General features: G+C 50.6%; 183 protein-coding genes and 4 tRNA genes (2 of these 187 cut by a window edge). 98 read left to right on the forward strand and 89 right to left on the reverse strand.

The features are described 5' to 3' along the window. Positions 1-1,901 carry the 3' portion of a T9SS type A sorting domain-containing protein gene (locus ABD880_RS10495; protein ID WP_345165554.1) on the forward strand. 4,435 nt of this gene lie to the left of the window's left edge, so 1,901 of the gene's 6,336 nt are visible here — the last part of the coding sequence; the start codon falls outside the window, past its left edge; it ends in the stop codon at positions 1,899-1,901. 87 nt (positions 1,902-1,988) lie between these two features. On the opposite strand, the gene ABD880_RS10500 is transcribed toward ABD880_RS10495, so the two are convergent. After that, complete coding sequence (locus ABD880_RS10500; RefSeq protein ID WP_345165556.1) at positions 1,989-2,462, reverse strand: hypothetical protein; 474 nt, start codon at positions 2,460-2,462, stop codon at positions 1,989-1,991. A gap of 267 nt (positions 2,463-2,729) precedes the next feature. Between ABD880_RS10500 and ABD880_RS10505 the strand changes: the two genes are divergently transcribed. Further along, a complete protein-coding gene (locus ABD880_RS10505) occupies positions 2,730-4,112 on the forward strand; it encodes an aldehyde dehydrogenase (protein ID WP_345165558.1) in 1,383 nt (460 codons plus the stop codon). A gap of 170 nt (positions 4,113-4,282) precedes the next feature. Here ABD880_RS10505 and ABD880_RS10510 read toward each other — a convergent pair whose 3' ends face one another. From ABD880_RS10510 to mutS, 5 genes are all read right to left on the reverse strand, one after another. Next, the gene (locus tag ABD880_RS10510) at positions 4,283-4,528 is read right to left on the reverse strand and encodes a hypothetical protein (protein WP_345165561.1); all 246 of its coding nucleotides are present in this window, start codon (positions 4,526-4,528) and stop codon (positions 4,283-4,285) included. A 273-nt stretch (positions 4,529-4,801) separates the two neighbouring features. Beyond that, positions 4,802-5,224 (reverse strand): hypothetical protein, encoded by a 423-nt coding sequence (locus ABD880_RS10515; RefSeq protein ID WP_345165563.1) that lies wholly within the window; start codon positions 5,222-5,224, stop codon positions 4,802-4,804. A 217-nt stretch (positions 5,225-5,441) separates the two neighbouring features. Further along, positions 5,442-5,525, reverse strand: a tRNA-Leu gene (locus ABD880_RS10520). 71 nt (positions 5,526-5,596) lie between these two features. Next, positions 5,597-5,672 (reverse strand) — tRNA-Gly (locus ABD880_RS10525). A gap of 285 nt (positions 5,673-5,957) precedes the next feature. Next, positions 5,958-8,555 carry a DNA mismatch repair protein MutS gene (gene mutS / locus ABD880_RS10530; RefSeq protein WP_345168063.1) on the reverse strand — a complete coding sequence of 866 codons (2,598 nt, stop codon included), beginning with the start codon at positions 8,553-8,555 and terminating at the stop codon, positions 5,958-5,960. Between the two features lie 286 nt (positions 8,556-8,841). Here mutS and ABD880_RS10535 point away from each other — a divergent pair, with 286 nt between their 5' ends. After that, entirely contained in the window at positions 8,842-9,366 is a 525-nt protein-coding gene (locus ABD880_RS10535; RefSeq protein ID WP_345165566.1) for an RNA methyltransferase, read from the forward strand. 36 nt (positions 9,367-9,402) lie between these two features. Here the strand turns inward: ABD880_RS10535 and ABD880_RS10540 are convergent, their stop codons facing one another. Continuing rightward, entirely contained in the window at positions 9,403-10,032 is a 630-nt protein-coding gene (locus ABD880_RS10540) for a tetratricopeptide repeat protein (RefSeq protein WP_345165569.1), read from the reverse strand. Between the two features lie 651 nt (positions 10,033-10,683). On the opposite strand from ABD880_RS10540, the gene ABD880_RS10545 reads away from it, so the two are divergent. Then, positions 10,684-12,636: a tetratricopeptide repeat protein gene (locus tag ABD880_RS10545; protein ID WP_345165571.1), complete on the forward strand. Its 1,953-nt coding sequence runs from the start codon at positions 10,684-10,686 to the stop codon at positions 12,634-12,636. Positions 12,637-12,805: 169 nt separating this feature from the next. Here the strand turns inward: ABD880_RS10545 and ABD880_RS10550 are convergent, their stop codons facing one another. Both ABD880_RS10550 and ABD880_RS10555 read right to left on the reverse strand, forming a co-directional pair. Further along, positions 12,806-13,603, reverse strand: coding sequence for a TerC family protein (locus ABD880_RS10550; RefSeq protein ID WP_345165574.1), 798 nt, complete (start codon positions 13,601-13,603; stop codon positions 12,806-12,808). 114 nt (positions 13,604-13,717) lie between these two features. Next, a complete protein-coding gene (locus ABD880_RS10555; RefSeq protein ID WP_345165577.1) occupies positions 13,718-14,209 on the reverse strand; it encodes a YajQ family cyclic di-GMP-binding protein in 492 nt (163 codons plus the stop codon). A gap of 119 nt (positions 14,210-14,328) precedes the next feature. Between ABD880_RS10555 and ABD880_RS10560 the strand changes: the two genes are divergently transcribed. Both ABD880_RS10560 and ABD880_RS10565 read left to right on the forward strand, forming a co-directional pair. Continuing rightward, entirely contained in the window at positions 14,329-14,763 is a 435-nt protein-coding gene (locus ABD880_RS10560) for a GNAT family N-acetyltransferase (RefSeq protein ID WP_345165580.1), read from the forward strand. Between the two features lie 74 nt (positions 14,764-14,837). Further along, a complete protein-coding gene (locus ABD880_RS10565; protein ID WP_345165583.1) occupies positions 14,838-15,029 on the forward strand; it encodes a lipocalin/fatty-acid binding family protein in 192 nt (63 codons plus the stop codon). Between the two features lie 714 nt (positions 15,030-15,743). Here ABD880_RS10565 and ABD880_RS10570 read toward each other — a convergent pair. After that, positions 15,744-16,598 (reverse strand): ion transporter, encoded by an 855-nt coding sequence (locus ABD880_RS10570; protein ID WP_345165585.1) that lies wholly within the window; start codon positions 16,596-16,598, stop codon positions 15,744-15,746. 205 nt (positions 16,599-16,803) lie between these two features. Between ABD880_RS10570 and ABD880_RS10575 the strand changes: the two genes are divergently transcribed. Together ABD880_RS10575 and tamL are read left to right on the forward strand one after the other, a co-directional pair. Further along, entirely contained in the window at positions 16,804-21,831 is a 5,028-nt protein-coding gene (locus tag ABD880_RS10575; RefSeq protein ID WP_345165587.1) for a translocation/assembly module TamB domain-containing protein, read from the forward strand. A 47-nt stretch (positions 21,832-21,878) separates the two neighbouring features. Continuing rightward, positions 21,879-24,167: a translocation and assembly module lipoprotein TamL gene (gene tamL, locus ABD880_RS10580; protein WP_345165589.1), complete on the forward strand. Its 2,289-nt coding sequence runs from the start codon at positions 21,879-21,881 to the stop codon at positions 24,165-24,167. Positions 24,168-24,577: 410 nt separating this feature from the next. Here tamL and mutM read toward each other — a convergent pair whose 3' ends face one another. After that, positions 24,578-25,393, reverse strand: a complete 816-nt coding sequence (gene mutM, locus ABD880_RS10585; RefSeq protein ID WP_345165592.1) for a DNA-formamidopyrimidine glycosylase — start codon at positions 25,391-25,393, stop codon at positions 24,578-24,580. A 222-nt stretch (positions 25,394-25,615) separates the two neighbouring features. Here mutM and ABD880_RS10590 point away from each other — a divergent pair, with 222 nt between their 5' ends. The 4 genes from ABD880_RS10590 to msrA all read left to right on the forward strand — a co-directional run bounded on the left by ABD880_RS10590 (position 25,616) and on the right by msrA (position 31,370). After that, positions 25,616-26,161: a YfiT family bacillithiol transferase gene (locus ABD880_RS10590; protein ID WP_345165595.1), complete on the forward strand. Its 546-nt coding sequence runs from the start codon at positions 25,616-25,618 to the stop codon at positions 26,159-26,161. Between the two features lie 263 nt (positions 26,162-26,424). Next, entirely contained in the window at positions 26,425-29,949 is a 3,525-nt protein-coding gene (locus ABD880_RS10595; protein WP_345165598.1) for a DUF7948 domain-containing protein, read from the forward strand. A 66-nt stretch (positions 29,950-30,015) separates the two neighbouring features. After that, positions 30,016-30,573 carry a hypothetical protein gene (locus tag ABD880_RS10600; RefSeq protein ID WP_345165601.1) on the forward strand — a complete coding sequence of 186 codons (558 nt, stop codon included), beginning with the start codon at positions 30,016-30,018 and terminating at the stop codon, positions 30,571-30,573. 134 nt (positions 30,574-30,707) lie between these two features. Continuing rightward, positions 30,708-31,370: a peptide-methionine (S)-S-oxide reductase MsrA gene (gene msrA / locus ABD880_RS10605; protein WP_345165603.1), complete on the forward strand. Its 663-nt coding sequence runs from the start codon at positions 30,708-30,710 to the stop codon at positions 31,368-31,370. Positions 31,371-31,442: 72 nt separating this feature from the next. Here the strand turns inward: msrA and ABD880_RS10610 are convergent, their stop codons facing one another. Both ABD880_RS10610 and ABD880_RS10615 read right to left on the reverse strand, forming a co-directional pair. Next, on the reverse strand, positions 31,443-31,778 hold the full coding sequence (locus ABD880_RS10610; protein ID WP_345165604.1) for a histidine kinase: 336 nt from the start codon (positions 31,776-31,778) through the stop codon (positions 31,443-31,445). Between the two features lie 43 nt (positions 31,779-31,821). Then, entirely contained in the window at positions 31,822-33,081 is a 1,260-nt protein-coding gene (locus tag ABD880_RS10615; protein WP_345165605.1) for a PAS domain-containing protein, read from the reverse strand. A 383-nt stretch (positions 33,082-33,464) separates the two neighbouring features. On the opposite strand from ABD880_RS10615, the gene mfd reads away from it, so the two are divergent. The 3 genes from mfd to ABD880_RS10630 all read left to right on the forward strand — a co-directional run bounded on the left by mfd (position 33,465) and on the right by ABD880_RS10630 (position 40,840). Further along, positions 33,465-36,821: a transcription-repair coupling factor gene (mfd, locus tag ABD880_RS10620; protein WP_345165608.1), complete on the forward strand. Its 3,357-nt coding sequence runs from the start codon at positions 33,465-33,467 to the stop codon at positions 36,819-36,821. Positions 36,822-36,942: 121 nt separating this feature from the next. Continuing rightward, on the forward strand, positions 36,943-40,407 hold the full coding sequence (locus tag ABD880_RS10625; protein ID WP_345165611.1) for a PAS domain-containing protein: 3,465 nt from the start codon (positions 36,943-36,945) through the stop codon (positions 40,405-40,407). 22 nt (positions 40,408-40,429) lie between these two features. Beyond that, entirely contained in the window at positions 40,430-40,840 is a 411-nt protein-coding gene (locus ABD880_RS10630; RefSeq protein WP_345165613.1) for a response regulator, read from the forward strand. 100 nt (positions 40,841-40,940) lie between these two features. Here ABD880_RS10630 and ABD880_RS10635 read toward each other — a convergent pair whose 3' ends face one another. Next, positions 40,941-41,093, reverse strand: coding sequence for a hypothetical protein (locus ABD880_RS10635; RefSeq protein ID WP_345165615.1), 153 nt, complete (start codon positions 41,091-41,093; stop codon positions 40,941-40,943). Positions 41,094-41,312: 219 nt separating this feature from the next. Between ABD880_RS10635 and ABD880_RS10640 the strand changes: the two genes are divergently transcribed. From ABD880_RS10640 to ABD880_RS10650, 3 genes are all read left to right on the forward strand, one after another. After that, the gene (locus ABD880_RS10640; RefSeq protein ID WP_345165618.1) at positions 41,313-42,275 is read left to right on the forward strand and encodes a hypothetical protein; all 963 of its coding nucleotides are present in this window, start codon (positions 41,313-41,315) and stop codon (positions 42,273-42,275) included. 250 nt (positions 42,276-42,525) lie between these two features. After that, on the forward strand, positions 42,526-43,104 hold the full coding sequence (locus ABD880_RS10645; RefSeq protein ID WP_345165621.1) for a uracil-DNA glycosylase family protein: 579 nt from the start codon (positions 42,526-42,528) through the stop codon (positions 43,102-43,104). A 49-nt stretch (positions 43,105-43,153) separates the two neighbouring features. Further along, the gene (locus ABD880_RS10650; protein ID WP_345165623.1) at positions 43,154-44,305 is read left to right on the forward strand and encodes a pyridoxal phosphate-dependent aminotransferase; all 1,152 of its coding nucleotides are present in this window, start codon (positions 43,154-43,156) and stop codon (positions 44,303-44,305) included. Between the two features lie 485 nt (positions 44,306-44,790). On the opposite strand, the gene ABD880_RS10655 is transcribed toward ABD880_RS10650, so the two are convergent. After that, a complete protein-coding gene (locus ABD880_RS10655; protein WP_345165625.1) occupies positions 44,791-45,318 on the reverse strand; it encodes a 5' nucleotidase, NT5C type in 528 nt (175 codons plus the stop codon). Between the two features lie 138 nt (positions 45,319-45,456). On the opposite strand from ABD880_RS10655, the gene ABD880_RS10660 reads away from it, so the two are divergent. Then, positions 45,457-46,236, forward strand: a complete 780-nt coding sequence (locus tag ABD880_RS10660; protein WP_345165628.1) for an amidohydrolase — start codon at positions 45,457-45,459, stop codon at positions 46,234-46,236. Positions 46,237-46,349: 113 nt separating this feature from the next. Here ABD880_RS10660 and ABD880_RS10665 read toward each other — a convergent pair whose 3' ends face one another. Next, on the reverse strand, positions 46,350-46,748 hold the full coding sequence (locus ABD880_RS10665; RefSeq protein ID WP_345165630.1) for a hypothetical protein: 399 nt from the start codon (positions 46,746-46,748) through the stop codon (positions 46,350-46,352). Between the two features lies 1 nt (position 46,749). After that, positions 46,750-48,990, reverse strand: a complete 2,241-nt coding sequence (locus tag ABD880_RS10670) for a T9SS type A sorting domain-containing protein (protein WP_345165633.1) — start codon at positions 48,988-48,990, stop codon at positions 46,750-46,752. A gap of 37 nt (positions 48,991-49,027) precedes the next feature. Here ABD880_RS10670 and ABD880_RS10675 point away from each other — a divergent pair, with 37 nt between their 5' ends. After that, the gene (locus ABD880_RS10675) at positions 49,028-50,314 is read left to right on the forward strand and encodes a UDP-N-acetylmuramoyl-tripeptide--D-alanyl-D-alanine ligase (RefSeq protein ID WP_345165635.1); all 1,287 of its coding nucleotides are present in this window, start codon (positions 49,028-49,030) and stop codon (positions 50,312-50,314) included. Positions 50,315-50,427: 113 nt separating this feature from the next. On the opposite strand, the gene rfbC is transcribed toward ABD880_RS10675, so the two are convergent. Continuing rightward, a complete protein-coding gene (gene rfbC, locus ABD880_RS10680; protein ID WP_345165637.1) occupies positions 50,428-50,970 on the reverse strand; it encodes a dTDP-4-dehydrorhamnose 3,5-epimerase in 543 nt (180 codons plus the stop codon). A gap of 126 nt (positions 50,971-51,096) precedes the next feature. Further along, positions 51,097-52,212 (reverse strand): glycosyltransferase family 4 protein, encoded by a 1,116-nt coding sequence (locus ABD880_RS10685; RefSeq protein WP_345165640.1) that lies wholly within the window; start codon positions 52,210-52,212, stop codon positions 51,097-51,099. Between the two features lie 141 nt (positions 52,213-52,353). On the opposite strand from ABD880_RS10685, the gene ABD880_RS10690 reads away from it, so the two are divergent. From ABD880_RS10690 to ppk1, 4 genes are all read left to right on the forward strand, one after another. Next, entirely contained in the window at positions 52,354-53,058 is a 705-nt protein-coding gene (locus tag ABD880_RS10690) for a SirB2 family protein (RefSeq protein ID WP_345165642.1), read from the forward strand. 138 nt (positions 53,059-53,196) lie between these two features. Continuing rightward, complete coding sequence (gene hflX / locus ABD880_RS10695; protein ID WP_345165644.1) at positions 53,197-54,405, forward strand: GTPase HflX; 1,209 nt, start codon at positions 53,197-53,199, stop codon at positions 54,403-54,405. Between the two features lie 247 nt (positions 54,406-54,652). Beyond that, on the forward strand, positions 54,653-55,150 hold the full coding sequence (locus tag ABD880_RS10700) for a SixA phosphatase family protein (RefSeq protein ID WP_345165646.1): 498 nt from the start codon (positions 54,653-54,655) through the stop codon (positions 55,148-55,150). Positions 55,151-55,217: 67 nt separating this feature from the next. Continuing rightward, complete coding sequence (gene ppk1, locus ABD880_RS10705; RefSeq protein ID WP_345165649.1) at positions 55,218-57,302, forward strand: polyphosphate kinase 1; 2,085 nt, start codon at positions 55,218-55,220, stop codon at positions 57,300-57,302. A gap of 120 nt (positions 57,303-57,422) precedes the next feature. On the opposite strand, the gene ABD880_RS10710 is transcribed toward ppk1, so the two are convergent. Both ABD880_RS10710 and ABD880_RS10715 read right to left on the reverse strand, forming a co-directional pair. Further along, entirely contained in the window at positions 57,423-58,472 is a 1,050-nt protein-coding gene (locus ABD880_RS10710) for a DUF6268 family outer membrane beta-barrel protein (RefSeq protein ID WP_345165652.1), read from the reverse strand. A 127-nt stretch (positions 58,473-58,599) separates the two neighbouring features. Then, a complete protein-coding gene (locus ABD880_RS10715) occupies positions 58,600-62,349 on the reverse strand; it encodes a bifunctional metallophosphoesterase/BamA family protein (RefSeq protein WP_345165654.1) in 3,750 nt (1,249 codons plus the stop codon). A gap of 407 nt (positions 62,350-62,756) precedes the next feature. On the opposite strand from ABD880_RS10715, the gene ABD880_RS10720 reads away from it, so the two are divergent. Further along, positions 62,757-63,944, forward strand: a complete 1,188-nt coding sequence (locus ABD880_RS10720; protein WP_345165656.1) for a Pycsar system effector family protein — start codon at positions 62,757-62,759, stop codon at positions 63,942-63,944. A 99-nt stretch (positions 63,945-64,043) separates the two neighbouring features. Here the strand turns inward: ABD880_RS10720 and ABD880_RS10725 are convergent, their stop codons facing one another. Beyond that, the gene (locus ABD880_RS10725; protein ID WP_345165658.1) at positions 64,044-65,207 is read right to left on the reverse strand and encodes a DUF2652 domain-containing protein; all 1,164 of its coding nucleotides are present in this window, start codon (positions 65,205-65,207) and stop codon (positions 64,044-64,046) included. Between the two features lie 275 nt (positions 65,208-65,482). Then, a complete protein-coding gene (locus ABD880_RS10730) occupies positions 65,483-65,683 on the reverse strand; it encodes a hypothetical protein (protein WP_345165660.1) in 201 nt (66 codons plus the stop codon). A gap of 338 nt (positions 65,684-66,021) precedes the next feature. Here ABD880_RS10730 and ABD880_RS10735 point away from each other — a divergent pair. Then, positions 66,022-66,093: transfer RNA gene (locus ABD880_RS10735), tRNA-Arg, on the forward strand. A 354-nt stretch (positions 66,094-66,447) separates the two neighbouring features. On the opposite strand, the gene ABD880_RS10740 is transcribed toward ABD880_RS10735, so the two are convergent. After that, the gene (locus ABD880_RS10740; protein WP_345165662.1) at positions 66,448-66,819 is read right to left on the reverse strand and encodes a T9SS type A sorting domain-containing protein; all 372 of its coding nucleotides are present in this window, start codon (positions 66,817-66,819) and stop codon (positions 66,448-66,450) included. A 163-nt stretch (positions 66,820-66,982) separates the two neighbouring features. Between ABD880_RS10740 and ABD880_RS10745 the strand changes: the two genes are divergently transcribed. The 4 genes from ABD880_RS10745 (at position 66,983) to ABD880_RS10760 (ending at position 70,302) form a co-directional block, all read left to right on the forward strand. Next, positions 66,983-68,098 carry an NAD(P)/FAD-dependent oxidoreductase gene (locus tag ABD880_RS10745; protein ID WP_345165664.1) on the forward strand — a complete coding sequence of 372 codons (1,116 nt, stop codon included), beginning with the start codon at positions 66,983-66,985 and terminating at the stop codon, positions 68,096-68,098. Between the two features lie 105 nt (positions 68,099-68,203). After that, entirely contained in the window at positions 68,204-69,316 is a 1,113-nt protein-coding gene (locus ABD880_RS10750; protein ID WP_345165666.1) for a type III polyketide synthase, read from the forward strand. Continuing rightward, a complete protein-coding gene (locus ABD880_RS10755) occupies positions 69,306-70,046 on the forward strand; it encodes a methyltransferase domain-containing protein (RefSeq protein ID WP_345165669.1) in 741 nt (246 codons plus the stop codon). Before ABD880_RS10750 ends, ABD880_RS10755 begins: the two co-directional genes overlap by 11 nt. Further along, the gene (locus ABD880_RS10760; protein ID WP_345165672.1) at positions 70,039-70,302 is read left to right on the forward strand and encodes a hypothetical protein; all 264 of its coding nucleotides are present in this window, start codon (positions 70,039-70,041) and stop codon (positions 70,300-70,302) included. The genes ABD880_RS10755 and ABD880_RS10760 overlap by 8 nt, the downstream gene beginning before the upstream one ends. A gap of 71 nt (positions 70,303-70,373) precedes the next feature. Here ABD880_RS10760 and ABD880_RS10765 read toward each other — a convergent pair whose 3' ends face one another. Then, positions 70,374-71,276: a histone deacetylase family protein gene (locus ABD880_RS10765; RefSeq protein ID WP_345165675.1), complete on the reverse strand. Its 903-nt coding sequence runs from the start codon at positions 71,274-71,276 to the stop codon at positions 70,374-70,376. Positions 71,277-71,436: 160 nt separating this feature from the next. Between ABD880_RS10765 and ABD880_RS10770 the strand changes: the two genes are divergently transcribed. Further along, positions 71,437-72,084: a porin family protein gene (locus ABD880_RS10770; protein WP_345165678.1), complete on the forward strand. Its 648-nt coding sequence runs from the start codon at positions 71,437-71,439 to the stop codon at positions 72,082-72,084. A 282-nt stretch (positions 72,085-72,366) separates the two neighbouring features. Here ABD880_RS10770 and ABD880_RS10775 read toward each other — a convergent pair whose 3' ends face one another. Further along, a complete protein-coding gene (locus ABD880_RS10775; protein ID WP_345165680.1) occupies positions 72,367-72,921 on the reverse strand; it encodes a type 1 glutamine amidotransferase domain-containing protein in 555 nt (184 codons plus the stop codon). A 95-nt stretch (positions 72,922-73,016) separates the two neighbouring features. Between ABD880_RS10775 and ABD880_RS10780 the strand changes: the two genes are divergently transcribed. Together ABD880_RS10780 and ABD880_RS10785 are read left to right on the forward strand one after the other, a co-directional pair. Further along, positions 73,017-73,523 carry a TlpA family protein disulfide reductase gene (locus tag ABD880_RS10780; protein WP_345165683.1) on the forward strand — a complete coding sequence of 169 codons (507 nt, stop codon included), beginning with the start codon at positions 73,017-73,019 and terminating at the stop codon, positions 73,521-73,523. A gap of 10 nt (positions 73,524-73,533) precedes the next feature. After that, positions 73,534-74,160: a thioredoxin family protein gene (locus ABD880_RS10785; RefSeq protein ID WP_345165685.1), complete on the forward strand. Its 627-nt coding sequence runs from the start codon at positions 73,534-73,536 to the stop codon at positions 74,158-74,160. 680 nt (positions 74,161-74,840) lie between these two features. On the opposite strand, the gene ABD880_RS10790 is transcribed toward ABD880_RS10785, so the two are convergent. Continuing rightward, positions 74,841-75,179 carry an eCIS core domain-containing protein gene (locus tag ABD880_RS10790; RefSeq protein WP_345165688.1) on the reverse strand — a complete coding sequence of 113 codons (339 nt, stop codon included), beginning with the start codon at positions 75,177-75,179 and terminating at the stop codon, positions 74,841-74,843. Between the two features lie 282 nt (positions 75,180-75,461). Here ABD880_RS10790 and ABD880_RS10795 point away from each other — a divergent pair, with 282 nt between their 5' ends. The 4 genes from ABD880_RS10795 to ABD880_RS10810 all read left to right on the forward strand — a co-directional run bounded on the left by ABD880_RS10795 (position 75,462) and on the right by ABD880_RS10810 (position 78,798). Then, the gene (locus ABD880_RS10795; RefSeq protein ID WP_345165692.1) at positions 75,462-76,106 is read left to right on the forward strand and encodes a C40 family peptidase; all 645 of its coding nucleotides are present in this window, start codon (positions 75,462-75,464) and stop codon (positions 76,104-76,106) included. Positions 76,107-76,392: 286 nt separating this feature from the next. Then, complete coding sequence (locus tag ABD880_RS10800) at positions 76,393-77,235, forward strand: YkvA family protein (RefSeq protein ID WP_345165695.1); 843 nt, start codon at positions 76,393-76,395, stop codon at positions 77,233-77,235. 128 nt (positions 77,236-77,363) lie between these two features. Further along, positions 77,364-78,116: a M48 family metallopeptidase gene (locus tag ABD880_RS10805; protein ID WP_345165698.1), complete on the forward strand. Its 753-nt coding sequence runs from the start codon at positions 77,364-77,366 to the stop codon at positions 78,114-78,116. 76 nt (positions 78,117-78,192) lie between these two features. Beyond that, positions 78,193-78,798, forward strand: a complete 606-nt coding sequence (locus tag ABD880_RS10810) for a toxin-antitoxin system YwqK family antitoxin (RefSeq protein WP_345165700.1) — start codon at positions 78,193-78,195, stop codon at positions 78,796-78,798. Positions 78,799-79,458: 660 nt separating this feature from the next. On the opposite strand, the gene ABD880_RS10815 is transcribed toward ABD880_RS10810, so the two are convergent. The 8 genes from ABD880_RS10815 to ABD880_RS10850 form a co-directional block, all read right to left on the reverse strand. Continuing rightward, positions 79,459-79,716, reverse strand: coding sequence for an acyl carrier protein (locus ABD880_RS10815; RefSeq protein WP_345165703.1), 258 nt, complete (start codon positions 79,714-79,716; stop codon positions 79,459-79,461). A 20-nt stretch (positions 79,717-79,736) separates the two neighbouring features. Continuing rightward, positions 79,737-83,126, reverse strand: a complete 3,390-nt coding sequence (locus ABD880_RS10820) for an efflux RND transporter permease subunit (RefSeq protein ID WP_345165706.1) — start codon at positions 83,124-83,126, stop codon at positions 79,737-79,739. A gap of 73 nt (positions 83,127-83,199) precedes the next feature. Beyond that, positions 83,200-84,330 (reverse strand): efflux RND transporter periplasmic adaptor subunit, encoded by a 1,131-nt coding sequence (locus tag ABD880_RS10825; RefSeq protein ID WP_345165709.1) that lies wholly within the window; start codon positions 84,328-84,330, stop codon positions 83,200-83,202. 43 nt (positions 84,331-84,373) lie between these two features. Beyond that, positions 84,374-85,753: a TolC family protein gene (locus tag ABD880_RS10830; protein WP_345165712.1), complete on the reverse strand. Its 1,380-nt coding sequence runs from the start codon at positions 85,751-85,753 to the stop codon at positions 84,374-84,376. A gap of 5 nt (positions 85,754-85,758) precedes the next feature. Then, on the reverse strand, positions 85,759-86,373 hold the full coding sequence (locus tag ABD880_RS10835; RefSeq protein ID WP_345165715.1) for a TetR/AcrR family transcriptional regulator: 615 nt from the start codon (positions 86,371-86,373) through the stop codon (positions 85,759-85,761). Positions 86,374-86,627: 254 nt separating this feature from the next. Further along, positions 86,628-87,371, reverse strand: a complete 744-nt coding sequence (locus ABD880_RS10840; protein ID WP_345165718.1) for a LytR/AlgR family response regulator transcription factor — start codon at positions 87,369-87,371, stop codon at positions 86,628-86,630. Then, entirely contained in the window at positions 87,368-88,444 is a 1,077-nt protein-coding gene (locus tag ABD880_RS10845) for a sensor histidine kinase (protein WP_345165720.1), read from the reverse strand. Before ABD880_RS10845 ends, ABD880_RS10840 begins: the two co-directional genes overlap by 4 nt. A 19-nt stretch (positions 88,445-88,463) precedes the next feature. Then, the gene (locus ABD880_RS10850) at positions 88,464-89,294 is read right to left on the reverse strand and encodes a LiaF transmembrane domain-containing protein (protein WP_345165723.1); all 831 of its coding nucleotides are present in this window, start codon (positions 89,292-89,294) and stop codon (positions 88,464-88,466) included. Between the two features lie 942 nt (positions 89,295-90,236). Here ABD880_RS10850 and pheS point away from each other — a divergent pair. From pheS to ABD880_RS10890, 8 genes are all read left to right on the forward strand, one after another. Next, positions 90,237-91,262 (forward strand): phenylalanine--tRNA ligase subunit alpha, encoded by a 1,026-nt coding sequence (pheS, locus tag ABD880_RS10855; protein ID WP_345165726.1) that lies wholly within the window; start codon positions 90,237-90,239, stop codon positions 91,260-91,262. A gap of 208 nt (positions 91,263-91,470) precedes the next feature. After that, positions 91,471-92,337 (forward strand): 3-hydroxyacyl-CoA dehydrogenase family protein, encoded by an 867-nt coding sequence (locus ABD880_RS10860; RefSeq protein WP_345165728.1) that lies wholly within the window; start codon positions 91,471-91,473, stop codon positions 92,335-92,337. 176 nt (positions 92,338-92,513) lie between these two features. Then, a tRNA-Asn gene (locus ABD880_RS10865) sits at positions 92,514-92,587 on the forward strand. Positions 92,588-92,822: 235 nt separating this feature from the next. Further along, on the forward strand, positions 92,823-93,857 hold the full coding sequence (locus tag ABD880_RS10870; protein ID WP_345165731.1) for a threonine aldolase family protein: 1,035 nt from the start codon (positions 92,823-92,825) through the stop codon (positions 93,855-93,857). Positions 93,858-94,745: 888 nt separating this feature from the next. Next, entirely contained in the window at positions 94,746-100,532 is a 5,787-nt protein-coding gene (locus ABD880_RS10875; protein ID WP_345165733.1) for an ice-binding family protein, read from the forward strand. A 24-nt stretch (positions 100,533-100,556) separates the two neighbouring features. Further along, positions 100,557-101,501 (forward strand): PorP/SprF family type IX secretion system membrane protein, encoded by a 945-nt coding sequence (locus ABD880_RS10880; RefSeq protein ID WP_345165736.1) that lies wholly within the window; start codon positions 100,557-100,559, stop codon positions 101,499-101,501. A gap of 26 nt (positions 101,502-101,527) precedes the next feature. Next, entirely contained in the window at positions 101,528-103,555 is a 2,028-nt protein-coding gene (locus ABD880_RS10885) for an OmpA family protein (protein WP_345165739.1), read from the forward strand. A 422-nt stretch (positions 103,556-103,977) separates the two neighbouring features. Next, positions 103,978-104,664 (forward strand): response regulator transcription factor, encoded by a 687-nt coding sequence (locus tag ABD880_RS10890; protein WP_345165742.1) that lies wholly within the window; start codon positions 103,978-103,980, stop codon positions 104,662-104,664. A 50-nt stretch (positions 104,665-104,714) separates the two neighbouring features. Here ABD880_RS10890 and ABD880_RS10895 read toward each other — a convergent pair whose 3' ends face one another. Further along, complete coding sequence (locus ABD880_RS10895; RefSeq protein ID WP_345165745.1) at positions 104,715-105,773, reverse strand: aldose epimerase family protein; 1,059 nt, start codon at positions 105,771-105,773, stop codon at positions 104,715-104,717. Positions 105,774-105,898: 125 nt separating this feature from the next. Then, positions 105,899-108,508: a cellulase family glycosylhydrolase gene (locus tag ABD880_RS10900; RefSeq protein ID WP_345165748.1), complete on the reverse strand. Its 2,610-nt coding sequence runs from the start codon at positions 108,506-108,508 to the stop codon at positions 105,899-105,901. A gap of 369 nt (positions 108,509-108,877) precedes the next feature. Between ABD880_RS10900 and ABD880_RS10905 the strand changes: the two genes are divergently transcribed. From ABD880_RS10905 to ABD880_RS10920, 4 genes are all read left to right on the forward strand, one after another. Then, positions 108,878-109,918 (forward strand): LacI family DNA-binding transcriptional regulator, encoded by a 1,041-nt coding sequence (locus ABD880_RS10905; RefSeq protein WP_345165751.1) that lies wholly within the window; start codon positions 108,878-108,880, stop codon positions 109,916-109,918. Positions 109,919-109,972: 54 nt separating this feature from the next. Beyond that, positions 109,973-111,610 carry a sodium/sugar symporter gene (locus ABD880_RS10910; RefSeq protein ID WP_345165754.1) on the forward strand — a complete coding sequence of 546 codons (1,638 nt, stop codon included), beginning with the start codon at positions 109,973-109,975 and terminating at the stop codon, positions 111,608-111,610. 322 nt (positions 111,611-111,932) lie between these two features. Next, a complete protein-coding gene (locus ABD880_RS10915; protein WP_345165757.1) occupies positions 111,933-113,093 on the forward strand; it encodes a galactokinase in 1,161 nt (386 codons plus the stop codon). A 64-nt stretch (positions 113,094-113,157) separates the two neighbouring features. After that, positions 113,158-114,183, forward strand: coding sequence for a UDP-glucose--hexose-1-phosphate uridylyltransferase (locus ABD880_RS10920; protein ID WP_345165759.1), 1,026 nt, complete (start codon positions 113,158-113,160; stop codon positions 114,181-114,183). A gap of 222 nt (positions 114,184-114,405) precedes the next feature. Here ABD880_RS10920 and ABD880_RS10925 read toward each other — a convergent pair whose 3' ends face one another. Both ABD880_RS10925 and ABD880_RS10930 read right to left on the reverse strand, forming a co-directional pair. Next, on the reverse strand, positions 114,406-114,606 hold the full coding sequence (locus ABD880_RS10925; RefSeq protein ID WP_345165761.1) for a hypothetical protein: 201 nt from the start codon (positions 114,604-114,606) through the stop codon (positions 114,406-114,408). A 194-nt stretch (positions 114,607-114,800) separates the two neighbouring features. Beyond that, on the reverse strand, positions 114,801-116,330 hold the full coding sequence (locus ABD880_RS10930) for a SulP family inorganic anion transporter (RefSeq protein WP_345165764.1): 1,530 nt from the start codon (positions 116,328-116,330) through the stop codon (positions 114,801-114,803). Between the two features lie 388 nt (positions 116,331-116,718). Between ABD880_RS10930 and ABD880_RS10935 the strand changes: the two genes are divergently transcribed. After that, positions 116,719-118,089: an MBL fold metallo-hydrolase RNA specificity domain-containing protein gene (locus ABD880_RS10935; RefSeq protein ID WP_345165767.1), complete on the forward strand. Its 1,371-nt coding sequence runs from the start codon at positions 116,719-116,721 to the stop codon at positions 118,087-118,089. Positions 118,090-118,178: 89 nt separating this feature from the next. On the opposite strand, the gene ABD880_RS10940 is transcribed toward ABD880_RS10935, so the two are convergent. The 3 genes from ABD880_RS10940 to ABD880_RS10950 form a co-directional block, all read right to left on the reverse strand. Next, complete coding sequence (locus ABD880_RS10940; protein WP_345165771.1) at positions 118,179-119,864, reverse strand: DUF4832 domain-containing protein; 1,686 nt, start codon at positions 119,862-119,864, stop codon at positions 118,179-118,181. Between the two features lie 175 nt (positions 119,865-120,039). Beyond that, positions 120,040-120,450: a hypothetical protein gene (locus tag ABD880_RS10945; protein WP_345165773.1), complete on the reverse strand. Its 411-nt coding sequence runs from the start codon at positions 120,448-120,450 to the stop codon at positions 120,040-120,042. A gap of 147 nt (positions 120,451-120,597) precedes the next feature. Then, on the reverse strand, positions 120,598-120,981 hold the full coding sequence (locus ABD880_RS10950; RefSeq protein ID WP_345165776.1) for a hypothetical protein: 384 nt from the start codon (positions 120,979-120,981) through the stop codon (positions 120,598-120,600). A 216-nt stretch (positions 120,982-121,197) separates the two neighbouring features. On the opposite strand from ABD880_RS10950, the gene chrA reads away from it, so the two are divergent. After that, positions 121,198-122,577 (forward strand): chromate efflux transporter, encoded by a 1,380-nt coding sequence (gene chrA / locus ABD880_RS10955; protein ID WP_345165779.1) that lies wholly within the window; start codon positions 121,198-121,200, stop codon positions 122,575-122,577. Here the strand turns inward: chrA and ABD880_RS10960 are convergent. Beyond that, entirely contained in the window at positions 122,557-122,949 is a 393-nt protein-coding gene (locus tag ABD880_RS10960; RefSeq protein ID WP_345165782.1) for a hypothetical protein, read from the reverse strand. The genes chrA and ABD880_RS10960 overlap by 21 nt on opposite strands. A gap of 290 nt (positions 122,950-123,239) precedes the next feature. On the opposite strand from ABD880_RS10960, the gene ABD880_RS10965 reads away from it, so the two are divergent. After that, positions 123,240-123,410, forward strand: a complete 171-nt coding sequence (locus ABD880_RS10965) for a hypothetical protein (protein ID WP_197464121.1) — start codon at positions 123,240-123,242, stop codon at positions 123,408-123,410. Positions 123,411-123,511: 101 nt separating this feature from the next. Here ABD880_RS10965 and ABD880_RS10970 read toward each other — a convergent pair whose 3' ends face one another. From ABD880_RS10970 to ABD880_RS10990, 5 genes are all read right to left on the reverse strand, one after another. Further along, positions 123,512-126,037: a YDG domain-containing protein gene (locus tag ABD880_RS10970; protein WP_345165785.1), complete on the reverse strand. Its 2,526-nt coding sequence runs from the start codon at positions 126,035-126,037 to the stop codon at positions 123,512-123,514. Between the two features lie 983 nt (positions 126,038-127,020). Continuing rightward, on the reverse strand, positions 127,021-127,629 hold the full coding sequence (locus tag ABD880_RS10975; RefSeq protein ID WP_345165787.1) for a sterol desaturase family protein: 609 nt from the start codon (positions 127,627-127,629) through the stop codon (positions 127,021-127,023). Between the two features lie 77 nt (positions 127,630-127,706). Continuing rightward, on the reverse strand, positions 127,707-128,249 hold the full coding sequence (locus ABD880_RS10980) for a shikimate kinase (RefSeq protein ID WP_345165789.1): 543 nt from the start codon (positions 128,247-128,249) through the stop codon (positions 127,707-127,709). A gap of 75 nt (positions 128,250-128,324) precedes the next feature. After that, a complete protein-coding gene (locus ABD880_RS10985; RefSeq protein ID WP_345165792.1) occupies positions 128,325-129,437 on the reverse strand; it encodes a BT_3928 family protein in 1,113 nt (370 codons plus the stop codon). Next, complete coding sequence (locus ABD880_RS10990; RefSeq protein ID WP_345165795.1) at positions 129,415-129,984, reverse strand: DUF1599 domain-containing protein; 570 nt, start codon at positions 129,982-129,984, stop codon at positions 129,415-129,417. Before ABD880_RS10990 ends, ABD880_RS10985 begins: the two co-directional genes overlap by 23 nt. 25 nt (positions 129,985-130,009) lie before the next feature. Between ABD880_RS10990 and folP the strand changes: the two genes are divergently transcribed. The 6 genes from folP to ABD880_RS11020 all read left to right on the forward strand — a co-directional run bounded on the left by folP (position 130,010) and on the right by ABD880_RS11020 (position 135,029). Beyond that, positions 130,010-130,882 carry a dihydropteroate synthase gene (gene folP / locus ABD880_RS10995; RefSeq protein ID WP_345165798.1) on the forward strand — a complete coding sequence of 291 codons (873 nt, stop codon included), beginning with the start codon at positions 130,010-130,012 and terminating at the stop codon, positions 130,880-130,882. Continuing rightward, the gene (gene cdaA / locus ABD880_RS11000) at positions 130,879-131,709 is read left to right on the forward strand and encodes a diadenylate cyclase CdaA (protein WP_345165800.1); all 831 of its coding nucleotides are present in this window, start codon (positions 130,879-130,881) and stop codon (positions 131,707-131,709) included. Before folP ends, cdaA begins: the two co-directional genes overlap by 4 nt. A gap of 27 nt (positions 131,710-131,736) precedes the next feature. Next, positions 131,737-132,144, forward strand: a complete 408-nt coding sequence (locus tag ABD880_RS11005; RefSeq protein ID WP_345165804.1) for a hypothetical protein — start codon at positions 131,737-131,739, stop codon at positions 132,142-132,144. Positions 132,145-132,513: 369 nt separating this feature from the next. Next, the gene (locus ABD880_RS11010) at positions 132,514-133,428 is read left to right on the forward strand and encodes a serine hydrolase (protein ID WP_345165807.1); all 915 of its coding nucleotides are present in this window, start codon (positions 132,514-132,516) and stop codon (positions 133,426-133,428) included. A gap of 91 nt (positions 133,429-133,519) precedes the next feature. Further along, positions 133,520-134,224, forward strand: a complete 705-nt coding sequence (locus tag ABD880_RS11015; RefSeq protein ID WP_345165810.1) for a DUF4919 domain-containing protein — start codon at positions 133,520-133,522, stop codon at positions 134,222-134,224. Between the two features lie 130 nt (positions 134,225-134,354). Continuing rightward, positions 134,355-135,029 carry a 3'-5' exonuclease gene (locus tag ABD880_RS11020; protein WP_345165812.1) on the forward strand — a complete coding sequence of 225 codons (675 nt, stop codon included), beginning with the start codon at positions 134,355-134,357 and terminating at the stop codon, positions 135,027-135,029. Positions 135,030-135,196: 167 nt separating this feature from the next. On the opposite strand, the gene ABD880_RS11025 is transcribed toward ABD880_RS11020, so the two are convergent. The 5 genes from ABD880_RS11025 to ABD880_RS11045 form a co-directional block, all read right to left on the reverse strand. Further along, the gene (locus ABD880_RS11025) at positions 135,197-136,096 is read right to left on the reverse strand and encodes an NYN domain-containing protein (protein WP_345165815.1); all 900 of its coding nucleotides are present in this window, start codon (positions 136,094-136,096) and stop codon (positions 135,197-135,199) included. 484 nt (positions 136,097-136,580) lie between these two features. Further along, positions 136,581-137,018 carry a hypothetical protein gene (locus tag ABD880_RS11030; RefSeq protein ID WP_345165818.1) on the reverse strand — a complete coding sequence of 146 codons (438 nt, stop codon included), beginning with the start codon at positions 137,016-137,018 and terminating at the stop codon, positions 136,581-136,583. 27 nt (positions 137,019-137,045) lie between these two features. After that, positions 137,046-137,465 carry a hypothetical protein gene (locus ABD880_RS11035; RefSeq protein ID WP_345165821.1) on the reverse strand — a complete coding sequence of 140 codons (420 nt, stop codon included), beginning with the start codon at positions 137,463-137,465 and terminating at the stop codon, positions 137,046-137,048. 129 nt (positions 137,466-137,594) lie between these two features. Then, on the reverse strand, positions 137,595-138,788 hold the full coding sequence (gene kbl / locus ABD880_RS11040) for a glycine C-acetyltransferase (protein WP_345165824.1): 1,194 nt from the start codon (positions 138,786-138,788) through the stop codon (positions 137,595-137,597). Between the two features lie 77 nt (positions 138,789-138,865). After that, a complete protein-coding gene (locus tag ABD880_RS11045) occupies positions 138,866-140,011 on the reverse strand; it encodes a hypothetical protein (RefSeq protein WP_345165826.1) in 1,146 nt (381 codons plus the stop codon). Positions 140,012-140,123: 112 nt separating this feature from the next. Between ABD880_RS11045 and ABD880_RS11050 the strand changes: the two genes are divergently transcribed. The 13 genes from ABD880_RS11050 to ABD880_RS11110 all read left to right on the forward strand — a co-directional run bounded on the left by ABD880_RS11050 (position 140,124) and on the right by ABD880_RS11110 (position 153,523). Continuing rightward, on the forward strand, positions 140,124-141,092 hold the full coding sequence (locus ABD880_RS11050; RefSeq protein WP_345165829.1) for an NAD-dependent epimerase/dehydratase family protein: 969 nt from the start codon (positions 140,124-140,126) through the stop codon (positions 141,090-141,092). 249 nt (positions 141,093-141,341) lie between these two features. After that, on the forward strand, positions 141,342-142,022 hold the full coding sequence (locus tag ABD880_RS11055) for an opacity family porin (protein ID WP_345165832.1): 681 nt from the start codon (positions 141,342-141,344) through the stop codon (positions 142,020-142,022). Positions 142,023-142,312: 290 nt separating this feature from the next. Then, positions 142,313-142,975 carry an outer membrane beta-barrel protein gene (locus ABD880_RS11060; protein ID WP_345165835.1) on the forward strand — a complete coding sequence of 221 codons (663 nt, stop codon included), beginning with the start codon at positions 142,313-142,315 and terminating at the stop codon, positions 142,973-142,975. Positions 142,976-143,190: 215 nt separating this feature from the next. After that, complete coding sequence (locus tag ABD880_RS11065) at positions 143,191-143,919, forward strand: DUF3891 family protein (RefSeq protein WP_345165838.1); 729 nt, start codon at positions 143,191-143,193, stop codon at positions 143,917-143,919. A gap of 122 nt (positions 143,920-144,041) precedes the next feature. Further along, on the forward strand, positions 144,042-144,371 hold the full coding sequence (locus ABD880_RS11070) for a thioredoxin family protein (RefSeq protein WP_345165840.1): 330 nt from the start codon (positions 144,042-144,044) through the stop codon (positions 144,369-144,371). An 84-nt stretch (positions 144,372-144,455) separates the two neighbouring features. Then, positions 144,456-145,892 (forward strand): DUF4403 family protein, encoded by a 1,437-nt coding sequence (locus tag ABD880_RS11075; protein ID WP_345165843.1) that lies wholly within the window; start codon positions 144,456-144,458, stop codon positions 145,890-145,892. A gap of 548 nt (positions 145,893-146,440) precedes the next feature. Next, positions 146,441-147,403: a YihY/virulence factor BrkB family protein gene (locus ABD880_RS11080; protein WP_345165846.1), complete on the forward strand. Its 963-nt coding sequence runs from the start codon at positions 146,441-146,443 to the stop codon at positions 147,401-147,403. Between the two features lie 100 nt (positions 147,404-147,503). After that, the gene (locus ABD880_RS11085) at positions 147,504-147,896 is read left to right on the forward strand and encodes a VOC family protein (RefSeq protein ID WP_345165848.1); all 393 of its coding nucleotides are present in this window, start codon (positions 147,504-147,506) and stop codon (positions 147,894-147,896) included. A 294-nt stretch (positions 147,897-148,190) separates the two neighbouring features. Then, entirely contained in the window at positions 148,191-148,844 is a 654-nt protein-coding gene (locus ABD880_RS11090; RefSeq protein ID WP_345165851.1) for a hypothetical protein, read from the forward strand. A 231-nt stretch (positions 148,845-149,075) separates the two neighbouring features. After that, positions 149,076-149,753 (forward strand): tRNA (5-methylaminomethyl-2-thiouridine)(34)-methyltransferase MnmC2, encoded by a 678-nt coding sequence (gene mnmC2 / locus ABD880_RS11095; protein ID WP_345165853.1) that lies wholly within the window; start codon positions 149,076-149,078, stop codon positions 149,751-149,753. Between the two features lie 107 nt (positions 149,754-149,860). Further along, on the forward strand, positions 149,861-152,377 hold the full coding sequence (locus ABD880_RS11100; RefSeq protein ID WP_345165856.1) for a S9 family peptidase: 2,517 nt from the start codon (positions 149,861-149,863) through the stop codon (positions 152,375-152,377). A gap of 113 nt (positions 152,378-152,490) precedes the next feature. Further along, positions 152,491-153,093: a hypothetical protein gene (locus ABD880_RS11105; RefSeq protein ID WP_345165858.1), complete on the forward strand. Its 603-nt coding sequence runs from the start codon at positions 152,491-152,493 to the stop codon at positions 153,091-153,093. A gap of 49 nt (positions 153,094-153,142) precedes the next feature. Continuing rightward, positions 153,143-153,523: an SRPBCC domain-containing protein gene (locus ABD880_RS11110; RefSeq protein WP_345165860.1), complete on the forward strand. Its 381-nt coding sequence runs from the start codon at positions 153,143-153,145 to the stop codon at positions 153,521-153,523. 378 nt (positions 153,524-153,901) lie between these two features. Here ABD880_RS11110 and ABD880_RS11115 read toward each other — a convergent pair whose 3' ends face one another. The 9 genes from ABD880_RS11115 to ABD880_RS11155 form a co-directional block, all read right to left on the reverse strand. Further along, positions 153,902-154,477, reverse strand: a complete 576-nt coding sequence (locus ABD880_RS11115; RefSeq protein WP_345165862.1) for a 5-formyltetrahydrofolate cyclo-ligase — start codon at positions 154,475-154,477, stop codon at positions 153,902-153,904. 3 nt (positions 154,478-154,480) lie between these two features. Then, positions 154,481-156,040, reverse strand: a complete 1,560-nt coding sequence (gene bshC, locus ABD880_RS11120; protein ID WP_345165865.1) for a bacillithiol biosynthesis cysteine-adding enzyme BshC — start codon at positions 156,038-156,040, stop codon at positions 154,481-154,483. Between the two features lie 202 nt (positions 156,041-156,242). Continuing rightward, positions 156,243-157,604, reverse strand: coding sequence for a 30S ribosomal protein S12 methylthiotransferase RimO (rimO, locus tag ABD880_RS11125; protein WP_345165868.1), 1,362 nt, complete (start codon positions 157,602-157,604; stop codon positions 156,243-156,245). A 355-nt stretch (positions 157,605-157,959) separates the two neighbouring features. Beyond that, positions 157,960-158,922 carry a signal recognition particle-docking protein FtsY gene (gene ftsY / locus ABD880_RS11130; protein ID WP_066508182.1) on the reverse strand — a complete coding sequence of 321 codons (963 nt, stop codon included), beginning with the start codon at positions 158,920-158,922 and terminating at the stop codon, positions 157,960-157,962. A 113-nt stretch (positions 158,923-159,035) separates the two neighbouring features. Continuing rightward, the gene (locus ABD880_RS11135) at positions 159,036-159,188 is read right to left on the reverse strand and encodes a DUF4295 domain-containing protein (protein ID WP_071887815.1); all 153 of its coding nucleotides are present in this window, start codon (positions 159,186-159,188) and stop codon (positions 159,036-159,038) included. A gap of 2 nt (positions 159,189-159,190) precedes the next feature. After that, complete coding sequence (rpmG, locus tag ABD880_RS11140; RefSeq protein ID WP_066508181.1) at positions 159,191-159,379, reverse strand: 50S ribosomal protein L33; 189 nt, start codon at positions 159,377-159,379, stop codon at positions 159,191-159,193. 185 nt (positions 159,380-159,564) lie between these two features. After that, a complete protein-coding gene (locus ABD880_RS11145) occupies positions 159,565-161,178 on the reverse strand; it encodes an aminopeptidase P N-terminal domain-containing protein (RefSeq protein WP_345165884.1) in 1,614 nt (537 codons plus the stop codon). 16 nt (positions 161,179-161,194) lie between these two features. Beyond that, the gene (rpmB, locus tag ABD880_RS11150) at positions 161,195-161,434 is read right to left on the reverse strand and encodes a 50S ribosomal protein L28 (RefSeq protein WP_345165887.1); all 240 of its coding nucleotides are present in this window, start codon (positions 161,432-161,434) and stop codon (positions 161,195-161,197) included. 110 nt (positions 161,435-161,544) lie between these two features. After that, entirely contained in the window at positions 161,545-161,742 is a 198-nt protein-coding gene (locus tag ABD880_RS11155) for a C1orf53 family protein (protein ID WP_345165890.1), read from the reverse strand. A gap of 951 nt (positions 161,743-162,693) precedes the next feature. Here ABD880_RS11155 and rocD point away from each other — a divergent pair. The 3 genes from rocD (at position 162,694) to hemB (ending at position 167,120) form a co-directional block, all read left to right on the forward strand. Beyond that, positions 162,694-163,935: an ornithine--oxo-acid transaminase gene (gene rocD, locus ABD880_RS11160; protein WP_345165892.1), complete on the forward strand. Its 1,242-nt coding sequence runs from the start codon at positions 162,694-162,696 to the stop codon at positions 163,933-163,935. A gap of 105 nt (positions 163,936-164,040) precedes the next feature. Then, the gene (locus ABD880_RS11165; RefSeq protein WP_345165895.1) at positions 164,041-165,867 is read left to right on the forward strand and encodes a rhomboid family intramembrane serine protease; all 1,827 of its coding nucleotides are present in this window, start codon (positions 164,041-164,043) and stop codon (positions 165,865-165,867) included. Between the two features lie 272 nt (positions 165,868-166,139). Then, positions 166,140-167,120, forward strand: coding sequence for a porphobilinogen synthase (gene hemB / locus ABD880_RS11170; protein ID WP_345165898.1), 981 nt, complete (start codon positions 166,140-166,142; stop codon positions 167,118-167,120). 105 nt (positions 167,121-167,225) lie between these two features. Here hemB and ABD880_RS11175 read toward each other — a convergent pair whose 3' ends face one another. After that, the gene (locus ABD880_RS11175; protein ID WP_345165901.1) at positions 167,226-170,096 is read right to left on the reverse strand and encodes a FlgD immunoglobulin-like domain containing protein; all 2,871 of its coding nucleotides are present in this window, start codon (positions 170,094-170,096) and stop codon (positions 167,226-167,228) included. Between the two features lie 63 nt (positions 170,097-170,159). Next, on the reverse strand, positions 170,160-170,567 hold the full coding sequence (locus ABD880_RS11180; RefSeq protein WP_345165903.1) for a hypothetical protein: 408 nt from the start codon (positions 170,565-170,567) through the stop codon (positions 170,160-170,162). Positions 170,568-170,816: 249 nt separating this feature from the next. On the opposite strand from ABD880_RS11180, the gene ABD880_RS11185 reads away from it, so the two are divergent. The 3 genes from ABD880_RS11185 to ABD880_RS11195 all read left to right on the forward strand — a co-directional run bounded on the left by ABD880_RS11185 (position 170,817) and on the right by ABD880_RS11195 (position 172,911). Then, complete coding sequence (locus ABD880_RS11185; protein WP_345165905.1) at positions 170,817-171,623, forward strand: metallophosphoesterase family protein; 807 nt, start codon at positions 170,817-170,819, stop codon at positions 171,621-171,623. 3 nt (positions 171,624-171,626) lie between these two features. Beyond that, complete coding sequence (locus tag ABD880_RS11190; protein WP_345165908.1) at positions 171,627-172,250, forward strand: hypothetical protein; 624 nt, start codon at positions 171,627-171,629, stop codon at positions 172,248-172,250. A gap of 133 nt (positions 172,251-172,383) precedes the next feature. Continuing rightward, the gene (locus ABD880_RS11195) at positions 172,384-172,911 is read left to right on the forward strand and encodes a CopD family protein (RefSeq protein WP_345165910.1); all 528 of its coding nucleotides are present in this window, start codon (positions 172,384-172,386) and stop codon (positions 172,909-172,911) included. 95 nt (positions 172,912-173,006) lie between these two features. Here ABD880_RS11195 and hemN read toward each other — a convergent pair whose 3' ends face one another. After that, positions 173,007-174,380 (reverse strand): oxygen-independent coproporphyrinogen III oxidase, encoded by a 1,374-nt coding sequence (hemN, locus tag ABD880_RS11200; RefSeq protein ID WP_345165912.1) that lies wholly within the window; start codon positions 174,378-174,380, stop codon positions 173,007-173,009. A 189-nt stretch (positions 174,381-174,569) separates the two neighbouring features. Then, positions 174,570-174,830, reverse strand: a complete 261-nt coding sequence (locus ABD880_RS11205) for a hypothetical protein (protein ID WP_345165915.1) — start codon at positions 174,828-174,830, stop codon at positions 174,570-174,572. Positions 174,831-175,246: 416 nt separating this feature from the next. Between ABD880_RS11205 and ABD880_RS11210 the strand changes: the two genes are divergently transcribed. Next, a complete protein-coding gene (locus ABD880_RS11210; RefSeq protein WP_345165917.1) occupies positions 175,247-175,960 on the forward strand; it encodes a porin family protein in 714 nt (237 codons plus the stop codon). Positions 175,961-176,133: 173 nt separating this feature from the next. Here the strand turns inward: ABD880_RS11210 and ABD880_RS11215 are convergent, their stop codons facing one another. The 5 genes from ABD880_RS11215 to ABD880_RS11235 all read right to left on the reverse strand — a co-directional run bounded on the left by ABD880_RS11215 (position 176,134) and on the right by ABD880_RS11235 (position 182,419). Beyond that, positions 176,134-176,682, reverse strand: a complete 549-nt coding sequence (locus ABD880_RS11215) for an REP-associated tyrosine transposase (protein WP_345165919.1) — start codon at positions 176,680-176,682, stop codon at positions 176,134-176,136. A gap of 245 nt (positions 176,683-176,927) precedes the next feature. Continuing rightward, on the reverse strand, positions 176,928-178,127 hold the full coding sequence (locus tag ABD880_RS11220) for a homogentisate 1,2-dioxygenase (RefSeq protein ID WP_345165921.1): 1,200 nt from the start codon (positions 178,125-178,127) through the stop codon (positions 176,928-176,930). A 171-nt stretch (positions 178,128-178,298) separates the two neighbouring features. Continuing rightward, complete coding sequence (locus ABD880_RS11225) at positions 178,299-179,936, reverse strand: S41 family peptidase (protein WP_345165923.1); 1,638 nt, start codon at positions 179,934-179,936, stop codon at positions 178,299-178,301. Positions 179,937-180,074: 138 nt separating this feature from the next. Beyond that, positions 180,075-180,770, reverse strand: a complete 696-nt coding sequence (locus ABD880_RS11230) for a hypothetical protein (RefSeq protein WP_345165926.1) — start codon at positions 180,768-180,770, stop codon at positions 180,075-180,077. Between the two features lie 698 nt (positions 180,771-181,468). Beyond that, entirely contained in the window at positions 181,469-182,419 is a 951-nt protein-coding gene (locus ABD880_RS11235; RefSeq protein WP_345165929.1) for a zinc dependent phospholipase C family protein, read from the reverse strand. A 106-nt stretch (positions 182,420-182,525) separates the two neighbouring features. Between ABD880_RS11235 and ABD880_RS11240 the strand changes: the two genes are divergently transcribed. Continuing rightward, complete coding sequence (locus tag ABD880_RS11240) at positions 182,526-182,885, forward strand: glyoxalase superfamily protein (RefSeq protein WP_345165932.1); 360 nt, start codon at positions 182,526-182,528, stop codon at positions 182,883-182,885. Positions 182,886-182,917: 32 nt separating this feature from the next. Further along, on the forward strand, positions 182,918-183,484 hold the full coding sequence (locus tag ABD880_RS11245; protein ID WP_345165935.1) for a hypothetical protein: 567 nt from the start codon (positions 182,918-182,920) through the stop codon (positions 183,482-183,484). A 105-nt stretch (positions 183,485-183,589) separates the two neighbouring features. Here the strand turns inward: ABD880_RS11245 and def are convergent, their stop codons facing one another. Together def and ruvX are read right to left on the reverse strand one after the other, a co-directional pair. Further along, positions 183,590-184,156, reverse strand: a complete 567-nt coding sequence (def, locus tag ABD880_RS11250) for a peptide deformylase (protein ID WP_345165938.1) — start codon at positions 184,154-184,156, stop codon at positions 183,590-183,592. Then, on the reverse strand, positions 184,153-184,572 hold the full coding sequence (gene ruvX, locus ABD880_RS11255; RefSeq protein ID WP_345165941.1) for a Holliday junction resolvase RuvX: 420 nt from the start codon (positions 184,570-184,572) through the stop codon (positions 184,153-184,155). Before ruvX ends, def begins: the two co-directional genes overlap by 4 nt. A gap of 151 nt (positions 184,573-184,723) precedes the next feature. Between ruvX and ABD880_RS11260 the strand changes: the two genes are divergently transcribed. The 3 genes from ABD880_RS11260 to ABD880_RS11270 all read left to right on the forward strand — a co-directional run bounded on the left by ABD880_RS11260 (position 184,724) and on the right by ABD880_RS11270 (position 190,960). Continuing rightward, entirely contained in the window at positions 184,724-186,292 is a 1,569-nt protein-coding gene (locus tag ABD880_RS11260) for a serine hydrolase (protein ID WP_345165943.1), read from the forward strand. 998 nt (positions 186,293-187,290) lie between these two features. Beyond that, positions 187,291-190,278 (forward strand): M16 family metallopeptidase, encoded by a 2,988-nt coding sequence (locus ABD880_RS11265; protein WP_345165946.1) that lies wholly within the window; start codon positions 187,291-187,293, stop codon positions 190,276-190,278. 529 nt (positions 190,279-190,807) lie between these two features. Continuing rightward, positions 190,808-190,960 (forward strand): hypothetical protein, encoded by a 153-nt coding sequence (locus tag ABD880_RS11270; RefSeq protein WP_345165949.1) that lies wholly within the window; start codon positions 190,808-190,810, stop codon positions 190,958-190,960. A gap of 226 nt (positions 190,961-191,186) precedes the next feature. Here ABD880_RS11270 and ABD880_RS11275 read toward each other — a convergent pair whose 3' ends face one another. Beyond that, the gene (locus tag ABD880_RS11275) at positions 191,187-193,454 is read right to left on the reverse strand and encodes a TonB-dependent receptor domain-containing protein (protein WP_345165951.1); all 2,268 of its coding nucleotides are present in this window, start codon (positions 193,452-193,454) and stop codon (positions 191,187-191,189) included. A 155-nt stretch (positions 193,455-193,609) separates the two neighbouring features. Here ABD880_RS11275 and ABD880_RS11280 point away from each other — a divergent pair, with 155 nt between their 5' ends. Then, on the forward strand, positions 193,610-194,809 hold the full coding sequence (locus tag ABD880_RS11280) for a PQQ-dependent sugar dehydrogenase (protein WP_345165953.1): 1,200 nt from the start codon (positions 193,610-193,612) through the stop codon (positions 194,807-194,809). 69 nt (positions 194,810-194,878) lie between these two features. On the opposite strand, the gene ABD880_RS11285 is transcribed toward ABD880_RS11280, so the two are convergent. Together ABD880_RS11285 and ABD880_RS11290 are read right to left on the reverse strand one after the other, a co-directional pair. Beyond that, on the reverse strand, positions 194,879-196,987 hold the full coding sequence (locus ABD880_RS11285) for a sensor histidine kinase (protein ID WP_345165956.1): 2,109 nt from the start codon (positions 196,985-196,987) through the stop codon (positions 194,879-194,881). A gap of 193 nt (positions 196,988-197,180) precedes the next feature. Next, positions 197,181-199,970 carry an outer membrane beta-barrel protein gene (locus ABD880_RS11290; protein ID WP_345165959.1) on the reverse strand — a complete coding sequence of 930 codons (2,790 nt, stop codon included), beginning with the start codon at positions 199,968-199,970 and terminating at the stop codon, positions 197,181-197,183. 367 nt (positions 199,971-200,337) lie between these two features. On the opposite strand from ABD880_RS11290, the gene ABD880_RS11295 reads away from it, so the two are divergent. Further along, positions 200,338-201,036 (forward strand): YceI family protein, encoded by a 699-nt coding sequence (locus tag ABD880_RS11295; protein ID WP_345165961.1) that lies wholly within the window; start codon positions 200,338-200,340, stop codon positions 201,034-201,036. 129 nt (positions 201,037-201,165) lie between these two features. On the opposite strand, the gene ABD880_RS11300 is transcribed toward ABD880_RS11295, so the two are convergent. Further along, positions 201,166-202,065, reverse strand: coding sequence for an alpha/beta fold hydrolase (locus ABD880_RS11300; RefSeq protein WP_345165964.1), 900 nt, complete (start codon positions 202,063-202,065; stop codon positions 201,166-201,168). A gap of 194 nt (positions 202,066-202,259) precedes the next feature. Continuing rightward, positions 202,260-202,496, reverse strand: a complete 237-nt coding sequence (locus ABD880_RS11305) for a DUF2188 domain-containing protein (RefSeq protein WP_345165966.1) — start codon at positions 202,494-202,496, stop codon at positions 202,260-202,262. A gap of 563 nt (positions 202,497-203,059) precedes the next feature. Here ABD880_RS11305 and ABD880_RS11310 point away from each other — a divergent pair. After that, complete coding sequence (locus tag ABD880_RS11310; protein ID WP_345165968.1) at positions 203,060-203,251, forward strand: hypothetical protein; 192 nt, start codon at positions 203,060-203,062, stop codon at positions 203,249-203,251. Here ABD880_RS11310 and ettA read toward each other — a convergent pair. Further along, on the reverse strand, positions 203,248-204,915 hold the full coding sequence (ettA, locus tag ABD880_RS11315; RefSeq protein ID WP_345165971.1) for an energy-dependent translational throttle protein EttA: 1,668 nt from the start codon (positions 204,913-204,915) through the stop codon (positions 203,248-203,250). The genes ABD880_RS11310 and ettA overlap by 4 nt on opposite strands. A gap of 259 nt (positions 204,916-205,174) precedes the next feature. Here ettA and ABD880_RS11320 point away from each other — a divergent pair, with 259 nt between their 5' ends. The 4 genes from ABD880_RS11320 (at position 205,175) to ABD880_RS11335 (ending at position 208,517) form a co-directional block, all read left to right on the forward strand. Then, entirely contained in the window at positions 205,175-206,491 is a 1,317-nt protein-coding gene (locus ABD880_RS11320; RefSeq protein ID WP_345165974.1) for a DUF349 domain-containing protein, read from the forward strand. Positions 206,492-206,544: 53 nt separating this feature from the next. Continuing rightward, positions 206,545-207,339, forward strand: a complete 795-nt coding sequence (locus ABD880_RS11325) for an outer membrane beta-barrel protein (RefSeq protein WP_345165976.1) — start codon at positions 206,545-206,547, stop codon at positions 207,337-207,339. Positions 207,340-207,486: 147 nt separating this feature from the next. Further along, on the forward strand, positions 207,487-207,708 hold the full coding sequence (locus tag ABD880_RS11330; protein ID WP_022821757.1) for a DUF2795 domain-containing protein: 222 nt from the start codon (positions 207,487-207,489) through the stop codon (positions 207,706-207,708). Positions 207,709-207,839: 131 nt separating this feature from the next. Continuing rightward, complete coding sequence (locus tag ABD880_RS11335; protein ID WP_345165999.1) at positions 207,840-208,517, forward strand: ABC transporter ATP-binding protein; 678 nt, start codon at positions 207,840-207,842, stop codon at positions 208,515-208,517. Between the two features lie 316 nt (positions 208,518-208,833). On the opposite strand, the gene ABD880_RS11340 is transcribed toward ABD880_RS11335, so the two are convergent. The 5 genes from ABD880_RS11340 to queA all read right to left on the reverse strand — a co-directional run bounded on the left by ABD880_RS11340 (position 208,834) and on the right by queA (position 214,604). Continuing rightward, complete coding sequence (locus tag ABD880_RS11340; RefSeq protein WP_345166001.1) at positions 208,834-209,316, reverse strand: GyrI-like domain-containing protein; 483 nt, start codon at positions 209,314-209,316, stop codon at positions 208,834-208,836. Between the two features lie 36 nt (positions 209,317-209,352). Continuing rightward, positions 209,353-210,066 (reverse strand): 2-C-methyl-D-erythritol 4-phosphate cytidylyltransferase, encoded by a 714-nt coding sequence (locus tag ABD880_RS11345; protein WP_345166004.1) that lies wholly within the window; start codon positions 210,064-210,066, stop codon positions 209,353-209,355. 116 nt (positions 210,067-210,182) lie between these two features. After that, complete coding sequence (locus ABD880_RS11350) at positions 210,183-210,626, reverse strand: response regulator (RefSeq protein ID WP_345166007.1); 444 nt, start codon at positions 210,624-210,626, stop codon at positions 210,183-210,185. A 4-nt stretch (positions 210,627-210,630) separates the two neighbouring features. Next, complete coding sequence (locus tag ABD880_RS11355; RefSeq protein ID WP_345166010.1) at positions 210,631-213,234, reverse strand: PAS domain-containing sensor histidine kinase; 2,604 nt, start codon at positions 213,232-213,234, stop codon at positions 210,631-210,633. 323 nt (positions 213,235-213,557) lie between these two features. Then, positions 213,558-214,604, reverse strand: coding sequence for a tRNA preQ1(34) S-adenosylmethionine ribosyltransferase-isomerase QueA (gene queA, locus ABD880_RS11360; protein ID WP_345166012.1), 1,047 nt, complete (start codon positions 214,602-214,604; stop codon positions 213,558-213,560). 106 nt (positions 214,605-214,710) lie between these two features. On the opposite strand from queA, the gene ABD880_RS11365 reads away from it, so the two are divergent. The 8 genes from ABD880_RS11365 (at position 214,711) to uvrA (ending at position 226,961) form a co-directional block, all read left to right on the forward strand. Beyond that, entirely contained in the window at positions 214,711-215,964 is a 1,254-nt protein-coding gene (locus ABD880_RS11365) for an ABC transporter permease (protein ID WP_345166014.1), read from the forward strand. Positions 215,965-216,314: 350 nt separating this feature from the next. Next, the gene (locus ABD880_RS11370) at positions 216,315-217,049 is read left to right on the forward strand and encodes an LOG family protein (RefSeq protein ID WP_345168066.1); all 735 of its coding nucleotides are present in this window, start codon (positions 216,315-216,317) and stop codon (positions 217,047-217,049) included. Positions 217,050-217,596: 547 nt separating this feature from the next. After that, complete coding sequence (locus ABD880_RS11375; protein WP_345166017.1) at positions 217,597-217,965, forward strand: hypothetical protein; 369 nt, start codon at positions 217,597-217,599, stop codon at positions 217,963-217,965. A gap of 66 nt (positions 217,966-218,031) precedes the next feature. After that, on the forward strand, positions 218,032-218,667 hold the full coding sequence (locus ABD880_RS11380) for a PepSY-associated TM helix domain-containing protein (RefSeq protein WP_345166020.1): 636 nt from the start codon (positions 218,032-218,034) through the stop codon (positions 218,665-218,667). Between the two features lie 204 nt (positions 218,668-218,871). After that, entirely contained in the window at positions 218,872-221,613 is a 2,742-nt protein-coding gene (locus tag ABD880_RS11385; protein ID WP_345166023.1) for a T9SS type B sorting domain-containing protein, read from the forward strand. Between the two features lie 18 nt (positions 221,614-221,631). After that, positions 221,632-222,750: an alanine racemase gene (locus ABD880_RS11390; RefSeq protein WP_345166026.1), complete on the forward strand. Its 1,119-nt coding sequence runs from the start codon at positions 221,632-221,634 to the stop codon at positions 222,748-222,750. Between the two features lie 283 nt (positions 222,751-223,033). Then, positions 223,034-223,735, forward strand: a complete 702-nt coding sequence (locus ABD880_RS11395) for a hypothetical protein (protein WP_345166028.1) — start codon at positions 223,034-223,036, stop codon at positions 223,733-223,735. 181 nt (positions 223,736-223,916) lie between these two features. Further along, a complete protein-coding gene (gene uvrA, locus ABD880_RS11400) occupies positions 223,917-226,961 on the forward strand; it encodes an excinuclease ABC subunit UvrA (protein ID WP_345166031.1) in 3,045 nt (1,014 codons plus the stop codon). Between the two features lie 186 nt (positions 226,962-227,147). On the opposite strand, the gene ABD880_RS11405 is transcribed toward uvrA, so the two are convergent. The 5 genes from ABD880_RS11405 to ABD880_RS11425 all read right to left on the reverse strand — a co-directional run. After that, a complete protein-coding gene (locus ABD880_RS11405) occupies positions 227,148-227,426 on the reverse strand; it encodes a hypothetical protein (RefSeq protein ID WP_345166034.1) in 279 nt (92 codons plus the stop codon). A 1,011-nt stretch (positions 227,427-228,437) separates the two neighbouring features. Next, positions 228,438-229,118 (reverse strand): DUF4142 domain-containing protein, encoded by a 681-nt coding sequence (locus ABD880_RS11410; RefSeq protein WP_345166036.1) that lies wholly within the window; start codon positions 229,116-229,118, stop codon positions 228,438-228,440. Between the two features lie 63 nt (positions 229,119-229,181). Beyond that, the gene (locus ABD880_RS11415; protein WP_345166039.1) at positions 229,182-229,853 is read right to left on the reverse strand and encodes a DUF4142 domain-containing protein; all 672 of its coding nucleotides are present in this window, start codon (positions 229,851-229,853) and stop codon (positions 229,182-229,184) included. 56 nt (positions 229,854-229,909) lie between these two features. Continuing rightward, complete coding sequence (locus tag ABD880_RS11420; protein ID WP_345166041.1) at positions 229,910-230,476, reverse strand: DUF4142 domain-containing protein; 567 nt, start codon at positions 230,474-230,476, stop codon at positions 229,910-229,912. A gap of 24 nt (positions 230,477-230,500) precedes the next feature. Further along, positions 230,501-230,686: the final stretch of a DUF4142 domain-containing protein gene (locus ABD880_RS11425; protein ID WP_345166043.1), read on the reverse strand. It continues 384 nt past the right edge of the window; the window shows 186 of its 570 coding nt (coding positions 385-570); its start codon lies off the right edge, out of view; it ends in the stop codon at positions 230,501-230,503.

Below are 230,686 nucleotides of genomic sequence, written 5' to 3' on the forward strand. Positions count from 1 at the left end.
TTCTTAACAGCACGGTGTACAAAGCCTTCTCTACAGAAAACGACCCTAACGGCGGCAACACAAAAAGCGGCAACAACGTCTCTATGGTCTATCTAAGCATTACGGACCGTGAGGCCGCTGCCAATGTGCTCTTAGACAACAAGCACATGTTCAACCTGAAGACGGGTGACCGCATAGCCATCATTACAGACCCAGACGGCGCCATTACCAACGCAACTGTGGCAAGCGGCTCTTTGCCAGCGGGCATGCGCCTTACCAACACCGGCGAACTGCAAGTAGACTACAGATTTAACGTAGAGCCTGGCACCTATACCTTCGCGGTGAACACTACAGATGCCTTTGGCGGCATGAGCACCACCAGCATTACCTATTCCATCTCTGGTGACTGGGACATGGACGGGGTATTAGATGTAAATGACCTGGACGCCAACAACGACGGCGTGCTGGCAGACCCTATAGACGCGGGGTATGCCCCATTGTCCAAACCAAATGGCATCTATCTCTTCTTGGACAAGACGTTTGTACACCCTACGTATGGCGCCTTTAGAGATGTAAACAACGATGACATCAATGACGTGTTTGACTTAGACTTAGACGGTCTGATCAGAGGCTACGACATTGACAAGGACGGTGACGGCATTCCTAACGCCGTAGAGGCAAACGGGGGCAAAATCCCGGCGGCCTCTACCGGATACAATCCGCAGCTAGGCTATTTTACGGGCCCGGTTAGCGCCAACGGCATGCCTATTGGTGCCCAAACGGCCAACAACAGCGGCGTGTCTATTCTACCAAATCCAGACACAGACGGAGACGGCTTCCCTGACCAGACAGACGTTGACTCTGACAATGACGGCATCTTAGATAACGTAGAAGCCCAGACGACAGCAGGATTTGTGAATGGCCTTGGAACAGACCGCGACAATGACGGCTTAAGCGATGGCTTTGACCCAACCACGGGCGGCATCATGATTTCACCGGTAGACTCAGACAAGGACGGCATTCCAGATTATCTGGACTCAGACAGCGACAATGATGACCTTTCTGACAACATTGAAGGCTTTGACGAAAACGGCGACGGCTTGAATCTGGAAGAACTGAAGAACAGAGGCAAGCTTTTTGAAGAAGCCACCGGCAAGGGTTACTACGTAGTGAGCGAAGATGGCACGGCTCTTTGGCTGGCCATGAAAGACAACAAACCTGCGTTCTTAACCAAAGGAAGCATCTATTACCGTGACACAGACTTTGATGGCCTGGTAGATTTATTTGACACAGACAATGGCGGCCGTAGTGCTTCTCTCCAAACGAATGAACAAGGAGAATACGCCTACAGAACCTATTCACCAGTTGATCCGCTTCCTGTGACCTTGGTAAACTTTGACGGCAAGGCCCAAGCCAAAGGCGTGCAACTGACATGGTCTACCGCCACTGAGATCAACAATGAGAAGTTCTTGGTAGAGCGCAGCACCAACGGCAAGACGTTCCAGACCATTGGCCAAGTGAAAGGCGCTGGCAACAGCAACCAATTGCGCAACTACGGCTACCTGGACGCCACCAGCCCAGTAGGCACCGTGTACTACCGCTTAAAACAGATTGACTTTGACGGGCAGTTTGAATACAGCAAAGTAATTGCCGTAAAAGCTAAGGCCGGCACCACTGCCACCGTTAAATTGAACGCGTATCCAAACCCTACCACAGGGGCGGTGAACCTGGACTTGAGCGGTTTGGCCAGCGGCAAGGTCACCATCTTGGTGTACAGCTTAGACGGACGCTTGGTGCAGACCAGCCAAGTACAAGGCGGTGGCAATCAAAAAGTAGACCTCAGCAACCTGGCAGTGGGCACCTACCTACTAAAAGTAAGCACACCAGAGGGCATGCTCTTAGAAAGAATAGTGAAACAATAAGTGTAAAGCACTTTATAAAACAGAAGAGGCGCTCACATGAGCGCCTCTTCTGTTTTATATATGTTTGAAGAATTGGTCAGTTAGAGCCTACTCTTGCTCCTCCAGGTAATAATCTCCTGGATAGCCAGCGTCAGACTCGTCACTGAACCGCACAATGTCCTTCATGTAATTGGTATAGATCTCCTGGATTCTGGGCGAGTTGGCCCCATGCTTCTTCAGGACTTTTGAGATAAGGCTGGCTTCCTCCAGGTAGAACATATCATCTACCTCTACGCCTTTGTCAGTGTCCATTTTCAAGAGCTCGGCTTGCAGGTCCATCATGGCAGGATCATCCTCGCCAAACATGATCAACGTCCCGTGCAGCTTGCTCAGCATCTCATTGAACAACTCCCCCTCATACGGCAGGTTCACCTCTTCATCCTCTTCGCCGGCGTACCCAATTCTGCCGGTACCGCCCACTTCATCATCGTCATCAAAGGAAAACTCGTCGTCTAAATGACTGCTGTTGAAGTCATCTTCATCATAGCCATACTCATCATCAAAATTACTGCGTGGTGCCATGCCTTTTCTAATTAAATCGCTCCAAATAATACTACAACTCTGCCCAAGGCGGTTTTATTCTTACGAACCTGATCCAGAAAAAGAGACCGGGTTGGCCAAAAAATCTAAATCGGGTGGTCGTTTTTTGCTTGTTTCCGCAAAAATAGGCTAAAAACGGTTTCATGGTTTTCCTCAGCAACAATTTCCTCTTACCCTGGTGCACAGAGGCAGGACCTTTGCCAAAAAAACAACTGCTTGCGTATAGATGTACCTCACAAATTTCTTTCTATGACCACCATTGCGCTAGTCCAAGCCCTGCAACAACAGAAAGCCTTTTTTGCCACCGGCAAAACCAGAGAGCTTGCGTTTAGAAAAGACATGTTGCAACGGCTGGCCACGGCCATTGCCCAAGAAGAAGAAAGTATTACCCAAGCCTTGGCAGAGGATTTTCATAAGCCAGCCTTTGAAACCTATGCCACAGAGATTGCCATTGTCCTTTCAGAAATCAAGTTCATCTTAAAGCACCTGGACAAGTGGGCCAGGCCGCGCAAGGTAAAGTCTAGCTTTCTCAATTTCCCTAGCAAAGACTACATCTACCCCGAGCCCTACGGAATCTCTTTGGTGATTGGCGCCTGGAACTACCCTTTCCAGTTGACGCTTTCGCCGTTGATAGGCTCCATGGCCGCCGGCGGCTGCACCTTCTTGAAACCCTCTGAACTCACGCCCGCCACCAGCCAGGTGATAGCCCACTTAGTGGAGAAGCATTTCCCGGCAGAGTACGTCATGGTGGTGCAAGGCGGTCCCGAGGTAAGCCAGGAACTACTGCAACTGTCCTTTGACAAGATTTTCTTTACGGGCAGCACCGCCGTTGGCAAGATAGTGGCCCAGGCCGCGGCCAGCCAACTGATTCCCGTCACCTTAGAACTAGGCGGAAAAAGCCCCTGCCTGGTAGATGAGACCGCCAACCTGGAAGTGGCTGCACAGCGCATTGTCTGGGGGAAATACCTGAATGCCGGCCAGACCTGCGTGGCGCCAGACTATGTACTGGTACAGGAAAGCGTGCAAAGGCCACTGCTAGAGCAGCTTCAAAAAACCATCACGCAGTTTTACACCGCCTCTCCCCAACAAAGCCAAGACTACGCCCGCATCATCAATGACCGCCACTTTGAGCGTCTCCAGAAGTTACTACAAGCATCAAAGGTGTATTTTGGCGGCCAAACCGATGCCTCGCAACGCTACATGGCGCCTACGCTTCTCACGGACGTCACTTGGGAACAGCCCATTATGCAGGAAGAAATCTTCGGGCCGTTGTTGCCGGTGTTGCCCTTTAAGACTTTACCAGAGGCGCTACAGCAAATTACTCAGCGAGAGAAGCCACTGGCCCTCTATTTCTTCTCCAATGACCAGGCCGCCCAGGAAATGGTCTTGGCGCAGACGTCTTCGGGTGGGGCATGCATCAATGACACCATTTCGCATCTGGCCAATCCGCACCTGCCGTTTGGCGGCGTGGGTACCAGCGGACAGGGAAACTACCACGGCAAAGCCAGCTTCTTGGCCTTCTCCCATCAAAAGAGCGTCTTAAAGAAACCCTTCTGGCCCGAAGTGAACCTCCGCTACCCACCCTACCAGGACAAACTCAATTGGATGAAGAAGGCCTTTGACTGGTTGTAATCTAATAAATACTAAGAAGCCGTTTTTGGCCTGTTTTACAGAAAACAGGCCAAAAACGGCTTCTAGCCATCATCTCTGCAAAACCAATCTGTCTTGCATTACTAAAAACGTTTGGCAGGCAATTTTATAAGGCACAAAAAAGCCCCGGCATCACCGAGGCTTTTTTGCTGTTACTCCATTTGCGCTTCGCCTACGGTGGCGGGGTCTACCATTTCCCAATCAAAATGGAGCCAGTCTCCCCGGTCGGTTTGGGCCTCTAGCTCCCAGTGCAGGTTTTGCAGTTGGTTTACGTTTAACAACCCGGGTTCTTTGAGAAGAGTCAATTTACCGTACAGCATTTCCCGTACGTCCATCTCCTTCACGTTTCCCTCTCGCACTCCGGGCAAATTACATCTTAAGTAAATTTCTCTTTTCATACGCTTGCTGTTAAGGTTGAAAATGGATTTACCTTAGTTTACTGTTATAACTATCAAAGGTTTACACATTTACCAATTGATTATCAACAGATTGAAAACGCCTTATGCTGCATGACCACAGACGCTTTTTTTAACTCACATACAAACAACAGCGCCGCTCCTTTAAAAAGAAGCGGCGCTGTTGTTTGTGTTCCTATATAACTAACGGGCTATAGCAATTACCTGATTAGCTAGCTCAATTAAAACAAAATCTGAGTCTCTGCGAGTAGTAGTCTACACTTCTTCGCCCCTTAGCCACCTGAAGCCTTCTTCACGGGTGGTAAAGTTTCTACTTTCTATGGTGAGGTGTACTTTTTGGGTTACCTGCTCAGATATTTTCTCTGACTGCTCCTGCCTTACCTTGTCCACGTGCACTACGCTGGCAGACCGTTCTAGACGCGTTTTCTGCAAATTAAGGGCAAAATCAGTCACTATGCGCATGTACGCCTCCATGTCCATGTCTGGGTGCATCTGTGAATGGCTGCTGTCAATCAAAAGATTCTTGACGTCATAATTTCTAATGTAGTCTACCAGCAAATTCACCGTGCGCTCAATCTCCAACAAGTCATAGGCATTAAGACTAGGCCATTCTACAAACAGAATATCTGTCTTAGGGTCATAGTCCAATACAACAAGGTGGTTCTGGAAAAGTATCATAAAAGTTATAAGAAGCGTTTTTTAATCTCTTGATTAACAAGAGGCTTGAGTGTTCTTTATAGAGCGTATTCCCTATGTTTAAGTTCCTTCTCTGCCAAAATCACAAGAACAAATAATGCACTATAGATTACAAGAGAGAAGGCACTTAGCAAGAAGTTAGTTACTTACAAACAAAAAGGCCGCCCTTAGTGTCAAGAGCGGCCTTTTTGTTTGTAAGTACCAGGAGCGGGAATCGAACCCGCACTTCCTAATGGAAACAAGATTTTAAGTCTTGCGTGTCTACCAGTTCCACCATCCCGGCCTTTCATTTCTGAAGCAGAAATGAAAATGAGCAGATAAACAAAAGACGTTACCGAGGCAACGTCTTTTAATTGGAGCGAAAGACGGGGTTCGAACCCGCGACCTCGACCTTGGCAAGGTCGCGCTCTACCAACTGAGCTACTTTCGCATTGTTTCTAATTCCGTCGTTTGAATTAGTGATACAAAGGTAAGCAAGAAATCTTTTTTGTCAAGCACTAAGCCTAAAAAAATCTTCACCAAACGGTAATCCTTCTGAAAATCAGGCACAAATTTTTAAAAGTTTTTCTGCGCCTGAAGAACTCTTCTGTCGTTTTTGGCCTGTTTTGGTCAAAACAAGCCAAAAATGACAATGCCCGCTCTCCATAGAAAAGCGGGCGCTGCTAAAAATATCCATGCCCAGACTCGCGACTCTAGACTCAGAACTCGCGACTAGTTACACTTTATCCTTTTTGCCGTCCACCAACATTTTAAGCTCATTCAATTTGAGGAGAGCCTCTACCGGCGTGATGGTGTTGATGTCCAGTTTTTCAAACATCTCCTTGATGCGCACTAGTTGCGGGTCATTGAGTTCAAACATGCTCAATTGGTACGGCTGTTTGGGCAGGCTCTTCATCACCTCCTGCGGATCCTGGTGCGGATGGCTGATTTTCTCCTGCTCCAGGTGGTGCATGATTTCGTTGGCCCGTATCACCACGCTGTTGGGCATACCGGCCATCTGGGCCACCTGTATCCCGAAACTGTGGGCACTGCCCCCTTCTACAAGTTTGCGCATGAACAGAATCTTGCCGTTGCTCTCCTTCACACTCACGTTATAGTTGCGTACCCTCGGAAAATCCTCGGTGAGCTGGTTCAACTCATGGTAATGCGTAGCGAAAAGCGTTTTGGCCCGGCCTTTAGGCGCGTTGTGCAGGTGCTCTACAATAGCCCAGGCAATGGAAATACCGTCATAGGTACTGGTGCCCCGGCCAATCTCATCCATCAAGACCAAACTACGGTCAGACAGGTTGTTGAGAATGCTGGCCGTCTCGGTCATCTCCACCATGAATGTACTCTCGCCGCGGCTTAGGTTGTCTGAGGCGCCTACTCGGGTGAAGATTTTGTCAATGACGCCAATCTGGGCGGCCTCTGCGGGCACAAAACAGCCAATCTGCGCCATGAGCACAATGAGCGCAGTTTGTCTTAACAAGGCACTTTTACCCGCCATGTTAGGCCCCGTGACAATGATAATCTGCTGTTCGTCATTGTCCAGCTTAATATCATTGGGCACATAGCGCTCACCAGGTGGCAACTGCTTTTCAATGACCGGGTGACGGCCTTGGGTAATGTTCAAGGCGGTGCTTTCGTCTACCTCGGGCTTTACGTAGCCGTTCTGCGTGGCCAGTTGCGCGAAGTTAGCCAGACAGTCCAGCACGGCCAGTGCCTTGGCGTTCTGCTGAATCTGGGGCACATACTCGGCGGTGCTCAGCATCAACTCGTTGAAGATGCGCTGTTCAATCACAAACAGGCGGTCCTCAGCGTGCAGAATCTTCTCCTCGTAGGTTTTGAGCTCCTCGGTGATGTAGCGCTCTGCGTTGACCAAGGTCTGCTTTCTTATCCAAGACGAAGGCACCTTGTCTTTATGGGCGTGGGTCACCTCCAAATAGTAGCCAAACACCTTGTTATAGGCAATCTTCAATGAGGAGATACCAGTGTTCTGGATTTCGCGCTGTTGAATCTGAAGCAGGTAATCCTTGCCCGAGAATGCGATGGCGCGCAGTTCGTCCAGTTCCGGGTCAATGCCGTCGTTCACCAGGTTCCCTTGGTTGGTGAGCACTGGCGCCTGGGCTTTTAATATCGTCTGAATCTCATCCCGGATACTGGCGCACGGCAACAATTGGTCGGCTAGTTTCTGCAGGGCCGGAACCCCGCTCACGGCTAGCAATTCTTTGATCGGAAGCGTGGCTTCCAGGGCGCGGGCCAGTTGCAAGAGCTCGCGCGGGTTTACGCGGCGCACGGCTACCTTGGAGATGAGGCGCTCCAGGTCGCTCATCTGCTTGAGGTAATGCGTAATATCCTGCAACAACTCGGGCCTGGCTTGCAGTCCTTCTACCGTATCCAGGCGGCGTCTAATTTGGGCGGCGTCTTTCAAGGGCAACACCAGCCACTTGCGTAAGAGGCGGGCACCCATGGGCGTGACGGTGTTGTCCAGCACATTGATTAGGGGCACGCCTTCGGGGTGTTGCGGATAAATCAGCTCCAGGTTGCGTACCGTGAACCGGTCCAGCCAGACGTAGTTGTCTTCCTCCAGGCGGCCAAGCGTGGAAATATGCCTAAGGTCATGGTGCTGGGTCTCTGCCAGGTAATGCAAAATGGCGCCGGCGGCAGTGATGCCCTCCGTCAAGCCTTCCACCCCGAAGCCTTTCAAGGACTGGGTATTGAACTGCTTAGTGAGGTTCTCTACCGCGAAGTCATAGCTATACACCCATTCATCCAGTCCGTAATGACAGAAATCCTGCCCAAAGTTCTGGAAGAAGGCCTCTTTCTTGCCTTTGCAAAACAAGACCTCGGCGGGGCTGAAGTTCTGCAACAGCTTGCCCATGTACCCGGAATCACCCTCGGCGAGCATAAAATCACCGGTAGAGGCGTCCAGCAGGGCAATGCCAATATTGTTTTTCCCGAAGTGCAGAGATGCTAAATAGTTGTTCCGCTTTTGGTCCAGCACCTGGTCGTTGAACGATACGCCGGGCGTCACTAACTCAGTCACGCCCCGCTTGACAATGCCTTTGACGGTTTTGGGATCCTCCAATTGGTCGCAGATGGCTACACGCTCGCCGGCCCGAACCAGTTTGGGTAGGTAGGTGTCCATGGAATGGTGCGGAAAACCAGCCAGAGCCGTTTCAGAGGCAGAGCCGTTGCCGCGCTTGGTGAGCATGATGCCCAGAATCTTGCTGGCCTTGATAGCATCCTCGCCAAAGGTCTCATAGAAGTCTCCTACTCTGAAGAGCAGGAGCGCGCCTGGGTGTTTCGCCTTGATGGCATTGTATTGTTTCATCAGCGGGGTAGCGCTGAACTCTCCTGTCGTCTTAGCCAAAGCGTTTTTTAATGTGCTAATTGTTTAATGTGCTGATTGCTTAATGTGCTTATGTGCTAATTGGAAGAGGCTCAATTTCACCTGCCTCCATACATCAAACCCATTGCATCCTCTCTCCGGTCATGGTCGTTTTTGGCCTGGTTTCAGAAAAACAGGCTAAAAACGGGCTGGTGGCTTCCTATCGCTTACCTTTGCCAATACAATCAGGGCGAGCCCAAATTTTACATTCTCTATGCGCAAGCTAAGCATGGAAGAACTCCAGCGTGACTCAGTGGAGGACTTCAAAAATAAGCAAAAAAATCCGTTGGTGTTGGTACTAGACAACGTGCGCAGCCTGCACAACGTGGGCTCCACCTTTAGAACCGCCGATGCCTTTGCCGTGGAGAAAATCTACCTCTGCGGAATTACCGGCACGCCTCCTAACAAAGAAATCCACAAAACCGCACTGGGCGCAACGGAATCGGTGGAATGGGTACACGTAGAGAGCACATTAGAGGCGGTTACTGCCCTGAAAGCCGAGGGATATTCGGTTTGGGCGGTGGAACAGGCGCAGGACAGCACTATGCTCACTAATTTTTCGCCAGCGAAAGATGGGAAATACGCCTTTGTCTTCGGGAATGAGGTGTTTGGCGTGGAGGAAGAGGTGATTGCCGCGGCAGACGGGGTGCTGGAGATTCCGCAGTTTGGCACCAAGCACTCCTTAAATATCTCGGTGACGGTGGGTGTAGTGGTGTGGGATGTACTGAGCAAGCTGTTGATAAAGCAGGCTTAGGAGCTCACTTATTTCTGCGGAGAGCAGGATTATTATTTACTGGTTACTGGCTACGCGTCTGCTCAACTCCTTTTGCGCCAAGGCCAGTGAGTGCTTAGCATGGACATCCTCTGGATTCAGCTTTAAAAAGGCTTCTAAATCTGCAACCGCTTCCTGGGCTTTATTAAGTTCCAGAGCAATGATGGCGCGGTTATACAAGGCTTTGTGATGCGTGGGCGTGACCGCCAGCACTTCATTTAAGTCTTGCAAAGCACCAAAATAATCATCCAGGTGGTATTTAAGCACGGCCCGGTCATATAAAAGCTCATGCGTAGAAGCTAGCGCCATGGCTGACGTGATGTCTTGCGCCGCTTCTTTGTAGGCTCCAATCTGTAAAAATGCCTGACCTCTTTTCTGGAGCACTCCTGCTGTCTGCGGCTCTAAGCGCAAGGAGGTAGTGTAGTCTTTAATGGCACCAAAGGCATCATTCATTTCCATCTTAACAACACCCCGGTTAGCATAGGCCTGCGCGTCTAATGGATTCTGTTTAATCTGCAGGGTGATTTCCTTTACTCTTTCCTTAGAAAGCGCGAGGGCGTTGGCAACTTCTCCACCAGAGGTTGCATGTGCATTGAAAGACAAGGTCAAGGCACAAAGTAGCAGGTACACAATTCGTAGCTTCTGCATGTTCTTGTTGGTAAAAGGTTTAAAAATCACAAGAAATGGGGGCCTTTAAAATTCTTTGACAGAGGAAGGGGAGTACTTTCAGATTAGAAAGTTTCTACTGCTTTATAAGAATTAAACAAATTTAACAAACTCTTGTAGATAAAAGCAAGACTAAATAGAAATAATTCCGTTTAAATAAGAATTCTTAATCCTCACGCATCCAAGCACTTACAAAAACCCTTCAAAACGCCAAGAAAACCTGGTTTTGCGTTAAAAGTGATATTCATCATTTTTTTAGTGCAGACCATTCTAGCTAAGCAACAACTATTTATTAGAAGCCTACCAGCATGTCAACTGATAGAAAATCAGTTATTTCTGTGTAGTGCATAGCAAGGTCATGGTAGTCCAGCTTTAATAAAGGAGCAGGCTTCGCGCGCACTTCATTTCCATCATTCTCCGTAAAAGCGTATTAAGTAGCGCTTCCTTCCAAAGACGCCAGGCAATCTGCTCTGCCACCATCTCTCACTATGTGTTTAGTATAATTTTTAAACTCACCACCAGCAAAAACAACTCTCTCACAACCAAGCCATTAACTTACATTTAGCAACCTATACAGGCTCAACAGGGTACTATATAAGCAGTTAACCTATTCTTCCACTAAACAGAAGAACTATGAATAAAACAATTTTAACTTTCGCCTTGGCGCTAGCGGCTAGTAGTTTAGCCCCTGCCTTGGCCCAAGACGCTAATAAAGCAACGGCTGTGGTTACCCCTAATCCTCTAGAAGTTAGAGGAGACAGCGTGCGCCTGAAAGCCAAAATTACCATCCCAGCGCACCGCAAGCTCAAAGACGGCGGCACCTTGACCGTCACCCCTAGGTTAGGCGATTACAAGTACGACAAGTTCACGGCCACCTATGGACCTGTGACCAACGTGCGTAAAAACGGCATCAACGCAGACGTAACCATCACCCTACCGTTCATCACAGACATGATTGGCAAGGACATTGACTTTACCTATGTCTATGAGGCAGGCGGCGACCGCATTGCCGGCGAGGTGGACGATGTGGCTAAATGCTGTTCTACCGCGGGTCTATGGTTCATCAACAATGTCCAATACCAGTTCGCCACCATTGACACGGTGCGTACCAAAGACACCCAGCCACTTAAACTGCTGGCCCAGTTCAATTTTCCGGTAGACATTTCTAAGCTCAGCAAAGAAGCCTACCAACGTGATGTAAAAGCCATAGGAGATTTCCTGAAGAAGAATCCAGAGAGCACCATCACCATTAGAGGCTTTGCCTCGCCAGAGGGCACCATGAAACGCAACGTGCAGCTTTCTGAGCAGCGCTCCCAGCAGGCCGCTGACTGGTTGCGCGCCAAACTAAAGGAAATGAACTACGGCACCGTGCTTACCAAAGCCACTTTTAAGACAGAGACCACCGCTGAGGACTGGAGAGGCTTCAAAGAAACCTTACTAGCATCTGACTACCCAGACGCCACCAAGCAGAAAGTGATTGACGCCATCAACGCCGGCACGCCCGCCCCCGAGACCGAGAAAAACGTCATGGCCTTGCTGGGCGGAAAATCCAAGCGCGTAGAAGAACTGTTGCAACCCTTGCGCCGCTCTATTGTGGTAGTAGAAACTAACAAGGCCATGCGCCCCGCCCTCAATGACAAGCAACTAGACTCAGTGGCTGTGGCCTATATCTCGGGTAATCTGCAAAAATACCAGCTTCGCGAAATCCTGGACAAGGAAGAATGGCTGGAGGCGGCCCAGCGCACCAAGGCCCCGTCTGGAAAGATGTCCCTGCTCCTGGCCTACTATGACGTGTACCGTGAGGATTACCGCGCCATCAATGACCTGGCCATCTTGAAACTAGTGCGTGAGCCAGACGCCCCGGCTAGTGACGGGATTGCCATTGTGGGCGGTGATGATGCCATTGTAGGCGTAGGCGGCGACTTTGACAGCAAGTTCAAGAACGACATCAAGAAAGAACCGCAAGACGTGAACGCCTACAAATACAAGTACAAGATCAAGTATGACAACCCAGAAGAGACCGTGGTAGACTTTAAGTACAAAGGCGCCTTTACAGAGAGCATCAACCTGCTGGAGCTGGCCTACCAGCTCAACCGAACTGACTGGGCCGTCTTAAGCAATCTGGGCTCTGCCTACATGGTCATTGAAAACTACCCTAAGGCCATCCAATACCTAAAGCAGTCACTTGCCCAGAAGAACAGCCCGCAGGCGCATTACAACCTGGGCTTGGCCTATGCGCAGACCGGTCAGTTTGCGGAGGCCATCCGGCACTTTGACCAGGCAGCTAGTGTAGAAGGCGTGTACTATAACAGAGGCATTGCCAAGATGTTAGGCGGAGACAGCGCCGGGGCCAAGGCAGATCTACTGCGCCATACCCAAGCCCTGCCTGACCATGCCATGGGATATTATGCCTTAGCGGTGGCTGGAGCGCGTTCTGGAGATATTAATACAATTTCTGAAAACCTTCCTAAGGCTATTCAACGTAAGAAAGTCCTCAGTGACATTTCACAGGAAGATCTGGAGTTCAGGAACTTTCACAATGTAGACGCCTTTAAGAAGGCCGCTGACGACGACAGTAAGAAATAAGAATTTTCATTTTGGTTTGTTTGAAATCCCCTTGCCCCTGGCAGGGGGATTTTTATTTGCCTCCGTTTTTGGGCTGTTTTCTGGAAAAGAGGCCAAAAACGCCTTAAACGCAAAGAGCGGAAACCGTAGCTACGGTTTCCGCTCTTTGCGTTTATTACACTTGCAGAGGTTACATCAAGGTCTCTGGGTTGCCGTCATTGTCCAGAATCTCATTCTGGCGCAAGTGCACCGGCGTAGTTTTCTTTCTGAGCTTCATGTTCAGCATCTCTACCAATAGGGAGAAGAACATGGCAAAGTAGATGTAGCCCTTAGGTATCTCACCATGGAAGGCTTCTACAATCAGCATCACCCCAATCAGGATAAGGAAAGAAAGCGCCAGCATTTTCACGGTAGGGTGCGTGTTCACAAAATCACTGATCACCTTGGCAAAGGCCAGCATGATGCCCATGGACAGGATGACGGCAATCACCATCACAATGAGATGGTCTACCATGCCCACGGCCGTCAGGATAGAGTCAAAAGAGAAGACCAGGTCAATCACAATGATCTGCACAAGGATCTTGCCCAAAGTGGCCGTGCCACCGGTAGCACTGTGCGTCTCTTCCTCGCCCTCCAGCTTGTTATGGATTTCTGTGGTGCTTTTGGCCAGCAGGAACAAGCCCCCAGCCAAGAGAATGATATCACGCCAAGACACGCCAAACGGTTCCTCCATCCAGAACAAGTTCATGGAGAAGATAGGCTGTTTGGCATTGACAATGGTACTGATGAACATCAAGAGGATAATCCTGAACACCAGGGCCAGCATGAGGCCAATGGTACGGCCTTTGCCTTGCTGGGCTTTGGGTAGACGGCCCACCACAATAGAAATAAAGACAATGTTGTCTATACCCAGCACCACCTCCATAAAGGTTAGCGTGAGCAGGCTTAGCCAGACGTCTGGGTTGGTAAAAATACTGAGGTCAAACATAGTTCGTGAATGTGCTTAGGGGAATGGATAAAGGAGCAAGGTAGAGAATATTCCACAGTACGCTTGCCTTCTCTTTTAGAGGCAAAAAATTAATAGGCGCTCCGGCAAAGCTAGTTACGACTTCATGTTGATGAACTGCAACGGAATCCCTAACTCAGCGCGGCGCAACAGGGCAATTACGGCTTGCAAGTCATCAATGTTCTTGCCGGTTACGCGCACCTGGTCATCCATGATGGCGGGGGTCACCTTGATCTTGCTGTCCTTGATGAGTTTGACAATCTTCTTGCCGTCTTCCTTGTCAAGGCCGGCGCGCACTTTCACTTCCTTCTTGACCATAGGTCCGCTGGCATAGTGCTCCTTGCTGAAGTCCAGGGCCGTGGAGTCAATGTTCTGCTTCACAATCTTGGTCAGGATGATGTCCTCAATCTGACGCAGGCGCATGTCGTTCTCGGTAGAGATCTGCACCAGGTTGTTTTTCTTGTCCAGTTCCACGCTGCCTTTGGTGTCTTTAAAGTCATAGCGGTTCTGTATTTCTTTTTTGACCGTGTTAATGGCGTTTTCTAAGGTCTGAGGGTCAACTTTGCTTACAATATCAAAAGAGGCCATGGGATAGAAAGTAATAGGTGTATGGTAAAACAATTGCTTAGTACGGCAAACGATTGCCTAATGCCAAACAAACTTAGTAGATTTAGGCGATTTTACAGAAAAGAGCCCAAAATCGCTTTATGCAAATTCTTCAGCCGTCTACCTTTCATGAGTTTGAGCAGTATTACCGCCTACGCTATGAGATGCTTCGTATGCCCTGGTACCAGCCGCAGGGCAGTGAACGGGTAGAAGATGACGCTACCGCCACCCACCTCATGGCCGTCAATGAAGAAACCGGCGAGGTCATGGGCGTGGCCCGCGTGCATATGGAAACCGACACAGAAGCACAGCTCCGCTTTCTGGCCGTAGGACCCAAGTACCAGAACAAGCAGATTGGCCGCCAACTCCTCCACGCCGTGGAAGACAAGGCCCGTGCCATGGGAGCCACAGACCTCATTGTGCAGGCCCGAGAGTACGCCGTCAACTTTTACAAGCGCAACGACTTTAACTTGGAGCAGGAGACGTATCTGCTGTTTGGAGAGATCCAGCATTACCAGATGCGCAAACACCTGTAACCATCCTAGCTTAAATCTACCTGGCTCCTAAAATGCTGCCTGCTGGCCATAGGAGCCAGTGCCGTTTTCATTAGGTGCTGAACCAGCCATCCTCCCCGCAACTAGAAGAAGCCACCTATCAGCAACTGGTCACCACAGCCAAGTCCCTGGGGTTTGACACGACTAATACCATCCACATAGACAAAGGCTGCAACAAGCAGTGGACTTCAGAAGCCACTCCAAGACTTCCTTTCTCTATCTTACCCGCTTTTTGCCCTGTTTTCTAGGAATAAGGCCAAAAACGACTCTTGACCCAGACACTCGCAGATCCCGCCGGACGCTACTTGTTTAGTCCTGAGTCCTGAGTCGCGAGTCATGAGTCTGAAGGAGTACTTGTCCTCCCCATTCCTAAACAAGTCCTCCCCCTACCCCCTCCGAAGGGGGACAGAACGCGCCGGTTGAAGCCAGCGCTCCAGGGCAGTTGCAGAATGCCCGCCATCATGGGACCAAGGCGCAGACTTGAACCATGCCCACGTGATAGCAGATGGCTACAACCGTGCCTTGGCACGCGTGCCTCTGCAGCGACAGGGACGGACTTTACCTACAACCACCTGAACCAACCATCAAGCCCTCACAGGATTGGAACCGAAAACAGTCTTGGTTCTGAGCGCCTCTGTTGTTTCGTCGCCCGCCAGGGCGGGGCCAAAGGCCCAGAGTACAACAGCAGTGCGAAGGGCCAAGACGGGGCCCCGCGGCCGTGAGCGCTTAGCGGAAGAAATGCAACAAGAAAGGTGGTGCGCACCGGAACAGACGGAATTACCGTGGGAACAGCCAAATGCGTGCACCAAGTCTTTCCCAGAGAGTACAGGCAGTTGGAGTGGCAGCTTTGCTCGTTAGTGAAGAACACCAACCACAGCGGAAAAAAGAAAAGAAATGATTCCAATCTGGTTTAGAGAAAGGAACACATAGAAGACCATGTTTGAGAATCCGAAAACCCCGGTTCAGTCTAATTTAGAATCCTCAGAAGAAGAGCCTTTATCCTCAGGCCTAGATTGCTGGGCTATAAAAACCTCTAACATCCCCCGCAACGCGCGAACCTCTTGCTGCAAGGCCACAATCTGTTTGGCTCCGGCAATCTCCGTTTCATTGCTGGCGGCGTCCCGGTCTAAAAAGAAGCTAGCCAACAAGGCGGTAAAATACCCCAACACGGCAAACCCATACAAGGCCAGCAGAAAACAGAGAGCTCGTCCTTCAGCGGATTGAGGCCAATATTCACTACCCAGGGAGATCAGCAACATGGCGGTCCACCAAAGCGCTTCACTGTAAGAGTCAAAGCCGTTAGGTTGATCCTTTTCAAAGGCGTACATGCCGGCTGCGCCCGCTAGCAAAACGGCCAAAGACAAGGCCAGCATATACCCAAAGCCGCGGCGGTTCATGGTGGCGCCCAGACTTTTCATGCCCCGGTTCAAGGAACTAAGCACCCGCACCAGCCGAATGCCCCGCACCGCCCGCACCGTCCTGAACACCCGCAGGAATCTAGTAATTCTAAACACCCGCAAAGCCGGCACCAGCAGAGAAACAGCCGTAAGCCAGTTACTTTTCAAGAACGGCATTTTGTCTGGCGCCAGCGTAAACCGAAGCAGAAAGTCCAAAACAAACAGAATCCAGATAGCCACGCTTGCCATTTCCAACACGGGCGTGAGCCCCCAGATAAACTCCACCACCAGCAGAACCAGCCACACAAAGCCCAGCGCAATCATTGGCCCCTCCAAAGCCTGTTGCACCCTTACCAGTAGGCGGTTGCGTTCTCTTTGTAGCGCTTTTTGGGCAGAGGAAGAAGGTCTAGGTGCGGCCATGTAACAAAAATGTGTTTGGAAAGAATACGCAGCAACGGCACCAGAGGCTTGCCCCGTGCCCTAAGTGCCTGGCAGTTTTTAGCCTGTTTCTTAGAAAACAAGCCAAAAACGCAAAACAAAGCCAAGGACCGCGGAGCAAATATGTAACCACAGCTATATCTAAGGAGTACAAGTAGGGTCCGTCAAATCTGCAAGCTATACGTCGTTGTCTACCCATTCTATCAAGCATTATACCTTAAAGACCCTCACCGTGCTCCTTTGGATCATTGGGTCCTTGTTATTACTGGTAGTTCTACTGCTGGTGGCCATGCAATTCCCCAAGGTGCAGGACTTTGCCACGCGCAAGGCTGAGAATTACCTGGAAGGAAAGATTGGCACCGAAGTAAGGATAGGCAAGTTTAGAAGCGATTTCAGGAAGGACATTCTATTGGAAGACGTCTACCTGGAAGACCAGAAAGGCGACACGCTCTGGTACTCTGAGCACCTGGCCGCCAACCTGGACATTCTGGGCATACTAAAATCCAAGGTTGGCTTGAAGTCCCTGGAGCTCCGCAATGCCACGGCCCACATCTACCGCACCCTCCCTGACAGCGCCACCAACTTTGACTATATCTTAAAAGCCTTCGCCACGCCGGCCAATACGACAGCAGATACCACCAGCGCTGGTTTCACCTATGACATTGGCACGCTTGACCTGAAGAACATCTACCTCACCTACCGCGACGAGGTGAACGGCCAGAACGTGAAAACCCGCGTGGGCAGTCTGGTCGTGGACATGGACGAGCTGGACCTGAAGAAGGAGATTTACCGCATAGGCGACATTACCCTGCGTAACACCTGGGTAGACGTGGTGCAGACCAAAGTCCCCGAGGAAGGAGAACAGGAACCTTTGACCATGCAGTTCGGCCTGAAGACGGTGACCTTGGACCATGTGCGCGTCAAATATAGAAACGGCGTATCCCGGCAGTACATAGACACCAACATTGGAAAGGGCCTGGTCAAGGCTGAGAACATTGACTTGCAGAAAACGCGCATTGACCTAGCCAGCATAGAACTGCACAACAGCGTGCTGGCCTATGCCCAAAACGCTGACATTCCTACCGAGTACCGGGTTGTAAACCCCAAAGAAGCCATTGAAGCCATTGAAGAAGCCGTCTCCAAAACCGGCGAGCCCGTGAACTGGATCGTCACGCTGGACAACCTTGACATTACCGGGGTAGACGCGGCTTTTGACAACGTAGAGGCGCCTAAACTTGCCCGCGGCGTTGATTACAACCACCTACGCGCGCAAGACCTGAACCTGCAATTGCAAGACCTATACTTTAGCAGTAACCGCACCACCGCTCAATTAGAACAACTCAGCCTGAAAGAGCAGAGCGGTTTTGTAGTAAAACAGTTTACCGCCGGCATCTTGTTTGACTCGGTGCAGACCGAACTCACCGATCTGGTATTAGAAACCGGCCACAGCCGCATTGCCAACCGCATCAAAGTAGGCTATCCGTCTTTAGAAACTGCCGCCGATGACCTGAACAAACTTACCCTCAGCGCGAACTTCCAAAACACGCACATCGGGTTTAGAGACATTGCCCTATTGCAACCTACTTTGGTGAATCAACCTCCGCTGGCGGGAAATTTAAACGAGATCATGCACCTGAGCGGTCAGATCAATGGCCGCATGGACAATCTCTTGTTAAGCAACTTTAGAGTAAGTGGCTGGCGAAACACCCAACTAGCGGTGAGCGGCAGAATCCAAGGCTTGCCGAACGTAGACAATCTGACGGCTAACCTGCAAGTGAACCGGCTACACACCACTGCCGCAGACGTCAAATCCCTGCTCCCAGCCGGCACCTTGCCTGCCAACATCCAACTGCCGCCGTCCATGGATGTGGAAGGAAGAATCAGCGGCTCCATGACGGCCTTTGATGTGGACGCAACCATTAGAACCAGCTTCGGGAATGCGGTGGCGGACATTGACATGACACCCGGTCGCGTAAAGGGCCAGGAACGCGTGAAAGGCACCGTACAGTTAGTGCGGTTTGACCTGGGCAAATTAATGCGAGACACCACCTTAGGTCCCACCAGCTTAACCGCCAACATCAACGGTACGGGCATGACGCCAGAAACCATGGTAGCCAAGATTGACGGACGCGTGCAAAGTCTCTATTATGGCGGCTACACCTACAAAGGCATTGACCTAAACATTGACGCCAATCGCAACCGCTACGGCATTAAAGCGGTGAGCGCGCAGGACAGCAACATGGTCTTCAACATCATTGGCGTAGCTAACCTCCGCGGTGCTCAGCCTACGTACGCCTTTAATGCCAACATCAAAGGAATAGACTTTCAGGCACTCAAACTGTTACCGCAAGACGTACGCTTACGCGGCGACATTGTAGCCGATTTAAGCGGTTCTGATGCCAACAGCATGAACGGAAGCATCATTGCCCGTCAGGCCACCATCGTATCTAACAACCAGCCGCTTAAACTAGATTCGCTTAAACTGTACTTGACGCAAAGACCGGGCACTACGCAGATGCGCCTTATCTCAGATGTAGCCACCGCCAACTTAGATGGTAACATTGGTTTGGGTGATATTGGGCCAGAGTTGATGAACCACATCAGTCGGTATTATGATCTAGGCAATGGACCATACAAGCCAAGCGCCACGGTTAAACAATTCAACTTCGGGGTAGCCTTGCATAAACCAAGAGTAGTCACCGCCTTTGTGCCGGGCTTACAGCGCCTGCGTCTAGACACCTTGCAGGGTTCTTATAACAGCCAAACTGCCAACCTTCAGATTCAAGCCAATGCCCCGCGTGTGCGTTATTCTGGTGTTCGGTTGGATTCTTTGACCTTGCAGGTTGACTCCAACCCAGAGCAACTGAACTACATGGTGCGGGCAGAGTCTGTGCGACAAGACACGTCTTTTAAGGCCAACAATGTGTTGGTGGCTGGTAATGTGCAGGACAATCTGGTGAACGCTCGGGCGGCCAACATGAGCGCCGCCGGCGAAGAGGAGACCGCCATAGGGGTACAGCTAAAACAGCTGGCCAATGCCCTTGAGGTAAGCATCAGTCCAGACTTGGTTTTGAACAAAGATAAATGGGCCGTGAGTCCGGGAAATTACGTGCGCTATTACACGACTTCGGGCGCGGTGGTGGCCAACAACTTGCAACTATCCAACGGACCGCAGTCCATCACTTTGCAGAGCCAAGCGCCTAACAATCCTAACTCGCCGCTAAATGTGACCTTGGCCAACCTGGACTTGGGTTATTTATCCAGAGCCGCCATGCAACCAGACAGCCTACTCTCTGGCCAGTTGAACGGGCAAGCCACCTTGAATGACATTGCCGGCAACATGAGCTTTACCGCCGACATGGATTTGACTGGTCTTAAGTACTACAACAGCCCGGTGGGCGATGTAGAGGTGCAGGCCAGAAACACCACCGCCAACCGTTATGACTTGACGGGCCGCCTGACGGGCAACGGCAACAACGTGACCATGCAAGGCTACTACCTCACCACAGCGGGTAAACCGATGAGCTTTGACGTGACGCTAGACCAATTGAACCTGGCCAGCGTGCAACCGTTCACCAACGGCATGCTTAAGAACATGACGGGCGGCTTGTTGGGAACCGTAGCAGTGAGAGGAAACTTTGAACAGCCCAGTGTGAACGGTGACCTACAGTTTAGAGACGCCACCTTTAACCTGGCCATGCTCAACTCCACCTACCGCATCCCAGATGAACGCTTAACCGTGAACAACCAGGGCATTCAATTCAATGATTTTACACTACTGGATTCTCTAAACAATGAGGCTACCATCAATGGCGCCATCCTGACATCTAACTTCCTTGAGTATCGTTTTGACCTGCGGGCCGTGACAGAGAACTTTATGGTCATGAACAGCACGGCCGCAGACAACCCCTTGTATTATGGCCGCGTGTTTGCCAACAGTGACAGCCGCATTACCGGCGATTTGAACGTGCCCGTCATCAACACCAACGTCAAAATCGCGCCTAATTCCAACTTCACCTATGTCATTCCAGATGAGCCCATTGGGGTAAACCGCGAAGGCATTGTCAAGTTCATAGACGTGGACAGCACCCGCAATCGGTTTATTGCCAGGCAAAAGGCATTAGACACCACAAACGTAGATGAACCGGTGATGCAAGGCGTGGAGATGGCCATGACCTTAGAAGTGACAGATGAAACCCCCATCACCGTGGTGGTTGACCAGAACGCCGGCGATAACCTTACCATCCAAGGAAACTCCATCTTGAACGTGGGCTATGACGTGACGGAGAACATCACCTTGACCGGCCGCTATGAAGTGACTAAAGGAGATTATGAAATGAGTCTCTATGAGCTGGTGCAACGCAAGTTTGACATTGAGCCGGGTAGCTCGGTGGTCTGGACGGGTGACCCGTTCACAGCAGATGCAGATATTACGGCTATCTATAATGTAGAGGCTTCGCCGCTGGAGCTCATCCAAAGCCAGGTGGCTGGCATTGACCCTTCCACGTCTGGACAGTACCGTCAGAAGTTACCGTTTGACGTGTTCCTAAACCTGGACGGCGAACTCATGAAACCCGCCATTTCTTTCAACATTGAATTGGACGAGAAAAGCAAAGGTGCGTTTGGCGGCGAAGTAGACGCCCGTCTGGACCAGCTAAGCCAGCCTACGCAGGAATCTGAGCGCACCAAACAGGTCTTCTCCCTCCTGGTACTGGGTAGATTTATGGCGCAGGATCCCTTGGCGTCCTCAGGAGGCGGGGGCATCAACAGTGCTTTGCGCGGTTCTGCCAGCAAGGTGCTCACAGACCAGCTCAACAACTTAACCGGACAATATCTGGGTGGCTTGGGCTTAGAACTGGGTCTGAACTCTTATGACGACTATTCTACCGGTGACGCCCAATCCCGCACAGACCTGAACATTGCCATGCAGAAACAGCTCATCAATGACCGCCTGACCGTGCGCTTTGGTACAGACGTGAACCTGGAAGGCAGTAGCCAGAGCCAGGCCAGCAACACCACCAGCGGGTTTGCCGGAAACGTCTCTGTAGAATACTCCATTACCCAAGACGGCCGTTTGCGCCTGCGGGCTTTTAGGGAGAACTCTTATGAAGGCTTCATAGACGGCCAGCTAATACGCACCGGACTGTCTCTTCTTTTTGTGCGGGAGTATGACAGCCTCGCCGAACTTTTCAAAAACACAGGCAAAGCAAAATAATGATAGCGCCTCACCATAAGACTCTTGCTTCTTCCCTACTGACAGGGATGCTTCTTTTATTTATCCTGTTCACCACTGGCTGTAGTAGCACCAAGAGCGTGCCGCAGGGAGACTATCTGTACATTGGCGGAGACATCACCGTCAAATCTGACAACCCAGAAACAGACACCAAACCTCTGGAAGGAGAACTGGCCGCCGCCATCAGGCCTCAGCCCAATACCTCGTTTCTGGGCATGCGACCCAAGCTCTGGATCTACAACGCCTTTGGGGGAAACAAGGAAACCAAGGGCATCACCAACTGGATCAAAACCCGCCTAGGCGAACCACCCGTGCTCTTAAGCGAGGCAGACCCAACCAAGGTGAAGGGCCAGATGACCAACCGCCTCTACAACAAAGGCTACTTCAGTCCTACGCTGGAGCACCAGGTAGACAGCACCAGCAAGCGCAAAATGGCCAGCGTCAATTATACGGCCACCGTGGGCAAGCAGTACATCATTGAGAAGGTCCAGTTTCCGCAGGGCACCGACAGCCTGGCCGTGGCCATCCGGAAAACAGAACCCGAAAGCCTGGTTAAAGCCGGCGACCCGTATGACTTGCAGAATATGATCGCTGAGCGTCTGCGCATTGACGGTATCATGAAGGAAGAGGGATTTTTCTTCTTTGACGAAGACTACCTTATTTTCCACGTGGACAGCACGCTCAACAACAAGGTCAACATTTACATTCGGGTTAAAGAGACTGCGCCCACCAAGGCGCTCATCCCCTACCGCTATCAGTCTGTTTCTGTCTTCTCTGACTACTCCCTGGGTGACTCCCTGAACTATGAGAAACCGGTGCAGTACCAAGACTACAAATACTACCCAGATGAGGAGACGTTCAAGGCGCGTGCCATCCTCAATGCAGTCTTCATCAAGAACGGCGAGAAGTACAGCCGCAAAAAGCACTTGCAGACCATTAACCGCCTCATGGATTTGGGCACGTTCAAGTTCACCGAAGTCCGTTTTGACCCGCGGGACTCGGTGGGCCAAGGCGGCTTGTTGAATGCGTCCATTCTCATGACACAGGCCAAGAAGAAATCCGTCCGGGCCGAGGTGCAGACGGTGCAAAAGTCCAACGGTTTTGCCGGACCGGGTATTACGGTCAGCTTCAGGAACCGAAACGCGTTTAAAGGCGCCGAGCTGTTATTGTTGAACTTGGTGGGCTCTTTTGAGTCGCAGATCAGCGGAGACACCTCCAGAACAGGCTTGACGTCTTATGAGATTGGCGCCGATACGGAGTTGCATATTCCGCGCATCATCTCTCCGTTTGGCATCAGAATTTCCAGCAGTATGTACCAGCCCAGAACCAGTTTCAGGCTAGGGTTCAGGTACATTGACCGGCGCAACTTCTTCCAGCAGAACTCCTTCAACTTTGAGTACGGCTACACCTGGAAGCAATTTGCCACCACAGAGTTTGTCATCAATCCCATACAGGTACAGTTTGCGCAGTTGGCAGACACCAGTGAGGCCTTCGCCGAAATCCTCAGAAACAGACCGTTCCTGGCCCGTTCTTTTGAGCAACAGTTTATCCTGGGGGGTAATTACCGCCTGGTGTTCAACACGCAGGGCATTGCCAACCGTACGCACCAGTTCTACATCAGCCCGGGCCTAGACATGTCTGGCGGCTTGTGGGGACTTTTCTTCAGGGCCAAGAACAAGCGCCCGGCAGACCCAGAATTCCCGAACACCTTGGCTGGGCAAGCCATCTCACAGTACATCAAGACAGACCTGGAGACGCGCTACTACTTCAACATCACTGATAAATTGGTGCTGGCCACGCGTCTGTTGGGGGGCGTGGGAATTCCGTATGGTAACTCAAAGGTTTTGCCGTACATCAAGCAATACGGCATTGGCGGACCTAACAGCATCAGGGCGTTCCCGGCGCGCAGCGTGGGCCCGGGCACGTTTGACCCTAGCAAGGACATTGACCCCGAAGACCCTAACCGCACGTTCACCTTCTTTGACCAGACCGGTGACATCAGGCTGGAGGGCAACGCCGAGTTCCGGTTTCCGCTCATGGATCCCTATCTGAAGGGCGCCGTGTTTGTAGACGCCGGTAACGTGTGGCTCTATGACGAGGACCCAGACCGCCCCGGCGGAAAGTTTGACGGCAATTTCATGAGCCAGTTGGCCGTGGGCGCCGGCGTGGGCATGCGCATTGACGTGCAGTTCTTTGTAGTGCGCCTGGACTTGGCTTACCCACTCCGCGATCCTAACTACATCAACACCAAGCGCCCCACCAATGATGGCTTGTTTGGCACCGGCGTCTTGAACCTGGCCATAGGCTATCCATTCTAAGTATTCCATCCCATTATAAAACCGCTGCCGTTTTTGGCTTGTTTTCTGTAAAACAGCCCAAAAACGGAGCCCCAACCCCTCCCTAACGGAGAGGGGCTTTTTTGTACTGGCGCGAGTCTTAAGACTCGTGACTAAGGATGCGGGGTAGTCTCCTGACTACCCTCGCGGGCACCGTGAAACAAGTGCGTATAGCTCCTTCTGCGAGTTTTTATCAGAATGCGTGATCATCCCCCTACCCCCTTCAAAGGGGGACGATATGCGTGTTTTCTGTAGAGACTAGGCAGTGCCTAGTCTTCTACGCATTTCTGATCCAAAATGCCTGCTCACACAAGCGGACGTTTGTGCTATGGTAGCTGAGCATAGCACATCAGCACATTAATTCATCTTCAAATTTCCAAATCTTCACATTATCACACCTGACACTGCGGGCAGAAGTACGTGGCTCTGCCGCCCACATAGTCTTTCTCAATCTTGGTTTGGCAGTGCGGGCAGTGCAGGTGCGCATCTTGGGCTCCGCCCGAAGGACGTTCATCCCACTCGCGGGCGTGGATAAGGTAATGCGCCGGGAAGTCTCTGTAAATAGCCTCTGCGTTGACGGCGGTTTCCAAGACTCTTCTGATGGAGGTCGCCAGCCGGTCTATTTCCTCTGGGGTGAGCGCATCAGCTCTTCTTTCTGGGTGTAGCCTGGCCTGGAACAACACCTCATCGGCTATCCAGTTGCCCACGCCGGGTGTGATGCGCTGGTCCAGCAGCAGGGATTTGAGCAGGCCTTTCTTTTTGGCCAAGCCTTTGGCAAGTTGTTCTGCGGTGATGGTCAAGGCGTCTGGTCCCAGCTTCTTCTGCTTTTGGAACGCCTCCACGCTGGTGGTCAGTCCCAGCCTGCCAAACTTTCTGGAGTCTATGAACGCCAACCTGAAACCGTTCTGGAAAATAAACACGGCGCGGGCAAAGCGGGGCGTCTCGGCCTCATCCTTATAATACGCCACGTCACCAGTCATCCCGAAGTGCATAGTCACCACCGCGCCATGGTCTGTGAACAGAAACAGTTGTTTGCCCAAGCGGTGCGTACCCGTAAAGGAATGGCCCATCAGCGTCTTCCTGAACTCATCCAGGTCTACCTGCAACTGGCGTCTGGGCTCCTGCACTTCCACCTCCATAATGGGCTGGTGCAGGCTAGTCTCCTCAATGAATCTTCGGTAGGTCTCTACTTCGGGTAGTTCTGGCATAGCGGCAAGGGCATCGTTTTTGGCCTGTTTTCTGGAAAATAGCCAAAAAACGGCTTCCTCACTTAAACCGGCAAGGCAGTGGATTGGTTATCAGAATCTTGGCCAAAAGGCAGGCACCATCTTTTAAAATTCAGTACAAATACGCATTGAAATATAAACCCGAGGCATGGCAGAAGCTGATTGTATTTTGGTAAATTTGGTAAACTCATAAGCTTTGCGTGTATGGAAACTCCCACCCTTTCTCTAGAACAACTCCGTTTCCCTGTCGGTCGGTTTGAATACCCGTCCGTGTACCAGACTGCGCTCACCCAGAAATCTATTGACGTCATTGCCGGTTTGCCGGCCCAGTTGCGCGCCGCCGTAGAAGGCCTCACAGAGGAGCAACTAGACACGCCCTATCGTCCCGGCGGCTGGACCATCAGACAAGTGGTGCACCACCTGCCAGACAGCCACCTAAACAGTTACACGCGCTTCAGGCTGGCCTTAACGGAGGAGCGCCCCGTCATCAAACCATATGATGAAAACGGCTGGGCTCAATTACCAGATGCGCAATCTGCCCCTATTGAAAGCTCCCTGCAACTATTAGATGCCTTGCACCAGCGCTGGGTGATGCTTTTGCAGTCCATGAACTTCCCGCAATGGCACCGCACGTTTGTGCACCCAGAAGGCGGTGAGATGTTCCTGTTCCAGACCGTGGGCATGTATGACTGGCACAGTCGTCACCACCTGGCGCACATCACTACCCTTAAAACCAGAATGGGCTGGTAAAACCCATTTCATAATATGCTCCGTTTTCAGCCTGTTTTCTGGAAGACAGGCTGAAAACGATAAAGCCGGAAGCCTTTGCGTAGTAGTACGCAGAGGCTGCTTGCTTTTTATGAGGTGCTTCTTGATTTATGGATATTGGTGAACACTAGCTTTGTTAGAGTCTTACATAAAGACAATATTGTTCTGTCACGCCGCATTTATATCACTTAAAAACGAAAGAATATCCTCAAATTAGATTATTTTAGCCAGACCTTACTTTGGCTATGCAACTGCTTCCCCTCTTATCTATCTTCAATCTATTCTGGCAGACACTGGCCTGGACGCCTTCTGCCCAGCCTGCTGAACCGCCTGTTCCGTTTATTACTTCTGAGGCGGTGGCACCAGCAGCGCAGGGCTCTCTGGAGTTTGTGGAGAACAAGGGACAGTGGCCCAAGCAAGTGCAATTTTCGGCGGAGGTGCCAGGCGGGCGGCTTTTCTTGCAGAACAAAGGGTTTGTGTACACCCTGTATGATGCCAAGACGCTGGGCCACAAACACGCAGACCAGCCAAAGAAGCCCGGCAAAAAATCACCTGAGACGCTTTCTGATGATGAGGCACGGGTAAAAGGCCACTCTTACTCCGTTACGTTTGAAGGCGCCAGGGCCACCCCTCAGGTAAAAGGCCACGAATCCACTGCAGGCACCAGAAACTACTTTTTAGGCAATGACCCTTCCCGCTGGGGAAAAGGGGCCAGAGGATTCAGGAAGGTACAGTACCAAAACGTATACCCTGGCATTGACGTGGCCTTGTATGAGAAAGCCGGAAAGCTCAAATATGATTTCTACCTGGCCGCAGGTGCCTCTCCTAATAAGATAAAACTCACATACAGCGGAGCCAGTCAACTCAAACTACAGGACGGCCATCTGCTCATCTCCACCACCGTGGGGAACGTAACCGAGCAGAAGCCCATTGCCTACCAGTTGGTAGACGGCCGGCGCAAAGACGTGCCGTGTGCGTTTGTATTAAAGGAGAACACGGTTTCGTTTCAGTTCCCGGAGGGTTATGACCAGAAGTTGCCGCTGGTGATTGACCCGGTGGTGATCTTCTCTTCCTTTACCGGCTCTACGGCAGACAACTGGGGCTTTACCGCCACCTATGACAGCCAAGGCAACATGTACTCTGGCGGGATTGCGTTCAAGGTAGGCTATCCGGCCTCGCCGGGAGCGTTTCAGGTGAACTATGCAGACAGCGTAGACATTGCCATCATCAAATACAACACGGGGGTTTCTGGCCCCGCCGCGCGTTTGTACGCCACGTATTTGGGCGGTCGCAAAGCAGATGTGCCGCACAGCATGGTGGTCAACGCCAAAGACGAACTGCTCATCCTTTCCAGCGTAGGCTCCTTTGATTTTCCTATCTCTGCCAGCGCCTTTGATAGAACCTTTAACGGTGGTCCGCGCATTAAACCTCTAGGCAGCGGCGCCAACCCTAATTACCAGCAAGGCTCAGACATTGCCATCACGTCCTTGAGCTCAGATGGCAGCACCCTGGTGGCCTCTACCTTCTTGGGCGGCACAGACAATGACGGCTTGTTAAATCCTTTCGGGCCTAATGGCAATGACCTGGTGCAAAACTACGGAGACCAGCACCGCGGCGACATCATCACAGACCCAGATGGCAATGTGTACATTGCTTCCAGCACGTTTTCCCGTGATTTTCCGGCCAGAAACGGTTTTCAAAATCAATACGCGGGCGGCACCAATGATGCGGTTATATGTAAGCTTACTCCAAACCTGAGCCAGTTGGTATGGTCCAATTATTATGGGGGCACGGGCACAGACGCTGCCTATTCCATTCAATTAGATAAGAATAGAAACGTGTATGTGGCCGGCGGCACCACCAGCGCCGCCCTGGCTGGCACGGCCAACGGCTTACAAACGTCAAACAGCGGCGTGGTAGATGGCTTTGTGCTAAAGATTGCCAATACCGGAGACAGAATTCTAGCCGGCACGTTTATTGGCACCGATTCTTATGACCAGAGCTATTTCTTACAGTTAGACGGGCAGGAGAACGTGTATCTTTTTGGACAGACGGCCGGCAATTATCCTGTAACGGCTAATGTCTACAATGTTCCTAATGGCAAGCAGTTCATCCATAAACTCAACAACAATTTAAACGCTACCATTTTCTCTACCGTGTTTGGCACTGGCAATGCGCTTATTGACCTTTCACCTACCGCCTTTCTGGTAGATGAGTGTGAACGCATTTACATCTGTGGCTGGGGCGGGGTGACCAACGCAGGGTATGGAAACGGAAGAACCTTTGGGCTACCCACCACGCCAGACGCAGTACAGGCCACCACAGACGGCAGTGACTTTTACCTGATGCAGCTCTCGCCTAATGCCAAGGATTTGGTGTACGCTACGTTTTACGGCGGTCCGCTGGCCAATGAGCACGTAGACGGCGGCACCAGCCGGTTTGACAACCGCGGCATTGTCTACCAGGCGGTGTGCGGCGGCTGCGGCGGCTACAGTGACTTTCCGGTACCGTCTGGCGCCCATACGTACAGTGCCCTCAACAAAAGCACCAACTGCAACAACGCCTCTTTCAAGTTTGACTTTCAGACATCGGCTAATGCAGGGCCAGACCTTAGGTCTTGTTCAGCAGATGCCCCGGTTTTATTACAAGGCACGCCGGCCGGTGGTTTCTGGGCTGGCCCGGGCGTTTCTTTGGTGGGGGGCAGGTATTTCTTTACGCCAACCTCCAACTTAGTAGGAGAAAACATCCTTACCTATACCACCACCATTGAAGGCACCAATCTCTGCGTAAAGACCAATGCCCTGGTCATGACGGTAGCCTCCTCTGTTCCGCACACCATAGACGCCCCTTCCAGCGTCTGCCTAAATGGTGCCCCCATCGTTTTACAAGGAAGCCCCGCTGGTGGTACCTTTACCGTAGACGGTGCCGTTTCTACTACTTTCACCCCAAGCACGGCTGGCGTGGGGTACCATATCATCACGTATACCAGCACCGGCGCCAACGGTTTTTGTGGGTCTGTGACCAGAACCATTCAGGTACTGCCCGCTCCTACCCTTCAGCTGGGACCAGACGTAGTGCTCTGCCCTGGCAACATGGCTCCCCTTCAATTGACGGCTACTCCCGCTGGCGGAAGCTGGACGGGCAACTATGTAACGGCGGCGGGTGTTTTTACACCTCCGGCTGGTTTCACGGGTACTACCCAGGTGACGTACACCATCACCGGGGGTTGCGTAGCCACGGCTACCAAGAACATCTCGGTGGCGCCTATTCCTACGGTTCAGGCATCCTTGGCCAATAGTTGCCAGAATGATCTTTCTATTTCGGGGTACGCGCCGTTCAATGCGGTTTTTGCCAACACCACCACCGGGTCCACCAGCTACCTTTGGGACTTTGGAGACGGCGGCACCGCTACAGACAAAACCCCAACGCATACGTACCTGCAACCCGGCACTTATACTGTCAAACTCACCGTCTTCTATGGCCCCGGCTGCCAGGAGCAACGGGAGATTGGCAAGGTACTGGTAGTCAATGGCATCATGCCCAACATCTTCACGCCCAACGCAGACGGCATCAATGACACCTTTGTGCAGCGGTTCAGCTGTCTGCCCACGTCCTTAACCGTGTACAACCGCTGGGGCAAGCAGGTGTATGAAAACAAAGACTATCAACAAAACTGGACGGGAGACAACCTCTCTGAAGGCACGTATTTTTACTTACTCAAAGACACCGCCGGCAACACCGCCAAGGGCTGGGTGGAGATTGTACGATAAGTCATGGCCAGGCACTTTCCAGAGGCCTGCTGCGTTCTTATCTTTGGCATTTAACAGACAAATTTCATGGCAAGACCTCCTAGAAAAAGAATAGGCATACTCAACACTCCGCTTACCGTCTCCAAACAGTTTCTACCTGCTACCATCTTGCTGGTGGTGGGCCTCATCATGCTAGGCTTGCAGTACGGCACCAAGGGCGTGCAGAGCCCTAAAGACCTAACCGCCATTGAGGGCACCCTGAGCAACTACTCTTTTAAGAAGACCGCTGATGGGGACCTGGACTACGGCATCTGGATGCAAGAACTCACAGAGCGCTTTGTCCTGCCTAAGAACGAGGTTGCCCGTTTTGACACGGCCGCCTTCAAGGCCCAGGCCAAGATTGGCGAGCGCCTGCGCGTAGAATACAACAAGCGCGAAGACCCTGTCAAGAACGAGGGCAACCGCCGCATATACAGCCTATCTGCGCCCAAGCTAAACAAAACGTTTTTATCTGCCGAGGAAGTGCTGCGCCGTGACACCGGCGGCTGGCTGACGTGGTTGACCTATGCCCTGATTGCGGCGGGCATTGGCTTGTTCAGCTACAAATTATATCAGCAGAACCAGCAGCAGGAGACCTCTTACTAACGCTTTCCGTTTTTGGCCTGTTTTCTGTAAAACAAGCCAAAAACGAAAGAGTTTCTTGTACTGCTCATGGTCCTGCCCAGAAACTATTGCACCCTTCAACCGGTTATAGAAACGGCACCTTACCGCCTTCTTCTATGAGACCAATCATTTTCTCACTTATACTGTTGTTGGGCTTTACGTCCTGCGCCCAGAGCCAGAACAAAAAGCAGACCTCTACCACCAAAAAAGCATCTGCCGCGGCGCCGGCTAAAAAAGACGGCCTGGCCGTAGCCACGTTTGCGGGCGGCTGTTTCTGGTGCACCGAAGAATCTGCTGAAAAACTAAAGGGCGTCCATGAGGTGGTGGCTGGCTACACCGGCGGCACCGTCAAAAACCCCACGTATGAGCAGGTAACCACTGGCATGACTGGCCACGCCGAAGCCGTCCAGATTCACTATGACCCTGCCGTGATTAGCTATGAGACCTTGCTGGAAGCCTTCTTCGCGGCGCATGACCCTACCACGCTGAACCGCCAGGGACCTGACGTAGGCACCCAGTACCGCTCGGCCATTTTCTACAAAACGCCAGAAGAGAAAGCCCAGATTGACGCCTACATAGCCAAGCTCAACAGCGCGCGCGCGTTTCAGGCCCCTATTGTCACACAGGTAGAGCCGCTCAAAGAATTCTACGTAGCCGAAGACTATCATCAGGACTTCTACAAAACCAACCCGGACAACCCTTACATGCGTGCCGTCTCCAAGCCCAAGCTGGAGAAGTTTAAGCAGAAGATGGAAGGAAAGTTAAAGGATCAGGAGTAAAAGCAGCGAGGCCCTTCAAATGAAGGGCCTCGCTGCTTTTATGATAAGATGGTTCACGCGCACTAGGCCAGACTAGCTTTCTAGCCGGGCAATGAGGCTTAGAAACCTGTCAGAAAGTGCCTCTATTTCAGAGAGGCCGTTCTGGGCTTGTTCCATTTTCCCGTTGGCGTAGAGACCAAACAGAGAACGCGCGGTGGCCTCCAGGCTCTGGTAGGTTTGTTTTAGCTCCAGCATCTCGGGCTTATGAGAATACTTTTTGCCTACCGTAGAGAACCACACGGGTATGGGGCCTGAACTTGAAAAGAAGACCTCATCTACGGTGCCGCCGTACAGCACAGAGCGCACTTTTGACTTAAACAGAATATGTTTAATCCGTAACTGTTGAAAATCTATCTGTGCTTGATTCATTTAGGGCACGGTACAAGAAAGATGGACGCCAATGGCTTTGCGATTATTGATTTGCTTTCAAAGACTCCAGTTCTTGTCTAAGCTTCACTTTATCCGTGACTTCATAGCCAAACACAATGATGCCTCCTACTTTGCCGTGCTCATACAGCGGCTGGTAGATGATGTTAAAATAAGTGTCTACCAAGCGCCCGCTGTTGTCCTTGTCCAGAGCCACCCCAATTTCTTCGGCCACAAACGGGGCACCTGTGTTGTATACGTTGTCTAGTATCTGAATGAAGCCTTGCTCCACCACTTCGGGCAGGGCTTCCCGCACCGGTTTTCCCTGCAACTCCCTTTTAGGGAAAAGATTTTGATAGTGCGTGTTCACCAAGGTAAAGACGTGCTCTGGTCCGGTTAACGTGGCAAAGAGCGCTGGTGCCTGCATGATGAGGTGCTCCATGGTGGCGCGCTGGTCTTCGGCGGTTTGGTAGGCGTCCTGCAGCTGGTCAGAGAGCGCAGACAACTGCTCATTGGACTCCAACATCTCCTGCACCATGATTTTAGTGTTGTGAATGTCTGTGACGCTGCCCACCCGCATGACTACCTCCTGGTTTTCATCGCGCATGGGAACGTTTTTGAGCAAGTGCCACCGGTAATTGCCGTTCTTGTCCTTAATCCGTACCTCTAGTTGAAACTCCTCTTTGTCAGAGATGGCTTTCTCACGAAGGTTTTTCAACTGTGACACGTCTTCTGGGTGGATGGTATCTAACCATTTCACGCCCATCAAGTCGTCAAATTTTAAGCCGGTATACTCCAGCCAACGCTGGTTTACGTAGGTGCAGGTGCCGTCTGGCTCATTGGTGTGAATGAGCTGCGGCACTGCGTCCGTCAGGAACTTGAACTTGCCTTCACTGGCTTTCATGGCTTTTTTGGCCAGTTCGCGCTCTGTCACGTCATGCGTGTTCTGGATGACAAACCGCACGTTGCCGTCCTGGTCTAGCACAGGCGTATGCGAGGCCTCCCAATACCTGGTTTCAAAGCCGCCGCCGTCTGCCTCAGAGCGTTCCAGGTCATAGCGCAGCACGTCCAGGTAGTCAACCTTTTTGGTGGCAATGGCATTCTGGATAGAGACAGTCACCGGATTCTCCTCAAAGGAGGTCTCAGGGTTTTGATACACTTCCTTCAAGAACACCTTGCCCAAAATCTCCTCCCTGGTTTTTAGGGTGGTTTTGAGGTAGGTGTCGGTGGCGGCCAGAATTTTAAACTCTGGTGAGACAATGACTATGTTTTCAGGGACGTTGATGAAATAATCAAAGAACTCCATAGGAATTGTGGGCTAAGGGGAAACGTGTCAACAAAAGTAGTAAGATGCCTTTGTTTTTTAACTAACCATGCACCAGCAAATGTTAGGTTAGCCTATAGGCAGGCATTCTTAGTAAAATGGACAAGGGGCCAGAATGTTTAAGGCTTTCCATTATTTTTTCTAACAAACTGCGTTTTTGGTCTGTTTCCGGTAAAACAGGCCAAAAACGCAGGCAACCAGCCGCCTACCAGGCCGCCTTTTAACCATACTCAGGCATAGATAGACGCGTCCTTGAAAACGATTGGCCCGCCTGAGCTTTTGAAAACCAACCTCTGCCGCATCCGTTTCTACTAACCGGCAAGAATGGCTAGCTTTGCCCTCATATCTTAGGAAAGAATATCCCCTTGAAAGCAACTCAATTTTTAGAGCTATACCGTCAGGACCCCGTAGTACAGACCGTGGACCAGCGTTTGTCTACGCCAGAGCCGGTGCACGTGCAATTAAAAGGCCTGGTGGGCAGTCTGGATGCCGTGGTGGCCTCTACCCTGCAAACCATGCAGCCGCGCACGCACCTGTTCATCCTGCATGACCGCGAAGAAGCCGCCTACTTTTACAGCGACCTCTCCAGCCTGCTGGAAGACAGCCACGAGGTACTGCTGTTCCCTAGCTCCTACAAGCGCGCCTACCAGTTTGACAGCACCGAGAACGCCAATATACTATTAAGAGCCGAAGTCCTCAACCGCCTGAACGACCGCGGCAAGGCCGGCGCTTTGATCGTGACGTACCCAGAGGCCCTCACCGAGAAAGTCATCAATAAGAAATCCCTGGTGGCCAACACGCTGGGTGCCAAAGTAGGCGAAAAGCTGGACGTCAACTTCTTGACCGAGGTCCTGAACAGCTATGACTTTGAGCGCACGGATTTTGTGTATGAGGCCGGCCAGTTTGCCGTGCGCGGCGGCATCATTGACGTCTATTCCTACGCCAATGAATTGCCGTACCGTCTGGAATTGTTCGGGGATGAGATTGAAAGCATCAGAACCTTTGACCCCAACACGCAGCTTTCTGTAGAGCAGAAGAAGCAGATTAGCATCATCCCCAACGTACAGACCAAGCTGCTGCAAGAAACCAGAGAATCGTTTCTGGATTTTATTCCGGAGGACAGCAAAATCTGGGTGAAGGACTACCGCCAGACCGTAGAGGTGGTGAATGAGTCTTATGAGAAGGCTGAGCAGGCGTTCCAGGAAATGCTGGAGCATAGCGCCGGCGTGCAGGTAGTCTCCAAACCGGCAGATTTGTTTGAGAGCGGTAAGGCGTTCAAGAAAGGCTTGGAGAAATTCACCTTGATTGAGTTTGGCAAGCGCTTCAACTTTAAGAACGCCGAGGTCATCCAGTTTCAGGCGCATCCACAGCCCTCGTTCAATAAGGATTTTCAGCGGCTGGCGGCCAACCTGCATGAGAACCAGAGCAACGGCTACGTGAACGTCATCGTCTCAGAATCGCCGCGCCAGGCAGACCGCTTGCTCACCATTTTTGACGAGCTGGACCATGACGTGCGGTTCCACCATATGATGCTGGCCCTACGGGAGGGCTTTGTAGACGACCAAGTGAAACTGGTTGCCTACACAGACCACCAGTTGTTTGAGCGCTATTACAAGCATAAAACCAAAGAAGGCTACTCCAAGTCCAAGGCCCTTACCCTCAAAGAACTCAAAACCTTAAAATCCGGGGACTATGTCACGCACATGGACTACGGCATCGGGCGCTTTGCCGGGCTGGATAAAGTAGAAGTGGGCGGCAGGCTGCAGGAAGCCATTAGGTTGGTATACCGAGATGATGATTTGCTGTATGTGAGTATTCACTCGCTACACAAAATCACTAAATACACCGGCAAAGAAGGCACGCCGCCCAGCATGAGCAAGCTGGGTTCCCCGGAATGGGAGAACAAGAAAAAGAAAGTCAAAAGCAAGGTCAAAGACATTGCCGCCGAGCTTATCAGACTTTACGCCAAACGCAAGGCCGCGCCGGGGTACGCCTTCTCAAGGGACGGTTTCTTGCAGGCAGAGCTGGAGTCCTCGTTTATCTATGAAGACACGCCAGACCAAGGCAAGGCCACCGAAGACGTGAAAAACGACATGGAACAGCCGCACCCCATGGACCGGCTGGTCTGCGGGGACGTGGGCTTCGGGAAGACGGAGATTGCCATACGTGCGGCCTTCAAAGCCGCCTGTGACGGAAAGCAGGTGGCCGTTTTGGTGCCTACCACCATCCTAGCCATGCAACATTACAAGACGTTCCGGGACCGTCTGGAGGCGTTTCCGGTGAACGTGGAGTACATCAATCGCTTTAAGACCACCAAGCAGATTAAGGAAACCCTGGCCCGCGTGGCCGAAGGTAAAACTGAAATTCTCATTGGCACGCACCGGCTGGCCAGCAAGGACGTCAAGTTCAAGAACCTGGGCTTGTTAATCATTGACGAGGAGCAGAAGTTTGGTGTAAAGACCAAAGACCGCCTCAAAGAAATAAAGATAAACGTGGACACGCTCACGCTCACGGCTACTCCTATCCCTAGAACGCTTCACTTCTCTTTGATGGGCGCCCGCGACCTAAGCGTAATTGCCACGCCGCCGCCCAACCGGCAACCGGTACAGACAGAATTGCACGTATTTGATGACCTGCTCATCAGAGACGCCGTCGCGGCTGAGCTCAAACGCAAAGGCCAGGTCTTTTTTGTGCACAACCGCATTGCGGACATAGAGGAGATGGCCAACCTCATTCTCAAACTAGTGCCAGACGCCAAAGTGACCTACGCCCACGGCCAGATGGATCCAGAGGAACTTGAGAAACGCATGATGCGCTTTGTGGAGGGCGAGTATGACGTGCTGGTCTCTACCAACATCATTGAAAGCGGGCTGGACATTCCTAACGCCAACACCATCATCATCAACCGCGCGCATATGTTTGGCTTAAGTGATTTGCACCAGATGCGCGGACGCGTGGGCCGCTCCAACAAGAAAGCGTATTGTTATTTGCTCACTCCGCCGGTATCCGGTCTTCCGTCAGACGCCCGCAAGCGCTTGAGTACCCTAGAAGAGTTCTCAGACCTAGGCGAAGGCTTCAAGATTGCCATGCGGGATCTGGACATACGCGGCGCGGGCAACATGCTGGGAGGCGAGCAGAGCGGCTTCATCACAGACCTAGGCTTTGAGGCCTATCACCAGATCTTAGACGAGGCCGTGCAGGAACTAAAGGAGACCGAGTTCAAGGAGCTTTTCTTCAAGGACGTGGACCTGGACAAACTCATAGAGCCCGTCAAGGAATGTTCTATTGAGACAGACCTGGAGATTCTCATCCCAGACTACTACATCAGCAACATCTCTGAGCGCCTGCAGATGTATAGCAAACTGGACAGCGTCAAAGACCTGGAGAGTCTGAACAAACTGGTGGCCGGTATGGTGGACCGCTTCGGGCCCATGCCCGAGCAGGTAGAGCAATTGGTGACTATTGTAAAGATGCGTTGGGAGGCCTGTCACCTTGGTTTTGAGAAGCTTACCCTCAAGAAAGAGACGCTCAAGGGCTACATTCCTAGCCAGAACAACGACCCCTTCTTCCAGTCCGAAACCTTTAGCCGCATTTTACAGTACGTGCAGCAACACTCACGCCGTTCCAGACTCAAAGAAGCCAAAGACAAACTCATTGTCATTGTAGAGAACGTGTCTACCTTGGCTTCGGCGCAAGACATTTTTGAAGACCTGAAGGCGTAGCTACTTCCGTTTTTGGCCTGTTTCCCCCAAAACAGGCCAAAAACGCCAATTTTATGGGGCTACTGGAAACAATTAGCCCATGCCAGAGCTTTACTGGTAGTATTATTTGACTTTCTATCTCATGACCTCTGTTACAGGCCAAAGTACCGCTCTTGACATACTCTCTGTTTTCAGGGCGATGCCGGGCCTACACCTCATCCTCTCTCCCACGCTCATCATTCTGGAGGCCAGTGACGCCTACCTGGCCCACACGTTTAAGACCAGGGCCATTCTGGGCCAATACCTGTTTGACGTCTTCCCAGACAACCCTAACAACCGGGCAGCCAATGGAGCGCATAACCTTAAGCAGTCCCTAGCATATACCCTTCAGCACAAAGTCCCCCATACCATGGAGGTGCAGCGGTATGACGTGTTGAACCAAGATAAGTTTGAAGAGAAATACTGGCAGCCACTCAACGCACCGGTCTTGAGTGATACGGGAGAGGTGCTCTACCTCATTCATACCGTCCAGGATATTACAGACCAGCAACTGCAGAAAATAGAACAGGAGATAACCAGAGACAACATGACCGCCATGTTAGAAGCCTCTGCCGGCGTCTCCTGGGAGTATGACATGCACAGCGACAAGTTGTTCTGGGGAAAGAACTTTGAGCAGTTTTTTGGCTACCCGGTCAACAAAGAAGGCGAGTCTCCCGCGCAATGGGATGCCCGCGTGCACCCTACAGACCTGCCCCAGATTAAGGCCAGTTTTGCGAAGACCCTAGAAAACAAGGAGAAAGTCTGGACGGGCAAGTACCGGTTCTTAAAGGCAGATGACACGTACTCGCCTGTAGTAAACCACACCTTCATTCTCTACCACCCAGAAGGAAAGCCTTACCGCATGCTGGGCACCCTGCTCAACATTGAAGGCGTGCACCGGGCAGAGCAGCTGGCCAAAGAGAACCTGGAGCGCTTTGAGCTTTTGGCCAAGGCCACCAATGACGTCATCTGGGACTGGAATCTGGAGACCAACTACGTCTGGTGGAATGACGGTTTCAAGGTCACGTTTGGCTACAAACAAGAAGACATTGAGCATGACGCCAACTCCTGGTACGGCCGTATTCACCCAGAGGACGTAGAGCGTGTGGTAGAAAGCATCCACCACGTCATAGACAGTGAAACCGGCACCAACTGGCAGGATGAGTATAGGTTCAGGAAAGCAGACGGCTCTTACGCAGACGTTTTTGACCGTGGCATCATCTCCCGCAACAAAGCTGGCAAGCCCGTTCGCATGATTGGGGCCATGCTGGACATTACAGAGAAAAACAAATACGCCGCAGACATCAAAGCCAGTGAAGAGCACTTCAGGGCGTTGTTGGAGGGCATTCCAGAAATTGCCTGGGTAAGCCGTGCCGATGGCCAAATCTACTATTATAACAGGGCGTGGTTTACGTACACAGGCACTACGTCAACAGAACAGCGCTGGCAAGACATCATCCACCCAGAAGACATTGAATCTACCAACCAGATTTGGGCCCAGGCCCTGGCCACTGGCAAAGAATACGTCAACGAGGCCCGGCTAAGACGCGCCTCTGACGGGCAGTACCGGTGGTTTAGCATCAAAGCCACTCCCTTACGCAGTGACAACGGCAGCATTCTGGCCTGGATTGGCGTTAACACAGACATACAGGAACAGAAGAACATTCAACAAAAGCTCAAAGAGCGGGATGAGTACGTACAACGCATGCTGGCCCAGTCACCGGTGCAGTTTGCCGTACTTAAAGGCCCAAGCTGGATCATTGACTTTGCCACTCCGCAGTTTAAGCAGCTGGTAGGCCAGCGTGACCTTGTAGGCAAGACCTTTAAGTCTGTGTTGCCAGAACTGAAAAGCCAGGGCTATTTTGAAATCATTGAGAACGTCTATACTTCGGGCAAAACCTACTTCGGAAATGAGTCTGCGGCCTTCTTAGACAGACACGGGAACGGTCAACTAGAACTGGGTTATTTTAACTTTGTCTACCAACCACTCTTTGATGACCAGCAACAAGTAGAGGGCATCTTAATCTTGATAGTAGAAGTGACGGAACAAGTGTTGGTACGCCAAGAAGCTGAACAGTTGGCCCAAGACTTAAAGATCTCCCATGAGCGCACGCTCAACCTCTTAGAGGCCCTGCCCCACATGACCTTTACCACCAAGCCCAACGGCGAAGTGGACTACTACAGCCCCAAATGGTATGACGGCTACCTGGGTACCAATTTTGAAAGCCTGCAGGGCTGGGGGTGGCAGAACTTTCTGCACCCAGATGACCTGGAGCGCACCACCACCCAATGGATTAACTCCCTGGAAACCGGCCATGAGTTTGAGATAGAAAACCGCTGGAAGTCCAAAGAAGACGGCCAGTACCGTTGGTTCCTGATCAGAGGCGTTCCGGTGCGTGACTCAGAGGGAAACATCACCCAGTGGGTAGGCACGCATACGTATCTAGAGGACCAGAAACGCACGTTGCTGGCGCTGGAGGAAAGCACCAAGAACTTCCAGTTTCTGGCAGACTCCATGCCGCAGCTGGTCTGGACCACAGACGCCAACGGCTATCATGACTACTTCAACCAACAGTGGGTAGAATACACCGGCTATGACGTAGAGGCCAGCAAAGGCACCCAGATGTGGAACAACCTGCTGCACCCAGAGGACCAGGCCCGGGCCGAAGCCCGCTGGCACCAGTCCCTGACCACGGGTGAGCCCTATGAGATTGAATACAGGTTCAAGCGCGCCGCAGACGGTGAATGGCGCTGGTTCCTGGGCCGGGCCCTGCCCCAGCGCAACCCCCAGGGAGAGATAGTGAAATGGTTTGGCACCTGCACAGAGATTGAGGATCAGAAACGCAACGAGGCCCTCATGGAGCAGACCAACCAGGAACTAATGAACATCAATGAAGACTTGGACAGCTTTGTGTACACGGCCTCGCATGACTTAAAGCTGCCCATCATCAACATGGCCCGCATCTTTGAGGAGCTTACCAAAAGCGCCACGTTCCAGGACCCAGACGCCAACCTGCTCATTGGCATGTTCAACAAGTCGCTCACCCAGATACAGGGCACCATCCATGACCTGGCAGAGATTGTGAAGGTGCAGAAGAACATAGACTCGCACCAAGAGAAGGTAGTGCTCACAGACTTAGTGGAGGAGGTAAAGCTGAGCATCCAGGACTTGTTGCAAAAAAACAACGCCAAGGTAACCACGCACCTAGAAGAAGCGCCTTCGCTGCTGTTCTCCAGGGTTAACCTTAAGAGCATTCTGTATAACCTGGTAAGCAACGCCGTCAAGTACCGCTCACCGCAACGCACGCCAGAGGTGATGATTACCTCTGCCCATGAAGAGGGTTTTCTGGTCCTCACCGTGCAGGACAACGGCATGGGCATAGACCTGGAGAAGCACAGCGTTAAACTGTTCCAGATGTTTAAACGTTTCCATAACCATGTAGACGGCTCTGGCCTGGGACTTTACATTGTTAACCGCATCATGCAAAAAAACGGGGGCCGCATAGAGGTGCAAAGCCAGGTTGGCCAGGGTACCACGTTCACGCTTTATTTTAAAGAAGACCTGTAAGGTTTTTAACTACCTTTACCCTATGAAACGGCTTAACCTCATATTACTGGTGGATGATGATGAAACCACCAATTACCTTAACAAGCGGCTCTTGAACAATTTGGACATTGCCGCATCCATTGAGGTGGCCACCAACGGAGAGGAGGCCCTTAAGTTTTTGCAGAGCAACCACGCCGCCGGCAACGCCAACCCAGAACTTATCCTGCTGGACATTAAGATGCCGGTCATGGACGGGTTTGAGTTTCTGGAGGAGTATGATCAACTCCCCGCAGAGCTGAAGAACTGCGTTCTGGTGATGATGCTTACCTCGTCGGCTAGCTTCTATGACCTGGAGCGCCTTAAGCAGTACAACACCGTGCAGCGCCATATCTCCAAGCCCCTGCAAGAATCGCACATCAAAGAAATCATGGAAACGTATTTTCCTGAGCAATAACCCACACGTTCTTAAAAAGAGAAGGGCTCCTTAGATCATCTAAGGAGCCCTTCTCTTTTATAGGGTTGACAGGCAGCAGGTGCCTTCTTGGCTTGCTTTTTTACAGGATGGCAGTGTTGGCGTTGGCAGGAATTGGTTGGCTGAAGGTGTTTTGCATGGGTGCCGCTTGACGGTTGGTCTGCGCGTGCGCAAACCCGGAGAGCATCAACATAAACAAGGCAAAAATACTGATCAGAGGCAAAAATCTTTTCATATCACACTACCCTCAATTTAGTTCTTCATGCTCATACTGGCTTCGGCCAGAAATGGTTATGGGTACCCAGGTGTTTTTAGCTTCTTTTCTGAAAAACAGGTCAAAAACGACTTAGAGTGCAAGGCGTTCTTAACTCTCTGCAAAGGCTATCGTAAACGTAGCAGAAGGTGCCTGCCCAACCCAGGGCAGCGCCTTATGTAAGACCAAACCAATACTACCATGCAAGACAATAAGTATAGAAACCCCAGCAGCGCAAACCAGGGAGATGAGCAAGACAACCAACGCCTGGGCCGTGACTTGTACCGCCGTGACCAGGAGCACACCCCGCAGCACCCACAGGCGCAGGGCAGCCACTGGGACCCTAGCAACAACTTCCACACGGGGCCTAGCCACCAGACCAGAAGCCACTTCCCAGAAGACCAGTATGGCATGAACTCCAACGCAGACCTGGGCGGCAGCCGCCAGAAGCACTACGGCACCAGCCAGAACAGCCCTTACCGTGCCCAGAACAGCTTAAACTACGGAGACAGCCGCAACACCCGCCAGGGACAGCAGCCGTACCCGTCTTCTTCGTCGCAAGGGCACAACAGCAACACCCACTTCTCTCCGTACGGCGACGGTCGCGGCAACTACTCGGCCATCCAGGACTCTTACGGCCGCGGGCATGACAACATCCATTCTGAGCGCATTGACCCGCGCCGCCGCATGGACGACTCTAATGAGAACTACTACCGCGGCGCCTACATGGACTCCAGAGGCGTGCGCACAGAGCCGCCGCTGCCAGAGAACAACCCCTACAATGACTGGCCCGGCGGGCGCAGCCGTTACAAGGATGATGACTACCGCTACGGCAGCGGCAACCATGACTGGTACAGAGAGCACCGCTACACAGACAATGATGGCCGCCGCGTAGACCGTGACAAGGGTGATATTCTGGATGACATGGGCGAAGGCCTGCGTGAAGCCTGGCATGACATCCGTCACGGTGCCCAGAACCTCTGGAACCGCACTACCCGCACCATGTACACCGGCGACCTGCATCCAGACCGCGACAGAGACCGCGACCATAACTATGAGTACCGCTCATATAGAGACAGAGGCCGTGAGAACGGGCCGCGCTGGTCAGATGAAAGCGACCACGGCCGCGACCCCAATACGGGGCACTACTCATCACGCCACTAATCCTTAAAACGTAAGAAGATGAAACCCATCCTCATTGCCTTGACCCTCACGTCCATCGCTATTTCCTGGATGCTCTACCGGGCATTCCCTATGGATGATGAGTCAGTGGACCACACGTTTTAAAGATTGTTTGCAAAGAACAGAAGCCAGCGCCCTTAGGTGCTGGCTTCTTTGTTTTCGGGCCTACTTCGTTTTTGGCTTATTTTCCAGAAACTAGCACAAAAACGCTGCTGCTGGTGTTAAGCACTTGATGTTGCAAGACCTCCTCACCCAGATACGCGCCTGCCAGCTATGCGCCGCGCATTTGCCTCATGGCCCCAGACCCGTTCTCAGAGCCTCTACCACTGCCAAATTGATGATTGTAGGCCAGGCACCCGGCACCAAGGTGCACGCCTCGGGCATTCCTTGGGATGACCAGAGCGGCAAGCGCCTGCGCCAATGGATGGGCCTTACGCCAGATGAGTTTTATGACGAAGCCAACATTGCCATTGTGCCCACCGGTTTCTGCTTTCCGGGCACCGGAAAATCGGGTGATTTGCCACCAAGACCCGAGTGTTTTCAGCACTGGCACCCGCAGCTGCTGCCTATGTTGCCCAATGTACAGCTCACGCTTTTGATAGGCGTCCACGCCCAAAAGGCCTTCTTACAAGATAAGGCCAAGCCCACGCTTACCCAAACCGTGGAAGCCTGGCAAGACTACCTGCCTAAGTATATGCCTTTGGCCCATCCTTCGCCCCGAAACATTGCTTGGTTTACCCGCCACCCTTGGTATGAGCAGGAGATGATTCCTACCTTACAGGAAATGGTACAGACGGTTTTGAAGGGATAGCCTACGGCATCGTTTTTTGCTTATTTTTGAGAAAACAGGCCAAAAACGCATGACCGCTCCTTCTCTCCAAAGCAAGTTACCCAACGTAGGCACCACCATCTTCACCACCATGACGCAGCTGGCCCTGCAGCACAACGCCATCAACCTGGCGCAGGGCTTCCCAGACTTTAACTGCCCACAAGAGCTGATGAACCTGGTCACGGAGGCCATGCGCCAGGGCCACAACCAGTACGCGCCAAGTGCCGGCATTCCCGCGTTGCGGCAGAAAATCAGTCAGAAGACGCAGCACCTGTACGGCCACTTGCCCAATCCAGACACTGAAGTGACCGTCACCTCCGGTGCCACCGAAGCCTTGTTTGCCGCCATTGCCGCCGTGGTCCAACCCGGAGACGAGGTGCTGGTGGTAGAGCCCTGCTATGACTCCTATGTACCGGCCATTGAACTAAGCGGCGGCGTGCCGGTATATGCCTCCCTCACCTACCCAGATTTTGCCCTAGACTGGCAGCAGATTGAAGACAAGCTCACCTCCAAGACTAGGCTTCTATTGTTAAATTCGCCGCACAACCCTACTGGCGCTGTCTGGCAACAGGAAGATTTGGACGCCCTGACCAGATTAGCCCAGAAGCATTCATTTTTGATTCTGAGCGATGAGGTCTATGAGCACATGGTTTTTGACGGGCAGCCGCATTTGAGCCTTCTGTCAGTGCCGGCCCTGGCGGAAAGGGCGTTTGTGATCTCATCCTTCGGGAAGACCTACCACACCACCGGCTGGAAAGTAGGCTACTGCATTGCCCCACCCGCGCTCACCGCAGAGTTCAGGAAAGTGCACCAGTACCTTACCTTCAGCACGGCCACGCCGTTCCAGCACGCGCTGGCTGCCTTCTTAGATAACCACGAGCATTACCTTACGCTACCCAGCTTCTACCAACAGAAACGCGACCTGTTTGCCCAGTTGTTACAACCGTCCAAGTTTGAGCTGATTCCCTGTGCTGGCACGTACTTCCAATTAGCGCGCTACGCCAACATCTCAGACAAGCCAGATGTAGAGTTTGCCCAGTGGCTCACCAAAGAAGTAGGTGTGGCCACCATTCCCATATCCGTCTTCTACCATGACCACACCGACCACCGTTTAGTGCGCTTCTGCTTCGCTAAGAAGGAGGAAACGCTAATATCTGCGGCAGAGCGTTTGTGTCAGTTGTGAGTCCTGAATCTAGAGTCAGGAATTATCAGTCACAATAGATTTCCGCCCGCCGGGCGATGAAGGCATTTCAACGTCTCTACCACTAATCCGTCTGCCCTTGACCGAGGGAAAAGAGACTGGTTAGTTTAAGTCTCTTTTCACGAGAGAGAAAGTAATGACTGTTCGATTGGCAGAGACGTAAGGCAGCTATGAAACAGATAGCTTCTCACGGTGCACCTTTATGAGCCCCCGCCCTGTCTGAGCGGTCAGCGAGTTCGGGGGCTCTTGATTCTTTTGGTTACTTTTCTCATCAAGGAGAAAAGTGACAAACCCGGGCAGAAAGTAAGAAAGAAGGAATTGGGAAGAACGGCGTTGGGAGGCAGGAGCAGAAAATAGGAATCAGCTGCACCAAGTCATCCCCCTACCCCCTTCAAAGGGGGACGAAGAAGCCCCAATTATAAAAAGTCATTTTCAGCCTAATTCCCAGAAAACAAGCCAAAAACGCCTTACAACAGTTTTTCCGCTACTTCCTTCCAGGTGTTCACGCGTTCAAACTCCGTAACATGCACATTATGGGTAGAGGTGAACAACAGCTTGCGGTCCCCAGAAAACGTACGGAGGTTCTTGACGCGGTCGTCAATCATGATGTCAGCGCCAATAATGGATTTGTCGCCGCAGAGGACGTAGTTCTGCCAGCCGATAAACGGGAAATGGTCCTGGAGCCAGTCAAACTTGTCAATGAGCGAATTCCTGAACTCCATGCCGGCGCTCACAATAAAGACCTCATACTTCTCCGTCAATGCCTTGATGACTTCCTGACTGTCGGGGATGACTTGCAGGTCTCTAAAGAAACCTTCAGCGTTGATGTATTCCCAAACCTTGGCTGAGTGCTCTGCTGGCACGGCCTCATGCACTTCTTTGCCGTGGAGCGCCTCCAAGGTCAGTTGCAGTTCGCAGTCCCGGTTGTACAATTCAATAAACTTGGCGATGGGGTCGGCCATGACCTCATCCATATCTATGGCTATCTTCAGCATCTTGGGTTTCTAAATTTCCAATGTTCTTATTCGGGTTGTACCTTGCATTAGTTGGGCAGCGCCAAGAACAATTGCTGCTTGGAGCTTTTATTACGTTCCCAATTACTAATTCTTAATTGTTAATTATTAATTTAAACCATGTTTTCTGATCTGCGCGTCTCATTGATCCAAGCTGATTTACTCTGGCATGATGCCGCTGCCAACCGGGCCAAGCTAGAGGAGAAAATCATACAGCTCCCCGAAACTGATTTGGTCATCCTGCCAGAGATGTTCACCACCGGTTTTAGCATGGAGGCGGCAGACCTGGCCGAAGAAATGACCGGCGACTCAGTGGCTTGGATGAAACAGATGGCGCAGCAGACTAAGGCTGTGGTGATGGGAAGCCTCATCATCCAAGAAGGCGGCAAGTACTACAACCGCCTTCTCTGGATGCGTCCAGACGGCACCCACGCCCACTATGACAAGCGTCACCTGTTCAGGATGGCCGGTGAGACCGAGGTGTACACCGCCGGTCAGGAGCGTTTAATTGTGGATTTGAAAGGCTGGAAAATTTGCCCGATGGTGTGCTATGACCTGCGCTTCCCGGTGTGGGCGCGCAATACGCCGCTGGCCTATGACGTGCTCATCTACATTGCCAGCTGGCCCGATCGCCGCCGTTTTGCCTGGACGACCTTGCTCCAGGCCCGCGCCATTGAGAACCTGGCCTACACCGTGGGCGTGAACCGCGTGGGCACCGATGCCAAGGGACATTACTACTCCGGTGATTCTGCCGCTTATGACTTACTGGGAGCCAGCCTTTTCCACACCGAACACCAAGAGACCGTAGAGACCATCACCTTGTCAAGGGCGCATTTAGAGGAAACCAGAACCAAGCTCCCCTGGCACCTGGACGCAGATGCTTTTCAATTGATTGATTGAGATTTCAGATGTAAAAATTTGGAGATGTGCAGATGAGGAAATTGATTGGTGCATTTTTTAATGGCCGATTGGTACATTTTCAAATTCGCTCAAGCATTTAATCTCTCAATCCTTCAATCCTTCAATTCAAAAAACGAGGCCAAAAACGGATGCAGGTCTTCCTCTAAGGTTGCTTGCGCGAAGGCAATGGCAGGCCTTGCCTTAAGGACGGTTTCTAAGTGCGCATGTTGCCCGCAGATAGCGACGGCCACTCCCGTTGTTTTCTTGAAAAGCGCATCTAGCAGTTGCATCTCTGGGCCTAGAATTTGTTTTTGGCCTGTTTTCAGGAAAAGAAGGCAAAAACGGGCTCCTTGCAAAAGCCGCTGCGCATGATGGAACAACATGGGTTCTGAGGCCTTGTCAAGATCAAACGTCGTCACATTAGGGTACTGCTTCTTCAGCCAGGTAAGCAAAGGCTTTTGGTATGTGAAGGATGCGTCTTCAGACAAATCAAAATACACCAGCGCTACCATCTTACTTGGTCACCGCCAGTTTTAACGTAGCAGTTGCCCCAGAGGCCGCCGTTACCCTAACCACGTACAAGCCGGCCGGTAGATGCGCTGTTTTAATCTGCTGGGCTTGGTGCGCATTGACAATTCCTTGCCCTACTTTGGCTCCGGCAACGCTGTATACGGTATACCTAATGGCTTTAGAAGAGTGCAAGGTAGTAAAGCCCATGGCTGGATTAGGATACAATTGTATGCCGGCCAGCACCTTTTCTGCGTCGTCTTTTATACCTAAAGGCACTGGCACAGGTGTAAAATGCCTGATACCACCGGCGTGGGTGCCCAGTAACAATTCATGGGTTTTATACCGGCCACTATACAGATCACCTGAGGCCGCTGTTACGTTGCTTCCCAAGTTCAACTGAGCACCTGTCTGGCCTTCTGCCTCCATTAAACTCTCTTCTACCGGAAAAGTGCCTGCCAGATAATCAAGAAAGGAAGGATAAAGCCGTAACACCCCGCTGTCATCTGAGGTCAAAAGGTCTGGCATTCTATCGTGGTTCAAGTCTGCCACCAGCACCTGTAGGCGCTTGCGCTCTACGTTGGCCGCAATACCGCCCAGACTCTCACTAATCAGGCCCCAAACCGGATGAAGGTTGGTGCCCGTGTTTCGGTAATAATGGAGCGCGCCAGAAGCCCTACCCACTAACAAATCCAGCACATCGTCTTGGTCTACGTCTGCGTAATACGGAACGTCTCCTTTAAAGAACAACACTCCCGTCACGGGCACGGCTTTGTTTAAGTAAAACTGCGCGTCTTGCTCATAAGAGGCCTCGTTTATGAGGTACTTTAATTCCACTACAGACGTGGCCGGGTTGAAGGCACTGTACAACAGGTCCAATTGTCCGTCTTGGTTGAGGTCTAGTAGCTGGGCTTTCAGGGATTGTAGTTCTTGCGCGGCCAACCCCAGGTAATTTTCCTCTTCTAGCCTGAAGCTGGCTTCTGAGGTGGAACCCGTGTTTCTGTACAGCATGAAAGAAGCGGCATATTTTCCATCTTTCAGGAGAGCGGTGTTCCCGATGAGCAAGTCCACATCTCCGTCCCCGTCCAAATCTCCTAATACCGGTGACGCGCCTTCGCCTACGTCCACCATCTGGTCCTGCAGAAACGGTTGCTTGGCGCTTTGGAACCTGGGATGCTTGCCTGACCCTGTATTGGCGTACACCCACACCGAGTTTTTAAGATCCACGTTGCGGTGGGCGTTGTTGGTCATGTTAGGCGCTACCACTAAATCTGGCAGTCCGTCAAAGGTGACGTCCAAATAATACGCCGCCGGAAAAACGCTAAATTGGTTGCCGGTAATGTCTGGCGGCAGGTTGCGCTCTGCGCTGGTGATTTTAGGACTCTGTACCGTCCCAGTGTTTAGAAGGCTTACCAGGTCTGGGCAGTCGTCATGGCCCGCCAGCAAATCTAGCACGTCATCTGCGTTCAGGTCTAGGGCCAGCACACTAGACCCACCCACGTGGTTGATAGATGGACAAGCCTCCCCGTTGAATCTGTAGGTATTGCAGGGACCACCTACGCAGCGTGTTACCCGTCCCCATTGTGATGAGGTCTTGGTGAATTTCATTTGCGCGCACGGCAGGTTTTCCTCTACCTGTAGGTTCTGGAAATACTCCAGTTTGGTACCTCCAGACCATTCCCACATCAGAATGTCCAGGTCGCCGTCATCGTCCATGTCCTGAATGGCCGGCAGGTCTTCTGAGCCTACGGTCAGGTTCACCGTACCGTCATAGGTCAGCAAGGGATGCGTGAGGTTGAAACTAGGAGCCGTAGAAGTAGGAATGGTGGTGTTGGTATAAACCCTGATGCCTTGGCTGGTAGCTGTAAACAAGTCTGGGGCACCGTCACAGTTAAAATCTCTGAGCAGCGCAAAGAACTTAAGGTCTACGGGGAAAGCCGCCACGTACTGCGGCGCGAACTGGTATTCCCACTGGCCGTTGGCTTGCACAGCCAAGAAAGTGGACACTTTCTGCGAGCTACGGTCAAAAACAAACAAATCCTCCTGCCCGTCTTGGTTTAAGTCAATGGCTGAGAACTGCGGACTGTTAAAGCCTCCGGCCCAGGGCAGGCGAATGCCCTGGGCGTTGCTTTCTACCCTTGGCCCGGCAGTTTCCTGCAACCTTGCTTTGGATTGCGTCCAGCCGTTTTGCCCGCCTAGAGACAAACAAATTACCAAAAAGCCTAGTACCTTTAACCCTAGATTCATTGTGATTCATCCTGATTTGATTAAAGCTACAGAAAATATGGCGGAGCTAGTAGAAACCCTTTATCAAAAATACCTGGAGTGCCGGAAAGTGAGCACAGACTCGCGCGCCGAGCAAGACAACACGCTCTTTTTTGCCCTGGACGGTCCCAACTTCAAAGGCAGCGTCTTCGCAGAGCCTGCCCTGGCCAAAGGCGCCCGCTATGCCGTGGTACAAGATCCAGCCGTCACTGGTCCTAACATCATACAGGTGCCAGACACCTTAGCTGCATTACAGGCCTTGGCTTTGCATCATCGTCAGCAGTTGTCTATTCCATTCATTGGCATTACGGGTTCTAACGGTAAAACCACTACCAAGGAGCTCATCAACGCGGTGCTCAGCCAGAAATTCAACGTCCTCTGCACCAAAGGCAATCTCAACAACCACATTGGGGTACCCTTGACGGTGTTGAGCATACAACCAGACCATGAGCTGGCCATCATTGAGATGGGCGCTAACAAACCCGGCGACATTGCTGAGCTCTGCTCTTACGCCCTACCCACGCATGGCATCATCACCAACATTGGCAAGGCGCATTTAGAGGGTTTTGGCAGTCTGGAGGGCGTGGCCCGCACTAAAAGTGAATTGTATGTGCATCTAGACAATGTGAGTGGTACTGTGTTTGTGAATACCGCCAACGAGCACCTCATGCGCATGAGCCGCCGCATTGAGAAGAAAGTCACCTATTATGGCCCACAAGATGATTATTCTGCTGAGTTGCTGCAAGCCGCTCCGCAAGTCATTTATCGCGCCGCCAACGGAGAGACTGTGCATACGCATTTGATGGGTTCCTACAACTTTGAGAACATGGCCGCGGCCGCCTGCATTGGTCAATATTTTGGCGTGCCGCATGCGCAGATTAACGCCGCCATTGCCGGGTATGAGCCCACCAACAACCGCTCTCAGATTGTGCGCAAAGACACCAACACCATACTATTGGATGCCTACAACGCCAACCCCAGCTCCATGGCCTTGTCTGTGTCTAACTTCGCGCAGATGGAAGGCGACCAAAAAGTAGTCATCTTAGGAGACATGCGCGAACTGGGTCAGGAAAGCGAAGCCGAGCATAGATTACTAGGCGAGCAGTTAGCCCAGCAGAATTTTACGCAGGTCTTCCTCTGCGGCCATGAGATGCGCTACGCCGCCGAGGTCAACCCCGACTTCCGGTACTTCGCAGAGAAAAGCGCCCTGGAAATCTGGCTCAATGACCACCCAGTTAGAAACAGCCATGTATTGATTAAAGGCTCTCGTGGAATAGGCCTAGAGACGGTAGTGGATTTGCTGTAAGTCGTTTTTGGCCTTTTTTCTGGGAAACAGGCCAAAAACGGGCATTGCGTATACAAAGAAGGAGGCCTTTGCTACGATAGCAAAGGCCTCCTTCTTTGTATGCATCTATTTTCTTAGAAAGGAGATTCTAACTCCGCTAGCGTCGGTAAGATCTCGTCCTTTTCAGACACCAATGGGTTCTCTATTCCCCACTCAATCCCCAAGGCAGGATCATTCCAAAGCAGACCGCCCTCAGACTCTTTATTGTAGTAATTACTGCACTTGTACTGGAAAACGGTACCCTCCTCCAAAGCTACAAATCCGTGGGCAAACCCGATAGGAACAAAGAACAGGTTATGTTTTTCAGTGTCAAGCAAACACGTTGCATATTGCCCATAAGTGGCAGAGTCTTTACGCAAGTCCACCACTACGTCTAATGCTCTCCCCACTACCACACTCACTAACTTTGCTTGAGCATACGGGGGCTTTTGAAAGTGCAGACCTCGCAAAACACCTTTCTTAGAGATGGATTTATTGTCCTGCACAAACGTCTCAGTGATACCTGCTTCTGCAAACAATCTGGCGCTAAAAGTTTCCAAGAATGCTCCTCTCTCATCTGCGAATACGCGCGGCGTGATTTCTACTACCCCTTCTATAGGGAATTTCTTTATTTCCATCTTGTTTTTGTGAGTGAATGAGAGATTGAATGATTTTGAGAATTGGCTTGAGGTGAAGACGTATTATTTTGAAATTCAGCCACCTATCCCATTTAACTATTTTCAAATCTTCACATCTCCTAATTTTCAAATCCTTTTCCCAGCGGCGCCTTCTATGGCTGCAAAATAACGATCTATCACGTATTTCTCATCAAATTTTTCCTCGGCTAGCTGGCGGCTGTTCTGGCCCATGGTCTGCAAGGCCGTGTCTGGCAGGGAGAGTACTTGTTGCATCTTCTCGGCGAGGTCTGCGCCGTTTCGAACTTCGCAGAGGTAGCCATTGTAGCCGTCTACTACCGTTTCTTTACAGCCGGGCACGTTGGTGGTGACAATGGGTTTGCCCAAGGCGGCGGCTTCTAAGAGAGTGCGCGGTGTGCCTTCGCGGTAAGAGGGCAGCACGATGCAGTCTGCGTTGCGCATGACACCGGCCACGTCATCTGAGGTGCCCAGGTATTCCAGCCAGCCCTCTTGTGCCCACTGCTCTACCAAGGTACGCTTAATACCAATGTTGCCTTCCTCGTCAATGCCGCCCAACAGTTGAATGCGCACCTCTGGGAATTTGGCTTTCAGGATCTTGCTGGCTTCTACGTATTCTACCAGGCCTTTCTCATACAACGCACGGGACACCATTAAAAAAGTAAACGGCTCATGGCGCTGGAACGGCGCGGGCTGGAAACGCTGGGTGTCAATGCCCGAGCCGGGCAGGACTTCGGTGATGGACTCGCGCACCAGCTTGCGCTCTAGGAAAAGGGCCTTGTCATCGTTGTTCTGGAAGAATACCTTGGCCGGGAACCGGAACGAGAACTTATACAGCGCCATGGCTACTTTTGACACCAGGTTCTGCACAATGAAGACCGTCCCTAAACCCGACACGTTGTTAATGGTAGGAATACCGGCCAGCTTGGCGGCAATGCTCCCGTAGATGTTGGGCTTGATGGTGTACTGCAGAATCACATCGGGCTTTACTTGTTTATAGGCCTTCAGGAAGTTCTGGATCAGGAGCAAGTCTTTGAGCGGATTGGTGCCTTTGCTTTCCATAGGCAGGTGCAGGAACTGGCATCCTTCGGTTACCAGCTTAGCGGAGTAAGCGTCTTCTGGAGCAATGGCCACCACCTCATGACCGGCGGCCAACAAAGCCTTGACTAGGCTCAGCCTAAAATTATAGATGTTCCAGGATTTATTGATGACAATGGCAATGCGCATAGACTAGAATAAAGGGCAAAGATACAAGGGTTTTAACAGAACCTGTCCCTATACGTAATTCTGCGGCTGGGTATGGATACTTCATGGGTATTGTGCTTACTTTGTGCCAAATCCATTGCGTTTACGTCCAAATAAGACCTCATGCCTATTACCGCTTTCTTGCACACGCACGTTTTAGTAGTCATCCTGTTTTTGCTGTTGTTCCTGACAAAGGCCGTTTTGTTGTTCTTGGGTAAGCATGACACACTCAACAAGGTGCGCTCGTCTACCAAGGTGCTGGACATGGTCTTTGGGACGTTGATCTTAGTCACGGGCGGCTATCTTACGCTAAAATACAATGGGCCTCTGCCCACTTGGCTGCTGGTAAAAATATTGCTGGTTTTGGCGGCCATTCCTATTTCTATTGTAGGCATTAAGCGTCACAGCAAAGCCTTGACCTTTTTGGGCATTCTTATTTTCCTGTACGTGTATGGCGTAGCCGAAACCAAAAGCATGAGAATGTCCCCGGCCCAAGAAGAACAGGTAGCTACTAGGGAGAATCAACAGGAAGAAGTGCAACCCCAGGCGCCCAAAGCTCCTGTCAACCCCATTCTTTTGCAGTTAGAAGGCACTCATTTACAAAACACCAAGGCCATTTACACCCAGCTCTGCGCCACCTGCCACGGCCAGGACGGACAGAAAGGCATGAGCGGGGCATCTAATTTACAGCAAAGTACGTTGAGCGTAGAAGACCGAAAGGCCGTCATTGCCAACGGTAGAGGCCTCATGCCCGGCTATGGATCGCAGTTGAGCGAACAAGAACAAGAGGCATTAGCCCAATACACCACCATGCTAAATAATGATTAATGAATAGTGATTAATATAGAGTTTGAGACTCCTCGTTTTTTGCCTATTTTCTGGAAAACAAGCCAAAAACGACTACTCCTTAGCCTAATAATCACCATTTATTAATCATTATTCACTGGTCATTAATCATTACTATAGATGAAGAATACAAAACTCCACGTAACCGCCAAAGAACAAGAAACGGCAGTGTTGGTATCGGTGCCGGAATGGCGCCAGACAGATGAGAAGACGAAGGAGTACCTGGACGAACTGGCCTTCTTAACAGAGACCGTGGGCGCCAAAACCCTCAAACGCTTCATCCAGAAACTAGACAAGCCCGACATGCGCACCTATGTGGGCAAAGGCAAGTTGGAGGAGATTGTGGCGTTTGTGAAAGAGCACAAGGTAGACATGGTCATCTTTGATGATGAGCTCTCCCCGTCGCAGGTGCGCAACCTGGAGCGTGAGCTGGAGGTGAAAATCATTGACCGCAGCTTGCTCATCCTGGACATTTTTGCGCTACGGGCGCAGACCGCCACGGCGCGCGCGCAGGTAGAACTGGCCCAGTACCGCTACATGCTGCCAAGACTGACCAACATGTGGACCCACTTGAGCCGTCAGAAAGGCGGCGGCGTGGCCATGCGCGGACCAGGTGAAACGGAGATTGAAACGGATAGACGGATTGTGCGCGAGAAGATAGCCTTGCTAAAAGAGAAGCTGGAGAAGTTTGACAAGCAGAACTATGAGCAGCGCAAGTCCCGCACCGGCGTGGTGCGCGTGTCTTTGGTAGGGTATACCAACGTGGGCAAGTCTACCATCATGAACCTGCTCTCCAAGTCAGACGTGTTTGCCGAGAACAAACTGTTCGCCACGGTAGATGCCACGGTGAGAAAAGTGGTGATTGACAACATTCCGTTCCTGCTTTCAGACACGGTGGGGTTCATCAGAAAACTACCTACCAAACTCATTGAAAGCTTTAAGTCTACCCTGGATGAGATTAGAGAGGCAGATTTGCTTTTGCACGTGGTGGATGTATCCCATCCGTCCTTTGAGGAGCACATCCATGTGGTCAATGAGACGCTCAAAGACATCCAGTCAGCAGACAAGCCGGTGATTCTGGTGTTCAACAAGACAGACTTGTACCTGGAGAAGCGCGAGCAGGAGATGAAAGAGGACAACCCAGAGGCCCTGCCCGAGATCGCCGACCTTAAGTCTACCTTTATGGCCAAAGAACACGCGCCGGCCATCTTCATCTCGGCTACCAACCGCTCCAACATTGACGAATTGCGGGAGGTCTTGACCAAGGAAGTAGCCAAGCTCCATTTTGAGCGCTACCCTAACGCCGGCAAGCAAGCCGACGAGTATTAATTCCGTTTTTGGGCTATTTCCTGAAAAACAGCCCAAAAACGTTGCTCCTTTTGTTCTGGAGGACATCATCCACAGCAGCGGGCTCTCTTTTAAAGGGAGCCCGCCGTGGTTTTAGAGCAATCCTTAAAAGTCTGGACACAGGTTTGTAGAGACAACTATTTAGGGGCGCAATCAGTAAAGAGAGAAGCCACAGAGACTCCGCCAGGTGGGTGGTTCTTCTTGTGGCTTTTTCTTTAGTGAAACCCGCATGAAAACTCTATACCTCTTACGCCACGCCAAATCAAGCTGGAAGTTTGAAGACCTCAGCGACCATGATCGTCCCTTGGCCAAGCGCGGCCGTACAGATGCTCCCCTCATTGGGCAGGAGCTTAGTGAGCGCAAGGTAAACCTAGACTTAATGGTTTCTAGTTCTGCGGTGCGCGCCCTTTCTACGGCTACCTTGGTGGCCAAAGAACTGGACTATGATCCTGAGAAGATTGGGGTGCAGGAAGAATTGTACCGCATAGACGCCAGCTCGCTGCTTCATTTTGCGCAAGGCATGCCAGATGAGTATGAGCAAGTGATGCTGGTGGGCCACAACCCCACCTTCACAGAGCTGGTCAACATGCTGGTGCCAGACAAGAGCATCGCCAACTTACCTACCGCCGGGGTGGTGGGCATCAGTTTTGACTGCAATCACTGGGGGCAGATCTCCTCAGACAACGCCAAGCTGCTGTTCATGGACATCCCTAAAAATTATCGCTAATGCGGGCCTGCGGTGCCCCGCGCAATCTAAGACTTGAATGGATTCCAATAAGAATACTGAAACACCCGTGCCCTCTCCAAAAACTGAGTCTGACGTGCCCATGCTAAGCCGCGAGCTAAGCTGGCTGGCGTTCAACTACCGCGTCTTGCAAGAAGCCAAAGACCCGCGCGTGCCCCTGCTGGAGCGCCTCAAGTTCCTGGCCATCTTCTCTTCCAACCTGGATGAGTACTTTAAGGTGCGCGTGGCCACCATGCGCCGGCTGGTCAAACTCAAGAAGAAAACCCGCGAGAAACTACAACAAGACCCCGCCGAGGAACTAGACCAGATCCTGGCCGAAGTATCCAGACAGCAGAAGGAGTTTGGCCTGGTGTACCGCAATGAGTTGCTGCCCGAGTTGAAGAAAGAGCACATCTGCCTTATTACAGAGCAAGACGTCACAGACCACCAGCGCGACATTGCCCTGGACTACTTCAAGAAGAAAGTGAAGCCCTTGTTGGTGCCCATCATCTTCAGCTCCAACCCCAGCCCGCTGTTCTTGAAAGACCAGACCGTGTATCTGATGATACGCCTGGTACCAAAGACTGATGGCGAACAAAAACCAGAGCAGTACGCTTTGATGGAACTGCCTACCCATAAACACGGCACCCGCTTTGTGGAGCTTCCGGATGAAAACGGCGACCAGTACGTGATCATGCTGGATGACATCATCAGGATTGGCTTGCCGTCCATGTTCCCAGAGTTTGAGACTGTAGAAGCCTTCGCGTTGAAACTGTCCAGGGACGCTGAGTTGGACCTGGAGGAGGAAATCTCCGGCAACCTCATGGCCAAGATCAAGAAGAGCCTGAAAAAGCGCGAGACAGGTCACCCCAGCCGCCTGCTCTATGACCCTAAAACGCCTGAGCCCATGCTGAGTGAGCTACTGGACCGCATTGGTTTGTCCTCAGAAGAGCTGGTAGTTGGGAGTCGGTACCATAACTTCAGGGACTTCTTCGGATTTCCTATGCTGGGCCCGGCGCATTTGCAGTATGAAGAGCAGCCCCCCCTGCCCCACCCAGAACTGGAGAAAGCAGAGAGCATGCTGGCCGCCATCAAGGAGAAAGACTATCTGGTGCATTACCCGTATCAAAAGTTTGATTACGCCCTGCGTTTCTTTGAAGAAGCCGCCGTTGACCCTAACGTCATCAGCGTGGGCGCCACCATGTACCGCGTGGCAGACAAATCCAAAGTAGCCAAAGCCCTTATCCTGGCCGCCGAGAATGGCAAACTGGTGACGGTGGTGGTGGAGTTGAAAGCCCGCTTTGACGAAGAGTCTAACATTTACTGGGCCCAGAAACTGGAGAAGGCCGGTGCCAACGTCATCTATGGCGTCCCTGATTTGAAAGTGCATAGCAAGATTGGTTTGGTCACCCGTCAGGAAGAAGGCAAGGCTGTGCATTATGCATACCTGAGCACCGGTAACTACAATGAGAAAACGGCCAAGATGTACACAGACCACGCGCTGTTCACCGCAGATGAGCGCCTCACGCTAGACCTGACCAAGGTCTTCAACTTCTTTGTGGATCGGCAATCAGACAAGCAGTTTGACCACCTGCTGGTAGCGCCGTTTAACCTGCGTGAAAAATTCTATGAACTCATCCAGAACGAGATGCGCCTGGCCCGTGAAGGCAAAAAGGCTTACATGATCATCAAGATCAACGCTCTGCAAGACGAGGGCATGATCAAGCAATTGTATGAAGCCAGCCAGGCCGGAGTCAAGATTGAGTTGTTGGTGCGCGGCATTTGCTGTCTTATACCGGGCGTGCCTAACCTGAGCGAAAACATTGAGGTGCGCAGCATTGTGGACCGCTACCTGGAGCATGGCCGCATTTACTTGTTTGGGAACGGTGGTGAGGAGAAGATGTATGTAGCTTCTGCTGACTGGATGAACCGTAACCTGAGCCGCCGGATAGAAGTGGGCTTCCCTATCTTCCAGAAGGAGCACCAGCAAGAGTTGCGGCACATCCTGGAAATCTTGCGGATAGACAACCAGAAAGCCCGCACGTTCAAGAATGAGTATTACATTTCTGACACGCCTACCACCACGGTGCGCGCCCAGTACGTCATCTATGATTACTTAAAGCAGAAGGCCCTGGCGGCCGGCTACAAAGTTTAATCCCTTTTAAAATGTCACCAAACAAAATGGCCAGCCGGTTGCAACCGGCTGGCCATTTTGCTTTTAACTGAATCACCGTTTTTGGCCTATTTTACAGGAAACAGGCCAAAAACGCTTTCCTTATTGTTTCAAGAATCGTTTAGGCGGCACCAGGAATAGGTCAAACTGCACAAAGCCGGCGTCCTTGATATGGGTTTCAATGATTGGGTCTGAGTTGGGGTCGTTACCGTTGTGCACGTTAAAGCGGTGGTTGTAGCGGTACCCACCCTCAACTCCAAACCAGATGAAGTCATAAATCTCACGCTCCCATCTCAGCCTGGCCCTTATCTCTGATTTGCGCAACTCTACGGTTTCATTGTTCATGAACGGCGGGCTCACGGTCACGTTGTAGCTGGCTCCTTCTACTTTGTACCCGGCAAACAGCAGGGATTTCTCTGACAGGTTGCGGCGCACGGTCAAGTTAGCCGGAAAGATGGACTCTATGCCCCAGCGGTCGTTGAAGGTGCGGTTGTAGAGCACGGCCGGGTAAATGGACCTGCGTCCAAAGGTGTAGCCAAACTGCGCCCCAAACCCGTAGGAGAAGAGAGGACTTTTCTTCCAGCCAAAAATAGCCTCTACACTGGTTCTTAAGTACTTGTCAAATGAAATATTGCTGTACTTGCCATAGTCTCCGTTAAGTTCTCCTTTCACGCGCAACAGCAGGTAGTTTTTCTCATTAAAGGGTTTGAGCATGATCACCTGCCCATCTAAGGACCGCAGGTCTTTGTCCTGCAACTGCTTATAGAGCGGGTACTCTAGTCCTTCTGGTTGCTTAAAGTTGAACTCCTCCAGAAAATAGCTGACCCCAACGACCATTTTAAAATGCGGCCTGTTGATGACGGGCGCATAGGCCTTTATCTCAAACTTGTTGTTGCGCCGTACGTCGGCCTCGGCGTTGCCAATGTCCTCGCGCTTGCCTTCAGAATGAAGACCAAAGCGGGGCAGCATCTCATAGCGCACCACCAGGCCTTTGCTGCGGCCCATGCCTACCACAGACGGGTTGGCCAGCTCCTTTGGGTCTTCCTGGGCTCTTGCTGTCTTAGCTGAGTCTGAGAGTATTTCTTGGGCTATGGCTTGCTCACTTACGCCCAGAAGGGCGGCACTCAGTACCAAAGAATAAATGTTTTTCATAGTTTAAACGGGTGCCACAGGCCAGACTTTCTCCTTTCTGTGAGGGGGCATGATTTTGTGGTTGGTCACTCAAACACACAACGGACTTTCTCAAACGTGCAAGACCGCCAGAAAGATGTGCTAGCTTTTAAAACAAGAACCCAAAGTTGAGGTTGAACAGGCCTTCATCATCTCCTACAGAATACGTGGCGTTGACCACTGCCTGCTTTAACACATCAATCCAGATGCCGCCGCCAAGGCCACGGTGTATCTTGTTAGAGTCTTCATTGTCCTGCCACACACGGCCGTGGTCTACCAAGCCCATGAGGCCAAACTTGCCCGGGAACAGGTACACGTTGAACTTAAAGAGCTCCACGCGCAATTCGGTGTTCTGGTAAAGGCTGCTTCTTCCGGCAAAACGGGTTCTTCTGTAGCCTCTCAGGTTAGAAAGCCCACCCAACGTGTTGGCCTGGTAGAACGGGAAATCCCCGAAGTTGTGGGCCCCGCCAAACCTGGCCGCCAAAGTCAGCTGGAACGGCAGGCGCGGCCCAATGTAAAAGACAAACTCTGAGCTGTAGCGGCCAAAATTCACCTTCTCCTCATCCAATTGGTGGTTGTAGCTAAACTCATGCAACCACTTGATGCCAATGCGCGGGTTGATGGGCGTACTAACGGCTTGCAAATTCAAGAAGCCCCGCACGCCGGTATAACGGTCTTTGTTGAAAACTTCATCACCATAGACCTCATCTATAAAACGCCCCGGCGTTGACTGCACCTGGTACTGGTCATACAAGGGCCCAATACCCATATGTATGAAGTGGAACAAAGACGTGTTGATGGTAGGCGAGATGAACAGCCTGGACTGGCGCACGCGGTGAAACTCTGTGTCTCCCAGTGACTCTGTCTCATTGCCCAAGCCGTAGAAGTTGAACTGGTACTGCGGCCCGTACAAAGCGGCGGTAATGCCCAGGTCCAGACCATCATTTAAGACCTGCTTGAACTCTGCGTTGTAGCGCACATTGTAGGCGCCGGTGGCAAAGGCATAGTTGGCGCGCAGGTAATGCTCAGAGGCATAGGGCTTCTTCCTGAATTTGTGGTTGCGGTACAGAACGCCGCCGCCCAGGAACAAACCGTCATCTACGTTGTATTCTACTGCCAGCCTTGGCCCAAAGTAGGCTATCTTATAGTTGTCCCGGTCATAGAGATTGACATCCTCAAAATCCTCGGTCTTGTCCTCGGTCTCTGAACTGAAGTTGAACACGTTCTTCTCCTGGGTGTTGTCATAGACCTTTGTTTTACGCACGGCCCCTTTCACGGTAGACTTGTCTACAATGGAGTCGTTGCCCTCGCCGGCCAGCACGCGCACCATAATGCCGCGCTTGGTGGCACCGGTCAATTCAAAAACGTCATCGCCGCCCAAACCGTACAGGCGTATTTCTTCGGTCTCACCGTGCAGGAAGGTGCGTTGGTATAAGACTTTAGAAACTTCGCCCTCCTTGTTGATCTTGCGCATGGTCACGCGCGTGGTATCATCAAAGCGCTCTACCAGGAACATCTCGCGCTTGTCACTGCCAGAAATGTCCACCACCTCAGAAAGATGCTTGTAGTATTTGGCGGCCACATCTGGTAAAAGGTCCCTTCTGGATTTGAGTTTGGCGGCAATCTCTGGACCAGAGATAGGATACACTTCCTTGGGCAGTTGGCGCACCGCCTCTTCAATGGCGGCGTCTGTCATGTCTGCCTTCATGTTGTTGGCCAGTTCCAGCCACTGTTGCTTGGTCACACTAGACAGGAACGTGCGGTCACTGGTGAGCGCCGTCAGGTTCAAGCCTTTGTAATCCCCAAAGTCATAGCCAAAGTGCTGGAAATTGCGCACGCCCCAGCGGCGGCTCACCAGCCACGGGATAAAGCCGTCTGCCTTAAAGAACGCCACATCACGGTCTTCGGGCACCGGCCTGAAGAGGCGGTTGTCTCCTTTCTGGGTTTCGGCCCAGCGCCATTGGCCCTCGTGGCGGTCCCAGTCGCCAATGAGCATGTCCAGCAGGCGGGCTTTGGCAAACTCTTCTTCGTCTACGCGGTTGTCATGGTCATTGCGCTTACGCTCCAGCACCTTCTCTGTGCCCACCAGGTTGGTGGCATTGCCCAGGCTGGCCACGTCTGAATGGTCCTCATCTGCGTCTTCTTCTAAGAACGCCACCGTGTTACTGAACTCATCCAGGTATTGCCGCAGACGCGGGTCTTTGGGAATGAATACCAACTTGGGGTTGGTGTGGTACACCCCCGCCGCATCAGCTAGTTTGGGAACAATCAAGGCGCCGTAGGGATGCTGGGCAGAGATCTGGTCTTGCAGCAAGTCTCGGGCAAAGGTTTCTTGCAAGGCTACCGGCAGCACCGCGGTTGGATCTTTGTTTACAGAGCGCAACGTGTACTCACGGCCTTCTTCGTTTCTAAGCTTTAGAGAAGAAGTCTGCTTGCCACCACCTTTCTGGTACGGTCTAAGGCCTCCTTTCTCAGTCTCCAGGTTTAACAACGGAATGGTAACGGGTTTTAGCCAGTCTTTGCGGTAATGCTTGCCCAAGAACGTTTCTTTAAACGCGCCGGCTTTGTAGGCTGGGTTGGCTGGCAGCGTGATGGTGCTGTCTGTGTAATCTTCTGTAGACAGGCTAATGCGCTCTTCTTCCTTAGAGGTTTTAGAGTACATAGGTGACCGGAACGTCATCTGTCCGGGATCACCGGCTTTATTACCCGGCATCCAGAACTCCACCCAGGCCTCTCCGTTGCGGTAATAGTTGATTTTAGCGAAGCCTTTCACTTTATGCGCGTACCGGGCGTTGCCCCCGTCACTCACGTGCTGGGTTTTACAGCCAGACCCGCTGATGATGTGGTGCACGCTGCCTAGTTTGCCGTATTGCAGGTTGTGCTCATGGCCGGCCGCGTAGGTTATGTTAGGATATTTTTCAAAAATAGCCGTCAGGCCCTTGATGTAGGCCTGGTAGCTTGGGTGCGGAATGTCTTGGGCAATACCACCATACTTACGCGCCAACGGGTAAATGGACCCAATGATGGGCAGCGGCAGAACCGCCCATTTGTACACAATGGTCAAGGGGAAGATATGGTCTGTGATGGTAAAGAAACCACCGTGTATACCGTTGCTCATTAAGGGGTGGTGGCCCACCACCAGAATGTCTTTGCCGCTGTGCTTATTGATAACGTCTTCTAGCTGTACCAGAAAATCCACCTCATTCACCACGCCGCAGACGTTGTCATTGCCATACGGGCGCTCATACGGGTGCAACCACCACTGCGAATTGATGGCTATCAGGACCACTTCATCGTGTACCAGCACCTCAAACGGGCCGGGGCAGCCGTCACCGGGCACAAAGAAGTCTGTGCCCACCACAATGTTGGTGGTAGTGTCTGTGAGGTACTCCTCTACAAAGCGCTCTTCTCTGATTACGGCCTCTAACCCGTCTGGAGAACCGCTGCCGCCGCCCCAGTCATGGTTACCCGGAATCATGTATTTTTCGCCTTTGTAGCCTTTGAGAATCTCCAGCTGGGCTTTCATGCGGGCCTCTGCGGTCTTGCGGTCATAGGCGCCGGGCTTGGGCAGACCATTCTGGTAAATGTTGTCCCCCAGGTACACAATGGTACTGTTCTCATTGGCCACGTCTAGCTGTGACTTGAGCAATACCAGGTTGGGGTCTGGCTCATCTGTGAGGGGCGCACCGGCATCGCCAATCAAAAAGACACTGTAGATGATCTCAGACGAGTCTTTGGGCGTCTTGTCCTTCCAGTTGATGAGGTCTTTTGAATAAAAGGCTTTGTAAGAAGAAGTGCATGCCCCTAGCAGGCAGAGGGCCAGCAGCGGCAACAGATAGAGTACGTACTTGTTTTTCATGAATTGTATAGTTCAAAAGCCACCCTTGCCCTACGCCTACCTTTCTGGTGCCTTTGCCTGGCAACATACAAGGAAAAGGCCGCCTTTCTTTTTAGAAACGCCAATAGCCCGGGCAAAGAAAACCCAAGGACAAGGTTGCCTCTCTTTTGCCTAAAGACGTAAGGACCGTAAGAAGGTTTACCTAGGAAGAAGGTTCGTTTAAAAGATTAAGAGGGAAAGCGGTGCAATATGCAGTTTCAAATTTGTTTTTGGCCTGATTTCCAGAAAGTAAGCCAAAAACAGATACCACTAGCTTAACCTTAGCCAGCCTTATCGCGTTTTACACTTTGGATTATACCCCAGGCAAAGCTGTGTCTCAAAATTTGTCCCAGAGGCAAAAAAAAACGCTGTGCCACTCCAACGTATTTATGGAAAAAGAAGATCTCATCCGGAAAGCGAGCAACCACGTCGCTGCCCTTTTTAAAGAGAAACTATCAAAGAAGCTTGTCTATCACAACTACAAACACACGTTTGAGGTAGTGCGCGAAGCGCGTCTGCTGGCAGAAGAGCACCACCTGCCCGACGAGGAGATGGAGATTCTCTTGCTGGCTGCCTGGTTTCATGACACGGGCTACATCAACGCCTATAAAAACCATGAGGATGAGAGCGTAGAGTTTGCCACGGCCTTTCTGCGTGAGCATCACTATCCCGAAGAGAAAATAACTCAGGTGGCCCGCACCATCATGGCTACCAAGCACGGCCAGTTGACCCACCACCTCATAGAAGACATTCTGGTAGATGCAGACATCTCCAACATTGGCAAGCCCACGGTTTTTGCGCAAGCAGAACTACTACGCGTGGAGTGGGAAATTTACCTGAATGAATCTTACTCAGACATAGAGTGGGCGCAGTACCAGCTGGATTTCTTGATGTCTGTCAACTTTAAGACGCAGGCGGCACAGGCGCGTTTCTCCAAACAGCTCAATAAAAACATACAGGAACAGCGCGCCCGCCAGAAAGAACTCACCAAGAAGACCAAGAAAAAGGAGAAGGAAGGCCGTGAGACCCTTGCCCAGCCCAAGCGCGGCATTGAGACCATGTTCAAGAGCACCTATGACAACCACATCAGTCTAAGTGCCATTGCAGACAACAAGGCCAACATGATGATTAGCTTAAACGCCATCATCATGTCCATCATCATCACGTACCTGGGTACCAAGAGCTCCATTATTGGCTCGCAGTTTACCCGTAACCCGGTACTCATGATTCCGGTGGGTATTTTGCTGGCCACCTCCCTGGCCTCGGTGATTTCGGCCATCATCTCTGCCCAGCCAGAAGTGACCAGCTTTAGGTTGAAGCCCAACAAATTAAAGAGTAGAAGAATCAACCTGTTGTTCTTTGGTAACTTCACCAAGATTCCTTTAGATGACTTCCAGAGTGGCATGCATGACATTATGCGGGACAAGAATGCGCTCTACAACAACATGATCACAGACATATATTACCTAGGCGATGTGCTCAGCAAGAAATATAGGCTGTTGCGTATTTCTTATACCATCTTCATGATTGGCATTATCTTAACCGTGCTCTCCTTTGTGATTGCCATTGCCAGATAAGCACTTCCTTCTTTTGTAAAAACAGAAGCGGCGGTAAGACACATCTTACCGCCGCTTCTGTTTTTAGCCTGTTTTCTGGAAAAGAAGCCAAAAACGCGTCTAGGCGTTCTTCTTGGTTGGTAGCTCTTTGTTGGCTTGCACGTGCTCGCAAAGCTCTTTAAGGCTCTTCAAAGACTTGCCCATGAGGTCGCGCATCTTCTTACGCCCGAAGGAGTCATAAAAGTAGTCCCCCACTGACACGCGGCTGTAATGGAACTCTAGCGTGAGCAGGGTGGCATGCGGGCTTGCCGCTTGGGCGTTCAGGAACAGAAGCGCGTTAGGGAACATCTTAAAGTTGGTGATCTTCTCAATGTACTCCACCTTGTCTGCAAAGGCCTTAAATTGCAAGGTCTGTATTTCTATGCAGCCGCCCTTCTCCATCTGGCATTTGCAGTAGGTGCCAGAGCGGTCACTTTTAGAGATGTCATACTGCGCGGTTTTCATGCCCTGCATCCAGGCGGGCTTCAATCTATAGTTTCTAATGATGCGGGCCACCAGGTCAAGGGGGGCCTGTACTTTCACCTCTAGGGAGAACGTGTTGGGATAGTGGTTGCGGTTGTGTTCTACCTCTGGATCTGTGACCAAGAGGCGCAAGGGCGTCAGGAAGGCGTATTTATACCGCACCCGGCCCATGTGCTCATATTCTGTGGAGCCTTCGCGCAGCTGGGTCCACTCAAAGCTTTTCTCAATGGCTTCTGGTTTCTGGGTTTTCAAGTAGCCCTCAGACAGCAAGACATACTCAGAGCCCTCTATGTTGTTCTTTAAGAGCCGGTGCGCTAAGATCACGTCCATGCCCATGAGCTTGATATAGCTTTTTATCTGCGTCACGCTAATGCGCCCGTAATGGGCCACAATCTTAAGGGTGAGTTTATTTTCTAAGAGCTGCGTGCCCAGCAAAGACCCATCCCGCTCCATGATCTTTAAGTAGTTCTGAAAATCCAGGAAGATTTGCTTGCACTGGTTTACTACCTCCTCAATAGTTGGTGGCGCACCCAACTTATAAAAAAGAATAGCGTCACCCTGTATCTCACAGACCTCTAGGTTTATGATATTGGCGTCAATGATGGTTTCTAGCAAATCTGCTATGAGGTTGCGGCTGTACTTGATCTTGTTCTCATGCATGAACCGCGTAAAGCCACTTATGTCTGGAATAAACAGCAGGGCAGGCTGCGTGTCATCAGCCTCATCCGGTAAAAAAGCACTGTTCAGTTCAGAAAATTCCATTCAAGGGTTCTTGTCCAATTCTCAATTGAGCCACTAAGCCATGCGCCATGGCAGATGGGCTAGGTAGCTTTGACGCTTATACGAAGATACCGCTCTTTCCTTTGCCTGCTGGGTGGCTGTTTTGAAGTTTTTTTCAAGAATTGGCGCTTATTCTTCTCTTCTACGGCAAGAGCGCCTAAGGCTTAGACGATTGCCGCAAAAGAATGGGCACAAAAAAAAGCCAAGGCTACTCCCAATAAGAGAAACCTTGGCTTTATTTCTAGACGCAAAACAGCTTATGCGTTGGCTTCAGCGTTCTTTGGCTTACGACCTCTCTTAGCTCCTTTTGGCTTGTTCATAGTGTCAGGAATTTGGTTTAGGGCCTCGTTCATCTGACTAAAAATGCCTAACATTAATTGCACGTCTTCCACGTTCTGGCAATCGCGGATAACCTCCATTTGCATTTTGTCAAGCTTGCTTTTTAGTTGCTCTCTCATAGTGATGCTGTTTTTTTCTTGGGTAGAAATTAATAGGTGAGACAAATTTAGAAATTACTCTCATTAATCAAATAATTATCTCTTACTAAATGAAATTACCAAGACAATTTCCCCGTAATTATGTACGCATCAATTAAAAAAAGCGCTAATAAATAATGTATATCTATTTCAATTAAGATTTCCTGAATTAATTCATGTAGCAACGCCCTTTCTAATATACAACTGCCGCTGCATTGCTTTTAGCATAAAAAAGACCTGATGGTTTTATAGACTTAAAAGTAGCAGGCTTATGAGCGCACGGGATTTTCTCTTACATTTGTTTTGCGCCGCCGGTGTTTGGCTATGTAGTTCAACGGATAGAATAGACGTTTCCTAAACGTTTGATCCCAGTTCGATTCTGGGCATGGCCACTACTCACCGGCTGCTCCCCCTCAAAAAAACACCTAGGCCAGAAGGTAGCCACGCACAGGCTGCTCAAATTATGGTTTTGCCCTCTTAACCACCAGCCGGCCACCTGCCTTAATGCTTTTATAAACACGCCGGCCGTTTCTGCGCCAACCTTGTTTACACATGCATTTCTCTTGTGAGCGCCTGTATAATGCGTAGCAAACAAGTGTACATTTCTTGAATAGCCTCTGACCAATAATTTATCTTAATTTACTGGCACAGAAAACCATTTAGATTTGATTTGACCCGCAATAACTGAGCATAAAAAAAGGCAAAGCTTTTTCAAGCTTTGCCTTCCAATAGGTGATTGCGTAGAATTATCGTAAAATAACCTTTCGCACCTCACTATATTCTGCCGCGTCTAATTTTACGTAATACAAACCTTTGGCTAATTTGTTTAAATCCACTGATTTAACAAAGTGACTGGAGGGATCGGTCACCACCTCACGGTACACCACGTTGCCAATTACATTCATAATGCGCAGGTCTGTTTTCTTACCCTCAAAACCTTCTAATGAGATATTGATTACACCATTGGTGGGGTTAGGAAATACAGAGACGCTCCGGGTTTCTGTCTCGGCTTTTGCTTCTACTTTCATATCAGAGGGAAGCGGCGTGGTCTTTCTGACTTGTGCTGGCAACTGGTAAAAGGAGAGGCAAACAATAATTAAAAGTATAAGGTGTTTCATGCGAATCATTTTGCGTTGAGGGCCCAAAAATAGTTGACCTATTGTACCTAGTTTTAACGGAAAGTCGCTAAAATTAGTTTTGGATATTATATGATTTTCTGGCTGTAACAGCCTGTAATTCGTATTTTTCATTGCATTTAATCAATACTTAGAGCTCATAGACATGCAAAACCCAGATGCGGTGATTATTGGAGGGGGCTTGGCAGGTTTAATTACTGCTTTGCAACTATCAGGCCAAGGTAAAAAAGTAGTGCTACTGGAGAAAAAACAGTTTCCGTTTCATAAAGTTTGCGGCGAATATGTTTCTAATGAAGTGCTTCCGTATTTGGGTCAGCTGGGCATAAACCCTGTTCGGTTAGGGGCGGCCTCCATTACGCAGTTTGCGCTTACCTCTCCTAAAGGGAATGTCTTAAGAACTCCGCTGGATCTGGGTGGGTTTGGCATTAGCAGGTACACGCTAGACCATCATCTGTATACAATAGCGCTGGCCCAGGGTGTAGACGTACAGCAGGCCACCGTGACAGATGTGCAGTTTTCAGGAGGGCAATTCTTGGTAAGCATGACAGATGGGCAACAAGTGCAGGCACCCATAGTGGTGGGCGCCTACGGCAAACGCAGTGCCTTAGACAGACGCCTAGACAGAGAGTTCTTCACGGCGCGTTCTCCTTACTTGGCGGTCAAATACCATGTGCGTACCCAACTGCCCAAAAACGAAATAACCCTGCATAACTTCAAAGACGGCTATGCCGGCATATCTGCCATTGAAGAAGACAAGTTCTGCTTTTGCTACCTCACTACCAGGCAGAATCTAAAAGCGCACGGCACCATCGTCAGCATGGAAAATGAGGTGTTGCAGAAGAATCCCTTTCTGAAAGACATTTTCCAGAACAGCAAGTTTCTGTACCCGCAACCTGAGGTCATCAACGAGATCTCCTTTGCCCCCAAAACCTGCGTGGAGAACCATATCCTCATGACTGGTGACACGGCCGGACTCATTACGCCGCTCTGCGGGAACGGCATGGCCATGGCCATTCATTCGGGTAAGCTGGCTTCTGAGCAAATTCTGCGTTTTTTGAACGGCCAACAAACCAGACAGCAGATGGAACAAGGCTATACCAGGCAGTGGCAACGGCAGTTTGGCGCCAGGTTAAAGACCGGACGGCTGGTGCAGCGCTTGTTTGGGCACCCAGTGTTGTCTGAACTGGCCGTGGGTAGTTTAAGAGCCATGCCTAAAGTGGTGCAGTTTATCATGCGCAAAACCCACGGCCAGCCTTTTTAAATTACCGCAGGCAACCACGCCTCTTGCTTTGCAGTATGCCAAGCAAAGGCATCCTTCTCTCCCCTGCACAAAACAAATGCCCCTAATATTGCTTATACTTAAACTATGAAGAGTTACCTCTGCGCCATAGGCACGGCCAACCCGCCCCACGCCCTCCCTCAGCAAAAGATTGCTGACTTCATGGCCGATGCTCTTCAGTTAGACGCCCAGGAAACCCGTAAGCTCAAAGCCCTCTACCGTTTGTCTGGCATTAACACCCGTCACACGGTGTTAGAGGATTACGGCCAACAGAACGGCGACTTCAGCTTCTACCCCAACACGCAAGGCCTGGAGCCCTTCCCTACCGTGGGCCAGCGCATGGGGCAGTTTCAGGAGCACGCGGTGCCGCTATCGGTACAGGCCGCTCAGGATTGCCTAGACCAGATTCCCAACTTTTCTGCCAGCCAGATCACGCACCTCATCACGGTCAGTTGCACCGGCATGTATGCGCCTGGGCTGGACATTGAATTGGTAGAAGCTTTGGGATTGCCCCAAACCGTGCAACGCACCTGCATCTACTTTATGGGCTGTTATGCGGCCTTTAATGCCATCAAAGCGGCAGATGCTTTTTGCAAGGCAGATCCTTCTGCCAGGGTATTGATTGTCTGCACCGAACTCTGCACGCTCCATTTCCAGAAACACAAGGAAACCGATCACCTGGTGTCCAACGCTATCTTCGCGGATGGTTCTGCAGCCGTGCTGGTTTGCGCCGAGCCTCTTACGAATACCGCTTTAAAATTAGAGGCCTTTCATTGTGATTTGGCGCCGTCTGGGCAGAAAGAAATGGCGTGGCACATCCATGACTTCGGGTTTGAGATGACGCTTTCTTCTTATGTGCCGGCGCTCATCAAAGAAGGCATAGGTCAGTTGACGCAGTCTCTTTTGCAGAAACTCCACTTAAAACTAGAGGAGATCAAGCTGTTTGCCATCCACCCCGGCGGACGTAAAATTCTGGAAGTGATTGAACAGGCCTTGGGTCTCACCCAAGCAGACAACCGCTATGCCTATCAGGTATTACGCAACTACGGCAACATGTCCTCAGTGACGGTGCTGTTTGTGTTACAGGCCTTGCTACAAGATGTTCAACCCGAACAGCACCAGGAGCCGGTACTCAGTTTTGCGTTTGGGCCGGGCCTTACCTTAGAATCCATGCTCCTGTCTGTGCACCATGTGGCGTAAGCGAAGTACCCAGCCAGAGCTGATGGATGACCTCACCCTGGCCACCGACGCCCTGCGTCAAAATCTGAAAGAACTGGAGATCATCAACCACTATCTGGGCGGGCATGACGTAGTCCGGAACGGTCTGGACCGAATTCTGGCGCATCCATTTTCGGCCTCTTTTTCTGGAAAAACGCTAAAAATAGCAGACCTGGGGAGCGGCGGCGGAGACACCTTGCGCATGGTAGCCCAGTGGGCACACAAAAGACAGCAGCCGGTGCAACTGGTAGGACTGGACGCCAATGCGTTTATGGTAGACTACGGCACCCGGCACAGCCAGGCATTCCCAGAAATCAGGTTTGAGCAGGTAGACGTTTTTTCAGAGGCTTTCCAACAGCAGGAATATGACATTGTCATTTGTAGTCTGTTCCTACATCATTTTAAAGATGAGGCCTTGATCCAGCTTTTCTCTGGCTTACAGAAACAGGTCAGGATGGCAGTTTTGATCAATGATTTGCACCGGCACCCGCTGGCTTTTTACTCCATCAAAGCCTTGACCAAGGTGTTCTCACGGTCACATTTAGTCAAACATGATGCACCATTATCTGTGGAGCGTGCGTTTATAAAGGAAGATTGGCAAAGGCTACTGTCACAGGCTGGCGTACCGCGGTTTGAGTTGCGGTGGCGCTGGGCATTTAGGTGGCAAGTCGTTTTTGGCCCGTTTTTAGGAAAACAGCCTAAAAATGAATAACTTAGTTTATCACCAACCTTCTAACCCCATGGGCCGAAGTTCCTCGAACAAATCATCCATCCAATTCTGGCTTCTGATCATCGCGTCTGTTTTGTTGTCTGCCTTGGTCATCAGCCTCTTCTTAAAAGCAATCAAAGTGATGTTGTACCTGCTCTTTATTCTTATGCTGGTGCCGTTCATCTACTTCTTTCTTAAACGCACCCTGACACAAGGTTTCTCCAGAGACCGTTTTACCAAGCTCAAGACTAGAGATTAGACAAAAGACGCTAGATGTTAGATACTAGACGATTCAAAAAGTCTAACTACTAATATCTAGTGTCTAACATCTTAAAAGAAGATTTGCTGCGCCAGACGGTAGGTGTTGGCGTGGGCTTCTACTATGTCTGCAATGCGGGTAGAGTAACCGCCGCCCATGCTGGCCACTACGGGAATGTTGTTTTTGTGACACAGTTCCAGTACCAACCTGTCGCGCTCTTTACAACCGGCGGTGGTCATGGCCAGCTTGCCCAGCTTGTCAGTGGCTAACACGTCCACCCCGCTTTGAAAGAACAAAAAGTCAGGTTCCACGTGGTCCAGGAGTTGGGGAAGGTGGTCATTTAGCAAAGCTAGATACGCCGCGTCCTCAATGCCGTCTGGTAACTCTACATCCAAATCTGATTTTTCTTTATGAAACGGGTAGTTCTTGCCGCCGTGCATACTAAAGGTGAAAACGCGCGGCTCCTCCCTAAAAATCTGGGCAGTACCGTTGCCTTGGTGCACGTCTAAATCCACTACCAACACCTTCTCCGCTTTCTGTTCATCCAAGAGATACTGGGCGGCCAAGGCAATGTCATTTAAGAGGCAGAACCCTTCGCCGCGGTCTGTGAAGGCATGGTGTGTACCGCCAGCAATGTTCATGGCCACACCAAACTCCAGGGCAAAGTCTGCGGCTTCAACCGTGCCGCCCATAATGCGCACTTCGCGGTCTACCAACGCTTGTGAGAGCGGGAAGCCCGTCTTTCTTACTTCTGAGGGCGTGAGTTGCAGGTGCTTGAGCTTGTGCCAATATGCTGGGTCGTGCACGCGTAGAATTTGCTCCTCAGACAAAGGATTGGGCTGGAAGAAATTGGCCTCGGTGATGGTGCCTTCATACAGCAACTGCTCTGGCAGAAGCTCGTACTTGAGCATTGGAAACCGATGGCCTTCTGGCAGGTGGTGGGCGTACTCTTTGGACCAGGCAATCTTCAGCATAGTTCTTTTTACAGTGATAAAACAAAGGTACAATTCAGTACAATCTACCCCTAGACCAAAGAGCGTCCGTAACATTCTTTTTGCCTGACAGTATAATCTACCGGATTGCGGTGCTTGCCTATAACAGCTGAAACCGTAAATCTTCTATAACTAACCTACTATGAAAAAGACAATTCTACTTCTGATAGCTTCCTTGACGTTTGGCATGGCCCAGGCCCAGGAACGCGTCTTGAACCGAGGCACCATTAACCACCGTGACGGTGACGGCGAAGCAGCTCCCAAGTACAACAACTCTGGTTTCGGGATTAAGGGCGGCGTGTTGTTCAACTCTCTGCGCGGCGATGGCACAGATGCTATGCCCGGACTAAAGACTGCTACCAACTGGCACGCTGGTTTTTACTCGCAGTTTAGCCTGAGCGGCGTCTTCTCTGTACAGCCAGAGATCCTGTACTCGCGCAAAGAAAGCAAGATGGACGCGGGCACTATGCGCTTTGACTACATTGAGATACCGGTAATGGGCGTGTTCAATTTCTCAGACAACGTGAGCATCCATGCGGGTCCGCAGGCCGGGGTGTTGATGGCCGTCAAAGAGAACGACAAGGAAATTGACAAGGCTCAGTTCAACAGCTTTGACTTTGGCGCCGCCGCCGGCGTTGAAGCCCGCCTGAGCTTCTTTAGACTGGGCGCGCGCTATTACTTGAGCCTGGCCAACATGGCTGAGACTGAAGACGCTGATGCGGCCACTTACCGCGCTTATGACAACATCAAAGCCGGCAACTTCCAAGTCTACCTAGGGGTAGGCTTCTAACCACTTATGACTTTAATAAAAAAGGATGCCTCACTATAGAAGCATCCTTTTTTGTTTTGGGAACATTCAACCGGTAAATTCTCTACTCCTTTCCTTTGCGTTTTTGGCTTGTTTTTCAGAATTCAGCCTAAAAACGAGATTACTCATGCAGAGCCTCAGGAGTGCGGCCATTTTGAAATAACTCTCACATCTGTTTTTGCCCTCTTTTCCAGAAAACAACCCAAAAACGCAAAAGCCGATGCAGTTCTCCTACATCGGCTTTTGCGTTAATTATAACAGCTATTAGCGATTGTGCACGCCTTCGGCGAATTCCTCTATCATCTTTTTGTTGAAGGCTGGAATGTCTTCTGGTTTGCGGCTGGTTACCAAGCCTTTGTCGGTGACCACTTCTTCGTTCACCCAGTTGGCGCCGGCGTTGGTAAGGTCTGTGCGCAGGGAAGGCCAGCTGGTCATCTGGCGGCCTTTCACGGCATCGGCTTCAATGAGAGTCCAAGGCCCGTGGCATATGGCGGCAATGGGCTTGCTAGACTCATTGAAGGCGCGTACAAAGGCCACGGCCTGCTCATTGGCGCGCAGGTAGTCTGGGTTCATGACGCCGCCGGGCAAGAGCAAGCCGTCATAGTCGGCGGCTACTACGTCCTCTAGCTTCTTGTCCACGTCAAACTCCTTGCCCCAGTCGGTCATGTCCCAGGCTTTTACTTTTCCAGACTTGGGAGAGATGATGTGGGTTTCGGCGCCGGCTTCTTCCAGGGCGGTTTTAGGCTTTTCTAGTTCTACCTGCTCAAATCCTTTCTCTACTAAAATGGCGATCTTCTTTCCGGTTAATTTCCCTGACATAGTTTTGTAGTGTTAAGTCTTGGTTAAAAATTGTATTTTATGTACTTTCATAACAAGACAATCGTTACATGGTTATAAAAACTTACCAAAAGAAAATGCTGCGCAAATCTCTGTTACTTTGTTTGTTCCTGGCCTTTTGGTTTGCCGGCGGCACCTCTGTGTTTGCCCAGAGCCCAAGCGTGCCGGTTATCAAATTGCCGCAGTTGCAGAAGTATTTGCAGTCCCCGTCAGACACTACCTACATCATTAACCTGTGGGCCACCTGGTGTAAGCCCTGCGTAGAGGAGATTCCGCACTTTGAGGCCCTGCAAAAGCAGTACGCCGGCAAGCCCGTGAAGGTGCTGTTGGTAAGCCTGGACTTCGCCAAGGACCTGGACAAGAAGGTGATTCCGTTTGTGCAGAAGCGACAGCTAAAAAGCACAGTGCTTTTGCTGGATGAGCCTGATTACAATTCCTGGATTGACGCCTTTGACCCCGCCTGGAGCGGCGCCTTACCGGCCACCCTGTTTTTAAATAACGCCAAACAGCAACGGTTCTTTGTTGAAAAGCCGCTCACGCCTGCCTTGTTGCAAGAATACCTATCCACCAAATTCTCACTCTAACCTTACTCTTATGCAAAAATCTCTTCCCCTACTGTGCCTGCTAGGCTTGTTTGCGCTCCTCACCTCTGCTGTGCTAGTGGAGAACGGTTACCAGGTGGGCGATGTGGCCACCGACTTTAAACTGAAGAACGTGGACGGTCAGATGATGAGCCTCAAAGACCAGAAGAACGCCAAAGGCTTCGTGGTCACGTTCACCTGCAATACCTGTCCGTTTGCCAAACTGTATGAAGACCGACTCATTCAACTGCACCAGAAATATGCGCCACTTGGCTATCCGGTAATAGCCATCAACCCAAATGATGTGAAAGCCTCGCCGGGAGATTCTTTTGCGAAGATGCAGGAACGCGCCAAGGACAAGAAATTCCCGTTTGCCTACCTCTATGATGAGACCCAGGAAGTAGCCAAGCGCTTTGGGGCCACCAGAACCCCGCATCTGTACATCTTGCAGAAGACCGCCAATGGCCAAATGAAAGTAGCCTACATTGGCGCCTTAGACAACAACTCTGGAGACCCAGAGAAAGTAACCCAGCGCTACGCCGAAACCGCTCTCAACAGCTTACTAGCTAACCAAGTCGTAGCGCAGACCTCTACCAAAGCCATTGGCTGTACCATTAAATGGCGCGCCGAAGCTCAGTAAGCATAAAGTAAGACTTTAAACCAAGAGGCCGTTTTTGGGCTGTTTTCAAGAAAACAGCCCAAAAACGGCCTCTTGGTTTTTCTGCTGCCCACAGAGCGATAAACGCACTGCAACCCCTCCTCCACCAACCCGCCGGCCCTTGACCAAGGGAAAAGAGACTGGTCAATTTAAGTCTCTTTGCCCGAGGGAGAAAGCAATGCCTTATAAACTGGCAGTGGCGTTAGTTCACCATGAAACGAGTCACTTGTCACGGTGCGCCTCTTTGAAGAAAAGACTGTCCGAGCGTTCAGCGAGTTTCTTTTCTTCTTGATTCTTTTGGTTACTTTTCTCATCAAGGAGAAAAGTGACAAACCCGGGCAGAAAGTATTAGAAGAGAGGTGTGGATGAAAGGGATTGGGAGGCAGAGGCGGAAAGTATGACCTGCTGGTGTAAACACCCCTCTACAGAGCTACGCTCGGTGCCTCAAACACTCGTTTGGGCAATCCTCAAGGGGAGAATCCGCGTTTGGCAAAGGGGCATGAGGTAGAAAGAAAGAATCAGATAAAGAAGTCATCCCCCTACCCCCTTCAAAGGGGGACGAAGCAACTTGATCGGCAGTCTGGGTCGTTGGTGAACACACTACAAAGGCTATTGCATAGAGGGACATTGCTAGTACCCAATCACAACAACCTCATTAAGCTTTACGCTAATTTAGGCTCCTCGTCCGCTGAATACCATTGCTTTTCCCCGGCCTCTCTAGCCTCAGCCTCAAACTTGTTGTTGTAATAGCCCACCTTCAGGGACTCCAAAAAATACAACCACAGGAACCGATAATAGCCATGCTCTTGAAACTGACGCACATGGCAGAGTTCATGCGCCACCCAATGCTTATTCTTGAGAAAATTCTCTTTGGATACTCCGCTCAAGTGTATAGATTTGCCCAGGACCATGGCCACGTTAGAGCTCTTGAGTTTCCAGCGGGCAATGCGGGCAAACAGGGAGTTTTCAATAATTCGTATGTTGGTCAGGCTTGTTTCCATGTTTTTTTTATCGCCTCTTTATACGGCTCTCCCGGCTTTTATGCTACTATTTAGGGCCTTTTCCTTTCTTTCTCCTTCTTTTATACAATAAAAAATCCTTAAACGGATTTGTTTTTAAAAAGTTACGGAACTAGCTTTGTTTCTGAAGGATATCTCTAAAAAAGATAAAACCTCTGTAAAGGCTTCTTCCTGTTTTGCATTGCCGTGAGGCAATAACTGTTGGAAAAAGCCGCAATTAGCCTGTAGCAGACGGCGCTAATTGATGTTTCACCATTAAAACAGATGATGAAAAATTACATCATTTCTGCGTTGGCAGTTATCGCATCCTACTTATCATTTTTTTACGAGGCGCAGTCCTCACATTCAAACGAGTACAACCAAGCGGCTTTCACCACCCAGGGTGAAATGTTGGAGGAATGGGCACTAGAGCACAACAGCCTGGCCCTTGAAACTTCTGGCGGCGGCGCTGAGGTAAAGACCGGTAAGGTGCTTACCCTAAAAGACTCGCTTTTCTACAGCTACTACTCCCAAACCCTAGGCCTTAAGCTGGATTACGAAGAAGACCAAGAGCTTCTAAAGACCGTAACCGACTGGATTGGCACCCCTTACCGTTCTGGCGGAAGCACCAGAAAAGGCACTGACTGTTCTGGCTTTGTGTCTAACGTGTTCAAGCAAGTGTATGGCATCAACTTAACCCACAGCTCCCGCTCTATGTTCACCCAGGTGAAGCGCGTAGCAAAGACGGGCGTAGAAACCGGCGATCTGGTTTTCTTCCGTCGTGGACCGGGTCAGCCTATCTTCCATGTGGGCATTTACTTAAAGGATGGCAAGTTCATCCATTCTGCCACCCGCGGCGGTGTCATGATCAACTCCTTGAACTCAGCCTATTACAAGAAATACTTCTACGCGGCGGGCAGAGCCATCTAGTCCAGCGCACGTAGTCATACACAGCAAGGCCAGCCTCTACAGGGCTGGCCTTGCTGTTTGGGTCACTTCCGTTTTTGGGCTGTTTTCTGGAAAGAAGGCGAAAAACGCACGCGACGTATATATAAGGCTAACTATTTATAGGCAAAGCAGTATAGTCATTAAGCCGCATTTCTAGCAAGGCAGCCTTACGTCCTGTTTGGGATTTCTTATCAGACAAGATGCCCGAATTTTTGTTATTTCGTGGCGGCAAACCAGAAACGATTTTACTACATCACCCACCTATACTATGGAAAACCAGAATCCAAACCACAAGAACGTATCAGAGTCTCCCCTCTTCAAACGCATCCTCACCAAAGCCGAAGAGTACCTGAAACAACCGTCCAGAATTAAGGACCTGTTGAACGACGCTTACCAGAAGGCCACTGAGAAGAAAGACGTGGGCACCATTGCCGGCGAAGCCTTTGAGTCTCTCATGACCCTGGGCCGCTTGATCAAGGCTGCCGTAGGCGGTGAGTACCATGGCTTACCCACCCGCACCATTGTAGGTGGCGTAGCGGTCATCATTTACTTCTTAATGCCAATTGACCTTATTCCAGACTGGCTGCCGGTGGTGGGCTTCCTGGATGACATCAGCTTGCTGGCATGGTTCATGACCAGCATCAAAGGCGAGCTGGAGAAATTCCAGGCCTGGGAAGGAAGCAACCAGTACAGAAACAAAGATGCACAAAGCGATTCTAGCCAAGGCGAGCTGTCTGTAGATACGTCGGCGCACACCGCTAAATATGAAAATGAGCCAGCCGGCCAGTACAGCGGCAGCCGTGAGACAAAACCGTCTAGCAGCGGCCTGGGATCTTCGGGTCCGGGCAATAGTCCGTCACAGGGAGGTCATGGCCTGTCTACCGGCGGTGCCATTCCGCCGCAGAACGCCACGCCCGTGACAGAACTGCACGCCGTAGAAGGAACGCCCATCTCAGAGATTGACCTAACGGCCACGCATGACGCTGAACCTACGGACCATGGTGTGCCTACTGGTTACGGAGAACCCAACGTGCGCGCCTCTACCACAGACAGCACCCGCGTGCCTAGCACCAACCGCGATGACATGGACCACGGCGGAAACGTACGCTAATCCAATTCTCATCGCATAAAAAAAGGCGTCTCCCACCAGAGGCGCCTTTTTTATTGTCTTGCTTTGGCTGTTTAACTCCACACGGAAAATCCCTGGACAAGCGGTATCTTTGTAGTCAAGATTTGTGTATGGAAAGGAAGAAGCGTTCTACTGCCGCCAAGGCAGAGATTCTGGAGAAGGAGATTGCCCCCATTGGCAAGGTGAGATTTGTGTCTAGCGCCACGGCCCGGTTTGTGCGCATAAGTATACGTCCGGGCCAGGGCGTCAAAGTGACCATGCCCAAGCGCGCCACCTTGGCCCAGGCAGAGGCCTTTGTACAAGAGAAGACCGCCTGGATTCAGAAGCACCTGAGCAACCTGGAAAAGAACCAGCCCAAGCCGTTCCTCTTCACGCCTGAAGACCCGTTTAAGACCCGTTACCATCAACTGCATTTGCAAGCGCATCCTTTGCTGCAACTGAAGAGCAAACTCAAGGACGGACAATTGCAGGTACACTATCCAGCGCACTTGTCTTGGGATCATCCAGAGGTGCAGACCTACGTTAAAAGTGCCGTAGAGCAAACGCTTCGGCTAGAAGCCAAACGGTACCTGCCAGAACGCGTGGCCTTCTGGGCGAACCAGTTTAACTTCTCTTACCAAAAGGTGGTGATTAAAAATGCCCAGACCCGCTGGGGAAGCTGCTCTTCTACCAACAACATCAACCTGAACCTGCACCTCATGCGCCTGCCCCAGCACCTGTGTGACTACGTGATTCTGCATGAGCTGGCGCACACCGTTGAGAAGAACCACGGTCCGCACTTCTGGGCTTTGCTGGATAAGATTAGTGGCGATGCTAAAGGTTTGGACAAGGAATTGAAAAATTATAGGCTTCAGCAGTTTTAGGGATTCGTTTTTGGCTTGTTTTTACTAAAACAGGCCAAAAACGGCTAACTTAAAGGCGTGTCTTAAAGTCCCTAATATGAAAAGAGCTACTTTTCTAATTGCCTCTATAGTAATTTTCCTTTCTGCTTGCACACCCAAGTTTGTCATTGCTATATATAACCAAGACTTATATGGTTCTTTGGAAAACGGCATTCCCTCAAATTCAAGAACGGGAAACCATTACTTTCAGGATGGCACTCTAAAAGCAACAGGTTCTTATGCGGTGTCCTTTAAGAATGAAAAAAGTGAATTGAAAACCGGTCTATGGAAAGAATATTACGCAGGCGGCAGACTCCAACGGGAAGGCCATTATAAGATTGGCTCTTACTTAGGATGTGGAGCTGGAGGTTTGCAGGCAGAGTATTACCACTACAAAGACGGTCTATGGAAGTACTATGATGAGAGTGGTGAATTAAGGTTTGAGGTCGAATTTGAGCCAACTAAGCTTCATTTCGACACCAATTGCGAAGGGGGAGACAATTTAATATACGGTCTTATAAAGAACGTTCCCCTAGGAAATAAAGAGCAGCTATCTCCAGATTCTATCTTTTCTCTACAAAAAGAGAAAATAGAGGATGGTTCTTTCACTGTCATACTTACACCGTTAAACAATAAGCTTTTCATTACCTATTCATACAACTGAAAGCAAGAAAAACTAGCCTTCCATTTTTAGCCCATTCTCACCAAAATAACCCAAAAACGGAAAGACAAAAAGAAAGGCCAGAGGATTATCCTCTGGCCTTTCTGGGGTTTAAATGAGCAATTAGACTGCTGCTCATCTAGCATTTGCTTGTGCACTCCCGTTGGCTGTTCCTGAGAAAGACTGCTTGCTCCGGTGCCCTTATGCCCTTCGTTTCATCTTCTCCGCTAAGCGCTCGCGGCCGCGGGGCCCCGTCTTCCCGCCTTGCGCTGTACCAGCTTGCCTCCTTTGCATAGACGCTTCCTTGGGTGATCAGCGGTTCATGCTTTGTAGTAGCCGTAGTCCTAATAGAGGCGGCAACCTGCTTAGGCGACTCGCCGGAAAGACTGGAACAGGTGCCAGTGGTAGAAGCCTTTGCTAGTAGTGATTCCCCTTTGAGGATTGCCCAAACGAGCCTTTACACCAATACTGCTCCTACTAGCAGACTCCCCCCTTGAGGGGGGCGAAAGGGGGTGTTTACACTAGAAGGTCCATCAATCAGCAATTCTTCATTTTTAGCCCATTTTCTCCAAAACAGGCCAAAAACGATTAGACAAAAAGAAAGGCCAGGGGAAAATCCCCTGGCCTTTCTGCGTTTTAAATGAGCAATTAAAAATATAAAGTCTAGCTAGCCTGACGAACGGTGTGCGTAGAAACGAATTCTACAAAATCACCTACGGTGTTCAACGGCACCTCGTCTGGGATTACAATCTTGAAACTCTTCTCTAGCTGGATGATAATATCTACCACGTCTACAGTGTCAAACCCAAACTCTTTGCTTAGGTTAGACGAGACGCGCAGCCTTGAGGGCTGTATCTCTTTGGTCTTGCTAATGATTTTAACTACCTCTTTGGCGATGGAAGGTGTTTGAGCAGTTATCATATGGGTAATACTTAATAATTCTAATGGGTCATTACCGCCACCTGGGCGTGTTTCTTTCTGCGTTTTGGAAGCACCCGATTTTTGATTTTCTCATTGATCAGGTACATCATAGGCACTACCAGCAAGGTCAGGAACGTGGCAAAGCCTAATCCAAAGATGATGGTCCAAGCCAACGGTCCCCAGAAGGTCACGTTCTCTCCTCCTAAGAAGAAGTGCGGGTCAAATTCTGTGAAGAGTGTAAAGAAGTTGAAGTTCAACCCAATGGCCAATGGAATAAGACCTAGAATGGTAGCGGTAGCGGTGAGCAATACCGGGTTCAAACGCGTTTTACCGGCCATCACAATCGCTTCCTTCAGTTCCATTCCCTCTGCCATCAAGACATCTGTGAATTCAACCAGCAGAATTCCGTTCTTCACTACAATTCCGGCCAGGGCAACTACCCCAATACCGGTCATCACAATGGACATATCCATATTGAAGACAGAGAACCCAAGCAATACCCCTATGACCGAGAAGATAACTTCTGATAAAATTATCAACGGCTTGGACACCGAGTTAAACTGCATCACTAAAATCAAGAAAATCAAGCACATAGCCGCCAATCCCGCCAAAGAAAGAAAATCCATGGTCTCTTTCTGATCTTCCTGCTCGCCACCCATTCTAATCTCATAGCCTTCTGGCGTAGGGAAACTCTCCAGCGCCGTCTGGATGTTGGCCACCACCTCATTGGGGTTGTAGCCGCCCAGGACGTTAGAAGAAAGTGAAATCACGCGCTTCAAGTTTTTGCGTTTTATGCCGCCGTAGGTAGTAGAGTACTTGATGGTAGCCACTGAGGAAACCGGCACTTGGCGCACCCGGCCCGAGGCATCTCTAAACGTGAGCACCATGCCCATGAGCTGGTCAATATTCTTGCGGTAGTTCTCGGCTAAGCGTATCTGGATGGGATATTCCTCTTCGTCCTTCTTAAACTTAGAGGCTTCCTTCCCGAAGATGGCCGTACGCAGTTCAGAACCAATCTGGGCAGTGCTCAAGCCTTCGCGGTTGGCGCGCACACGGTCAATCTCTACGGTGATTTCTGGGTTCTTGTCCTCAAGGTCGGTGCGCAGGTCTTCTACCCCGGCAATCTGAGTAGAATCCAGGTAGCGTTGCACCTGCTTGGAAACCTTTACCAGACCGGCAAAGTCTTCGCCGGCAATCTCTACCAGAATGGGCTTGCCCACCGGCGGACCGTTCTGCTCCTGCTCTACCGTAATCTCAGCGCCCGGAATGCCTTTCACCGCTTCTCTGATGTCATCCAGGTATTTAGCCGTGCTAATACCTGATTCGCGGTCTTGGTACTCTACAAACGCCACTGTCACGCGGCCTTTGTTAGACTCTGCCTGACGGCTCCCCGACTGCGGGTCTCCGGCGCCCACGGCCACGTTAGAAATGATAGACTCTACGTTGGGATTGTTATTGCCTACTACCTTGAACACCCGCTTCTCCACCACCTTGGTGATAGAGTCCGTCACCGACTGGTCAGTACCAATGGGCATGTTGATATAGGTGTAGATGAAATTAGGATCACCGCTAGGGAAGAACACTACTTTTGGGGAGCGCATGCCAGTCACAACAATAGACAGTACCAGCAAGCCTACAATAGAGGCCAACACACCATATGGGCGTTTGCCCACCAGCATCCAGCGCAACAAACGCTCATACCGGTCCATGAAAGCGGGCAAGACGCGGCTCTGGAACTTGTGAATCCAGCCCGTGAAGACAAACTTGTTCAGGGCTATAAAGCCCATGAGCACCACTACCAGACTGCCCATGCCATAAGAGCCAGCAACATAGAAAACTAATGCCAAGCCCCCCATAATAAACATGGCCATCTTGAAACTCTTGCGGTCTTTCTCTGGATTGCCTTCACGACGCATAAAGGACACCGCAAACACCGGGTTGATGATGAAGGCCACTACCAATGAAGCCAGCAAGGTCAAGATAAGCGTGATAGGCAGGTAGAACATGAACTCCCCTACAATACCCGGCCAGAAGGCCAGTGGCAAGAAAGGCGCTACCGTGGTCAAAGTACCAGCTAGTACCGGCAAGAAGACTTCACCAGCCGCCACCTTGGCAGATTTGACGATGCTCCACTGCGGGTTGTCATGGAAGATGCGGTGCGTGTTCTCAATCACCACAATGGCGTCATCCACCACAATCCCCAAGGCCAGCAGGAAGGAGAAGAGCACAATCATGTTCAGGGAGAACCCTAGCATTGGCATGATCAGGAACGCAATGAACATGGAGATGGGCACTGAAAGGCCCACAAACAAGGCGTTGGTGGTCCCCATGAAGAACATCAAGATCAAGGTCACCAAGATAAACCCGATGATGATGGTGTTGATGAGGTCATTGAGCGTATGGCGCGTGCTGGTAGACTGGTCACCGGTCACGGTAATCTTCAGGCTTTCGGGGAGTTGAGAGCCGTGTACTTCATCAATGATGGCGTTGATTTTGTCTGAAGCCTCAATCAGATTCTCGCCGGACCGCTTCACTACGTTCAAGGTGATAACCGGTTGGTTGTCCAAACGGGCGAAGCTCTCGCGCTCTTCAAAGGTGTCAATCACCTGGGCAATATCCCGCAGGTAGATGTTGGCACCGCTTAACGACTTGACTACAATGTCGCCAATGGCGTTAGGATCTGTGTACTGGCCTACTACGCGTACGGCCCGTTTCATGTCGCCCACGCGCACGGTACCACCAGAGATGGTCATGTTTTCTGTGGCAATGGCGCGTTCAATATCGGTAAAGGTAACCTGGGCCACCTGCATCTTGTACATGTCCAGGTTAATCTGCACTTCCTGCTCCAGGGCACCTACAATGTCTACGCGCGTAATCTCGGGCAGGGCCTCAATGCGGTCCTGCAAGTCTTCGGCAAACTGCTTCAATTTCTCAGCGCTGAAGTTACCTGACAGGTTCACGTACATGATGGGCATCTCAGAGAAAGAAATCTCCTGCACGTTGGGTGCCTGGTCTAAATCTGTAGGCAGATCTGTCTTAGCTTTGTCAACGGCGTCTTTCACGCGTTGCTTGCCCACTTCTACGTCCACGTCTGTGTTGAACTCCACGTTGATCATGGCAAAGTCCTGCATAGAAGTAGAGGTCACCTTTTTGACGCCGTTCAATGACTTAATCTGCTTCTCAATGGGACGCGTCACCAGGTTTTCCATGTCTGACGGCGAGGTACCCGGGTACACAGACGTCACAATCATGGTAGGAATCACGATGTCTGGGAAGTTCTCCTTCTGCAAGCGGTTGTAGGCCATCAAGCCTGCAATGGAGAGCAGAAGCGTGATGAAGTAAATGGTGGTGCGGTTATCAATGGCCCAACTGGTAGGCTTGAATTCCTGATGTTTATCTGACTTTTCCATACAATGGGATGTTTGGGCTAGGCCCGGTATCTAGCGGAAATGCGGCAAAGGCATCATCCTTCAAAAATTCTTCTTAGAAAGTCACAGGTTGGCCTTCATTGAGGTTTTGCGCCCCGGCACTTATCACCTGGTCGTTTGCCTTTAAGCCTGTCAATATTTCAACCTGCCCGTTGTAGGAGGTGCCGGTGGTGATGTTGCGCTTGGTGGCAATCCGTTGCCCACCCTTCTGTTCCACCACGTAGACAAAGTTGCCTTGCTCGTCTTTCTGCACAATGTCCAGTGGCAGGGTAAGCGCGTTTTCTTTCACATAATCTTCAATGCGCACCACGGCTACCATGTTAGGCCGTAAGTTCACTTTGCCTTGCTCAGAAGGCTTCACGCCCAACTCCACCGTAAAAGAGCGGTTGGCTGGGTTGATGTTGCTTCCTACCACCTTCACCATGGTCATGATCTCCTTGTTCAAGTCTGGGAACATGACCAGGGCGTCATCTCCTTTCTTGATTTTGCTGGCATAGGCCTCAGACACCTCGGCCACAATCTTACCACTGCTGGCATTCACAATTCTAATAATGCCCACCCCTGGGGCCACGGCCTCACCAGACTTAGGAAGTACTTCATCCACTTCGCCGGAGATGGGAGCGGTGATGGTGTACTGAGCGCGGGTTTCTTGCAAAGTGGCCAGTTGGCGCTGTAGGCTTTCCACGTTGTTCTTGGCTTGCAGGTACTGGATCTCGGTGCCAATCTGCTGGTCCCAGAGGTTTTTCTGCTTCTGGAACACCGTGCGGGCCAGGCTCAGGTTTGGCCGAAGCGCGGCAATCTGCTGGTCCAGCACGCTGGCATCAATAGTAGCCAGGGTCTGGCCTTTGCTTACGCGGTTGCCGCGGTCTACGCGCATGCTGGTCAAGACACCCGGTACTTTGGCGCTCACCATCACGTTCTGGTCAAAGTCCACGTGGCCCTGCACCTCCAGGTAGTGTCTGAACGTCTGGGGTTGCACGCTCATGACCGTCACAGGAACAGGGGTCGCGCTTTGCTTGGGACCTTTGCCTTCTTTTTTAAGGTCGGCTTCTAGCTTGGTAATCTCTTTGTTGAGTTCAGTCTGTTTTTTCTTGAGCTCGGCTAGTTGGGCCGTTTTATCTTTTTCGCCGCAGGCAGTGACTAGGGTAGCCAAGGCTAGGGCAGATAGGATCAATTGCTTTTTCATAAATGGGAATGCTATGAAGTTGTCTTGTATCTCTGAAAGGAATCTATTTAACCAAAAGGGCGCCGGTGGCTCTGTCTGCGTCTACCTGGGCAATCAAGGCGTCATAGAGAGCTGTGTAATAATTGGTCTGCGCCGCGCGTAAATCCGTCTCGGCTGTAATTACCTCTAAATTTGACCCTACCCCCTGCTGGTATTTTATGCGGCTTACGCGGGCAATCTCCTCGGCTAGCTCCATATTCTGGCGCTGTGCCCTTAGCACGCTCAATGTATTAGAGACTGTCAAATCTGACTGCCGTAATTGCAAGTCTATGGACTGTTGCAGTTGCTCAAACCCTAGTTTGACGTTTTCTAACTGCAGTTTAGACTGCTGTACCTGGTAGCTTTTGCGCAAGCCGTCAAAAATAGGCACCTGCAACCCAAGGCCTACCACTCCATAGTCAAACCAGTTGCGGTTAAGGCCGGCATTTTCTGCGGCTCTTACCCTGGCCAGGTTGGAAAAGGAGGTTTCATTGCTGTTGTACCCATAGGCACCTGTCAACACCAGCCTTGGAAAGTAGCCTGCCTTTATATTGCGCTGGTTCAGCAGTGCTAGACTTCTCTGGGTTTCAAGGATAGAGTACTCTATTCTATTAGCATAATTGAACCCATTGGCGTTTGCTGTGGGTGTGGTGGAGACCAGGGTATTTTCATTCAATTGGTCTACCAATAAGATAGATTGGTTCTGCGGAAGCCCCATCTGAAACTTGAGCAACTGTTCCCCTAGCTCTTGCAAGCGTTGCGCGCGGTCGCGGTCAATTCTCAGATTGTTCAGGCTTACTTTTAGTCTGTCTACGTCCAACTTCTCCACAAACCCGTTTTTGTTCATGATGCTGGTTTGGCGCAACAGCGTGTCTAAGCGGGACAGATTCTGGTCTAAGAGTTTGATCTGCTCACTGGCCACTAAAACGCTGTAATAGGCTTTTGTCACCTGCTCTGCTACCTCAATCTCGCCTTGTTCCGTGTTCTTCTTAGAAAGTTGCGTGTAGGTAGAGGCCGCTTTAAGGCCTATCAAATAAGAGCCATCAAATAAAAGCTGAGAACCAGAAAGAAGGGCGTTGCCCGTCCAGGGCTGAGCAAATGAGATGATCTGAGGCTCTTCCTGCCCCGGAAACTGCACCTTGGATTTCTGTGGAACAAAGTTGTTGTTGATGTCAACGCCGGCGTTTACCTGCGGAAGGCCAATGGACCGCACCTCACCCACTTTGGCTTTGTCAATCTGCTCCTGGTTACGAAGCACTTTTAAGCTGACCCTATTTTGCAGCGCGTAGTCAATGGCTTCCTTTAAGGTAAAGGCTTGGCCCTGCGCCCAACTGGAGGTGGTGGAAAGCAGTGTTAAAAGCAGCCAGCAGAAGAGGAGTCTGCCAACTTTGGGTAAATTTTTCATAGGGTTTATTCTTCTTCGGTGATCTGTTTGTATTGATTAACCAGCTTGTGCCCTTTGATGGTGGCCAGTCCTAAGATGTAATGTTCTAGCAGGGCAATCTGAACTTTCTGAAGGTCAAACTGGGTGGCGGGGTAAATCTCAGAGTTGAAACCCATTTCTACCTCGGCTAACCTGAGGCGGGAGACAATCTCCACGTCAATGTCTTCCCTGAACAGCTTTTCTTTGATGCCTCTCTGAATATGTTCTTTGGTCTGTTTTAAAAAGAAACCGTCCTTGTGGTTCTGCCACAGCTTCCAGGTCTCTGGATGGTATTTCTGTATATCATAGAAAATGGTGGGATGCACCTGTCGCATAAGCCCCCGCACCATCTCTACTATCTGAAACATGGCTTCCATGGCATTGTTTGCATTGCCCAAGGCCTGGCAGCAGGTATTCTCCATGCCAGAGATATGCTGGTTCATGCATTCGTACACCAACTCATCCTTATTGGCGAACCACTTGTAAATAGTCTTTTTAGAAACCCCCAGGTGCGTGGCCACATCATCCATAGAGACCGCCTTAATCCCGCGTTGCAAGAATAAAAACAAGGCCTCCTGCAAAATTCTTTCTCTCGTGTCCATAGGTTCCTTCAAATCTAGGGCAAACCTACCGGAAACTATTTTTGTTTCCAAAGTTTCCTGCCAACTTTATTTAACTATATAGAATCTGGCTTAGATGCAGGAGAGCTTTTTGAAAAGGAAAGCTAACAAAGGCAATACAGCCGGAAGGCAGGAATCTGACCAGGGCCCTTCTTTGTTGCCTGAAGTGGTCTAATTAGAGGATGAAATAGAATGCGTTTTTGGCCTGTTGTCTGGAAAACAAGCCAAAAACGACATTAGATACCCAAAACACTTTTGAGGCGGGCATAGCCGCTTTTGCTGAGCGGGACACGGGTTCCGTTTTTGAGCAAGGCCACGTGGGTTTCCTTTTCTAAAGGTTCTATGCGGGTAAGTTGGGACAAGGAAATCATGAACGATCTATGCACGCGCACATACTGGGTGGCGTCCAGCGTGTTCTCATAATAGCCCATAGTCTTCTTCTTTAAGAAACAGCCGGCACTGGTATGAATCTTTACATAATCATCATACGCCTCCAGGTATTCAATGTCCTGCACCGGAATGATCCTTATGTCACTATTCACCTTGACTACTATGCGCAGTTGCTCTTCGGGCTGTTTGTTGGTAATCTCTTGCAGGCTGGGAATGGCCGCTTCTGAGACAGGCTGGCTTTGTTTCTGGCGCCATTTTTTAATGGCAGCGTCAAAGCGCTCCTGCGTGAAGGGCTTAAGCAGGTAGTCTACGGCGTTGGTCTCAAACGCTTTGATGGCATACTCGTCAAAGGCGGTAGTGAAAATAACACCAGGCGCTTGCTCTACCAGTTCCAGCATCTCAAACCCATTGATCTTAGGCATCTGGATGTCCAGAAAAATTAAATCTGGTGCGTGCTGCTGGATGGCTTTCACGCCTTCAAACCCGTTGTTGCACTCCTGCACCAACTCAATGTCTGGGTGTTTAAGCAAGTACTCGCAGACAATGGTGCGGGCCAGGGGTTCATCATCAATAACCAGACACTTAATCATATTTTCTGCGGAATTTTAACGGTGGTAATAAAGGTGCCTTCTTGCTGCCTAGTGTTGACCAGATTCTGTCTCCCATAAAGCAAATACAAGCGCCGGCGCACTGAGTCCAACCCGAAGCCCGTACCCTGTTTGGGCACCAGCAAACTGGCCTCAAACGGATTCTCAGTAGAGACCACCAATAACCCGTCTTCACAATGGGCGGTAATTTTAATGAGGCTATCGCCCAGCGTGTCATACAGGCCAAACTTGATGGCGTTCTCCACAATGGGCTGTAGCAAGAGGTAAGGCAGTTGCAGGTCTTTACATTCTTCGGGACAATTTACCTGCGTCTGCAACCGGTGCCCGAATCTTACCTTTTCAATTTCCAGGTAAATCTGCAGGTGGTGCAGTTCATCACACAAGGGAATCAGCATCTGCCCGTCTTTGCGCAATGTGCCTCGCAAGAAATCTGACAACTGCTGTACCATCTGCTTGGCCAGATCTGGCTTGGTTCTCACCAACGCACTAATGGAGTTGAGGCTGTTAAACAGAAAATGCGGTTGCAGTTGCTGGCGCAAGGTGAACAGCTCCGCCTCGCGGGCCATTTTCTCGGTGGCGGCTTTGCGTTCCTCGGCTTGTTGCTTGTCTTTGGTATAGTACCAGAGCCAGTTCTGCAACACAATGAACAGAATCATGAGCCAGGCAAACGCCACCCGCACGGGGTAGGATTGGTGTACAAAGGCCAGATAGTCCGCTTGGCCGTCTAGCAACCAGTCAATGCCCATCAAATACAGCCAAATGGTGAGACTAGCTAATCCGGCGCTCCAGCCTAGCAGATAGGCAATCTGCTTGGGCTCTGGCTGGTAGTACCGCAGGGCGGTGGCCATGACATAGCCACTGCCTAGCAAGAGCACATTGGTCAAGACCGCGTCTATGATGACCGCCTGCCCTCTAAACCCAAACTGATACAACACCAGCGTCTGCACCACCGCCCACAGCAGGCCCCAGCCCAGGTACAGTAGTATGATTTTAAACGAAGGCATGGTGTCTAATCTGGTAGAAGGTAGCAGCGGCGGTTGGATGGACAGTTCCATAGGGTCAACCTAGTTGCAATTAATAACTTTTGATGTCAATTCCACCAAAGAGGACGGTCCCTTTTAAAATCAAGACCTTGTCGCCGTGCAACGTAGGCTGTACCATGGAGCGCTTCTCGTCAATCCCGCCAAAAATGGCCACCACTTCTGAGCGCACTTTCCAGTCTGCCGGTACTACCAATTTGGTGCCGCCAAACAGCATGGTCACGTCAATCACTACTTCGCCGTGCAGGTCTGCGTGGGTTAGGTTATACTCGGCGCCGCCGCAGAACGTGGTAATCTGACCGCCCTTGAATTTTTTGGTGATGATGCTTTTCTTGATGCCGCCAAAGATGGCCGTCCCATTGATGTAATCATCTTTTGACACCGTGGCGGGATCAAAGGCCTCTTCTGCCGTAGGCGCTGTATAGGAGGAAGAAGCATAGGCACTCCCCGCTCCTGCTCCCGGCAACGGCTGCGTGGGACTCTTCCATCCTTTGCCCGGGGACTGGTGTCTTGGACGCAACATCATGTACAATCCGAAACCAATCAACAGCACCGGCCAAAAATACGGTTTGAAGTTGAGGGTGGGATAAATATCGTCGAGCAGAAATATCAGCCCTATTCCGAAGGGGAAAATCCAGCCGATGTTTCTGAAGTTGTGCTTAAAGCCGGTGTACAAACCAATCACGATCAAGAGCATCTTCCAGGAGAAAACCCAACGCGGCAGGTGTAGTTCATATAGTTGGTTGGCCAGCAAGGCCACGCCTACCAAGACAATGAGCAACCCGGCCATCACGCGGCCGCCGTTGTTTCTAGTGGGCTCATAGCCACTGTAGTTTTTTGAGGTGTTCATATCGTTCGTTTCCATAATTTTAGTGGTTAGGTTGATTCAAATGTAGAGCATTGGTGTAGCGGCCACAACGGCTAATAGGCTAGCCTTGGCAGAAAGTAGGTGAATGGCGGGTTCTGGTAGGTGAATGAAGGTAGACTTTTTTACCGAAGTAGGTGACTGGCGGTGAATGGCGTTTTTGGCTTGTTTTCTAGGAATTAGACTGAAAACGAAGATTTGCTATGGAGCGGATTCTCCCCTTGAGGGGAGCGCAGAGGGGTGTTTACACCAGCTGGTCGAACTGCCAGCCGTTGTTGGTGTTCTCACCAACGACTCAAACTGCCATCCAATTCGCTCTGTCCCCCTTTGAAGGGGGTAGGGGGATGACAACTTCAGCTGGTAAATTCCATTTCCGCCTCTACCTCCCAACATCGCCTTTCCAACTAGCACTTATTTTACTTTCTACCCGGGCTTGTCACTTTTCTCCTTGATGAGAAAAGTAACCAAAAGAATCAAGAGCCCCCGAACTCGCTGACCGCTCAGACAGGGCGGGGGCTCAAAGTGGTGCACCGTGAGAAGTGATTCGTTTCATGGTGAACTTACGCCAATGCCATATGACAGGCCACTGCTTCCTCCCTCGGGCAAAGAGACTTAAATTGACCAGTCTCTTTTCCCTCGGTCAAGGGCGGGCGGACTGCGGTTTGAAGGGTTGCAACGCCTGCATGCGCTGGCGCGGAGTTCATCGTAGAGACAACGGCACTGCCTTGTCTCTTGCGCATATCCTTCTTCTGCTGGCCATGTCAGTCTACAGTTGCTCAAAAGACCTCGTAGCGTCCGGCAGGACCTGCGAGCGTCTGCGCCAACATCCGTTTTTAACCTAATTCCCAGGAAACAGCCCAAAAACGAATTCCTGACTCTAGACTCGCGACTCAAGACTCGAGACTATAACAACATTCACGCTTACTTCTTTATCTTTGTGCTATGCTATTCGAGAACATCAAGAGACTGACGCAAGAGGTAGAAGCCTTTGAGATAGAGAACAAGGAGCAACTGGAGGCTTTCAAGAACACCTTTGTGAGCCGAAAAGGGAGCATTGCCGCTTTGTTTGACGAGATAAAAACCGTGGCCCCAGAACTGCGCAAGCAGGTGGGCCAGGAGCTGAACCAGCTTAAGCAGTTGGCCCAGCAGAAGTTGGACGCCCGGCAGGAGGAGTTGGAGCAAAGCAGTACGCCAGACGTGTTGGCCGGCCTGGACTTCACCTTGCCGCCGGTGCCCAATGCCTTGGGCGCTCGTCACCCGTTGGCGCGCACGCGTGAGCAGATCATCCGGATTTTTGAACGCATTGGCTTTAATGTCTCGGAAGGCCCGGAGATGGAGGACGACTGGCACAACTTCTCTGCGCTCAACTTCCCGGACAACCACCCGGCCCGCGACATGCAGGACACGTTCTTCCTGAGCAAGAACCCAGACATGCTGTTGCGAACGCACACCTCTACCGTGCAGGTGCGCGTAATGGAGCATCAGAAACCGCCAATCAGAACGTTGTCGCCGGGACGCGTTTTCCGGAACGAGGCCATCTCGGCGCGCGCGCATTGCATGTTCCACCAGTTTGAGGGCTTGTACATCGACCGCAACGTAAGCTTCAAAGACCTGAAGGACACTTTATACTACTTCGTGCAGGAGTTGTTTGGGCAGGATACTAAGATCAGGTTCAGACCGTCGTTCTTCCCGTTCACTGAGCCTAGCGCTGAGATTGACATTACCTGCCACATCTGCAAAGGCAAGGGCTGTAACATCTGCAAAGGCTCTGGCTGGGTAGAGATTGGCGGCGCCGGCATGGTGGACCCCAACGTGCTGGAGAACTGCGGCATTGACTCACAGGAGTTCTCTGGCTTCGCGTTTGGGATGGGCATTGAGCGCATCACCATGCTCAAGTACCAGATCAAAGACCTGCGCCTGTTTACTGAGAACGACGTGCGCTTCTTGAGACAGTTTACTGGGATGTAATTACAGATTTGAAAATTTGGAGATGAGGAGATTTGAAACTGACTTCATTAAAAGCTCCTCTATCTATATTCAAACTATCACACATCACTTAAAATAGAATCCGTTTTTGGCTTGATTTCTAGAAAACAGGCTAAAAACGGATTTTCTACTTTACAGGCTTTCTTCCATTTTCAAATTTTCACAACTTCAAATCTCCAAATTTGACTTTATGACCTTAGAAGATATTAAAACCATAGCCGTGATTGGCGCGGGCACCATGGGCCAGGGAATTGCGCAATTGTGCGCCCAGAGTGGTTTTCAGACGGTGCTGTATGACATCAATGGAACGGTGCTGGAAAAAGCCAAAACAACTACTGAAAAGTCACTGGCTACGCTGGTGGAGAAAGGCAAACTGACCGCAGAGCAGCAAACCCAAATCTGGGAACGACTTACGTTTACCACAGACGTCTTGCAGGTGGTAGCCCAAGTGGTGATTGAGGCCGTCATAGAGCGCCTGGACGTCAAACACAGCATCTTGAATGAGATAGCCGACCAAAACCCGGCCACCACCATTCTGGCCTCCAACACCTCTTCTTTGCCTATTACGCGCATTGCCGCCAAAGTTGAAAAGCCTGAACGCGTTGTAGGATTGCATTTCTTCAATCCGGCTACCATTATGAAGTTGGTAGAAGTGATTTCAGGTGCAGCTACTGCCCCAGAGGTAACCCAGCTTATGAAAGAACTGGCCGTTAAACTTGGCAAGACGCCGGTGGTGGCCCAGGATGCGCCGGGTTTTATAGTGAACCGGGTGGCCCGTCATTTCTACGTGGAGAGTTTAAAGCTACTGGAAGAAGGCGTGGCCAGCTATGAAGGCATTGACAGATTGATGCAGGCCTCTGGGTTTAAGATGGGCCCGTTCCAGCTCATGGACCTGATTGGCGTAGACACCAACTTCTCGGTCACCAGCGCCATGTTTGAGGCCTTCCATTATGACCCTAAGTTCAGGCCTAGCCGTTGGCAACAGCAAAAGGTAGACGCGGGGCACCACGGCCGCAAGACCGGCAAAGGCTTCTACGACTACCCTGCCATAAAATAAGCGAGGCCGTTTTTGGCCTATTTTCTGGAAAAGAGGCCAAAAACGAGAAAATTTCTGTTTTCATTTTCAGGCAGTTACCAATTAAGAGAAAATTTTATTGGGCAATGCTTGCGTAATCACACTTCACCCATTACTTTTGCATCACTATTCAACACCACGGTAGCGAAATAGTAAACTCCTCCTTAGCTCAGTCGGTTAGAGCACATGACTGTTAATCATGGGGTCCTTGGTTCGAGCCCAAGAGGGGGAGCAACAGAAAGCCATCAGAAATGATGGCTTTTCTTGTTTTATAGGGATTTGTAAGTTGAACTACTTTTCCCGCCTTCTTCTGTTTCATACTTCCGCTCCACGCAAAGCCCTTTCCCTCGCTTTATCTCCTCTGTTTCCACGTGCAACATCTCTGGCTCGTTCTGCACAAACCTTGTTTGCAGATTCAGCTACTGCCGTATCTTTGGTAGAGACTTTACCTACTTTAGAAAACCGTCATGATCTATAGCTTCACCAATGATTACAGCGAAGGCTGCCACCCCAACATCCTGCGCAGGCTAACCGAAACCAACTTATCACAACAGCCGGGCTACGGCAATGACGAAGCTACTTTGGAAAGCGTGGCGGCCATTAGAGCACTCTGCCGAAACCCCGACATAGACGTGCACTTGGTTGCTGGCGGCACATTGGCCAATCTCATCGTGCTTAGTGCTTTCATGAAATCCTATGAATCTGTGGTTGCCGCCGAGACGGGGCACATCAACAACCATGAGGCTGGTGCCATTGAAGCCACCGGCCATAAGATTGAAACCGTTCCTACGCCAGACGGCAAGCTCACGCCAGCTCTCATTCAGCCGCTGTTGAACAAGTTCCCTGAATTCCATACGGTAAAGCCCAGAATGGTCTACATCTCCAACTCCACAGAGATTGGCACTATTTACACCAAACAGGAACTGACAGACCTATCTGTTTTCTGTCGGCAGAACAACTTGCTCTTGTTCATGGACGGCGCGCGTCTGGCTATGGCCTTATCAGCCCCCAGCAATGACCTCACGATGGCAGACATTGCCCACCTCACCGATGTTTTCTACTTGGGTGCCACCAAGTGCGGCGGCCTCATAGGAGAGGCCATCGTCTTGGCCAACCCGGCGCTTCAGAAGGACTTCAAATACTATATTAAGCAACGCGGGGCCCTCATGGCCAAAGGACGCTTGTTTGGGGCGCAGTTCGCGGAGCTATTACGAGATGACCTTCTATTCAAACTGGGTAAACACGCGAATGAGTTGGCCCAGCAGATGGCCGCACGTTTCCAGGAGTTGGGCTATGCCTTTTTAACACCCGCCCAGACCAACCAAATTTTTCCCATCCTGCCAGACACCCTCATTGCTGAGCTGAACAAAAAGTATGGGTTCTTTGTCTGGCGAAAAACCGGAGAGGGCATGTCGGCGGTGAGGTTAATCACTTCCTGGGCAACGCCGCAGACAGAAGTAGACTTGTTTTTAAAGGAAGTGGAACAACTTTCACGCAACTAAAAGAAACAACTGCGTTTTTGGCTTGTTTTCAGGAATATGGGCCAAAAACGCAGTTGCTTACACATTGAGTACTCAACCTTTAAGAAAGGCCTCTTTCCCTTATCATTCCAGGACCTATCCTTGTTATCGAACAAGGTTTAGGTTATACTCTGCTTTGCACTCGTCACAAAGCAAATAGCCTGACTAACTCCTGCCCTTTCGCGCTACTCTGCAAATGCGCGGTTCTCCTATTGACAACAACCATTCACCAACTCCTAAGCACTATTTACCTACTATGTCTAGCGTTATTTATGCCAGACATTCTAGCCAAGGCAAGATTTTATTTTAAAAGATGCAAACTTTTTAGCGGTCTAGCATCTTGGCAGCATCTATTTAAGGTGAATTCTGATTTTGCACTACTTTCTAGAAAACAGGCTAAAAGCAAGGCAAAGAATCTGGCAGAAGTCAATATTTGGCTTCTTTACCACAGCAACACTTTCTGAAATAAAACAATATAATTTTAGACACAACAGGCAGCATAAAAGGGCAGATTACCCAAGCCACAAAGGCAATAATGAATACGATATAAAAATAGATTTTTTACTATATTATCACATAGATATATACATTTTCATATCAGTTTATCACAACAACATAGCACTAGCTGTATACCACCTAAAATATAACTATTGCTATACAAACTAAATACTTTTACCATTTTCCCAGGTTCCGGACAGATATTTTTTGGTGTTATAAAATCTATTTTAGGTCAATTGAATAATTCAATTATTCTTTGTGGAATTTTTTTGCCAATTTTGTGTCTTAAGTGTAACCTTTTTTAAATTGCATTTATTAATACTTAACCACTTATAACGCAAGACACTGCCCGTTTGTCAAACCGCTTACTGCATGAGAAAACTTCTACTCCTCGCACTTCTCCTTTCTTATTTCACATTTACTGGCCAGGCCCAGACTACGGCTCCGGCTTTAGGTAAGGCCTTTCCGTTTACTACGCTCGCCAAGACGGGTGTTACTAGTACAGGAGATACTAAAATCAACGGAAATGCTGGTGTTGCCCCAAGTGATGTTTTCACAGGGTTTCCGCCAGGCATTGTTATTGGCACCAAAGAGATTAACACGCCCAACGCCATAGCAGCCCAGGCAGACTTAGTCCTTGCTTATACCCAAGCCGCAGGTCAAACTCCCACTCAAACCCTAACAGGCCAAGACTTGGGAGGCAAAGTATTAACTCCTGGAGTTTATCGGTTTGAAGGGGATGCCAACTTAACAGGCAACCTTGTCCTAGATAACGGAGGCAATCCTAATGCGGTGTTCATTTTCCAAGTAAAAGGAAATTTGAAGGTAAACTCCTTTGCGAAGGTAGAGCTTTTAGAAGGAGGAGCGCAGCCGCGTATCAAGAGCATTTTCTGGCAGGTGGCAGGAACCAGCAACATAGGCTCATTCTCTACTTTTAGAGGTACACTCTTATCGCAGGGAGATATCACTGCGGGCAGTAGCGCAGCTGTATTTGGCCGTTTATTAACTCACGGCGGAAGCATTAGCTTACTTAGTAATAACATCACCATTCCTACGGATCTGGAAGTGACCATGACCAAGAGCGCTGGCAACGCTCAAGGCAACTATTTTGTAGGCAACACCGTGACGTACACGGTGATAGCCAAAAACAACGGCCCCATTGATGAGTCTAACGTACGGGTAGCTTTGCAGAATACAGGTTTGACTTTAGATACTAACCCTGCCAACAACATACCCCCTGCAGGAACAACATATACCAACTCTACTAAACAGTGGAACATCCCTAGTTTAGCATCTGGTGCTACTTACACTTTTAGAATAACTTATCAAATCAACGACCAGGCCTTAGCCAACCTTGTAAATACAGCTACTATTCAGGGGGACGGCTTAGATGAGGTACGTGAAAACAATGAATATACGGTGACGCTTTGCGTAGCCCCGTCTGACCCAACTGAGATCACTGGCCCTTCAGCTGTCTGTGTAGATACAGAACATACCTATAGTGTTACCAGCATCAAAGTTGCGACTCAATATAACTGGACTATTCCAGATGGTTGGAGAATTGTGGGTAATTCCTCAGGTTCTACTATTAAAGTGCTTGCTGGTCCAAACGGTGGCTCCATATCAGTTACCGCAGGTAATACCTGTGGACTGAGCGCACCAGTTAGCAAAGCCATAACAGTTACCACCAGCCCGTCACCGGCGCCAGGGGTCATTACTGCTAGTAACGGCACCAACAATCCTTGCGCAGGAACTCAGAATGTTACCTACACCGTAGCACCTATCCCTAACGCCACCTCTTACACGTGGGTAGTGCCAACGGGTTGGACTATCACCGCGGGTGCAGGTACTAACTCCATCACTGTCACAGTAGGAACCGGAGCGGGAGAGATCTCTGTTCGAGCCGTAAACCCTTGCGGACCTAGTGAGAAAAGCATCTTAAACGTATTACCTTCTTCTGCCTCTCCAACAGCAGCCACTTCCATTACCGGAAGCCCGGCTCCATGTACTGGTGAGACAGCAGAATATAGCGTTTCTAGTGAGACAGGCGCTACTTATTTCAACTGGTCCCTTCCAACAGGCTGGAAGATTTTAGAAGGTGCAGGAACTAACACTATTAAAGTAGAAGTTGGCCCAGCAGCTGGCTCTATCACTGTTTCCGGCATCAACGGTTGCGGTACCAGTAGCACCACTTCGCTAGTAGTAACACCAACGGTAAAAACAGCGCCTTCTACCATAGACGGCCCGCTGACGCCATGTGCTTCTCCAACCGGTGAAATCTACACCTACACCGTAGGAGCCGTTCAAGGAGCATCTAGCTATTTCTGGAAAGTAGCCGGCGGCCTGGCCATAGTAGATGGACAAGGTACTGCTACCGTTAGAATTAGAGTGGCCAGCTCAGTAGTGACCGGAACGCTTACGGTAAGTGCCCTAAACACGTGCGGTCAGAGTGCTGAAAAGAGCATCACCATCACTCCACTAAACAAACCTGCTCGTCCAAGCGAAATCACCACCACCACTACTATGCCATGTGCGGGAGACCAGAACCTAAGATTCTCTATCTCACCAGTGGCAGGTGCAACGTCTTACACCTGGACATTCCCGGCAGGCTGGGTAATCTCTGGCGCTGCTGACGGCACAACCGTTACCGTGAGAGCAGGAACAGCTTCTGGCAATGTAACTGTGGTAGCCAACAACTCTTGCGGCGCAGGAGCAGAAAGAACCCTAGCCGTAACGCCTACCCTTAATGCCCCAGAGAAACCATTGGCCATTGCCGGTAGCAACAGCCTTTGTGTGACAGACAGAGAGGTAGTGTACACTGTAACTGCTGGTACAGATGCCACTGGCTACAGATGGGAAGTACCGGCCAACTGGACTATCGTGTCTGGCCAGGGAACTACCTCTATTAAAGTAAACCCAACCAACAACAACGGATCTGTAAGAGTATTTGCTCTCAACAATTGCGGTGAAAGTGTAGCGGCTACGTTGTCAGTGATTGTTTCTACGGCACCTACCCCGGCTCCTGGTTTCATTACCACCACTCCTATCGCCCCTTGCGTTAACCAGCAGAACGTTTCCTTCTCAGTAGATCCAATCTTTGGCGCCACGGCGTATGAGTGGACAGTAACCGGCGACTGGGCCATCACGGCCGGCCAGGGAACCACCTCTATCAAAGTAACCATTGGTACTGGCTCAGGCACTGTGTCTGTGAAAGCAAGAAACGGTTGCGGTTTAAGTGACGCAAGCAGCACTACGGTTCAACCAGCTACCGTTCCTCCTGCCACGCCAGTGACAGTTGTGGGTCGTACGGCAGTCTGCGAGCTTGAGTCTAACATTACTTATACCGTTACCGGCATGACCAACGTAACGGGTTATACCTGGACTATCAACGGAGGTAGCGACTGGAGCATTACATCTGGCCAAGGAACTGCTTCTATCAAGGTAAAAGCAGGTGTTGCTCCAGCAGAAATCTCTGTGGTAGCCACTAACAACTGCGGTCAAAGCTCGGCAAAAGTGATTCAGGTAGTAACAAGCAAGGTTGCTCCAGGCGCACCGGGTGCCATCTCTGGCTCTGTGAACCTTTGCGCTGGCAATGAAAACGTAGAGTATTCTGTTGCTGCGGTAACAGGTGCTACGTCTTACATCTGGACCTTGCCTAGCGGCTGGACATACACCCAGAGCACGGCTGGCAACTCTATCTCTGTGAAAGTAGGTAGCACCAGCGGTAAAATCAAAGTAAGAGCAGTGAACGGTTGCGGAGAGAGCACAGAAAGCGAACTCAACGTAGCCCCTACCACAGGCACGCCTCCTAAACCAGGCAACATCCTGGCAGCTACTACTGCCGTTTGCGAGACAGAGCAAGGCGTTTCTTATATTGTTCCTCCTGTGAACGGTGCCACCTCTTACAACTGGACAGTACCAGCAGATTGGATCATCACATCAGGACAAGGTACTACCACCATTACAGTAACAGTAGGCAAAGCGGCCGGTAACATAGCGGTAACCGCTGTAAACAATTGCGGCAACAGTGCCGCTAGCACCTACGCCGTTAAACCAAACATCATCCCAACCAAACCAATTGCCATTGCAGGTGAATCACTGCCTTGTAACAACAGTACAGGCAACAAATACGTGGTACCAACCATGCCAGGCGCTACCTCTTATGTTTGGACAGTTCCGTTGGGCTGGACGTTTACGGGCCAAGGCACTACCAGCATCACCGTACAAGCCGGCACCAACGCTGGTGAGATTACAGTTAGAGCAGGAAATGAATGTGGCTTCAGTGAGGCAGCTGTTCTAGAAGTGAAGACTGCTAGCGTAGCTCCATCTGCACCGTTGGCCATTACAGGTAACCAGGTAGTCTGCGCCGGTGAGACAGAAGTAGAATACAAGGTTGACGCCATTGCCAATACCTCTAGCTACAACTGGACACTGCCATCTGGCTGGTTAATCTTGACAGGTCAGGGCACCAACCGCATTACCGTTCAACCATCAGCTACGGCCGGTAACATCTCTGTCATTGCAGCCAACGGTTGCGGCGTAAGCACTGCCAGCACGTTAGGCGTACAAGTGACAGGCGTGATTCCTCCGGCACCTACTACAGTAACCGGTCCAATTACCCCTTGCGTGAACGTAACCGGGATTGTATACACCGTTGGAAATGTTACAGGAGCTACCAGATACAACTGGACAGTACCAACAGGATGGGAAATCACCGCTGGTCAAGGTACTACCTCTATCACGGTAACTACCGGTACTGAAGGTGGAACCATCGCTGTAACAGCTGCCAATGGCTGTGGAGCCAGTGCAGCCAAGACTATGGTGGTAAACACCATTTCTACTCCTGCAAGACCAGAGGTTATCACTGGCAAGCCGAACGTATGTTTAGGCTCAGCTAATGAAACCTATACCGTTGCAGCTGTGACCGGCGCTACCGGCTATTTCTGGACGGTACCAACCGGCTGGACGTTCACGGGCCAAGGCACTAACACCATTAAAGTAACAGTAGGTAGCAACAATGGAGAGATAACCGTAAAAGCGCAAAACGCCTGCGGAAGCAGTGAGGTAAGCACTCTTGCCGTCACCACCTCTATTTCTCCATCTCCAGCTCCAGGCCCAATCAAATTCGCTGCGAAGGAAGGCATCTGTATCAACACGCCAGGGTTGGTTTATTCAATTGATCCAATTGAGACAGCTATCTCTTATGATTGGGTAGTTCCAGCTGGCTGGATCATTACTGCAGGTAAAAACACAGCTTCTATTACAGTAACCTCAGGACCAAATCCTGGTAAGATTGAAGTAAGAGCGATCAATGGTTGTGGCCCTAGTGGCGCCAGCACGCTAGATGTTACCATTAACAGTGAAACCCCAGCGTCCTTAGGATCTATCTTGGGTCTGACGCAGCTTTGCAGCAATGAGCAAGTAGAATACAGAATTGGTAAAATTGCCGGCATTGACACGTATGAATGGACACTGGACGCTCCTGCCAACTCAGGATGGTCAATTGTTTCAGGAAATGGCACTGAGACTCTTAAAGTAATCTCTGGCACAAAACCAGCCACTTTGAGAGTAGTAGCAAAAGGTATCTGTAATACCAGCATACCAAGCACGCTTTTACTGTCTGTGTATGATACGCCTCCAGCACCAGCTAACCTCAGATATGTTCCTAAATGTGGTTTCTTAGAATTCACTGTTGATGGAAACGCTGGCGGATACGTTTGGACCACTCCAGGCAACTGGCAGATCATTGGTGATAAAACAGGTAGCCGCATCCTAGTAGCCGTTCCTGCTAATGAGCCATCAAGAGAAGTGAAGGTTAAGGCCATCAACACCATAGGAAACTCTGCTTGTAGCAGCGCAGAGGCAACCATCTTGGCAAACCCAGCCCAGGCGCAAGCCCAGCTTGACTTTGCCAACGTCCTTACTCCAAACGGAGACGGCGTCAATGACACTTGGAAGATCAAGCACATTGAAAGCTATCCTGAGAATGAATTAGTGATTATGAACCGTTGGGGATCTGAAGTATATCGCACCAAAGGCTACATGAACACTTGGACCGGCGGCGAGCTTAGCGAAGGCACCTACTTCTACATCTTGAATGTAAAAGATTGTGACGGTGTCATGAGAGCTAAGCGAGGGTATATGATGATCATACGGTAATACAGGAAAGGAAAATCAGTAGATATGAAAAAGATACTTTTACCCTTGCTATTCTTCTGGGCCTATACAGCTAGCGCCCAGCAGAGTGCATACCATACCCAGTACATATTTAATGGACTGGCCATTAACCCGGCATACGCGGGCAGCAAAGGCATCATCAACGTCAACGGCTTGTTCAGAAGCCAGTGGACTGGCGTTGAGGGTTCTCCTAAAACTCAAACGTTGGCCGTTGACGGCGCTTACAATGAGACAGTGGGGTTAGGCCTGCAATTGATGAATGATGAGATTGGAGCACAAGGCCAGAAAAGCATTATGGCCAGCGCCTCTGTAGGGATCAAGGTAGGCGAGCGTTCTCGCCTAGCCTTTGGCCTTGCGGCGGGCATAGCCCAACATTATGTTGACGGCACCAAACTTAGAATGATGGATAATGACTTAGACGTGGCGGTTCCTAACACCAAGGAGACTAAGATGCTGCCAGACGCTAAAGCAGGCTTGTTCTATAATACAGAGAGGTTCTATGCAGGGGTTTCTGCCTCAAACCTAATCCCTACTTCTAAGGACTTTGCCTTCTCTCCCAACCGTCATTATTTTGTGACTTCTGGGTATGTGTTTGACATTAGCCGCATGATTAAATTCAAGCCTAGCTTCCTGGTAAAAGAAGATTTCAAGAGCCCTACCAACATTGACTTGAATGCATTCTTCCTATTTGGAGACCGTCTTTGGCTAGGAGGCACGTACCGCCGTTCAATGCAACTTCTTTCTTCTAAAAACGGAGAAGAAGCTCCTACTTCTACAGAGAACGCCTGGGCGTACATGGCAGAAATCTATGTGACGCCAAAGATAAAAGTAGGCTACGCCAATGACATGTCTATGAACAGCTTCAAAGGCCACGCTACGCATGAATTCTCTGTAGGACTTCTCTTCTACAAAAAAGATGATACTCCTTCTTTAACTATTCGTCATTTTTAGTCGGGGGGAAACCTTCGTAATTATCCATGAAGTATCGCATTTTATTAATTCTCCTTGCGCTGCCCGCCCTGATGATGTTTTCTCAGGGGGCCATGGCTCAGAAAAAAGAGCTGAAAAGAGCTGACACGCATTACTCCAACCTGGAGTTTGCCTTAGCTATTCAATCCTACAAAGACGCTCTTAAATTACAAGAGCCCTCTATGCCCATTGTGACGAAGGTGGCAGACTCTTACCGTCGTCTCAACAACGCCAAAGAGGCAGAGTTCTGGTACTCGCAGATGCTAGCGTTCCCAGACTACGACCCGCAGAACCTGCTGCATTACGGCGACGCAGCCCGCATGAACGGCAATTACGCCAAGGCCAAGCAGTTGTACATGGACTACGCTGAATTGATGCCAGACTCTACGGCCAAGGCCATGAAGCTGATTGCCATCACAGAGAACGCCCAGAACTGGGTAGCCAGACCTAAGTCCTTCGCTCTTTCTAACTTGTCTGGTTTGAACTCCAGCAGTACAGACTTTAGCCCAGCCAACTACAAAGGTGGTATTGTGTTCACCTCTGACCGCATGGACGGAAGAAGAAACAGCATCACGTCTGGCTGGACGGGTAAACCAAACTCAGCCCTGTATTACAGCAAAAGAGACACGGCTGGTTTCCTGGAAGCAGAGTTACTACCGTCTCCCCTGTTCAATGAGTACCAGAACGGGTCTGCCGTTTTCTCAGCAGACAACCAGACTATTTACTTCACGCGCATTAACCAGTTAAAACGTAAGAGTAAGACGGTAAACCCAGATCCATTCAGCTGGGTGAGCTTTGCTGCCCCGGCAGACTACGTGAACCGTCTAGAGCTGTACATCTCTAAGAAAGAAGGCGAAGAGTGGAGCAAGCCAGAGCCATTCCCGTTCAACAACCCAGGTGAATATTCTGTAGGCCACCCTGCCTTATCAGTGACAGGTGATACCTTGTATTTTGCCTCAGACATGCCAGGCACGCTTGGCCAGACAGATATCTTCTACACCGTTAAACAGCTGAACAGTATCATCACCAGAAACAAGGACGGCGAAGAAGTGGTAGAAGTTCACACGTTCTGGACCAAACCTGTGAACGTGGGTAATGCCATCAACACGCCGGGCCGCGAACTGTTTCCAGTGGTAGACCAGCTAACCGGTAAACTACACTTCTCCTCTGACGGACACCAAGGCATGGGCGGACTAGACATCTTTTCTGCAGAAGGTGCCGGTGACGCTTGGACCAACATCCAGAACCTACGCTACCCATTGAACTCGGCGGCAGATGATTTTGGAATCTTGTTTGAGAAGAAGGATGCCGGTTTCGTTTCTTCTAACCGCGAGAGTATGGACGGAACGGATGACATTTACTCTTTCAGCTACTATCCTCAACCATGTAAGCTTTCTGGTAAGACTTTTGAAAAAGTACAGGAAACTCCTGGCGTCTTCAAAGAACTACCGGTGGGCAACGTTAAAGTGTCTCTCTATAAAGTAGGAGACACCACCGCAGCAGTGACCTACTCAGATGCAGATGGTAACTTCTCTTTTGAGATCTTTGACGGGGTACAATACAACATCAAAGCCACCAAGGTGAACTACCTTACCCGCTCGGCCATCATCACGCCAGAGTGTGAGTCTGTGGTAGACATGGTGCGTTTGGGCTTAGTTCTAAACCGCAATACCATCAACAAGCCTATCTTGGTGGAGAACATCTACTATGACCTGGACAAGCATGAGATTAGACCAGACGCTGCTCTGGAGCTAGACAAGTTGGTGCAGACCTTAATTGACAACCCTAACATCAAGATTGAGTTGAGTTCTCATACAGACAGCCGCCAGACAGATGCTTATAATAATCTGTTGTCACAGAGACGTGCCCAAGCCGCTGTAGATTACATTGTTTCTAAAGGCATCGCGGCAGACCGTCTGGTAGCCAAAGGATACGGTGAGACCCGTCTGCTTAACAAGTGTAAAGACGGTGTTACCTGCTCAGAAGAAGAACACCAATTGAACCGTAGAACAGAGTTCAAGATTCTTAAAAAGTAACAACTCTTCTTAAGATGAGTTAAAAAGCCCGCCTCTATCAGAGAGGCGGGCTTTTTTTATACTTGATAGGTTTCTGTTCAGCACACCTTCAAGCAATACCAAACCTGCCCTACTTAGGAAAATCCTTTGAAAGTCTCACTGCAGCCACGCCTTAAATTTAACCTATGGGTTAGCTATAATTTGGATAAATTTGAATGCCACTTGAATGGTAAAAGTATAGCTCTGTGCCAGTAGCTTGAAACTCCTTAACGCACTACTAGATGACTGCCAGCGGTAAAACGAGATGGGCCATTGCTCTCATAAGACACTTAACAATCTAAATATTCTACTGCCATCTTTAATTTATTTAGACGTGGCGCTTACTTTTTGGAATCTGCTCCTATTAAGTTTCAAGATTCCTTTATTTAACCCCCTCCAACAAAATGGATGTGCACCCAGAGTTAGACCGCAAGATAACGGAGAAGGTTGCTGAGATTGCGGCAGTGGCAGATTACTTACCCGGCGTGGTAGTGGTTCATAATATACAGAAAGGCCTTGGTGTAGAGTACATGTGCCCGCGGGGCCTTGCGCTGCTGGGCACTACCCTGGAAGAGATTAGAGCCATGGGGCCCCAGTACCTGGAGCGGTTCTTTAACCAGGAAGAAGTAGATGATTACGTCCCTAAACTGATTGGCGGCCTCTTGGAGCGAAATGACGACAATGAAATTGTATCCTTCTTTCAACAGGTCAAGTTAAAAAACGTCAAAGATTGGGTTTGGCACCTAAGTACGCTCAAAATCCTGATGCGTGATGACAATGGCGCTCCCCTTCTTACCATCACCATTGCCCTTAAGGTAGAACCAGACACCCACATTACGCCCAAAGTGAACAGGATGCTGGATGAGAGCCGTTTCCTGCGGGAGAACGTGCAGGCATTTGCGCAACTAGGCAAGCGTGAACAGGAGATTTTGAGGATGGTGGTGCTGGGCAAAAGCTCTACAGAAATTGCCGAAGAGCTTTTCATCTCAGAGAAAACCGTTAACACCCACCGCAGAAACCTCAAGGTAAAACTGCGCGTGCACTCGCATTATGAGCTGTCGCAGTTTGCCCGCGCTTTTGACTTAATCTAAACCACCTCAGTCGTTTTTGGCCTCTTTTTGTGAAAACAGGACAAAAACGACTAGCGCTCTTGACTGCAGACATAGAACCTATACACCGTTTTCTGGTGATATTTCTCGCCGGGCTCCAGGATGGTGTTAGGGAAGGCAGGCTGGTTGGGCGAGTCTGGGAAATGCTGGGTCTCCAGGCAGAAGCCATAGTGCTTTTTATAGGTCCTACCACCATGCCCCTGCAGACTGCCATCCAGAAAATTACCCGAGTAGAATTGAATGCCGGGCTCTGTGGTGCAGACTTCTAAACAGCGGCCAGAAAGGGGATCTTCTACGGTGGCCGCGCGCTTTAAATGCTTGCCTGTTTCTTTTAAAACATAGGTGTGGTCATAGCCGCCGGGCACTTGCTCTATTCTGGCCCCAATAGCCACGGGAGTCTGAAAATCCATGGGTGTACCCTCTACCTTGGGCAGGTCTCCAGTTGGGATAAGCGCTTCAGAAACCACCACATACCGGTCTGCGGCAATGCAAAGGAGATGGTCCAAAGCGTCTTGCGCTTCTCCCCCAGACAAGTTAAAATACGTGTGATTGGTGAGATTAATGGGCGTGGCCTGATCTGTGGTTGCCTGATATTCTATCACCAACTCATTGTCTGGGGTTAAGACATACAACACCGTCACCTGTACCGTTCCGGGGTATCCTTCTTCTCCGTCTGGGCTAGTGTATGTTAGCCGAAGCGCGTTTTTCACTGGCAGCTCCTCTACCTCCCAAAATACCTTGTCAAAGCCTTTCACGCCGCCATGCAGATGATTGGGACCGTTGTTGGTTGCCAGGGTATATTCCTTGCCGTTGAGAGAAAACCGACCCTTGGCTATGCGATTGCCGTAACGCCCAATGATAGCCCCAAAATACGGCTGGTTGGCAAGATACGCCGGACTGGTATAGGCGTCCATGTCGTCAAACCCCAGCACTACTTCGCCCAAGGTACCCAGTTGGTCTGGCGCCAAGATAGACGTGATGGCACCGCCATAATTACTGATGGTCACGCGCATGCCTTTTGAGTTCTGCAGGGTGTACAGCTGCGCTTTGGCAGTAGAGGTAGTCTGAGTGGGGTTGGTGATATGTTCCATAGTCATTGAGTAAAGGGAATGCCATTGGCCTGAAAAGCCTACCTCTATCTTTACGAACCAGGCTCCGTTTTTGGTCTGTTTTCTAGAAAACAGACCAAAAACGGAGCCTGGCAAAAAACATCCTGCTACTTGGCTAGCCAGATGGACTCAATCTCAAAACCACGTGGACCTTTGGCGGTCTGCTCCGTGGGCACTACATACAGCTGCAGTTTTTCCACATCCTTTAAGTTAAATGCCTGGGAGGACTTGCCTGTAAACCAGAACGGATGAAACCCGGGGTACGGCCTTGGCAACAACATAAAGGCATCTGGCTGCAGGGTTTGCAAAGGTATTTCAATGTCCTGGAAGGCAGTCCCGGCAGACACCTGTGCAGAGAAACCCGTGGCCTGATGAGAAATAAGGTTCACCTTTATGGGTATAGCTGTGCCGGTGGTGGACTTCAGCCGTATCACCAGCTTCTTGAAAGAGGCCAGTTCAGAAACTCTTCCTTGCAGTTTATCGCCAATGTAGTGCTGCAGGCCCATGGTTTGCTCTTCAAGGGGAAGCTCTTTGGCGGTCAGGCGCAAAATTAACTGGCCAGGCTGCTGGCTAGACAGAAGCTGGCGTTCATCGCTTTTCCAGAGATTGGGGAATACAAACAGTTGTCGGTCATGGGTGGCATTGAACAGCTCCAAATGACCGTTGGGCGCGGCCACGAAGGATTGATAGGTCTCAGAGAGGTTGGCGTCCCAGGCCCAGGGATTGCCCGCATGATTTCCCGGAAAGGTGGCCTCTTTCTCCCCGTCCTGCACCAGAATACGGTACGAAATTTGGCCGGGCGTCAAGACATCCACCGGCAATACTGCCGTAAAACGCCCGGCGCCCACGGCCTGCATGGAGATGGTTTTGTACACGGCCGCCTGGTTGTTTACCTGCAAGCTCACCTTCGCCTCTGCAGAAACACCCACCACCTGCGCTGAAATGGTGTACGGCTGACCGCTGCTAATTTCCTTTAAAGGATCATGGGTCACATAAATACCCGTGGCATACGGCTGCGGCGCTACAAATTCATTTACCCGCAGGTTGCCATAAGTTTTATTCCCCGTCCAGTTGGTTTTCTTCTTTTTGCTCAAGATATACGCGCCGGGGCTTACCGCAAAACTTCCGTCTTTGGCTTTGGCGGAGTACGTGTTTCCCTCATTCACGGCCCGTATTTCAAAGCTCCCTCCTAGCTCTGCCAGCAAGACCTGCATGTTCTGGACTTGCCACTGAATACGGCTCACTTCTCTGTTAGGCGAGGCCTTGCCCAGAGGATCTCTAATGAAGTAGGCGTCTGGCATTACCTCCAGCCGCCAGACGCCTTTCTCCAGCTTGTCTAGGAAATATGCCCCGGTGCCCGAGTACTTTACCACGGGTGAACTTCCCACTCCTGCCACATGCGCCAGCTTGCTTTTATCAAGGGGTTTGGTCTGCGTAGTGTTGGAGTAATAGAATTCCTGCACGGTGTTCATCTCGCTCAAGTCCTGCCGGTAACTCACCCTGAATGCCCCAAACACACTGTCACTGGGGTATGCGCCGTAGTTTTTGCGCAGCGGCAACTGATGAAAGGCCTTGCCCGCAATCAAGAGGCTGATGGCTTTGGCCGGGGTGAAGGCCAGGTTCAAATAGTGCGTCTGGTACTCGGTGTTACCGTAAGCGGTGGCCATGGGGTCATAGGCAAACTGCGTAGCCCACTGAAAACCAGCGGCTCTAAAACTCTTAGCCATAGCGGGGTACATGTAAGACCCTGCAATGTCTGCGGCGTCAAATTCATATACCATCAGGGCTTTGTTCTGGAAGGCGGCCAGGGTGTCAAACGGAATTTGGTAGCGGTCTACGTGCGTGAGGTAGTTGCCCTGCAAGCTGTGGTTGGCCATGAGGTTGGTAGGGTACCATTGAAAACTGTAACCGTCTACCCCTGCCCCCTTCACAATGGCGTCTGCGTACTTAGGCGACTCACTTATGTTGTAGAAGACGGGTTTCTTCCAGCCGGTAGCGCGCACGGCGGCCACCATGCGGGTCACGTACTCGGTGGTGCGTTCTTTGGGTCCCGAGTGCTGGGGCTCGTTGTTGATTTCTGCGGCTATGATGTTGGCATCCTGCTCATAGGTCTGCTTGGTGTACGGGTTCACGTGGGCCAGAAACTGCTTAAGGTAATTTTCCTGCGCCAAGAAGGCTGCTTCCTCTACCAAAGCTTTCTGCTTGCCATATTTGTAAGAGAAGCCGGGCGTCTTCTCATCTTTTTCGGGCCAGCCGTTTCCCCAGAAGGCAATGGGCGTCACCAGCACTTTGATGTTGCGCTCTTTGAGTTTGTACACCAGATAGTCAAACAGGCGCAAATGTTCATTCTCCAGCAGGTTTCCTAGGGAGTCTGATATCTCGGTGTCCCAGACGTGCACCCTAAAGGCATTGAACCCCAGACGCGCCAAGTGGTACACGTCCTGGTCAATGGCCTTCTCTGGGTCTGTTCCGCGGGCTTTCACAGACCTATAGCCATAGGCAAAGGGCACCGTGTAATTCACCCCGAAGAAGCTTGCCTCCAAATTGCTCTTTTTCCAGCGCAGGATGCCCTGCGGGTCTACATACACCAACTCTGCCTCTTTGCCCGCCGTGGTCTGGGCATTTACAGCCAGGTGACTAAAAAGAGTAAGCAAAAGGGCGGCAACCAGGACCAGGCGCTTGCTTGAATTGAACAGATGTATAGAAAAAAAGAGCATGCGGTACGTCATTGAATAAGTGAAGAAGCCAATCCTGCACCTTTACAGGACGGCGTGTAACATATCTCTATCTCATTTTTAGCCTGGTTTCTGGAAATCAGGCTAAAAACGATAGAAGACTGAAAATTTACGCAATCGATTACGTTGCATATCTAAGAAGATGTTACTGCATTTCCAAATTTAGGTTAGCTCCCTAGCCGGGCAAGTCCCTTTCATAATTAATAGTATAAGAGGCAGAAACCGCTATTCTGATTGATATATTAATCAGTTCTGCAGCATTCTATAAATTTTTAAGGAGACAATTATTGGGGCTACCCTTTTGCTTGTGTCATAAACTTTCTGATATATTTACGTAATCGATTACGTACTATGGCCAGAACCACCATCCATGACATTGCCAAAGCCCTGAACACCACAGCGGCTACCGTGTCCAGGGCCTTAAACGATCACCCTTCCATTAGTGAGGCCACCAAGGTGATGGTGCGGTCTACGGCCCAGAAGCTCAACTACCAGCAGAACCGCATGGCTAGTTCATTGCGCTCTGGTAAGTCCAGAGTCATTGGCGTGATGATTCCCAGCGCTGAGATTAGCTTCTTTGGGTCGGTGATTCATGGCGTGGAGGAGATTGCCCAGGCCAGAGGTTACAACGTACTGCTGTTCCAATCCAATGAAAGCTACCAGCAAGAGGTACAAGGCATACAGACGTTGTTGCAGTCAAACGTGGACGGCATCATTGCCTCCATTGCCAAGGAAAGCACGCGCTATGACCACTACCTGGAAGTAAAAAAACGTCACACGCCCTTGGTTTTGTTTGACCGCGCCATTGAGGACCTGGGCGTTTCTACGGTGGTCATTGATGACTACAAAGGCGCCTACATGGCCACGGAGCATTTGATTGAGCAAGGCTACACCCGCATTGCGCACATTGCCGGACCATCGCACATCAAGATTTTTCATGAGCGCCTGCGCGGCTACGTGGACGCCTTGACTCATAACAACTTGCCGGTAGAAGAGGATTTGATTGTCTACGGGAAGGTGTCCATTGAATCGGGCCGGGAAAGGATGAGCCAGTTACTGCAGTTGAAACAAGTGCCCGATGCCGTATTTGCGGTAGAGGACTTTACGGCGCTGGGCGCATTACAGGCCATCAAAGAAAGTGTCTGGAGCCAACCGGGGCAGATTGGCTTGGTGGGCTTCGCCAATGAGGCGTTCAGCGCCTACATCACCCCTAGCCTGACGACCGTGGACCAGCAAACCACTGCCATGGGCCGCGAAGCCGCTCAACTAGTACTCAATGCCATTACAGGAGACGCCACAACAGAGACGCTGCCTCAGAAAATAGTACTGGACCCCAAGCTGATCATGCGCGACTCATCCAGACGCACCTCCTTAAAACCTGATACCTTTTAGAACTTCATTTAACCCAACCTACTACACCCACCTAACCAACTAACTAGCAATTTCATGGGCTTACACACCATTGACTATTTAATCTTCCTGCTGTACTTCGTGATCGTGTCGGGGTACGGGTACTGGATTTACAAACGCAAGCAAAGCAAGACGCTGGACTCCAAGGAGTTCTTCTTAGCCGAAGGGTCTTTGACCTGGTGGGCCATTGGCGCGTCTTTGATTGCCTCTAACATTTCTGCCGAGCAGTTTATCGGCATGTCGGGCTCTGGGTTTGCCATGGGTCTGGCCATTTCTACCTATGAGTGGATGGCGGCTGCTACCTTGATTGTGGTGGCCATCTTCTTCATTCCCATCTACCTCAAGAACAAGATTTACACCATGCCGCAGTTCTTGTCGCAGCGGTACAACAACGGCGTGGCCACCATCATGGCGGTGTTCTGGCTATTGGTATATGTGTTTGTGAACCTGTCCTCTATCCTGTATCTGGGCGCATTGGCTATTCAGACTATTACCGGTTTGGACTTCCACTACTGCATGTACGGCATGGCCATCTTTGCTATTTTCATCACACTGGGCGGCATGAAGGTGATTGGCTATACAGACGTGATTCAGGTGTTCGTGTTGGTATTGGGAGGATTAGCGACTACGTATCTGGCCTTGGATTTAGTGTCTGATCAGTTAGGCGGAGGCGGCATCTTTGACGGGCTTTCCATCTTGCACAAAGAGGCGGCAGACCACTTCTCCATGATTCTTTCTGAAGGCGAATTAATGATCCCGAACGGCGAAGGCGGTACCCGCGATGCCTACATGGACTTGCCGGGCTTATCAGTAGTGATTGGCTCCATGTGGATTATCAACCTCAGCTACTGGGGCTGTAACCAGTACATTACCCAGCGTGCTCTAGGCGCTGACTTGAACACTGCCCGCAGTGGTTTGCTGTTTGCCGCGTTCTTGAAATTGTTGATGCCGGTGATTGTGGTATTGCCGGGTATTGCCGCCTACGTGTTGTTTAAGAACGGCGCGTTCCAGCAGGAAATGACCAATGAACTGGGGCACATTAAACCAGACCACGCCTACCCAGTGTTGCTGGAGTTGTTGCCTATTGGCTTAAGAGGACTTTCCTTCGCTGCCTTGACGGCCGCCATTGTAGCCTCATTGGCGGGCAAGGCCAACAGTATTTCTACCATCTTCACACTAGACATTTACCAAAAGTTCTTCAACAAAGACGCCTCTGAGAAACGCCTGGTGGGCATTGGCCGACTAGCCGTTTTGGCCTCGTTTATTATTGCCGTTTTGGTGGCGCCGTTGTTGCGTAATTTGGACCAGGCGTTCCAGTACATTCAGGAGTACACGGGCTTTATCTCGCCGGGCGTGTTTGCCATTTTTGCCTTAGGTTTCTTCTGGAAACGCACTACCTCGGCAGCGGCCTTGACGGCGGCCTTGCTGACCATTCCGCTGTCTACGTTCCTGAAGTTCCAGTTCTCTGAGATTCCGTTCATTGACCGCATGGGGATTGTCTTTGTGGTACTGGCCGTGATCATGATCATCATCAGCTTGTTGGACCCTAAAAGCAAAAACAATCCCAAAGGCCTGGAAATTGACGCCAGCATGTTCAAGACGTCTACCTCGTTTAATATTGGCGCCGTGATCATCTGCGGAATTCTGGCCGCCTTGTATACTATGTTCTGGTAAGAGACCGCTCCCTTTGTCTTCCTGAAAGGACCTTGTAAGCGAACTAGAGAAGCGTCTACTAAGAAGGGATTTTTAAATTATTATTAGAATGGACAGGCGCCCTTTTCATAGTTATGGCCTTTCTAGCTTGCCCACAAGGTCCTTTCAGGATGACAAAAATGGAGGTTGGAGAGTGGTGCGGTTTGACCAACTTCTACTTTACACTTTAGTTTCTTCCATAGAGTCCTCCACCAATTACCTTATCAAAATCTGGGCAGATGCGTTAGTATAGAACGGCGCGTTTGCCCAGATTCTATTTACACCCAGCAAAACAATCTATCCTATGGTGCAAGACATTGTCTCCAAATACAAAGAACTCTACCGCCTGGACCCTGTAGTGGTGCGCTCACCGGGCCGCGTCAACCTGATTGGCGAACATACTGACTACAACAACGGCTTTGTGCTGCCAGCGGCCATCAACAAAGAAATCTACTTCGCGCTGGCTCCAAACGGCACCAACATGTTCAATGCCTATTCTTTTGATTTGGAGGAAAGCGCTTCTTTTGACCTGGACAAGATTGAAAAAAGTGACATCCGGTGGGCAAACTATTTACTAGGCGTGATAGCCCAGTTGCAACGGGCGGGCCATACCATCAAAGGCTTTAATCTGGTGTTTGGAGGTGATATTCCCATTGGCGCGGGCTTGTCTTCTTCGGCGGCGGTGGAGTGTGGGTTGGCCTATGGATTGAACTACCTGTATGCGCTCAACATTGACAAGCTTGACCTGGTGAAGATGGCCCAGAAAGCCGAGCATGAATTTGCCGGTGTGATGTGCGGCATCATGGACCAGTTTGCCAGCATGTTTGGCAAGTATGACCGCGTGGTCAAGCTAGACTGCCGTTCTCTGGAATACCACTACTATGACTTGGACATGCACGATTACCGCATCGTCTTGCTAGACACCCAAGTCAAACATTCCTTAGCCTCCAGTGAGTACAACACCCGCCGCCAAGAGTGCGAAACCGGCGTAGCCATTCTGCACCAACATCATCCAGAAGTAAACAGCTTACGCGATGCCACATTAGAGATGCTGGCTCAGCACCAGGCAGAGTTTGATCCGGTGGTGTACAAGCGTTGCAAGTATGTGGTGGAGGAAAACCTGCGCGTGGAAGGCGCTTGTCAGGATTTGGAGCGCAAGGACATGGCGGCCTTTGGAGAGAAGATGTTTGCCTCGCACCAAGGTCTGCAACATGACTACGAGGTAAGCTGTCCTGAGCTGGATTTTCTAGCCGACCTGGCCCGTAAGAACGAGGCCGTGCTGGGCGCGCGCATGATGGGCGGAGGCTTCGGCGGCTGTACCATTAACTTGGTTAAGCTGGACCAGGTTGGTGCTTACATTCAGCAGATGGAAGATGCCTATGAACAAAAGTTCGGGATTAAAATGAAAGCCTACATAGCCGAAATTGTAAACGGCAGTAGCCTCGTTTCTAGCCCAGTTTCCTGAAATCAGGCCAAAAACGCCCAACCCATTCACTCATTCTAGCCATCAATCCATCACTCATTGCCTCATGGAGTCTTTTGATTTAAACGACCACTCGCATAGAAGATACAACGCCCTCACCGGCGACTGGGTCCTGGTGTCTCCGCACCGTTCCAAGCGGCCGTGGCAGGGCCAGCAGGAAACCGTGGCCAAAGAGGAACGACCACAATATGACCCCACTTGCTACCTGTGCCCCGGCAACCTACGCGCCAACGGCGAAACCAATCCAGACTACCCGTCCACGTTTGTGTTCACCAATGACTTTGCCGCCCTGCAGTCAGAGACGCCCGCCGGGTCCTTTACCAAAGGCAACCTTATCAAAGCCGAAAGCGAGCGTGGCATCTGCCGGGTCATCTGCTTTTCGCCGCGCCATGACCTGACCTTGTCAGAGATTTCTGTGCCGGAGATCAGGAAAGTGGTGGATTTATGGGAGCAGGAATACCTGGAACTGGGCGCGCTGGACTACATCAACTACGTGCAGATTTTTGAGAACAAGGGCACAGTGATGGGCAGCAGCAACCCGCACCCGCACGGCCAGATTTGGGCGCAGAGCTCGGTACCGGTAGAGCCCGCCAAAGAGACGGTGCAACAGACCCAGTACTATCAGCAAAACGGCCGAAGCCTTCTGGCAGACTACCTGGCGTTGGAACTGGAGGAGAAGACCCGCATTGTGCTAGAGAACGAGCACTTTGTGGCACTTATTCCGTTTTGGGCGGTTTGGCCGTTTGAGACCATGATCATCTCCCGGCGCCATTTCCAGCATCTGGGCCAGATGAATGATACCGAGAAAGACGCTTTTGCCGCCATCATGAAACAACTGTCTGAGGTTTATGACCGCCTGTTCCAGACCTCCTTCCCCTACTCGGCTGGCCTGCACCAAAGCCCCACAGACGGACAGGAGCACCCGGAATGGCATTTCCACATGCACTTCTACCCACCGCTTCTGCGCTCCGCCACCGTCAAGAAATTCATGGTGGGCTACGAGCTCATGGGCAATCCCCAGCGGGACATCACCCCAGAAAGCGCCGCTGAACGGTTAAGAGGATTGGTCTAGCGTTTTTGGCCTGTTTTCCGGAAAACTGGCCAAAAACGAAGTAAAAGTAAAGGGCTCATAGGATTTGAAAACTTGTGAGGTCTTTTCTATTAGCACTAAAGCTTTCTTTAGTTGAGATTCTCCCCTTGAGGATTGCCCAAACGAGAGTTTGTGGCACCGAGCGTAGCTCTGTAGAGGGGTGTTTACTCCTGCAGATTATGATTCGGTTATTTCCCAGTTTCTTTAACTAATAATCTTTTCAATAGAGGTTCTGTCCACTCTTAGCCAACTAAGAATTTGCTTTGCTCTTTCTTTGTCTTGTTTTCTGCATCTGTCAAACTCTTTCATCAGGCCACTTACATAAAGCCGTTCATTGACAGTCATTCCTGCTAGATCTTCGATTTTTGAAATCTTCAACAGGAGATTATTGTCTTCCTCCGTCATATTAATTAAATATGTGTTGGTCACTATTTATTAGAGTAACAGCAAGTTATCTCCTTTGTAAACACCCCTCTACAGAGCTACGCTCGGTGCCTCAAACTCTCGTTTGGGCAATCCTCGAGGGGAGAATCTTCTCTTTCGTAAATCTTCGTTTTTGGCCTTATTTCCAGAAAACAAGCCAAAAACGCTCCTCTCTACTACACCCTTTCATCCGTCACCACCGCGTACTGCGGGTCTTCCAGAATATTCACTTCAATCACAGCTTCAGCATTTTTCAGCAGGACCAGGCAGTCTGGGCTTAGGTGACGGAGCTGTAGTTTCTTGCCGGCTTTCTGGTAGCGCTCAGTGAGTTTATGAAGGGCGTCAATACCCGACATGTCGGCTACGCGGCTATCCTTGAAATCAATGATGACTTCCTGCGGATCATCGGCTACATCAAACTTCTCATTAAACGCGGCCACAGACCCAAAGAACAGCGGACCGTACAGTTCATAGTGCTTGGTGCCGTTGGCGTCTAGGTACTTTCTGGCCCGTATGCGCTTGGCGCTTTCCCAGGCGAAGACCAGTGCGGAAATAATCACCCCAATCAAAACGGCCAGTGCCAGGTTGTGCAGCCAGACGGTGATGGCCGCCACCAAGATGCCCACGAAGACGTCGTGCCTGGGCATTTTGTTGATGATCCTGAAGCTAATCCACTCAAACGTGCCAATAGACACCATCACCATCACGCCCACCAGCGCGGCCATGGGTACTCGCTCAATGAAAGGCGCGCCCACCAGAATAATGACCAGAATGGTGAGGGCCGCCACAATACCCGCCAAACGTGCTCTTGCTCCGGCAGAAAGGTTTACCAAGGTTTGGGCAATCATGGCGCAGCCGCCCATGCCGTAGAAGAAGCCGTTCAGCACATTGGCCGTGCCCAAGGCCAGGCTTTCGCGGTTACCGTTGCCACGGGTGCCGGTGATTTCGTCTACCAGGTTGAGCGTCAAGAGGCTCTCGGTGAGGCCCACACCCGCCATGATCAAGGCATAGGGAAAGATAATCTGCAAGGTCTCTAGCGTAAACGGTATCTGCGGAACATGAAACGGCGGCAGGCTCCCAGAGACAGAGGCAATGTCGCGCACCAACTTGGTGTCAATATCCAAACCCATCACCACGGCAAATACTACCAGAATGGCCACCAGTGAGGGCGGCACGGCTTTGGTGATCTTGGGCAGTACCAGAATAATGGCAATGGTCAAGGCCACCAGTCCCGCCATGATGTAGAGAGCCTCATCAGACAGCCAGCCAGTGCCGGTCTTAAACTGCTCTATCTGGGATAGAAAGATGATGATGGCCAGGCCGTTCACAAACCCGAACATGACCGGTTGCGGCACCAGCCTGATGAACTTGCCCAGTTTGAACACGCCCACCAGCATCTGCAACACACCCGCTAAGGCTACCGCGGCAAATACATACTCCAGCCCGTGGCTCTGCCCCAAGGCAATGAGCACCACCACCGTAGCACCCGCACCGCCAGAGACCATGCCCGGCCTTCCGCCCAAAACGGCGGTCACCAAGCCCATGATAAAAGCCGCGTACAAGCCCACCAAGGGCGGGAAGCCAGCTAGAATGGCGAAGGACAAAGACTCGGGGATCATGGTCATGGCCACCGTGAGGCCGGCCAGAATCTCTATTTTATAATCTACTTTCTGACTGAAATCAAATAAACGTATTAGGGGCTTCATTCTTTTCAATTGATGAGGTACTCTGAAAAGTGCAGGGCTATAGCTTCGTCAAAGACGCTACATGCGTCCAGACGCTACTAGTCAACCAGCACCATTGTAAAATTGGCTAAAGAAAGTCTGCCTGAGTGGACCTACTTATTGAAAGGAAACTCACGGTGGCGTGAGCGCCAGAAAGAGAAAAGATGAATTTGCCATACAAAGCAAAAATACGGCTTTCCCATGAAAACCGCAGGCAGTGTCTTAAGATTCTAAATACCACAACAGCAGCTATATCGTTTTTGGGCTGTTTTCTGGGAAATACACCAAAAACGCATCTTCTTTCTTACACGCTCACAACCAGCCAACGCCCGGCGCGTACACCTCTGCCTACCCTTTTAGACTACCATCCATGACCATATCTTTTTACGGCGCGGCCCAGACCGTGACGGGCAGCAAACACCTCATCACCCTAGAGAACGGCAAGCGCATTCTGCTGGACTGCGGCCTCTCGCAAGGGCAAGGCAACAAGTCTGACGACCTCAACCGCACCTTTGAGTTTGACCCCGAAAACATCACCTACCTCATTCTGTCGCACGCGCACATTGACCACTCGGGCCTCATTCCCAAGCTGGTGCAGGACGGCTACAACGGCCCCATCTTCTGCACGCCGCCCACGCTAGAGCTCTGTGAACTTCTCCTAAGGGACAGTGCCCGCATTCAAGGCAGTAGCGGCGAGAATGAAGGAGAGAAACCTTTATACACAGAAGAAGATGTAGACAAAGCCCTTAGCCTGTTCCAAACCGTTTCTTACAATGAACCTTACCAGATAGACGAAGACGTAGAACTACTCTTCACGGACACCGGCCACGTACTGGGCAGCGCCGCCATCAACCTCAAACTTCAGGACCAGGGCCGCACCCGCACGCTCACCTTTTCTGGAGACATTGGCCGCTTTGCCAACCGCATCCTCAACAAACCACAGGAGTTTCCGCAGGCCGAAATCATCATCTGCGAGTCTACCTACGGCAACCGCGTGCATGACAGCCTGGACAATACCGAAGACCGCCTGGAGAAGATTGTGCGCGAGGTGTGCGTGGAGCGCCAGGGAAAACTGCTGATTCCGGCGTTCAGCATTGGCCGCACGCAGGAGTTGATCTACTCTTTGAATTACCTAGCCGAGGAAGGAAGACTGCCAGACGTGAAAGTGTTTGTGGACAGCCCGCTCTCTGTCTATGCCACTGACATCATGCGCGACCATACCAACTGTTTCAATGACACCATGCTGGCCTACATCAAAGAAGACCCAGACCCGTTCGGGTTTCCGCAGTTGAATTACATCACAGAGGTGGAGGACTCCAAAGAACTGATTAAGATGGATGAGCCGTGCGTGATCATCTCGTCTTCGGGCATGATGAACGCGGGCCGCATCCAGCACCACCTCAAGAACAACTTGTCAGACCCTAACAGCGCGGTGCTGGTGACGGGCTATTGTGAGCCCTCTACGCTAGGCGGCAAACTCACCAACGGCGCAGAAAGGGTCTTCATCCATGGCGAAGAGGTGGAGGTGAAAGCCCAGATGATTGAGATGAAAGAGTACAGCGCCCACGGCGACTATGGTGACATTGCCAAGTTTCTGCACTGCCAGGACAAAGACCAGATTCAGAAAATCTTCCTGGTGCACGGCGAGGTACTGGTCATGAAACAGCTCAAAGCCGACCTGGAGGAAATTGGCCACCAGCACATTGAGATTCCAGAATTCAGGCTGTCTTATGTAGTGTAAGGCGTGTCATACATGTAAAGCCCTTCGTTTTTGGCCTATTTTCTGGAAAACAGGCCAAAAACGAAGGGCTTTCTTGTTCAGGTCAAGCGCTATTGCACCTGCACTTCAGAGAAGACATTGACCAGGTATTTCCCTGTAGGATCTGTCCACCACTCCACTCCCTTGTTGGCTAACCTGATGGCATACGCTGGGTTGTACTTCAAAGATTCTGCCCCATCCGGTAGCCACAATCCTATTTTATAGGCGCCTGGAGCAATGTCTTTCGGTAAGGTAATTTCTGTAGAGACCGTGTGCCCGGCTTTGCGTTTGCTGGTCACTGGATGCCAGTCCCGTAGTTCGGCTCTGGTTTTAAACCCTTGCACCTTGCCAGCAGCGTCTATCAACACCACATACACACCCCGCGGGTTAATAGGTGTGGCAAACCCGAAATTCTTGATGGTGAAGCTCACTTGATGGGCAGTGCTTGTACGCCACATGGCGGGCAAAGAAGCTTTTTCTAACTGCATGCGATAGCCCAGGTGATCTCTGATGTATTCATACAAAGACCTAGGCACTTCTTTGCCAGATGCGTCCAGAAAATAACCCTCTGTGACAGGTGCTTTGGTCATGCGCAGGTCTGCCGCAGTGATGGTCTTGTTTTTCCAGGCGTTGATGTTGGTGTTGTAATTGTGCACGATGCTAAAGCTGGTATAGCCGTGTTCGCGTAAGCGGGTGGCAAACTGGTAGCTTTCTGGGAGCACCTGCACTAGGTTCCATTCATCGCCGGTGCCGTCATAAGGCATCTCACCGTCTACGCCTACCAGATAGCCCTCTTGCTGCACTTGCTTAAAGTCTTTCCGCTCAAAGTACCTGTTAGATTTTCTGGTGAAGCCGCGCCTGGCTTTGCTGTAGTCAGAGGATTTGTGCTTGCCGTTGTCCAGCACGAAGTAGTCATTGTGGTAGCCTAAGCGCTGATTGTCTAACAAGGCACCCACCCTTTTCAAGGAGGGTTCCCGCACCATGACCTTCCGCTGCGGCGGCACCGCGTCTAGCACCGCCTGCAGAATCATCTTCACTGAGTCTACCGAGCACGGATGACCATAAAAGTCATTGTGCCATTCTCCCCAGCCGCCCACAAAACCCGCCTGCACCGCCTGAATGACTGCGTATTTCGCCTTCAGGATTGGGGCCAGTTGCGCGAGGTGCTGTTCTATATGCCGCACTTGCACCTTAGGAGCCATGGCGCTGATGGAGTTTCTAGGCGAACAGTCACTAGTGGGAGTTGCTTGTTTCTGGTAAGCATACCGGATGATGGCTTTATAGTTGGCGGCTTCTACCTCATCTAAAATATGCGCCAAATTTTGCAATTGACCGTCTGGAATGGGTTTATCCAACAAGGCAGAGTCTAAGTAGAAGAAAAGCTGCGCCAGCTGAAGCTGGTCCTTTTTGTAACCGTAGGTCTGCGCGTGTTGCCGCAACGTCTCCCTAAAGTTCTGCTTATAAGATATCTTACCATCATCATTGAAGGCTGGGCTTAGGTCTTGCAGGTCCATGGCAAACTCCAGCCTGAGTCCCCTTTCTGGATTGGGAATGACTTCACGGCCCAGGCTATCTTCTGGACCTATCCCCTGAAACGCCAGAAGCCTGCCGCCTTCGTCCTGACTTACGGTAGTGTGATTTGACAGGAAGCTTTTGGCAGGATCGCGCAATTGCCAATACCAGAAAAAGCAAAGGATGGCCAGCAACAGAGGGATACCTACTACCCATTTTTGCGCAAACCAATGTTTCTTCTGCATGCCCTGTTGTCTCAAACTCATAGAACTGCCTTACTACAGAAGATGCCTATAGGTTAGAAATACTTCATAAATCAATGCAGGTATGTAAAAAAATAAAGAGGCGTTTTTGGCCTGGTTTCATGAAACCAGGCCAAAAACGCCTCTTGCATGGAAAGCACAAAAGCTGGCTTAAAGATTATTTTGGCAACGGAGCGCCTACGGCCACGGCACAGCTGTGACCGGGCTGGCCGTGCGGCGGGTTCATGCCCGGCGCCGTAGCCACTGGCTGAGGAGACACTTGTACGGGTTGCGGTGACACAGGCACCGGGGTAGGCGTTGAGGTCACGGCCGGCGTGGCAGGCAAAGCCGCTTTAGGGGCCGAGTTCAAAGGCGCACCCACTTCAATGTCGCATCTATGGCCCATCTGTCCGTGCGGTGGGTTGAGGCCGGCCTGTGCGTTGCTAGAGTCTCCAGCGGCCGGCGCTGAGGAGAAATTGATGGGCTGCGGGGTAAACCCGTCCTTGCCGCTTCCATTTTTCTTGTCTGCTGAACACGCCATGCCCATCACGGCAAGGGTCACTACTAATAACTGCGTTATTTTTTTCATGCTAAGGTAAATTTCTTTTGGACGCTCCGTGAACGGTTGGCGCAGGTTTGGACCCAGAACAGAGAAACAGTCAAGAAAGTTTGGTCTCTTCTACAATGGGTTACCGTCACAAAGATAGGCGCTAGAATTGGGCTTTCTACAGACTATTTATGGTTGAGTGGATGGGTTTAATTTGCGCCGCATCACGTAATGGAATTCACTGCTACTAGACGTAGTGATAGAGCCCTCACTGTAGCCAGGGCTGGTGCTGTGTGGTACGCCCACAAAAGAACTCACCAGCTCCCAGCCTTTGGAGTTTAGGTAGTTCAATGCGTCTATGACAGAGTTAAACTTCATGGGTTTGCCCTTGTCGTCTTTAATATAGCTTTCGGCTCCGTACAACAACTCCTGACCGTAGTCTATGCGTATGGTGTTTTTGCCGGTCTTGGTGATTTGACAATATTCTTCGGTTCTTTGGGGAGTGGGTGTCTGGGCTTTTATGGTAGATGTCAGACATACTAAGAGGGAGAATAACAGGACTAGTTTTTTCATAGGAGGCAGAGAAATAGAGTTGGATTCTTGAAAATAAGAAAAAGCCTTGGATCCCTTCATTCAAGTCATGAATATTATCTGGCAGGCACGGGAGTTCTACTTACTCAGAGCGCCTCCAAGTATATTATGAGTTAGCTTGCATTACCCTTGACGTTTTATACTTGTTATGTTAGGTACCCTTCCGTACTTCGCTCTAATTAATTATAATGTGCCCCCATGGAAAACCAGAACTCAAAACAGATGCTTCCGCCGGCAAAGCCTACCTTTAAAGAGGCGTTTCTATTCTGGCTTAAGCTGGGGTTCATCAGTTTTGGTGGTCCGGCGGGTCAGATTGGGATCATGCACCAGTATGTGGTGGAGCAACGGCGGTGGGTGTCTGAGTCCAGGTTTCTGCACGCGCTCAACTATTGCATGCTCCTGCCCGGCCCCGAGGCCCAGCAACTAGCCGCCTACCTGGGTTGGCTTCTGCATGGCGTCAAAGGCGCCTTGACGGCGGGTATTCTGTTTGTGCTGCCTTCGGTGTTTATATTGCTGGCGCTGGCCTCTGTTTATGTCACGTATGGTACCATTCCGTGGGTGGCGGCGCTGTTCTACGGCCTGAAGCCGGCCGTGGTAGCCATTGTGCTGGTGGCTTTGTTCAAAGTGGGGAGCAAGTCGCTCAAGAGCTGGTTCCATTATCTGGTGGCGGCCCTCAGCTTTATCTGCATCTTCTTCTTTCAGGTGCCATTTCCGCTCATCATTTTGAGCACCATCTTAGTGGCCTTTGTCCTCATGAAAGTGCACCCTGCTCTTTTGCAGGACCAATCCACCCATGAAGAAAAAATAGCCAATGAGCAGGGATACTACCTCAACGCCCACAGCCAGGTGCACACGGCAGAGGCTGGCTTTACAACACCGGTGGTGCGTTTTCTGGTGACCCTGGCACTTTGGCTGGCCCCCTTGGGGCTGTTTTATCTGCTCACCTCTAAATTTGAGTTCTGGCAGACCCTCATCTTCTTCTTTAGTAAGGCGGCCCTGGTGACGTTTGGTGGTGCCTATGCGGTGTTGCCATACGTGGCGCAGGTAACCGTGGAGCAGTTGGAGTGGCTTTCTAAATATGAGATGATAGACGGCCTGGCCTTAGGAGAGACTACCCCCGGCCCCTTGATCATGGTGCTGGCCTTTGTGGGATTCATGGCAGGTTTTCATCAATATGGCGGCTCTTTGGCCATGGGCGCGCTGGGATTAGTGACCACCACCTTTTACACGTTTCTGCCGTGCTTTCTGTTTATTCTGGCGGGGGCACCTTTGATTGAGCGAACCAGAGACAATGCCCACGTAAAAGCCATTCTGGGCGTAGTGACTGCGGCCGTGGTAGGCGTAATCCTAAACTTGACCGTGTATTTTGGCAAGGCGGTCTGGTTCCCGAGAGAGCTTTTGCTCAACAGTCTGGATTACTTTGCCTTTGCCTGGACGGTCATCTCATTTGTGGCCATGTACCGGCTTAAAATAGGCATGATGCCATGGATTGCCATAAGCGCGGCGGCAGGTCTCGTCTACTTCCTTCTGACCAGTGGCAACCAGGCCAACAGCCTGTTAGTGACTAGTAGCTTTTAAGGGATGCGTCACCATGACCCACGCAAATAGGCCGGCAAATATTAGGTACCCTGCGGTAAGCACCCAGCCTTCTACCGTGCCATTGCCGTGCAACTGGGCCTTGAACAGGGCCAGTCCGCCTACCAGAAAATGCGTAAGGTTGCCAATGACCACGGCGCGGGCATAGATACCGCCCATCAAAACGCCCTTGGCCATCCAGTTCAGCATGGCAAAACCAATGTACAACGCCCCCGCCATTTGTAGCATGAGGCCCATTTCTGGATCTACGGTTTTGCCCAGATACGCTAAAAACTCCAGGGGCAGAAAAGAGAAGGCCACGCCTATAATTGCCATGCTCAAGGCACTTGCCGTCATGATTACTTTGGTAGACATAGGTATGCGGGCTTGGTTAGCAGAGCAGGGCTGGCAGCCACAGGGGCGCAGCCGTCTGTTTCTGTATCAAGGTACATTCTTTCCTTGAAAAGACACAGCCGTTTTTAGCCTACTTTCTGGAAAACAAGCCAAAAACGGGTTGCCCTTCTGCTGCGCTTGCGTGTTTATTCTCACGCGAAAGACAAAGCCAGACAGACCATTTTCAACCTTTTGCCCAAAAATAGAGTATTCAAATACTACAATAGTTTCTGATGGACAGTGACTATACACCCAGACCAAACACAACAACTATGAAAACTCTAAAGGCATATTTATTCTCATTACTCCTGGTAATGTCACTCACCCTCTCTAGCTGCGAAGTAATTGGCGACATCTTTGAGGCCGGCATGTGGACCGCCGTTATCATCATTGTCTTAATTGTACTCTTGATTGGCTGGCTTTTCCGGAAATTAAGAAGATAACCTCTACGCTTGTTTTTGAGCTGTTTTCTGGAAAACAGCCTAAAAACAGAAGAAGGCCACCTTTGCGGGTGGCCTTCTTCTGTTTCATATAAGTACTAGTGTTATTGCTTCACTATTCTGTTAATGCTGCGGCCAGTGCCGTTCTCTACTTGCAAGTAGTACATGCCGGCCTTCTGCTGGGTTAGGTCTACTTCATACCGCTGACCTTCTACCAGCATCACTTCTTCTGATGAAAGCACCTGGCCTGCGCCATTCACCACCGAAATCTTTGCCGTACCACCTTGGCCTCTGCCTACTTCTAGCGTCACTTTGCCTGTGAAGGTTGGGTTAGGGTATGCTTTCATGGCACCCGCTGCCAACGCACCGCCTTGACCATTCACCGCAATCACTTTAGAGTACTCAAACTTGCCGTCAAAGTCTACTTGTCTTAAACGATAGTACACCGTTCCGTTCAAAGCCTGTCCGTCTACAAACTGGTATTTAAGCAGCATGTTACTGTTTCCGTTGCCCTTCACTTTGCCTACGGTGGTGAACGTCTTACCATCCAAGCTTCTCTCTACCTGGAAGTAGTCATTGTCTTTCTCAGACGCCGTTGACCAGTTAAGCGTCACGCCCGTTGCTTTGCTGTATTTGCCAGTGAATGATACTAGCGTAACCGGAAGTGGGTTTATACCCATGGCTTGGTTTGTCGCTAGACTATAGTTACCAGCGTCTTTACCGCTTATAGCAATTCCACTAACAGTGATGGACTTGTAGTTTGTAGCAGGATCAGTTGCATATCTTGCGCTATCATAGTTTAGATTCACTGTATCACCAGATAATAAATCAACAGCGATAAGACTTACGATAGGGTTCCCTTTAGAATCTGTCTTATTTTCACTTAGAACGTCTACCGTAAGATTTCTTTTTGAAACATTAGCCAAGAGAGTTGGAGTTCTAAAGAGGTAGTTTCCTGCGTCATTCCCTCCAATAGAATAACCACTGATCGTCACTTCTTTATCATCAGCCACATTTTTATTAAGGAATGTACCAGCTACGTTGTTAGCAATCAATCTTACGTCTTCTGAACCTACAATCCCAAAAATACTAGCGTTATTGATAACAAGTGGGCATACAGCAGTTCCATCATATATTCTATTTGTAGTAGTTACATTTTCAAGAGACAGTGTCCTTGGTGTGATGTTAGCAGAAAGTGAAGGCACCGGTTGCGCAAGGGAATAATTGCCTGCTGCGGCTCCGTCTAAAGCATATGTACCAGATAGAGTTACCAGCTTTCCAGTTCCTATGTTTTTGTTATCAAAATTGGCTGTAACACCAGTAGCTACCAAACTGATCGCATCACCAGAAATCGTATTCTGCAAAGTTGCACCAGACAATGCGCATGCGGTAAAACTATCGTATTCTTTAGAGGTGGCCACAATACCTGAAATAGTTAAAGGTCTCTGTGTGATGCTAGCCGAAAGAGTTGGTTGCGTCAATGTGTAGTTGCTTGAGCTACCACCCGTTATAGTATACCCAGTTACGGCAACAGCCTTAGTTGAACCTGCGTTTGCATCTAAAAATGAACCTGTTCCCACGCCACTAAGAGTTACAGCATCATTATTAATGACTCCTACCAATGAAGCTGTTCCAGACAAAACACAAGGAGTTAGACCATCATACACTTTAGTAACTCCAGATATTCCAGTTATAGTTAAAGGCTTGGGGTTGATTATGAAAGATGAACTGGCCGCCGAAGTAAAACCTGTAGCCGAGGCAGTGATGACTTTACTTCCTGAAGTGGAAGACAAAAGGTTATTAAATGTGGCTGTGCCATTTCCGCCTGAAGTCCCAATGTTTAAAGCATTGTTTGATAGCGTACCAGTACCTGTCGTTGTAGTTAAAGCTACGCTTAGTGTAGAGCCTAAACCTATAGTTGAAGGGTTACCATATTGGTCTTGTGTTTGAACAGTAGGGAATCCAACTATTGGAGAACCATAAGTAGAAGTGATTGGCTGAGTGGAAAATGCTAACCTAGCTACTACTCCTACTCCTTGTGAAAGTGTTCCCAAAGATGTAGTACCTGTTAAACTTGAAGTAATATTACCTGTGCTGGGAATTATAGCACCAGAAGTAGCCTTTACTTGCAAGCCGGAGATGAAAATCCTGTCAATTTTATTTACAGCATTGTTGTTACCTTGACTATTATAAGCAAAGTTAACAGTGATAGTAGACGAAGTAATACTAAAAGTAGTAACATAAATATCACCATCTTGACCATTAGTTGGGATAACTGTTGGAGTTCCCACACCTGGATTAAACGTCCAATTAGCTGGAGCATCTATGACCAATTTAGTGAACGTGGAGGGAGTAAAATAAGCAGCTTGAGGCTCTTGAAGCACAATATTTGTTATAGAGGTAAAAACCCCTCCTACTGGATTTGTTGAATTAGCTGCTCTATCAACTGATAAGCCAGTACCACCAGTTGCAGGAGTCACTGTAACTTGTGCCTCCGCCTTCATGGCCAACCCAAAAAAGAGTGCCATGAACAGGATAAGCATTGAAAGTTTGGTAGAAGTTGATTCACTTCTGAAACGTATTCCCTGCTTTGATTCAACTAATGATTTTGACGAGTAAAAATGTTGCATAAAAATGATCTAAATGTGTCAATTCAAAAAGGTTTAGTACATAGCGAGGGACTTTTTGTACTTCCGATGCAATTTCCACAATCATTTTTATCAATTCATCCTATAATTTAATTGTATCATTTAAAGATTTGAATTATCAACAACCCAATCTTTTCAAACAGTATTAAATTTATTTAATATATTATAAATTAAGCATAAAAGATTAATGGAATATTTCTAAATATGCTTTCTACATATTTAAATAGCTTAAAATCACCTCCTTAAACCAGTTCTATCAAAATAAGTTAGATTGGATTATTTATCTTAAATAAAACAAAAAGTTCTTTATTAAGTACACAACTTTTTTTGAATCTATTAAATTTATCACATAATTAATTATACCCATTTATTGAATTCATCCTATTTGTACCACGTATTTTGGAAAAAATTTGCACCTAATTCTGTATTTTCAGGACAAAACTTAAAGTAGCTACATCATTTTTTACAAAAACAGACATAGAACTAACACAAAGTTTATCAGATAATTGCGCAGATAAATTCGCTACAAGTGTCTATAGACACATAAGCCAAAAGAATCCTTCAGGAATACCCAATTATGATTGCATCTTACCAATAAAATTATTCATATTTAATTGATTAACAGCAGGTTAACCTCTCTTAACTCCTAAACACTCAGTCCTTGATGGTATGATTCAAAGAATGCTAAATTTTAACACACAGCTGAAGCCTAAGTAATTGAGTAAGAGCAGAAAAAGGGACAATGCATAAGGTGACAGAAAGTCATCAAATGGAGAGTTTACTGGCCCTTTGAAAATTATTTACCGGAGAAGATTGATAGCCCAAGAACAGATTAACTAATGCCTGCTAGATAGGGGTCACAAGAAATGCGATTGAGGAGTGCTTACAAGGAAGGAAACATAACAGGTAAGGCTCCCTTTAGAGGAGCCTTACCTGTTATAAAATAGAGCTGTCTATCCAGCAACTTACTTCTTACGCTCAGGCATGGTGCCCAAGATATAGTCCCACAGCGGCGAAGAGACACCATAGGCCTTTTCTGAGTCTTTATAGTGGTGAATGCTGTGATGAATCCAGAGGGTCTTCAAGAAGTTCTTGGGTGGAGCGTAGGCATGCACTGCGTAGTGCACAAACAGGTACAGGGCATAACCAAACAAGAAGCCCGCCACTAAGCCAAACACCAACGTCCCGAAGATTAACTTAAACACGAAGAAAAAGAAAGAGGCAATAAACAAGCTCACAATGGGAGGCATGGCCAGACGCGTCTTGTCCTTAGGGAAGTCATGGTGATTGCCATGGAACGTGTACTGGATGTTCCTTTTCAGGTCGGTGTCCGTCTCCATATGGAAGATAAACCGGTGCGCCATGTACTCTACCAGAGAAAACATCAACCAACCAGCCAGAAACAACCCTACCGCCGACAATACATCTATAAACCCGTACTGGAAGCCGTAGATAAGCAGACCGGTGGCTATCACCAGAAAGATGGTGATAGGAATGGCAATGTGCGTGTGCGTTAAACGCTCAAGCGTAGGATTCTTGAAAATGGTAGCAGATCCTTTATGATTCGGTTTCATGGGTAAAGGGTTAATGAAACGATTCTGTCAAATTATACAGACAAAAATAGCTAAAAATATGAGACACCCGGGTTCTTCTATGAAGCTAGAATGGCCAGCACTTGCGTTTCCAGCGCCTGGGTAGCGGCTTTTAAAGTGATTCCTCCTGTATTAATCGTCAGTTTGGCTCGGCTATAAAACTGTTCACGGTGCGCTAAAGTTTCAGTCAAATAGGCCAACAGCTCTATTTCAGATTTGTTTTTGAGCAAAGGCCTGAGGCTCAGTTCTTCGGCTGTCAATCTTTTTACAAGTTCTTGGGGAGTCACCTGTAGATAGATGGTAAGCCCTTGTTCTTGCATATACGTCATATTGTCTAAAAAGCACGGCGCCCCGCCTCCCGTCGCCAGCACTAAACTATGGGGCAGGCCTCCCACGCTTCTTAAGGCAGACGCTTCTGCCTCTCTAAAATACGCCTGGCCGCGGCTTTCAAACAGCTGAGCAATGGACTGTCCTTCACGCTCTATGATAAGAGCATCTAAATCCAAGAAATGAAAACCCAGCTTCTGGGCTAGCCTTTTGCCCACTGTAGACTTCCCACTGCCGGGCATGCCCACCAAGAAGACTTTTAAGCCACTGCGCATAAGTAATGCTGATGAGATTGATACAAGGTCGTTTTTGGCCTGTTTTAAAGAAAACAGGCCAAAAACGACGCCTACTTATAAGAGTGACTGTACTTGTTCTACCGTGGGCACGTCATTGTAATGCCACTTGCCCACCACTACCCCGTTCTTCATCAATAACAACCCGGGGTTGGACCTGATGATGGTTTTAAGGACGGTGGCATCTGCAAAGAAATAAGGCACCGCTAAGTTCACCTCATGCCTGAACACGTCAAATTCCTGGCTACTGCTAGACGTCAAGACCACCGGCACTACCTTCTGGGATTGATTTTTCTCCAAACCAGACAGCAACGCGTTGATGTCTTTAAAGCTCTCGGCATCTGTCTTCTTGACCTCATGCACCACTAATAACAGACGGTTGCCAATGAACAGCTCCTTGGTGAAATCGCCTTGGTCGTTCCAGACGTTGAAGTCAGTGATTTTGGGACCGTCCTCTGGGTTAAGCGGCACCATCTTCTTGAACTTGTAGCTTGGGTCTGTAGGATACTCGGTGAAGCGCTGTTCTTTCCCGGCCTTTTCCATGATGTACTCATAGCGCAATGGCGCCGACGGCTTCATCAAGGCCGGAATGTTAGCACCCACCTTATATGCCCTAAAGTCCAGGTACGGCTCATGCTGGTATGCGTACACACCCATGCCCACCGAAAGCAATGTGGCTAGTAACACCACCACACCTGCCGTTTTTTGGCCGTTTCTGTTAGAGGAAGGCAAAAACCGTTGGGTAGCCAGAAGAATCAACAGCAATACCAACAGAATGACGTCCTTGCTAAACGACTCCCATGGCGTAAGCTTGATGGCATCACCAAAACAGCCGCAGTCCGTTACCTTGTTAAAGTACGCCGAGTAAAAAGTAAGGAACGTAAAGAAGACGGTCAAGGCCAGCAGAATCCAGAGCACCAGTTTTACACGCCAGCGCACCAACAAAGCCACGCCCAGAATCACTTCCAATGAGCTCAGGAAAATGGAGAAATAGAGTGCGTAGGGCACAAATACCAGAAAGACGCTAGAGAAGTCCTTAGAGAAAACCTCGAAGTATTCTTCCAGCTTAATGGCCGTGCCTACGGGGTCATTGAGCTTGATGAGGCCCGAAAAAATGAACAGCGCCCCAACTACCAGCCAGGCAAATCTATTGAGCAGACGCAGTACCATGGGGGTATCCTAGTTTAATGAGACAGAAGACCGCATAGTTGAGCATGTCACGGTAGTTGGCTTCTACGCCTTCAGACACAAGGGTCTGTCCGTCATTGTCCTCAATCTGCTTGGTGCGGTATATTTTCATCAAGATCAAGTCGGTCATGGACTCTACGCGCATGCTGCGCCAGGCCTCGCCGTAATCATGGTTCTTGTCTTGCTGCAGGTTGTGCGTCTTGCGTATTTCGTCTTCGTAAAGCTCGCGCACGCGGTCAACGGGTAGAGCCTGCTCCTCTTCGCCGGCGGCCATTAGCTGCTCTTGAATAAGCGCGATGACGCAGTAGTTGACAATGGCTACAAACTCAGAGGTGATGTCATCCTGTATCTTCTGGGTGCCCTTCTCCTGGATGGACCGTATGCGCTGGGCCTTGATAAAAATCTGGTCGGTGATGGAGGGCAGACGCAAAATGCGCCAGGCCGTTCCGTAATCCTGGGTTTTCTGAAGGAACAGGCGCTGACACGCCTCTACTACACGCTGGTATTCCTGGGCCGTTTGGTGAATCAAGTTTTTCGTTTTACTTTTAAGGTAAATGAGCCTATTTAAAGCGAAAGATACACTTTTTTGCAAAAAATCCACCCTTAACTGCGGCGGCAAACTGGTCTCATTAGAGGTACCCGCGGTGATGGGCATCTTGAACGCAACGCCAGATTCTTTCTACGCCAACAGCCGTGTCTCTAACCTGGACATGACCGTGGCCAAGGCCGGGCAGATGCTGGCAGACGGCGCCACCTTCCTGGACATTGGCGGTTACTCTACCCGGCCCGGCGCCCCAGAGGTATCTGCGCAAGAGGAGCTGGACCGAGTAATACCGGTGATAGAAGCCGTGGCCCAGGCCTACCCAGAGGCGCTTATCTCTGTAGATACGTTCAGGGCCAAAGTGGCACAAGAGGCGGTCAAAAACGGCGCGCACCTCATCAATGACGTCTCTGGCGGAACCCTGGACGAGGGCATGTTTGAAACCGTTGGTAGGCTGGGCGTACCGTACGTCTTGATGCACATGCGTGGCACGCCGCAGACCATGGCGTCTTTGACGGAGTATCCCAACGGGTTGATAGAAGAGCTTATTGCGTATTATACAGAAAAAGTGGCGGCCTTGCGGGCCTTGGGCGTGAAGGACATTCTGCTGGATCCGGGCTTCGGGTTTGCGAAGACCCTAGACCAGAACTATTTCCTGCTTAAGCACTTGCGCGAGCTGGAGATGCTGGAACTGCCACTCTTGATTGGTCTTTCCCGCAAGGGCATGATTTACAAACCACTGCAGGTAGAACCCGCAGAGGCACTCACCGGCACAATTGTAGCCAACACCCTGGCGTTATTGAACGGGGCCGACATAATGCGGGTGCATGACGTAAAGGAAGCCGTACAGACCATACAACTAGTACATAAAACCAAATCCGCGTGATTCAGTTGTTTACCATAGGGTTTTTAGAAGTAGAGTGGCTGGACATCATAGATGTGCTGCTGGTCACCGTCTTGCTCTATCAGCTCTATAAACTGCTCACCGGTAGCGTGGCGCTCAAAATCTTCCTGGGCCTGCTCTCCATCTATCTTTTGTACCTGGTAGTGAAGGCGGCGGGCATGGAACTGCTCACCATCATTCTGGGTCAGTTCATGGGCGTGGGCGTACTGGCGGCCATCATCGTGTTTCAGCCTGAGATACGGCGGTTTCTCTTGATGATTGGCAAGACCACCGCCTTCAACAACGACCGTTTCTTCAAAAGCTTTCCCTGGCGTAAAACCCAAAGTGCCGATAAACTCAGCATCACACCTTTCATAGAAGCCGCCAAGTCATTGGCTGGTAAAAACACCGGCGCCCTCATTGTCTTTGCCCGTAGCTCAGAACTGCGCTACTATGCTGAGTCTGGCGATGCCATTGATGCCATGGTAAGCAAGCGTCTGCTCTTGTCCATCTTCAACAAGACTAGCCCTTTGCACGATGGCGCTGTCATCATCCAGGGCAACCGCATCAAAGCCGCCCGCTGTATTCTGCCCGTCACCGAAAGCAATGACGTGCCCGCCTCCATGGGTCTCCGTCACCGCGCCGCTATCGGACTCACCGAAGTCACCGACAGCGTAGTCTTGGTAGTTTCTGAGGAAACCGGCCAGATTGCCATTGTGCGCAACGGCGAAGTCTACCGCAACCTCTCCGCCGCCGACCTCCGCTCGAAACTCAATCAGTACCTCTTCGACATTGAACCGAAGGTGATAGAGAAAGCCTCTGCGGCGTAAGGTCAAACTTATTTTATCAGTCTCCTCATGCGTAATTTCTACTATCAAATCTGGATAGACGGAATTGTTAAAATGCGTTCTAGGCCACAGAATGCCGGGGTGTGGAAATACTACATGATGGCTTTCACAGGAATGGCAATGGCCTTGAATCTCCTCGTCTTTGTGTCCATTCTCCGCGACCAGCTTCAAACTGATTTTTACGATTTAAGCATACACACCCCTCTAGGAGAGAAGGTGAATGGGTTTCTTGAATTTTTCATTCCATACCTATTGCCATGCATCTTACTCAATTATGGGCTTATCTTTTATAAAGACAGATATAAGCGCTTACTAGGAAACTACAAAACGTACGACGGCAAGCTTTGGGCAATATATTTTATTGCTTCCTTATCATTGCCCTTTGTTCTTCTGGCGATAGCATGGTTTTTATCTTAAGTATATATACAGCCAGCTCAATTGATGATTGGTGGTGGTCATGGTTATTATTCACCGGCTATTATTTTATTCCCGACAGGCATGATTAGCTTCTCATTTTTTGGTGAGCTAAGACCAGCTTTTACCATTCTGGCCATCTGTCAATTTCCTATTTATGGACTTTTGATAGACATGATAACCAATAAACAAAAAACACTCTGTCTCATAGCAAGTTTCCACATCGGGCTAGTTCTTTTAATATTTCTCACGGTGAAAGATTTATAAAACGTTGCATAGTCCGTTTTTGCCCTACTTTCCAGAAAACAAGCCAAAAATGCCTCTCCCCTTTTCGTATTGATTCCCTATCTTTTGCAGATGAAACTGAATGCCATGCGCCTCCTCCAACCTCTGCTTTTCTGCCTGTTATCCTTCGCCACTTTCGCGCAGAATCCTAAAGAGAAGATAGACAAGAAACTAACCCAGAAGCTAGAAGCCTTGACCAAAGGGTTTGAGGGCGAAGTGGGCATTTATGTGAAGCATCTCAAGACCGGCAAAACCGTTGCCATCAACGCAGACACGCTCTTCCCAACGGCCAGCATGATTAAGGTGCCCATCATGGTGGGGGTGTTCAACAAAATAGAACGCGGCGAACTAGACCCGAAAACCATTCTGCAGTACCGAGACTCTTTATATTATGCCGGCGAAGACATTGTGGGCAACTTCAAGGACAGCAGCCTGGTGGCTTTGAGCAAGGTGCAGATGCTGAGCATCACTACCTCAGACAACACGGGCAGTCTGTGGCTTCAGCACTTGGCCGGCACCGGCACGGCTATCAACCAGTGGCTGGAGCGCAACGGCTTTCAATACACCCGCATGAACTCGCGCACGCCCGGCCGCAGACCAAACTGGGAAAAATATGGTTGGGGCCAGACCACGCCGCGCGAGATGGCTTCATTGCTAACTATGATTAGAGAAGGCAAAGCCGTGAGTCCCGCTGCCAGTGAGCGCATGTACCGCAACCTGGGCCGTATTTACTATGACAGTGAGGCATTATCCCAGATACCGCCCTACGTGCATACCGCCTCCAAATCTGGCGCCGTAAACCAGTCAAAGTCTGAGGTGGTACTAGTGAATGCCCCGCACGGCGACTATGTCTTCTGCATCATCACCAAAAACCAGAAAGACCAACGCTGGCAAGATGACAACGCTGGCTATGTTTTGATTAGAGAGGTATCCAAAACGCTTTGGCAACACTTTGAGCCCAAATCAGGCTGGAAACCTGCGCCGGGCGTGGAGAGATATTAGTTTTGACTATAGCCATTAATTCCGCAACTTAACTGGAGTTAGCATCTTTGCTCCCTCGCACCTACCCACCACGGCTAAAGCTTTTACCTGTATGACAAATCACCTGCTTCTAACATCCAGTCTCTTGTCTTTCAGAAAAACAGGCCTACTCCTGTTGCTTCTTATGGGCTTGTCTTTTTCTGCGGCTAGTCAGGAGATTGACCTTAAGCGCATCAAAGAACAGACTCAGAATCCGGCTTCTCTTTTCTTTTATGACTCACTGGTTAGCCAGTTCAAGACCAACCCCGCCACCATGTCCTTGATTCAGGGACAGTTCCTGTATTATGGCAAGCTTTTCAACAAAGGTTTTTCCCCCTACGCCCCAAAGTCTGATGCCATCAAGGCTTTCAATAACGTGTTTAGGGAAGGAAATTTTGCCAAGGCCATTCCTTTGGGCGAGAAAGCCCTGCAAAGAGACCCCGTGAACCTGGAACTCATTGCTGCGCTGCATGCTTGCCACTCTAACACCAACCAAGCCTCTCAAACCTCCTTTTATGAGGCGCAACTGCGTCTTCTCCTGGGCGCTATTACCTCCAGTGGCACTGGCCAATCGTTGAAAAATGGGTATTGGGTTACTAGCATAGCTGATGAATATGCTTTCCTTCCCCTCATGGGTCTGGAAGCCATACGCCGGAAAGGAAGTACCGGAGAGGCCAAAGCGGGCATGACCGACATTTGGCTTATTAAAAACCCAACGTCTGGCCAGGAAGAGGAGCTGTTTTTAACGGTGGTGAACCTCCTCAGGACTGACTTGTAATGCATAAAATGGTTAGTCCGTTTTTGGCCTGATTTCTGGAAAACAGCTCAAAAACAAACTTCTGAGAAGCCATTCTTTTAGATGCACGTATAGAAAGCTTCTTTTTGGCTTATCACTTTTCATGCTTCCTATGTCCAATGCCTTTCTTCCGCTGTTTCCGCAGACCATTAACGTGCTGGAGAATGTGACGGTGCTGGACTTTGAAACCACCGGCTTGAGCGCCAGCAAAGGACGCGTGATTGAGATTGCCGCCTTGCGGGGTGCTCATGGCAAAGTGGTGTCGCAGTTCCAGACCATGGTGAAGGTAAATATCCCGCTCCCGCGAAAAATCACGGAAATCACCGGTATCAGGGACGAGGACCTAGTGCACGGCATGCAAGAGCAGGCGGCGTTCACCATTTTGCGGGAGTTTATTGGTGACAGCGTGGTGGTGGCGCACAACGCCCCCTATGACCTGAGCTTTTTGTATGCCGCCTACCGCCGCTTTAAGATGCCCGCTACCCAACACCCGTTCCTAGACACACTATCAGTTTGTCGCATGCGCCAGCCTTCGCCCAGGAGCCTAGCCGACATGTGCCGGGTGTACAACGTGCCGCTGCCCAGATGGCACCGCGCCTTGCCAGACACTACCGCTACCTGGCACCTGTTACACCGGTTACATGAGGAAAGTTCTGTAGACCCACTGCTCAACAAGCTGGTCATCAACCCCAAGTATGGTTCTCCGCGCTGGTTGCCGCCATTTGCAGAGCTGGTGCCCGGTCCTTCCTTCTCCAAACCAGAAGACGAGGCGCTAATCAACTCTTAACACCTCTTGGCAGAGCCCCTTCTAGCAAAAGCACCTCACTCTTCGTTCTACCGGTAAAGCGTGTGACAGAATCGTTTTTAGCTTGTTTTCTGGAAAACAGGCTAAAAACAAAAAAGGGAACCGATGCAGCATCGGTTCCCTTTTTTGTAAGCTATAAGTTGAAAGCATTAGATCATCTTTACGTTCTTGGCCACGTCATTGCCTTCTTCGTCCTTGGTGATTTCAAACTCCACAAAATCGCCTACGCGCAGTTCGGTAAAGTCTGTGTCTATCACGTTGGTGAAATGGAAGAACAGGTTGTTGGGCGGGTATTTAATGAAACCGTAACCGTTCTTTAGGCTCATGATCTCGCCTTCGCCGTGGGTTTCTGTGATAACGTCTGCGCTGTCTGTGGTTGTTGTGACGCGTTTTTGGTCTGGCTGAACAAACAGGCGGTTCATGGCCGGGTCGTTCTGGGCAATGCGCTGGTCAATGAGGGTGTGCATAGACAAGGGATAGTTTACCTCGGCTACCAGGTCCTGTGATGGGCGCGTGGTCATGCGCTGACCGTTGTCTGTGGTGTACTCAAACTCCCAGGTAAGGGCCATGACGCGGGTACCCAACGTGTTGATTTTACGCACCAAGGGCACGTAGTCGCCGTCAGAAGAAATCAAGACCATCACGTCAAACCGCTTATAAAACGCCTGCTCAAAGGCCTCTAAAGCCAGCCACACGTCAATGCCGCGTTCCTGCTTAAAGCCTTCTGGAGTGGTGCGTACGGGTAGGTAGTGGGTAGTCACGCCTTCAGACATGAGGATGTCATCAAAGACGCGGTCCCAATACAGGGTGTCGCCGCGCTGGCTGGCGTCATAGGCGTTAAGTCTTCCCCTGAAGTAGTGGGCGTCTACTATTTTGCAAAGGCGCGGGTCCATGCCTTCTTCCTGGGCCACCTGGTCCCTGATGAACTCGTGCAACCCTGATATGCTGATGCGGCGTTTGCGGTTGTGCCCGTAGGCGTAGTAGTTGCTTACCTGGAGAAAGTAGTTGCCATCATAGAAGACGCCAATTCTTACTAATTTTTCTTGCATGTCTGTCTGTTGTTTTTGGTCTGTCAATTAGATCCTGGCAAGGGGCAACAAAACCAAGCTATAGACTGGGACGTGAAAGCAGGCAACAGACGTACAGGTTCTTTTTGGGGCGGGGGAGGTAAAAGAAATCAGAAACGGGTAATGAAGCGGGTTTCTGTAGATTATATCTAATCTGTGATAAAATAAAGAATCCTATGTATTACTATACCTTGCGTTCACACGCAGTTTACTATTCCTCTTGCTAGTAGTCAGTTAACAAGAAAGGCCGATGTGTTGTTTTGCTGTCTTTAGATGCTTAGTCAGAGCATCTGGCAGTGCCAGTATCTTTTCCTAAAAAGGGCTGCTCTCCCAGCAGGCCGGTCACAAAAGTAAGTAACTCAACTGGGTATGGCAACAAAAATATAAAAAGCCTATATACAGGCCCTTAGGCGGGTCGCAGAACTAGTATTTACGCTGTAATTTCACAAACAGCCATCCGTACTGGTTATTTGATATGAAGATTAACGGCCCCGCCGCCGCCGTCCCAGGCATACTCAAAAAGGACGCGGTCTCCTAGTTTGGCAGGTTGAAATCCTTGACCTTCTTTGGCCTTGCCCTTGTCTCCTTTCAACCATTCAGAAAATTGAAAGTCTTTGTAATCATCTGGGCCGTTGATGGTGTAAATATTGAAAGGCAGGGTACCTCTTATTAAGTAAATGGTCACTTTATCCAACTTGGCGTCTTTGAAAGAAAAATCCAGCTTACCGGTTAGCTCTTTTACTGTGTATTTCTGGTCAAAATGGAGGGGCTTCCCGTTCAAGGTTACCTCAAAGCTTTGTTCCATCTTGCTGGCTTGCCCACAGGCGATACGAGAAAAGCCTAGCCCTATGCTTAGAAAAGCGCAGAGGAGTGTTACCTGCTTACAGGTAATAATAAATGCCATAGGTGACTTTTTAAGCCTTAAAATGGTCTATTTAAAAGAGATGTTTACGGCTTTTTCACCGGTGTTCAAAGACAATAAGACAACCATGCGGTCGCCCGCTCTGGCCACAGAAAAAGGCATAAGAGTTCCGTCCTGGGCTTTACCTTCGGTCATGAGCCATTCATACAGGTTGAAATCCTTAAAGGCATTGCCTTGCACGGTATGCATCTTAACAGGCCTGCTTCCGCGCACTAAATACACTTGCACTTTTGAAAATTCTTCGCCGGGCAAAGTCACTTCTAGCGCACCTTTTAATTCATCAAAGGCATACTGCCGCTTTTCATCCAGCGCTTTACCGTCTAGCAACAAAGAAATACGACCGGGCTTCTGCTCCTGCGCCCATGAGGCTTGCAAAGAAACAAAGCTGAAGCAGAGAATAAAACAAAGAAGGGTAAACACTTTTTGCATAATCAGGCCAGGTAGATAAACAGGTGCAATATTACCATAAACTAATCTTAATAAAAAGCAAAACGCCTGTGTAACCAACAGGCACACAGGCGTTTTTGAGCTATTTCCTGTAAAACAGGCTAAAAACGGTTAAGCTTTCAAGACACCCAGCTCATGGCCTACTTCAATGAAAGCGGCGATGGCACGGTCAATATGTTCCATAGTATGCTCGGCAGAGAGTTGAACCCTGATGCGGGCTGCGCCTTTGGCTACCACTGGGTAGTAGAAGCCAACTACGTAAATGCCTTTCTCCAGCATCTTAGCGGCAAAAGCCTGGGCCAGCTTGGCGTCATACAGCATCACCGGCACAATAGGATGCACGCCTGGCTTGATGTCAAAACCAGCGGCCGTCATCTTCTCCCTGAAGTACATTGTGTTCTTCTCCAGACGGTCGCGCAGTTCAGTGCTAGAGCTCAGCAAATCTAACACCGCTAAAGACGCACCTACAATAGAAGGAGCCAATGAGTTGGAGAACAGATACGGGCGCGAACGCTGACGCAACATGTCTACAATCTCTTTTCTACCCGAGGTGAAGCCGCCCATAGCGCCGCCCAAGGCTTTGCCCAAGGTACCCGTGATGATGTCCACGCGGCCCATCACGTTGTGGTGCTCATGCGTACCGCGGCCGGTTTTGCCAATGAAACCACTAGAATGGCACTCGTCTACCATCACCAGCGCTTTGTATTGGTCTGCCAGGTCACAGATTTTGTCTAGTTGGGCAATGGTGCCGTCCATGGAGAAAGAACCGTCCGTGACAATGATGCGATGCCTGGCACCCTGGCTTTCCTGTAGTTTGGCCTCCAGGTCCTCCATATTGTTGTGCTCATAGCGGTAGCGCTGGGCTTTGCACAGACGCACGCCGTCAATGATAGAAGCATGGTTCAACGCATCTGAGATGATGGCAGACTGCTCATCAAACAAAGGCTCAAACACCCCGCCGTTGGCGTCAAAAGCGGCCGCGTATAGAATGGTGTCCTCAGTGCCCAGGAACTCGGCAATCTTGGCTTCCAGTTCTTTGTGAATGTCCTGGGTACCGCAGATAAAACGCACTGAGCTCATGCCGTAGCCGTGGGTGTCAATGGTCTTTTTGGCCGCCTCTATCACCGCGGGGTGCGACGAAAGGCCCAGGTAGTTGTTGGCGCAGAAGTTCAAGACCTCGCCAGTCTGCTGGGTTTTAATCTCAGCGTGCTGGGGAGTAGTGATGATGCGCTCTCTTTTATATAAACCGGCGGCTTCAATGTCGGCCAGTTGTTGCTGTAAATCTGGTTGTAAGGTTTCGTACATGGTCGTTGGGTGCTCGTTTTTGGTTGTTCGTTATTCGCTCTCTTAAAGAACGCCTTATCCTCTGTAAAAGTAATCAATCATTTGGGGTTTCCATCGCCCTGCGCCGGCGGACCGGGTCTTTTGAAAATGGGCCGCGGCCGGGGCGTTTTGGCAGAAGGTGTTGGCTCTGGCGCAGACTCTATATCACCTGCTTCTTCCGTTTTTGGCCTGTTTTCTGGATTTGAGGCCGAAAACGAAGCAGGTACTTGCTCTTCATTTTCAGGCTCTACTGGAGCAGAAGGCCGTTTAAAGACAGGCCTTGGCCTGGGTGGTTTAGCAGAATGTGTTGTTTCAACGGTTGGTTCCTGCGTTGGCTCAGGCAAGGGTTGGTTTAAAGAAGATAGCTCTTCAGTGCTTCCCTCCCCTTTCACTTCCGCCGATGGCCTTTTAAACACCGGCCTAGGTCTGGGCGTGGCAGGTTTTGCTTCTGCGGCAGAAGTTGACACAGCTCCCGACTCAAGTTCCGTTTTTGGGCTGTTTTCTGGATTTGAGGCCAAAAACGGTTCCTGACCAACTATCTCATCAGCCTTGGTTTCAGGGGTAGCCGCAGGACGCTTGAACACAGGTCTAGGTCTGGGCGGTGTAGGCGAATCAACCGCCGGGCTTTCTGCTTTTGGTTCGGGTGCCTTCTCTACTGGCTGCTGGTCTGGAACAGAAGCGGCCGCCGATGGTCGTTTGAAAACGGGACGTGGTCTGGGCGCTGGGGCAGGAATTTCCGGCACTGGTTCAGATTTTTCTGGGGATGCAGGTGCCTGTTCACTGGCCGCCGGGGCTGGAGCAGGACGCTTAAAGACCGGCCTGGGCTTGGCTGGTTTAGAGGTTTCCGATGATGAAACTTCCTCCGTCTTCTTTTCCTCCATCATCGGTGCAGACTGTTGGGCAACTATCTCGGCGGGCTGTCTGGAGACGGGGGCTTGCTCTGTGGCATCTGCTACCGGAGCGGCTGACGGTGCGCGGCGTATGACGGGCTTCGGTTTGGCCGGAGCGGGAACTGCCTCTACTGGAGCTTGGGCTAGATGGAACCTTCGGCGAACGTCATTGAGCACCATCTTCACCGAGTTGTAAAAACTATTGGGGTGCATTTGGGCGTATAGCGTCTGCCACTGCGCGTACCGGCCCGCATCACCGGCCGCAAAGGCCGCTTCATCAATCCGTCGCTTAACCAGAAACTCTGTGAAGGTCATAAAGAGGTACGCGTGGTTCTATGTTCAAAGATACAAAAGGCTAAGAGCCACGCCCATATTTTTTGATGCCCCAGATATAACGTACATTTGTTTGCTATACTTTCAACCTCGCATGACAACGACCGACGACACGATTTTGGTGATAGGCGCCTGTGGCCAACTAGGCTCTGAACTCACCCTGGAACTGAGAAAATTATACGGCAACGCCAACGTAGTGGCCGCCGACATCCAAGAACCCAAGCAAGCCGACCTGCGCGACTCGGGCCCCTTTGCCATTGCCGACGTGCTGGACGCCACCCGCCTGGCAGACTTATTTACCCAGTACAAGTTCAAGCAAGTCTATCACCTGGCGGCCATTCTTTCTGCCACCGGTGAGAAGAACCCCAAGTTTGCCTGGAAATTGAACATGGACGGCCTCATCAATGTGCTGGATCTGTGCCTGGAGCATAAAGTAGAGCGCGTGTACTGGCCCTCTTCCATTGCCGTGTTCGGGCCTAACACGCCGCGTCAAGACACCCCGCAGCACACCGTCATGGACCCTAACACGATTTACGGCATCAGCAAGCAGGCCGGTGAGCGCTGGTGCGAGTATTACTTTGAGAAATACGGCCTGGACGTGCGCAGCCTGCGTTACCCGGGTCTCATTGGCTGGAAAGCCCTACCAGGCGGAGGTACCACAGACTACGCCGTGGACATTTATCACCAGGCCTTGGACAAAGGCACCTATGAGTGTTTCCTGAGCGAAGGTACCTACCTGCCCATGATGTACATGTCTGACGCCATCAAAGCCACCCTGGACTTGATGCACGCCCCGGCAGAAAAAGTGAAAGTACGCTCCAGCTACAACCTGAGCGCCATCAGCTTCTCGCCTAAAGAGATTACGGCCAGCATTCAGCGCCATATCCCAGACTTCACCATCACTTATAAGCCAGACAGCCGTCAGCAGATAGCAGACTCCTGGCCGCAGAGCATTGATGACAGCGCCGCCCGCCAGGACTGGGGCTGGCAACCAGAGTTTGACCTGGACACCATGACCGATGACATGCTCCTGAACCTGAAAGAAGCACGAATTACGAATTAGGAATTACGAATTGACAATACGTGAATCCCTGCTGAAGCAAGACTTCGGCAGGGATTCTTGCTTTTTAGAAACCCCTTTGAATAGTGAGCTAGGTCTATTCAATAATGACCTTACTATGCGTCCTTCTATTAAATTGAATTCCCAGAATATTTATTTAATCTCTTTATACTATACAAGTTCCAGAGGCAGTTTATAGAATATATAAAATGTTTAATACCCCAAATTTTTATAACTTATATCCAATCTAACATGCTCAAAAAAATTGCTTACACCGCCGTTCTCTTTTCAAGTCTAGGTTTGTCTGCCTCTGCCCAAGAAGTCGCAGCCGTCAATTATTCCACTTCTAAAGCCTTCCTAAAGCCTGTCAGCGGTCAGTTCACGGTTGAGCTTCCCGCCTCTTACACCGGTGGTGGCATTACCCATTTCAAACTTAACCAATTGCGGGGTCGTTATTTTCTAGATCCCTCTACCGCCCTTAGATCTTCGTTCACGCTGGATTTAAACAAATATAGGTATGGAGGGATTAGTAGATCTATAACCAATTTGATTGTGGCGCCCGGCGTTGAGAAACATTTTAAAGGAAGTAAACGCTTCTCACCTTACTTAGGTGCTGAGTTGCGCCTAAGCAAACAGTTCTCTAGTTTTGAAAGCGATGAAGTAAAGATCACTGGTGCTGCCTCTACCTTCACAAGCTCCACAGATCGCAATGATATTGGGGTGGGCGTTGGTCTTTTTGCCGGGGTTGACTATTACATTACCAAACGTTTTTATGTAGGCGCTGAGCTAGGTTACAGCATTGATTACCTCATGTACGGTGATATCAAGGTTAAACCAGCTAATGAGCCCTCCTATGTCATCGATCCTAAAGAAACCGCCCCAAAAGACAGCCATTCTGTGAATGCCATTTTAAAAGTTGGCTTCAAATTCTAGCGCACCTACGCCATATTGAAAGCTAACCGTCAATTAAACAGTTAAGCTTTTGGACACTTTGATTCCGTTTTTGGCCTGTTTTCTAGAAAACAGGCCAAAAACGATGCTTTTGTCCTCTCTTGTTATCCTAAGTATAGCTACTGTCCTTGGGCACATTCCCCGGCAAATTATTGCGCTATGCCTCAGCCACTTGTCAGGCTACACCTAAAATGACTTCCGGTAAGCGATTTACAGCACATAGAGAATGTTTAATATTGTTCCATAGTTAGATACCTTATTCAATTAACTCCATGTTAAAGAAATTCATTATTGCCGCCGCCTTTACAGTTGTAGCAGGCTTCTCTGCCTCAGCCCAGGACGCAACCGCCACGGGTGGCATCAAGCCTACCACCGGTGAGATTACCGGCGAGGTGCAGTTGAGTATAACCGGCGGCAGCACCATTAGTCTAAACCAATTGCGCGGCCGTTACTTCTTAAGCCCCACTACGGCGTTTAGAGCGTCTTTCGCCCTAGATGCTTACTCTGACACCAATGATGACGAAAACCGCACGTCTACGCTTGTTGTCCTGGCCCCTGGCATTGAGAAGCACTTTGCGGGCACAGAGCGCTTGTCTCCCTATGTAGGCGCAGAACTGCGCTTGAGCAAATTCTTTGTAGACTATGACAGTGACAACCTAGAAGTAAAGGGTGGCTGGCCAAATAATTTTAACGGCAATGTTAATGAGCGAAACTACTTTGGAGTAGGCTTAGGCGTAGTGGCCGGCGCAGACTATTACTTTGCCAAACATGTGTACCTGGGCGTAGAGTTTGGCTATGGCCTTAACTACCTTACCTATGGTGATGTAGAAGTAAATCCTGCCAACGGCAATGACTACACCATTGACAGCGACCGAAGCACACTAAGACTAGGTTCTTCTGTGAATGGCGGCCTGCGCTTAGGCTTTGTCTTCTAGTTTCTGAAACTATCCCTCTTATAAAGCCTGATAGACCCATTCTGTCAGGCTTTTTTGTGTCCAAACTCCATTTTTGACCTCTTTTCCAGAAAACAAGCCAAAAACGGACATCACAAAATTTTCTGACGCAAGACTCTGGACTTATTAAAAAAACCTTTCGGGTGGCAAAGCAGTTAGAAACCGCGAAGGCATAAGAAGGGTACGCCGCCAAGACTATGATTGTAAACCCACATGAGAACGGCTGGGAAGTGATTTACCAGCAGGCACACGCCTTGTTGGCGGCAGAGATTGGCTTTGCCTGGCGCGTGGCAGACCGTCCGTTGCACTTCATGAAAACCCTGGCCGCCATTGCCCAGCATGACGACGGCCAGAAAGACTGGACCGGCAACTATTACCTCACCGCCGCCGGGGCGCCCGCCAACTTTACCCAACTGCCCTTTTCTTTAGAGCAGGCCCAGCAGGTTATGAAAGAGGCCAAGTTCCAGGGCCACTGGCGAAGCCTGCTCACCAGCATGCACCTGTCCTTTCTGCATGAGAGCGTGCGTGGCCAGAAACCCACCTGGGACGCCTTTCTAGACGAGCAACTGGCCCTACAGAAAGCCAACCGCAGACAACTAAAAATCAACAAAAGCCAGGCGCAGTACGCGTATGACTTTATGCAATGGTGCGACCGCTTCTCTCTCATCCTCTGCCGCCGCGAACTGCCCGAGATGGAGCGCGCCCTGGAGATAAGCCTGGGGCCGGACGGCCTTAGATATGAACTCAGGCAATTGACCAGCGGCCAGGTACAGGTGCACCCCTGGCCGTTTGAGCAGAAGGAACTGGAGGTAAGCGTAGAGGCCAGCTATCTGTCACAGTTGCAGTTCTCTCAATCAAAGGAGTTAGAAAAAGTGCTACAAGATGCGCCAGTGCGCTTACTCATCTGGAGAATAATCCCCGGGTAAGAACCTTGGCCCGTGCACCTTTGCAGAAGACAATTTCAAGAACTATATGGCACCAAGCCAAATTACCCAACCTCTCTTGCATTACATCGTTAGAAATAGGCTTAATACCCACTATCAAACCAATGGCCATACAAACGTCTTCAGACGCAGAGCTGCGATCTATTATATTTGAGAAAGAACGAGTGATTGTAAAATTCATTGATGAAGAGTGCGCCGTCTGCAAGCAGTTGGCGCCATCTTTAGAAAGATTTGCCCAAGACCCTAAATACCAAGGCATCACCTTTCTACGCATGGAGGCCTCAGAAAACCCCGTTTCCAGCAAAGAGGTAAAACTAACCGGCACCCCGTTTTTTGCCACCTATTACAACGGCACGCTTAAAAGCTGTGGCCTGGTATCCAATGAGGACGAAGTAAAAGCCCTGTTAGACTCCCTGCTCAACTGCTGTGATTGACCCTCACCCTCTCTCCTTACTGCTGGTTTGTCTGCACCTGGGCTAAGAAAGCGCATCAGTTGCAGATTAGCCGTATCTTTGGGTATGCGTGTACCGTTCCATTTCTGCTTATGGGCTTGCCTGGGTCTCATGGGGCTAGCCGGTTGCCAGTCCAACACCTCGCTTTCTACCCAGGCCCCCGCCGCTGCTATAGTCACAGAGCAACCTCTGCCTGAGCGCCGGGTGTCTACCATCAACCTGCCTGTCACCCTGCCCACTTCCATGCTGGAGCAAATGCTCAATGAGCAGTTCACGGGCATCATTTACCAGGACAATGACATCACAGATGATGACATGGCCGTCAAGGTGACCAAGACTGGTCCCATCAAGCTCAAAGCCGAATTCAGTAAACTGTACGTAGAGGTACCGCTGCGCATCTGGGCCAAGGGCCGCTGGCAATGGAACGCCTGCGAGCTCTGCAAAAACATCCAGAAGTCTGAGGAGACCGAGTTTGACATGGTGGTGCGCACCGAGAGCCGCTTGCAGATGCTGCCCAACTACCAGATTAAGAGCTATACCACGGGTGATTTTTCCTGGGGTGATCGCAAGCCTATCCTCTCGCTGGGGCCTTTGAACATCAACCTGGCACCGTTCATTGAACCTAAGCTTAAGGCCCAGATTGCCCCGCTGCTCAAGCAGCTAGACAGCCAACTGCAACAACAGCTCAACCTGCAGAGCTACTTGACAGAGGCCTGGCGCCAGTTGCAACAACCCATCTCTGTGCATGACGGGTACAAGGCCTGGTTGAGCGTAGAACCCAAAGCCATCAGGATCACGCCGCTGGAGTTGCAGAAAAACCAGTTAAGCTTGAACGTGGGCATTGATGCGTTTATCTCGGTGACTACCGGCAAAAAGCCAACCCAGACGGTACAACCACAGCTACCGGCGTTTACCCCCGTGCGCACCTTGCCACAAGAGGCCCAGATTGCCGTCACCACAGACCTGCCCTACACCTACCTCACCCAGATGGCGCAGAAAGAGGTGCGTAACCAGACCTTTAAATTTGAGGAGGGCAAGCACCAACTCACCATCCATGACATTGACATAAGCGGGACGGGCTCTAAACTACTGTTGGCCCTGGACCTGAGCGGAAGCGCCAAGAGTGGGTTCATCACCAAGAAATTCCAGGGGAAGGTGTATCTGCAAGGCACGCCGTTTTATGAGGCCGCCACCCAAAGCATTAAGGTAAAAGACCTGCAGTATGAGGTCAAAACCCGCGATCAGCTCTTAAACACAGCCAACTGGCTCTTGCAGAACAAATTCAGGACGCAGCTAGAAAGCCATATGACCGTCTCCATCAAAGACCAGATGGCTTCCATCAGGCAAGGTCTGCAGGACGGCCTTAAAGAAAACCGGTTGCATGAACATGCCCTCATGCGTGGCAGCGTCCTTTCCTTTGCACCAGACACGTTGTTTTTGACACCAACAGGCATCAGGACGCTGTTCAACGCCTCTGGTAAAGTAGCGCTGTCTCTGGATTAATTCGCTTATAAAAATCATCTATAGAAAGCTCCCCAGCTGCAAGACACGCGGCTGGGGAGCTTCCGTTTTTGGCCTGTTTTCTGGAAAATAGCCCAAAAACCAATCTCTTTTCTCGCAAGCTTGTAGATTGTGGTTACGATCAGGCAAATTGAAAACTTGCCTGATTGGTAGCTCCAAGCTGTAAGCTTGAAGCAGAGAAAGGAGCTAGCGTTTTTAGCCTGTTTTCCGGAAAACAAGCCAAAATTGGCTCTTTGCCTCTAGCCACCGCCTGTCTAGCTTGCCCACAAGATCTTATGGAGCAAGACCGGAATGTTCCACTTTCAGGATGACAAATTAATGAGTGATTGAATGGCTTAGTGATTGAGTGAATGCTTGAAAAAGGTTTGACGGTTAAAACGAGCTTAATTCTTAATTCTTAATTCTTAATTCTTAATTCTTAATTCTTAATTCTTAATTCTTAATTCTTAATTCTTAACAGAATTTAACCATGGCCTTAAGTTCACGTAAGGGGAAGAGCAACTAATATTAAGCTTTTACATTATTCGCCTATGGCTAAATATACTTTTAAGGACATCTTTTCTTTAGTGAAAGACTCGGGGGGACAGTTCATGGAGAACAACTCGTTTAGGTTGGCAGCAGCCTTGGCCTATAACACCATCTTTTCCCTGCCACCCCTGCTCTATATTGTCATTGCCACGGCGGGTTATTTCTTCGGGGAGAAGGCGGTGACCGGCCAGCTGTATGAGCAACTGGACGAGTTCATTGGCCATGACGCAGCCCTGCAGCTAGAAGAGTCCCTGAAGAGCGTAAAAATAGAGGGCGGCAGCACGGTAGCCACCTGGATTGGAATTGCCACGCTTATTTTTGCCTCCACTACCATTTTTGTGACACTGCAAGAATCCCTCAACAACGTCTGGAACTTGAAGACCAAGCCCAAGAACGGCATGCTCAAACTGGCCATGGACCGCATCCTTTCCTTCGGGATGATCTTGAGCGTGTCTTTTCTGTTGCTGGTGAGTTTGGTGATCAGTGCCTTGCTGGGCGTGTTAACCGAGTACCTGCAACAGCTCTTGCCGGGCATTGCCGTCTTCTTTATCTACCTGCTAGACATAGTGGTGTCCATGGGTTTTATCACGCTTTTGTTCGCGCTTATTTACAAGTACCTGCCAGACGCCATGATTAGATGGCGTGACGTATGGGTGGGCGCCGCCGTGACGGCCTTTTTGTTCTTGCTGGGCAAATACCTCATTGGCTGGTACATTGGCCAGAGCGACATGGGCAGCACGTATGGGGCCGCCGGCTCCATTGTCATTCTGCTGTCCTGGGTCTACTACTCGTCTTTGATCATCTTCTTTGGGGCCGAGGTGACCCAGCAGTACGCCGAAAAATTTGGCCAGGCCATAGTACCCAATGAAAACTCGGTGCGCATTGAGGTGCGTGAAGTTCCCTACGCAGATTCTGACGAGGCCAAAGCCGGCCGTCCGCCTGCGCAGGGCCGGTTCAGGAGTTAATTTGTTTTTAGCTTAATTTTCATAAAACGGCCCAAAAACGGAAATAAACCTCTCTGTTTTCTGGGCCGTTTGCTATTTTTGCAGCCTGTATACCTCCCCTATGGCCGCTGGCATTCATCACCTAGAATTCTGGGTCTCTGACCTCTCCTGCTCCTTTCCTTTTTACCAGGGCCTGTTTAAACTTATTGGCTGGACCCAGCTCAACCACTTTTCCTTTGCCACGACTAACTGTGATTTTTACTTGGTAGAAAAGCCGGGCCTCATGCGGCAAGACACGCTGGGCGTTCGGCATCTGTGCTTTAGGGCAGAGGATGCGTCCACGGTCCATGCGGTTGGCACGTATCTGCGTGAGGTGGGCGCAACCATCATCAGAGGCCCCATAGAAATGGACTATTCAGCAGGGTACATCACGGTAGACTTTAAAGACCCAGACGGTTATGTGCTGGAGGTGGCTTATGCCCCCCACCATGTGTTTGCCCCAAGCAGTACATAAAAGGTTACTACATTAGTACACCCACTGACCAACAACCCTTCAACTAACTATTATACTGATAGTTACAATTAGACACACATTCTTACAAAAACAATGAACCAATCACACGGTTATTCCATTTATCCATTAGGAAATCCAAATCATATAATTTATTTTAGAAGAACATAGGGGTAAAACAAGATTTTCTGGTCACAATAAAAGACAACTTTTGTGGTCTAAAACGGTAGCTTTTCTTCGGGTAATCCGTATAAGGGTACCATCCCCCTTTTAATTCTGACTCATTCTCATTCTGGTATGCGGCGGCTGTTAGTGCTCCTCTTCTTTTGTCCACTATGGACGTATGCTTGCCAAGGCAAACTTGAGCCAGATACCCCGCGCGTGACGGCCAGCAACAACAAGCCTAAGAAAGTTGTGGCAAGGCCCGCCCAATCACGCTTTTATAACAACTCAACGGCGGTAGACGCCTTCTACCAGAAAAACGAATTCAACCTGGAAAGCAATTCTGAGGTGCGCCGCGCCGCAGATTTCATCTCCAACCCATTCCTGCTGGAGCCAGAGCCTGCTTTGAAGCACTATGTGGCCCAGGTAAAATCTACCTACAAGATTGTGCGTGACACGGTAGCCAACCTGCACAATGCCAAATACATTGACACCCTGTTTCACTTAAACTTTGACTCCAGCACGGTAGAGCTCTATTACCCGGTGTACACGCAACGCTACCTGCTTTCTTACGCCGATGTCAAGAGCCAGAACCTGACCTTGCGCAACGGCATCAAAGTAGGCATGACCCGTGACGAACTCATCAAGAAGATACAGGGCTACAAGCTTTACATCAAAGAGCAGAAGAACGTGATTGAGGTCTGCGATTGGGAACGCAACTCCTGGCTACGCTTCCACCTCTCCAAAGGCCGCATCACCAGCATCCAGTATGAGGGGTACGTGGACTAGTTTCAATTAAAAATTAGAAATTACGAATTAGAAATTGGGGTTGCTATGAATGCCATCCTTTATATAACAAAACGAAGCAGGCGGGCCAAAATGGCCCGCCTGCTTCGTTTTTGACCTAATTCCTTGAAAACAAGCCAAAAACGGTTATTTATGAATCTTCAGTTCTTCTCTTCTTAGTCACAACCTCTGCCCCAATTTCTAATTTCTAATTTTTAATTTCTAATTTTAAAAATGGCATTAGAGGTTAGACAGACAAGAGACGGTTCCACTACGTTATTTGTACCTGAGTTGAATGAGCACTATCATTCGGTGCATGGGGCCTTGCAGGAGAGTTTGCATGTATTCATTAAGATGGGGCTGGAAGATGCTTTGACCCGTTGGGCCGCCGTGCGCATCTTGGAAGTTGGGTTTGGGACGGGCCTCAATGCCTTGCTCACCTTGCAGCATACCTTGGCCACCAAAGCCGAAGTGGTGTATGACACGCTGGAGAAGTATCCGCTTTCTATGGAGGTGGTAGGTCAGTTGGGCTTTGACAAATTCATCCTTAACCCAGAACTGCTGGACTTCTTTCAACCCTTGCACGCTGCGCCGTGGGAACAAGCCGTGGCCATCACGCCGCAGTTCACGCTCAGAAAACTGGAAATAGATTTAGAGGCCTTCGCCCCGGAGCCAGAGAGCTATGACTTGGTGTATTTTGACGCCTTCGCACCTGAAAAGCAACCACACCTTTGGACGGACGCCATTTTCCAGAAAATGTATGATGCCTTAGCGCCGGGTGGCACGCTGGTGACCTACTGCGCCAAAGGAAGTTTCAAGCGAAGCCTGAAAGCCGCCGGTTTCAAGGTAGAGGCTTTACCAGGACCTCCGGGCAAGCGTGAGATGACGCGTGGAGTTAAACCAACAGAGTAACAATCTATTAAATACTTGTAAAAAACTGAGAGACAGTCCTCATTTGAAGATAATGTGGCCATGTAGTTGTATATTCCTGCATACAAACTAACAACTCCACGTTTTACATGAAAACCCTTTATTTCCTGGCAGCCTTTCTGTTGGCTGGCTTGGGGTTACAAGCCCAAACATCTGGGCAGCAGGCCAAAGGCAATTACCAACTGGCGGCCAAGTTCTCCCCAAAAAAATTAGAAAAAATCATCTTCACTACCAATCTGGATCCGCACTGGCTCAAGAAAACGGACCAGTTCTGGTACCAGTATGAGACCACCAACGGCAAGAACTGGTACGTGGTAGACCCGGCCACCAAAAGCAAGCGCGCCATCTTTGACCTAGATAAGTTGGCTGCCGCCATCACGGTGATTGTCAAAGACCCGTTTGACGCCCAGCATTTGCCTATTGAGAACCTCAAGTTCACCGAGGACGAGAAAAGCGTGCAGTTTGAGGTGAAGAGCTCTGTGGACGTGGTCAAGAAAGACCGCCTAGACAAAAAAGCCGCCGACTCTCTGGAGAAAAAAACCCACTACTTCCAGTACAACCTGGCCACGCGTCAGCTCACAGAGTTGAAAGACTATGAGAAGCCGAAGCGCAAGCCTATGTGGGCCTCTATCTCCCCGGATCAGAAGTTCATCATCTTTGCCAAGAACTTTAACCTTTATTGGATGGACAAGGCCAACTATGAGAAGGCTTTGAAAAACGAGAAGGACTCTACCATTGTGGAGCATCAATTGACCAAAGACGGCGTGGAGTTCTACAGCTACGGCGGCGACGGCAACGGTGAGACCAACGTGGAGAAGGAGAAAAACCAAAAGAACCGCAAGCCTACGTTTGTATTGTGGTCTCCAGATTCAAAACACTTCATGCTGACCCGCACAGATTCCCGCAAGGTGAAGGACCTGTGGGTAATCCATAACACGGCGGCAGGCCGTCCGGCGTTGGAGACCTACAAGTACCAGATGCCGGGTGAGAAAGAAGCGCCTATCAGAGAGATGGTGTTGTTCAACTTCGCAGAGAAGACTCACAAGAAGATTAACACTGCCGCTTTCAAAGACCAGGAACTGTCTGTGTGGCCAGCCCCGGCTAAGCAAAGCTCCCGTGATGACGAGTTCCGTCCTAACGTATGGCACGGCACGGCCAACAAGGTATATTTTACCCGCACCAGCCGTGACTTGAAAAAGATTGACATTTGCGTACTGGACATTCCATCTGGCACCGTGAAGCCTTTGATTGAAGAGCGTTTCAATACCTATGTAGAAGTTTCTAGAATTGGCTTAGTGAATGGCGGCAATGAGATGATTCATTGGTCTGAGCGTGATGGCTGGGGCCATTTCTACCTACATGATGCCAATGGCAAGCTCAAGAACCAGATTACCTCAGGCCCTTTCCACACCGAGGAACTGGTAGCCATTGATGAGAAAGCCCGTGTGCTATACTTCTCAGCCAACGGCCATGAAGCCAAGGAAGATCCGTACTTCATGCACCTATACCGCATCAACTTTGACGGTTCTGGCCTTAAGCTTCTGAACAAAGGCGATTTTGACCACAACATGAGCATGAGCGACAGCCGCCGTTACTTTGTAGACAATTTCTCTAGAGTGAACACCGTACCGGCAGCCGCTTTGTATGACAGCAACGGCAAGAAAGTAATGGACCTGGAGAAATCTGACTTTTCCCGCTTGATGACCACGGGCTACAAATTCCCGGAGCCATTCAAAGTAAAGGCAGACGATGGCATCACGGATCTGTATGGTGTTATGTACAAGCCGTATGACTTTGACTCTACCAAACAATACCCTATCATCCAGTACATCTACCCTGGTCCGCAGACCGAGGCCGTGAACAAGGCCTTTAGCCGGGGCATGGACCGTGTGGACCGTTTGGCACAACTAGGTTTCATTGTGATTACCGTGGGTAACCGTGGCGGTCACCCGGCCCGTTCTAAATGGTACCACACCTACGGCTACGGCAACCTGCGTGACTACGGCTTGGCCGACAAGAAAGCCGCCGTAGAGCAATTGGCAGACCGCTACTCATTCATTGACGCCAACCGCGTGGGCATTACCGGTCACTCTGGTGGTGGTTTTATGTCTACCGCTGCCATGCTGGTGTACCCAGACTTCTTCAAAGTAGCCGTTTCGGGTGCGGGTAATCATGAGAACAACATCTACAACCGTTGGTGGTCTGAGAAACACCATGGCGTGAAAGAGGTGATTACCGCCAAAGGGGACACTACTTTCCAATACTCCATTGACAAGAACCCAGACCTGGCCAAAAACCTGAAGGGCCGCCTGTTGTTGACTCACGGCGACGTAGACAACAATGTGCACCCGGCCAACACCATCAGAATGGCCAACGCCTTGATGAAAGCCAACAAGCGCTTTGACCTGGTGATGATGCCCGGCCAACGCCATGGCTACGGTGACATGACTGAGTATTCTTTCTGGATGACGGCTGACTATTTCACCAAATACTTACTAGGTGACTTCTCTCAGACGGTTGACATGACCGAGATGAACCGCGACATGGAGCAGAACAATAAGGCTGGAGCCGGCGCGCGCAGAGCCACGCCAGAAGACGAGGAATAATCTACCTTCCCTTCTCATCATAAAAGCCAGTAGCCGTCAAACGCTACTGGCTTTTTGCTTTTAATCTACCCAGTCGCCAGAAATGCGTATGCAACAGGAAATACCCCTGGCCTATGAAAAAGCTCTTCTCTAGTATTTGCCTTGTGCTTCTATTTGGATGTTTCTCCTGCTCCAGAGACAACAACACCCAGTATGAGTCAGTGCCAGTGGTAGAATCTGAGAACCAGGTGTTAGGCATCTCCTCCAAGGCCAGGTACCAAGCGTTTATGGCTAAGTTGCCGGTATTGCCACTGCCCTTCACGGCCAAATGCGGATTCAAATATGAAGAAGCCAAAGACCCCGACTCTACCATGATTGGCAAGTATGTGAAAGAGTTTGAGAAGGTCTACAAGAAGATACAGGTAAGTCCTAACGTAGAAGCTCTGCTAGCCATCTACCCCACCGATGACCTCCTGCCCCGCCTCAGAACCTTTGACCACCAGGGCGCCGTGCTAGACGAGCAAGACCTCAAGTTCAACCCATGCGGCGAAGAACCGGGTTTTCAGCACAGTGAACAGCTCACCATCCAGAAAGATTTGACTATTGTTATTCTTTACAGCACCGCCCGCTGGGAGTTTGACGCCGCCTACCAGGAGATTCCCAAAACCAGAAAGCTTACCGTTACCAAGAAGACCTTTAAAGTACTGGACACCGGCGAAATCATAGAAGTCAAGTAAGACCTGATTTTTGTCCGTACTTTTGCCATTCGCGCTAGTCAACCTGAATATGAAAGAATTCAAGAAATACTTCATCGTGCCCGCCTCGCCAGAAGAGGTCTACGAAGCCCTCACCAACCCCACCGTCCTAGAAACCTGGACCGGCGACCCCGTGGAAATGTCCACCACCCCCGGCTCAGAGTTCTCCCTTTGGGAAGGAAGCATTGTGGGCAAGAATCTGGAGTTTGAAGCAAACCGCAAGATTGTGCAGCAGTGGTATTTTGGCGAGCAGGAAGAACCATCCATTGTCACCATCAAAACCCACGCCCACAAACTAGGCACCTCGCTGGAAGTAAAACAGACCAACATCCCGGATGAGGACTACGAAGACCTAGTAGAAGGCTGGGAAGAAAGCTACGTGGGCAACCTCATTGCTTTTTTTGAAGGATAATTTCTTTAGTCCCGAGTCGCGAGTTTTGAGTCCCGAGTCGCGAGTTTTGAGTCTCGAGTCATTTTTAGCAAATACCGTTTTTGGCCTATTTCCTAGGAAACAGGCCAAAAACGGTATTATTGTTTAAATGCTTACCATCCATTCCCCTTCCAATCCTTCCCCCATTTGTCATCCTGAAAGGACCTTGTGGGCAAGTTATATCAGCGTTTCATCAAAGCTGACACCGCTTAACATACATTATCTGTGTAGAGACAATGGCACGGCATTGTCTTTCGCGCATTGCTTTCTTCTACCAGTTTAATCAGTTGATGTAAACACCCCTCTCCGCTCCCCTCAAGGGGAGAACTTGACTATAGACGCCTTATATGAGCACTACTTTCAGAAAAAACGATACACCTGTGAAGGGGTAATCACCGCATCTAAAGTTAAATCCAGAGGGTGTACGTCTTCAATCTGGAGGATGGGCGGCTCCAGAGACAAACCTTGCTTTTGGCTTGATTTGGGTAAAAGAGCCAGAAAACGGTCATAGAAGCCTTTGCCATAGCCCACGCGGTGGCCTTGCAAGTCAAAGGCCAACAGCGGCACCAGCACCAAGTCAATCTCCGCTTCTGTTATCTGTTGCGCCTGCACCGGCTCGGGGATTCCCCATTTATTGACAAGCAGCTGGGTGGAAGGCGTAAGCAAATAATGCGTCATGCTGCAGTCCTCCAGATGCGAGACAGACGTGGCCACCCGCACCTCCGGAAACTCAGCCCACAGCCTATGGATGATGTGCCAAGTATTAATTTCCCGGTGCTGTTGGATAGGCAGAAACACGTGCACCGTCTGACCGGCGCGCGGGGCAAAGGCCTCGAAAAACCGGTCGGCCAGCTGCTGACTGAGCTCCTCCACTTCGGCCTTAGAGAGACTGCGGCGCTTGGTGAGGTAGGCTTTCCTGAGTTCGGCCTTTAGCATGGTTTAGTCTTCTTGCAATACGGTGAACTGATGTCCGAATGGTTGGAACGCCTCTACCAAATGCTGGATGAAGTCTGGGTTGTTGGTCTGGTACGACAGCAGATTGTCCACGCGCTCCTGTAGCACACCCGTTGGGAAGAGTTTTTCTTTGAGGTTGGCCAGCTGGTTGTAGGCGGTGTCGTTTTTGTTCTCAATGGCCTTGTTCAGCTTCTTCTCCAGCATCTGCAGGCTCTGGCTGGCCTTCTGCGCCTCGGCGCCGACGGCTTTCACCAGCGTGGGATCAATGCTTTGGGCCAGTTCTTCTACCTGCTTGTAGGCGGTTTCCAACGCGTGGCGCTGGGCTTCCAGGCTTAGTTCTTCCTGATTCAACAATTCGGCCAGGCGCTTCTTCAACTCAGGCATTTCCCTGAACATCTCCAAAGGCGTAAGCCCTAGCTTCTCCAAACGCTGGGCGTTGGGCTTGGTCAGGTACATGGCCGAGTTGCGTAACATCACCGCCGGGAACGGAACCTGAAACGCCTCAAAAATCCCTTTCAACTGAAACCAGTACGCCACTTCGGCGCCGCCGCCAATGTAGGCTAGGTTGGGCAGCACCATTTCCTGATACAAAGGCCGCAACACCACGTTCGGGCTGAAGCGCTCTGGATGCTCTTGCAGGTGTTGCAAGATTTCTGCCTCGGTGAAAACCAAAGGAGTGTTCAAGACTTTATAATGACCGTCTTCCTGCACAATGCGTTCGCGCAGTTGGTTATCCAGGTAGAACAGGTTAATCTCACGGGTCATGACCTGCGGCTTGTAGCCTTGGGCTTGCAGAGCCTCATTGGTGCGGGTGATGGCTTTATAGGAGGCCTGCTCCGTCAGTTCTTTCTGCGCTGCGGAGATAAACAGTCTCTTAAGGGCAGGGCTGTCGCCGTCTACGCAGACCACGCCGTACACCCCAAACAGGCCAGTGACAATCTTGCGGGTAGCCTCGGCCAGGGTGGTGCTGTTGGTATAGGCTTCCTCAAACAGTTCGTACTGCTCTGGCAGGGCGTCCAAGATTTCATTCAGGCCATCGGTGGCAAACCGACCCACGGCGCCTTTCTCCTCGCTCTCCCAGGTATACGTCTTCCCGAAGAGCGTGAAATGGTTCACCTCGGCAAAATCATGGTCCTCGGTAGCCATCCAGTACACCGGCACAAACGTCTGGTCTGGGTAGGCTTGCTGCAGGGCTCGGGCGGCAGTGATGGCCGTCACAATCTTGTAGATGAAGTACAGCGGACCGGTGAAGATGTTGAGCTGATGGCCGGTGGTGATGGTAAAGGCCTGCTCCTGGCTTAGCGCCGAGATGTTGGCCTGCACCGCCTCTGGCACCTCTACGCCTTGGTACTGGCGCTGTAGTTCCTCTACCAGAACCTGGCGCTGGGCGGCTGGGTACTGGCGCTCTTCCATAATCTTGGAGAAGGCAGACACCTCTGGAAAATGTTGGTAGAAGGGCTGGAGCTTGGCATCTCTGTTGAGATAATCCACAACCAATTTAGAGAAGGCACCGGTGGCGCTATAGTCAATACAGGAAACTTTCATACGGGGAGCGGTCATCCTTTTATATAACCGACGCTGCAAAGGTAAACGCTATTTTGAGATTTGCGTTCGGTCTTGTAAGTCTGCCTCCTTAGAACTGGTTCCTTGCAGGAAACCGACAAAAAAACCTCACAAAGCACGGGGCTCTGTGAGGTTCTATACTTTCGTTTTCGGCCTGATTTCTGGAAACTAGGCCAAAAACGGATTATTCTGAAACAGCATCTGCCGCTACTATGTGCTTGGATTCGTGTACGCCGCTTACTACCTCGCCGTACAGGTCAAAGTCAGAAGAGTCGGTGATTTTCACGTTGGCGAAGTCTCCCAGACGCACATAGGCGCTGTCTGCGGGCACCAATACTTCATTGTCTACCTCTGGGGAGTCATACTGGGTACGGCCCACGTAGTAGCCACTCTCCTTGCGGTCAAACAGCACTTTGTAGGTGTTGCCTACTTTGGCTTCGTTCAACTCCATAGAGATGCCCTGCTGTAGTTCCATGATGGTATCGGCACGTTCTTGCTTCACCTCATCTGGCACGTTGTCCTCCAGGCTGAAGGCGTGCGTGTTCTCCTCATGCGAGTACGTGAAGATACCCAGACGGTCAAAGCGTGACTCCTCTACCCATTGGTACATCTCCTCAAAGTCCTTCTGGGTCTCACCGGGGTGACCGGCAATCAAGGTAGTGCGTAGAGCGATGTCTGGCACGCGCTGACGGATGGTGTCTACCAGTTCCAGCGTACGACGTTTAGAGATACCGCGGCGCATGGTCTTGAGCATGTTGTCCGAGATATGCTGCAACGGCATGTCCAGGTACTTACAGATGTTGTCACGTTCTACCATCACGTCCAGGGCATCCATCGGGAACTGGCTTGGGTAGGCATATTGCATTCTAATCCATTCAATGCCGTTCACATCTGACAAACGCTGTAGCAGTTCGGCTAGCTTGCGCTCCCCGTAATGCTGTAAGCCGTAATAGGTCAGGTCTTGGGCAATGAGAATGAGTTCTTTGGTGCCCATGTTGGCCAGACGCGTGGCTTCGCGCACCAGATCCTCCATGGGGCGGTCCATGTGCTTGCCGCGCATCAAGGGGATGGCGCAGAATGAGCAGGGACGATTACAACCTTCGGCTATTTTAAAGTAGGCGTAGTGCTTAGGCGTGGTGATTAAGCGCTCACCAATGAGTTCATGCTTGTAGTTGGCCTCTAGGGTCTTCAACAACTGCGGCAACTCCAGCGTCCCGAAGTAGGCGTCCACCTGCGGAATTTCAGTTTCCAGAGAGTCTTTGTAGCGTTGCGAAAGGCAACCGGTCACATAGAGTTTGTCAATGGCGCCGGCGTCTTTGGCGTCTGCGTAGCGCAGGATGGTGTCAATAGACTCTTGCTTGGCATTGTCAATGAAGCCGCAGGTGTTCACGATGATGATGTTGGCATCGTCTTTCTCAGAGTCATGCACTACATCAAACTCATTGGCCTGCAACTGGCCCATCAGCACCTCTGAGTCTACCAGGTTCTTGGAGCAACCCAGGGTGATAACGTTGTATTTGTCTTGTTTAAGGGATCTTACTTTCACGTGCCTTCTACTTTAGCCTGTCTTTGATGGAAGGGCAACAACCAAACAGGCTCTTTTGGTTTAGTCTGCGCCCAATTAAATGGAATTGCGATGTTCTTTTTATACTGAAAGGATAGTCAATATCCTCAATTTCTTCTCTGGTTCAAGTTTTCAACTTGGACTTATTATGGCCGTAAGTTTCCAACTGGCGTGAGGTGCAAGCCTCAAAAATGCGTTCTTTGGGCCTTCCTTAATCCGCAAGTTAAAAACTTGCTACATGAATGACTCCAAGTTGAAAACTTGAAGTAGGACTGGCGTAATTGAAGCAGAAACTGCCGTTTTCGGCCTCTTTTCTGGAAAACAGCCTAAAAACGGCTTATTTGTTTTTGGAGAACAGAGAGTCCACAAATTCGCGCTTGTCAAACACCTGCAGGTCCTCTACGCGCTCCCCTACACCAATGTACTTAACAGGAATCTTGAACTCGTCTGAGATGCCAATGATGACGCCTCCTTTGGCCGTTCCGTCCAATTTGGTTACCGCTAGGGCCGTTACCTCGGTGGCTTTGGTGAACTCACGGGCTTGGATGACCGCATTTTGACCGGTGCTACCGTCTAAGACCAGCAACACCTCATGCGGCGCGGCGTCAATGACTTTCTGCATCACGCGCTTGATTTTAGTAAGCTCGTTCATGAGACCCACCTTGGTGTGCAGACGGCCAGCGGTGTCAATAATCACCACGTCTGCTCCCATCTCCACGCCTTTCTTCACGGCGTCATAAGCCACAGACGCAGGGTCAGTGTTCATGCCGTGGTCCACCACTGGAATGCCCACGCGGTCACCCCAGATTTTGAGTTGGTCCACAGCGGCAGCCCTAAACGTATCACCCGCACCCAGCACTACCTTCTTACCGGCTTTGTGGAACTGCGAGGCTAGCTTACCAATGGTGGTGGTCTTGCCCACGCCGTTCACGCCTACTACCATAATCACATACGGCTGTCCGCCGGTGTCTGGAAGGGTGAAGTCAGCGGCAATCCCGCCCTTGTTCTCTTCCATGAGCTCCATGATCTCTTCGCGCAGGATGCGGTCCAGGTCAGAAGTGCCTACGTATTTGTCACGGGCTACGCGTTTCTCAATGCGCTCAATGATTTTGACGGTGGTCCCAATCCCCACGTCTGCGTGTACCAGCACCGTCTCCAGCTCATCCAAGACCTCCTCGTCCACTTTGGACTTACCCACCACCGCTTTGCTAAGCTGGTCCAGGAAGCTGGTCTTGGTTTTCTCAAGGCCTTTGTCCAGAGATTCTTTTTTGTCTTTACTGAAGAAACCGAAAAGTGCCATATTGGTGGGTAGAGGCGGTTGGGGTGGATGAAAAGTAAAAAGGGTTGAATACCAAAAAAGTCCCTAGTATGGAGGGACTTTTACAGGTATATCTTGATTGCGATATAAGGCAATTATTTTTTAAGAGCGTCTTGAACTTGGTCAATCGGCACCATCTCTTCTCTAAAAGTGTAAGCGCCAGTCTTAGGAGACTTAACAGCTTTGATCACCTTCGCCCAGTCTTTACCAGTGGCGGTCTTTAGGGTTGCTACTACTTTCTTAGCCATGGTTATTTAATTTCTTTATGAACGGTAACTTTCTTCATGAAAGGATTGAATTTCTTCATCTCCATACGCTCAGGAGTGTTCTTTCTGTTTTTGGTAGTGATATACCGAGACATGCCAGGTACGCCGGAGTTTTTCTGCTCAGTGCACTCCAAAATCACCTGAACTCTATTGCCTTTAGCTTTCTTTGCCATCGCGAAGTTGATTTTTTATTTAGGACTGCAAATATACAGCCTTAGTTACTTAATTACAAATACGATACTTCTTTTTTAGTCAAGTATCACCAAATGCCCACGGCCCGGCTCCCCAACCTTTTGCAAAGCTACCATTTTTGCGCTATTTCTGCTAAAAGAGGCTAAAAACGGAGCAATTAATTCTCTTACTTTAAGACCGGCAACTTAAAGTCATCCAAGGCACTAGGCTGGGCCATGGTGGCTTCAATGTCTTTCACGGTCCTAGGCGCCCCTTTTGATAGGTTTTCCCAGCCAGTGTTGGTGATGAGGATATCGTCTTCAATGCGTACGCCTATGCCCCACCACTTCTTGTCTACAGGGCTTCCTTCCGGAATATAGATGCCTGGCTCCACAGTAATGACCGTGTTGTGTTTAAACGGCCCGTAAGCGCCTCTATCGTGCACGTCTAGTCCCAAGTAATGGGACACCCCGTGCATGGTATAGCGACGGGCCTCTTCTGGCTTCTTGATGATGCCTAGTTTAATCAAACCCTCGGCCATTACTTTCTGAGCGGCCTCATTAGGCGCCTGGAATGCGTTACCCACTTTGCACTGCTGAAAACCGGCTTCTTGGGCGGCGTACACCAGTTCATAGATTTGCTTCTGCTCTGGAGAGAACTTACCGTTGGCCGGAATGGTGCGGGTCACGTCTGCGGTGTAGCCATGATACTCGGCGCCCAAGTCCATCAACACCAAATCATTGTTCAGCTTAGGACGGTCGTTTTCTGTGTAATGCAGGATACAACCGTTGTTGCCGGCGCCCACAATAGACGGATAGCCTTCATATTCGGCGCCGTATTTCTTGTAGACGTATTCGTGAATTCCTTGCACTTCCATTTCAGACATGCCGGGTTGCATGGCCTTCATAACCTCCAGTTGCCCAATGGCAGACATGGCCACGGCTTTGCGCAACAGCACCAGTTCTTCTGCGGTCTTTTCTTCACGAAGCTGGTTAAGGACGCCTTCCAGCGAAGACATATCTAGTTTCTCCTTCGGGATGCTGGCGACTACGGCGGCTCTGGCGGGTGCGTCCTTGGCGGCTACGTAGGCTTTCAAGATGGCATTGTTGGCAAGCGCGGGGTTGGCCTCCATCTGGCGCTTTACTTCCTGCTGTACCTGAGCCCCAGCCTGCGCATCATACTGCCTGATGGCACTAAAAATCTCCTGGTGGTCTAGGCTCTTGCCTTCGCGTAGGCCTATTTTCTGCTTGAACTGCGCTAACAAATCATACAGGTCACTGCGGTCTCTGGCTTCATTGCGCACGTCATGCGGCAACTCAAAGAATAGCACTTGCTGTAGGTTGGCAGTATCCAGTTTAAAGGCGGCGAAGTCTGTGTTCGGCAGAGACACGGCAAAGCCCAGTTGCTGTTTCACGCCGTCGGTGCCCAGGCGCTTGCCGTTCCAGGACTCTGCCTGCGGGTTGCGGGGCTGCGCGAAGACTACTTCATTGGTGCTTTGTCCGTTTATAGTCTGGTTCTCTGAAAACACCAGCAAAACGGAGTTGGGCTCTTTATACCCAGTCAGGTAGTAGAAGTCGGGGTTCTGGTGGTAATGGAAGTCCACGTCATTGGCGCGGTTTCTTACCGGGGCAGAAAAGAAAACGGCAACGGAGCGAGCCGGCAGCAGTTGCCGCAGTTGCTCTCTCCGTTGCCGGTGAAATTCTTTGGTTAAAAAGTCCGTGGGCTTTTGAGAGGAAGCCATTGACTGCCCCATCGCTCCAAGCGGAAGCGACACTAGCAGTAAAAACCATAAGTGCCGCATGCTTTTCATATGCTAACTAGTAAACGATGTATCCTTCGTCTTTTGCTTTCTTCAATACGGCAGAGATACCATTCTTAGAGATGGTACGAAGAGCAGAGGTAGAAACTTTCAAAGTAACCCATGCATCTTCCTCTGGGATGTAGAAGCGCTTCTTCTGTAAGTTCGGGAAAAACTTACGCTTTGTCTTATTGTTGGCGTGCGATACGCGGTTACCTACCTGCGTTCTTTTACCGGTTAAATCACAAACTCGTGCCATTGTATCGTTAGTATCGTTTATTACAAAAGGGACGCAAATATCCGCAAAAAGATAGATAATGTCAAAGCCCCCGCTAAACTTTTTTGTTTAATTCGTTCTAAAGAAGCTGTTTATCCTGTTTTACCGGCACCCTTACTTGGGGTATCCTGCTCTTTTTTAGCCTCTTTCTGGTAACCGTACGGGCAGTGCTTGCACCCGCTCTGACAACAATAGCCGCGCCGCAGGTGGTACTGCTCCGTAAAAACCATCAAGCCCTGCTCATTAAAATATGTGTCTCCCGGTTGCAAGGGGAGCGGCTTTGGTCTCATGCCACAAAGATACGTAGGATTGCGGAAAAATCCGTTTTTGAGCCGTTTTCTGGGAATTAGGTAAAAAACGGGTTTGATGGTTGATTGTCAATTGCTGGTTGTTGGTTGATGCCTCACTCTACTACCCCCGCCGTTGTTGGTGTTATTACTAACAACGTAGACTGCCTTTCTGACTAGCTTTGTGACTCTTCTATGGCGCGGATGTTACCTCCGTGACTTTTTGCCGTGCGCTTCCGTTGGCTGTTCCTAGAGCAAGGCCGCTTCATCCGGTGCCCTTATGCTACTCTTTTCATCTTTTCCGCTAAGCGCTCGCGGCCGCGAGGCCCCGTCTTCCCGCCTCGCGCTGTACCAGCTTGCCTCTTCTGCGTAGGGCCGCTTCTGTCTGACTAGCCCGTCTTGCTCTGTATTGACTGCCGTCCTGCCAGAGGCGGCAACCTGCTTAGGCGACTCGCCGGAAAGACTGGATCAGGTGCCAGTGGCAAAGGCTTCTACTAACCGCAGACTCCCCCCTTGAGGGGGGCTAAGGGGGGTGTTTACACCAACAGATGAATCGGTCAGCAATTAACCATCAGCTAATGTCACTACCCAAAAGACCGCGTAGCATCTGGCAGGACCAGTGAGCGTCTGCGCCAATTGTCATTTTAGCCTAATTCTTGGAAAACAGCCTAAAAACGCTTCTTGAACAATGATCAACCATTAGTAATCAGCGATTAATCAATTTGCCAAAAAAGACATCTGTTCCGGCCAGCATGAGTAGGATATCATGAAGGGCACCCAAAGTCTTTTCTTATTCCCTTATTAAATAGACAAAATCTTATATACCATATCCCTTCTGCAGGGCTGAAGTAAAGACTTTTCTTTACTTTTATCACGAAGAAAGAATCTTCGTACAGAATAAAATCTGGGTTGATTGCAAGAAACGCCCTTCACCAAAAGTAAACGCGATAGCATATGGATACAATGTCAATTACCTCTAGCCAACAGGCCATTGAACTGGAAGATAAGTACGGTGCCCACAACTACCACCCCCTGCCGGTTGTCTTAAACCGCGGCGAAGGCGTTTTCTTGTGGGACGTGGAAGGCAAGCGCTACTATGATTTCCTGAGCGCGTACAGCGCCATGAACCAGGGACACTGCCACCCGCGCATCATTGGCGCGCTCACTGAACAGGCCCAGCAACTGACCCTCACCTCGCGCGCCTTCTACAATGACAAACTGGGCGCCTGTGAGAAGTACCTGTGCCAGCTCTTTGGGTATGACAAAGCTTTGTTGATGAACTCCGGGGCTGAGGCCGTAGAGACCGCCCTCAAACTGGCCCGTAAGTGGGGCTATACTCAGAAAGGCATTCCGGCGCATGAGGCCGAGATCATTGTAGTGGAGCACAACTTCCACGGACGTACCACGGGCATCATCTCCTTCTCTACAGACCCAAGCAGTACAACCGGCTTCGGGCCGTACATGCCGGGTTACAAAGTGGTACCGTATGACAACCTGGACGCATTGGAGCTGGCCTTGCAAGAGAACCTGCACGTGTGCGGGTTCATGGTAGAGCCTATCCAAGGCGAGGCCGGCGTGGTGGTGCCTTCAGAAGGATACCTGGCCAAAGCCCGCGAGCTGTGCAAGAAATACAACGTATTGTTTATTGTAGATGAAATCCAGACGGGCATTGGTCGTACTGGTAAAATGCTGGCCTCTGATTATGAAGACGCCAAACCAGACATCTTGATTCTGGGCAAGGCCTTATCAGGGGGCGTGTTGCCTATCTCGGTGGCGCTGGCCAATGACGAGGTGATGCTAAGCATTCAGCCAGGCGAGCACGGTTCTACCTTTGGCGGCAACCCATTGGCCTGCGCCGTGGCCATGGCCGCCCTGGACGTGATCAAAGACGAAAACCTGACGGAGAACGCCTATAAGCTGGGTGAAATCTTCAGAAGCCGCATGAATGAATTGAAAGACCGCCACCCAGAACTGGTGACGCTGGTGCGCGGCCGCGGACTTTTGAACGCGGTGATTATTCAACCTACGGCAGACGGACGTACGGCCTGGGATGTCTGCGTGAAGTTGAAGGAGAACGGACTGCTGGCCAAACCAACGCACGGCGACATCATCCGTTTCGCACCGCCGTTGGTGATTACAGAAGAGCAGTTGCATGAGTGCTGTGACATCATAGAGAAAACCCTGGCCGCGTTTTAAATAACAGACAGAGTTCCTATAAAAAGAAAAGCCAGTCCCACCCAGGATTGGCTTTTCTTTTTATAGGGTAATTTCTATCTTTAGAAAGACCTAACCCTCACCGCCTTGGCTTCTATCTCTACCGCTTTTAGAGTTAAGATCACACAGATCTTCCTGCCGTTTCTTCTTTTATCTGTTGGCCTGTTGGTTCTATATACCTCGTTCAATTGGCTGGTCTTCATCAAGCTAGAGCTAATACAGGCCAATGGATTCATCACCAACTTTGTCTTACCGGCTTGCTTGTCTGGATTGGCGGTCATCTTTTGGTACAGGCACCGCATCAAACTCCTGCATCTTAAAAGAAAATCTGGAGACTTGCCTACATTGTATGTGTTGGTGGCCATTTTAGCCATGACGGTGCCCACGGTTATAGCTCAGGAATACCTAGTGACGGCCACGGGCAAGCTCACCCAGTTAGATTCCATCACGCAGATAGGCAAACTACCAGCCACCAAATATTACACGCTCAAGGAGTATTACATAGACAAAAAAAGCGCAGGCATCTTCCAGGAGACTACCACATCTGGCAAGCGCGACCGCAACCTGGTCTTTACCTATTACATCACCTGCCCTATACGAGTAGCCCGGAAAACAGACATTGACAGTGCTTCTCTTTCAGCCAATCCCTTAGACCCGTTGTACGTGCTGGACGGTGAGATCATTCCTGCACCTATACAGGAGGCAGCCTCTGCTCAAACGTATTCTGTAGGCGGACTTACGCAGGATGAGATTGCCTCCATCACCGTTTTAAAAGACACGGCCGCGCAACGGTTGTATGGTGACCGAGGCCGCAATGGCGTGGTTTTGATTTCTTCTACTCCCCGCGGATGGCTGGCCTTGGAATACTCAAAAACCATCAGCAACAGCCTCTCCCCCGAAGAAAAGGATCAGGCGTTTGAAGAATTCGCTCAAGAATCAAAAGCTAATTTTGAACAGCGAGACTTGGCTCAGTTTGAGTTTATGGAGCGCATGACACCCGCCCACAGTGATTTAGAAGCCTTCCAGATCAGTATCCAGAAAAGTCCGGGGTTTCAGCACACCGGCTTAGGTCCTTTGTTAATTCCGCATCAAGTGCCCTTTGCCCAGCGCAACGGGCAGAAGCTTCCCTGGATTTTCTACTCCTTGGCCATTGGCGCGGGCGTCTGGTTGTTGATGATCTCCATTGTGCGGCTGTCAAACATAAAGCGGCGCAAAAAACGCACCAGAGGACTATGGTCTAGACGGCTTTTAAAGAGAGCCTTGGCAGGCCTGCTCCCCGCTGACGGCTTCCTGATAACGCCCATCATTATGTACCTAAACGTATTGGTGTTTGCTGTATTGGTAATGGCAGGCTTGGGATTCATGTATTTTAACGCAGGTGATTTGCATACCGTAGGGGGTAATTTTAGGCCAAGCGTTTTGCAGGAAGGAGAATATTGGCGATTAATGACCAACGTATTCCTGCACGGCGGCATCATGCACCTGCTCATGAACATGTTTGCCTTGCTGTGCATTGGGGTGATTCTGGAGCCTCTTTTAGGCCGAGCTAAATACACACTGGTGTACCTTATCTGCGGGGTGACGGCCAGCCTGGCCAGCATCTGGTGGTATGAGGCCACGGTCAGCGTAGGCGCTTCAGGGGCCATCTTCGGGCTGTACGGTTTTTATGTGGCACTGCTCACCACCAACTTGTTCCCGCCAGAGGTTAGAAAATCCTTCCTGAAGTCTGTCATGATTTTTATAGGCTTTAATCTGGCCTTGGGCCTGGTAGGCGGCGTGGACAACGCGGCTCACGTTGGCGGCCTGCTCACCGGTTTTATTCTGGGTTATGGCTACTACTTCTTAAACAGAGACACCTTACTCCAAGAAGAAGAGGAAATGGAAATAACGGCAGAGGAGCAGGTACACGCCTAAATAGTTTCTCCTGATCGGCGCCCTCGTTTTTGGCCTGTTTTCTGGAAAACAGGCCAAAAACGAGGGCGCTGTCCTTTTACGCCAGCCGTACAACACCTCTAAAAGAATTGTGGCATGCCAAGACGAAGGGCCGTACCTTTGCAGCGTAGAGTCATTCGTGCCAAGTTTGATTTATAACAGTCTTGGCACACCAATCCTTTGGCTCTTTTGTTAAATCAGCAGCGAGTCCGCCTCCCGTATAGGCTCACTTGCCCAAAACCGTATAAGCTGCTATGAACCATTTAACCCGTCGGCCCCGCCGAAACCGCAAATCAGACGTCATCCGTAGTTTGGTACAGGAGAACCACGTAGGTACGCAGGATCTCATCTACCCGCTTTTTGTCACCGAAGGCCAGAACCAAACCGTGGCCATACCGTCCATGCCGGGCATCTCACGCTTCACGCTAGACAGACTGTTGGACGAGGTAGGCCTGTGCGTAGACTTGGGCATCAAGACCTTCGCGCCGTTCCCCAACATCCCCGAAGAGAAGAAAGACCGCTTCGCGTTAGAAAGCAAAAATCCTGAAGGCCTGTACCTGCGCACCATTGCAGAAATCAAGCGCCAGTTCCCGGACGTGGTGCTGGCCACCGACGTAGCCATGGACCCCTACAGCACAGACGGCCATGACGGCATAGTAGACAACGGCGAAATCATCAACGATGCCTCTCTGGAAGTGCTGGGTCAGATGGCCTTAGCCCAGGCCCAGGCCGGCGCCGACATCATTGCCCCTTCAGACATGATGGACGGCCGCGTGGCCCATATTAGAAACATCCTGGACAAGCACGCCTTCTACAATGTGTCCATCATGAGCTACACCGCTAAGTACGCCAGCGCCTACTACGGCCCGTTCAGAGACGCGCTAGAGTCTGCTCCTAAGCACGGCGACAAGAAGACCTACCAGATGAACCCCGCCAATAGCCGCGAGGCCTTAATTGAAGCAGAACTAGACACTCAAGAGGGCGCCGATTACTTGATGGTGAAACCGGCCTTGTCCTATCTGGACGTTATAAAGCTTCTTCGGGACAACTCAAACCTGCCCATTGTGGCTTACAACGTGAGCGGTGAGTACGCCATGGTAAAGGCCGCCGCTCAGAACGGCTGGATTGACGGTGAAAAGATCATGCTGGAAAACCTTTTGAGCATGAAACGCGCCGGTGCAGACATCATCCTGACCTATTTTGCCAAGGAATTTGCGCAGTACATGAAGAGATAATCTTCGTTTTTAGCCTGTTTTCTTCAAAACAAGCCAAAAACGATTTACATAAAAAAGGCGGCCTCTGTACAGAAGCCGCCTTTTTAGTAATCTTATAAGCGTAGGTTATTTAATATAGGCCACGCGTTTGGTCTCGCGCTTGCCGTCTACCGTCAATTGGTACAGATACGTGCCTGAGGCCATTTCCTGACCAGCTTTGCTTTTCCCATTCCAAGAAGCAACGTGCCTGCCGGCGTTCAGTTTTCCGTTGACTAGCGTAGTCACCGCTTTCCCGTTCAGGTCAAACAAGGTAAGGCTTACCTGTGCAGTTTTGGTTAACGTAAATGGTATGTTGGTGGTCATTCCCTTCCGGAACGGATTAGGATAGCTTTGGCCTAAACCAGGCGCAATGGCCAGGTCTACGTCCTCAGCAGACGCCAACGGACCAGTAAAGCGGGTACTGTACACACCATTGCCATGCGTTCCTACTATTACCATGTCATCTGTAGTCCGGCTGATGACCATGTCTACCGGCACTTGCCCAATAGACGTGCTACCTTCTCTAATCCAAGTGACATTAGGACCATCTAAGCTTGAGGTGGCAAAAAGACCGGTGCTAGTGCCCACAAAGTACTTGGTGTTGCCGTTGGTGCTTGGCAAGATGCTTACCCAGCGCGTAGATGGGCCGCTGCCAGAACCATTGGGGTTTTCTTCTAAGTTTCCGGACACTGGTGTCCAAGAACCTCCTCCATTGGTAGTGTAGAATAAGCTCACAATGCCATAGTTGGTGAAAGTAGCCACCACCTTGTTTGCATCACGCGGATCTACGGCAAGGCAGCCAATGTTACCGGCTGGGAAGTTGATACCTGTCACGTCTACTCTGGTAGGCGCTGTGGCCAATCCATCTTGAATTCTATAAATCTTACCGCCTCTGGTTCCAAAATACACTACATTGGCTGGCGCCTTGCTCACCCCTACCGCAGAGATCACCTCATTGGTATTCAGGTTGGCAATTACCTCCCAGCCCGTGGCAGACTGGCTACCGCCTCTTGGCAGGGCGTCAATGTTCTTATTGCGCCATAAGGTGTCACCGGCTGGCAGATACATCGTGTGCTCGTTGTTCGGGTCAATATTGTACGGGTTGATGAACAAGTACCCTGTGGTTTTAGGTGGATCCACGCGGCTGTATTGCCCGGTATACGCGCCGTCATCCCCAAAAATAAAGCGATAGATTGTTCCGTTCTGCACAGATACCAGCAAAGACCGTGCAGTTACGGCCGTAAAGGCACCATCTCCCCCTAATACCTCTTCCCAAAGACTGGTCTCATTGGTAGTCTCTACTGACCAGCTACCGTTGTCTTGCATACCACCCACAATGAAGTTGTCTGTGGTGTTCAAATCCATGGCTACCGTATAGAATTGAGTAGTTAAATAGCCACGGTTCAGAGAGGCCCACTCCACTTCACTGGCTAGCACGTTAAACGTTTTACTCACGCCACCGTCATGCGCAGAATATACACGGGACGGTGATGTCATGGAGAACGCTACCTCATGCTGGTCTGGGTGATGTGAAGGATACAAGGCATAGCTGGAATTATTAGCAATGTAGCCACCTATTTTCTTAGTAACGGCTGTTGAGGTATATCCATTGGTAGAAATATACAGATTGGTACCACCCAGAATAACCACATTTGGATTGTCCGGTTTTATTTTTACCACCATGTTATAGCCACCTTGTAGGTTCAAGTCTCCAGACTTGCCACCTAGCATGGGGATGTTGGCGCTTAGGTTAGTCCAAGTACCACCCGCTCCGGCACCGTTACCAGAAAGGTATTCATACTTCCAAAGATTAGGCGTCTCTTTGCCAGAGGCATTCTCTACATAAACAAAGTAATAGACTATGTTTTCATTAGATCTGGCAACATCCATGACGATGCGCTCATAGGTAGTTGGCCAGGTGGCAGGGGTGATGTCCGTCCAAGTTACGCCGTCCACAGAACGATAGGCACCTTTAGTCAAAGAAGTACCATTGCCAGAAGAAAACTGGCTCATGCCAGCATACTTCACGCCAGAAGGAGAAACGGTGATGTCTGTAAAGTAAGAGCTCTTGCCAAACTCCGTCGTTTCCTTCCCAAATCCCAAAACAGAGTTCCAAGTATTACCTCCATTGGTAGAGCGCATGATGGCTCCTGGCAAGGCGGCATATACTTCATCAATGTCTGTAGCAGGCCCTGTAGCCACCCGGTACACAAACTGGAACACATTATAAAAAGCCGTGTTGTTAGGCACCTGCGTGGTTACCAGCGGGTTCCAGGTAATGCCGTTGTCCACAGACTTAAACATGCCGTTACCGTAGTAGCTGGCGCCAGACTTACTAGCCGAGTTGCCCAAAATCTCACCGGTGCCGTAGTACCATACATTAGTCTTGCCAGGTCTCTTGTCTTGTGCAACCGTCGTTACACTCTGTAACTGGTCTGGATCTGTTACTTTGGCCCAAGAGCTACCACCGTTGGTAGAGCGCCACATACCGCCAGAAACGCCACCTGCCAACAAGGTATTTTCGTTGGTGATGTCATAGGCAAATGCTCTAGTACGGCCACCTACGTTGAATGGGCCACGGCGGCTCCAGTTAGCCGAAGCCAACTTGGTGTAGGGGCTTTTCTGGCGCATGATCTGCTCAGCCGTTGGAATGCGCAAAGAGAAGGCTAACTCGCGCTCTCTTATGTTTTCTGGAATTCTGCCGGTGTAAGGATCTTTAAGGCGCTCAAACTCATAGTTGGCGCGCGCATTAGGGTCTTCTTTTGATCCAATGGCGCCCTGTTTGTGCAAACGGCTGCTGCGGGCGTCAATCCCGGCTTGCGCAGCTCCTTTTTTTGACGAATAACTGGATGGGTGCAAAGGCCCCGGCAAGAAGGAAGCCATGTACAAGACGGCCCCAAAAAGTAGTAACAAGGCACTGGACATTCCAAACTGCCGTTGCTGATGCGTAATTTTCATGCAATAAGAATAGAGTTTTGTTTGTTTGTTTTAAGCTTGAGGTACTATATAGGCCGTGCCCACCTAAGGACGAATGGTAAACCCGCGCATGACAAAGTGGGTTCCACCTTCGGCTGGTTGACTGAGCCTGGCGTCCAATGTTTGTCCAGGGGTAACGGCTGGTCTTTCCTCACTGGCCTTAAGCGTCATAGGAAAATGCACCGTAAGCGTTTGCCCTTCTGCCAGGTTGGCCGTGAAACCCATGCCATAACCTATTATTTTTTTAACCAGCACTTCTGCCTGACAGGGGGATTGTCCGCAGGGGCCGGCATCAGATTTATCCAACACAGGTAATACTTTCACCACGTGCACCACCACTTGTACCTGTCCTGGAGCAATGGTCTCTTGGTCTGGTAGCACGGGCCGGGCCGCTGACTTCCCCAGGGTCTTCCCAGAGGGTTGGTTTTGGGTATCTTCTTGGTTGTCTCTCATGCGTTGGCAAGCCGTCTCCATGAAAAAGAGAACCATGCAAAAGAAAACGAAATGCCTCTTTGACAACCACATAGAAATCAGCTGAAAACAAATATAATGATAATGTGCAGGTATAAAGCAGTTTACCGCATCCTTTTTTGGGGCTCTGCGTAGGTGTTCAGAATCCAGCAGAACAAAAAGCGCGTTTTTGCTTGAATTCGGCGGATTAGCTCCCCCTGGCCAGTTTATATATTTTTTTCCTATATTTTTATGCGTTTGCCACACCTTTTCCGGGTCTGCGGGTGGTTGCTTTCCTTAGCCCTTCTCTCCTCTTGTGACTTGATAGACTACCACCCCTACGCGGGCAACATAGATTATAAAAACCTCACCCAAGAAAACCTGCACAAAATCAAAGAGCTAGAGGCGGCTTATTCTGCCACAACGCCTTTGCGCTTTGCCTTCACCGGTGACACCCAGGGTTATTATGCTGAGACCGAGGACATGGTGGCCGACATGAACCGCCGCGACATAGCCTTTGTCCTGCACGCCGGCGACCTGACCAACTACGCGTTCACAGATGAGTTTGAGCGCATGCACAAGGCTTTGTCTAAACTCAAAGTGCCGTACCTGACGGTGGTGGGTAACCATGACTGCCTGGGCGAAGGCAAGAAGCTTTACCAGCGCATGTATGGCCCTTTTGACTACTCCTTCACCTTCGGGCCAAACAAATTCATTTTCCTGAACACCAATTTTCTGGAGTTTGATGACAAGGTGCCGGATGTGACCTGGCTGGAGCAGGAATTGAAAAACGCCACTGGCACGCCCAACAAGTTCGTCATTTCGCACATGGCGCCCAACAACTCAGAGGCCAACCCCAACAAAGAGCAGAAATACGCCAGCCTCATGCGCCAGTACAACGTGCAGGTCTCTATGCACGGCCACACGCACAACTACCGTTTAGAAAACCTATATAACGACGGCATTCCGTACCTGACCGTAGACGCGGCCCTTAAGCGCAGCTACATGCTGGTGACCGTGGCAGGCAATAAAGTAACCTTAGAGCGAATCCAATTCTAGCGCATGAAACCACCTTACTCCTCTAAGACTTTGTTGGTCGTTCTTTTCCTGTTGCTTCCCTTCCTAGCCGGTGCCCAGAATACAACAGACAGCACAACAGACAGACCCAAAAACAAGTGGTACGCGCCAGACTATCTGGTCTTGCAACACGCAGGCTTGATTGGTTTTCTGTCTGCCGGAACCGGGTTTGACTTTGGCAAGCATGACAGAACCAACATGGAGATCATGTACGGCTTCACGCCGGGCTATGACATCAAGCACACCAACCACACGTTTACCCTGCGCACCTATTACCAGTCCAACCCCAAGCCGCTGTTTAAGGATGTGAAGATTAGCTGGATAAGGGCCGGCGCGGGCATCAGTCTGACCGTGGGTGAACAGTTTGAGAGCTTCTTCCCGGCGCGCTACCCAGAAGGCTACTACATCTGGCCCACCGCTACGCGCATTCTGCCGTTTGTGGGCACTTCCATAGGTCGTGATTTTACGGGTAAGAACAGACCGCATTACGCAGAGTTTTACACCGAGATTGGCACCAGTGACGTCATGATCGTGGACAAATACCGAAACTCGGGCATCTCAGTGCCAGACATTCTCAACCTGAGCTTCGGGCTGCGGTACATGTTGTAGTGTTTTTGGGCTGTTTTCTGGAAATCAGGCCAAAAACGAAGCCTTACAGGTTATGAAATGGGCGGATAGGTTTCTTGCGCCTAATCTGCCATTTTTGCAACGGCTTTCTGCCTTTCTCTAAAGCCGCGCGTCTATGAGCTTTCTGTACTTAAAATCCCTCCATATCATTTTTGTAGTGACCTGGTTTGCGGGCCTCTTCTACATTGTGCGCCTGTTTGTGTACTACGCAGAGACGGCCCAGAAACCAGAGCCCGAAAAATCCATCCTGCAAACTCAATTCGCGCTCATGCAAAAGCGGTTGTGGTATGGCATCACGTGGCCATCCGCTATCTTGACGGTGATCATGGGTCTGAGCTTGTTGAGCTACTACCCGCAGATACCGGGTTGGCTGTGGGCGAAGCTCGGTTTTGTAGTCGGGTTATTGGCTTATCACCTGTACTGCCACCGTATCTTTAAACAACACCAGCGCGGCGAAATAAGACAGTCCTCCACCCAGCTCAGAGTCTGGAATGAAGTAGCCACCCTCTTTCTGGTGGCCATTGTCTTTTTGGTGGTCATGAAGAGCGGCCTGGACGCTACCTGGGGCGTGGTAGGTTTTATCGCGCTGTCGGTGGTCTTGATGCTGGCCATCATGGCCTATAAGAAACTCAGAAAAGCGTAACTCATTAATTAAATTAAATAGAAACGCAGAAGCCGTTTTTAGGCTCTTTTCTAGAAAAGAGCCCAAAAACGGCTTTCTTGTTCTTCACCTCTGCCCTATACTGCCTGGCTGAACATGGGTTTCTGAGGCATACCGGCCACTGGTGCCGTTAAGTATAAGTCAAAGGCGGCGCAGACGGAGCGCAGGAAGTTCTTCCCAAGCGCGGTCAATTGCAGGCCAGACCGCGTGAGTTCAATAAGACCGTCCTGCTGCAATACCAGTAACGCAGGGTAAATGCTTTCCTCTATCAAGGCTTGCGCAGGCGTACCCAGCCAAGTGGTTTTACCGTGGCAGGCAATGTTGAGGATATGGCAGCGCATCTGGGCATCCAATTCTGTGAGCAGATAGCCTTTGAACTGGGGCCATTCGCCCATGGCTAATAAGGCGTAGTATTCTTCCACGGTTTTCACGTTCTGCATATAACCCATGCCCAGATCACTGATGGAAGACACCCCCAGGCCAATCATCAGCTGGGTCTGGTTGGTGGTGTAGCCCATGAAGTTGCGGTGTAGGCGCTCTTCTTTCTGAGCCACGCACAAGGCCTCCTCAGGGAACGCAAAATGGTCCATTCCCACGTCTTCATAGCCTGCGTCTAACAACAGTTGCGTACCCAATTGATACAAGGCCAGTTTTTCTCCGTCCTTGGGCAAATCTTCTTCTGAGTAGGCGCGCTGGGACTTCTCTTTCCAGGGAACGTGGGCGTAGCTGTAGTAGGCAATGCGGTCTGGTCTTAGTTTGATGACCTCCCGGAACGTCTGCTCAATGCTCTCCAGCGTCTGGAACGGCAGTCCGTAAATCAAGTCATAGTTGATGGACGTGTAGCCAACGGCCCTTGCCTGCTCAGTGGCCTGCACCAGGTTCTCCAGCGGCTGAATTCTATGAATGGCCACCTGCACCTTCTCTGAGAGGTCCTGCACACCGTAACTCACCCGCCTGAAGCCCACGTTGTACAAGGCCTGCAAATGCTCTGTAGTGGTATTGTTGGGATGCCCCTCAAAGCTGAACTCGTGGTCTTCATGCACCTCAGCACCGTCCAGCAAACCTTCAATCAAGCGGGTTAAATGCTCTGGGCTGAAGAACGTGGGCGTACCTCCGCCTAAATGAATTTCTCTAATGACCGGCTTCTCTGGCAACAGCGCCTTGTACTTGTCCCACTCCTGTAAGACCGCTTTTAAGTAGATAGGCTCTACGCCGTGGTTCTTGGTGATGCGCTTGTTGCAGCCGCAGTAGGTGCACAGGCTTTCGCAGAAAGGCAGGTGCACGTACAGACTGATGCCCTCTTGCTGGTTGGTGGCGGTAAAGGTTTGCAACAGCACGTCCTGCCAATCCTGGGTGGCCGGCAGCTGGTCGCCCCAGAAAGGAACCGTTGGGTAGCTGGTGTACCTTGGAACAGGCACGTTGTATTTTTTGAGAAGGGAAGCAGAGGCCATACGCTGGGGAAATCTTTGTTTATGGATACAAAGTTCTGGCTTCTGGCCGGCGCCTATGACCGGTATATGTCATGGGGCAGATTGATTCTTGTCAGTTTCTGGTGGGTGTAAATAAGAAACGGCCCTAAAAGGGCCGGCTCTACACAAACAACCAAATATATAGAAAGCCTACCCGCAGGCAGGACTCACTTACTTAACCAAATTCAATTTCTCCAGCCAAGAGTTAGCAATGGCTTCCAGGCCCTTCCTGGCGAAGTTCTTTTGAGCCTCGGTCACGCTGTCCTCCTTGTCCTCTACTTCTTCTGGGTCAGTGCCCGTCACCTGAAAATCCTGCAACTGCAACAGGCTCTTGTCCTGCGCACAATGGCTGGCGTAAATTTCTACCTGCACGGGCATAGTGATGTTAAGGAGTCCCAGAACCACCAAGGAAGAGAGAAAGAAGAAACGCATATGCCAATCTTTGTGTGAAACATTTGACCGAAACCCGCCTCGCGCTACCTGCACCAGAATAGACACCCATTGGGCCTAACCGTTGCATTTGTTCCGCAGAAAATCTTACCTAACAAAACGCAATGGTTGTGCCAACTTACAAAACACTCTAATTATCAATTACTTACCTATTTTTACCATACTAAAAAGTGTACGATTATGAACAATTCTGATATGAAATCGAACACCAGTCCGTACGATTTTGGGCTGTTTTCTGGAAAAGAGGTGAAAAACGGACAGGGCGTGCCTTCAGGAGCTAGCCTAAGGGAACCACCGGTATATATTCTACAGGGAGGCATAGGGGACAAAAGGCAGACCTCGGTCTAAATAGGAACAGAATATAGAATTTCTCTAATTCTTAACGAATCTTTCCTTACATGAACAAGCTACTCTTTACCCTATTCCTTTGGTGTCTGGCCCTTGGCACGCAGGCCCAGAACCCGTTACAAGTGGGTCTAAAGGCGGGCGGAAACTACAGCAATCTGGCAGGAGACGCCAGCGCTTACACCAACTCCAGGCAGTCTAACAGCCTTTACTTACGCACAGATAAGGTGGGGGGCATGTTCGGGTTGCAGGCCGGCGTCTTCCTTGCTCTGCCGCTATCTGACAGATTCTCCTTGCAGCCCGAGGTGCTGTATTCTGGCAAGGGCTACTCTTTTACCCAGTCCAGGCAGTCTGTTGAAACCTTTGGAGACCAGGTAGAGGAGGAATACAAGTTCAGGTCGCATTATCTGGACGTGCCGCTTCTGGCACAGGCAAGAGTGGGCAGTTTTTATCTGGAGGCCGGTCCTGCCCTCTCCTTCTTGGTAGCCGCCAAAGAAGACCTTACCCAAACATTCTCTTACCCAGAATGGTCAGAAAAAACTACCGAGGAAAGACACACCAGCACCTCCTCTACAGCAGGAACCAGACGAGTTAGTTTGGGGTACGCACTAGGGGCTGGTTATGCCTTGCCAAACGGTGTGGGCATTGGCCTACGGTACAGCGGCGACTTTACCAGCCTTGCTGAGAATGAGTACAACGGTGAAACCCCCAACGTCAGGAATTCAGTGGTGCAAGTATCCTTGAGCTATATTTTCTGGAAGAGATAAATGCAGATAAAATCATTAAACAGAACGGCCTCTCCTTTACAAGAGAGGCCGTTCTGTTTTCAATCGTTTTCAGGCTATTTTGTTGGAAAAACGCTAAAAAAGATTCTCTCCCGCAAGTTTAGCGACAGCGTAACTTGTGGGGGAACAAGATAGGAAGTTTACAAACTTCCATATTACGTCAAAAGAATTATCTCCACTATCCCTTTGCCACTAGCATAATCTTTAGCACTACTGTACAAGTAATGTTCTGGCTCCTCTACCCAGCCTGCCAGCACTGGGTTTTGATGAACGTATTCCAACCGCTGTTCTATCATTTCATTTGAAGACAGCTCAATAGGATGATTTTGCTGTTGCCAAAACTGGAAGTGCGTATTATTTGGATTTCTTTGGCCAGCCCGCTCAAACAACCACAGCATCCAGCTCTTTCTGCTTTCTTGAGGGTTGCTGGCAATGGCCTTTGTAATTTCTTTGGAAGTATGGCGTTTCAAATCCCGTAAAATATGCTCCAGGTTTTCTCCTTGCGAACCTATAATTAGATGCGCATGGTTAGACATAAGGCACCAGGCATACACTTCCAATCCTTTGTTTTTAATACAATAGTGCAAGCTTTCTACAAAGATATCTTTGTATGCACGTCTGGTAAATACATCTATCCAGTTGACCGTGGCAAAAGAAACAAAATACAGTTTCTGCTGGTCTCTGATTTTGTAGGATCGGCTCATGGGATGAAAGGTAAGTTTCTAAACTTACCTGAATGACTACCCACAAGTTACGCTGCCGCTAAACTTGCGGGAGAAATAACCTATCGCAAGTTTAGCGGTAGCGTAACTTGTGATACTAATAATGGAAGTTTACAAACTTCCATTATTAGGCTGCATTAAAACCAGCACAGCCTCTCCTTTACCAAGAGAGGCTGTGCTGCCTTACATCCGTTTTTGACCTATTTTCACTAAACCAAGCCAAAAAGCTAATCCATCATATCTGCCGGCCTGGGTGCGCCAGGGGCTACGTCTGGGTTCCAGCTCATGGGGTAGTTCTCATCCAGCATGTCAAGCGCGTCATTCGCTAAATAAAGCGGTTTGAACGTGTCAATCATGACGGCCAGCTCATGGGTCTCTTTCTTGCCAATGCTGGCTTCTACCGTGCCCGGGTGCGGACCGTGCGGCAGGCCGCTTGGGTGAATGGTAAACGACCCGATGTCCACGCCTTTTCTACTCATGAAGTTGCCCTCTACGTAGTACAGGATTTCGTCTGAGTCTACGTTGGAGTGGTTATACGGCGCCGGAATGGCCAATGGGTGGTAGTCAAACAGGCGCGGCACAAAGGAGCAGACCACGAAGCCCTGCGTCTCAAAGGTCTGGTGCACGGGAGGCGGTTGGTGAATGCGACCGGTAATGGGCTCAAAGTCATGGATAGACAACGCATATGGGTAGAAATATCCGTCCCAGCCCACCACGTCCAGCGGCGAGAACCCATAATGGTATTGGTGCAGGAAGCCCTCTTTTTTAATCTGAACCAGGTAATCGCCGGGAGCATCGTCTTGAATGAGTTCATGCGGCGCTCTGATGTCACGCTCACAGTAAGGTGAATGCTCCAATAACTGCCCGAAGTGGTTTCTGTAGCGGCGCACCGTCTCTACCGGGCTGAAGCTCTCGGTGATGAGCAGGCGCACGGGGCCTTCGTTCCATTTCCATTGGTGGATGATGGTTCTGGGAATGACTACGTAGTCACCGGCTCTTACTTCCAGGCGGCCCATCTGCGAAAGCAACTCACCAGAGCCTTCATGGATGAACACAATCTCATCTGCCAGCGCATTCTTATAGAAATACGTCATCTCCCGCTCTACCGGCAGGCAGATAGAAATTACGCAGTCATTGTTCATCAAAACCGTCTTGCGGGCGGACAGGTAATCCTGGCCGGTAGACTCGCCTTTGAACGGACGCAGATGATAGGGCGCCAGCGGCACGTTGGATTTGGTGGGCGCGTACGGCACCGGCTCGTCTATGCGCGTAATCTTGGTAGGCGGATTCTTGTGGTACAGCAAGGAAGAAACCCCACTGAAGCCCAGGGTACCCACCAACTGCTCATGGTACAGACTGCCGTCGGGCTGCCTGAACTGGGTGTGCCGTTTATGCGGAAAGGTGCCTAGTTTATGATAGTATGCCATTACTATTGAGAGATTGAGTGATGGAATGAATGAGAGAATGAAGGTGCTACTTAAAGCACTTCGTTTTTGGCCTGATTTCCAGAAAACAGGTCAAAAACGGTACGGGAGCACTTGAAAAGTAAAGAAAACAAAAAAGCGCAACAGGTCTTGTCTCCTGTTGCGCTTTCTGGCTTATTTTCCTAAACTAATTTGCCTGGCCTGCCCAAAGGACCCCAGCGCTTTCTGGAAATCATTGTCCAGTTCATTAAGTACAGGATAGAAGCCATCAGCCTGATAAACGCTTCTGGCAATAAAGGCTTTCAGGTTGTTTTTAATGACTCTGTTGGAGCGTTGCAAGTCTTTAGGATCAACCTTCACGCCAGCCAGGGTAGCATCTTTTAACATGCCCTGCACCATGGCGTCCGTTACCGTAAAGGTGGACTTAAACTGCGGGAACGGCATCTTCTCCAGTTCCTTCTTGTGGTCTCTGTAGTAAGACAAAGCGTACTCACGCAGCACGTTCTTGCGGTACAGCTCTACCAGCAGGTTGGTGTACTCCATGGTGTCCCTAGGCACAAATACGTCTGGCATGATGCCGCCTCCGCCGTACACTACGCGCCCTTTGTCTGTCTTATACTTAAGCGAGTCATTAAACTTGATGCTGTCCTGGCTGAAGAACTCGCCGTGCTTGTAGCGCTCCTCCAGTTCATTGTCATAGTCTTCTGAGGTTTCTGGGCTGTAGGGTTTCTGGATGGAGCGGCCGCTTGGCGTGTAGTACCTGGAGATGGTCAGGCGCAGTTCGCCGCCGTCAGACAGGGAGATAGGCACCTGCACTAATCCTTTGCCAAACGTACGTCTGCCCACAATCAAAGCGCGGTCATGGTCTTGCAGGGCGCCGGCCAGAATCTCAGAGGCAGAGGCGCTGCCTTCGTTCACCAATACTACCACGTCCCCAGATTCAAAATCGCCTCTGGCACGAGCGTAGTAATCTGCGTCATACTTAGAGCCTTTTCCGTCTGTGTACACCAGTTTTTTAGTACCAGAGATAAACTCATCGGCCATGCGGGTGGCGTGGTCCAGGTAGCCGCCGGGGTTGTCTCTTAAGTCCAGCACCAGGCGTTTCATGCCCTGTTTTTTGAGCTTGGTGAGTTGCTGCTTGAACTCGTCATACGTTCCGTTAGAGAAGCGGCTCACTTTGATGTAACCGGTTTGGTCGTCTACCATGTACCCCACGTCTACAGACACAGAAGGTATCTTGCGGCGGGTCACGGTAAAGGCAATCGGTTTTTTCTCGCCGCGTCTAAGAATGGTCAGGTTTACTTTAGAGTTGCGGGGACCGCGCAGCTTGGCGAAGACCTTCTCCGTGGTCAGATTACCGCCAGTCATGCTCTCGTTGTCTACTTTGATAATCTTGTCCCCGGCCTGGATGCCCACCTGCTCAGAAGGGCCGCCGCTCATGGGGGCAATCACATACAAGGTGTCCCTGAAGATGTTGAACTCTACGCCAATGCCGTCAAAGTCACTTTCTAGGTATGACTTGGCCAGGCTTAGTTCTTTGGCCGGAATGTAGGACGAGTGCGGATCCAGCTTCTCCAGCATCTGCTGGATGGCGTACTCAGAAAGCTCCTCGGTGTTGACGGTGTCCACGTACTCGCGGTCAATGTAACTGAGAATCTCCCTGAACTTAAGGTAGCCGCGGGCGGTGCCTTCTGGGTTGCTGGCGCTGGGCCTGAAAATGGTAGCCCCCAACAAAACGCCCAACGCTATTGCCAAGCCCAAAAAAAGCGGTAACCGTATCTGGAAAGTGGAATTCTTGATTTTCTCAGCCATGGTAAAAGGGTAAACAGGTAAACTGCGGCAAGGTTCTGGCGCAAATACAATTGCTAGATAAGCAGAAAAGATGTAATCCGCCAGACACCTCCCTCATAATACAAAATTCACCTCCTGAAAGTTGCGTACGCCAACTTGCTACTGGTTCAGGTTCTCGGCCATCTTGTTGAGCGCCTTGGCATAGGTGAGCCTGTACTTAGCCCTGCCGGTGGTGTCTGCCGCAGACGTAATGGGCCGGGCCTGCGTACGCCCCGCCGTAACCAAGGCCGCTTGAGCAATCTGTTCACTCGGCCAGAAATCCTTGAGGGCTCTCAGGCACTTGTACACCAGTTCGGCGTCTTCAGACTTGGCCTCCAGCAACTGCATGGTGTAAAACCCAATGGCCTTCAACAGTTCTGGGTTGTCTGGGTCTTGGTAATAGTGCCCAAACAGGTGATTGCGTAACATGACGTTGGCCGCCTGCTGTTGCAGGATAAAATGATACGGCTCATCCTCATGCACCAACAGCACTTCTCTAAACTGACGGTCTAGCTTGGTCCAGGGGTCTTGCTTGACGTGCATCATAGACAACCGCTCTATCATTTTTAGAGGGTTCTCTGTATCCCCTTTGGGGACGGTCAACCTTGCCAGGTTAAAGCCCTGCGGCAGGGTCACGTCAAAATCCTGGCTCAGTTCCTGTTCAGGGGTTTTAGGCAGGGCCGGTGCGGTTGCCTGGGCGGGAGCCTCGGTTTGGGTTTCTTCTTCTTTTTGTTGCGGAGTACAGCCAGCCCACCCCATGCCAAATGCCAGGGCGTAAACAAGGAGATTGCGGGGGGTAAAAGTAAGTGAGGTCATGATTAAAATACGTAAGGCTGTTTTTGTAATACAGCATCCTTACCTAAAGTAACGCAATTCTTTCTATTTGCTAAATACCCGCGTCTATCTTACCCCTTTCTTTCTAGCCTGACACCTCTCCAAATCTTCTTTGGGATAACCGCCAGCTGAGGCAGGAGGATGGAACTGGCAGTTAGGATGGTTCCGTTTTTAGTGTCTTTTCCTGAAAACAGGCCAAAAACGACAGACGCAGTACCATGACCTCGAGAACTTAAAACCTTCCCAATACGAAGGGGCCTTTTATCTGGCGCGAATCGTAGTTTATCCCAGAGGATTTCTGGAGAATTCCATCGCGGGTGCCGTGAAACAAGTGCGCATTGCTGAAGTGCAACTACCAAGAAAATTGTTGTGGAGCGGAGACGCGTATCTGTCTGCCAGGGGACAGACCGATGGTTTACTACATATTTCTGTAGAGACCAGGCACTGCCTTGTCTCTGACGCATTGCCTAGTCTCTAGTGGCTAAACACACCCTTAGAGCTCATCAAAGGGGGAATTCGTAAATGAGGCGTTCTTGGCGCAGACGCTCGCAGGTCCTTTGGACGCTACGAGGTCTTTTGAGTAAAAGCTATTCTAACTGAAACTGGCTTTAACGCCCTCCTTCAAGTGAGCCAGAAAACGTTGAGCATAGAAGAAAGTCTTGCGTCATCTGGCTGTAAACTCATCTTTCATCATGCTCCCCGGTTTGGAACGTGACTTTGTCTGCCTCTAGTTGTTGGCGCTGTTCTGGGGTGAGGGGTTGTAGGTTCTTGAGATTGGGTTGGCCGGCGTTAACCCAGGCGGTGTACCAATAGCTGGCCACCAGGTGCGTGGCCAGGCGCATCTGGCGCTCTATTTGTCCCTGCAGCGCCTGATGGTACTCCTTGCTGAAGTCTCTTGAATACACTTTGACGGTGCTGCTGCCGCGTTCCTCCAGGCTGTATTTCTTGTCCTCTGCCAGACGCAGGGTCACTTGCCGCTCAAACGTGAAGACAGAATCCAGGGCGGCGTTGGAGCGGGTGACAATCTCCCAGGCGGTGCGGCTGGGGCTTTTGAGTAATTGCGGCGGCCCCAGCAAGAAGTCGTAGTCCTGACTCCAGAGTTCGGGGAGGCGGCTTTCCCAGAGACCATGGATGCCCCGCTGGTTGGTAAACTGGCCGTTGTAGTTTTTGGTGGTGTGCAAGGGCACGCAGGCATCGGCTACGTAATGTCCCAACTCCGCGGAGACTCTTAAGATGCGTTGCACGTCATGCTGCTTGAAGGCCTCGGTGAGTTGGTACTGCATGAAGTTGATGTGCCAGGGCACAATGCCGTGCCGTTGCAGGGTGTCCAGCGTGAACTGCTTAACGGCCGCTTCCCAATTACGCGGAAGCTTGTAGGCAGCGCTGTCGCCATACACGTCCAAGTCAATGAAGTGGCGGGCGCCTTCCTCGGGCACGGCATAGCGGCGTTTGTCTGGCGCCACGGCCTGCTCCGTGATGTAGGCCACGTGCAGTTTGTAGAAGCCTATCATCTCGGGCGGCAAAGTAAACACCGCCTGCCGGTTAATGCGTTGATGGGCGTAAAATCCCCACGCCCCCACAGACGTGACAGCCGTAAAAAGGAGAAAGAACAGCAACAATACTCGTGACATGCAGACGTATACGTGAATCAACGGTTCAGTTTTCCCGGGAAGGCTTCTTATCTTGACGAAGCCTTAGACTAAACTATACTCCTTTTCACCTTAACCCGAAGACGCCATGGCTACCATCACTCCCATATTCAGGATATTTGATTACGACAAGGCGCTTGAGTTCTACGTCTCCTGGCTGGGCTTTAAAATAGACTGGGAAGACAAGCCTGACAATGCCCCGCACTACATACAAGTTTCTCTACAAGACATGCACCTGCACCTCACCGAGCACCACGGCGACTGCACTCCCGGCGCCCGGGCCTACATCAGCCTCTTCAAAGACCTGAAGGAGTACCACCACCAGCTGTTGGCTAAGCCTTACAAGTTTAACCGACCAGAACTAGAAGCCACCACTTTGGGCGGCAACACCCTTGCCATGGAAGTGATAGACCCGTTTGGCAATAGGCTGACGTTTCATGGAAGGTAAATAGTACCTTTGATAGCGCAGGGCACTTAACAATGTTCATACTTCTATTTTTACTACTAGTACTTGGAGTACCAAGTGGCTTTATCTATTTAGCTTACTGGTTCCCTAAAAAACTTGGCTATATAAGGCTTGGAAGAATTCTTTCTAGCACCCTCTTCTCTGTCTTTGCATTGGTGATAGCTTATATTAGTCTTGAAGACGAGTTCTTTACAAAAGGAGACGCTAATGAGCTATTACTTGAGCAAAACATTGTCCTACACGACAACTTTGCATTAAAGGACAATGAATCTACGTCTGGAATAGGCGATTCATATCAAAAATTCATTTTGGAAATATCAGCAAAAGATAAAGCCAGAATAATATCTGAAATTAAAAACTCCTCTAACTTCAGAACATTAGAAACTCCAGCGGCGAACGATGTTAATTTCTCACTTTTAACTAATAGTAAATACAAAAGCGGGGTTTTTAGTGAGGACTATGAAACTGAATATTCTTACAAGAGGGTATTTTTCAAATTCATAAGAAAGGACTATGCGCCGACTTATAGGGTAGTCTCCATCAGCAAGGGGTTGAATGAGTTAACATTTGAACTGTATTGATGAACACCAAGCACGTTTTCAGCTTATTTCCATCAAAACAGGCCAAAAACGAAAAAGCCTCACTCGTTCTGTAACAAGTGAGGCTTTTTTCAAATATTGATTCGCTTAGCGTTTGTTCATGCCGGCAAACTTCATGCGGTAGTCGGCGTCTACGTCTCCTTTGGAGATTTTGGTGAGCTTGCCTTTTAAGAGGCGCTTCTTGAGGCCAGAAAGGTGGTCAGTGAACAGGATGCCTTCAATGTGGTCGTACTCATGTTGAATCACGCGGGCCGTCAAATCATCAAAGTTTTCCACGTGTGTCTTGCCCTCTAGGTCCTGGTACTGAATCTTGACGTACTCCTGGCGCCAAACTTCTTCGCGCACGCCGGGTATGCTTAGGCAGCCTTCGTCAAAGCCCCACTCCTCGCCAGACTCCTCTAGAATCACAGGATTGATGAACGCCTTCTTCACGCCTTTGTCTTTGTCCTCGTCTTCCATGAACGGCGTGGAGTCAATTACAAACAGGCGCACGCTCTTGCCAATCTGCGGGGCGGCCAGGCCTACGCCGTGGGCGTGGTACATGGTCTCAAACATGTCTTCTATGAGCTTGGGTAGCTCTGGGGCGTCCAAGGCTATGTCTTTGGCTTTGGCTCTAAGGACCGGATCGCCGTAGGCAACAATAGGATAAATCATAAGTATTGTCTGCTCTCTAAATAACTCTGTAAAATAATAGTGGCGCTAATCTTGTCCACGGTTTCTTTGTTGGCGCGGGCTTTTTTACTCAGGCCCATGTCTACCATGGTTCTAAACGCCATTCTGGAGGTAAAGCGTTCATCATGGGTGACCACGGGTACCTCTGGGAACTGTTTCTGCAGCTTTCTGATGAAGCCAACTACGTGCTGGGTGTTGTTGGTGGCGTTTCCGTCCAGGTGCACGGGCATGCCCACCACAAACAGGTCTACCTCTTCTTTCTGCAGGTAGCTTATTAAAAAGGCCAGCACGTCCTGGGAATGCACCGTGTCCAGCGCCGAAGCAATCAGTTGCAGGGGATCGGTGACGGCCAGACCCACGCGCTTCACTCCATAATCAATCGCCAGAATGCGTCCCATGGGTATCGTTTTTGCCTTGTTTTCTGGAAAATAGCCCAGAAACGACAAAGGTAGCAATTCTAGGGCAAACTGTTGGACCTTGGTGCCCGGCCCTGTTTTAAACCCTCAGGCTTTTACGTAACTTCCTGCCGTAATACCATCCGTAATCTCCATGACCTTTTCTATCCCTCCAAGATTTTTACGCAGACAGCTTCTCTTAGTAGCCTTGCTACTCACGGCGCCTTTCTGGGCGCAGGCGCAGGCAGACTTACAGAAACTGGATGCTTATTACCAGAAAGCCCTCAAAGACTGGAATGTGCCGGGCATGGCCATCGCCATAGTCAAGAATGACTCTGTGGTGTTTGCCAAAGGCTACGGTGTGCTGGATCAGCAGAAAGGCGGCGCAGTAGACGTGAATACCGTCTTCGGGATTGCCTCCAACACCAAAGCGTACACCTCGGCGGCACTGGCCATTCTGGTGGATGAGGGCAAACTGAAATGGGACGACAAGGTGACAAAATACCTGCCCTGGTTGCAGCTCTATGACCCATTTGTGACCAAGGAAGTCAATATTAAAGACCTCCTGAGCCACCGCATGGGCTACCAGACGTTTTCGGGGGACTTGCTTTGGTACAACACCACCTTCTCCCGTAAAGAAATTTTGGAGCGGGCCAAGTACCTGAAACCCACCTATGGCTTTAGAGACGGCTACGGCTACTCCAACCTAGGCTTTATTGCCGCTGGGCAGGTGATTGAGGCCATCTCAGGGCAGTCCTGGGAGCAGTTTGTGCAAGAGCGCATCATCCAGCCTTTGGGCATGACCCGTACCTTTACCAGCGCCAACCAATTGAAGGGCGTGGCCAACGTAGCCACCCCGCACGCCAACCCCGAGAAAGAAAACGGGAAACCGGTGCCTACCGTCATTACCGCCTGGGACAACTGGAACCCCGCCGCCGGCATCTTCACCAGCGTGCTGCAAGACGCCAAATGGCTGAAGCTGCAGCTCAACCGGGGTACCTACAACGGAAAGCGCATCTTCTCTGAAGCCTCCAGCCATATGATGTGGACCTTGCACAACTCAACGCCCATCCCGGCGCAAAACTCTGCCATAAATCCAAGCACGCACTTCACGGGCGCCGGTTTAGGCTGGATGCTCAATGACTACCAAGGCCGTAAGATTATAGCACACGGCGGCGGCCATGAAGGCATGAACAGCCGCACCGTATTGGTACCCGAGGAGAAGTTAGGCATTGTGATTCTCACCAACAGCATGAGCAGCATCATGAGCCCAATCGCCACCTACACCGTGGACCAATTTCTGGGCATCACCAACGGCCGCGACTGGAGCCAATTCAACCTGGAGATGGCTGCCAAGAACCGCGCCGCCCAAAAAGCAGAAGAAGCCAAAAAGCCGAAAGAGAAAGCCGAGAAAATCAAAAACACACGCAACCTCAACGCTTACGTGGGCACCTTCCATAGCCCTATGTACGGTGACGCGGTGGTGACTTTGCAGAACAATAAACTGATGTTGTATCTCCCCTCTGCCCCAGCCTTGGGCGGTGAGCTTACCTTCTGGAAACAGGACATCTTCAACCTAAACTGGAAAAACAACTTTGCGCTCTTGACGCCTACCAACGTACGGTTCCTGCCCGGCCCAGACGGCACCTTGACGGAGCTGAGACTAGACGCCAACAACCCAGACTTCCACTTCTCAGAGTTAGAATTCACCAGAGTGAAGTAGCGCTCGCATTTATTTAATCAAAGAAGCCCTGCCGGAGAATATATCCGGCAGGGCTTCTTCGTTTTTAGGCTAATTCCTAGAAAACAGGCTAAAAAAAAAGAAGAAGTATGTCTCTTCTGTTGAGCGAAGGTTGGGAATTAGCCTAATCTTACGACACAGACGCTACTCGTTAGCACTGAGTCGCGAGTCATGAGTCTGAAGGAGTACTTGTCCTCCCCCTACCCCCTCCGAAGGGGGACGGAATGCGCAGCCTTAAGCCAGCGCTTCAGGGCAGTTGCAAACTGCCCGCCATCATGGGGCCAAGTCGAAGACTTGAACCAGTCCCGTGAACCAAGATAAAGCAGACCGTGCCTTGGCACGAATGACTCTGCAGCGACAGGACCGGTCATTGCCTGCAATCCTTATGTAAACCAATCAACCTACACAGGACTGGAACCAGAACCAGTCTTGGTCCTGAGCGCCTCTGTTGTTTCGTCGCCCGGCAGGGCGGGGCCAAAGGCCCAGAGTACAACAGCAGTGCGAAGGGCCAGGACGAGGCCCCGCGGCCGTGAGCGCTTAGCGGAAGAAATGGAACAAGAAAGGTGGTGCGCACCGGTGCAAGCGGTCTTACGCAGGGATAGCCAAATGCGTGCACCAAAGCCTCATTTAAGTTGAAAGGCGGCTGGTGAGGTAGTCTGGGTCGTTGGTGATAACACCAACAACGGCAGGCAGGGTAGCTACAGTTTAGCCAACGCACAACCATCAATCAAAATCATTTTCCGCCTAATTCCCAGAAAACAAGCCAAAAACAGAGACCGCCCCTCCAGGATGCAACCATCAGCAGAAAGGAATGTCCATAGACCTGTAAGTTCTTCCCCGGCCGTGCGACTAATGCCTCGTCTCTCTTAAAAAGACACAGGCATTCTACCGCGCTTCTACTGGTTGATTCTGGGAGAAATGGTTAGAAATGCTTATTTTTAAGAAGGCAAACACTCTGTCAAACAAAACAAACTCTGATTATGACTAAAAAAAGCACACTGGCTATCTGTGTAGCGGTGGCTCTTTCCATGCAGGCGCAAGCCCAGCAGAAAGCCACGCCCGCCAAAAAAGCCAATCCAACTGCTACGGCGGCCTCTCAAAAAGGCGGTACCCGCTTAGTAGAGAAAGTAACCCGCAAGAGCGGCGAACTGGTGATTCCGTATGAGAAATACGTATTGCCAAACGGCCTGACCGTGGTAGTGCATGAAGACCATTCAGACCCAATTGTACACGTAGACGTGACCTACCACGTAGGTTCTGCCCGTGAAGAGGTAGGCAAGTCTGGTTTCGCGCACTTCTTTGAGCACATGATGTTCCAGGGATCAGACAACGTGGCAGATGAGCAACACTTTAAGATTGTGTCGCAGTCTGGGGGTACGTTGAACGGAACCACCAACCGTGACCGCACCAACTACTTTGAGACAGTTCCTTCTAACCAGTTAGAGACGGCGCTTTGGCTAGAGGCGGACCGCATGGGCTTCTTACTGGACGCGGTAACCCAGAAGAAATTTGAGGTACAACGCGAGACCGTAAAGAACGAGCGCGGCCAGAACTATGACAACCGTCCGTACGGCTTGGTGTATGAGAAAACATCAGCGGCCTTGTATCCTTACGGCCACCCGTATTCCTGGACCACCATCGGGTATTTAGAAGACCTGAACCGTGTAGACGTAAATGACTTGAAGAACTTCTTCCTGCGCTGGTACGGACCAAACAACGCTACCTTGACCGTAGGTGGTGACGTGACGCCGGCCCAGGTGGTGAAGTTGGCAGAAAAATACTTCGGCTCTATTCCTAAAGGACCAGAGGTGAAGAACATGAAACTGCCGGCCCCGGTATTAACCCAGGACCGTTACATTTCTTACGAGGACAACATCCGCTTCCCAATGTTGCAGATGACCTTCCCTACCGTGCCTAACTACCACGCAGACGAGGTTCCTTTGGACGTACTAGCCGAAATCATTGGCGGAAGCAAAACCTCCATTCTTTACCAGAACCTGACCAAGGCCCAGAAAGCCGTACAAGCCAGCGCCGGCCATCCAGCTTCTGAGCTAGCGGGTGAGTTTACCATGACTGTTCTTCCGTTACCGGGCCACAGCTTGGCAGACATGGAGAAAGAACTGCGCAACGCGTTGGCAGAGTTTGAGAAAAGAGGCGTGACCGATGAGGATTTGGAGCGTTTCAAGTCTTCATATGAAGCCAACATCTTAAACAGCCTTTCCAGCGTGTCTGGCAAGACGTCTACCTTGGCCGCCAACCAGACGTTCACGGGCAATCCTAACTTCTTGACCAACCAACTCAAAGCCCACCGTGCCGTGACCAAAGAAGACGTGATGCGGGTGTACAACAAGTACTTGAAAGGCAAGAAAGCAGTAGTACTAAGCGTAGTGCCTAAAGGCAAGCCAGAGATGGTAGCCAAAGCAGACAACTTCAAAGTTGATCCTTCTGGTTACAAAGCCCCGGCAGACCAATACTCCGGCCTGAAATACGTGAAAGCCAAAGATACCTTTGACCGTAGCAAGATTCCGGCGGCCGGTGCCAACCCAGTGATCACCGTTCCTGCGTTCTGGAAGCAGAACTTAAACAACGGCATTAAAGTGATTGGCGCTAAAAACGACGAGGTGCCTACCGTAACCTTGTTGTTCACCTTGCAAGGTGGTCACAAGCTAGAAGCGCATGACCCATCTAAAGCGGGTATTGCCTCTATGGTGGCATCTTTGCTGAACGAGGACTCTGAGAAGTTCACGGCAGAGGAAATCAGCAGCAAGATGGAAAAACTGGGCGCGTCTATCAACTTCGGGAGTGGCTCTGAGAGCATGACCGTTTCTGTGCAGACGCCGGTTAAAAACCTGGACGCTACCTTGGCTCTGTTAGAAGAGCGCATGATGCATCCACGCTTCTCTCAAGATGACTTTGACCGTTTAAAGAAACAACGTTTAGAGGCCATCAAAAACCAGAGCACCCAGCCTACCGTGATTGCCAACAACGTGTACAACAAAATGCTGTACGGCGAAGGCCATATCCAGGCTATTCCGGTGATTGGCACCATCAAGACGGTAGAGAGCATCTCTCTGGATGACGTGAAGAAATTCTACCAGAACTACTTCTCTCCATCAGTGACCAACCTGGTAGTTGTAGGTGACGTGGAGCAAAACCAGATCATGCCTAAACTGGCGTTCTTGAACAAGTGGGCTGCTAAGCCAGTAGCCATGCCTGCTGACATGAAACCAGCCGGTATTGACAAGACCAAGATCTTCATTGTAGACAAAGAGAAAGCCGCCCAGTCTGAAATCAGAATCGGGTACATGGCCATGCCGTATGACGCCACTGGTGAATACTACAAAGCCAACTTGATGAACTACGTGTTGGGTGGTGCGTTCAACAGCCGCATTAACCTAAACCTGCGCGAAGACAAAGGCTACACCTACGGAGCTGGTTCTTACTTCTCAGGCACTGAGACTTCTGGTCCTTACACCGCCTACGCTGGCGTACGTTCTAACGTATCTGACAGCGCCGTGGTAGAGTTCATGAAGGAGATCAAGCGCTTCAGAGAAGAAGGCATCACAGATGAGGAATTAGCGTTCATGCGCAGCGCCATTGGTCAGTCTGATGCCCGCAAGTATGAGACTTCTTTCCAGAAAGCTTCTTTCTTGAACAACATGTTGCGCTATAACCTGGACGCTGACTACGTAGCCAAGCAAAACCAGATTCTGCAGACCATCACTAAGGAAGAAATCAACGCCCTGGCCAAGAAATACCTTCCTATTGAGAAGATGAACATCATGCTGGTAGGTGACAAAGCTTCTATCAAACCAGGCCTTGAGAAACTAGGCTATGAAGTGGTAGAACTAGACCCAGAAGGCGTTGTGGTGGCCAAAGCGGCCGCCGTTGCTCCTCCGATTGAAGTAAAGAAAGAAGAACCTAAGAAAGGCCGTAAGGCTAAAGACACGGTAGGTAGAAGCTTCTAAGTATCATTGTCAAGATGTCTTGAGTAGTTTCTACTTTTGACCTCTACTAAAAATGGCGTTTCCAGACTCAGGTTTGGAAACGCCTTTTTGTTTTTGGCCTGTTTTCTGGGAATTAGGCTAAAACGGGTTTTAGGCAGGGCTTCTTCGTCCCCCTTTGAAGGGGGTAGAGGGATGACTTTCGAGCCCTTAGACTTGACCCAGCTACCTTATTTCAACGCAGATTCTCCCCTTGAGGATTGCCCAAACGAGCGTTTGAAGCACCGAGCGCAGCTCAGTTGAGGGGTGTTTACATTACCTAGACATACTTCCTACCAGCCACCTCTGTCTCCCAACTTTCCTCTTTCTTACTTTCTGCCTGCGTTTGTCACTTTTCTCCTTGATGAGAAAAGTAACCAAAAGAATCAAGAAGAAAAGAAACTCGCTGCCGCTCAGACAGCTTTTCTTCGTCTTCTGCACCTGGCTGGTGTGATTCGTTCCATAGCGGGCTTACGCCTCTGCCAGATGACAAGCCGCTGCTTGCTCCCTGCCCATGCTCCGGGCGCACAGCCAAGGCTGCCCTGCGCAAGGTCGGTCGGCGGGCGGACTGCTGGTGGAGACGTGGCAATGCCTGTATGCGCTGGCGCGGTATTGTAGAGACAATGGCACTGCCTTGTCTCTCATGCCTTGCTTGGAAAACGCCTAAAAGGGTCTTCCCGCGTTTTTGGCCTATTTCCCAGAAAACAGGCCAAAAACGAAATAACTCTGTATCATCTCCCTGAGAGAGAGAAGGTTAGGATTAAGGGGGATTATTTTTGCAAATCTAGCGACACTGGCACTGCCTTATTTCATATGCATTCCCTTCTTCTCCAATTTCAAAGAAGCTATTTTCCTACTCCTGACAAATTAAATTCCATCCTGTAAATCCTGCTTTAGAAACTCTTCCTCAGCTGTACTCCTCCATAAAAATTCCGGCCGGGGGCGGGCTGGAAGTAGCGGTTCCCGAAACCGTTCAGGTCATTGCCCAGGCTGTACAGCTCATCCGTGGCATTGTCTACACCGCCGTACACATCCAAGTGCCAGGTCTGCGCGAAGGTCTTTCTGTAGCCGCCCCTTCCGCCTAGTACCAGGTAAGAATCTGCAAAGACCGTGTTGGCGTCGTTGAGCGGTATGTCACTGGTATAATTACCCGTTGCGTTCAGGTAAAACCCGAAGGCACTTTCTACATCAAATCCTGCTGTTAACACGTGCTCGGGCGTGCCGGTGAGGGAGTTGCCTGAGAAGTTCTGGTCATTGGGCTGATAGTTTCTGAACCGAAAATGGTTGTAGGTGTAGGCGCTCCACAGTTTAAGCAGACTCAAGGGTTGCTCCGGGGCTTGTACCACGGCAAAACCAAGGGCAGCCTCTACTCCTTGCTGGCGCGTGGCCCCAGCGTTCTGGAACACGTCAATGTCTTCGGGGGTGCTTTGGATGAGTATAGTCTCTGAGAGGTTCAACCTAAACCCAACCACGTCATAAGTCAGACGCTGATTGAATAAATTCCCCCTAATGCCTAGTTCATAGTTGGTGCCTTTTTCGGGTTGCAGGGCGGTGTTGAAACTTCCGTCAGAGGGACGTACTTCGGCTTCGGTGGGCGGTGAGAAGCCGGCACTGATGCTGGCATGCGCTGAGAGTTTCGGCGAAAAGACCTTCACCAAGGCCGCTCTGGGTGAGAACTGCGGGTCAAAGCCTCTGCTGTTATTAGAACCTACGCCGGTTGCGCCAGTAGTCACGCGGGTCAAGTCATAGTTCAAGGTGTTGAGGCTTCCGCCCAGTGTTAGGATGAACTGCGCGGGCAACTCCACTTCGGCCTGCCCGAAGACGAAGCCTTGCGTGGCCACTACTTCGTCGTCAAAAGACAGCGTGCCAGCGGTACCTTTCACGTTCTGGTAATGGCGCGAATTGACGAACCTCCGCTGACCCTCGGCGCCCAAGACAAAGCGGGTGGGCAACTCAGCTACTTGCGTCCGGTAGGCAGTGCGCGTTCTGCCGCCCAGGCTTTGGTTGGTGTTGCGCTCGTAGTCGTTGGTGAAGGGATGGTTCAAGAAGCTGAACACGCCAAACAAACTGGTGTTATTACTCCAACGGTCGTTGAACTGGTAGCTATGCACCAAGCCCAGGTTTAAGCCGTCCAGGTTAATGGACGCGTTCTGGTCTTTGTTCAATTGGCGGGCTTGGCGCGGGTTGGCCTCATACTGCTCGCGGGTGAGCGCACCCGGCAGTTCATAGTACAAGTCTGAGTACAGCGCATGAAAAGAGAAAGTCTGCTTCTGCGTAGGGTAAAACTGCCCTGATAATAAAACAGATTGTCTGTCCATGGCACTTTGCTCGCGGTAGCCGTCCAGGGTTTGGCGGTCATAGCGCAACAGCAGGTTTGATTTCTCAGTGGCTACGCTGGCGCCAGCAAACCCTCGGCGCAGGCCGTAAGAACCTACTAAGCCGCCGGCCATGATGCTGCTTTCCGTGGGCCTTACCGTTTCTAGCAGGACTGTTCCTCCGGTGCCGGCACCATAGACGCTTCCGGAGGGTCCTTTTATCACTTCTACGTTGCCAATGGTGGCGGCGTCCAGCAGGTTTAGAGGAATGGTGCCGTTGGCTTCTACCAGGGGAATCTCATTGAGGTACACCTTCACGTTGCGTACGCCAAACGGTGCCCGCAGACTACTTCCTCTTATAGACAAGCGGTAACTGGCGGTGGCTCTTTCTTCCATGCGCACGCCCGGCAGGGTATTGAGGGCCGGCACCAAGGTAGTCTCAGAAAAACGTTGTAGTTCTCGGCTGGAAAGCACGCCAATAGCGCCCGCCGTTTCCTGCAGAGGTCGTCTGGATTCGTAGCCAGTCACCACCACTTCGCGCAATTGGGTATTGTCTGCACTTAGTAGAATGATCAGCTCTTGCGAGGCCGCGGGTAACGTAACCGTAACGGGTCTGTAACCAAGCAGAGTGGCCGTCATCCTTGTTTGGCCAATGGGTAGCTCCAATGAAAAGCGTCCTTCTGCATCTGATATAGTTCCTACGCCGGTAGCGCTATTTGCCACGGCGGCTCCGGCCAGAGGTTTTCTGGTCTGCGCCTCTAGCACCTGCCCCGTCACCAACTGTTGCGCCCAAGATGTCAAACAAAAAAGCAGTGAGAAGAGCAGAGAAAGAAAAAGGTGTTTCATAGAGGTTGCGCCTAAAAGAAAAGCTGAGCCAACTGGCTATCTGTCATGATTTGAAACATAACAAACGGCACGGTGGTAGGTTATTACTAGTGAAATAAATTAACACAGAAACTGACTTCCCCTACGAAAACCCAGTTTCTACAGCCACCAAAACTATGAAAATAACTACTGTTGTAAGGTCTTTGGGTCTCTTCACCCTATCGTTGGCTGCCTGGACGCCCCACGCATGGGCACAGGTAAAAAAACCAGCCGTTGCTGAAACCGTGCAAGGCCACATCTTCAAGCCCGCGCAGGTAGAAGCCACAGACGCCAACGTCAAGCAGCTCAAAGTACCTGCAGGTTTTACCGTCACCAAGTACGCCGAGAACCTGGGCAAACCCCGCATGCTGGCCGTTGCGCCAGACGGCACGGTGTACGTGACCAGCAGAGAAAAAGGCACCGTGACCATGCTACAGGACAAAAACAAAGATGGCAAGGCCGAGGTCTCTAAAGTAGTGGCCCAGAAGGAGAACATGCACGGCATCACGCTCAGAAATGGCAAGGCCTACCTCATCACGGTCAAAGAAGTCTACACCGCCGACATCAACAAAGATGGCACGCTGGGTACCCTAAAGGAAATCATGAAAGACCTACCGGACGGCGGGCAGCACAACAACCGCACCCTGGCCTTTGGACCTGACGGCAAGCTGTACGTGAGCGTGGGCAGCACCTGCAACGCCTGCGACGAGACCAGCAAAGAAAGCGCCACCATGCTACAGGCAGACGCTGACGGCAAAAACAGACGCATCTACGCCAAGGGTTTGCGCAACACCATCGGGTTTGGCTGGCACCCAGACACCAAGGTCATGTATGGCTTTGACCACGGCATTGACTGGCTAGGCGATGAAGAAAGCAAGGAAGAGTTCAACCGCATTGAGGACGGCGGCAACTATGGCTGGCCGTACGTGTATGAGAACGGCAAGGCCAACAAGGCAGATGAGCCCAAAAACATGAGCTGGGCAGAATACGCCAAGATGAGCAAGAATCCCCTACTCCTGTACAAAGCCCACGCCGCGCCGCTGGGCATGGTGTTCTACACCGGCAACCAATTCCCTAAGGAATACAGCGGTGACGCCTTTGCCACCATGCACGGCTCCTGGAACCGCGCGCAGGCTTCTGGCTATAATCTGGTGCGGGTAAAGTTTGAGAACGGCCAGCCCAAGCAAATTGAAGAGTTTTTGACAGGCTTTTTGGTGAACGGTGAGAAAGCCCAGTTTGGCAGACCCTGCGGCATTGCCCAGCACCCAGACGGCTCCCTTTTGTTCTCAGATGATGACAACGGCGTCATTTACCGCATAGCGTACACCGGCAAATAAACTAAGCTCCGTTTTTGGCCTGTTTCTCAGAAAAGAGGCCAAAAACGGGGTCTTTGGTTACCTGTGCCCCTATCTCCTGAAGTAGACTTTAAAGGTAGTGCCTTCGCCGGGCTGGCTCTTCACTGCTATTTCGCCGCCGGCGTTTTCTACAATGCGTTTTACTATGTACAAGCCTATACCGGTGCCCTCTACGTGGTCATGCATGCGTTTGAACATAGAGAAAATCTTGGTGCGGTCACCTGGGTTGATGCCCAGGCCGTTGTCTTGCACAGAAAGCACCACATGATGGGGCATGACCTCTGTAGAGATGCGCACCACCGGCACCCGGTCTGGGGCCCGGTACTTTAAAGAGTTGCTGATGAGGTTGTACACCACGCTGCGCATGTTCTTAGCCGAGAACTGCACCGTGGCATTGGACCTGAAATCTGTCTCTATCTGGGCGCCGGACTTTTCTATGAAGGCCTTAAAGTCAAGGCAGACCTCAGACACTACTTCGGCTAAGTTGAGGGCGGCCACGTCTTCTCCCGCCTCGCGCTGAATCTTGGCCACTTCGGTAAGGTCAGAGACGGTGCGTTTAAAGCGATCTATGGAGCCATGGATAAGGCGCACCACCTGGCTCACCACCTCGCGTTGCAGGGTTTCTGGCGGAAGGTCTTGCAGCAGGGCCTCTATCAACCCTTCAATGTTAGAGATGGGCGCGCGCAAGTCATGCGAGGCCGAGTACACAAAATTGTCCAGGTCTGCGTTGATGGCCAGCAGCTCGCGGTTTTTGGCTTCTATCTGGTGCCGGGCCTCTACCTGTTCATTGATGCCCACGGCAATGGCAATCACGCCCATGATGTTGTGCTGGGCATCGCGCAGCGGATGGTAGACAAAACTCACGTACACAGTCTCCAGGGCGCCGTTGCGCAAGAGTTCTACCGCCAGCTCATTGTTCACATAGGGAATGCCCGTTTGCACCACGCCGTCCAGCAGTTCTTTAATGCCTTGGTTTCTTACTTCGGGCAGGGCGTCTAAAATAGGCCTGCCTATCACGTCATCATGGTTCTTGCCCCACAGCTCACAGATGCCGGGGTTGGCCATGTCAATGACGTGCTCTGGGCCAGACATGATGCAGATGGCCACGGGTGCCTGCTGAAACAATTCGGTTAGGTAGGCTTGGCGGCGGGCGGTTTCTGCCTGGGCCTGCACGCTGGCAATGGAAGTGGCAATCTGACCGGCTATGAGGCCATGGTAGTCTTGGTACGGCAAGTCATACTCCAACTTGCTGCTGAGGCCCGCCACCAGAAACCCCAGCAAGTCTTCCTGCCCGGGCCGGTAGATGGGCACCATCACCGCCCATGAGCCATCGGCTTCCTGTCTGTCTAGCACAAACGTTCCGTTGGCGTGGGGGATGATCTCTTTCTGTTTGCTAAGCAGCACCCTGCCCAATGGCCAATGGCCAGACAGGCGCTCCTCTGCCAAAAAAATGTACGGTACGGCTTTGTCTGCAGGCATGCCCGCCTGACCCAGTAAGCGCGCTTCTTCGGCCCCTTCGCTTAACAGGTATATCTGGCTGAACGGTACATCTCCAGGGTTCTGGTCCAGCACCTCGCATATAGTCTGGCAGGCGTCCTCCAGGGTTTGAATCTGGGCCATGGCCTCAGAGATATCCTTCAGGGACTTGAGCCGGCGCTGGCCAAGCACGGTCATGGTTTCTTCAAAGCAGGCGCAGAAAATGCCGCTCACGTGGCCGGCATCATCAAAGGCCGGGCTGTAAGAGAACGTCCAGTAGGTGTCCTCCATGAAGCCTTTGCGCTTTAAAGGAATATAAAGGCCCTCGGCGTAAAAAGGCGCGCCACCGCTTAAGATGGGTTCGGCAATCTGGCCTAGCTGCTCCCAGGCCTCGGCCCATAAGACTTTGGCTGGTGCGCCTAGGGCCGCGGGGTGCTTCTCACCAAGGGCAGGCAGATAGGCATCATTATGAAACGCGTACAAGTCCTTGCCCCACCACACAAACATAGGAAACCTGGAATGCAGAATAAGCCTGATGTTGCTCTTTAAGCTCTCTGGCCAGGCGGCTGGATTGCCTAAAGGGTGAGAACCCCAGTCATAGGCCCGCATGAGAGCTCCCATTTCCCCGCCTCCCAAAAAAATAGTAGAGGCATCTTGGGTTATGGAAGGAGTAAGAGTAGACATACAAAAGGGTACAGCGGTATAAGAGATTCACAGACCGATTGAGCGGGCCAGCCAGGAGTCTAGTTCAAGAACTAGTTCTCTACGTAAGAAACCTCAATTAAGATATATACTTTTTACTATCTAAGGGCTTTTAAAACAAAAGAGCCCCATACGTTTTGGGGCTCTTTTGTGGAAAACAGGCTAAAAACGAAGCTTAGAACCGAAAGAAGGTGTTGGTGCCTCCCACTTTTCCGCCGAAGTTTCTAATGTTATACGTGAACGTGACCAACCCGTACCGGCGCAACACCACCGTCTGGTAGTCTTCTACCAAGTTCTCTCTGATGGACCTGTACGCGCCAATGTTCTGGTTTAGCAGGTCATAGACAGAGAACTTGAGCTGGGCGCGGTCATTCTTCATGAACAGGAACGTGACGCCCGCGTTCAGGCGGCCATTGTCCCTACGCAAGCCAGGGGCCACGTTGGAGTTGTAGGTATAGTCAAAGGTGGCCTCCCAGACAATGCGCTTGGGCAAACGCACCACCACCCCGGTTCTGGAGGTTTTGCTGGTAAAGTTGATGTCTGGGATGGCATTAGACGTGTAAGAACTGTTGCGCACGCCCAGGGTAAGCGTCTCATTGAACTCCAGCTTGTCATTGAGGTTCATGCTGGCTTTAAGGCTGGGGTTCCAGGAGACGTTCTGGCCGTAGCTGCGCACGTCGTTCACTAGAATAAGCGACTTGGTGTAGTTAAACCAAAGAGAGGCCCCCAGGGAGAACTGGCGCTTGCCGTCAAACTTAAAGTCCTTGTTCACGTCTGCGTTGGCGTTCACCTGCCAGTTGCCGTCTGTGTTGACAGGTCTGTACGTCTGCACCTTGGTTACCTGGTCAATGGTTCTGGAACGGGTCACGGCGTCTTTGCTCATGCTCCCAGACATGTACGCCCAGTAATTGATGGAATGCTTGGCGTCAAACTTACGGTAGTTCAGGTTCACAGAATTGGAGATGGTAGGCTTGAGGCCCGGATTTCCTTCCTGAATGAAAAGCGTGTTAGAGTAGTCCGCCACGGGTTGCAGGTCGGCGGCAGAGGGTTCGCGCACGTTCACGTTGTAGCTCAGGTTAAAGCCTTTGTACGCCGCCGTCATGGACGGGAACACGTAGAAGTACTCCTGCGGAATATCTGCACTTTTTAAGAACGTGTTCTCAATATTGAGCAGGGTGAAGCGCACGCCCGGCTGCAGGGTAAAGTCCTTGTATTTCCATTTCAAGCTGGTGGTCACGTAATTGCGCCAACCGCTCCGCTCTACCTCATCTGAGAGGGCAAAGATCTGATCTGGGTACTCGCCGGTGTCTCTGTTGCCGTCAAAAGTGTTGACCAGGTTTTGGTTTTCAAAATACTCGGTATTGATCCTGGCCACGCCGCTCAGGGTTTTGCTGATGGGCTCCGTAAACGAGAAGGAGGTGTTGACGGCCGTGTTGTTCACCTCATTGTCGCGCAGTTGGTCCAGGTACTCAAAGCGCTGACTGGGCTTGAAGAACCGGTCTGCGGCGGTGTAGTACTGTTGCTGGTCTCCCAGGTTAAAGTTGTAATTCCCGAAGAAGTTGAACTGACGCCCTTTCTTGCTTGCTGACAGTCGGTCAAAGGCCACTTCGCCGGTTAAGGTGACGTTGTCGCTTTCCAGCAACTGGTGGTTGTCGCTTTCATTCACCAGCTCGCCGTAATTGCCGCTGGTGAGGGTGTAGATTTGTTGGTTGGTTCTGGTCTTGGCCAGTGTTAAGCCCGGCGTGATACTGAACGTAGTGAGGGAATCTATCTTCCAGTCCAGACGTCCGCCCAAGCGGTGGTTGCGGCTCTTGGAGAACTGGTTTCTGTCGCGGCGGCTGTTAGTGGTGTCGCCCTCCAGGGTCTGCAAGGAGTTGATCAGCTGGCCCAAATCTGCGTCAATGCCGCCAAAGAAGTACTGCAGGTTCAGTTTGAGGTCTTTCTTTAAGATGGTGTTGAAGTTACCGCCCGCGCCGCTGGACTGCTGAATGCCGTCCTCGGTACCGCCAAAAGAGATGCCGTTCACGGCAAAGCCGCCGTCACTGCGCACCATGATGGTATTCATGCCGCTTCTGCTAAAGCCGCCAATCCTGGAGATATCCTCAAATCCGAAGGCCGGTCTGTTTAAGTTGTTAGAGTAACCCAGCAAACTAATTTGAGTCGTGTCCCTGAACACGTTCAAGATGCCGCCCGCCTCATACAGGTTCTTGGTGCCTTTGCCGGCGTAGGCTTTGCCAAACGCGCCCTGCTTGATGCCTTTCTTGAGCTTTAGGTTAATCACCTGCGGAATCTCATTCACGGGCAGGTCTGGGTCCCGGCGCACGGCGTCTGGGTCATTGACCACCTGCACTTTATCAATCATGTCTGCCGGCAGGTTGCGCGAGGCCACTTTGGGGTCGTTCCCGAAGAACTCCTTGCCGTCCACCAGAATCTTGTTCACGCGCTTGCCATTCACAGAGATGTCGCCGGCTTGGTCCACGGTCACACCGGGCAGTTTCTTCAACAAATCCTCCAGCAAGGCGGTGGGCAAAGTTTTAAACGAGTTGGCGTTGAACTCCAGCGTGTCCTTGCGCACAATGATGGGCGGCGTCTCGGCGGTGATGAGCACCTCGCCCAGCACGTTGTCGGCCATGGTCATGCCAATCTCGCCTAAGTCTAGGTCTGATGCCTCTGGCGTGAGCTTGAATTCTTTGCGGTAGGTTTTGAAGCCGGTCATGGAGATGACAATGCGTAGTTGCTGGTTGAGCGCCAGCCCGGGCACCTTGAAAGCACCCTTCTCATCGCTTACCCTAAAGGTGACCAGGCTAGTGTCCTGGGCGGTGTAGACGGCAATGGTGGCATAGCCCAGCGGCTCTTTGTGCTGCACATCCAGGAGCTTGCCTTTTACCTCGCCTTTCTGGGCAGAAGCCAGGCTTGGCAGTAACGTACACGCCGCCAGCAAGACCAGCAGTAAACATGATTTCATACAAATTTGAGTAAGGATGATAGTGGTGACAGAGCTTTCTTTTAGGAAAGGTAATGTTAGCAAAAAGCCCCCGCTTCTGGTGCGTCTGCCGCTGGGTTTAACAAAACTTTAACTAGCTCTGCCCGGTCATTGCCTAAGTACAACAGGTTGCCTTGAAGTGGCAAGAAAAGAGGGCTGTATTTTGGAAACCCGTTTTTGGGCTAATTTCTGGAATACAGACCAAAAACGAAGATTATTCTTTCCTAGAAGCGCCTTCTGCCAAGACGCCGTCCGTCCTAACACTTTGGAAACTAAGCTGGTAAAAGTTCGTTCAAAGCAATTCAACCCTATGGATTGTTACACGTTCACGTCACTATTCTCTACAACTATGAAAAATTCCTTCACTATTTACACTGCTTGCCTGTTCCTGGCCGCCGGCCTGGGCCTGGCCTCCTGCGACAAAGCCCCCAAGGGAGACAAAGCCACAATCACCGATGAACAGCAAGCCGCCAATGCTACTGGCCAGACCTTTGTGGTAGACACCGCTGATTCTAAGGTAAGGTTTATTGGGCACGGCGTGGGCAAGAACCACCCGGGCAATTTCCATCTGGCCTCTGGCGAAGTGGCCGTGGCCAACAACCAGATCACGGGCGGCACTTTCCTGATTAACATCAACTCTCTGGATGTGGAGCAGAAAGAGGAAATGTTCCAAACAAAGTTAAAGCCCCACCTCTTAAGCGGCGACTTCTTTGACGCGGGCAAGTTTGGCACCGCCCGGTTTGAGATCACCAACGTGGCTCCCTATGAGGCCAACAGCAAAGACACGTCATTGGTAGACGGTGCCAACTATACCGTGAGCGGTAACTTCACCTTGAAAGACGTGACCAAGAACATCTCGTTCCCGGCACGCATTGACCTGGATGACAACGGCCTCAAGGCCAAAGCCAACTTTGACATTGACCGCCGCCAGTGGCAGATGAACTATGGCAATGACAAAACCTTAGGGGACAAATTTATCTCAGAGACCGTGAACATTGAGCTAGACCTCAAAGCCAAGAAACCCAATGACGTGACCGCCGGCCGGTAACTGCCCTTAAATTGAAAACAGAAGAGCCCGAAGACCAAGCGTTTTCGGGCTCTTTTCATGAAAACAGGCCAAAACCGAAAGGACCGCCTAGTACATTTAAACCATCCAGCCACTGTCCTGAGCTGATAACTATTTTCTAAGGACGTCCTTCACGACCTGCTCCACAGTAGACCAAACCGGTGAGGTGGGCGCGACCAAGTCAAAATGCCCGGCGTTGGGCAGCAACACTGTCTGTATTTCTGAGTAAGGCCGCTTTATTTTTTCCTCAAACGCCTGAGGTTGCGCCACGGGTACAATGGGATCTTTCTCACCTTGCACCAGTCTAATGATAGCACTGCCGGGCTTGAGCTGCATGGGAGAACCTGAGGCATATCTATGGGGAACTTCATTTGGCAGGCCACCCATCAATTGCGGCACCGCGCTGTTGCAACTGCCTGGGGCCATGGCGTAACTCGCCAAGTCTGGAATGCCCGCCAAGGCTACCACGCCCTTCACTTTCAAAGGCTTCTTGGTGTACAACTCACTGGTCTTGGCAATGTTCTTTCTGCCCGCCGCCCACAAAGCCAGATGCCCTCCCGCCGAGTGTCCCATCACTACCACCTTCTTGCTGTCTACAGGGTATTGCCTGGCCAGTTGCCGTACAAAGTCCACGCCCTGCGCCACGTCCAGAAACGTGCCTGGCCAGCCGCCGCCAGGGTTGCCCACGCGCCTGAACTCAATGTTCCAGGTGGCATATCCGGCTTTGGTCAAGGCGGCGCTGAGGTGGTTCATGTACTGGTAATTGTATTGCGCCAGCCAACACCCGCCATGAATGACCACCACCACTGGGAACGGTCCTTTGCCTTGCGGCAGGCGCAACTCGCCAAACTGTAAGGAATCTGTGCTATAGGCTATCTTCTGGCCCGGCGCCGGCGTGGGCAGCTGCATCAACTCTTGCCAGGTAATGAGTTTAGGTGCTGGCGCTTGAGCTTGTACTGATGAGGCGACAAACCAGGAAAATAAAAAGAGTATGGAGATCAGGTACTTCATGACTGGGCCAAGGTGATTTTGATTAGAAGTGAAAGCTACTCATTTTGTTTTGAATGGCTCTCACATCCTCTATGCATGCCAAGCAAGATCCTATACACCAAGAGAGCCCGTAGACTTTCGTTTTCGGGCTCTTTTGGTGAAAACAGGGCAAAAACGGTTCTGCCTTGTTCTAAGGGAATAGTCATGAGGTTGAATTAGCCTTTGGTGGCTCTAGGATCACTGCCTCTAGGGAACGTGCGCTCCTCTTCTATCTTGCCGTCCTGGGTATGGATGATGACAGAACTGGTAGAATGGTTCTTGGCTATCTCAATTGTCTTCTTCACCACCTCCTGCTTGTTGGTACCCGTCACCGAGGCTCGCTGTCCGTCCTCCAACTTCCCTTCCCAACCCTCTTCGGTTTTGTTCACGTGATATATCTTTCTATCTGCCATGGCTTTCTACACGTTTGGTTTAGAGCGTTTTTACTGTGGGGAGGAAAGGAAAGTTGCGAGGGAATCTCATTTACTATTACCATTGCAGGGTAGGTCAGCAAGCATATTATTTACTATTAGCATCTATCAGAACCTGCAAAAGAATCAAGCATAATATAGATACTCAACTTTAAAAGCTATAATTGCGGAGTAAATGAAAAGGTGCCCCTATATGAGGCACCCTTCATTAATTGAACCACTGGAGTAGCTTCGTAATGATGCTATCAAGGTGAGTCAAAATACTGGCGAGGTACCCGAGTGTTAAGACGCCAATCAATAACCACTTAGGACCTTCTACATGACTAGGCACTGAAGAGACAATAGTTTCTTTAGTGCCTTTTGTTTTTGATTTTACCTTCACTTCATTTTTCGTTGATTGGTTTAGTCAAATATAGAGGTGAATCTTATGTTAAGCCTCCCATTGAAATTTATTTTATCCATTTCTTATACATGAGTTATCAATATCACAACTAATTACCAATCAGCAAATTAACAACGTTATCAAGATTACAAAGGAGGTATATATGGAAAACTTAATAGATGTAAAACCATTTATTCTCCATCAAATCACTCCCGCCCTTGTTGGTGTTATCACCAACAAGCACAACAGCGGCTCAACTAACCCAATCACAAAACCATCCCACCCCAAACCAAAAGAGCCCGAAGACTTTCGTTTTCGGGCTCTTTTCTGGGAAATAGGTAAAAAACAGACTTAGTCCATCAGCTTCTTATATCTAATGCGCTTAGGCTCCACGTCACCTAGGCGTTTCTTCTTCGCTTCTTCGTAGTCAGAGAAGTTACCTTCAAACCAAACTACCTGTGAGTCACCTTCAAAGGCCAGGATGTGGGTGGCAATTCTGTCCAGGAACCAGCGGTCGTGGCTGATGACTACGGCGCAACCGGCAAAGTTCTCCAGCGCGTCTTCCAGGGCACGAATGGCGTTCACGTCCAGGTCGTTGGTAGGCTCATCCAGTAGCAACAAGTTGGCGCCTTGTTGCAAGGTCATGGCCAGGTGCACGCGGTTGCGCTCACCCCCAGACAGCACGCCTACTTTCTTCTCCTGGTCACCGCCACTAAAGTTGAACTTGCTCACGTAGGCGCGGGCATTTACTTGACGGCCTGCCAAAAGCATAGTCTCCGTACCACCCGAGATGGTTTCAAACACAGACTTGTTGGGGTCCAGGCTTTCGTGCTGTTGGTCTACGTAGGCGAATTCTACGGTAGGGCCCACGTTGATAGTACCGGCATCTGGCGTCTCACGGCCTGTAATGAGACGGAATAAGGTAGACTTACCTGCACCGTTCGGCCCGATGATGCCCACAATACCCGCCGGTGGCAGGTTAAAGGAAAGGTCTTCAAAGAGAAGCTTGTCGCCGTAGGCTTTCTTTAACCCTTCCGCTTCAATCACCACGTTACCCAAACGCGGACCATCTGGGATGAAGAGCTCCAGTCTTTGTTCTTTTTCTTTGGCTTCCTCAGAGGCCATTTTCTCATAGTTGCCCAAACGCGCTTTGGACTTGGCCTGACGCGCCTTTGGACTCATGCGGGCCCACTCCAATTCACGCTGCAAGGTTTTCTGGCGCTTGCTTTCGGTTTTCTCTTCCTTGGCCAAACGCTCAGACTTCTGCTCTAACCAGCTGGTGTAGTTTCCTTTCCAGGGAATACCCTCTCCGCGGTCCAGTTCCAGAATCCAGCCCGCTACTTTGTCCAGGAAGTACCTGTCGTGGGTAACGGCAATCACGGTGCCTTTGTAGTGCTGTAAATGTTGCTCCAACCAAAGCACAGACTCGGCGTCCAAGTGGTTGGTAGGCTCATCCAGTAGCAACACGTCTGGCTCTTGCAACAACAGGCGGCAAAGGGCTACGCGGCGTTTCTCACCACCAGAGAGGTTGCCAATTACAGCCTCACTTGGCGGTGTGCGAAGGGCGTCCATGGCGCGCTCCAGTTTGCTGTCCAGGTCCCAGGCACCCAGATGATCCAGGCGTTCCTGCACTTCGCCTTGGCGGGCAATGAGCTTGTCAAAATCAGCGTCTTCTTGCGCGAAGGCCTCGTTGATTTCGTCGAACTCTTTCAGAAGGGCCACCGTTTCGGCTACGCCTTCCTGCACAATCTCCATCACGGTTTTGGTAGGGTCCAACTGCGGTTCCTGCTCCAGGTAACCCACAGAATAACCCGGCGAGAACGCCACTTCGCCCTGGTAGGCCTTGTCTACGCCGGCAATCACCTTCAAGAGAGAAGACTTACCAGAGCCGTTTAGACCCAGCACGCCAATCTTGGCGCCGTAAAAGAAAGAAAGGTAAATGTTTTTAAGAACCTGTTTCTGGGGAGGGTAAATCTTGCTTACCCCCGCCATGGAAAAGATGATGGTTTCGTTACTCATAGACCTGTTGGGTTGGTTAGATACTGGTGCTTAGCGGCTAAGGAATCGTTTTTGGCCTGAATTCACAAAAATAGCCCAAAAACGTACTAGAACATTCCCACCATGAAATCAGTATGTATGCAGACGTCCGGCAATGGTTTGTTCTGGCCAAGGCTCGCAAATATCGCAAATTTGGCGGTGCGGGGTTATGAAAATTGGCGGCAATTCATAAACTTGTAGAAAATATAGACTATTCATTTTTTAGAAAATAATCCAGTTGATGGAAACCAAAGATTTGTCTGAGGAAGCCCATAAGTTCGGCTACGTGGAGGGAACCCAGGTTTGGCTTAAGCCATTCATGAATTTCCCGGCCCGCCAGGTAGGCGAAGTAAAGGAGGTGCCCGAAGATTCCCTGCTCTACTTCGCGAACCGTTTTGAGAACTTTAGACAGAAGGTAGACAGCCTGCTGGAGAAAATAGAGACCTCTGAGAACAAAGGTTCTTTCTTGATGAAAGTCCTGCACCTGAAAGAACAGGTGGAGAAATATGACGCCATTGGTGACTTTGAAGCCTTGCACCACCGCCTGTCCGCGGCAGAGCAAGAGATAAAAGACGCCATTGCCAAGAACCGTGACAAAAACCTGTCTACCAAAGTAACGCTCATCCAACAGGCCGAAGAACTCATTGACAGCATTGACTGGCAGGAGACCTCTGACAAACTCAAGGAGATGCGCCAGACCTGGATTAAGACCGGCCCGGTAGAAAAGAGCCTGACCGACGAATTGGAAGAGCGCTTTAGAACCGCCGTAGAGGCCTTCTTTACCCGTAAGAAAGAGTTCTTCCAGGACAAAAAGGACATGCTCTCCCGCACCATTGACAAATACAAAGCCCTCATTGCCCAGTCAGAAGCGGTCAAGAATTCTGACGAGTGGGAAGAGACCAGCAAGAAGCTCAAAGACCTGCAGAACCAGTGGAAAGAGATTGGCGGCAACCTGCCCCGCAAGATGTCCAATGACCTCTGGAACAGCTTTAGAGCCGCCAACAACCATTTCTTTGAGCGCCTTAAAAAACACATCAACAGCCAGAAGACTGAGTCTAAGGATAAGTACCTGGAAGATAACCTAGCCAAGAAAAAAGCCCTGGTAGCCGAGGCCGAGGAATTGTTAGAAAGACCCACCTCAGAAGCCGTGTCCCGCGCCAAAGAACTGCAAGCCGCCTGGAAGAAGATTGGCCCCGTTAAGCAGGACGAGTCTGACATTGTCTGGGAAGGATTCCTGGTAGCCTGTGACAAGATTTTTGAGCTGAGCAGCCTGGAGCACTACATGCGCAAGCGCCCCTTACCAGAAGGCAAAAACTCTGAGAACGACCAGATCCATGCCCGCATCAACGCCCTGCGTGAATTCATCAAGTCTGACAAGGCAGAACTGGAGGTGTTGCAAACCAACCTGGACCGCCTGCACCCTAACCAGAGCAATGAAACCTTCAGGACCATGCTGGAGGGAAAGATCAAGAACTTCAACAGAAAACTGCGCACTAAAAACGAGTTGATTGAGCTCTTGAAGAAAAGAACTACCACTTCCAGCAACAAAACAGCCTAAGTTCATCGTAAGCCGTTTGAGTTTAATACACAATGAACCAAACGGCTTACGCTATGAAAAAATACCTTTTACTCCCCTTTCTCCTTTTCCCGTTGCTGTCACAGGCCCAAAGCACCAAGGGTCCTTACATTGGCGTGACCACGCAGTTCCAAAACACGTGGATCATCAATGACGAGCAGTACGAGGACGTGAACTACGAACACAAATTCACCACCAAGTGGGCGCCCTTTGGCATTACTGCCGGCTACAAGTTCAATGAGAATCATAACCTGCAGGTAGAACTCATCAGATCCAAGCAAGGCGAGAACTTTGACATTGTAGACGTGAACGGTGACAAGACCGGCGAAAAAGAAATTGACCTGGTCTACTGGAACGTACCCTTGCTGTTTAAGTACACCACCACGGGTAGAATGCGCTTTAACTTCCACTTCGGGCCGCAGATCAGCTTCTTACAGAAGGGCACCGAGACCAACCGCATCTCAAGGTCTGCCACCTACAGCCAGAAAGGGGTGGAGTTTACCGGCCCTGCGCCAGGCACGTATTTGTTGGCTAGTGTAGATGAAGAGGACCGTCAGAAAGACAGCAAAGTGGGCAGCTTCAACAAATATGACCTAGGGGCGGCAGTTGGCACCGGCCTTGAGTTTGACGTCAATTCCAACACCTACCTTAGTGCCAACCTGCGCGGCCATTACAACTTTGTCAACATCAGAAAAGAGGAGAACATCAACGACAAGACAAGAGACCCAGACTGGTACAACCTGCGCCAGAACTTTGTGATTGGCATACAGGTTGGCGTACATTTCTTGTTCAACACCGGCGACGGCACCAGCCCGGCCCGCCACGAATAGAAAAAACATCCTAAAATCTCAACATTTTTCGGCCTCACGCGTTGTGCAACTATCAAAGCCTGCACAGCTTTGAGAAGAATGTTTGATTTGTCAATCTTAATTCTATTTTTGCAACAATTAACAGCTATACTTTAAGGAGATTTTACTATGTATTGGACACTGGAACTAGCCTCTTACCTGGAAGACGCACCATGGCCGGCCACCAAGGATGAATTGATTGACTACTCTATCCGCTCGGGCGCGCCCATGGAAGTAGTAGAAAACCTGCAAGCCCTGGAAGACGATGGTCAGCCATACGAGAGCATTGAGGAGGTTTGGCCGGACTACCCGACCAAAGAGGACTTCATGTTCAACGAGGACGAATATTAATAATGAATAATGACTAGTGATTAATGATTAAAGGAGCATCTCCAGAACTATTAATCATTATTCATTAATCACTAGTCATTATTTTGGCCATTTTAGAGATAAGAGAATTGGTTGCGGGGTACGCGGAGCGCGTGCTAATCCGCAACCTTTCTTTTTTAGTGCCCACTCCTACCTTCATTGCCATTATTGGGCACAACGGTAGCGGCAAGTCTACCTTTCTCAAGGCCTTGACCGGGCAGATTCCTTATAAAGGACAGGTCTTGGTGCAAGGTCAACCATTGCCCACGCGCATGGGTGCCATGGCCAGAACGCTTTCTTATCTGCCTCAAAAAAACAACGTAGCCTTTCCTATCCTGGCCAGAGAGTTGGTAGTGATGGGACTGTTCAGGAAAAAGCGTATGCTGGAGCCGTATGGTGCTGCAGATTACCAGCGCGTAGAACAGGTCTTAGACCAACTCCACATCTCTCACCTGAGTAACCGCACTTTCACAGATCTTTCTGGTGGAGAGCAACAGCTGGTCTGGCTGGCGCAATTGATGCTACAGGAAACGCCGCTGGCCCTGCTAGATGAGCCCACGCAACAGCTGGATGTATACCACAAGAAACGCGTCTTTGATTTGATGGCTTCTTGGGTGCAAGACCAGCAGAAGACCGTGCTCTGCATTACGCATGACTTGTTGAACCTGCTCCCGCTGCAAGGCTATCTGCTTAATATCTCCCAGCCCAACCCGCAACTAGAGAAAATCACACCAGAGACAATCATGGCACACCAGCAGTTTTTAGAGAACAAGCAGGTGTTAGTAAGATGATTTGGTTAGCAACCTTAGGTAGCTTACTCAGATATGTATCTCGCTCGCCTCTGGCGAGTGTGGGCTACGGGCGGCCTCTGGCCGCATAAAAAACCAGGCAGGTATGGAAGACGCGGCGGGACGCCGCCTGTTGCTCACACTCGCCAGAGGCGAGCGAGAAAATCTTTCCCTTGGATACTCCAAACAAGTTCAAAGTATAAGCTTCAGGTAGAAAGTTAAATCCTTAGCAACGGAAACACATCTGGTAATGCCCCATTTTTGGACTCTTTTCTGGAAAACAGGCTAAAAACGGCTGTCTCTTTTGATATAGTAGTAGTTATTTGATAGGAATCCAGACTTCCTCTTCAGAATCTGCATGCAGGTGGCCTAAGTATTTTTCGCCCATCACCTCAAAATGCGGTCTATCATCTAATGCGAAGCCAGAGGTTGGCAGCCACGTCCCGAAGATATGGCTAGCCGTCACATAAAATTCACTGGATGGGCCTTTGTGCACAAATACGGCGTACTTTCCGGCTGGCACCGTCAATAGCTCCATTCCTTCTGGCAGGTTGTCTGCAGAACTAACTGCTACCGCTGCCCATTTCTCAAACTTAGTACTGGGATTCACCACCTGACTAAAGAAGTTGACCGGGTATTCTTGCACTGAATAGAACTCCTGCCCTACCCTATGCCCAATCTCGCGGTGACGCGACATAAACTGTTGCCATAGCGCTGCTGCATTGTTTTCTGCCAGACTAGTAGTACTGCGCAGGCCCACTAACAGCTTCTCTGGCAGGTCAACAATCTTTGGGTCCTCCATGGTAGGGTGGTAATGCTTTTAGAAAGAGCGCTGTTGCTATTGCTTGGGAGATTGATTGGATCGTTCTGCAGCCAAGATGGCTTCTGCCAGGAGCATGTCTTCTGGCGTGGTGAGCTTGATGTTCTGGTAAGCGCCTTCCACCAGATGAATCTTATGCCCGAATTTTTCCACCACAGAGGCGTCATCGGTGAACTGCGAGCTCTCGCCCTGCTCATAGGCGCGGCGCAACAAGGGCAACCTGAAACACTGCGGCGTCTGAACCAGCTTATAAGCGTTACGGTTCACAGCTTTGGACACGTTGCCCGTCACACGTCGGATGGAGTCCTTCAAGGCAACAGACACGACTGCGGTACCTAGCTCATGGGCGGTCTCAAAGGCGGTATGGATGATGGCCTGGGTTACAAACGGCCGCACGCCGTCATGCACCGCCACCACCCCGTCCTCATAGATGCGCAAGGCTGCCAACCCATTCTGCACCGACTGAAACCTGGTTTTGCCGCCGGCTACCACTTGGTGCGTCACTCTAAAATCATACTGCAGGCAGAGGTCTTTCCAGGTGGCTAGTTCTGCTGCTGGCAAGACCAACACCAAGGGCATGGCAGGATTATAGGCATGAAAGCGCAACAGCGTGTGCATGAGCACAGGCAGACCCGCCACCGGCAGAAACTGCTTGGGCAAGGGCGCGTTCATACGGCTGCCTGTGCCGCCGGCCACCACAATGGTATAGATAGGGTAAGATGGTTCTTGCATGGACGTTGCAAAATACAGAAACGAAAGAAAGCCGCCAGCACCTGTAGCCGTTTTTGGTCTGTTTTACAGAAAACAAGCCAAAAACGACACCAAGCCCCCTGAAGCGTCAAATAAATCTAATTCAGGTTTTCAGGATGAAACAGGCCTTGCAGTTTGCTATTCATGCGCAAGCTAGAGATGGCCTCGTCACTGAGGGGCTTGTTGAGAAAGTCTGCCACAAAGCCGTATTGCTTGGCCCGCACAAAATCCTGAGGGTCTACCGTAGAGGAAAGCACCACCACGCGGGTCTCTGGAAACAGCGTCTGGTAGTTCTCTGAAAAACCGTCCAGAAAGTCCCAGCCGTTCATAATGGGCATGTTCAAGTCCAAAAAGACCAAAGAAGGCGTTTCTTTGCCGCCGCCCTGCTGCAAGCCTGTTGCCTGGTTCTCAAAGAAATCCAAGCCCTGCTTACCATTGGCGAGCTTTACCACCTCTTGGGTAAAATCATTCTGCTCAATGACCAACTCACAGAGCATGAGGGCAATCTCATCATCGTCAATTAATACTACCTTCTTCAGCATGACCTTATTGTCCCTTGAACTGTAGCACAAAGGTAGTGCCTTTGTTTACTTCGCTGTTAACAAAAATAGTACCGCCCATGGCTTTTATCTGAGAATGCACAATGTACAAGCCCAGGCCCTTGCTGTCTGCGTTGTCATGGAACCGCTGGTACAGGCCAAAGATGCGGTCTCCGTACCGGTCCAGGTCCATGCCCAGGCCGTTGTCTGCAAAAGAAAGCGCCAAGCCGTCTGGGGTACGCTCTGTTTTTAGGTGTACCTGCAGGGGCCGCTCCAGAGAACGGTACTTAATGGCATTGGACAGCAAATTTAACAGAATGCTGTGCAGGTACCCCTGATTGCAATACACGTCCTGCCCGGCAGGAAAGTCTGTCTGCACCTGCCCGTTCACTTCTTGCAACAAGCCCTCTAAGGAGCCCTGCACGTGCGCAAAGACAGATTCTACAGAAATCATCTCTTTTTTAAGGGCTACGTTGTTCTTGATGATGAGAATCTCCAGCAGATCGTCAATGACGTGGTTCAGCTTTATAGTAGACTCCTTGAACTTCTCAATAAGCATGCGGTTTCGGCCGGCCGGGATGGCCTTCATGTCTATGAGGTTGGAGATGCCCACCAGGTTGGACAAAGGCGCCCGCAGGTTGTGCGAGGTAATAAAGGAAAACTGCTTTAAATCTGAGTTGTTTTGGGTGAGTTCAGAAATAAGCACCTCACGCTCTGCCAAGTAGTTTTTGCGCGCGGTGATGTCCTGGTGCACAAACAGCCAGTAGGCGTGCTCGCCTGCCTTGTCGTAAATGGGAACGGCCTCCAGATGAGCCCAGTACGGCTCCCCGTTTTTTCTGTAGTTGATGAGCTCTATTTCACAGGCCTCTGCCTTGGCAATGGCCAGATTCAACTTTTCAATGGCTTCGGCCTGGCCAGGGAGTTCGGCGGGGCCGCCCAGCATCTTGAGCTCTCTGCCCAACACGTCTTCTGAGGCATAGCCGGTCACCTTTGTAAAAGCAGGGTTCACAAAGATGGTTTTCAATTCGCCGCCCGGCACGGCGCTCATGTCACTGACGGCAATAGCGTCCTTGGCGTGGGTGATGACAGACTCCAGCAAGCGCAACCGCTGTTCTTCTTCTTTTTTCTGAGTGATATCTGTTAAGAGCACAAAGAACAAATCCACTTCTGAGTTGGCGTCCTCTAAGGGCTGTATCTGCAACCTAAACCAGTATTTCTGGCTGGTCTTGGAGTATTGGATCATCTCACATTCAAAGGGCAGGCGCTGCGCCATGTGGTCATGGATCTGGCTCAAGGTGTGCGGATCTGTCTCTTCACCGTTCATGAGGCTGCCCGGCGACTTGCCCAACACTTCTGGCAGGGTCCAGCCCATCATTCTGGTAAAGGCGTCATTGACCCAGTGCAGGTTGCCGCCCAGCTGTAGAATGAGCACGCCGTTGATGGTTTCCTTGGCAATGACGGAGAGCTTGCGCAACTCTTCTTCTGCATACTTGCGGGCCGTGATGTCATGCACGGCGCCCACCATTCTAATGGCTTTCTGGGCTTCATCCCTAAGAATAAAGCCACGCTCCTCCAGGTGGAGGGTAGTGCCGTCTGGTATGATGGACCGGTACTCTATCTGCCACTTGTCTGCGCTGGTGTCCTGCAAGGCCTCCTCTAATGATTGGTTTACCCGCTCTTGGTCCAGGGGGTGCAGCATGTCTGCCCAGAACTGAAGCGTTGAGGTGGTAGGCGTGCGTTGGCAGGCAAACACCTTCTCAAAGCCTACGCCCCAGTAGAGGCTGTTGTTGACAAGGTCCCAGTCATAGATGGCGTCATTGGTGGCGGCGGTGGCCAGGTGGTAGCGGTCATTGCTCTGCCGCAGGGCGTCTTCGGCCAGCTTGCTTTCCAGAATGAGCTGCAACAGGTTTCTGATGCTGTCCAGTGAGCTTTCTTCGGCGGGCTGGGGTGATTTTACGTGGCGGTAATACACGGCCAGCGTGCCCAGAATCTGTTGGCTGGAACCCATGACGGGGAAAGACCAGCTCGCTTTTAAGCCATAAGACAAGGCTAGGTCCTTAAAGCCTTTCCAGCGCTTGTCTGTGGCTATGTCTACGGCAATGACCTTTTCTTTAAAGAAGGCGGCGGTGCCGCAAGAACCCACGTTGTCGCCAATGGTGGTGCCGTCCAGCAATTCACTATAGGCCGGGGGCAGGCTGGGCGAGGCAAAGGAGTATAGCTTGTTTCCCTCCAGCCGCATGAAGGACAAAAGCATGTCTGGGTGGATCTTCTCAATGCCAGCCAGGTAAAAGGCTATGGTTTCTTGCAGGGAGAACTTGGCCGAGGCGTTCATCTCCAGCACCTCTTTGCCCAGACGCTCCAAGGCTACCACGCGCTTGTACTCTGTCAGGTCAATTTCTGGACGCCCCGTACCTGGCGCGCTGTGGGCCTCTGGCTGGCTGTCACGCTGCTCTCTAAGCAGGTGCAGCTCTCCTTTGACCAGGTAAAGTTCTTCCTGCAATAAGGCAAGCCGCTTTTTGGCCGCCTCCAGCTCTTGCACCACCTCTTGGGCCGGCGTCTCATTTTGGGTACCGGTCTGCGGGGTGAGCAGTGCATCTTCTGCAAACAACATATTCTTAGTTTCTCTCTTGGTCTTAAATAAAACAGCCCTGTCTCCCTTGCCTTGGCCTTTTACTTAGCAGTGAGCAGAGGAGGGATACGTTTGCGTTGCGCTTCTGGGCTATACACCAAAACCGGTTGCGGGGAAAAGCCAAAGAGTCTGTCAACTTCACAAAATCCAACTCCTAAAGATACTTGGTCTGGCCCTAGCCTCAAAAGAACAGGCCTTTAATTTTTCAACCACCAAACCCACCCTTCTAAAAAAACAAAAACGCCTTGACACAGGCCAAGGCGTTTTTGGGTTGGTTTGGCCAAAAGAGGCTAAAAACGAAAGTATTAGAGAATCAGCATCACGTCACCGTAGCTAAAGAACTTATATTCTTCTTTGATGGCGGTTCTGTAGGCTTCCATCACCAGGTCATATCCTCCAAAGGCGGCAGCCATCATCAACAACGTTGACTCTGGCATGTGAAAGTTGGTGATGAGGCTGTTGGCTATTTTAAAGTCATACGGCGGGAAGATGAACTTATCCGTCCAGCCTTCATTGGCCTTTAGGCGGTTGTTGGCAGACACAGAAGACTCCATGGCGCGCATGGTAGTTGTCCCGATGGCACATACGCGCTTCTTGTTGTCCAAGGCGCGGTTCACCATGGCGGCGGTCTCTTCTGTTACAAAGAACTGCTCAGAGTCTGTCTTGTGCTTGGTCAGGTCTTCTACGTCTACGGGTCTAAACGTACCCAGTCCCACGTGCAAGGTTACCGGGGCCACGTCTACGCCTTTCAGCTCCAGACGCTTCAAAACCTCTTTGGTAAAGTGCAGACCGGCGGTTGGGGCAGCCACGGCACCCGTGATCTCTGCGTACACCGTTTGGTAACGCTCCTGGTCTTCTGGCTCTGGCTCGCGCTTGATGTATTTAGGCAGCGGCGTCTCGCCCAGGTCATGGATGGTCTTGTAGAACTCCTCATCTGTGCCGTCAAACAAGAATTTGATGGTACGGCCTCTGGAGGTGGTATTGTCAATCACTTCGGCTACCAGGTCACTGTCCCCAAAGTAGAGTTTGTTGCCTACCCGTATCTTGCGGGCCGGGTCTACTAGCACGTCCCATAAGTGAATGCGCTTGTCTAGCTCACGCAACAGGAACACCTCAATCTTGGCGCCGGTCTTCTCCTTGTTGCCGTACATGCGCGCCGGAAACACCTTGGTGTTGTTGGTCACCATCACGTCACCTTCGTCAAAATAACCAATGACGTCCTTAAAGATCTTGTGCTCAATCTTACCACTGTCACGGTGTAGCACCATCATGCGGGCTTCGTCGCGGTTGGCGGCTGGATGCGTGGCCAACAGACCTTCGGGCAGGTCAAACTTAAACTCAGATAACTTCATATTTAATATTACGGTATTAAAATATCTACAAAAATAGAGGGCAAAGGTAGGCAGATTGTCTTAATTTATTTTACTTTTAGCCAACTAAGTTAACTTAAGGAGTAGAATGATCTATTTACGGCTAGTTTTTGAAAGTGTACGCTTTGCGATGCAGGCCCTGAAGGCCAACCTGTTACGCACGCTTCTTTCCTTGCTGGGCGTGACCATAGGTATTTTTGCCATCATCTCTGTATTTACGGTGGTGGACTCTCTAGAGCGCAGCATTAGGCAGAGCATGAGCTTTGTGGGCGAGCGCATCATCTACATTGAGAAATGGCCCTGGATTTTTAAGGGCGATGACATGCCCTGGTGGGAGTACATGAAGCGTCCGCCGGCCACGGTGCGCGAGTACCGCTACCTGGAAGAGACCCTGGAGAATGCAGAGGGCGTGGCCATTGTCTCCAGACGGGGCGGCAACACCTTCAAGCACATGAACAACAGCATGACCGGCATCATGATGCAGGGCGTGTCCTTAAACTTTAACCAGGTGGCCGAAGTGCCCATTGTAGAGGGCCGCTATTTTACCCAGCAAGAGGTAGAAGGCTCCCGCAACGTAATCATCATTGGCCATGAGGTGGCAGAGAACCTGTTCCCGCAAGGCAACGGTCTGGGCCAGACCATTAAAGTGATGGGCCAGCGCTTTACGGTGGTGGGCATCATGGAGAAACAAGGCGCCGGGCTGTTTGAAGGCCTGCCCACCAATGACAAGAACTCTTATGTGCCGTTTGGCGCGTTTGGGAAGATGTTTGCCGGCGGCCCCAGGGGCGTGCAACCGTCCTTGATGGTGAAAGGAAAAATAGACGACCCGGGCTTACAGAACCTGGAGTATGAGGTACGCGGCAAGATGCGCACCATACGGGGCCTTAAGCCCTACCAGAATGACAGCTTTGCCATTAACCGCTCAGAGATGATGCAGGATGAGATCAGCAACCTGTTCTCCATCATTGGGCTGGCCGGCTGGGTGATTGGCGGCTTCTCCATCCTAGTGGGGGGCTTTGGCATAGCCAACATCATGTTTGTGTCTGTAAAGGAGCGCACCAACATCATAGGCATTCAAAAGTCACTGGGGGCCAAGAACTTTTTCATCTTGTTCCAGTTCTTATTTGAGTCTGTGTTCCTGAGTTTGATTGGCGGGGGCGTGGGCATCTTGCTGGTGTCCTTGATCACGTTCATCCCTACGGGCTCTCTGGAGATAATCCTTACGCCCGGCAACATATTTTTAGGGCTGGGCGTATCGGTCGTGATTGGGGTATTGTCGGGTATCATTCCGGCGGTGATTGCCTCCCATCTTGACCCCGTGGTGGCCATCCGGTCAAAATAAAATCCTGGATCTTAGTGAGCGTCGCTTTTACTGGATCTTAAAAAAGGTCCGGCCCGTTTCTGCGTCTCTTACTTTGCGCCAGGCAGTCCTGTTCTAAAGGCTTACAGACCTCTATTCTGTACACAACCGCTCTCTTGTTAAAGGGCATACATCCTATTTAGTACCCGCTCCGTTTTCTGGCTGTTTTCCAGAAAAGAGGGCAAAAACGATTGATTGATATTATGACGAAGTTGAGAAAAACCAGCAAGACCAAGTTGCAAGACGAGGTAAGCAACGTGGGCAGTGGTCAGACCATTGTCCAGCCAGACGCCAATGACAACAAAGTATCCTCTTTGCATGAGGCTAAGAAGATGGCCAAGCGCGAGGTTCCCCAGATCTCTGAAGATGACAAGCGCATTAGAGAGGCATTCACAGACAAGAACTGGAATGAAATTAAAATAGCCGACTCCTGGCAGATCTTCAAGGTGATGTCTGAGTTTGTGGAGGGCTTTGAGAAGATGGCCAAGATTGGACCGTGCGTGTCTATTTTTGGTTCTGCCCGTACCAAGGCAGACAACCCGTACTACATCATGGCCGAAGAGATTGCCGCCAAACTGGTGCGCCACGGCTACGGCGTGATCACGGGCGGTGGCCCGGGCATTATGGAGGCTGGTAACAAAGGCGCGCACTCAGAGGGCGGACGCTCTGTGGGCTTGAACATCCACTTGCCGTTTGAGCAGTTCAATAACATTTACATTGACCCAGACAAGCTCATCAACTTTGACTACTTCTTTGTGCGCAAAGTGATGTTTGTGAAATATGCCCAGGGCTTTATTGGCATGCCCGGCGGTTTTGGGACATTGGACGAGTTGTTTGAAGCTATAACGTTAATCCAGACCAAGAAGATTGGCAAGTTCCCGATTGTGCTGGTAGGCAAGAAATACTGGCAGGGCATGTTTGACTGGATCAAGGAGGTGATGCTGGAGCAGGAAAGCAACATCAGCCCAGAAGACATGGACCTGGTACACCTGGTAGACAACGCCACCGACGCCGTAAAGGTGATTGACGATTTCTACAGCAAGTACCTGTTGTCTCCCAACTTCTAGGAGAAGCATTTACAAGACACGGCCGTTTTTGGCCTGTTTTCCAGAAAAGAGCCCGAAAACGAAAGTCTTCGGGCTCTTTTGGTTTTAGGCGCATGAATGATGCTCAGAAATAAACTCGGCTTACTTATGGAAATATAGTCATCTGCGCATCTTCCAAGCATTCAACTACCTCGCTCCTATGAGAAACGCGCTACTCTTCTCGATTGGCTTCCTGCTCATACTTTCCTGCAAACAGCCCCAGCCGCCTAAACTGAGTTTAAAGGAGTGCACGTACCAGACTGGCAATCCCAATTTGCAGTTGTATAATGACGTCTTGATAGCGCTAATAGAAAACAACTCTCAAGGATATTTGGGTAGAAGCTTTGCAGACTCTGTAAGTAAGATACATAACTTATATGAACCATAAGACTCAATCAGGACCTATGAAAAACTCAGAAAGGTGTATGCCTTGTACGGCCAACGCCAGCGAGCCATTTTTAAACGGCCAGAAAAATGGTGTACGCTTTACCTTGACACCACCTGGAATGGCAAGCACCACTTTGAGGACATGCTTAGATATTACGCGAAAGACAGCACAGAACAGTTTTTTAGGCGTCACTTCGGTTTTGAAGCACCGGATTGGAAACCTCATTATCTCTATACCCTGCAAACCCAGCAGAAAGAATTCACCGCCAAGGACTTTTCAACCTGCACGTTCAAAGTAGCTGATATAAAGGATTATCAACAGGATAAGAACAACTGCGAAGTGGGCCGCATGCAGTTCTCAAAAGCGATCTATAATCAAGATCAGACCAAAGCCTGGCTATATTATGAATTCTTTTGCGGTGGTACCTGCGGCATGGGCGAAGTATTAACGGTAGAGAAGGTAAAGCACAAATGGGTCATAAAAAGGGCTGATCAGCAATGGATCTCTTAGATGTTTACCATCTTTGCATGAAAGACGCGGTTTTTGCGTTAACCACTAAAGCCGCCTTTACTCTCCATGAGCATAGACAGTACCAAAAGACAGAAACAGGCGCGCGTTCTGCGTGACTTCAGAAAAGTGCACCGGCTCACGGGGGCTCTGCTGTTTGTGTTCTTTTTTGTGATCTCCATCACGGGACTGCTGCTGGGTTGGAAGAAGCACACGGGCGGCCTAATTCTGGCCAAAACCTATACCGGCACGTCTACCAACCTGCAAGACTGGCTCCCTGTGGACAGCCTCACCCAGAATGCCTTTAAAGCGGTAAAAGACTCCCTAGGCATGGACACTACCATGCTCACCCTGGACCGCATTGACATGCGACCAGACAAAGGCACTGTCAAGTTTCTGTTTGTGGAAGAATATTTGGGCGTACAGTTAGACGCGGCCACGGGCAAAGTCCTGCACCTAGAAACCCGCCGCGCCGACTTCATTGAGAACCTGCACGACGGTTCTATTCTGGACCGCATCTTCGGCGTTGACAGTGGCACGCTCAAAGTCATTTACAGCACCATCATGGGCGTGGCCTTGCTCATCTTCACCATCACGGGTTTCTGGTTGTGGTACGGGCCCAAACGCATGAAGCAGGGCAGCTCCGCTTCTCTCTCCCCTACCACGACCGTCCATAGACCAGCCAGACCACTCAGAGGCAACTAGCATCCAGATTTTTAGCCTGTGCATCATTCCTGTTTCAGGGAAAAATCCACAAAAGCCTAACAAGTCGTTTTGGGGCTATTTTCTGGAAATGAGGCTAAAAGCGTAAGTAACTGAGGCTGTGATACAAATAGCTTCCTCAGGCTATTTTAATTCCCCTTTGGCTTTCTTAGATTTGCCTCCCCAATTCTATCTAAACCCTTTTTTGTGCGTTCATCTGTTCTTTCCAGGTTGCTGGTTGGCGGCGTCTTGGCCTTTTTCTGTCTGCTCTGTTGTGTACCTAAAAGCGCTTTTGCCCAGGGGCAGGGCACGTATTGGTACTTCGGGAATAACGCTGCGCTGGATTTTAGCTCTGGTAGTCCTAAGCCCTTGCTCAACAGCGCCATGAATACCTCTGAGGGCTGTGCCTCTATCTCGGATGCGCAGGGCAACCTGCTTTTTTACACAGATGGCATCACCGTTTGGAGTCATGACCACAAGGTAATGGCAGACGGCACTGGGTTAATGGGTCACTCTTCTACGGCGCAGGCCGCAGTGGTGGTCCCGGCGCCGGGCCAGCCCCAGCGGTATTACATCTTCACTAATGCCAACAACGCGCAACCAAACGGCCTCAGGTACAGCATCGTAGACATGTCTTTGTATGGCGGCAAGGGACAGGTGATAGAGAAGAACATGTTTTTGGCGGCGCCCGTCTCTGAGATGGTCACGGCAGTGCAACACGCCAACCGGCAGGACATCTGGGTGATTTGCCACGAGTACGGCACCAACACCTTCAAAACGTTTCTGGTCACTAAAAACGGTGTACAGACACAACCTGTCATCAGCCAGACAGGCAAGATTCACAAAGCAGAGAATGCTAATACCACAGCCATTGGTTGTATGAAGGCATCTCCAGACGGCCGCCGACTGGCGGTGGCCTCTTTTGGCGTAGGCGTAGAAGTGTATGACTTTAACGCCTCAACGGGAACCATCTTCAACCCCATTGCCATCAATGGCTTTTTTAACGGGTATGGCGTTGAGTTTTCTCCGGACATGTCTAAGCTCTACTACACCACTTCTGGCAACATAGACTTGATGCAGGTCAATCTTTTGGCGGGCAGTCCGGCCTTGGTGGCCTCCTCTGCGGTGCGCATTGCCAACATTGGCCAGGACGGCGCCCAGCGCTACGTAGGCGGAAGCTTGCAGATAGGCCCAGACGGAAAGATCTACGTGGCCCGGCCTACCAGCAAACACCTGGGCGTGATCCATCAGCCCAATGCCTTGGGCGCGGCCTGCCAGTACGTAGATCAAGGCGTGGACTTGGGCGGGGGCATTAGCATGTGTGGCCTACCGGTGTTTGTGCAGAGCTTTTTCTACTATGACGGCGAGCTGAAAATGACCAACACTTGCTTTGGCGAGGAGACCACTTTCAAACTGAACGTGGCGCCCAACGCCCCGGCGCCCCTGTCCACGCTTTGGGAGTTTGGGGACCCAGCCTCAGGCGTCTTGAACACTTCTACCCAAGCCATTGGCAAGCATAGATTCTCCGCGCCGGGCACCTACAAAGTCAAGCTTACCCGCACCTTCATCAACACCTTAGAGGAGTATACCATTGAATTTGTAGTGAACCCCTTGCCCAACGTAAACCTGGGGCTAGACCGCCAGATTTGCCCGGGCACGCCCGTAACGCTGGATGCCACCGTGGCAGGCGCTACTTCTTACCTCTGGAGCAACGGCCTCACCACGCCCACTCTCACCACCTCTACCCCGGGCACTTATTCTGTGCAAGTGACCTCGGCAACGGGTTGCGTGAATACAGACGAAGTAGTCATCTCCTTGCTTCCGGTACCCGCCTTTGATTTGGGACCAAACAAAGAGCTCTGTGAAGGAGAGGTTATGGTACTGGACGCTTTGCCCACCAACGCCGCCGGCGCTACCTTTAGGTGGCAGGATGGCAGCACCAAGAATTCCTTTACGGTGACCAAACCAGGCCGCTATGAAGTCACTGTCACCAGCCCAAATGGCTGCTCCATTACAGACGCAGTCACGGTAACATACAAACCATTGCCCATCGTCAACCTGGGGCCGGACCGCGTGCTGTGCACCAATGACCCGCTCACCTTAGGCACTGCGCAAACCGGTGCTATCTACAAATGGTCCACGGGCGCTACTTCGGCTACTATTTCACCCACAGCAAGCGGGACGTACTGGCAGGATATCACTATCAACGGATGTACCTCCAGAGACGAGGTGAACGTGCTTTTCAACCCATTACCGGTAGTTAACCTAGGCAAGGACACTACCCTGTGCGAAGGCCAGACGCTGCTTCTTAACGCAGCACGCGCCAACGCCACCTACAAATGGAAAGACGGTTCTACGCAACCCACCTTGCTTGTCAATGCGCCCGGCACGTATTGGGTAGATGTGACCAATGAGTTCAACTGCACCACCCGCGACGAGATAAAAGTCTATTACCTGAATCCCCCAACCATTGAACTGGGCAATGATACCACCATTTGCAACGGCGATGTACTGACCATTGGCCAGACACTGCCTGACGTGACTTACAAATGGTCTGACGGTTCTACTAATGCCACTTTGGATGTAACCAAACCCGGCACCTACCGCGTCACGGTCTCTTTGCAGGACATCTGTATTGAGTCTGATGCCATCACCATAAAGGCAAAAGATTGCGTAGCCGGCTTGTTCATTCCCAACATCTTCACGCCCAACGGCGATGGCATCAATGACAACTTCTTCATTATGGGCTTGCTGAATCCAAAGAATACCACCGATGCCGTTCGCTGGGAACTGTCTGTTTATGACCGCTGGGGCAAGCGGGTCTATTACACCAAGGACTATAGAAATGAATGGGAAGGAAAGGGCTTTTCTGACGGGGTGTACTATTACCATTTAGCCAATAACCAGGACGGCCGCCTGCTCAAAGGTTGGGTGGAGATTGTCCGGTAAATTCTGTTGCTTTACGGTATGGCTAACATTTCCCTTGACCAAATTACTGAACCTACCCTGCTCCTGAATGAGCAGATTGCCAAGGCCAACATCCAGCGCATGGCCCAGAAAGCCCAACGCGCCGGGGTGCATTTGCGCCCGCATTTTAAGACGCACCAAAGCTGGCAGGTAGGGGAATGGTTTAGGGAAGTCGGCACCACCGCCATCACGGTTTCTTCTGTGAAGATGGCGCAGTACTTTGCCCGGCATGGCTGGCAGGATATTACGGTGGCCTTTCCCTTGAACCGTCGTCAATTACCTCAAATTCAGGAACTGGCTCAACAGGTTACGTTGGGCTTGGTGATCACGTCTTCGGACGATGTGGCTTTCCTGCGCGAGCATCTGCAAACCCCAGTAAATATCTGGATTAAGGCAGACACTGGGTACGGCCGCACTGGCATCAAAGCTGAAGACATTGCTACGCTGGATTTGATTTTGAATGAATTGAAGCAACCCTCGGCGCATACGTTCCAAGGATTTCTGGCGCACGCTGGGCATTCCTACAAAGCCAGAGGAAAAGAGGAGATTGCCGCCGTGCATCAGCAGACCTTGGACAAGATGCGCGGCTTGAAAGAACGTTACCTAGGTGACTGGCCAAATCTGCAACTTTCCATCGGTGACACGCCGTGTTGCAGTGTCATGGAAGATTTTGCTGGCATAGATGAGATACGCCCCGGCAACTACGTTTTCTATGACCTCACCCAGCACCAAATTGGCTCCTGCCAACTGCAGGACATTGCCGTTGCGCTGGCTTGCCCCGTGGTAGCTCTGCACCCAAACCGCAACGAAGTCATTCTCTATGGTGGCTCCGTGCATTTCTCCAAAGACGTCCTGCCTTTGCCTGACGGCAATATCTTCGGGTTGGTAGTGCCTTTGACCGAGAATGGTTGGGGTGAACCTCTGGCAGATACGGCGGTGGTCTCCCTCTCTCAGGAGCACGGCATTGTTCGCACCACGCCAGCATTGATGCACCATTTCCAGCAAGGCGGTTTGGTGGGTGTGTTACCAGTGCACTCTTGTTTGACGGCAGATGTTGCCAGGAGTTATTTGACCTTGACCGGTGAACGGCTGGAGCATTTGAGCGGCATAGTATTGTAAGGACAGAGAGACACTCGCAGGAGCTTCGCACACTACTAGGTCTAGCATCTATGGGATCTGACAATTATGAAGCTGGCTCATCTTGGTCGCCTAGCTCCTCGTTCCCTCTCTGTCATCCTGAAAGGATCTTGGTAACGAACTAGACAGGCGCTCAAATAAACGGTACTATAGCTTGCCCACAAGATCTTTCCAAGATGACAAAAGTGAGGTAATCGTTTTTAGCCTGCTTTATGGAAAATAGACCACAAACGCATCTAATCAAAAACACTTCTTGCCTATTCACATGATGCGCACAAGACTTTTACTTTGCTTCTCCGCCCTTGGCCTTATTGTTAGCTGTACACCTCACACAGAAAAGGCGAGGCCAGTTATTCAGTCCATTACAATTATGGAATCTGGCATTGTTGATTCTGCTACAGCTGTAAATCCGCATCATGGAATCTGGGCTTATGTCCATTTTGACTTCGCAAATAACAGGGCATCAATTTATAGGAAAAAGTTTGCAGAGTATTTCTTGCCCGAATTCGACAGGTTCAAAAAAGATACTATTATAGCAAACCTGAATTCAGACACGCTGCTTATTGGCTTTGCAAACCAATTATTACAGTTTGATTTTAAAAATTTTTACTTGAAGGAAACATTAAAAAGGAAGAAAATAGAAGACGCAGGTAGGAATGGCAGGTTAGATGAAATAAGACATCTGCGCAGAATTGATTTTCAAGTCTTTTATGTTAGACTAAAAACTGATTCTGCTGAACAGGTTTTTGCTTACAACAACATGGTTGGGATTCCTGCCTTCATACATGTGACTGAGCTGTTTAATCGACTTACAGAATCAGAAAAATTAAAAGTCACTGCAAACAAACTGAACGAAGACAGTTTGATGGCTCCATTTCTGGCTCGTCCAGAGTTAATAAATTCTTTCTTTCCACCTCCTCCACTTCCAGATCCGCCACCTCCTCCCCCTCCCCCAAGTAAATACTAGCCTCCCATTTTCAGCCTCTTTTCCTCAAAACAGGCCAAAAACGCCTTTGCCCGTCTTCCCGAAGAACAACCACCTTCCGCTAAACTATTCCTTTACAAATTCGGTTAAGAAGAGATGGATTGCCCGGTGCCATGGTAGCGCGGGAATGCCTACCTTTGCTCTTTAAACCGAACCAAATCGGATGACGCCAAAAGATACGGATGCTACGCAGGTAGCCAAAAAACATACCTCAACCACCGTGGATGTGCCCTTCATTGAAGTGTATGGCGCCCGGGAACACAACCTCAAGAACATCAGCCTTAAGATACCGCGCAATGAGTTGGTGGTCTTCACGGGCATCTCGGGCTCTGGTAAATCCTCCCTGGCCTTTGACACCATCTACGCCGAGGGCCAGCGCCGCTACATGGAGACCTTCTCGGCTTACGCCCGCTCCTTTCTGGGGGGCATGGAACGTCCCAACGTAGACAAGATTGAAGGGCTTTCGCCGGTAATCTCTATTGAGCAGAAAACCACTTCGCGCAACCCCCGCTCTACCGTGGGCACCATCACTGAGATTTATGACTTCCTGCGCCTGCTGTACGCCCGTACCGCCGAGGCCTTCAGTTATGAGACCGGTGAGAAGATGGTCAAGCAGAGTGATGACCAGATTGTGAACCACATTTTGGAGTACTTCAACGGCAAGCGCACCATCATTCTGGCCCCCGTGGTGAAAGGCCGGAAAGGCCATTACCGCGAGCTGTTTGAGCAGATTAGAAAGATGGGTTTCCTGCGCGCCCGCATTGACGGCGAACTGGTGGAACTCACGCCCAAGATGCAGGTGGACCGCTACAAAATCCACGACATTGAGATTGTGATTGACAAGCTGGTGCCCTCTGCCGAGGACCGCTACCGCCTGTCCACCTCTATCCAGAACGCATTGCAACACGGCAAAGGCACCGCCCTGGCCATGGACGCCGACACCAACGAGACGCAATTCTACTCCCGTCACCTGATGGACCCGGCCACAGGCATCGCGTATGATGACCCGGCGCCCAACACCTTCTCCTTCAACTCGCCGTACGGTGCGTGCCCGGTGTGTAATGGCCTAGGCGAAATCCAGGAACTGACCGAGGAATCCATTGTCCCCAGCAAGAGCGTGAGCATCAGCCGGGGCGGGATTGCGCCCTTGGGCGAGTACCGCGACATCTGGATTTTCTCACAGATACAGGCCTTACTCAAACGCCACAAGCTTTCTTTAATGGCTCCCATTGAGGACATCCCCGAAGAGGCTTGGCATCAATTGATGTACGGTTTTGAAGAGGAAGACCCAAAGGGCAAGAAAGAGCCATTCGTATTTGAAGGTGTTATCAACTTCCTCAAAAAACAACTGGAGTCTGACTCTGACAACGTACGCGCCTGGATTCAGGAATACACCCAACAAAGCACCTGCCCTGAGTGCAACGGCTACCGCCTGAAAAAAGAATCCCTGCACTTTAAACTGGACAACACCCACATTGGACAACTCTCTGAGATGGACATCCAACAGCTCGCTGACTGGATAGCCAACCTGGAAGACCGCCTCAATGACCGCCAGAACCTGATCGCGCGCGAACTCCTGAAAGAGATTCGCAAACGGATTGGCTTTTTGGTAGACGTAGGGTTGGAGTACCTGCATTTGCACCGCTCCGTGCGCACGTTGTCTGGCGGCGAAAGCCAACGGATACGTTTGGCTACGCAGATTGGTACGCAGTTGGTGGGTGTGCTCTACATCATGGATGAGCCCAGCATTGGCCTGCACCAGCGCGACAATGAGAAACTGATCAAGGCTTTGCAGGACTTGCGTGACTTGGGCAACTCCGTGGTGGTAGTAGAACATGACAAAGACATGATTCTGGCCGCCGATTACGTGGTGGACATCGGTCCGGGCGCAGGTATTCACGGCGGGCAGATTGTAACCGCCGGCACACCCCAAGAAATGATGGAAAGCGGTACCACTACTGCTGACTACTTAAGCTACAGAAGAGGTATTCCAGTACGCCGTCAGAAGCGTGAAGGCAACGGCAAGAGCGTGATTCTGCGCGGCGCCACCGGCCATAACCTGAAAGACGTGACGTTGGAACTGCCTTTGGGCAAACTCATCTGCGTGACCGGGGTTTCGGGGAGCGGTAAGTCGTCGTTGATTCATGACACGCTCTACCCTATCCTCAACAAGCACTTCTTCCACGCCAAGCGTGAGCCGCTTCCGTTCAAAGGCATTGAAGGCCTCAACCACATTGACAAGGTAATTGAGGTAGACCAAAGCCCGATTGGCCGTACGCCGCGCTCTAACCCAGCCACCTACACAGGGGTGTTCACCGAGATCAGAAGCTTGTTTGCGTCCATGCCCGAGGCCAAGATCAGAGGCTATGCGGCGGGTCGTTTCTCGTTCAACGTGAAAGGCGGTCGTTGTGAGACCTGTGAGGGAGCCGGTATGCGCACCATTGAGATGAATTTCATGCCAGACGTGTACGTGCCGTGTGAGACCTGCAAAGGCAAACGCTACAACCGCGAGACGCTGGAGGTTCGCTTCAAAGGCAAGTCGGTGACAGATATTCTGGACATGACCGTGGAGCAGGCCGTAGAGTTCTTTGAGCACCAGCCTAGAATCCTGCGCAAAATCAAAACGCTGAATGATGTGGGTTTAGGCTACATCACCCTTGGCCAGCAGGCTACCACGCTTTCGGGTGGTGAGGCGCAGCGCGTGAAACTAGCCACGGAGCTTTCCAAGAAAGACACGGGCCGCACGCTCTACATTCTGGATGAGCCTACCACGGGTCTGCATTTCCAGGACATTGAGCATCTCTCTGATGTGTTGAACCGTCTGGTGGACAAAGGCAACAGCGTGCTTATTATTGAGCACAACATGGACTTGATTAAAGTAGCTGACCATGTGATTGACATCGGGCCCGAGGGCGGCGCCAAAGGCGGAAGCATTGTGGCCCAGGGCACGCCCGAGGAAGTAGCCGCCACCGGCTTAGGCCACACGTCGCGTTTCTTGAAAAATGAGCTCAGCACCAGCCACTACATTGACGCGCCTGTGTTTGTAGAAGAAGAGGTAGAAGAAGCCTTTGACGACCTGCCAACCGATGAGGTAAAGGAGAAGAAGCCCAGAGGCCGCAAGAAGAAAGAGGAAACGGCAGATGTTTCTGCTGCACCTGCCGCGGCTACGGAGAAGAAAAAACCCGGCCGTAAAAAGAAGACCGACTAGCGTTTTTGGCCTGATCCTCTGAAAACAGGCCAAAAACGAAGATAACAGAAAGCCCTCTCTGCACGTGTGCGGAGAGGGCTTTCTGTTTAAGGATGATTTCGCTGGAATATCGCCTTGGCAGTAGACAGCTAGGTCAGACTTTAAAATGGCTCCTTTTGAAAAGTCTTGGCCAGAGGAAACCAAAGACTATTTCTTAGCGGCGGTGTCTTTCTTGGCAGTAGTGGCAGTGGTATCTTTTGTAACGGCCGTAGTGTCTTTAGGAGACTGCGTTTCTGGGTTGGCCAGCGTGGCCTTGCTGTTGGCTTCGGCCACGGCGTCACTGCTGTTATGACCGGTTCCTGCCTGATTATCAGTTAAACCATAGCCAGTACCTTTATCATCTACGTCTGTAGAGGCTGTGTATGTATTACAAGCCGAGCCTACCAATAAGGCACCAGCCACAAAAAATGGCATTATCTTTTTCATATATCTTGTAATGTGTTGCGGCAAAGGTAAATAATTTGGGGCTTATACCACACCCTCGGTCAGGGGTTTATCTCTGTTATGGGTAGAAAAATTCTTTCCTCTAATCACTAAGACACTAGCCTTACATTTACATTGGTTTTCTGGGTAGGACTTTCCTATCCATCACTGCTCTGTGGTGCATGCATTTGGCTGTTCACTTGGCATTGCCGTCTGTTCCGGTGTGTGCACGCATTTGGCTATTCTTACCTTCCTTCTCTCTTCCGGTGCGAAATTCTTGCCTTGTTTCATTTGTTCTGGTAAGCGCTCACGGCCGCGAGGCCCCGCCCTGTCCCTTCGCACTGCTGTTGTCTGTGGGACTTCGTCCCTGCCTCCGCTCCCGCGGCGCACAGACAACAGAGGCGCTCAGGACCAAGGCTGATTCGGGTGCGCTTGGTTTAGGCTTGTTGGTGGATTTAGTCGATGGTAGGCAATGACTGCTTCTGTTGTGCAGACGTCACGCGTGCTGCGCACGGCTGTAGCCATCTGCTCGCACGTGACCGGCCGGGCTTGCGCCCTGTCCGTAGCGGCGTAATACATAACGCCGCGTCTCCATGCAACGATCACTGCACCCAAATCATAAGCTTTCCTACGCCAGAATCTCTTTATGGGCAGAGTTTAAGGCCTCTACCAGTTCGTCACCTGGTCTCTTCGTAGTGGACACGGCGTTATACATAACGCCGCTACGGAACGGATAACCGGAAACAACCGACCTGTCATTTTTGGCCTGAAATCCGGGAAACAGCCCGAAAACGCATAAAGAGAAAAGCCCTTCTCAGCAGGGAGAGGGGTTGGGGTGAGGCCAACACCATTACCTAGATTCAGGACTCGGGCTCAAGACTCAGAGCTATTTAAGACTTGAGAGCATCTTAGCCAAGAACTGTTTTTGGCTTATTTTCCAGAAAACAGGTCAAAAACGAAGAGCCAACCAAATTTACACTGGTTGGCTCTTCAACAAATATATCTAACGATGCCTTAGTCTACCTGGTCTTCAATCTTGGTGGCCATGTCTTGGTGGGACTTAAGCATAGGCAGGGTTTTAGTGGCAAACGCCTTCACGGTTGGAGCCTGGGCGTTGTTGCTCTTGGCTTCAAACAGGGCGATATCCATTTTATGGGCCACTTCCATCATGTCCATGTAGGCCTCGTCAAAGTCTTTGCCGGTTTTGTTGTTGAGTTTGTCCAGCATGGTCTGGTGCATGGGCATTAGAACGGTAGGCAGCTGTACGTTCATCTGTGAGGCAATGGACATCTGCTCTTGGTTGGCCTTGGTGTGGTGGTCTACCATCATCTGCGCGAAGCGTTTTACTTCGGCGTTGGAGGCGTTTTGCGCGGCCAGCTTACCGGCCTGTATCTCTAGCATGTTGCTGCTGGCGGCCGTCATCATAAAGGTGGCATCGTCCATGTTGGCAATCGTCTCGGCGTCTAGCATGCCAGTGCTGTTGGCCGTGCTGCCGGCGCCGGTAGCAGTGGCTGTACCTGTGGCGTTTCCGCCGCCGCCCAAGCCAGTGGTGCCGCCCGAAGCAGTTTCATTGGCCACCGTGGCGTCTGTGGTGGTTTCGGCGGTGGTGTTGGTGTCAGAGTCTGTGGTAGTGCTGGTACAGGCGGCGCCAAACAGCATGGCTCCGGCGGCAAAGAATAACATTGATTTTTTCATAGAAGTAGTGTTTTAGTGTTTGTGTAATGTGCGTCAGGTTCTCTCTTAGGCACTAGCAGTTGGCTAGTTGGCGGCTCTCTCTACTTTATCTTCTAGCTGGTCTGCCTTGTGCCCATGGGCGCGCAGATTAGGCAAGGCGCGTATGGCAAAGGCCCGCACGCTGGTGGTAGCCGCCGCATTGCTCACCATTTCAAACTTGGCCAGGTCTTCTTTGTGGGCTTCTTCCATGGCATCCATATACTTGCGGTCAAACTGGGTGCCCGTCATGGAGCCAAGCTTTTCTACCAGCTTTTGATGCCGGGCCATCATGGCCGTAGGCAGTTCCAGGTTCATGCCCTGGGCTACAGATAGTAATTCTTGATTGGCTTTGGTGTGGTGGTCTTTCATCAACTGGCCAAACTCCTTCACCTCTGGATCTGTGGCTCTTTGCACGGCCATTTGCCCTAAGGTCACTTGCATGAGGTTACGGCTGGCCATCTCAGTGAGAAACTGCTCTTCTGTTAAGGGGCGGTTGTCATAGAGCATGGTGTTGGAGACGGCAGACCCAGTGCCCGTGTTCATGTAGCCGGCACTGCCGGTCTCTTTGGTGACGCCGGCGGCATCGCTTTTGTTCATAACGCTGGCGGTGTGGCTGTCTGTGGTAGGCACCGTATTAGAGGTAGAGGCGTCTATCCTGCTGCACGCGCCTAGGGCTACGGCGGCCAAAACTCCAATGGTATATCCTGTCTTTCTCATAGTGCTGGTGTTTATGGTAGTCAATGTGCTGTTCTCAACACCTTCCCTGTGAGGAATTATTTAGTTAATACGTTTTTCAATTGGGTGGCCAGGCGCACATGTCCTTGCAAGACCGGCAGCGTCTTAAGGGCATAGCCACTTAAAGACACGTTTAAATTACCTTGTGAAGCTCCCCTAAACAGGGTTACGTCTTGCTGGTGCACGGCCTCCATCTCGGTGGCATATGCTTTCTCAAAGGCGGCGCCCGTTAGTTTAGACACGCGGTCATAGATGGCCTGGTGCTCTGACCGTAGCGTGGTGGAATACGACAAGTCTTGCTGGCGGGCTAAGCTTTGCAGTTCACTGTTGGCTTTGCCGTGATGGTTCACCATGATTCTGGAGAACTCCCGCGTCTCAATGGTGACCGCCTTTTGCAGCGCCACCTCGCTTAATCGTAGCTCTAGCTGTCCGCTGCTGGCGGCGGCCGTCACAAAGGCTTGGTCTGCCTGCTTGGTAGACTGCGTTTCTGTACCAGTGCCGGTGCCCGTGGGCGTGCCGTCTGTGCCAATGCCCAAGGTGGCACACCCGGTGCTACTGCACAAGATGCCTGCCACCCCAAGGGTGTAGATCCATTTTTTCATCATGCTGCTGTTGATTGGTTGTTTGAATTAGGGGTTTAGTTGCTCTTCTACTTGCTCTGCCTGTGCCAGATGGGCCCGCAGCATAGGAAGGCTCTTGGTGGCGAAGGCTTTCAATTCTACGTCTGTTCCTTCAGCAGCCATGTCCTCAAAATCTTTGATGGCCTGCTTGTGCTCCTTCATGACCGCCTTCAGGTACGCCATGTCAAAAGCAGC

Source organism: Nibribacter koreensis (genome assembly GCF_039541795.1).
GTDB lineage: Bacteria > Bacteroidota > Bacteroidia > Cytophagales > Hymenobacteraceae > Nibribacter > Nibribacter koreensis.

What these genes read in the sequence shown, in the direction of transcription:
- ABD880_RS10500 (WP_345165556.1), bottom strand. Translation starts at nt 2,462, where the DNA reads ATGGCACCACGCAGTAATTTTGATGATGAGTATGGCTATGATGAAGAT.
- ABD880_RS10505 (WP_345165558.1), top strand. Translation starts at nt 2,730, where the DNA reads ATGACCACCATTGCGCTAGTCCAAGCCCTGCAACAACAGAAAGCCTTT.
- ABD880_RS10510 (WP_345165561.1), bottom strand. Translation starts at nt 4,528, where the DNA reads ATGAAAAGAGAAATTTACTTAAGATGTAATTTGCCCGGAGTGCGAGAG.
- ABD880_RS10515 (WP_345165563.1), bottom strand. Translation starts at nt 5,224, where the DNA reads ATGATACTTTTCCAGAACCACCTTGTTGTATTGGACTATGACCCTAAG.
- mutS (WP_345168063.1), bottom strand. Translation starts at nt 8,555, where the DNA reads ATGAAACAATACAATGCCATCAAGGCGAAACACCCAGGCGCGCTCCTG.
- ABD880_RS10535 (WP_345165566.1), top strand. Translation starts at nt 8,842, where the DNA reads ATGGAAGAACTCCAGCGTGACTCAGTGGAGGACTTCAAAAATAAGCAA.
- ABD880_RS10540 (WP_345165569.1), bottom strand. Translation starts at nt 10,032, where the DNA reads ATGCAGAAGCTACGAATTGTGTACCTGCTACTTTGTGCCTTGACCTTG.
- ABD880_RS10545 (WP_345165571.1), top strand. Translation starts at nt 10,684, where the DNA reads ATGAATAAAACAATTTTAACTTTCGCCTTGGCGCTAGCGGCTAGTAGT.
- ABD880_RS10550 (WP_345165574.1), bottom strand. Translation starts at nt 13,603, where the DNA reads ATGTTTGACCTCAGTATTTTTACCAACCCAGACGTCTGGCTAAGCCTG.
- ABD880_RS10555 (WP_345165577.1), bottom strand. Translation starts at nt 14,209, where the DNA reads ATGGCCTCTTTTGATATTGTAAGCAAAGTTGACCCTCAGACCTTAGAA.
- ABD880_RS10560 (WP_345165580.1), top strand. Translation starts at nt 14,329, where the DNA reads ATGCAAATTCTTCAGCCGTCTACCTTTCATGAGTTTGAGCAGTATTAC.
- ABD880_RS10570 (WP_345165585.1), bottom strand. Translation starts at nt 16,598, where the DNA reads ATGGCCGCACCTAGACCTTCTTCCTCTGCCCAAAAAGCGCTACAAAGA.
- tamL (WP_345165589.1), top strand. Translation starts at nt 21,879, where the DNA reads ATGCTTCTTTTATTTATCCTGTTCACCACTGGCTGTAGTAGCACCAAG.
- mutM (WP_345165592.1), bottom strand. Translation starts at nt 25,393, where the DNA reads ATGCCAGAACTACCCGAAGTAGAGACCTACCGAAGATTCATTGAGGAG.
- ABD880_RS10590 (WP_345165595.1), top strand. Translation starts at nt 25,616, where the DNA reads ATGGAAACTCCCACCCTTTCTCTAGAACAACTCCGTTTCCCTGTCGGT.
- ABD880_RS10595 (WP_345165598.1), top strand. Translation starts at nt 26,425, where the DNA reads ATGCAACTGCTTCCCCTCTTATCTATCTTCAATCTATTCTGGCAGACA.
- ABD880_RS10600 (WP_345165601.1), top strand. Translation starts at nt 30,016, where the DNA reads ATGGCAAGACCTCCTAGAAAAAGAATAGGCATACTCAACACTCCGCTT.
- msrA (WP_345165603.1), top strand. Translation starts at nt 30,708, where the DNA reads ATGAGACCAATCATTTTCTCACTTATACTGTTGTTGGGCTTTACGTCC.
- ABD880_RS10610 (WP_345165604.1), bottom strand. Translation starts at nt 31,778, where the DNA reads ATGAATCAAGCACAGATAGATTTTCAACAGTTACGGATTAAACATATT.
- ABD880_RS10615 (WP_345165605.1), bottom strand. Translation starts at nt 33,081, where the DNA reads ATGGAGTTCTTTGATTATTTCATCAACGTCCCTGAAAACATAGTCATT.
- ABD880_RS10625 (WP_345165611.1), top strand. Translation starts at nt 36,943, where the DNA reads ATGACCTCTGTTACAGGCCAAAGTACCGCTCTTGACATACTCTCTGTT.
- ABD880_RS10630 (WP_345165613.1), top strand. Translation starts at nt 40,430, where the DNA reads ATGAAACGGCTTAACCTCATATTACTGGTGGATGATGATGAAACCACC.
- ABD880_RS10635 (WP_345165615.1), bottom strand. Translation starts at nt 41,093, where the DNA reads ATGAAAAGATTTTTGCCTCTGATCAGTATTTTTGCCTTGTTTATGTTG.
- ABD880_RS10640 (WP_345165618.1), top strand. Translation starts at nt 41,313, where the DNA reads ATGCAAGACAATAAGTATAGAAACCCCAGCAGCGCAAACCAGGGAGAT.
- ABD880_RS10645 (WP_345165621.1), top strand. Translation starts at nt 42,526, where the DNA reads ATGTTGCAAGACCTCCTCACCCAGATACGCGCCTGCCAGCTATGCGCC.
- ABD880_RS10650 (WP_345165623.1), top strand. Translation starts at nt 43,154, where the DNA reads ATGACCGCTCCTTCTCTCCAAAGCAAGTTACCCAACGTAGGCACCACC.
- ABD880_RS10655 (WP_345165625.1), bottom strand. Translation starts at nt 45,318, where the DNA reads ATGCTGAAGATAGCCATAGATATGGATGAGGTCATGGCCGACCCCATC.
- ABD880_RS10660 (WP_345165628.1), top strand. Translation starts at nt 45,457, where the DNA reads ATGTTTTCTGATCTGCGCGTCTCATTGATCCAAGCTGATTTACTCTGG.
- ABD880_RS10665 (WP_345165630.1), bottom strand. Translation starts at nt 46,748, where the DNA reads ATGGTAGCGCTGGTGTATTTTGATTTGTCTGAAGACGCATCCTTCACA.
- ABD880_RS10670 (WP_345165633.1), bottom strand. Translation starts at nt 48,990, where the DNA reads ATGAATCTAGGGTTAAAGGTACTAGGCTTTTTGGTAATTTGTTTGTCT.
- ABD880_RS10675 (WP_345165635.1), top strand. Translation starts at nt 49,028, where the DNA reads ATGGCGGAGCTAGTAGAAACCCTTTATCAAAAATACCTGGAGTGCCGG.
- rfbC (WP_345165637.1), bottom strand. Translation starts at nt 50,970, where the DNA reads ATGGAAATAAAGAAATTCCCTATAGAAGGGGTAGTAGAAATCACGCCG.
- ABD880_RS10685 (WP_345165640.1), bottom strand. Translation starts at nt 52,212, where the DNA reads ATGCGCATTGCCATTGTCATCAATAAATCCTGGAACATCTATAATTTT.
- ABD880_RS10690 (WP_345165642.1), top strand. Translation starts at nt 52,354, where the DNA reads ATGCCTATTACCGCTTTCTTGCACACGCACGTTTTAGTAGTCATCCTG.
- hflX (WP_345165644.1), top strand. Translation starts at nt 53,197, where the DNA reads ATGAAGAATACAAAACTCCACGTAACCGCCAAAGAACAAGAAACGGCA.
- ABD880_RS10700 (WP_345165646.1), top strand. Translation starts at nt 54,653, where the DNA reads ATGAAAACTCTATACCTCTTACGCCACGCCAAATCAAGCTGGAAGTTT.
- ABD880_RS10710 (WP_345165652.1), bottom strand. Translation starts at nt 58,472, where the DNA reads ATGAAAAACATTTATTCTTTGGTACTGAGTGCCGCCCTTCTGGGCGTA.
- ABD880_RS10715 (WP_345165654.1), bottom strand. Translation starts at nt 62,349, where the DNA reads ATGAAAAACAAGTACGTACTCTATCTGTTGCCGCTGCTGGCCCTCTGC.
- ABD880_RS10720 (WP_345165656.1), top strand. Translation starts at nt 62,757, where the DNA reads ATGGAAAAAGAAGATCTCATCCGGAAAGCGAGCAACCACGTCGCTGCC.
- ABD880_RS10725 (WP_345165658.1), bottom strand. Translation starts at nt 65,207, where the DNA reads ATGGAATTTTCTGAACTGAACAGTGCTTTTTTACCGGATGAGGCTGAT.
- ABD880_RS10730 (WP_345165660.1), bottom strand. Translation starts at nt 65,683, where the DNA reads ATGAGAGAGCAACTAAAAAGCAAGCTTGACAAAATGCAAATGGAGGTT.
- ABD880_RS10740 (WP_345165662.1), bottom strand. Translation starts at nt 66,819, where the DNA reads ATGAAACACCTTATACTTTTAATTATTGTTTGCCTCTCCTTTTACCAG.
- ABD880_RS10745 (WP_345165664.1), top strand. Translation starts at nt 66,983, where the DNA reads ATGCAAAACCCAGATGCGGTGATTATTGGAGGGGGCTTGGCAGGTTTA.
- ABD880_RS10750 (WP_345165666.1), top strand. Translation starts at nt 68,204, where the DNA reads ATGAAGAGTTACCTCTGCGCCATAGGCACGGCCAACCCGCCCCACGCC.
- ABD880_RS10755 (WP_345165669.1), top strand. Translation starts at nt 69,306, where the DNA reads ATGTGGCGTAAGCGAAGTACCCAGCCAGAGCTGATGGATGACCTCACC.
- ABD880_RS10760 (WP_345165672.1), top strand. Translation starts at nt 70,039, where the DNA reads ATGAATAACTTAGTTTATCACCAACCTTCTAACCCCATGGGCCGAAGT.
- ABD880_RS10765 (WP_345165675.1), bottom strand. Translation starts at nt 71,276, where the DNA reads ATGCTGAAGATTGCCTGGTCCAAAGAGTACGCCCACCACCTGCCAGAA.
- ABD880_RS10770 (WP_345165678.1), top strand. Translation starts at nt 71,437, where the DNA reads ATGAAAAAGACAATTCTACTTCTGATAGCTTCCTTGACGTTTGGCATG.
- ABD880_RS10775 (WP_345165680.1), bottom strand. Translation starts at nt 72,921, where the DNA reads ATGTCAGGGAAATTAACCGGAAAGAAGATCGCCATTTTAGTAGAGAAA.
- ABD880_RS10780 (WP_345165683.1), top strand. Translation starts at nt 73,017, where the DNA reads ATGCTGCGCAAATCTCTGTTACTTTGTTTGTTCCTGGCCTTTTGGTTT.
- ABD880_RS10785 (WP_345165685.1), top strand. Translation starts at nt 73,534, where the DNA reads ATGCAAAAATCTCTTCCCCTACTGTGCCTGCTAGGCTTGTTTGCGCTC.
- ABD880_RS10790 (WP_345165688.1), bottom strand. Translation starts at nt 75,179, where the DNA reads ATGGAAACAAGCCTGACCAACATACGAATTATTGAAAACTCCCTGTTT.
- ABD880_RS10795 (WP_345165692.1), top strand. Translation starts at nt 75,462, where the DNA reads ATGATGAAAAATTACATCATTTCTGCGTTGGCAGTTATCGCATCCTAC.
- ABD880_RS10800 (WP_345165695.1), top strand. Translation starts at nt 76,393, where the DNA reads ATGGAAAACCAGAATCCAAACCACAAGAACGTATCAGAGTCTCCCCTC.
- ABD880_RS10805 (WP_345165698.1), top strand. Translation starts at nt 77,364, where the DNA reads ATGGAAAGGAAGAAGCGTTCTACTGCCGCCAAGGCAGAGATTCTGGAG.
- ABD880_RS10810 (WP_345165700.1), top strand. Translation starts at nt 78,193, where the DNA reads ATGAAAAGAGCTACTTTTCTAATTGCCTCTATAGTAATTTTCCTTTCT.
- ABD880_RS10815 (WP_345165703.1), bottom strand. Translation starts at nt 79,716, where the DNA reads ATGATAACTGCTCAAACACCTTCCATCGCCAAAGAGGTAGTTAAAATC.
- ABD880_RS10820 (WP_345165706.1), bottom strand. Translation starts at nt 83,126, where the DNA reads ATGGAAAAGTCAGATAAACATCAGGAATTCAAGCCTACCAGTTGGGCC.
- ABD880_RS10825 (WP_345165709.1), bottom strand. Translation starts at nt 84,330, where the DNA reads ATGAAAAAGCAATTGATCCTATCTGCCCTAGCCTTGGCTACCCTAGTC.
- ABD880_RS10830 (WP_345165712.1), bottom strand. Translation starts at nt 85,753, where the DNA reads ATGAAAAATTTACCCAAAGTTGGCAGACTCCTCTTCTGCTGGCTGCTT.
- ABD880_RS10835 (WP_345165715.1), bottom strand. Translation starts at nt 86,373, where the DNA reads ATGGACACGAGAGAAAGAATTTTGCAGGAGGCCTTGTTTTTATTCTTG.
- ABD880_RS10840 (WP_345165718.1), bottom strand. Translation starts at nt 87,371, where the DNA reads ATGATTAAGTGTCTGGTTATTGATGATGAACCCCTGGCCCGCACCATT.
- ABD880_RS10845 (WP_345165720.1), bottom strand. Translation starts at nt 88,444, where the DNA reads ATGGAACTGTCCATCCAACCGCCGCTGCTACCTTCTACCAGATTAGAC.
- ABD880_RS10850 (WP_345165723.1), bottom strand. Translation starts at nt 89,294, where the DNA reads ATGGAAACGAACGATATGAACACCTCAAAAAACTACAGTGGCTATGAG.
- pheS (WP_345165726.1), top strand. Translation starts at nt 90,237, where the DNA reads ATGCTATTCGAGAACATCAAGAGACTGACGCAAGAGGTAGAAGCCTTT.
- ABD880_RS10860 (WP_345165728.1), top strand. Translation starts at nt 91,471, where the DNA reads ATGACCTTAGAAGATATTAAAACCATAGCCGTGATTGGCGCGGGCACC.
- ABD880_RS10870 (WP_345165731.1), top strand. Translation starts at nt 92,823, where the DNA reads ATGATCTATAGCTTCACCAATGATTACAGCGAAGGCTGCCACCCCAAC.
- ABD880_RS10875 (WP_345165733.1), top strand. Translation starts at nt 94,746, where the DNA reads ATGAGAAAACTTCTACTCCTCGCACTTCTCCTTTCTTATTTCACATTT.
- ABD880_RS10880 (WP_345165736.1), top strand. Translation starts at nt 100,557, where the DNA reads ATGAAAAAGATACTTTTACCCTTGCTATTCTTCTGGGCCTATACAGCT.
- ABD880_RS10885 (WP_345165739.1), top strand. Translation starts at nt 101,528, where the DNA reads ATGAAGTATCGCATTTTATTAATTCTCCTTGCGCTGCCCGCCCTGATG.
- ABD880_RS10890 (WP_345165742.1), top strand. Translation starts at nt 103,978, where the DNA reads ATGGATGTGCACCCAGAGTTAGACCGCAAGATAACGGAGAAGGTTGCT.
- ABD880_RS10895 (WP_345165745.1), bottom strand. Translation starts at nt 105,773, where the DNA reads ATGGAACATATCACCAACCCCACTCAGACTACCTCTACTGCCAAAGCG.
- ABD880_RS10900 (WP_345165748.1), bottom strand. Translation starts at nt 108,508, where the DNA reads ATGCTCTTTTTTTCTATACATCTGTTCAATTCAAGCAAGCGCCTGGTC.
- ABD880_RS10905 (WP_345165751.1), top strand. Translation starts at nt 108,878, where the DNA reads ATGGCCAGAACCACCATCCATGACATTGCCAAAGCCCTGAACACCACA.
- ABD880_RS10910 (WP_345165754.1), top strand. Translation starts at nt 109,973, where the DNA reads ATGGGCTTACACACCATTGACTATTTAATCTTCCTGCTGTACTTCGTG.
- ABD880_RS10915 (WP_345165757.1), top strand. Translation starts at nt 111,933, where the DNA reads ATGGTGCAAGACATTGTCTCCAAATACAAAGAACTCTACCGCCTGGAC.
- ABD880_RS10920 (WP_345165759.1), top strand. Translation starts at nt 113,158, where the DNA reads ATGGAGTCTTTTGATTTAAACGACCACTCGCATAGAAGATACAACGCC.
- ABD880_RS10925 (WP_345165761.1), bottom strand. Translation starts at nt 114,606, where the DNA reads ATGACGGAGGAAGACAATAATCTCCTGTTGAAGATTTCAAAAATCGAA.
- ABD880_RS10930 (WP_345165764.1), bottom strand. Translation starts at nt 116,330, where the DNA reads ATGAAGCCCCTAATACGTTTATTTGATTTCAGTCAGAAAGTAGATTAT.
- ABD880_RS10935 (WP_345165767.1), top strand. Translation starts at nt 116,719, where the DNA reads ATGACCATATCTTTTTACGGCGCGGCCCAGACCGTGACGGGCAGCAAA.
- ABD880_RS10940 (WP_345165771.1), bottom strand. Translation starts at nt 119,864, where the DNA reads ATGCAGAAGAAACATTGGTTTGCGCAAAAATGGGTAGTAGGTATCCCT.
- ABD880_RS10945 (WP_345165773.1), bottom strand. Translation starts at nt 120,450, where the DNA reads ATGAAAAAAATAACGCAGTTATTAGTAGTGACCCTTGCCGTGATGGGC.
- ABD880_RS10950 (WP_345165776.1), bottom strand. Translation starts at nt 120,981, where the DNA reads ATGAAAAAACTAGTCCTGTTATTCTCCCTCTTAGTATGTCTGACATCT.
- chrA (WP_345165779.1), top strand. Translation starts at nt 121,198, where the DNA reads ATGGAAAACCAGAACTCAAAACAGATGCTTCCGCCGGCAAAGCCTACC.
- ABD880_RS10960 (WP_345165782.1), bottom strand. Translation starts at nt 122,949, where the DNA reads ATGTCTACCAAAGTAATCATGACGGCAAGTGCCTTGAGCATGGCAATT.
- ABD880_RS10965 (WP_197464121.1), top strand. Translation starts at nt 123,240, where the DNA reads ATGAAAACTCTAAAGGCATATTTATTCTCATTACTCCTGGTAATGTCA.
- ABD880_RS10970 (WP_345165785.1), bottom strand. Translation starts at nt 126,037, where the DNA reads ATGCAACATTTTTACTCGTCAAAATCATTAGTTGAATCAAAGCAGGGA.
- ABD880_RS10975 (WP_345165787.1), bottom strand. Translation starts at nt 127,629, where the DNA reads ATGAAACCGAATCATAAAGGATCTGCTACCATTTTCAAGAATCCTACG.
- ABD880_RS10980 (WP_345165789.1), bottom strand. Translation starts at nt 128,249, where the DNA reads ATGCGCAGTGGCTTAAAAGTCTTCTTGGTGGGCATGCCCGGCAGTGGG.
- ABD880_RS10985 (WP_345165792.1), bottom strand. Translation starts at nt 129,437, where the DNA reads ATGGTACTGCGTCTGCTCAATAGATTTGCCTGGCTGGTAGTTGGGGCG.
- folP (WP_345165798.1), top strand. Translation starts at nt 130,010, where the DNA reads ATGAGCCTATTTAAAGCGAAAGATACACTTTTTTGCAAAAAATCCACC.
- ABD880_RS11005 (WP_345165804.1), top strand. Translation starts at nt 131,737, where the DNA reads ATGCGTAATTTCTACTATCAAATCTGGATAGACGGAATTGTTAAAATG.
- ABD880_RS11010 (WP_345165807.1), top strand. Translation starts at nt 132,514, where the DNA reads ATGCGCCTCCTCCAACCTCTGCTTTTCTGCCTGTTATCCTTCGCCACT.
- ABD880_RS11015 (WP_345165810.1), top strand. Translation starts at nt 133,520, where the DNA reads ATGACAAATCACCTGCTTCTAACATCCAGTCTCTTGTCTTTCAGAAAA.
- ABD880_RS11020 (WP_345165812.1), top strand. Translation starts at nt 134,355, where the DNA reads ATGTCCAATGCCTTTCTTCCGCTGTTTCCGCAGACCATTAACGTGCTG.
- ABD880_RS11025 (WP_345165815.1), bottom strand. Translation starts at nt 136,096, where the DNA reads ATGCAAGAAAAATTAGTAAGAATTGGCGTCTTCTATGATGGCAACTAC.
- ABD880_RS11030 (WP_345165818.1), bottom strand. Translation starts at nt 137,018, where the DNA reads ATGGCATTTATTATTACCTGTAAGCAGGTAACACTCCTCTGCGCTTTT.
- ABD880_RS11035 (WP_345165821.1), bottom strand. Translation starts at nt 137,465, where the DNA reads ATGCAAAAAGTGTTTACCCTTCTTTGTTTTATTCTCTGCTTCAGCTTT.
- kbl (WP_345165824.1), bottom strand. Translation starts at nt 138,788, where the DNA reads ATGTACGAAACCTTACAACCAGATTTACAGCAACAACTGGCCGACATT.
- ABD880_RS11045 (WP_345165826.1), bottom strand. Translation starts at nt 140,011, where the DNA reads ATGACCTTCACAGAGTTTCTGGTTAAGCGACGGATTGATGAAGCGGCC.
- ABD880_RS11050 (WP_345165829.1), top strand. Translation starts at nt 140,124, where the DNA reads ATGACAACGACCGACGACACGATTTTGGTGATAGGCGCCTGTGGCCAA.
- ABD880_RS11055 (WP_345165832.1), top strand. Translation starts at nt 141,342, where the DNA reads ATGCTCAAAAAAATTGCTTACACCGCCGTTCTCTTTTCAAGTCTAGGT.
- ABD880_RS11060 (WP_345165835.1), top strand. Translation starts at nt 142,313, where the DNA reads ATGTTAAAGAAATTCATTATTGCCGCCGCCTTTACAGTTGTAGCAGGC.
- ABD880_RS11065 (WP_345165838.1), top strand. Translation starts at nt 143,191, where the DNA reads ATGATTGTAAACCCACATGAGAACGGCTGGGAAGTGATTTACCAGCAG.
- ABD880_RS11070 (WP_345165840.1), top strand. Translation starts at nt 144,042, where the DNA reads ATGGCCATACAAACGTCTTCAGACGCAGAGCTGCGATCTATTATATTT.
- ABD880_RS11075 (WP_345165843.1), top strand. Translation starts at nt 144,456, where the DNA reads ATGCGTGTACCGTTCCATTTCTGCTTATGGGCTTGCCTGGGTCTCATG.
- ABD880_RS11080 (WP_345165846.1), top strand. Translation starts at nt 146,441, where the DNA reads ATGGCTAAATATACTTTTAAGGACATCTTTTCTTTAGTGAAAGACTCG.
- ABD880_RS11085 (WP_345165848.1), top strand. Translation starts at nt 147,504, where the DNA reads ATGGCCGCTGGCATTCATCACCTAGAATTCTGGGTCTCTGACCTCTCC.
- ABD880_RS11090 (WP_345165851.1), top strand. Translation starts at nt 148,191, where the DNA reads ATGCGGCGGCTGTTAGTGCTCCTCTTCTTTTGTCCACTATGGACGTAT.
- mnmC2 (WP_345165853.1), top strand. Translation starts at nt 149,076, where the DNA reads ATGGCATTAGAGGTTAGACAGACAAGAGACGGTTCCACTACGTTATTT.
- ABD880_RS11100 (WP_345165856.1), top strand. Translation starts at nt 149,861, where the DNA reads ATGAAAACCCTTTATTTCCTGGCAGCCTTTCTGTTGGCTGGCTTGGGG.
- ABD880_RS11105 (WP_345165858.1), top strand. Translation starts at nt 152,491, where the DNA reads ATGAAAAAGCTCTTCTCTAGTATTTGCCTTGTGCTTCTATTTGGATGT.
- ABD880_RS11110 (WP_345165860.1), top strand. Translation starts at nt 153,143, where the DNA reads ATGAAAGAATTCAAGAAATACTTCATCGTGCCCGCCTCGCCAGAAGAG.
- ABD880_RS11115 (WP_345165862.1), bottom strand. Translation starts at nt 154,477, where the DNA reads ATGCTAAAGGCCGAACTCAGGAAAGCCTACCTCACCAAGCGCCGCAGT.
- bshC (WP_345165865.1), bottom strand. Translation starts at nt 156,040, where the DNA reads ATGAAAGTTTCCTGTATTGACTATAGCGCCACCGGTGCCTTCTCTAAA.
- ftsY (WP_066508182.1), bottom strand. Translation starts at nt 158,922, where the DNA reads ATGGCACTTTTCGGTTTCTTCAGTAAAGACAAAAAAGAATCTCTGGAC.
- ABD880_RS11135 (WP_071887815.1), bottom strand. Translation starts at nt 159,188, where the DNA reads ATGGCTAAGAAAGTAGTAGCAACCCTAAAGACCGCCACTGGTAAAGAC.
- rpmG (WP_066508181.1), bottom strand. Translation starts at nt 159,379, where the DNA reads ATGGCAAAGAAAGCTAAAGGCAATAGAGTTCAGGTGATTTTGGAGTGC.
- ABD880_RS11145 (WP_345165884.1), bottom strand. Translation starts at nt 161,178, where the DNA reads ATGCGGCACTTATGGTTTTTACTGCTAGTGTCGCTTCCGCTTGGAGCG.
- rpmB (WP_345165887.1), bottom strand. Translation starts at nt 161,434, where the DNA reads ATGGCACGAGTTTGTGATTTAACCGGTAAAAGAACGCAGGTAGGTAAC.
- ABD880_RS11155 (WP_345165890.1), bottom strand. Translation starts at nt 161,742, where the DNA reads ATGAGACCAAAGCCGCTCCCCTTGCAACCGGGAGACACATATTTTAAT.
- rocD (WP_345165892.1), top strand. Translation starts at nt 162,694, where the DNA reads ATGGATACAATGTCAATTACCTCTAGCCAACAGGCCATTGAACTGGAA.
- hemB (WP_345165898.1), top strand. Translation starts at nt 166,140, where the DNA reads ATGAACCATTTAACCCGTCGGCCCCGCCGAAACCGCAAATCAGACGTC.
- ABD880_RS11175 (WP_345165901.1), bottom strand. Translation starts at nt 170,096, where the DNA reads ATGAAAATTACGCATCAGCAACGGCAGTTTGGAATGTCCAGTGCCTTG.
- ABD880_RS11180 (WP_345165903.1), bottom strand. Translation starts at nt 170,567, where the DNA reads ATGAGAGACAACCAAGAAGATACCCAAAACCAACCCTCTGGGAAGACC.
- ABD880_RS11185 (WP_345165905.1), top strand. Translation starts at nt 170,817, where the DNA reads ATGCGTTTGCCACACCTTTTCCGGGTCTGCGGGTGGTTGCTTTCCTTA.
- ABD880_RS11190 (WP_345165908.1), top strand. Translation starts at nt 171,627, where the DNA reads ATGAAACCACCTTACTCCTCTAAGACTTTGTTGGTCGTTCTTTTCCTG.
- ABD880_RS11195 (WP_345165910.1), top strand. Translation starts at nt 172,384, where the DNA reads ATGAGCTTTCTGTACTTAAAATCCCTCCATATCATTTTTGTAGTGACC.
- hemN (WP_345165912.1), bottom strand. Translation starts at nt 174,380, where the DNA reads ATGGCCTCTGCTTCCCTTCTCAAAAAATACAACGTGCCTGTTCCAAGG.
- ABD880_RS11205 (WP_345165915.1), bottom strand. Translation starts at nt 174,830, where the DNA reads ATGCGTTTCTTCTTTCTCTCTTCCTTGGTGGTTCTGGGACTCCTTAAC.
- ABD880_RS11210 (WP_345165917.1), top strand. Translation starts at nt 175,247, where the DNA reads ATGAACAAGCTACTCTTTACCCTATTCCTTTGGTGTCTGGCCCTTGGC.
- ABD880_RS11215 (WP_345165919.1), bottom strand. Translation starts at nt 176,682, where the DNA reads ATGAGCCGATCCTACAAAATCAGAGACCAGCAGAAACTGTATTTTGTT.
- ABD880_RS11220 (WP_345165921.1), bottom strand. Translation starts at nt 178,127, where the DNA reads ATGGCATACTATCATAAACTAGGCACCTTTCCGCATAAACGGCACACC.
- ABD880_RS11225 (WP_345165923.1), bottom strand. Translation starts at nt 179,936, where the DNA reads ATGGCTGAGAAAATCAAGAATTCCACTTTCCAGATACGGTTACCGCTT.
- ABD880_RS11230 (WP_345165926.1), bottom strand. Translation starts at nt 180,770, where the DNA reads ATGACCTCACTTACTTTTACCCCCCGCAATCTCCTTGTTTACGCCCTG.
- ABD880_RS11235 (WP_345165929.1), bottom strand. Translation starts at nt 182,419, where the DNA reads ATGTCACGAGTATTGTTGCTGTTCTTTCTCCTTTTTACGGCTGTCACG.
- ABD880_RS11240 (WP_345165932.1), top strand. Translation starts at nt 182,526, where the DNA reads ATGGCTACCATCACTCCCATATTCAGGATATTTGATTACGACAAGGCG.
- ABD880_RS11245 (WP_345165935.1), top strand. Translation starts at nt 182,918, where the DNA reads ATGTTCATACTTCTATTTTTACTACTAGTACTTGGAGTACCAAGTGGC.
- def (WP_345165938.1), bottom strand. Translation starts at nt 184,156, where the DNA reads ATGATTTATCCTATTGTTGCCTACGGCGATCCGGTCCTTAGAGCCAAA.
- ruvX (WP_345165941.1), bottom strand. Translation starts at nt 184,572, where the DNA reads ATGGGACGCATTCTGGCGATTGATTATGGAGTGAAGCGCGTGGGTCTG.
- ABD880_RS11260 (WP_345165943.1), top strand. Translation starts at nt 184,724, where the DNA reads ATGACCTTTTCTATCCCTCCAAGATTTTTACGCAGACAGCTTCTCTTA.
- ABD880_RS11265 (WP_345165946.1), top strand. Translation starts at nt 187,291, where the DNA reads ATGACTAAAAAAAGCACACTGGCTATCTGTGTAGCGGTGGCTCTTTCC.
- ABD880_RS11270 (WP_345165949.1), top strand. Translation starts at nt 190,808, where the DNA reads ATGCTCCGGGCGCACAGCCAAGGCTGCCCTGCGCAAGGTCGGTCGGCG.
- ABD880_RS11275 (WP_345165951.1), bottom strand. Translation starts at nt 193,454, where the DNA reads ATGAAACACCTTTTTCTTTCTCTGCTCTTCTCACTGCTTTTTTGTTTG.
- ABD880_RS11280 (WP_345165953.1), top strand. Translation starts at nt 193,610, where the DNA reads ATGAAAATAACTACTGTTGTAAGGTCTTTGGGTCTCTTCACCCTATCG.
- ABD880_RS11285 (WP_345165956.1), bottom strand. Translation starts at nt 196,987, where the DNA reads ATGTCTACTCTTACTCCTTCCATAACCCAAGATGCCTCTACTATTTTT.
- ABD880_RS11290 (WP_345165959.1), bottom strand. Translation starts at nt 199,970, where the DNA reads ATGAAATCATGTTTACTGCTGGTCTTGCTGGCGGCGTGTACGTTACTG.
- ABD880_RS11295 (WP_345165961.1), top strand. Translation starts at nt 200,338, where the DNA reads ATGAAAAATTCCTTCACTATTTACACTGCTTGCCTGTTCCTGGCCGCC.
- ABD880_RS11300 (WP_345165964.1), bottom strand. Translation starts at nt 202,065, where the DNA reads ATGAAGTACCTGATCTCCATACTCTTTTTATTTTCCTGGTTTGTCGCC.
- ABD880_RS11305 (WP_345165966.1), bottom strand. Translation starts at nt 202,496, where the DNA reads ATGGCAGATAGAAAGATATATCACGTGAACAAAACCGAAGAGGGTTGG.
- ABD880_RS11310 (WP_345165968.1), top strand. Translation starts at nt 203,060, where the DNA reads ATGGAAAACTTAATAGATGTAAAACCATTTATTCTCCATCAAATCACT.
- ettA (WP_345165971.1), bottom strand. Translation starts at nt 204,915, where the DNA reads ATGAGTAACGAAACCATCATCTTTTCCATGGCGGGGGTAAGCAAGATT.
- ABD880_RS11320 (WP_345165974.1), top strand. Translation starts at nt 205,175, where the DNA reads ATGGAAACCAAAGATTTGTCTGAGGAAGCCCATAAGTTCGGCTACGTG.
- ABD880_RS11325 (WP_345165976.1), top strand. Translation starts at nt 206,545, where the DNA reads ATGAAAAAATACCTTTTACTCCCCTTTCTCCTTTTCCCGTTGCTGTCA.
- ABD880_RS11330 (WP_022821757.1), top strand. Translation starts at nt 207,487, where the DNA reads ATGTATTGGACACTGGAACTAGCCTCTTACCTGGAAGACGCACCATGG.
- ABD880_RS11340 (WP_345166001.1), bottom strand. Translation starts at nt 209,316, where the DNA reads ATGGAGGACCCAAAGATTGTTGACCTGCCAGAGAAGCTGTTAGTGGGC.
- ABD880_RS11345 (WP_345166004.1), bottom strand. Translation starts at nt 210,066, where the DNA reads ATGCAAGAACCATCTTACCCTATCTATACCATTGTGGTGGCCGGCGGC.
- ABD880_RS11350 (WP_345166007.1), bottom strand. Translation starts at nt 210,626, where the DNA reads ATGCTGAAGAAGGTAGTATTAATTGACGATGATGAGATTGCCCTCATG.
- ABD880_RS11355 (WP_345166010.1), bottom strand. Translation starts at nt 213,234, where the DNA reads ATGTTGTTTGCAGAAGATGCACTGCTCACCCCGCAGACCGGTACCCAA.
- queA (WP_345166012.1), bottom strand. Translation starts at nt 214,604, where the DNA reads ATGAAGTTATCTGAGTTTAAGTTTGACCTGCCCGAAGGTCTGTTGGCC.
- ABD880_RS11365 (WP_345166014.1), top strand. Translation starts at nt 214,711, where the DNA reads ATGATCTATTTACGGCTAGTTTTTGAAAGTGTACGCTTTGCGATGCAG.
- ABD880_RS11370 (WP_345168066.1), top strand. Translation starts at nt 216,315, where the DNA reads ATGGCCAAGCGCGAGGTTCCCCAGATCTCTGAAGATGACAAGCGCATT.
- ABD880_RS11375 (WP_345166017.1), top strand. Translation starts at nt 217,597, where the DNA reads ATGCTTAGATATTACGCGAAAGACAGCACAGAACAGTTTTTTAGGCGT.
- ABD880_RS11380 (WP_345166020.1), top strand. Translation starts at nt 218,032, where the DNA reads ATGAGCATAGACAGTACCAAAAGACAGAAACAGGCGCGCGTTCTGCGT.
- ABD880_RS11390 (WP_345166026.1), top strand. Translation starts at nt 221,632, where the DNA reads ATGGCTAACATTTCCCTTGACCAAATTACTGAACCTACCCTGCTCCTG.
- ABD880_RS11395 (WP_345166028.1), top strand. Translation starts at nt 223,034, where the DNA reads ATGATGCGCACAAGACTTTTACTTTGCTTCTCCGCCCTTGGCCTTATT.
- uvrA (WP_345166031.1), top strand. Translation starts at nt 223,917, where the DNA reads ATGACGCCAAAAGATACGGATGCTACGCAGGTAGCCAAAAAACATACC.
- ABD880_RS11405 (WP_345166034.1), bottom strand. Translation starts at nt 227,426, where the DNA reads ATGAAAAAGATAATGCCATTTTTTGTGGCTGGTGCCTTATTGGTAGGC.
- ABD880_RS11410 (WP_345166036.1), bottom strand. Translation starts at nt 229,118, where the DNA reads ATGAAAAAATCAATGTTATTCTTTGCCGCCGGAGCCATGCTGTTTGGC.
- ABD880_RS11415 (WP_345166039.1), bottom strand. Translation starts at nt 229,853, where the DNA reads ATGAGAAAGACAGGATATACCATTGGAGTTTTGGCCGCCGTAGCCCTA.
- ABD880_RS11420 (WP_345166041.1), bottom strand. Translation starts at nt 230,476, where the DNA reads ATGATGAAAAAATGGATCTACACCCTTGGGGTGGCAGGCATCTTGTGC.